General features: G+C 42.9%; 197 protein-coding genes, 8 tRNA genes, 3 rRNA genes and 2 pseudogenes (1 of these 210 running past the window's edge). 134 read left to right on the top strand and 76 right to left on the bottom strand.

Features of this window, described 5'->3' with window-relative positions:
* The first annotated feature begins 132 nt into the window (after window positions 1-132).
* Window positions 133-696, top strand: a complete 564-nt coding sequence (locus U5K35_RS03840; RefSeq protein WP_322570148.1) for an NAD(P)H-dependent oxidoreductase — start codon at window positions 133-135, stop codon at window positions 694-696.
* Here U5K35_RS03840 and U5K35_RS03835 read toward each other — a convergent pair.
* From U5K35_RS03835 to U5K35_RS03815, 5 genes are all read right to left on the bottom strand, one after another.
* Window positions 682-1,386 carry a response regulator transcription factor gene (locus U5K35_RS03835; RefSeq protein WP_322570147.1) on the bottom strand — a complete coding sequence of 235 codons (705 nt, stop codon included), beginning with the start codon at window positions 1,384-1,386 and terminating at the stop codon, window positions 682-684. The genes U5K35_RS03840 and U5K35_RS03835 overlap by 15 nt on opposite strands.
* On the bottom strand, window positions 1,379-3,106 hold the full coding sequence (locus U5K35_RS03830) for a HAMP domain-containing sensor histidine kinase (protein ID WP_322570146.1): 1,728 nt from the start codon (window positions 3,104-3,106) through the stop codon (window positions 1,379-1,381). Before U5K35_RS03830 ends, U5K35_RS03835 begins: the two co-directional genes overlap by 8 nt.
* 154 nt (window positions 3,107-3,260) lie before the next feature.
* Window positions 3,261-5,285, bottom strand: a complete 2,025-nt coding sequence (locus U5K35_RS03825) for a M1 family metallopeptidase (RefSeq protein ID WP_322570145.1) — start codon at window positions 5,283-5,285, stop codon at window positions 3,261-3,263.
* A gap of 50 nt (window positions 5,286-5,335) precedes the next feature.
* Complete coding sequence (locus U5K35_RS03820; protein WP_322570144.1) at window positions 5,336-5,713, bottom strand: response regulator; 378 nt, start codon at window positions 5,711-5,713, stop codon at window positions 5,336-5,338.
* A 116-nt stretch (window positions 5,714-5,829) separates the two neighbouring features.
* Entirely contained in the window at window positions 5,830-7,197 is a 1,368-nt protein-coding gene (locus U5K35_RS03815) for a GWxTD domain-containing protein (protein WP_322570143.1), read from the bottom strand.
* Window positions 7,198-7,399: 202 nt separating this feature from the next.
* Between U5K35_RS03815 and pyk the strand changes: the two genes are divergently transcribed.
* Complete coding sequence (gene pyk / locus U5K35_RS03810; protein ID WP_322570142.1) at window positions 7,400-8,839, top strand: pyruvate kinase; 1,440 nt, start codon at window positions 7,400-7,402, stop codon at window positions 8,837-8,839.
* Window positions 8,840-8,872: 33 nt separating this feature from the next.
* The gene (locus U5K35_RS03805) at window positions 8,873-11,449 is read left to right on the top strand and encodes a tetratricopeptide repeat protein (protein ID WP_322570521.1); all 2,577 of its coding nucleotides are present in this window, start codon (window positions 8,873-8,875) and stop codon (window positions 11,447-11,449) included.
* Here the strand turns inward: U5K35_RS03805 and U5K35_RS03800 are convergent.
* Complete coding sequence (locus U5K35_RS03800; protein ID WP_322570141.1) at window positions 11,446-12,540, bottom strand: quinone-dependent dihydroorotate dehydrogenase; 1,095 nt, start codon at window positions 12,538-12,540, stop codon at window positions 11,446-11,448. The two genes, U5K35_RS03805 and U5K35_RS03800, sit on opposite strands and share 4 nt — an antisense overlap.
* A 97-nt stretch (window positions 12,541-12,637) precedes the next feature.
* Between U5K35_RS03800 and U5K35_RS03795 the strand changes: the two genes are divergently transcribed.
* The 5 genes from U5K35_RS03795 to U5K35_RS03775 all read left to right on the top strand — a co-directional run bounded on the left by U5K35_RS03795 (window position 12,638) and on the right by U5K35_RS03775 (window position 18,484).
* Window positions 12,638-13,909 carry an anthranilate synthase component I family protein gene (locus U5K35_RS03795; RefSeq protein WP_322570140.1) on the top strand — a complete coding sequence of 424 codons (1,272 nt, stop codon included), beginning with the start codon at window positions 12,638-12,640 and terminating at the stop codon, window positions 13,907-13,909.
* Window positions 13,910-14,016: 107 nt separating this feature from the next.
* A complete protein-coding gene (locus U5K35_RS03790; RefSeq protein ID WP_322570139.1) occupies window positions 14,017-15,495 on the top strand; it encodes an AAA family ATPase in 1,479 nt (492 codons plus the stop codon).
* A gap of 206 nt (window positions 15,496-15,701) precedes the next feature.
* Entirely contained in the window at window positions 15,702-16,196 is a 495-nt protein-coding gene (locus U5K35_RS03785; RefSeq protein ID WP_322570138.1) for an Lrp/AsnC family transcriptional regulator, read from the top strand.
* Window positions 16,197-16,200: 4 nt separating this feature from the next.
* Window positions 16,201-17,391 carry a trans-sulfuration enzyme family protein gene (locus tag U5K35_RS03780; protein ID WP_416221587.1) on the top strand — a complete coding sequence of 397 codons (1,191 nt, stop codon included), beginning with the start codon at window positions 16,201-16,203 and terminating at the stop codon, window positions 17,389-17,391.
* Window positions 17,392-17,602: 211 nt separating this feature from the next.
* Window positions 17,603-18,484, top strand: a complete 882-nt coding sequence (locus U5K35_RS03775; protein ID WP_322570136.1) for a hypothetical protein — start codon at window positions 17,603-17,605, stop codon at window positions 18,482-18,484.
* 200 nt (window positions 18,485-18,684) lie between these two features.
* Here the strand turns inward: U5K35_RS03775 and U5K35_RS19520 are convergent, their stop codons facing one another.
* Complete coding sequence (locus U5K35_RS19520; RefSeq protein ID WP_416221578.1) at window positions 18,685-18,792, bottom strand: TPM domain-containing protein; 108 nt, start codon at window positions 18,790-18,792, stop codon at window positions 18,685-18,687.
* A gap of 238 nt (window positions 18,793-19,030) precedes the next feature.
* On the opposite strand from U5K35_RS19520, the gene U5K35_RS03770 reads away from it, so the two are divergent.
* The 3 genes from U5K35_RS03770 to U5K35_RS03760 all read left to right on the top strand — a co-directional run bounded on the left by U5K35_RS03770 (window position 19,031) and on the right by U5K35_RS03760 (window position 22,325).
* Complete coding sequence (locus tag U5K35_RS03770; RefSeq protein WP_322570135.1) at window positions 19,031-20,227, top strand: ATP-binding protein; 1,197 nt, start codon at window positions 19,031-19,033, stop codon at window positions 20,225-20,227.
* Window positions 20,228-20,475: 248 nt separating this feature from the next.
* Entirely contained in the window at window positions 20,476-21,000 is a 525-nt protein-coding gene (locus U5K35_RS03765) for a hypothetical protein (protein ID WP_322570134.1), read from the top strand.
* 194 nt (window positions 21,001-21,194) lie between these two features.
* A complete protein-coding gene (locus U5K35_RS03760) occupies window positions 21,195-22,325 on the top strand; it encodes an ATP-binding protein (RefSeq protein WP_322570133.1) in 1,131 nt (376 codons plus the stop codon).
* Window positions 22,326-22,389: 64 nt separating this feature from the next.
* Here the strand turns inward: U5K35_RS03760 and U5K35_RS03755 are convergent, their stop codons facing one another.
* The 3 genes from U5K35_RS03755 to U5K35_RS03745 are packed head-to-tail and all read right to left on the bottom strand — an operon-like array spanning window position 22,390 to window position 24,240.
* On the bottom strand, window positions 22,390-23,190 hold the full coding sequence (locus U5K35_RS03755) for a TPM domain-containing protein (RefSeq protein ID WP_322570132.1): 801 nt from the start codon (window positions 23,188-23,190) through the stop codon (window positions 22,390-22,392).
* Complete coding sequence (locus tag U5K35_RS03750) at window positions 23,180-23,641, bottom strand: TPM domain-containing protein (protein WP_322570131.1); 462 nt, start codon at window positions 23,639-23,641, stop codon at window positions 23,180-23,182. Before U5K35_RS03750 ends, U5K35_RS03755 begins: the two co-directional genes overlap by 11 nt.
* Before the next feature lie 11 nt (window positions 23,642-23,652).
* Entirely contained in the window at window positions 23,653-24,240 is a 588-nt protein-coding gene (locus tag U5K35_RS03745) for a LemA family protein (protein WP_322570130.1), read from the bottom strand.
* A 160-nt stretch (window positions 24,241-24,400) separates the two neighbouring features.
* Between U5K35_RS03745 and U5K35_RS03740 the strand changes: the two genes are divergently transcribed.
* Window positions 24,401-25,111 (top strand): HAD-IA family hydrolase, encoded by a 711-nt coding sequence (locus U5K35_RS03740; protein ID WP_322570129.1) that lies wholly within the window; start codon window positions 24,401-24,403, stop codon window positions 25,109-25,111.
* 127 nt (window positions 25,112-25,238) lie between these two features.
* Here U5K35_RS03740 and U5K35_RS03735 read toward each other — a convergent pair whose 3' ends face one another.
* The 3 genes from U5K35_RS03735 to U5K35_RS03725 form a co-directional block, all read right to left on the bottom strand.
* Complete coding sequence (locus U5K35_RS03735) at window positions 25,239-25,850, bottom strand: hypothetical protein (RefSeq protein ID WP_322570128.1); 612 nt, start codon at window positions 25,848-25,850, stop codon at window positions 25,239-25,241.
* An 840-nt stretch (window positions 25,851-26,690) separates the two neighbouring features.
* A complete protein-coding gene (locus tag U5K35_RS03730) occupies window positions 26,691-26,987 on the bottom strand; it encodes a TIGR04255 family protein (protein ID WP_322570127.1) in 297 nt (98 codons plus the stop codon).
* Between the two features lie 140 nt (window positions 26,988-27,127).
* The gene (locus U5K35_RS03725; RefSeq protein WP_322570126.1) at window positions 27,128-27,745 is read right to left on the bottom strand and encodes a hypothetical protein; all 618 of its coding nucleotides are present in this window, start codon (window positions 27,743-27,745) and stop codon (window positions 27,128-27,130) included.
* 208 nt (window positions 27,746-27,953) lie between these two features.
* On the opposite strand from U5K35_RS03725, the gene U5K35_RS03720 reads away from it, so the two are divergent.
* Window positions 27,954-29,147 (top strand): phosphoglycerate kinase, encoded by a 1,194-nt coding sequence (locus U5K35_RS03720; protein ID WP_322570125.1) that lies wholly within the window; start codon window positions 27,954-27,956, stop codon window positions 29,145-29,147.
* Window positions 29,148-29,629: 482 nt separating this feature from the next.
* Window positions 29,630-30,808 (top strand): IS256 family transposase, encoded by a 1,179-nt coding sequence (locus U5K35_RS03715; protein WP_322569745.1) that lies wholly within the window; start codon window positions 29,630-29,632, stop codon window positions 30,806-30,808.
* 151 nt (window positions 30,809-30,959) lie between these two features.
* Here U5K35_RS03715 and gltB read toward each other — a convergent pair whose 3' ends face one another.
* The 3 genes from gltB to U5K35_RS03700 all read right to left on the bottom strand — a co-directional run bounded on the left by gltB (window position 30,960) and on the right by U5K35_RS03700 (window position 38,528).
* Window positions 30,960-35,417, bottom strand: a complete 4,458-nt coding sequence (gltB, locus tag U5K35_RS03710) for a glutamate synthase large subunit (RefSeq protein WP_322570124.1) — start codon at window positions 35,415-35,417, stop codon at window positions 30,960-30,962.
* A gap of 245 nt (window positions 35,418-35,662) precedes the next feature.
* Window positions 35,663-37,768: a helix-hairpin-helix domain-containing protein gene (locus U5K35_RS03705; RefSeq protein ID WP_322570123.1), complete on the bottom strand. Its 2,106-nt coding sequence runs from the start codon at window positions 37,766-37,768 to the stop codon at window positions 35,663-35,665.
* 13 nt (window positions 37,769-37,781) lie between these two features.
* Complete coding sequence (locus U5K35_RS03700) at window positions 37,782-38,528, bottom strand: hypothetical protein (RefSeq protein WP_322570122.1); 747 nt, start codon at window positions 38,526-38,528, stop codon at window positions 37,782-37,784.
* Between the two features lie 121 nt (window positions 38,529-38,649).
* Here U5K35_RS03700 and U5K35_RS03695 point away from each other — a divergent pair, with 121 nt between their 5' ends.
* On the top strand, window positions 38,650-39,570 hold the full coding sequence (locus U5K35_RS03695) for a DUF4835 family protein (protein WP_322570121.1): 921 nt from the start codon (window positions 38,650-38,652) through the stop codon (window positions 39,568-39,570).
* Window positions 39,571-39,584: 14 nt separating this feature from the next.
* On the opposite strand, the gene U5K35_RS03690 is transcribed toward U5K35_RS03695, so the two are convergent.
* From U5K35_RS03690 to U5K35_RS03680, 3 genes are all read right to left on the bottom strand, one after another.
* Window positions 39,585-42,254, bottom strand: coding sequence for an invasin domain 3-containing protein (locus tag U5K35_RS03690; protein WP_322570120.1), 2,670 nt, complete (start codon window positions 42,252-42,254; stop codon window positions 39,585-39,587).
* A 104-nt stretch (window positions 42,255-42,358) separates the two neighbouring features.
* Window positions 42,359-42,655 (bottom strand): hypothetical protein, encoded by a 297-nt coding sequence (locus U5K35_RS03685; protein WP_322570119.1) that lies wholly within the window; start codon window positions 42,653-42,655, stop codon window positions 42,359-42,361.
* A gap of 222 nt (window positions 42,656-42,877) precedes the next feature.
* Entirely contained in the window at window positions 42,878-43,201 is a 324-nt protein-coding gene (locus tag U5K35_RS03680) for a hypothetical protein (RefSeq protein ID WP_322570118.1), read from the bottom strand.
* Between the two features lie 160 nt (window positions 43,202-43,361).
* Between U5K35_RS03680 and U5K35_RS03675 the strand changes: the two genes are divergently transcribed.
* The 4 genes from U5K35_RS03675 (at window position 43,362) to rfbB (ending at window position 46,845) form a co-directional block, all read left to right on the top strand.
* Window positions 43,362-44,069, top strand: coding sequence for a sugar phosphate nucleotidyltransferase (locus tag U5K35_RS03675; protein ID WP_322570117.1), 708 nt, complete (start codon window positions 43,362-43,364; stop codon window positions 44,067-44,069).
* 1 nt (window position 44,070) lies between these two features.
* A complete protein-coding gene (gene rfbD, locus U5K35_RS03670) occupies window positions 44,071-44,937 on the top strand; it encodes a dTDP-4-dehydrorhamnose reductase (RefSeq protein WP_322570116.1) in 867 nt (288 codons plus the stop codon).
* The gene (gene rfbC, locus U5K35_RS03665) at window positions 44,934-45,482 is read left to right on the top strand and encodes a dTDP-4-dehydrorhamnose 3,5-epimerase (RefSeq protein ID WP_322570115.1); all 549 of its coding nucleotides are present in this window, start codon (window positions 44,934-44,936) and stop codon (window positions 45,480-45,482) included. Before rfbD ends, rfbC begins: the two co-directional genes overlap by 4 nt.
* A 361-nt stretch (window positions 45,483-45,843) precedes the next feature.
* Window positions 45,844-46,845 (top strand): dTDP-glucose 4,6-dehydratase, encoded by a 1,002-nt coding sequence (rfbB, locus tag U5K35_RS03660; RefSeq protein WP_322570114.1) that lies wholly within the window; start codon window positions 45,844-45,846, stop codon window positions 46,843-46,845.
* Window positions 46,846-46,857: 12 nt separating this feature from the next.
* Here rfbB and U5K35_RS03655 read toward each other — a convergent pair whose 3' ends face one another.
* A complete protein-coding gene (locus tag U5K35_RS03655) occupies window positions 46,858-47,451 on the bottom strand; it encodes a hypothetical protein (protein WP_322570113.1) in 594 nt (197 codons plus the stop codon).
* Window positions 47,452-47,705: 254 nt separating this feature from the next.
* On the opposite strand from U5K35_RS03655, the gene U5K35_RS03650 reads away from it, so the two are divergent.
* Window positions 47,706-48,170 (top strand): EVE domain-containing protein, encoded by a 465-nt coding sequence (locus tag U5K35_RS03650; RefSeq protein WP_322570112.1) that lies wholly within the window; start codon window positions 47,706-47,708, stop codon window positions 48,168-48,170.
* Between the two features lie 320 nt (window positions 48,171-48,490).
* Window positions 48,491-48,904: a VOC family protein gene (locus U5K35_RS03645; protein ID WP_322570111.1), complete on the top strand. Its 414-nt coding sequence runs from the start codon at window positions 48,491-48,493 to the stop codon at window positions 48,902-48,904.
* A gap of 138 nt (window positions 48,905-49,042) precedes the next feature.
* Here U5K35_RS03645 and recG read toward each other — a convergent pair whose 3' ends face one another.
* Window positions 49,043-51,109 (bottom strand): ATP-dependent DNA helicase RecG, encoded by a 2,067-nt coding sequence (gene recG, locus U5K35_RS03640; protein WP_322570110.1) that lies wholly within the window; start codon window positions 51,107-51,109, stop codon window positions 49,043-49,045.
* A gap of 190 nt (window positions 51,110-51,299) precedes the next feature.
* Between recG and rpsL the strand changes: the two genes are divergently transcribed.
* From rpsL to rrf, 38 genes and pseudogenes are all read left to right on the top strand, one after another.
* Window positions 51,300-51,674 carry a 30S ribosomal protein S12 gene (rpsL, locus tag U5K35_RS03635; RefSeq protein ID WP_322570109.1) on the top strand — a complete coding sequence of 125 codons (375 nt, stop codon included), beginning with the start codon at window positions 51,300-51,302 and terminating at the stop codon, window positions 51,672-51,674.
* 24 nt (window positions 51,675-51,698) lie between these two features.
* On the top strand, window positions 51,699-52,169 hold the full coding sequence (rpsG, locus tag U5K35_RS03630) for a 30S ribosomal protein S7 (protein WP_372903039.1): 471 nt from the start codon (window positions 51,699-51,701) through the stop codon (window positions 52,167-52,169).
* A 27-nt stretch (window positions 52,170-52,196) separates the two neighbouring features.
* Window positions 52,197-54,341 (top strand): elongation factor G, encoded by a 2,145-nt coding sequence (gene fusA, locus U5K35_RS03625; protein WP_322570107.1) that lies wholly within the window; start codon window positions 52,197-52,199, stop codon window positions 54,339-54,341.
* Window positions 54,342-54,365: 24 nt separating this feature from the next.
* Window positions 54,366-55,553, top strand: coding sequence for an elongation factor Tu (gene tuf, locus U5K35_RS03620; RefSeq protein ID WP_322569997.1), 1,188 nt, complete (start codon window positions 54,366-54,368; stop codon window positions 55,551-55,553).
* A gap of 12 nt (window positions 55,554-55,565) precedes the next feature.
* Window positions 55,566-55,877 (top strand): 30S ribosomal protein S10, encoded by a 312-nt coding sequence (gene rpsJ / locus U5K35_RS03615; protein ID WP_322570106.1) that lies wholly within the window; start codon window positions 55,566-55,568, stop codon window positions 55,875-55,877.
* A gap of 16 nt (window positions 55,878-55,893) precedes the next feature.
* A pseudogene (gene rplC, locus U5K35_RS03610) lies at window positions 55,894-56,536 on the top strand (50S ribosomal protein L3).
* On the top strand, window positions 56,536-57,186 hold the full coding sequence (rplD, locus tag U5K35_RS03605; protein ID WP_322570105.1) for a 50S ribosomal protein L4: 651 nt from the start codon (window positions 56,536-56,538) through the stop codon (window positions 57,184-57,186). Before rplC ends, rplD begins: the two are co-directional and overlap by 1 nt.
* A complete protein-coding gene (rplW, locus tag U5K35_RS03600; protein ID WP_322570104.1) occupies window positions 57,183-57,473 on the top strand; it encodes a 50S ribosomal protein L23 in 291 nt (96 codons plus the stop codon). Before rplD ends, rplW begins: the two co-directional genes overlap by 4 nt.
* Window positions 57,474-57,486: 13 nt before the next feature.
* A complete protein-coding gene (rplB, locus tag U5K35_RS03595; protein WP_322570103.1) occupies window positions 57,487-58,323 on the top strand; it encodes a 50S ribosomal protein L2 in 837 nt (278 codons plus the stop codon).
* 2 nt (window positions 58,324-58,325) lie between these two features.
* Window positions 58,326-58,595 carry a 30S ribosomal protein S19 gene (rpsS, locus tag U5K35_RS03590; protein WP_101074009.1) on the top strand — a complete coding sequence of 90 codons (270 nt, stop codon included), beginning with the start codon at window positions 58,326-58,328 and terminating at the stop codon, window positions 58,593-58,595.
* Between the two features lie 17 nt (window positions 58,596-58,612).
* Entirely contained in the window at window positions 58,613-58,993 is a 381-nt protein-coding gene (gene rplV / locus U5K35_RS03585; RefSeq protein WP_322570102.1) for a 50S ribosomal protein L22, read from the top strand.
* Between the two features lie 12 nt (window positions 58,994-59,005).
* Complete coding sequence (rpsC, locus tag U5K35_RS03580) at window positions 59,006-59,746, top strand: 30S ribosomal protein S3 (protein WP_322570101.1); 741 nt, start codon at window positions 59,006-59,008, stop codon at window positions 59,744-59,746.
* Window positions 59,747-59,764: 18 nt separating this feature from the next.
* Window positions 59,765-60,187, top strand: coding sequence for a 50S ribosomal protein L16 (gene rplP / locus U5K35_RS03575; protein WP_322570100.1), 423 nt, complete (start codon window positions 59,765-59,767; stop codon window positions 60,185-60,187).
* 17 nt (window positions 60,188-60,204) lie between these two features.
* Window positions 60,205-60,402 (top strand): 50S ribosomal protein L29, encoded by a 198-nt coding sequence (gene rpmC / locus U5K35_RS03570; protein ID WP_101074005.1) that lies wholly within the window; start codon window positions 60,205-60,207, stop codon window positions 60,400-60,402.
* 3 nt (window positions 60,403-60,405) lie between these two features.
* Complete coding sequence (gene rpsQ, locus U5K35_RS03565) at window positions 60,406-60,669, top strand: 30S ribosomal protein S17 (protein WP_322570099.1); 264 nt, start codon at window positions 60,406-60,408, stop codon at window positions 60,667-60,669.
* A 24-nt stretch (window positions 60,670-60,693) separates the two neighbouring features.
* Entirely contained in the window at window positions 60,694-61,062 is a 369-nt protein-coding gene (gene rplN / locus U5K35_RS03560; protein ID WP_322570098.1) for a 50S ribosomal protein L14, read from the top strand.
* 13 nt (window positions 61,063-61,075) lie between these two features.
* Complete coding sequence (gene rplX / locus U5K35_RS03555) at window positions 61,076-61,429, top strand: 50S ribosomal protein L24 (protein ID WP_322570097.1); 354 nt, start codon at window positions 61,076-61,078, stop codon at window positions 61,427-61,429.
* Window positions 61,430-61,437: 8 nt separating this feature from the next.
* On the top strand, window positions 61,438-61,983 hold the full coding sequence (gene rplE / locus U5K35_RS03550; protein ID WP_322570096.1) for a 50S ribosomal protein L5: 546 nt from the start codon (window positions 61,438-61,440) through the stop codon (window positions 61,981-61,983).
* Window positions 61,984-62,008: 25 nt separating this feature from the next.
* Window positions 62,009-62,278, top strand: a complete 270-nt coding sequence (rpsN, locus tag U5K35_RS03545; RefSeq protein WP_322570095.1) for a 30S ribosomal protein S14 — start codon at window positions 62,009-62,011, stop codon at window positions 62,276-62,278.
* A gap of 17 nt (window positions 62,279-62,295) precedes the next feature.
* Entirely contained in the window at window positions 62,296-62,691 is a 396-nt protein-coding gene (rpsH, locus tag U5K35_RS03540) for a 30S ribosomal protein S8 (RefSeq protein ID WP_322570094.1), read from the top strand.
* Window positions 62,692-62,712: 21 nt separating this feature from the next.
* The gene (rplF, locus tag U5K35_RS03535) at window positions 62,713-63,267 is read left to right on the top strand and encodes a 50S ribosomal protein L6 (protein WP_322570093.1); all 555 of its coding nucleotides are present in this window, start codon (window positions 62,713-62,715) and stop codon (window positions 63,265-63,267) included.
* 21 nt (window positions 63,268-63,288) lie between these two features.
* Entirely contained in the window at window positions 63,289-63,657 is a 369-nt protein-coding gene (rplR, locus tag U5K35_RS03530) for a 50S ribosomal protein L18 (RefSeq protein ID WP_322570092.1), read from the top strand.
* A 12-nt stretch (window positions 63,658-63,669) separates the two neighbouring features.
* On the top strand, window positions 63,670-64,194 hold the full coding sequence (gene rpsE, locus U5K35_RS03525) for a 30S ribosomal protein S5 (protein WP_322570091.1): 525 nt from the start codon (window positions 63,670-63,672) through the stop codon (window positions 64,192-64,194).
* A gap of 25 nt (window positions 64,195-64,219) precedes the next feature.
* Window positions 64,220-64,672 (top strand): 50S ribosomal protein L15, encoded by a 453-nt coding sequence (rplO, locus tag U5K35_RS03520; RefSeq protein ID WP_322570090.1) that lies wholly within the window; start codon window positions 64,220-64,222, stop codon window positions 64,670-64,672.
* Window positions 64,673-64,703: 31 nt separating this feature from the next.
* Window positions 64,704-66,011, top strand: coding sequence for a preprotein translocase subunit SecY (gene secY / locus U5K35_RS03515; protein WP_322570089.1), 1,308 nt, complete (start codon window positions 64,704-64,706; stop codon window positions 66,009-66,011).
* Window positions 66,011-66,820, top strand: a complete 810-nt coding sequence (gene map / locus U5K35_RS03510; RefSeq protein WP_322570088.1) for a type I methionyl aminopeptidase — start codon at window positions 66,011-66,013, stop codon at window positions 66,818-66,820. The genes secY and map overlap by 1 nt, the downstream gene beginning before the upstream one ends.
* Window positions 66,813-67,031: a translation initiation factor IF-1 gene (gene infA / locus U5K35_RS03505; RefSeq protein WP_069133459.1), complete on the top strand. Its 219-nt coding sequence runs from the start codon at window positions 66,813-66,815 to the stop codon at window positions 67,029-67,031. The genes map and infA overlap by 8 nt, the downstream gene beginning before the upstream one ends.
* A gap of 14 nt (window positions 67,032-67,045) precedes the next feature.
* Window positions 67,046-67,162 carry a 50S ribosomal protein L36 gene (gene rpmJ, locus U5K35_RS03500; RefSeq protein ID WP_101073991.1) on the top strand — a complete coding sequence of 39 codons (117 nt, stop codon included), beginning with the start codon at window positions 67,046-67,048 and terminating at the stop codon, window positions 67,160-67,162.
* Window positions 67,163-67,181: 19 nt separating this feature from the next.
* Entirely contained in the window at window positions 67,182-67,559 is a 378-nt protein-coding gene (rpsM, locus tag U5K35_RS03495; protein ID WP_322570087.1) for a 30S ribosomal protein S13, read from the top strand.
* Window positions 67,560-67,578: 19 nt separating this feature from the next.
* Complete coding sequence (gene rpsK, locus U5K35_RS03490) at window positions 67,579-67,992, top strand: 30S ribosomal protein S11 (RefSeq protein ID WP_322570086.1); 414 nt, start codon at window positions 67,579-67,581, stop codon at window positions 67,990-67,992.
* A 19-nt stretch (window positions 67,993-68,011) separates the two neighbouring features.
* Window positions 68,012-68,617 carry a 30S ribosomal protein S4 gene (gene rpsD, locus U5K35_RS03485; RefSeq protein WP_322570085.1) on the top strand — a complete coding sequence of 202 codons (606 nt, stop codon included), beginning with the start codon at window positions 68,012-68,014 and terminating at the stop codon, window positions 68,615-68,617.
* Window positions 68,618-68,644: 27 nt separating this feature from the next.
* Entirely contained in the window at window positions 68,645-69,622 is a 978-nt protein-coding gene (locus U5K35_RS03480) for a DNA-directed RNA polymerase subunit alpha (RefSeq protein ID WP_322570084.1), read from the top strand.
* 14 nt (window positions 69,623-69,636) lie between these two features.
* On the top strand, window positions 69,637-70,206 hold the full coding sequence (gene rplQ, locus U5K35_RS19515; RefSeq protein ID WP_416221577.1) for a 50S ribosomal protein L17: 570 nt from the start codon (window positions 69,637-69,639) through the stop codon (window positions 70,204-70,206).
* Between the two features lie 293 nt (window positions 70,207-70,499).
* A 16S ribosomal RNA gene (locus tag U5K35_RS03470) occupies window positions 70,500-72,043 on the top strand.
* Between the two features lie 155 nt (window positions 72,044-72,198).
* Window positions 72,199-72,272: transfer RNA gene (locus U5K35_RS03465), tRNA-Ile, on the top strand.
* An 89-nt stretch (window positions 72,273-72,361) separates the two neighbouring features.
* Window positions 72,362-72,435: transfer RNA gene (locus tag U5K35_RS03460), tRNA-Ala, on the top strand.
* Window positions 72,436-72,860: 425 nt separating this feature from the next.
* Window positions 72,861-75,766: ribosomal RNA gene (locus tag U5K35_RS03455) — 23S ribosomal RNA — on the top strand.
* A 117-nt stretch (window positions 75,767-75,883) separates the two neighbouring features.
* Window positions 75,884-75,992, top strand: a 5S ribosomal RNA gene (gene rrf, locus U5K35_RS03450).
* Together the 16S, 23S and 5S rRNA genes with 2 tRNA genes alongside form the textbook arrangement of a ribosomal RNA operon.
* A 101-nt stretch (window positions 75,993-76,093) precedes the next feature.
* Here the strand turns inward: rrf and tgt are convergent.
* Window positions 76,094-77,221: a tRNA guanosine(34) transglycosylase Tgt gene (tgt, locus tag U5K35_RS03445; protein ID WP_322570083.1), complete on the bottom strand. Its 1,128-nt coding sequence runs from the start codon at window positions 77,219-77,221 to the stop codon at window positions 76,094-76,096.
* 121 nt (window positions 77,222-77,342) lie between these two features.
* Here tgt and U5K35_RS03440 point away from each other — a divergent pair, with 121 nt between their 5' ends.
* Window positions 77,343-78,071, top strand: a complete 729-nt coding sequence (locus tag U5K35_RS03440) for a polyprenol monophosphomannose synthase (protein WP_322570082.1) — start codon at window positions 77,343-77,345, stop codon at window positions 78,069-78,071.
* Window positions 78,072-78,075: 4 nt separating this feature from the next.
* Here the strand turns inward: U5K35_RS03440 and amrB are convergent, their stop codons facing one another.
* Entirely contained in the window at window positions 78,076-79,305 is a 1,230-nt protein-coding gene (amrB, locus tag U5K35_RS03435; RefSeq protein ID WP_322570081.1) for an AmmeMemoRadiSam system protein B, read from the bottom strand.
* Window positions 79,298-80,017, bottom strand: a complete 720-nt coding sequence (gene nth / locus U5K35_RS03430) for an endonuclease III (protein WP_416221576.1) — start codon at window positions 80,015-80,017, stop codon at window positions 79,298-79,300. Before nth ends, amrB begins: the two co-directional genes overlap by 8 nt.
* 140 nt (window positions 80,018-80,157) lie before the next feature.
* Here nth and U5K35_RS03425 point away from each other — a divergent pair, with 140 nt between their 5' ends.
* The 8 genes from U5K35_RS03425 to U5K35_RS03390 all read left to right on the top strand — a co-directional run bounded on the left by U5K35_RS03425 (window position 80,158) and on the right by U5K35_RS03390 (window position 90,708).
* Complete coding sequence (locus tag U5K35_RS03425; RefSeq protein WP_322570079.1) at window positions 80,158-81,399, top strand: MFS transporter; 1,242 nt, start codon at window positions 80,158-80,160, stop codon at window positions 81,397-81,399.
* Window positions 81,400-81,421: 22 nt separating this feature from the next.
* Window positions 81,422-82,558, top strand: a complete 1,137-nt coding sequence (locus U5K35_RS03420) for a DUF368 domain-containing protein (RefSeq protein WP_322570078.1) — start codon at window positions 81,422-81,424, stop codon at window positions 82,556-82,558.
* A 136-nt stretch (window positions 82,559-82,694) separates the two neighbouring features.
* Entirely contained in the window at window positions 82,695-83,702 is a 1,008-nt protein-coding gene (locus U5K35_RS03415; protein ID WP_322570077.1) for a universal stress protein, read from the top strand.
* A gap of 36 nt (window positions 83,703-83,738) precedes the next feature.
* Window positions 83,739-84,503, top strand: coding sequence for an SDR family NAD(P)-dependent oxidoreductase (locus U5K35_RS03410; protein WP_322570076.1), 765 nt, complete (start codon window positions 83,739-83,741; stop codon window positions 84,501-84,503).
* 218 nt (window positions 84,504-84,721) lie between these two features.
* A complete protein-coding gene (locus U5K35_RS03405; RefSeq protein WP_322570075.1) occupies window positions 84,722-86,254 on the top strand; it encodes a pitrilysin family protein in 1,533 nt (510 codons plus the stop codon).
* 11 nt (window positions 86,255-86,265) lie between these two features.
* The gene (locus U5K35_RS03400; protein ID WP_322570074.1) at window positions 86,266-88,338 is read left to right on the top strand and encodes a pitrilysin family protein; all 2,073 of its coding nucleotides are present in this window, start codon (window positions 86,266-86,268) and stop codon (window positions 88,336-88,338) included.
* An 835-nt stretch (window positions 88,339-89,173) separates the two neighbouring features.
* Window positions 89,174-89,935 carry a transposase gene (locus U5K35_RS03395; protein WP_322570073.1) on the top strand — a complete coding sequence of 254 codons (762 nt, stop codon included), beginning with the start codon at window positions 89,174-89,176 and terminating at the stop codon, window positions 89,933-89,935.
* Window positions 89,860-90,708 (top strand): transposase, encoded by an 849-nt coding sequence (locus tag U5K35_RS03390; protein WP_322570072.1) that lies wholly within the window; start codon window positions 89,860-89,862, stop codon window positions 90,706-90,708. Before U5K35_RS03395 ends, U5K35_RS03390 begins: the two co-directional genes overlap by 76 nt.
* A 344-nt stretch (window positions 90,709-91,052) precedes the next feature.
* Here the strand turns inward: U5K35_RS03390 and tnpA (U5K35_RS03385) are convergent, their stop codons facing one another.
* The 4 genes from tnpA (U5K35_RS03385) to U5K35_RS03370 form a co-directional block, all read right to left on the bottom strand.
* Window positions 91,053-91,505: an IS200/IS605 family transposase gene (gene tnpA, locus U5K35_RS03385; RefSeq protein ID WP_322570071.1), complete on the bottom strand. Its 453-nt coding sequence runs from the start codon at window positions 91,503-91,505 to the stop codon at window positions 91,053-91,055.
* A 377-nt stretch (window positions 91,506-91,882) separates the two neighbouring features.
* Window positions 91,883-92,587 carry a glycosyltransferase family protein gene (locus U5K35_RS03380; protein ID WP_322570520.1) on the bottom strand — a complete coding sequence of 235 codons (705 nt, stop codon included), beginning with the start codon at window positions 92,585-92,587 and terminating at the stop codon, window positions 91,883-91,885.
* Between the two features lie 43 nt (window positions 92,588-92,630).
* A complete protein-coding gene (locus tag U5K35_RS03375) occupies window positions 92,631-92,906 on the bottom strand; it encodes a glycosyltransferase family protein (protein ID WP_322570070.1) in 276 nt (91 codons plus the stop codon).
* Window positions 92,903-93,718, bottom strand: coding sequence for a UDP-2,3-diacylglucosamine diphosphatase (locus tag U5K35_RS03370; RefSeq protein WP_322570069.1), 816 nt, complete (start codon window positions 93,716-93,718; stop codon window positions 92,903-92,905). Before U5K35_RS03370 ends, U5K35_RS03375 begins: the two co-directional genes overlap by 4 nt.
* A 387-nt stretch (window positions 93,719-94,105) precedes the next feature.
* Between U5K35_RS03370 and U5K35_RS03365 the strand changes: the two genes are divergently transcribed.
* The 15 genes from U5K35_RS03365 (at window position 94,106) to U5K35_RS03295 (ending at window position 113,644) form a co-directional block, all read left to right on the top strand.
* On the top strand, window positions 94,106-95,512 hold the full coding sequence (locus U5K35_RS03365; RefSeq protein ID WP_322570068.1) for a response regulator: 1,407 nt from the start codon (window positions 94,106-94,108) through the stop codon (window positions 95,510-95,512).
* A gap of 234 nt (window positions 95,513-95,746) precedes the next feature.
* On the top strand, window positions 95,747-97,864 hold the full coding sequence (locus U5K35_RS03360) for a PAS domain S-box protein (protein WP_322570067.1): 2,118 nt from the start codon (window positions 95,747-95,749) through the stop codon (window positions 97,862-97,864).
* The gene (locus U5K35_RS03355; protein ID WP_322570066.1) at window positions 97,842-97,994 is read left to right on the top strand and encodes a hypothetical protein; all 153 of its coding nucleotides are present in this window, start codon (window positions 97,842-97,844) and stop codon (window positions 97,992-97,994) included. Before U5K35_RS03360 ends, U5K35_RS03355 begins: the two co-directional genes overlap by 23 nt.
* 29 nt (window positions 97,995-98,023) lie before the next feature.
* Window positions 98,024-100,429, top strand: coding sequence for a PAS domain S-box protein (locus U5K35_RS03350; RefSeq protein ID WP_322570065.1), 2,406 nt, complete (start codon window positions 98,024-98,026; stop codon window positions 100,427-100,429).
* Window positions 100,430-100,516: 87 nt separating this feature from the next.
* Window positions 100,517-102,214: a ligand-binding sensor domain-containing protein gene (locus U5K35_RS03345; protein WP_322570064.1), complete on the top strand. Its 1,698-nt coding sequence runs from the start codon at window positions 100,517-100,519 to the stop codon at window positions 102,212-102,214.
* A complete protein-coding gene (locus U5K35_RS03340) occupies window positions 102,198-102,551 on the top strand; it encodes a hypothetical protein (RefSeq protein ID WP_322570063.1) in 354 nt (117 codons plus the stop codon). Before U5K35_RS03345 ends, U5K35_RS03340 begins: the two co-directional genes overlap by 17 nt.
* Before the next feature lie 69 nt (window positions 102,552-102,620).
* Entirely contained in the window at window positions 102,621-103,121 is a 501-nt protein-coding gene (locus tag U5K35_RS03335; protein WP_322570062.1) for a hypothetical protein, read from the top strand.
* Between the two features lie 4 nt (window positions 103,122-103,125).
* On the top strand, window positions 103,126-103,536 hold the full coding sequence (locus U5K35_RS03330; protein WP_322570061.1) for a response regulator: 411 nt from the start codon (window positions 103,126-103,128) through the stop codon (window positions 103,534-103,536).
* 9 nt (window positions 103,537-103,545) lie between these two features.
* Window positions 103,546-104,895, top strand: a complete 1,350-nt coding sequence (locus U5K35_RS03325; protein ID WP_322570060.1) for a sensor histidine kinase — start codon at window positions 103,546-103,548, stop codon at window positions 104,893-104,895.
* Between the two features lie 2,248 nt (window positions 104,896-107,143).
* On the top strand, window positions 107,144-107,443 hold the full coding sequence (locus U5K35_RS03320) for an antibiotic biosynthesis monooxygenase (RefSeq protein WP_322570059.1): 300 nt from the start codon (window positions 107,144-107,146) through the stop codon (window positions 107,441-107,443).
* Window positions 107,444-108,505, top strand: a complete 1,062-nt coding sequence (locus U5K35_RS03315) for a B12-binding domain-containing protein (protein ID WP_322570058.1) — start codon at window positions 107,444-107,446, stop codon at window positions 108,503-108,505.
* Between the two features lie 4 nt (window positions 108,506-108,509).
* Window positions 108,510-109,724 (top strand): sensor histidine kinase, encoded by a 1,215-nt coding sequence (locus U5K35_RS03310; protein ID WP_322570057.1) that lies wholly within the window; start codon window positions 108,510-108,512, stop codon window positions 109,722-109,724.
* Window positions 109,725-109,739: 15 nt separating this feature from the next.
* The gene (locus U5K35_RS03305; protein WP_322570056.1) at window positions 109,740-110,180 is read left to right on the top strand and encodes a response regulator; all 441 of its coding nucleotides are present in this window, start codon (window positions 109,740-109,742) and stop codon (window positions 110,178-110,180) included.
* A gap of 1 nt (window position 110,181) precedes the next feature.
* Window positions 110,182-112,383: a PAS domain S-box protein gene (locus U5K35_RS03300; RefSeq protein ID WP_322570055.1), complete on the top strand. Its 2,202-nt coding sequence runs from the start codon at window positions 110,182-110,184 to the stop codon at window positions 112,381-112,383.
* A 382-nt stretch (window positions 112,384-112,765) separates the two neighbouring features.
* Complete coding sequence (locus tag U5K35_RS03295) at window positions 112,766-113,644, top strand: saccharopine dehydrogenase family protein (protein ID WP_322570054.1); 879 nt, start codon at window positions 112,766-112,768, stop codon at window positions 113,642-113,644.
* A 1,126-nt stretch (window positions 113,645-114,770) separates the two neighbouring features.
* On the opposite strand, the gene U5K35_RS03290 is transcribed toward U5K35_RS03295, so the two are convergent.
* From U5K35_RS03290 to xseA, 6 genes are all read right to left on the bottom strand, one after another.
* Window positions 114,771-115,439, bottom strand: coding sequence for a hypothetical protein (locus tag U5K35_RS03290; protein WP_322570053.1), 669 nt, complete (start codon window positions 115,437-115,439; stop codon window positions 114,771-114,773).
* A 13-nt stretch (window positions 115,440-115,452) separates the two neighbouring features.
* Window positions 115,453-116,064: a YceI family protein gene (locus U5K35_RS03285; protein WP_322570052.1), complete on the bottom strand. Its 612-nt coding sequence runs from the start codon at window positions 116,062-116,064 to the stop codon at window positions 115,453-115,455.
* Window positions 116,065-116,079: 15 nt separating this feature from the next.
* Complete coding sequence (locus U5K35_RS03280) at window positions 116,080-116,637, bottom strand: YceI family protein (RefSeq protein ID WP_322570051.1); 558 nt, start codon at window positions 116,635-116,637, stop codon at window positions 116,080-116,082.
* 946 nt (window positions 116,638-117,583) lie between these two features.
* The gene (locus tag U5K35_RS03275) at window positions 117,584-118,240 is read right to left on the bottom strand and encodes a response regulator transcription factor (RefSeq protein ID WP_322570050.1); all 657 of its coding nucleotides are present in this window, start codon (window positions 118,238-118,240) and stop codon (window positions 117,584-117,586) included.
* 2,387 nt (window positions 118,241-120,627) lie between these two features.
* The gene (locus U5K35_RS03270; RefSeq protein WP_322570049.1) at window positions 120,628-122,049 is read right to left on the bottom strand and encodes a PAS domain S-box protein; all 1,422 of its coding nucleotides are present in this window, start codon (window positions 122,047-122,049) and stop codon (window positions 120,628-120,630) included.
* Window positions 122,050-123,022: 973 nt separating this feature from the next.
* Window positions 123,023-124,357, bottom strand: a complete 1,335-nt coding sequence (xseA, locus tag U5K35_RS03265) for an exodeoxyribonuclease VII large subunit (protein WP_322570048.1) — start codon at window positions 124,355-124,357, stop codon at window positions 123,023-123,025.
* 601 nt (window positions 124,358-124,958) lie between these two features.
* Between xseA and U5K35_RS03260 the strand changes: the two genes are divergently transcribed.
* The 9 genes from U5K35_RS03260 to rpoN all read left to right on the top strand — a co-directional run bounded on the left by U5K35_RS03260 (window position 124,959) and on the right by rpoN (window position 134,300).
* Window positions 124,959-125,180, top strand: coding sequence for a hypothetical protein (locus tag U5K35_RS03260; protein WP_322570047.1), 222 nt, complete (start codon window positions 124,959-124,961; stop codon window positions 125,178-125,180).
* Window positions 125,143-126,264, top strand: a complete 1,122-nt coding sequence (locus U5K35_RS03255; RefSeq protein ID WP_322570046.1) for a dihydroorotase — start codon at window positions 125,143-125,145, stop codon at window positions 126,262-126,264. Before U5K35_RS03260 ends, U5K35_RS03255 begins: the two co-directional genes overlap by 38 nt.
* Window positions 126,265-126,293: 29 nt before the next feature.
* Entirely contained in the window at window positions 126,294-128,345 is a 2,052-nt protein-coding gene (locus U5K35_RS03250) for a hypothetical protein (RefSeq protein ID WP_322570045.1), read from the top strand.
* 18 nt (window positions 128,346-128,363) lie between these two features.
* A complete protein-coding gene (tsaB, locus tag U5K35_RS03245; RefSeq protein ID WP_322570044.1) occupies window positions 128,364-129,044 on the top strand; it encodes a tRNA (adenosine(37)-N6)-threonylcarbamoyltransferase complex dimerization subunit type 1 TsaB in 681 nt (226 codons plus the stop codon).
* 61 nt (window positions 129,045-129,105) lie between these two features.
* On the top strand, window positions 129,106-129,948 hold the full coding sequence (accD, locus tag U5K35_RS03240) for an acetyl-CoA carboxylase, carboxyltransferase subunit beta (RefSeq protein WP_322570043.1): 843 nt from the start codon (window positions 129,106-129,108) through the stop codon (window positions 129,946-129,948).
* Between the two features lie 104 nt (window positions 129,949-130,052).
* Entirely contained in the window at window positions 130,053-131,051 is a 999-nt protein-coding gene (gene obgE, locus U5K35_RS03235) for a GTPase ObgE (protein WP_322570042.1), read from the top strand.
* The gene (gene dprA / locus U5K35_RS03230; RefSeq protein WP_322570041.1) at window positions 131,029-132,147 is read left to right on the top strand and encodes a DNA-processing protein DprA; all 1,119 of its coding nucleotides are present in this window, start codon (window positions 131,029-131,031) and stop codon (window positions 132,145-132,147) included. The genes obgE and dprA overlap by 23 nt, the downstream gene beginning before the upstream one ends.
* 41 nt (window positions 132,148-132,188) lie before the next feature.
* Window positions 132,189-132,764: a DUF3109 family protein gene (locus tag U5K35_RS03225; protein ID WP_322570040.1), complete on the top strand. Its 576-nt coding sequence runs from the start codon at window positions 132,189-132,191 to the stop codon at window positions 132,762-132,764.
* Complete coding sequence (gene rpoN / locus U5K35_RS03220; protein ID WP_322570039.1) at window positions 132,765-134,300, top strand: RNA polymerase factor sigma-54; 1,536 nt, start codon at window positions 132,765-132,767, stop codon at window positions 134,298-134,300.
* Between the two features lie 21 nt (window positions 134,301-134,321).
* Here rpoN and U5K35_RS03215 read toward each other — a convergent pair whose 3' ends face one another.
* Both U5K35_RS03215 and U5K35_RS03210 read right to left on the bottom strand, forming a co-directional pair.
* Window positions 134,322-135,818 carry a hypothetical protein gene (locus U5K35_RS03215; protein WP_322570038.1) on the bottom strand — a complete coding sequence of 499 codons (1,497 nt, stop codon included), beginning with the start codon at window positions 135,816-135,818 and terminating at the stop codon, window positions 134,322-134,324.
* Window positions 135,819-135,830: 12 nt separating this feature from the next.
* On the bottom strand, window positions 135,831-136,310 hold the full coding sequence (locus U5K35_RS03210; protein WP_322570037.1) for an Lrp/AsnC family transcriptional regulator: 480 nt from the start codon (window positions 136,308-136,310) through the stop codon (window positions 135,831-135,833).
* A 202-nt stretch (window positions 136,311-136,512) separates the two neighbouring features.
* Here U5K35_RS03210 and serS point away from each other — a divergent pair, with 202 nt between their 5' ends.
* From serS to U5K35_RS03190, 4 genes are all read left to right on the top strand, one after another.
* A complete protein-coding gene (gene serS / locus U5K35_RS03205; protein WP_322570036.1) occupies window positions 136,513-137,781 on the top strand; it encodes a serine--tRNA ligase in 1,269 nt (422 codons plus the stop codon).
* 758 nt (window positions 137,782-138,539) lie between these two features.
* Entirely contained in the window at window positions 138,540-138,977 is a 438-nt protein-coding gene (gene tnpA / locus U5K35_RS03200) for an IS200/IS605 family transposase (RefSeq protein WP_322570035.1), read from the top strand.
* 508 nt (window positions 138,978-139,485) lie between these two features.
* Window positions 139,486-141,507 carry a S9 family peptidase gene (locus U5K35_RS03195; protein WP_322570034.1) on the top strand — a complete coding sequence of 674 codons (2,022 nt, stop codon included), beginning with the start codon at window positions 139,486-139,488 and terminating at the stop codon, window positions 141,505-141,507.
* Window positions 141,508-141,556: 49 nt separating this feature from the next.
* Window positions 141,557-142,018, top strand: a complete 462-nt coding sequence (locus tag U5K35_RS03190; protein WP_322570033.1) for a hypothetical protein — start codon at window positions 141,557-141,559, stop codon at window positions 142,016-142,018.
* Window positions 142,019-142,030: 12 nt separating this feature from the next.
* Here U5K35_RS03190 and dusB read toward each other — a convergent pair whose 3' ends face one another.
* The gene (gene dusB, locus U5K35_RS03185; protein WP_322570032.1) at window positions 142,031-143,020 is read right to left on the bottom strand and encodes a tRNA dihydrouridine synthase DusB; all 990 of its coding nucleotides are present in this window, start codon (window positions 143,018-143,020) and stop codon (window positions 142,031-142,033) included.
* A gap of 193 nt (window positions 143,021-143,213) precedes the next feature.
* Between dusB and U5K35_RS03180 the strand changes: the two genes are divergently transcribed.
* From U5K35_RS03180 to radA, 3 genes are all read left to right on the top strand, one after another.
* Window positions 143,214-144,290 carry a class I fructose-bisphosphate aldolase gene (locus U5K35_RS03180; protein WP_322570031.1) on the top strand — a complete coding sequence of 359 codons (1,077 nt, stop codon included), beginning with the start codon at window positions 143,214-143,216 and terminating at the stop codon, window positions 144,288-144,290.
* 165 nt (window positions 144,291-144,455) lie between these two features.
* Entirely contained in the window at window positions 144,456-145,481 is a 1,026-nt protein-coding gene (locus U5K35_RS03175) for a lysylphosphatidylglycerol synthase transmembrane domain-containing protein (RefSeq protein ID WP_322570030.1), read from the top strand.
* Window positions 145,468-146,811, top strand: coding sequence for a DNA repair protein RadA (gene radA, locus U5K35_RS03170; protein ID WP_322570029.1), 1,344 nt, complete (start codon window positions 145,468-145,470; stop codon window positions 146,809-146,811). The genes U5K35_RS03175 and radA overlap by 14 nt, the downstream gene beginning before the upstream one ends.
* A gap of 18 nt (window positions 146,812-146,829) precedes the next feature.
* On the opposite strand, the gene rpsU is transcribed toward radA, so the two are convergent.
* Window positions 146,830-147,024 (bottom strand): 30S ribosomal protein S21, encoded by a 195-nt coding sequence (gene rpsU / locus U5K35_RS03165; RefSeq protein WP_322570028.1) that lies wholly within the window; start codon window positions 147,022-147,024, stop codon window positions 146,830-146,832.
* Window positions 147,025-147,200: 176 nt separating this feature from the next.
* On the opposite strand from rpsU, the gene U5K35_RS03160 reads away from it, so the two are divergent.
* Window positions 147,201-147,878, top strand: a complete 678-nt coding sequence (locus U5K35_RS03160; protein ID WP_322570027.1) for a hypothetical protein — start codon at window positions 147,201-147,203, stop codon at window positions 147,876-147,878.
* 198 nt (window positions 147,879-148,076) lie between these two features.
* Here the strand turns inward: U5K35_RS03160 and U5K35_RS03155 are convergent, their stop codons facing one another.
* The 10 genes from U5K35_RS03155 to rplM all read right to left on the bottom strand — a co-directional run bounded on the left by U5K35_RS03155 (window position 148,077) and on the right by rplM (window position 158,161).
* The gene (locus tag U5K35_RS03155; protein ID WP_322570026.1) at window positions 148,077-149,264 is read right to left on the bottom strand and encodes a hypothetical protein; all 1,188 of its coding nucleotides are present in this window, start codon (window positions 149,262-149,264) and stop codon (window positions 148,077-148,079) included.
* A 32-nt stretch (window positions 149,265-149,296) separates the two neighbouring features.
* Window positions 149,297-150,073: a tRNA (5-methylaminomethyl-2-thiouridine)(34)-methyltransferase MnmD gene (mnmD, locus tag U5K35_RS03150; protein ID WP_322570025.1), complete on the bottom strand. Its 777-nt coding sequence runs from the start codon at window positions 150,071-150,073 to the stop codon at window positions 149,297-149,299.
* A 3-nt stretch (window positions 150,074-150,076) separates the two neighbouring features.
* Entirely contained in the window at window positions 150,077-153,598 is a 3,522-nt protein-coding gene (gene smc, locus U5K35_RS03145) for a chromosome segregation protein SMC (RefSeq protein ID WP_322570024.1), read from the bottom strand.
* Window positions 153,599-153,715: 117 nt separating this feature from the next.
* Window positions 153,716-154,285, bottom strand: a complete 570-nt coding sequence (frr, locus tag U5K35_RS03140) for a ribosome recycling factor (protein WP_322570023.1) — start codon at window positions 154,283-154,285, stop codon at window positions 153,716-153,718.
* A 97-nt stretch (window positions 154,286-154,382) separates the two neighbouring features.
* Window positions 154,383-155,105 (bottom strand): UMP kinase, encoded by a 723-nt coding sequence (gene pyrH, locus U5K35_RS03135; RefSeq protein ID WP_322570022.1) that lies wholly within the window; start codon window positions 155,103-155,105, stop codon window positions 154,383-154,385.
* A 74-nt stretch (window positions 155,106-155,179) separates the two neighbouring features.
* A complete protein-coding gene (tsf, locus tag U5K35_RS03130) occupies window positions 155,180-155,587 on the bottom strand; it encodes a translation elongation factor Ts (protein ID WP_322570021.1) in 408 nt (135 codons plus the stop codon).
* Window positions 155,568-156,011, bottom strand: a complete 444-nt coding sequence (gene tsf, locus U5K35_RS03125) for a translation elongation factor Ts (RefSeq protein WP_322570020.1) — start codon at window positions 156,009-156,011, stop codon at window positions 155,568-155,570. Before tsf (U5K35_RS03125) ends, tsf (U5K35_RS03130) begins: the two co-directional genes overlap by 20 nt.
* Window positions 156,012-156,038: 27 nt before the next feature.
* Window positions 156,039-157,082, bottom strand: coding sequence for a 30S ribosomal protein S2 (gene rpsB, locus U5K35_RS03120; RefSeq protein WP_322570019.1), 1,044 nt, complete (start codon window positions 157,080-157,082; stop codon window positions 156,039-156,041).
* Between the two features lie 239 nt (window positions 157,083-157,321).
* Window positions 157,322-157,708: a 30S ribosomal protein S9 gene (gene rpsI / locus U5K35_RS03115; protein WP_322570018.1), complete on the bottom strand. Its 387-nt coding sequence runs from the start codon at window positions 157,706-157,708 to the stop codon at window positions 157,322-157,324.
* 9 nt (window positions 157,709-157,717) lie between these two features.
* Complete coding sequence (gene rplM / locus U5K35_RS03110) at window positions 157,718-158,161, bottom strand: 50S ribosomal protein L13 (RefSeq protein WP_322570017.1); 444 nt, start codon at window positions 158,159-158,161, stop codon at window positions 157,718-157,720.
* A 233-nt stretch (window positions 158,162-158,394) separates the two neighbouring features.
* Here rplM and U5K35_RS03105 point away from each other — a divergent pair, with 233 nt between their 5' ends.
* The 3 genes from U5K35_RS03105 (at window position 158,395) to U5K35_RS03095 (ending at window position 162,534) form a co-directional block, all read left to right on the top strand.
* Window positions 158,395-159,240 carry a hypothetical protein gene (locus U5K35_RS03105; RefSeq protein WP_322570016.1) on the top strand — a complete coding sequence of 282 codons (846 nt, stop codon included), beginning with the start codon at window positions 158,395-158,397 and terminating at the stop codon, window positions 159,238-159,240.
* A 40-nt stretch (window positions 159,241-159,280) separates the two neighbouring features.
* Window positions 159,281-160,144 (top strand): hypothetical protein, encoded by an 864-nt coding sequence (locus U5K35_RS03100; protein WP_322570015.1) that lies wholly within the window; start codon window positions 159,281-159,283, stop codon window positions 160,142-160,144.
* Window positions 160,145-160,278: 134 nt separating this feature from the next.
* Window positions 160,279-162,534, top strand: a complete 2,256-nt coding sequence (locus U5K35_RS03095; RefSeq protein ID WP_322570014.1) for a TonB-dependent receptor — start codon at window positions 160,279-160,281, stop codon at window positions 162,532-162,534.
* Between the two features lie 576 nt (window positions 162,535-163,110).
* On the opposite strand, the gene U5K35_RS03090 is transcribed toward U5K35_RS03095, so the two are convergent.
* Window positions 163,111-164,565 (bottom strand): sensor histidine kinase, encoded by a 1,455-nt coding sequence (locus U5K35_RS03090; protein ID WP_322570013.1) that lies wholly within the window; start codon window positions 164,563-164,565, stop codon window positions 163,111-163,113.
* Between the two features lie 239 nt (window positions 164,566-164,804).
* Between U5K35_RS03090 and acnA the strand changes: the two genes are divergently transcribed.
* The 3 genes from acnA to U5K35_RS03075 all read left to right on the top strand — a co-directional run bounded on the left by acnA (window position 164,805) and on the right by U5K35_RS03075 (window position 170,099).
* Window positions 164,805-167,525 carry an aconitate hydratase AcnA gene (gene acnA / locus U5K35_RS03085; RefSeq protein ID WP_322570012.1) on the top strand — a complete coding sequence of 907 codons (2,721 nt, stop codon included), beginning with the start codon at window positions 164,805-164,807 and terminating at the stop codon, window positions 167,523-167,525.
* Between the two features lie 159 nt (window positions 167,526-167,684).
* The gene (locus tag U5K35_RS03080) at window positions 167,685-168,851 is read left to right on the top strand and encodes a GAF domain-containing protein (RefSeq protein ID WP_322570011.1); all 1,167 of its coding nucleotides are present in this window, start codon (window positions 167,685-167,687) and stop codon (window positions 168,849-168,851) included.
* Between the two features lie 87 nt (window positions 168,852-168,938).
* The gene (locus tag U5K35_RS03075) at window positions 168,939-170,099 is read left to right on the top strand and encodes a histidine kinase dimerization/phosphoacceptor domain -containing protein (RefSeq protein ID WP_322570010.1); all 1,161 of its coding nucleotides are present in this window, start codon (window positions 168,939-168,941) and stop codon (window positions 170,097-170,099) included.
* A gap of 4 nt (window positions 170,100-170,103) precedes the next feature.
* Here U5K35_RS03075 and U5K35_RS03070 read toward each other — a convergent pair whose 3' ends face one another.
* Genes U5K35_RS03070 through U5K35_RS03060 form a run of 3 tightly spaced genes read right to left on the bottom strand, consistent with a single transcriptional unit; the run spans window position 170,104 to window position 173,059 of the window.
* On the bottom strand, window positions 170,104-171,321 hold the full coding sequence (locus U5K35_RS03070) for an NAD(P)/FAD-dependent oxidoreductase (RefSeq protein ID WP_322570009.1): 1,218 nt from the start codon (window positions 171,319-171,321) through the stop codon (window positions 170,104-170,106).
* Window positions 171,258-171,962, bottom strand: a complete 705-nt coding sequence (locus U5K35_RS03065; RefSeq protein WP_322570008.1) for a methyltransferase domain-containing protein — start codon at window positions 171,960-171,962, stop codon at window positions 171,258-171,260. Before U5K35_RS03065 ends, U5K35_RS03070 begins: the two co-directional genes overlap by 64 nt.
* Window positions 171,962-173,059, bottom strand: a complete 1,098-nt coding sequence (locus U5K35_RS03060) for a type III polyketide synthase (RefSeq protein WP_322570007.1) — start codon at window positions 173,057-173,059, stop codon at window positions 171,962-171,964. The genes U5K35_RS03065 and U5K35_RS03060 overlap by 1 nt, the downstream gene beginning before the upstream one ends.
* 140 nt (window positions 173,060-173,199) lie before the next feature.
* Between U5K35_RS03060 and U5K35_RS03055 the strand changes: the two genes are divergently transcribed.
* Window positions 173,200-173,862 carry a hypothetical protein gene (locus tag U5K35_RS03055; protein WP_322570006.1) on the top strand — a complete coding sequence of 221 codons (663 nt, stop codon included), beginning with the start codon at window positions 173,200-173,202 and terminating at the stop codon, window positions 173,860-173,862.
* On the opposite strand, the gene U5K35_RS03050 is transcribed toward U5K35_RS03055, so the two are convergent.
* The 5 genes from U5K35_RS03050 to U5K35_RS03030 all read right to left on the bottom strand — a co-directional run bounded on the left by U5K35_RS03050 (window position 173,852) and on the right by U5K35_RS03030 (window position 180,597).
* Window positions 173,852-175,225 (bottom strand): MATE family efflux transporter, encoded by a 1,374-nt coding sequence (locus U5K35_RS03050; RefSeq protein ID WP_322570005.1) that lies wholly within the window; start codon window positions 175,223-175,225, stop codon window positions 173,852-173,854. The genes U5K35_RS03055 and U5K35_RS03050 overlap by 11 nt on opposite strands.
* Window positions 175,226-175,298: 73 nt before the next feature.
* Window positions 175,299-179,159, bottom strand: a complete 3,861-nt coding sequence (locus tag U5K35_RS03045; protein ID WP_322570004.1) for an ATP-binding protein — start codon at window positions 179,157-179,159, stop codon at window positions 175,299-175,301.
* A gap of 62 nt (window positions 179,160-179,221) precedes the next feature.
* Window positions 179,222-179,638: a ribosome silencing factor gene (gene rsfS / locus U5K35_RS03040; RefSeq protein ID WP_322570003.1), complete on the bottom strand. Its 417-nt coding sequence runs from the start codon at window positions 179,636-179,638 to the stop codon at window positions 179,222-179,224.
* A gap of 8 nt (window positions 179,639-179,646) precedes the next feature.
* Window positions 179,647-180,102, bottom strand: coding sequence for a LytR C-terminal domain-containing protein (locus U5K35_RS03035; protein WP_322570002.1), 456 nt, complete (start codon window positions 180,100-180,102; stop codon window positions 179,647-179,649).
* 9 nt (window positions 180,103-180,111) lie between these two features.
* Window positions 180,112-180,597 (bottom strand): hypothetical protein, encoded by a 486-nt coding sequence (locus U5K35_RS03030; RefSeq protein ID WP_322570001.1) that lies wholly within the window; start codon window positions 180,595-180,597, stop codon window positions 180,112-180,114.
* Window positions 180,598-180,839: 242 nt separating this feature from the next.
* Between U5K35_RS03030 and queA the strand changes: the two genes are divergently transcribed.
* The 18 genes from queA (at window position 180,840) to rpoC (ending at window position 196,891) form a co-directional block, all read left to right on the top strand.
* Window positions 180,840-181,886 (top strand): tRNA preQ1(34) S-adenosylmethionine ribosyltransferase-isomerase QueA, encoded by a 1,047-nt coding sequence (queA, locus tag U5K35_RS03025; protein WP_322570000.1) that lies wholly within the window; start codon window positions 180,840-180,842, stop codon window positions 181,884-181,886.
* Between the two features lie 37 nt (window positions 181,887-181,923).
* Window positions 181,924-182,595 carry a 2-C-methyl-D-erythritol 4-phosphate cytidylyltransferase gene (gene ispD / locus U5K35_RS03020; protein ID WP_322570519.1) on the top strand — a complete coding sequence of 224 codons (672 nt, stop codon included), beginning with the start codon at window positions 181,924-181,926 and terminating at the stop codon, window positions 182,593-182,595.
* Window positions 182,596-182,599: 4 nt separating this feature from the next.
* Window positions 182,600-183,082, top strand: a complete 483-nt coding sequence (ispF, locus tag U5K35_RS03015) for a 2-C-methyl-D-erythritol 2,4-cyclodiphosphate synthase (protein ID WP_322569999.1) — start codon at window positions 182,600-182,602, stop codon at window positions 183,080-183,082.
* A gap of 4 nt (window positions 183,083-183,086) precedes the next feature.
* Window positions 183,087-183,737: a DedA family protein gene (locus U5K35_RS03010; protein ID WP_322569998.1), complete on the top strand. Its 651-nt coding sequence runs from the start codon at window positions 183,087-183,089 to the stop codon at window positions 183,735-183,737.
* A 151-nt stretch (window positions 183,738-183,888) separates the two neighbouring features.
* Window positions 183,889-183,960: transfer RNA gene (locus U5K35_RS03005), tRNA-Thr, on the top strand.
* Between the two features lie 31 nt (window positions 183,961-183,991).
* A tRNA-Tyr gene (locus U5K35_RS03000) sits at window positions 183,992-184,074 on the top strand.
* 5 nt (window positions 184,075-184,079) lie between these two features.
* Window positions 184,080-184,152, top strand: a tRNA-Gly gene (locus U5K35_RS02995).
* A gap of 11 nt (window positions 184,153-184,163) precedes the next feature.
* A tRNA-Thr gene (locus U5K35_RS02990) sits at window positions 184,164-184,235 on the top strand.
* A gap of 50 nt (window positions 184,236-184,285) precedes the next feature.
* Complete coding sequence (gene tuf, locus U5K35_RS02985) at window positions 184,286-185,473, top strand: elongation factor Tu (protein ID WP_322569997.1); 1,188 nt, start codon at window positions 184,286-184,288, stop codon at window positions 185,471-185,473.
* Window positions 185,474-185,534: 61 nt separating this feature from the next.
* A tRNA-Trp gene (locus U5K35_RS02980) sits at window positions 185,535-185,609 on the top strand.
* A 26-nt stretch (window positions 185,610-185,635) separates the two neighbouring features.
* Window positions 185,636-185,818, top strand: coding sequence for a preprotein translocase subunit SecE (gene secE, locus U5K35_RS02975; RefSeq protein WP_322569996.1), 183 nt, complete (start codon window positions 185,636-185,638; stop codon window positions 185,816-185,818).
* Window positions 185,815-186,381, top strand: coding sequence for a transcription termination/antitermination protein NusG (gene nusG / locus U5K35_RS02970; RefSeq protein ID WP_322569995.1), 567 nt, complete (start codon window positions 185,815-185,817; stop codon window positions 186,379-186,381). Before secE ends, nusG begins: the two co-directional genes overlap by 4 nt.
* A 59-nt stretch (window positions 186,382-186,440) precedes the next feature.
* Window positions 186,441-186,872: a 50S ribosomal protein L11 gene (rplK, locus tag U5K35_RS02965; protein WP_322569994.1), complete on the top strand. Its 432-nt coding sequence runs from the start codon at window positions 186,441-186,443 to the stop codon at window positions 186,870-186,872.
* A 14-nt stretch (window positions 186,873-186,886) separates the two neighbouring features.
* Window positions 186,887-187,585: a 50S ribosomal protein L1 gene (gene rplA, locus U5K35_RS02960; protein WP_322569993.1), complete on the top strand. Its 699-nt coding sequence runs from the start codon at window positions 186,887-186,889 to the stop codon at window positions 187,583-187,585.
* Window positions 187,586-187,605: 20 nt separating this feature from the next.
* Window positions 187,606-188,127 carry a 50S ribosomal protein L10 gene (gene rplJ / locus U5K35_RS02955; protein WP_322569992.1) on the top strand — a complete coding sequence of 174 codons (522 nt, stop codon included), beginning with the start codon at window positions 187,606-187,608 and terminating at the stop codon, window positions 188,125-188,127.
* A 50-nt stretch (window positions 188,128-188,177) separates the two neighbouring features.
* Window positions 188,178-188,552 carry a 50S ribosomal protein L7/L12 gene (gene rplL, locus U5K35_RS02950; RefSeq protein ID WP_322569991.1) on the top strand — a complete coding sequence of 125 codons (375 nt, stop codon included), beginning with the start codon at window positions 188,178-188,180 and terminating at the stop codon, window positions 188,550-188,552.
* Between the two features lie 181 nt (window positions 188,553-188,733).
* Window positions 188,734-192,549: a DNA-directed RNA polymerase subunit beta gene (gene rpoB, locus U5K35_RS02945; RefSeq protein ID WP_416221586.1), complete on the top strand. Its 3,816-nt coding sequence runs from the start codon at window positions 188,734-188,736 to the stop codon at window positions 192,547-192,549.
* 40 nt (window positions 192,550-192,589) lie between these two features.
* Window positions 192,590-196,891: a DNA-directed RNA polymerase subunit beta' gene (rpoC, locus tag U5K35_RS02940; RefSeq protein ID WP_322569989.1), complete on the top strand. Its 4,302-nt coding sequence runs from the start codon at window positions 192,590-192,592 to the stop codon at window positions 196,889-196,891.
* A 64-nt stretch (window positions 196,892-196,955) separates the two neighbouring features.
* Here rpoC and U5K35_RS02935 read toward each other — a convergent pair whose 3' ends face one another.
* Entirely contained in the window at window positions 196,956-197,255 is a 300-nt protein-coding gene (locus U5K35_RS02935) for a YtxH domain-containing protein (RefSeq protein ID WP_322569988.1), read from the bottom strand.
* Between the two features lie 130 nt (window positions 197,256-197,385).
* Between U5K35_RS02935 and fsa the strand changes: the two genes are divergently transcribed.
* Window positions 197,386-198,042 (top strand): fructose-6-phosphate aldolase, encoded by a 657-nt coding sequence (fsa, locus tag U5K35_RS02930; protein ID WP_322569987.1) that lies wholly within the window; start codon window positions 197,386-197,388, stop codon window positions 198,040-198,042.
* 613 nt (window positions 198,043-198,655) lie between these two features.
* Here the strand turns inward: fsa and U5K35_RS02925 are convergent.
* A complete protein-coding gene (locus U5K35_RS02925) occupies window positions 198,656-200,134 on the bottom strand; it encodes a phytoene desaturase (protein ID WP_322569986.1) in 1,479 nt (492 codons plus the stop codon).
* 302 nt (window positions 200,135-200,436) lie between these two features.
* Window positions 200,437-201,114 (bottom strand): septal ring lytic transglycosylase RlpA family protein, encoded by a 678-nt coding sequence (locus U5K35_RS02920; protein WP_322569985.1) that lies wholly within the window; start codon window positions 201,112-201,114, stop codon window positions 200,437-200,439.
* Window positions 201,115-201,260: 146 nt separating this feature from the next.
* Here U5K35_RS02920 and U5K35_RS02915 point away from each other — a divergent pair, with 146 nt between their 5' ends.
* Window positions 201,261-201,857, top strand: a complete 597-nt coding sequence (locus U5K35_RS02915; RefSeq protein ID WP_322569984.1) for a rhomboid family intramembrane serine protease — start codon at window positions 201,261-201,263, stop codon at window positions 201,855-201,857.
* 59 nt (window positions 201,858-201,916) lie between these two features.
* On the opposite strand, the gene serC is transcribed toward U5K35_RS02915, so the two are convergent.
* Together serC and U5K35_RS02905 are read right to left on the bottom strand one after the other, a co-directional pair.
* Entirely contained in the window at window positions 201,917-202,993 is a 1,077-nt protein-coding gene (serC, locus tag U5K35_RS02910; RefSeq protein WP_322569983.1) for a 3-phosphoserine/phosphohydroxythreonine transaminase, read from the bottom strand.
* A gap of 14 nt (window positions 202,994-203,007) precedes the next feature.
* On the bottom strand, window positions 203,008-204,219 hold the full coding sequence (locus tag U5K35_RS02905; protein WP_322569982.1) for a DUF1015 domain-containing protein: 1,212 nt from the start codon (window positions 204,217-204,219) through the stop codon (window positions 203,008-203,010).
* A 95-nt stretch (window positions 204,220-204,314) separates the two neighbouring features.
* Here U5K35_RS02905 and U5K35_RS02900 point away from each other — a divergent pair, with 95 nt between their 5' ends.
* The gene (locus U5K35_RS02900; protein ID WP_322569981.1) at window positions 204,315-204,644 is read left to right on the top strand and encodes a DUF1844 domain-containing protein; all 330 of its coding nucleotides are present in this window, start codon (window positions 204,315-204,317) and stop codon (window positions 204,642-204,644) included.
* A 4-nt stretch (window positions 204,645-204,648) separates the two neighbouring features.
* Window positions 204,649-205,056: an NUDIX hydrolase gene (locus U5K35_RS02895; RefSeq protein ID WP_322569980.1), complete on the top strand. Its 408-nt coding sequence runs from the start codon at window positions 204,649-204,651 to the stop codon at window positions 205,054-205,056.
* 71 nt (window positions 205,057-205,127) lie between these two features.
* Here U5K35_RS02895 and U5K35_RS02890 read toward each other — a convergent pair whose 3' ends face one another.
* From U5K35_RS02890 to proS, 4 genes are all read right to left on the bottom strand, one after another.
* Window positions 205,128-205,784 (bottom strand): TonB family protein, encoded by a 657-nt coding sequence (locus U5K35_RS02890; RefSeq protein WP_322569979.1) that lies wholly within the window; start codon window positions 205,782-205,784, stop codon window positions 205,128-205,130.
* Window positions 205,785-205,906: 122 nt separating this feature from the next.
* A complete protein-coding gene (locus U5K35_RS02885; RefSeq protein ID WP_322569978.1) occupies window positions 205,907-206,281 on the bottom strand; it encodes a VanZ family protein in 375 nt (124 codons plus the stop codon).
* Window positions 206,282-206,298: 17 nt separating this feature from the next.
* Window positions 206,299-207,807, bottom strand: a complete 1,509-nt coding sequence (locus U5K35_RS02880) for an NAD(P)H-hydrate epimerase (protein ID WP_322569977.1) — start codon at window positions 207,805-207,807, stop codon at window positions 206,299-206,301.
* A 9-nt stretch (window positions 207,808-207,816) separates the two neighbouring features.
* A complete protein-coding gene (proS, locus tag U5K35_RS02875; protein WP_322569976.1) occupies window positions 207,817-209,286 on the bottom strand; it encodes a proline--tRNA ligase in 1,470 nt (489 codons plus the stop codon).
* A gap of 875 nt (window positions 209,287-210,161) precedes the next feature.
* On the opposite strand from proS, the gene U5K35_RS02870 reads away from it, so the two are divergent.
* Window positions 210,162-210,235, top strand: a tRNA-Met gene (locus U5K35_RS02870).
* Between the two features lie 263 nt (window positions 210,236-210,498).
* Here U5K35_RS02870 and U5K35_RS02865 read toward each other — a convergent pair.
* On the bottom strand, window positions 210,499-211,140 hold the full coding sequence (locus tag U5K35_RS02865; RefSeq protein WP_322569975.1) for a response regulator transcription factor: 642 nt from the start codon (window positions 211,138-211,140) through the stop codon (window positions 210,499-210,501).
* 121 nt (window positions 211,141-211,261) lie between these two features.
* Window positions 211,262-211,693 (bottom strand): hypothetical protein, encoded by a 432-nt coding sequence (locus tag U5K35_RS02860; RefSeq protein WP_322569974.1) that lies wholly within the window; start codon window positions 211,691-211,693, stop codon window positions 211,262-211,264.
* Between the two features lie 97 nt (window positions 211,694-211,790).
* Between U5K35_RS02860 and aspS the strand changes: the two are divergent.
* Both aspS and U5K35_RS02845 read left to right on the top strand, forming a co-directional pair.
* Window positions 211,791-213,567 (top strand): annotated as a pseudogene (gene aspS / locus U5K35_RS02850) (aspartate--tRNA ligase).
* A gap of 11 nt (window positions 213,568-213,578) precedes the next feature.
* Window positions 213,579-214,283, top strand: a complete 705-nt coding sequence (locus U5K35_RS02845) for a DUF429 domain-containing protein (RefSeq protein ID WP_322569971.1) — start codon at window positions 213,579-213,581, stop codon at window positions 214,281-214,283.
* Between the two features lie 77 nt (window positions 214,284-214,360).
* On the opposite strand, the gene sthA is transcribed toward U5K35_RS02845, so the two are convergent.
* Window positions 214,361-215,806, bottom strand: a complete 1,446-nt coding sequence (sthA, locus tag U5K35_RS02840; protein WP_322569970.1) for a Si-specific NAD(P)(+) transhydrogenase — start codon at window positions 215,804-215,806, stop codon at window positions 214,361-214,363.
* A gap of 206 nt (window positions 215,807-216,012) precedes the next feature.
* Here sthA and U5K35_RS02835 point away from each other — a divergent pair, with 206 nt between their 5' ends.
* On the top strand, window positions 216,013-216,621 hold the full coding sequence (locus U5K35_RS02835) for a superoxide dismutase (RefSeq protein WP_322569969.1): 609 nt from the start codon (window positions 216,013-216,015) through the stop codon (window positions 216,619-216,621).
* A gap of 79 nt (window positions 216,622-216,700) precedes the next feature.
* Here the strand turns inward: U5K35_RS02835 and U5K35_RS02830 are convergent, their stop codons facing one another.
* Both U5K35_RS02830 and U5K35_RS02825 read right to left on the bottom strand, forming a co-directional pair.
* Complete coding sequence (locus U5K35_RS02830) at window positions 216,701-217,207, bottom strand: hypothetical protein (RefSeq protein ID WP_322569968.1); 507 nt, start codon at window positions 217,205-217,207, stop codon at window positions 216,701-216,703.
* 228 nt (window positions 217,208-217,435) lie between these two features.
* Complete coding sequence (locus U5K35_RS02825; protein ID WP_322569967.1) at window positions 217,436-218,251, bottom strand: hypothetical protein; 816 nt, start codon at window positions 218,249-218,251, stop codon at window positions 217,436-217,438.
* 136 nt (window positions 218,252-218,387) lie between these two features.
* Here U5K35_RS02825 and U5K35_RS02820 point away from each other — a divergent pair, with 136 nt between their 5' ends.
* Window positions 218,388-218,834 (top strand): BrxA/BrxB family bacilliredoxin, encoded by a 447-nt coding sequence (locus U5K35_RS02820; protein WP_322569966.1) that lies wholly within the window; start codon window positions 218,388-218,390, stop codon window positions 218,832-218,834.
* A gap of 82 nt (window positions 218,835-218,916) precedes the next feature.
* Here U5K35_RS02820 and U5K35_RS02815 read toward each other — a convergent pair whose 3' ends face one another.
* The 5 genes in view from U5K35_RS02815 to U5K35_RS02795 are tightly spaced (at most 30 nt apart) and all read right to left on the bottom strand, a layout consistent with a single transcriptional unit that may run on beyond the window.
* Window positions 218,917-222,279 carry a hypothetical protein gene (locus U5K35_RS02815; protein ID WP_322569965.1) on the bottom strand — a complete coding sequence of 1,121 codons (3,363 nt, stop codon included), beginning with the start codon at window positions 222,277-222,279 and terminating at the stop codon, window positions 218,917-218,919.
* 21 nt (window positions 222,280-222,300) lie between these two features.
* Window positions 222,301-224,457, bottom strand: coding sequence for a ribonuclease R (gene rnr / locus U5K35_RS02810; RefSeq protein WP_322569964.1), 2,157 nt, complete (start codon window positions 224,455-224,457; stop codon window positions 222,301-222,303).
* A gap of 16 nt (window positions 224,458-224,473) precedes the next feature.
* A complete protein-coding gene (locus tag U5K35_RS02805; RefSeq protein WP_322569963.1) occupies window positions 224,474-229,195 on the bottom strand; it encodes a hypothetical protein in 4,722 nt (1,573 codons plus the stop codon).
* A gap of 30 nt (window positions 229,196-229,225) precedes the next feature.
* Window positions 229,226-230,317 carry a 3-dehydroquinate synthase gene (gene aroB / locus U5K35_RS02800; RefSeq protein ID WP_322569962.1) on the bottom strand — a complete coding sequence of 364 codons (1,092 nt, stop codon included), beginning with the start codon at window positions 230,315-230,317 and terminating at the stop codon, window positions 229,226-229,228.
* Window positions 230,295-230,686, bottom strand: partial view of a shikimate kinase gene (locus U5K35_RS02795; RefSeq protein WP_322569961.1) — the 3' portion only. The gene runs 160 nt beyond the window's last position; 392 of the gene's 552 nt are visible here — the last part of the coding sequence; its start codon lies off the right edge, out of view; the stop codon is at window positions 230,295-230,297. The genes aroB and U5K35_RS02795 overlap by 23 nt, the downstream gene beginning before the upstream one ends.

Below are 230,686 nucleotides of genomic sequence, written 5' to 3'. Positions count from 1 at the left end.
CTGTAAGGCAGTTTGAATTGAATTCATCAGTGCCGGAATACTAAATTTTGTGCGTCGATTAATAACACGAATCTTTATTCAGATTGAAGTGTTATGTCTGCAATAGCTAAAAAATTAAAGAACAACACAAGTATGAGTCTTATACACATTTTATCATCTACTGACAGACCTAACTCTAATGCGCTTAAAGTATCAAAGTACGTGGAGCAGTATCTGGCGAAAAAGGCGGATACAAAGATTTTCTCACTGATGGATTATCCGTTTGAGGATATAGTGGGAGGTAAATATGGAAATACACCCGATTCCGTGAAAGAATTTAACCGTGAACTTTTAAGTGCAGACGGGTTTCTTTTTGTTATTCCCGAGTATAACGGAGGTTTTCCCGGGGTTTTGAAATTCTTTTACGATTATCTCCCATTCCCTGATGCCCTTGAAATGAAACCTGTCTCGCTAATAGGAGAAGCCGCCGGCGCATTTGGGGCATTGCGACCCGTAGAACAATTTGAACAGCTGCTTAAATATAGAAAGGCATATATCTACCCGGAACGAATGTTTATTCAAAGAGTGAATGACACATTTGATCCGGAATCAGGCTTATCAAATAAAATGCTTCAAAAATTATTGATGAGTCAGCTGGATGGATTCCCTGATTTTGTTGAGCAGGTGAAAAATTTGGATGTTTCAGTTGACGCGTAACATGTAGCCCACTCCGTGTAGCGTCACCAGGAATCTTGGATCATCAGGCTGCATTTCAATTTTTGCTCGTAATTTTGAGATGTGCACATCCACGGTTCTTGTGTTGGTGCTATACTCGTAGCGCCATACATTTTCAAGCAGGTCGTCTCTTGAGATCGGCTTATTTGCCTTGGATACCAGGTACTGGATGAGTTCTACCTCTCGGGTGGAGAGTTCGTGTTCCACTCCGTTGGGCTTGATGACTTTAGACTCTTTAAGGTCAATTTTAACATCGCCAAGTTTTAACATTTCGACAGGACCGGTTTTGGAGTAAGCATTTGCTCTTCGCAGCCTGGCTTTTATGCGTGCAAGAAGTTCTTTAACTCCAAAAGGTTTTGTCATATAGTCGTCAGCACCGATGTTTAATCCGGCAACTTTATCGATTTCCTGATCACGGGCAGTGAGCATGATGATTGGAAAAGTATACTTTAAGTCCCGAACCTCTCTGCAAATGTCGTACCCACTTGTTCCCGGTAACATGATATCGAGAAGCATTAAATCAGGTTCAACATCTTTAACAGCTCCGACGGCTTTATCACCTTCCTGAACTACAGTTACATCGTAACCTTCTGATTCTAAAGTGTCTTGAAGAGTAAAAACAAGACTGGGTTCATCCTCTACGATAACGATCTTCTTTTGTTTATCAGACATATTGCTTGGAGTCTATATTTTTGATTTCACTATCTGTAGATTGAGGTGCGAAACTTGTTGGCTCATACTGATCCTGTCCCTTGATGAGGGCCGGAAAACTAACTGTAAATGTTGAACCTTTCCCTTCTGTACTTTCAACACGTATCGTGCCGCCGTTTAATTCAACCATGTTTTTAACAATGGCTAACCCTAAGCCGTGGCCTTTGGTTTTAGCCGTCAGGCTGTTTTCAACCCGGTAAAATTTTTCGAATATAAGTTTCTGAACTTTCTTTGCCATTCCATCTCCCTTATCAGCTACAGAGATTTCGACATCATCACTATTTTTGGTCAATTGAATGTCGATCTGTTTAGTGTCGGAACTGTATTTTATAGCATTTTCAATCAGGTTGTTGAGAATCGTTTCAAGATGGTCAGGGTCGATCATCACAAGCGGTAGGTCCGAATCGCTATCAAAATTAAGGTCAAAACCTTTAGATTGGATATACTGCTTATTGGATTTCACAAAGTCTGTGACCAGGTCATCCAATTGATGTGGAGCTTGTTCCAATACGGTTTGTCCTGAATCTACCTTGGCAACATCCAAAAGTTTTTCGATCATTTTTCGCAAACGAACGGATTCATTGTAGATATGCTCTCCATAACTTTTTAGCCGTTGCCCGTCTTTTACACGGCCATCCGAAATATTTTCGCCGGCTGCCTGCATGACTGCCAATGGCGTTTTAAGCTCGTGGGTGATATTCGCAAGAAAACCGGCCTGGCGCTGGGCTAACTCTCTTTCGCGCTGAGCATTAATGAACATAAATACCAGAGCTCCAAAAAGGACGATCACTGCAAAACCAAGAACAATTAGGTTTCTCGTCAGAGATGCATTAGTGGCAGCAACCGTTGGCGATTGCAGGAAAGATGCGTGAAGAATCCAGTTTTCAAGCATTTCCGGAAATCGCTGCCTCATATCGATTTCATAGACATCACGATTATAAGTGTACTGTTCGTCACTGCTGGATAGAATATCGTCCTGTATCCAGTCTCTGAGCCAAACTACGATCCCGGTTTTATCTGTGGGGCCAAACTGCTCCTTTAGTTTTTTGTCAATAATTTCGTTAATCAGATAATCTCGGTTTATGGTAAAGTTTAGATGACCGATTACAACTTTATCGTCCAAATTTATTAGAGCAAGGTTCATGCTTCGATGAGCATCGAAGGTAACTTTGTTGTTAAACCGATATTCATCAATGAGTGCTTTAACCCTGGAATTGGAAATGCCAAAGCCATCACAAACAAGATCCGGCACCTCATCAACCATGGTGAACATTTTCAATTCAGGATCGAACTTATAGAGAGGTTGTGTGTCGTCGTAACAAGCGTCTGAGTCGCTTGGATTGTAATAAATATCATCATAGAGAGGGTCTTCTGACGCTTTGCCCAAAACATCAATAAAGTGGGCAGGGAAATTTCCACTTACATTCCAGCTGCTTTCCAGCTTCTCAATATCCAGTTTTCGCAGTTCCCGAAATGGTCCACCAAATTGATGTCTAACCTGGAAAGTGAACTCGTCAAGCTGACTTTTTTTATTGTCTTTGGCAGCCTCTATGGTAGATTCGCGTAAAGCGTAGAGTGAATAGATATTCATCGCTGTAAGAGCCAATACGGCAACTATTCCCAAACTGAGGAATAACCATCTTACAGAGTTAAGCTTACGCATTTTGTTAAAAAACGGCATGAAGTGTAATTGAATTTAAAATCAATTTAAAATAGAAACATCAGTCTGATTCTTCATGGTGTGTAATACATTTTTACAAACCTTATGGCAAAAACGTGATTCAGCAGCTATCCATTATAACTGGATAAACGAAATCAGTCTTTAAATATTGATTTTAATTGCCTCGCTCCCAAATGTTATTTGAGGGATTTACATCCGGGAAGTGATTTTCGGGATCGATTTCAACACGTACAACCTGAGAATTTGAATCGATTGTTAACTTTTTGGTTCGATGCCCCTGCAACCAATGGTCTACATCTATGCGCTGATCGATTTTTTCGCCGTTGGCTAGTGTGATTTCTAAAAGCACCGGCATCGGTACATTTCCAATATCTTCAATAACGATTGTGTAGCTGTTGTTCTCAGACAATACATCCGTCACAGCCTGATCCAGAGTCCAAGTTTCGTAGTACCATGCTCTCCAGAACCAGGACAGATCTTTACCTGCCACATCTTCGAACGTGTTGAAAATATCCCATGGATAGGGATGCTTGTACTGCCATCTTTCGATGAGTTCATGATGGGCTTCCAGGAAGAGTTCATTACCCAATACACCTCGCAGTGCGGCTAAAACAGATGCCGGTTTTGGATAGGAAGCAACGCCGTATGCGGGGCCGGGATAGTGAAAATCGGACCATCTCATCATTTCACCTTCAAGGTCGGTCCCGGCAATTTGCAGATATCCTCCGAAAATGTCGTTGTTATCAAACCGGTCGCCGTAATAATCTTTATTGGCTTCGTTGGTATGGAAACTTGTATAGCCTTCGTCAATCCAGGTGTAACGCCTTTCGTTTGTGCTTAATATCATTGGAAACCACATGTGAGCTAATTCATGAACCGTGACTCCGTAAAGCCGAACAGCCCCGGCATTGTTGTAATCTCCAATTATTGTCATCATTGGAAATTCCATACCGCCACCTATTATACCGGCACCTTCTACAGAAGTCATGTGTGGCCAGGGATAGGGAAAGTTTGTGTAGTCAGATAAAAATGAGATTGAGTGTTGCGCGTATTCAGCCTGTTCGGACCAAAGCGGAGCAAGTTCTCTGAAAAAAGTATTGATTCGTGAGTAGTCAATTTCACCGTCTCCATCCAGATCCCCTACAGGTGTCCGTGTACCGTCCCATCGCGACTCAAGAGTAGCACTGAATGTAATATCTCTCACCTTGGATGAAGAGAACTTCCACGTTAGTGATTCAGAGCCGTTTTGGATGGTGGCATCAGAAAGTTCATCAAAATCTGTTATGGTAATCGTATCGTCACTATTACCGGCTTGATTGTACCGCTCTAAAGTTCTTTGGGAAAGAGTTTCTTCGGGATTAAGAAATTCTCCCGTACCCATTATCAGCCACTCTTTCGGCATGGTAACTGAGAGTTCGTAATCTGCAAACCCGTGATAAAACTCTGCATTACCCAGAAAAGAATCATCCATCCAGCCGTAAACATCGTCGTAAACGGCTATTTTGGGATACCAATAGGCAATAAAATAGAGATTGTCGCGATTACGGCCCATTCTTCCCGAAGCGCCTTGCTGAGGAATTTCAAAAGACCATTCAAATTCAAAATTCATTTTACCGCCTGATGCAAGTTGCTCATCAGGGAAAATATAAAGTCGTGTACCATCAAGAACATATCCGGATGCATTTTGGGTCCAGCGCTGGAACATGCTAATTGACTCCAAATCCTGTCCATTTGCATTTACGCGCTGCAGCTGACTACCCCCGGTAATTTCTGTGGTTTCTTTTTTGGGTGTGCCTTCCTTATGAAGGTTTTGAGCAATTTCAACGACGATGACTTCCAAGTCGTCGGGCGAATTATTGGTATACTCTACAGATGATTCTCCATAAAGTGTGTGAATCTCGGGATCAATCTCAGCTGAAATACTATAAGAGGAGTAATTTTGCCAATACCCTTCGCCCGGTTTCCCATCTGTGCTTCTTGTGCCGTTTTCTACAGCTTGTAAATAGGCATTCGGTACATCAATGGGATAGGGCAACGGCCGTTCAACTTCCGAAACGGGTAGTTCTGATTCGGTGGTTTGGCGTTCTGCCGTCGAGTCCAGCTGTTCTGTGCTTGCACAGGAGAGAGTAAATAGAAACAGTAGAGAAAATATGGATATGGAGAGAGAATTCTTGATCATGTCTGTATTTCTTGAAGTGTTGGTAAGGAGTAAATTATGTAAAGCGTATTCTATTCAGATAACACGCCGGCTTTAATCAAACTGGCCTTAAGTTCGTTAAACTCGATTGGCTTGATTAGATAGTCCTCGTAATTTGTTTGTTTTGCACGTTCCTGGTGAGCTTTATCAGAATTACCGGTAATGTAGATTACAGGCACAGAGGAGAACTTGCGGATTTCGTTCATAGCCTCAATTCCATCCATTTCGCCCTCCAGAGAGATGTCCATTAATATCAGATCCGGCTCAACTTCCTTAGCTACTTCAATCGCCGTTTTACCGTAAACGAGTTCCCCTTCAGTTTCAAATCCCAATTTGTCCATGTAATTCTCGTACAAGAGACTAAGGATTAAATCGTCCTCTACTATCAGAACCTTTTTTTTATCAGACATGCGTAGATGCTTTTATTGTAATTGTTCAAGAGCGTAAGCTAATATAAAATTCTATTATTCTGAAAAAAGGTAAAGAATTAAACGAGAAAAGAAATGTGAACTTTTCTCAGTCAGAATTAGAGTCGATTCGTGAGTATGCTGCCGGTAAGCCATAATTGAATTTGTCGATACTGAATATTGAAGTAGCCTTGATTGCGTTGAAGCAGATAGTTGTCGAATGGGAAAAATTCATTTTTCAGGTTAGGTCTTCTGAAAGTGAAATTGTATTGGGGATCATTCCTGTCATAAGAGTAAGACCAATCCATTGTGTTAAGGTATCGATCTACATACCAAGGTGGGCCAAATAAAATATAAATCATGCCCATATCTGTTTTCCAGCCCTCTTTGAAGGTTGTAAACTGCTTATTGGCCTGTTCCACCCGCTCATAATAAAGATTGATGACGGACCTGGCCTGATTCATATTTTGGACATTGGATAACCAAAAACGATCAACAGCTTCTTTCAAAGAATCAGGTTCCTGAATCTCCATCATTCGCTCGTGATCACGGCGATCCATCAGATAGATAAGTGGCTCAGCAAGTTCACGGGCCGTCATTATTGAAGGATAATTTTCACTTACCACCGAAAAATCCCGCGCCCGGTATAGTGTTTCTCCATCCTGATCTGTGGTTTCAACTTCAAAACGATAGGTACCACGTGCCAGTATTGGGTATTTAAATTCAATGAGCACACTTCCCGGTTGATCAAGTCTTCTAACGTTGGTGTCGATCTCTTTGGCTCGTCTCATATCCACCCCAATATATGGGAGAGAGGACGGACTATAATTATTGAAATTCATTGGCCGGGCATAGGATGTATCTGCCGGATATTGAAGCAGCCGCGCATTGATGGTAAGCGGATCTTCCAGATCGTTATTTGTTACCTGAAAGTCTAATTTGAGGCTATCAATTTTAGACGGTACGGTATATGTAGTAATTGGGATGAACTGATCCTGCGTCAATTCCAGGTTTTTTCCAAGCAGCCGAATCGTGGTAAGGCTGATCTGCGGATCCTCAGGATTGGGAATAGTAGCCTGACTGGTTCTGTTGGTAGCACGGCCTGATGTTTGGTCAAGAACGGTAATGTTTACTTCAAAATTACCTGGTACAACTTCAATTACTTCATTATTTGTGAATACTTCCTGGCTGATAAACGACCCTTCAAATTCAGACTCAATTTCAAAATCTCTGCGTACCGTTTTTGTGAAATCTCCATCATTCTGCAAAATTCGAATTTCCAGGCTGACATTGGCGACTCTTCTTTCGTCTTTTGTACTGTAGATGAGACTTCCAAGAACAATTTCTGTAGTAATATTAATCAGGGGTTGGTCGGTTTCACTCAGTAAACCGATGGAAGAAGTCCGGACTTCCGGGTAGCCTTCTTGAAACTGAAAAAGAGAACCTCTTTCAACGTCCGGATTTGAAGATCGTACACACCCGGACATCAAAAAACCAAGTATTAGAGCTGAAAAGAGAAGGAAATTTTTAAGATGAATAGGCATAGGCTTATTTTTAGAGGAAAACTTGGTGGAGTGAATAATCGTTATGTTCTTTATGTTAACAACATCAAAATGGATGGATAATTGCTTACATTAGACGTTATCTTCATATCTAAACAAAAAATCATTCTTAAACAATCACATATTTATGCTAAGCGGTGCTCGTAGAACAAAGATTGTATGTACTTTAGGTCCCAGCAGTAATACAAAAGAGGATATTGAAAAACTTTATCGTGCGGGGATGAATGTTGTACGAATAAATTTTTCTCATGGAACACACGAAGGACACAAAAAAACAATAGGTTATGTAAGGGATGTTGCGAAAAAAGTTGGATACGCAATTCCGGTTTTAATGGACCTCCAAGGTCCTAAAATCAGAGTTGGGCAAATGAAAGACGATGCCCAGGTAATAAAAACCGGAGATATGGTTAAACTGACTTCTGAGGAAGTTGTAGGTACAGCCGATTTAGTTCCGATCGATTATCCAAACCTGGCAGAGGATTCTCAGGTTGGAAATCAGATTCTAATTGATGACGGACTGCTGGAGCTTAAAATTATTAAAAAGGGTGATGATGGAATTTTAGCCAAAGTAGTTGTTGGTGGTGTTTTAAAATCAAGAAAGGGTGTAAATCTGCCCGATGTAGATATCTCTATGTCATCACTTACCGAGAAGGATAAAGAAGATTTAGAATTTGGCCTGAAAGTAGGGGTGGATTATGTAGCCATGTCATTTGTCAGATCTGCAAGAGATATACAGGATGTGATATCACGAATAAGAGCAGCCGGCAGTAATGCCTCAATTATTGCAAAGATTGAAAAGCCGGAGGCCGTTAATGTGATTGATGAAATTATTGAAGAGACCGATGGTATTATGGTTGCCAGGGGCGACTTAGGGATTGAGATTCCAAGTGAACAAGTACCGCTGGTTCAAAAGAAAATCATTGAAAAATGTAGAATTGCCGGCAAGCCTGTTATCACGGCAACACAAATGCTCGATTCTATGATCAATAATCCTCGAGCTACACGTGCAGAAAGTTCTGATGTAGCGAATGCTGTACTGGACGGAACGGACGCTGTTATGCTTTCAGGTGAGACGGCTGCCGGTAAATACCCGGTTGAAGCTGTTAAAACCATGGATAAGATTATAAAATCTGTAGAGGGTAATGCAGATGGACTTTACTACAGCCTGAAATACAAAAAGCCGGATTGGAAAGAGAAGCAGATTATTGAGTCGCTAGCTTATTCATGTGTTACCATTGCAGACAATATTGAGGCCAAAGCAATCAGTACCATAACACACTCAGGCAGTACAGCCCGGAGAATTGCAAAATTCAGACCTCGCGTGCCAATCGTAGCATTTACGGAAAGTCTGATTGTAAGGCGTCAGTTAAATCTTGTATGGGGTGTACAATCAGTACGTCTTAATGAGATTTTTGACACAGATATTAGTGTAAAACTGATGGAAGATTATCTGCAGAACAATGGCTACGTGAACAGTGGAGACCGGGTTATTATTGCTACAGGTATGCCGGTTGCCAAGCGTGGACGAACCAACATGATTAAGGTGAGCACAATCGATAAAAACTAGATACGCTAAACAGAATGTAAACGTTTGAAAACTGTGTTTAAACATCTATATATCATTCTGTTTGCCATTCTGCTGACGGGTTGCGTGTCCCCGATAAAGCAAGGGTGGCAAAACTTCACCGCTTACTACAATACCTTTTATAACGCCAAACAGGCTTTTGATGAGGGGCTTGAGTTAAATCAACGACAGCAGCTCGATATCAATCCGGATCAACCTATAAGGATACACCCTTCTCCTACAGAAGCCGGACGAGAAGAGTTTGAAAGAGCGATCGAAAAGGGAGCCTCAATTCTTCGGGATCATGCTGAATCGAAATATCTTACCAGGGCTGTTTCATTAATTGGGCAATCCTATTTTTATCGGCAAGAGTATTTCTCGGCTCTTGAAAAGTTTCAGGAACTGCGTTCACTAACAGAAGGAAAAGAGCTGCAGGAAGCTACCATTTGGCAATCCCGTACTTACATGGAATTAGAGCTCTATGAAGAAGGTATCAATTTCACTCAGCAAGAGATCGACTTTATAGATAATTGGGACACCGCACTCTTAGCTGAATTAAATATAGTGTTAGCTCAATTATATTCACAGAGAGGTGATTGGATTGAGGCTTCAAGAGTGCTACAGGATTATACCGGGCTGCTAAAAAGTAATCGTCTCAAAGCAAGAGCATACTTTCTCCACGGACAGGTTCATGAGAGATTAGGTAATAATTTTCAGGCGTTGGCGGCTTATCGATTGTCCTCATCCATTATATCGGAGTACGATATTGAGTTCAATTCAAAGCGGAAGCTCGCCCAGATGTATCGCGATACTGGAGATTACCAATCAGCGCTGCAGTTGTTCAGGAGTTTAGAGAGAGACGACAAGTTTATTAACTACCATGTTGATTTGCGATATGAAATTGCCACAACCTATCAGCAGATGAATGAAGTACAGGAAGCAGTTTCAAGATATAATAGATTGCTGCGCGATCGGTTTGATGCGCCTTCAAGTGTAATCAAGGCAAAATCCTATTTTGGACTTGCCGAGATCCACAGGGATCAGTTTAATGATTTTCAAACGGCTGCCGCCTATTTTGATTCAGCTAACACGCAATCCGTCAACTTATCTGATATTTATAATGACGTAAATGCGGAAGAGATTGTCAGGGCATTTGGAGAGTACGCGTCGTTAAAAAATGAGATTGGAAGAGTTGACAGCCTTCTGCATCTGTCTACATTAAACGAAGCAGAACTGGATTCCGTGATAAGAAGGATTCGGGATCAGCAGATGGATCGTGCGGAAGTTAACCGGCAGCAGAATGTGTTTACTGCGACAAATATTGACGAGAGCCCCGATGACGCCACGGAAGTTTTGGAGTTTGGATTTTTGAACAGTAACGACCCTGTTCGAAAAGCGGAAGCCCAGAGTTATTTTCGGGCCGTTTGGGGAAATAGGCCGTTAGAGGACAATTGGAGACGGCAGAGCGCATTGACAATATCTTCTATTGAGGAAGAGCCCGAAATGGGAAATAATCCCTCTGAAACTACAGTTGCTTCGAACGGTGGAAACGGCTTGATAGAAACGGCCGCCAGTGCAGGTATCGATCTGTCAGAAATTCCATTTTCAGAGGAAGAAAAAAACCGGATGAGAAGATCAAAAGAGCAGTTTAAGTACAGATTGGGAAATCTGTTTTTTCTCTCATTGAATATGCCGGACAGCGCACGATACTATTTTAATGAAGTGATTCACTCATCAGCCAATCAAGAACTCATTCCACGAGCTATCTATTCACTGGCAGAGCTGGAAGTCAGTGAAAATAATAGTGAAGAAATGGTAGAGCAGGCCAATCTTCTTTTTGATCAATATCCGGAAAGTATTTTTGCAGACAGGATAGCGGTCAGGCTGGGAATTGATTATGAATTGGAAGAAACAGGGAGAACTGATCAATTTGAAATAGCGTATGCTTCAATTCAACAAAATATTGCTGATACGTCTTACGCAGAAAAAGCGGACAGTCTCGTTGAATTGGCAGAAAGTATATCTGATGAAAAGAGAAAATCACTGATTTACCTGGAGGCGGCAGAAAATTATCTCAAAGCAGCTCAAGATCTTCCATCTGAAACTTCTGTTGTTTTCTATAACTCAGCTTTGGAGTTGTTGAGCCAAATTATGGAGATGGAACAGACAGATACGCGAGTAAGACGACGATCTTCACTCATGCTGGAATCCGTAGAAGAGTTGTTGGCTGATCTTAAAGAAGAACAAGAAAATGAAGAAGAAGATGAAGTTATGATTGAAAGATTTCCTGAGGATCGTTACCCGACAGATCCCGCCGGAGAACTGCCGCTATGCGAAGATGTTGAAGCTCAGTTAAATTTAGCGGGAGGGACTTCAAGAATAATAGCGGAGATGAACTGGAGTGATGAACAGAAATCGCAACTGCCTGATATAATCTCATACCGTTTTGCAGTGAATCCGGATGGATCGGTAGAGAGTTTTTCAATATTGAGCAGTGACGTACCCGCCGAGTTTGAAAATGCGTTGAATGCCGTGATAGAAGATCTCAGTTTCGATCCGGTCGGTGGAGATCACTCCATCCGTTGTAAACTGAATTTCCCGATTCGGTTTTAATCTGATTGAGAATTGACCTTTTTCCGTATCTGATAAATGTTTTCTAGGTTATTTATTTTCAAATACTCGGCAATCTCTTTATTGATCTGTCTTACAATGGAAGGGCCTTCATAAACCATAGACGTATAAATCTGAATCAGATCTGCGCCCGCTTTGATTTTTTCTATGGCATCCATACCTGAGCTTATACCTCCAACCCCGATGATTGTCTTCTCTCCTTTCGTTTTTTTATAAATTTTTCTGATGATCTCTGTACTTCTCTGCTGAATAGCTTTTCCGCTTAGTCCGCCACGACCAATTGATTCTAATTCATCTGCTGATGTTTTAAGATTTTCGCGCGAGGAGGACGTGTTTGTAGCTACATAGCCGCTTATTGCGTGACTCTCACAGACAGATATCAATTCTGACAGACGGTTTTCATCCAGATCAACTGAAAACTTTACCAGTACCGGAGGCAGGCTTGAGTCTTTATTTAGCTCCAAAGTTTGCAGAAGAGAGTCTAATACATCAGGATCTTCGAATGTTTTGCCCTCCGCGGTGTTTGGACATGATATATTCAGCGTAATATAATCAGCCTCATCTTTTACCAGGTTGAAGCTCGTCCGGTAATCCTCAAGAGCTTTATCTCCGTAAATATCCGGATTGTGAGTTTTTGCGATGTTTACGCCAACTGGGATATTTAAATCCAGTTTTTTTAATCGCCTTGAGATGGTTTGAGCTCCATCGTTGTTTAGTCCCAATCGGTTGATGAGCGATTGATCAACGGGCAGGCGGAAACTCCTTGGTTTAGGATTTCCGGTTGAGGGTAAAGCTGTAATGCTGCCAATTTCAACAAATCCAAAACCCAGTGATTCCATCATAGGGGCCATGGTGCAGTTTTTGTCGAACCCTGCCGCTAAACCGACCGGATTTTTGAAGTTTAGTCCCCAGATATTTTGAGTTAAAGCAGAATTGGAGTACGAATAAATGGTTTCTGCAGCCCGTAAAAACAACTTTCTTTTACTGTAGGTGCTGGCAGCGTTTACCGTGAGTTCGTGTGCATAATCTGCCGATAACCTGAAAAGGAAGGGCCTGATCAATAATTTATACATACTTCAGTTTAATGAAAAGTTGATTGCCTAAGGTAAAGAGAGATTCATTGGATTGAAACAGGTATTAAAATGCCTGAAAAACTTTTATACTTGCGGAATGAAAAAAAGGTCTAAAAATATCATTGATCAGATCACGCAGTATTACGAAGACAGTGAGTACATTCTGCTCGAATCTCAAATGCCTGAGCACCCTTCGTCAGTCACGAGTTATGTAGCCGTTCAGCCAAAGCGAGTTATTTTCGGGAAGGGAAAGCATATCATAAAAATTGAAGATGGCCGGGAAAAAACTTTAGAAGATAATCCATGGTCAGCCATACGGGATTTTGTAGATGAGAGCCGGAGTATGACCTTTGGTTTTTTTGGATATGATTTAAAGAATTATATCGAACCTCTTGGCTCTGAAAATCCGGAGTTGGTAGATGTGCCTGATTTCTATTTCATGGTGCCTGAAATTCTGCTGAAAATAGAAGGTAAAGACATTGAGGTAGTGTCCGGGAATGTCAATCTCGAAGAGATTAAAAATCAAAGAGTAAAAAGCGATGGAAGCAGTGTCAGGAATATCAAGAGGCTCGAAGAGAAGTCATCCTACATTCACAAAATAAAAGAGATACAGAGGTTGATCACGGAGGGCGACTTTTACGAATTGAACTACTCCTATCCGATACGGGCAGAATTATCAGGCAGTCCGCTAGGCATTTATAAGAAAATGAGAGAGATCAATCCGGTGCCGTTTGGTGCGTTTATTAAAACGAAAGACTTTCAGGTTTGCTGTTCATCACCGGAGCGATTCATTAAAAAATCGGGCAGGAAGGTGATCAGCGAACCGATAAAAGGGACATCTCCCCGATCCGATGAGAAATCCGCTGATTTGCAGTATCGGGAAGAGCTCTTGAATGAAAAAAATAAGGCAGAAAATTTGATGATTGTGGACCTGGTTCGCCATGACCTGTCCCTGATAGCAGAAACCGGTTCAGTTCAGGTTTCAAAGCTGTTTGATGTTCAGTCGTTTGGCACGGTTCATCAGTTAATCTCAACGATTGAGGCGACGGTGTTGAAAGGTGTTCATCCCGTTGATGTGATTAAGGCGTGTTTCCCGATGGGCTCAATGACAGGCGCACCCAAGATAGAGGTTATGAAAACGATTGAAGAGCTTGAGACGTATCGAAGGGGAATCTATTCCGGCGCGATCGGATATTTTACACCCGAAGGTGATTTTGATTTTAATGTGGTGATTCGCTCAGCAATAATAAAAGATGGGAATGTAACCTATCCTGTGGGCGGTGCCATTACGGGTGACTCCAATCCTGACGCAGAGTGGGAAGAGACGCATGTAAAAGCACGTGTTTTGACACGGATTGCTGAAAAATAGTTTGACGTTGCTGAAATTCTTTCACGTTTGAATGAGTTATAAATCATTGACACGAAGAGGTGACTCTGTACATCTCCGGATTTAAAATCATCAAACTATTTTTTAGCATGAAAACACTCGGCGAATTAAGAAAAAGCGGCTATCAATCACAATCGGTTAAGGATGAACTGCGGAAAAATATGATCCGCAAAATGAAGAGTGATGAAGAGCTCTTTCCGGGAATTCTTGGTTATGAAAAAACCGTGTTGCCCCAGCTTCAAAATGCAATTTTAGCCCGTCATGATATTATTTTGTTAGGGTTGAGGGGGCAGGCAAAAACCCGGATTCTTCGTTTGTTAGCAGGTTTTCTGGATGAAACGATTCCCATCATCGAGGGCTCCGAAGTGAATGATGATCCCCTCAATCCAATCTCCAAGTATGGCAGAGAGCTGGTGGCAAAGCATGGTGACGATACGCCCATCGCCTGGCTGAATCGCGAGCAGCGCTATGGGGAAAAACTGGCCACTCCTGATACAACGGTAGCTGATCTGATCGGAGATCTGGACCCGATTAAGGCTGCATCTAAAAAACTTACACTGGCCGATGAAGAGGTGATCAATTTTGGTTTGATACCGAGAACCAATCGTGGAATTTTTGTAATTAATGAATTGCCTGATCTGCAGCCGAGAATTCAGGTTGCCTTGCTCAATATCATGCAAGAGAGGGATATTCAGATTCGCGGCTTTAATGTGCGAATCCCTCTGGATGTGTCGCTGGCTTTTTCTGCGAACCCTGAAGATTATACGAATCGTGGAAATATTATCACTCCACTCAAAGACCGGATCGACTCCCAGATTATCACCCATTATCCAAAAGAGCTGAAAATTGCTTCGCAAATTACCAAACAGGAAGCGTGGAGTAAAAGAGATGGAGATACGGAAGTGATCATCCCGGAGCTCTATCGTGATGTTTTGGAATATGTGGCTTTTGAAGCCCGCGACAGTGAGTATATCGACCAGAAAAGTGGTGTATCTACGCGAATGACGATCACAGCCATGGAGCAGGTGATTTCAGCTGCAGAACGCCGAATGATTGCCGGCGGGGAATCGAGCACACAGCTACGTGTGACAGATTTATACTATATGATTCCGGCGCTTACCGGGAAGCTGGAGCTGGTTTATGAGGGTGAGCAGGAGGGTGCTGTTAACGTAGCAAAGCATCTTCTTGGAAAAGCGATCAGAAGAGCTTTTCTGGATCTGTTTGAAGATCCATCCAGTAAAAAGGGAGACGATGAGGGTGCGAGCCCTTACAAGAATATACTGGACTGGTTCGCCCTGGGTAATTCTTTGGAAATTCCGGATTTAATGCCCCAAAATGATTACAAAAAGGAATTGGAAAGAGTGGACGGGCTAAAAAAATTAGTTCAGGAAAATTCATCAATCAGTGAGAAGGATCTGCTGCCGGTTATGGATCTGGTTATTGAAGCACTTCATCAATTCTCCAAGCTTGGAAAGGACGATATTGATGATCATAGATCTTACTCCGACATGCTGGGGAGCATGCTTGGAGGAATGGGAGATTTTGAGGAAGATGACTTTGATCTCTGATTAACCGAATCGTGTAGAGTTTACTTTAAGTCCATTGTTTTTTGCGGCAAACAGAGGTGCTTCTCTATAGGGAATATAAGGGTAGAGATGTCCTAGCTATAAACTGTGGTACAACAGTCCTTCCAAAGATTTAATACCCGTCTATCCTTTTACTGTTAGAATTATATTCTTTAAATTGAAGTATAACAAAGAATATAATTCTATATATGCCCGTAAAACTGGATGATACTGACAAGAAGATTATTGATCTTCTGCAAGAGGATGGCCGGATGCCCAACAACGAATTGGCCAAGCGAGTGGGGCTCACAACAACTCCTACATTGGAGCGTGTAAAACGCCTTGAAAGAGAGGGTGTGATTAAAGGCTACACGGCGTGGATTGATAAAAGCTCCATCGATAGAGGGTTGACTGTTTTTTGCAATATCAAATTGTCGGTTCATCAGCTCGGGAAGATGGAAGAGTTTTCAAAACACATTCACGGAATACCTGAAATACTTGCCTGCTACAATACAACCGGCGAGTATGACTATCTGCTGCATGTGGTAGTAAAAGATACCAATGAGTACGAGCGCTTTCTGCGGACAAAACTGACGCGGATTCCCGGAGTAGAGAGAATCTATACCGGAATTGTGCTTTCGGTGATTAAGGAGCAATCTAAAATAACGGTGATGGAAAATGGAGACACTCACAAAACAGAATAAATCGATGGAAACGATATGTGCACAAGCTGATCATCCGGATAAAGATCCGTACGGTTCGCATGCAATGCCGCTTTATCAGACTTCCACATTTAGGTTTAAAGATGTGGAAGCAGGCAAACGTTTCTTTGCACATGAAGAGGGAGGGGCAACGCACAGCTATTCAAGACTTGGGAATCCGACGGTTGAAAAAGCCGAGAAGATTATTGCTCAACTGGAAGGCATTGACCTGGAAATAGAAACTGAAGGGATGATGTTCGGTTCAGGCATGGCGGCTATCACAACCGGTTTGATGGCGCTAGCAGCCGGAAAACGAATTTTGGCACAAGAAGCGCTATACGGTTGTACCTCTCAGTTTTTGCAGGAAGATGCCGGCCGATACAATATCGAAGTAACCAATATGGATCCGAATAATCTGGATGAAGTGATGGATGCCTTTCGGGAGCATGACGATATTGGACTGGTCTATCTCGAGAGTATCGCAAATCCAACCATGCGGGTCTGTGATCTGGAAGCCATTACTCAGATAGCCCATCAAAATGGTGCCCTGGTGATGGTGGACAACACATTTGCAACACCGTTTCATATACGTCCGCTAAACTGGGGAGTGGACTTGGTCGCTCACTCTACCACCAAGTATCTGAATGGACACGGTACGGTAGTTGGCGGCGCGCTGGTTGCAAAAGAAGGATTCTTTGCGGAAACGGATATGCATATTTACCGCAAGAATTTTGGTGGAATCTCCGGCCCGTTTGATGCCTGGCTGACTTTGATGGGACTTAAAACTTTTCCCTTGCGAATGAAGCAGCATAATAAGAATGGACAAAAAGTGGCTGATTTTCTGAACGGCCATCCGGCTGTCAGTCGTATATGGCACGCAGGACTTGAGAATCATCCGGATGGAGAGATCATCGAGAAGCTGATGATGAATGGACATGGCGGAATGATCGCTTTTGAACTGAAAGATGGCCTGGACGCCGGGGTTGAACTGATGAACAGGGTCAAATTGTGTACACTGGCAGTAAGCCTGGGGACAGTGGATTCACTTATTCAGCATCCCGCTTCTATGACTCACTCCGTTGTGGATCCGAAAATACGTGAAGAGGCAGGAATTACCGATGGGCTTGTGAGACTATCTGTTGGGATTGAATCAGCAGAGGATATCATTGCTGACCTTGAGCAGGCTTTAGAAATCTGACAGGTTTAAAAAAGGTCTGGTTAAATCATCACTGCTCTCACTTCTTGTGTCATGTGTGGTACATCCACCAAAACAAGGATTGAAAAAATTGAATAGTAAAATTAAGTATTTGTTATTAACTTTTCTTTCTTTAAAAAGTTAGATCTTCATTTATTAGTTACTCCTGATGTAATGGATTTAAGAGGAGCAAATATAAAACCACTATTTAAATATGAAGCCTTTGGTTCGTTTTACCACGCTACTCATTCTGATTTCTGTCACTTTATTCACCACTCAACTCTATGCTCAGACTACCTATGCTCCTGATAAAACTTACCTTGTGGTCAAAAATGATGGAGCAAGATATATCGGTAATATAATTTCTGAAAATGCACAGGAGGTTATACTAAAGACTGAAAATCTTGGAGAGATTGCTATTCCAAAGCATGAAATTAAAGAGATCAGGGAACTGAATGAAAATGAAGTGGATCGAAATGGCCAAATTAAAGAAGAAAGTAAATTTGCATCCCGGTATTACCTTTCTTCGAGTGCGTATCCCCTTAGGAAAGGGAATAATTTTATAATATGGAATTTATACGGACCTGACGTTCAGTTTGGTATAAGTGATAATATTAGTATGGGTATTACAACCACATGGGTAGGTGTTCCTATTTTTGGCTCGGCTAAATACAGTTTTCTAGAAGATAAGAATACTAGTTTTTCAATTGGAGCCATGCTTGGAACGGGTTCGTGGGCCGCACCGGAATTCGGGCTTGCAGTTCCATTTGGAACCGTTACATTCGGTCAATACGAAAGAAATCTATCACTATCTGTAGGACATGGATTTTACTATGATGATGAAACTGATTCAGATCAGGCAACATTCTTTTCTGTAGCCGGTACCACTCGCATCAGCAACAGAGTAAGTCTCGTCTTAGATTCTTTCATCTTTGCAGAGTTGGATAATGAAGTTCTTGGAGCTCTAATCATCCCTTCAGTCAGACTTCATTCCGATTCAGGTAAAGCCTTCCAATTTGGTTTTGCGGGCGTTGCTGCTGAAGGTGAATTACTCCCTGTCCCAATACCATTCCTGCAATGGTTTAGAGCTTTTTAAATATGTATAATATATCCTACAATACGTTTTTACAGCTACAATCTTTATTTTAACTCATCCAAACAAGGTTTGAATAACTTTGAGTAACCTTTCTCTAGTATAATTTAGATTACCACTCGCCGCCACCGCCTCCAAATCCACCGCTCCAGACTACAACACCGCCTGAACCGAGAGTGTGACGTTTTCGGCCACGTCCGCTGTTAAAAATCGTTTCTTCGAAGGTTTGGCCTGAGAATCTGCTCTACAATTCTACCGGCATTGAGATCTCTAACAGCTCCTTCGAGGCCGTAACCCACCTCAATCTGCATCTGCGATCGTCTACGGCACGCCGGCCTTGAAAATCATCCGGATGGAGAGATCATCGATAAGCTGATGATGAATGGGCACGGCGGAATGATCGCTTTTGAACTAAAGGATGGCCTGGACGCCGGGGTTGAATTGAAGAACAGGGTCGGTTTGTAAAATCACTGCGGATCATTGTCTTCATAAATGTTTTGGTTGCAAAACATTTAATACTGTTTATTGTTTTGTATTCAAAACAATATTATGGAAGAACTATTTTTATATCAAAACAAAATTCTAAAAACCGTTACAGATCAATGGTATCGATCTGCATTTAACGCGATTGACTGGAATCAACGCCTTTTCGGAATAAAAGGATTAAGGGGAGTTGGAAAAACCACCCTTTTACTTCAGTATATAAAGTTTCACTACCCAGAAAAAGAGAATGCGTTATATGTTTCGGCAGACAATCCGTGGTTTTATGATAACGGACTGTACGAGTTGATTTCCGATTTTGATAAGTTAGGTGGAAAGCTTCTGGTGATCGATGAAATACACAAATATCCCGGGTGGCCATCTGAACTAAAAGCCGGATATGATGCTCATCCTTACATGCAGTTCATCTTCTCTGCTTCATCAGACTTTGATATTTTAAAAGCGGAAGCCGATTTAAGCCGTAGAGCAACCGTAAACCTACTTCCGGGCCTTTCATTTCGGGAATTTTTAGAATTCAGGCACGGAATACAATTCCCATCCCTTATACTGACTGAAATTCTTGAAAACGCTACAGAATTAAGTAAAGATTTTAACGAAAAGGCAAGGCCACTTCCGTTATTTAAGGAGTACATACGCAACGGATACTTTCCGTTTTTAAAGAATGAATCTGCGGTAGCAACGAAACTAAAACTTTCCGCGATCATAAATGCCGTTCTTGAAAATGATATGGCCTATATACAGAACTACAGCCCGTCCAATATTCAAAAGATTAAAAAATTGCTGGGAGATGTGGCAGGTTCAGCCCCTTTTACTCCAAACGTCTCGAAAATTGCAGATAAACTGAATGTGGGCAGAAATAGCATCTACAACTATCTGAAGCATTTAGAGGATGCACATATCCTGAACTTGACTCATAAAACCGGACGGGGGATTTCCGTATTACAAAAACCGGATAAGATATATTTTGAGAACACAAATCTGGCACTTGCCCTGAATGAAAATGCAGATATTGGTGCACTTAGAGAAACTTTTTTCGTGAATCAATTGCGCAACGCCGGCCATCAAATACACCTGGCAAAAAAAGGTGATTTCGTAATTGATGATTCCATCACGGTTCAAACGGGTGGGAAGAATAAATCAGGTAAGCAGATTACTGATTTAGAGCAAGCTTACATTGCAAAAGATGACATAGAATATGCGTTTCAAAATAGAATTCCGATCTGGATATTTGGATTATTGTATTAAGTAAAGAACTATCAGGTTTTTTAAATATCTGATAGGCATGTAGGTAGCTCGATAAATCTTAGTAGGCTTAACACACTCAAATCCCTCCAAAAAACTTTTACCAAGAATCTGCAAAGGTTTCACTTCTCATCCCCGCCGTTGCTTTTACAGCGAAATTTCACTATTTCAGAAAACAGTACTGTAAGGGATAGAGACGTTTTGTGATAAACAATGTTGAATTCTTAAACAAAGAGAAAATCCTTTGAACGATGAGCGAACCAACCATGGATACCTATCTTCTTCAGTTAACCGAACAGATGCGCGATTCTGCTCAAAACCTGCCCGACCCAAATGTGATGTCGGAGTTTGATGAGGAGAATCTACCGGAAGAGCTGAAGCCATTTGCATATGCCGAACGGTATATCCACGGCAAAGCTAAAAAGATTTCAACCATCACAAGCATCCCGTCCGAAAGTTTTCCACCGGCTGAGCAATTGACGGAAACTCAGATCTCCTTTCTTTATGATGAAATGAAACGCCTGCTGAACGCATACTGCTTCTACGCCGAATTTCCGAAAGGTCTTCCGGTTGAGATAAAATACCGGCTTTTGCGCAAAAAATGGAAAGATAAAGCGGTTTATACCGGAGAAGGAATAACCGGTTTCGAGTTTTGCGATTATGAACCCAAGCGGTGCCCGTTCCCGGAGACGTTCTGCAGCTGCAAAGATTTTGATTTTAATGAGGACGATTTGGACATGGGTAACGCAGACGATTCAGACGAAATGCCGTTATAAGTGGTGAAGATTATGCTTTGTGGCCTTTAAGTAGGGGTATAGTCCCTAAAATCAATATCCTTATCGTAAAGAGTGAGTATCAGAACAGAATGAGAAATCATATTTAAAATCCAATAAACATTTTATGTATATTACATAACGTAAAATACGTAACGCAAAATACGTCATGTAAGTAGTATAATTAAAATCTTGGAATGAATATGGGAAAAGAGCCTGAAAATCCATTCGTTTTAAGCGGTTATTACGGAAGAAAGTGGTTTTGCAACCGTGATAAGGAGTTGAATGAGTTAACCCGTCATATAAAAAGTGATAGAAATGTTGTTTTATATGCCTGGAGAAGGTTGGGTAAAACGGCCATCATTAAACAGCTATTTAGTGATTTTGAAGAGTCGGGTGAGTATGAATGTGTGTATGCAGACCTGATGGTAACTCAATCGATGCCTGAGGCGACGGAAGCAATCACCAAGGCGGTATTTAATCGTTTTGGAAAAACTTCATCAGGAATTTCGTCTTCTATCCAGCGTCTTCTTTCAAAAGTGGGGGTTTCTTTACGCTTCAATGAAGCATCGGGTGTACCTGAGATATTTTTTGGTCTGCAAAGGCCTAAATCTGAGAAGCAATCATTTGACGCTTTGGGTGATTTTTTGTCAAACCGAAAAAAGAGAGTGGTTATTGCGCTGGATGAATTTCAACAGGTGACATCATATGAAAACGTCAATGCAGAAGTAGTATTCAGGAACTGGATGCAAGAGTTCCCGGACATCAGGTTTATTTACAGCGGAAGCCACAGGTCACTGATGACATCTATGTTTTCGGATAAAAGCAGGCCGTTCTATAAAAGCTCGCAGCTATTACCGCTCGAGCCCATAACGGAAGAGGATTACAGGGAGTTTATAGTTAACCACTTTTCAGAGAATGAAAAGACAATTGATTCCGCAACGATTACTGAACTTTACGAATGGGCAAGGGGGCAAACTTACACGGTGCAGAGAATCTGCAACTACCTCTTTGACTACTACGAAGAAGCCACTGTAGAGAAACTCCAGGTTGTTTTTGATAAACTTATTGATCAGGATAAGCCCATGTTTGCCAGCTTTCAGAAAATGCTGACGAAAGTTCAGTGGAAAGTATTAAAATCTATCGCAAAAGAAGAGCCTTTAGAAAATCCTTTGGGAAATGAGTTTATCCAAAAATATGCATTGGGTGCGTCAAGCAGCGTTCAGGTCGCTTTAAAATCCCTGCAAAAGAAAGAGATTGTCATTAAAGAGGGAGATAAATTTCTGGTTCATGATGTGATACTGGCCCGTTGGCTTCAAACACTTTAACCTGAACCGTCTTTACAACTCTCTTCCTAAGTTCAATATTAGATTGCTCAATAAATGATATAAATCACCAGCCCCCGCCGGCACCGCCTCCGCCTGAACCGAAACCTCCTCCGCCGCCAAAACCGCCAAAACTTCCGCCGCCTCCGCCAAATCCACCGGATGAACGGCCACCGCCTCCAAATCCACCGCCCCAAACTACAACACCGCCCGAACCGAGAGTATGACGTTTTCGGCCACGTCCGCCTCCGCTGCCGCCGCTCGCTTTAACCAAAATGTAAATCACTGAAAAGAGGATCACCAAAATGACTATAAAGACAATGAATGCGGGCTCATCCTCGCTTTGTTGAGGAACCGCGTCATACTCACCGGCGGCAAGACGCATTATTGTTGTGCTGGCTTCATCAAGTCCGCTGTAAAAATCGCTTCTTCGAAAGTTTGGCCTGAGGATCTGGTCTACGATTCTACCGGCACTGAGATCTGTAACAGCTCCTTCGAGGCCGTAGCCTACCTCAATCTGCATTTGGCGATCGTCTACGGCAACCAAGATTAAAACGCCGTTTTGTCGTTCGCCTTCCCACATTCGCCAGGAGTTGAAAATTGTATTGGCGGCTTCCTCGCGGGTAACTCCCTGCAGGTTATCCAAAATGGCGATGGCAATTACGTTGGATGTACTGTCGCGATAGGCTCGCAATTTTTGTTCGAGCTGCTGCTCCTGACTTGAGTTTAAAACATTGGCATAGTCGTTTACATGCCCGGAAGGTGACTGTGGAAAGTTTTGAGCTGTACCATCAGTCAAACCGATTATGAAAAACAGGCTCAGAAATATAATTGTGATTGTTGCAGTCAGATGTCGGTTAGTCATCATTTTGAATTTCTCTATTATCCTTAAAACTTATTTCATTGCCCAGCTCATCAGGGTCACTTCCATCGCTCGGGAAATTTATTTTTAGCTTTTCCCCGATATCCCCGACAACCTTCTCAATACCTTTTTCGAAATTCCCTTTCTTAAATTCAGAAATCAGGTTGTCAATTTCATTCTGCCAAAAATGATCTTCAACCTTTTTACTGATACCTTCATCACCGAAAATGGCAACTTTCTTATCGTTACTCGCAATATAGAGTATCACACCGTTTCTGGCTTCTGTTTGATCCATTTCCAGTTCGTGGAAAAGTACTTTGGCTCGTTCCAGGGGATCTTTTTTACACTTAAATTCGATGTGGACCCGTATTTCGCCGGTTGTATTTTTTTCGGCACGTTCTATAGCATCGACGATAAGTTTCTCATCGTCTTCGGATAAAAATTCTCTTGCTGGCATAGTAAAATTGATTAATCAAATGAAACTTCAGGAGCCTGTTCAGCACCGGCAACGGCTTCAAAATAGGCTTTCTGTTCATGGCTGAAAATCCCCGCTATCATGTTGGCCGGAAATCGGCGGATCGACGTGTTGTACTCCTGGGCTGCCCTGTTGAAGCGCATACGTTCTGTAGAGATTCGATTCTCAGTTCCTTCGAGCTGTGTTTGAAGATCGCGGAAATTTTGTGTCGCCGTCAATTCGGGATACCGTTCTACCGTAACCAATAGTCTGGACAGCGCACCGCTCAATTGTTGCTGAGCCTGGTCAAATTGCTGCAAAGCCTGTGGATTGTTTAAGTCGCCGGCTTCCAGATTGATGGAGGTTGCCCGGCTTCTGGCTTCAATAACCTGAGTGATGGTTTCCTGCTCAAAATTTGCGGCTCCACGCACGGTGCTTACGAGGTTAGGAATCAGATCAGCCCGTCGCTGATATTGATTTTCAACCTGTGCCCAGGCTTGATTTACTTCCTCTTCTTTTTCGATCAGTGAGTTGTTCAACCCCACTGCATAAATCACGATAAAAGCGATAACCCCAACGCCAATCCAGGTCTTGATATTCATTGATTTCAGATATTTAATTTTAGATTAATTGACTAAAAGCGAATATACGAAACTGATTCGGGTTTGATTCATGTTATTTAAAAGAATGTCTGATTTGTTGATAAAGGCCGTACCTTTGGGTTGGATTTAATCAGGCAATAATTGCTAAAGAAAAGTATACATGAAACCATCTTTCGTTTATTTCGATCTCGATAATACATTACTGGATCATATCTCAGCTGAGGGAAAAGCCCAGCACTCTACCTACAATCAGTATCCGGAACTTCAGCAGGTTCCCATCGATGAATGGCTGGAGCAGTATCAAATGGTAAACCATCTGCTGTGGGAGAGTTATCAGCGAGATGAGATTGATCGCTACGAACTTCAGAGCGCCCGATTTCGAAATACGATGGAAAAGTTTGATCTGGATACCGCAAACAGTGAAGAGATCGGTAAGTATTATATGAACAGCTACAGAGAGTACTGGACGTGGGTTGATGGTGCGCAGTCCGTATTGGAACTTGTGAGTTCTAAGGTTAAATCCGGAATTATCACGAATGGTTTCAAGGAGACCCAGGAATTGAAGTTTGAGAAATTAAACATCAAAAATTACTGCAGTCCGCTGCTGATAACAGAAGAGATCGGAAAGCTGAAGCCGCACCCGATTGTATTTGATGTGGCTACAGAAAAAGCAGGAGTGCCGCGTGAAGAGATTCTCTATGTGGGCGATTCCTTTTCGTCGGATATTGTAGGCGGTAAAAACGCCGGTTGGAAAACAGCCTGGTTTACCGCACTCATCAATAAAGAAGAGAGCCGAAACGGAAATACTGAGGTCACACCTGATTTTGAATTTGATAAATTTGAGGATCTCCTTGAATATATTGAGCTTTAAATCATTCTTGAAACTATCTTCAATATCTAAAAAAATTATTGCAGACTAATTGGTAATTATAAATATAAATTTTGGTCTAGGGTTTACTTGTAAAATATTCATAAAGTTGAAAAATAATTGCAAACTATTAAGTCCTGTCCACATTTTCTTCAATCCTAGTAAAATGAATTGAAAGTTTTATTAAGAATAAATAGAACCCATAATTACCTAATTTTAGGCCTCTATTTTCTAGCATACCTTGTTTTCTTTTTTCGTCTAAATTAAGACTAGTGGCAGAGTCAAATAATACAATTGACTCCTTGTAAACTCCATGCTCAGGTAAATAAAACATTGATGTAACCCTTTGCTTTTTTATTGATTCAATATGACTACTAATTCCCTCGTCTGTGCTAAAATGATTTGATCTTTTTACAATATTTGCATAGGCACTAAGGTCAATAATTGGACAGTATGTAATTCTGTTTGGTATTGGCCTTGGATTATTTAAGTCTACATCACAGGTGTTAGAAATTATAAATACTCTTCTCTCCTTTACATTAATGTCAGGTAGAAATACAATAGGTTGTCTCTTAATTATATCACCTTGATATATTATAGTATCAGATAATTTCTCTTGAGACGAATAAATTCTTTGGTCTATGTTATCTGGAAATGATTTAAGCTCATCGAACAGCTGTTTTTTTGTTTCCGGATTAAGGTAGGTAGGTATGTGTCTCTTTATTTTTTCAAGTAATTCCATTGAATATAAAGAGTTTAATCAACTTATAAGTAAATCATCAATATATTTCATACATATAGCTATTTAGTTCGACTGGCTGTTGTTCAGAGTTTTGTAATATTCCAGATACAAAATTTTCTATGATCTGTAACTCATTAATTTCAGATGTCGATACTATTGAATATATAAGATCTGTATCAGTACCGTTGATTTCACTTAAATACTTTGAGGGATATTCTCCAAGAGATTCATTATAAACACTCTTACTTCCTATCTTAACCCTTGTAATTTTGTATCAGGTGGTGAACTTATTGCAAAATTAGTCAATAAAGGAAGTATTGCTAATAATGAAACACCTGAAGAAGTTGTTGTACTATTGCGATCATCTAATTGGTAATCTGTTATTTGAGTTTGGGTAGACATGGCATATTAGGGATGTAAGTTGTATTCAGGATTTAAAGTATCTATAAACTCATCTTTTAGCATTCCAAAAAAAACTTCTTTTTCAATTAAGTGTGCCTTATCTAAAAAGCGCCTTGGATTATCTAGAAAATCGTTTTTTAACCCATGATTTATAACATCAATATTAACAGAGACCCTTCTTTAGATAAGTTTCTGTTTCTTATATTGGAACTATTACTTAATTGCAAAATAACTGTATGATTGTCTTTAGCAAACTCATTTTTAATATAAGTATTGTTGCTAAACCAATTCTTCTTTGACAAAGTTAACTCTATATCCACATTTTTATAAATATCACTTCAAAGAAATTAATATATCGAATTCCCAATCGTTCTACTTTATCTACTATATCAATTGATTTTAGTTTTGAGAATATTTCAATAGCAAATTGTAGAAATGTCATCCCAACCATTGTAGGGATTCTTCTTTATTACTGTAATGACATTTCGGGCCAAGGTTTACGTCATATTCATCACTTGTAAATTTGAAATGAGGTTTATATTTCAAATTTGGTTCTTGCCTTCTAATTGCTTCGGGTAAATCCAAGATTCCTAATCTTTCATATTTTGGTAGAGTTTCTCTAATCTCCCTTTGGAATAACCCAAATATTGCTTCGCTAATTTCGTTGGAGGAAAACCTTACCTCAATCACGGATTCTAATATTGGACATGGTTCAATCTTGGCAGGTAATTTCATATATATGTAGCTGCAGTCTAGGTTAAAATCAAAGATACTAATTTCAAGTATTCTTTCTTAAAAGATATAAATCATACTTCATAAGCTCATAAAATTATAAAGGCGATTTTAGTTAATTTGGAAAAAATAAACCTCTTTGATCACTGCCACAAGTAGATTCTGATTCCTGCGCCGAAACCGAACCCACTGCCGTAAAATGAGTGATCCGTATCGTATTCGTCAATCGGGTCTGTTCCTGATTCCTCTCGAACATTACTCAGAATAGTCCTGTAAGACAGTTGAAGAAAGAGTGAGAATGGGTCGGATATCTGATACTCCAGATTTGTAAAACCTATGAATGAAGCGTGGACATCATCGCTGCATTGATTTTCTAAATCGAAAATAGAGTCCAGAATGGTGCGCCAGGTGGTTCGGCAATTTCGGTCTGCCATTTTAAACTCCTGAATACCCAGTCCGGGTTTAACGCGAATGTTATCGGTAAGCTGAAAAACAGCGGATGCCGAAAGCCCCGCAACGTAGGATACGGACGAATCAAATCCTCTTGCATAATGGAGGCTATACTCCATGCGTGTGTAGTCTTTATTAAAATAAGATCCCCGAAAGTGTATGGCGCTGCTGTTTACAAAGCTATCGTCATAAAACTGGAGCTCCGGTGAAAAGCTTCCCGATAGATCAAAACTGAAACCCGAATGTGTCTGAGCCTCAACGGAAAGCAAAGGGATGAGCAGTATTGCTGACAAAATGGTATAAAATTTCATCTCAATATGTTTCGATTAGACTACGATTCCCTGTATTTTAAAGAATGAACGCTGATAATTTGAAGAAAAAAAGAAAATGAACTGTTCTCATATGTATTGAGAAATACATTAGCTGATTTGAATCAGTAGTTAAAAGACAAGTAAAGAACATTGAGTCAGCGGTCAATATCAAAAATTTCTATGTACAATCTAAAAACAGATAAAAACAATGGCTAAACTAACATTAAAGGATGTAGAACTGAAGGGCAAAACCGTGTTGATGCGGGTTGATTTCAATGTGCCCATTAAGGGAGGAAAAATTTCGGACGACAATAGAATCGTTCAGGCTTTGGATTCTATCAACTATGTGGTAGAACACGGTGCCAAGTTAATCTTAACAAGTCACCTTGGGCGACCTGCCGGTGAGCCTGATCCGGAATTCAGCTTAAAACCTGTTGCTGATCACCTGAAGGATCTGGTGGATGTACCGGTTCATTTTGCAGAAGATTGCATTGGTGAAAAAGCAGACAGCGTTATTGAATCTGCAGGTGAGGGGGAGATCGTACTTCTCGAAAACGTACGGTTTCATGCTGAAGAGAAGAAGAATGATCCCGAATTTGCGAAGCAACTTGCTAAACACGCCGACCTTTTTGCAAATGACGCGTTTGGAAGCAGTCACCGTGCGCATGCATCTGTAGCCGGAGTAACTGAATTTTTACAACCTTCAGTTTCGGGCTTCCTGCTGGAAAAAGAGATCAAATACCTTGAGGAAAGCGTCAATAATCCTGAACGGCCGTTTGTAGCGATTCTGGGCGGAGCGAAGGTATCTGATAAAATCGGTGTGATTGAAAATCTTCTTACCAAAGTGGATTCCATTATCATCGGCGGGGGTATGACATATACCTTTTTAAAAGCCAAGGGTTGGGAAATAGGTGACTCCCTGGTGGAAGAGGATAAAATTGAATTGGCCGGTGAGCTGATGAAAAAAGCTGAGGAAGCGGGTGTAAACTTTATGCTACCGGTTGACTCAGTAGTTGCCAAAGAGTTCAAAAATGATGCGGAACACAAAGTTGTCGACTCAGACGAAATTGAGAAGGGATGGATGGCACTCGATATTGGTCCGCAGGCGTGTCTTGCATTTGGTAACAAAATCAAGGCGGCTCAAACGGTGGTTTGGAACGGCCCGATGGGAGTTTTTGAAATGGAGAACTTTGCCGAAGGTACTTTCACCGTAGCTCAGGCACTTGCAGAGGCAACAAAATCCGGTGCTACCACCATTATTGGCGGTGGCGATTCAGCTTCTGCAATTAAGAAAGCCGGCCTGATGGATCAGGTCTCCCACGTTTCCACCGGTGGTGGTGCGAGTCTTGAATACCTGGAAGGAAAAGAGCTGCCCGGCGTTGTTTCATTAACGGATAAGTAAATAAGGTGAGTTCGGGATAAAATTTGAAAAAAGTGTCTGAGGTTGTCCAAAAGGTAAATCAACATAGAACCAAGCTTAAATAATTTAGACTTCATATCCCTCTCTATTAGTTAGAGAGGGATATAGGGTGAGTCTGAAGGAGTAAACTAAATTATTTAAGCGCTATTTGAACAAATGTACTTTTTTGGACACCCTCCCAAGGTGTTCTTTCAAAGCTTTGATTAAGTTTTGAATTGCAAAACAACCTCAAAGCTTTTTTCAACCACCCCTAAATCACTTCGTGGGAATCGCTTCGCTCGGAGCCCCTCCTTGGAAAAGGAGGGGACTTCTCATGTTGCCAAATTCAATGAATTTAAGTACTGTCCATATTTGTGTGTCTGAGGGAGTTGTAGCCACCCACCGGTGGGTGGCTGCAAAAAAAGGTCTCCTTGTCCGATCTTTTGGGTTGATCTATAACCTAAAACCTAAACGAAGGAGACCTCATGATCGATCTAAAAGATGATCAACTGCAAGATATTATTCACAGCGTTCTAAATAAAGACGAAGGGTTAAATGAACTCTTAGAACTTATTTTGAACGGACTCATGAAAATCGAACGAACTCACTGGATGGCCAGCACCTCCGGTCCCGGTAACAAGGCCAACGGCTATCGTCCCGGCCAGGCCATCGGCCACGGGCGAAAACTCTCACTGCGCATTCCCCGCGATCGGTTAGGGAAGTTCCAGCCTGTGCTCTGGGCGATGCTGCGCGATCAGCACGAGGAAGTTCGCCGTTTGTGCTTTGAATTGTACGGAAAGGGACTTTCCGCCAGCGAAGTTGGCCAGATTACTGAGAAGATCTATGGGCAAGCCTATAGCTCTTCAGCCATCAGCAACTTTACCCAACAGCTGGGCGAACAGATCCACGAGTGGCGGCAGCGCCCGCTGGCCGGGCGATACCCGGTGATCTTGGTCGATGCCATTCACAAGAAAGTTCGCCGAGGACACGTCAGCAGTGAGGCCTTTTACGTCGTGATGGGCCTTACAGAACAGATGCAGCGAGAGGTTTTGGCCATAACGAACCTTCCCAGCGAATCCCCTTCTGGGTGGAGTGAGCTTCTGGAATCGTTAAAGGACAGAGGACTTGCGCAGACCGATCTGGTCATCGCCGACGGGCTACCAGGGCTTGATCAGGTTATCCATAAAGCTTTCCCTGCGGCCCGTCATCAAAAATGTGTGACGCATTTTAAGCGAAACATTCAAACCAAGGTCAAAGCATCCGATAAGGACGCTGTAGCCGAGGATCTCAGGGAGGTATTTTTGACCGGACAGCGCAACTATACCCGCAGACAGGCTCTCGAGAAGTTTAACGAGTTTGCCAGGCGATGGGGCAAAAAATACGATGCGATCAAGCGTCTGGTTGGCGATGAAGACATGGACTACTATTTTACCTATCTGGATTTTGACCGGCGAATCCAATCCATGATCTATACCACTAACTGGATCGAACGACTGAATAAAAAATTTCGCAGGAGTCTGAAAATTCGCAATGCGCTGCCGTCGGTTGAATCGGCCCTGTTGCTGTTAGGGAAAATGGCTATTGACACCGAAGAAACGACCTACCAATATCCAATTTATAATTTTAAATTTGACCAAACTTTATTCCCAGATGCAATCCAATAGATCCATAAGGAGATCTGAGACCAGACACACTTTTTTGGACAGTGCCTGAACTTTATATCGAACTTACGTTAAATAAATAAAATGCTCACTGTATAACTGAGCTCAGAAAAAAGTATCAGGCCTCTTTAATAAATGTTAAAGAGGCCTTTTTTTATGTCTTTGCTTTTTTCAAAGAAACCTGCTTTTTATCCTCATCCCCATCCTCTTCTTCGGCTTCTGTATTTGCAATTACGCCATTGGGCTTTAGCCTTACAAACTGCTTCTTTTGTTCGAGCCAGTTTTCGAGATACATTTTTGCTGTCTCGCTATTTGTTTTGGCAAAGTAATCAGTGATCAGCTTTTTAAGTTCTTCGGAGGAATGATTATCGAGTTCAAGCGGAGTTACATACTCCTCATTTATCTGGTGAACCTGATCGCGTCTTAAATAAAGCACACCACCGGTCATTCCGGCGCCCACGTTGCTGGAAACGGATCCGAGAATCACCACAGAGCCGTTCGTCATATATTCACAGGGATGCATTCCGGTTCCTTCCACAACAGCCACAGCTCCACTGTTTCGCACGGCAAACCGGTCGCCGGCAATTCCGTGAACGTACATGGTTCCGCCCGTGGCTCCGTACAGAGCACAATTCCCAATAATGGCATTCTCAGACGGATTATACTGTGTCTCTTTGAATGGATTGATCACCATTGTCCCGCCCGACATCGCCTTGCAGACAGAGTCGTTCGCTTCGCCCCAAAGTTTTACATGCAGTCCTTCATTCAGGAATACTCCAAAACCCTGGCCGGCACTTCCGGTAAATTCCAGATCTATTTTGCCGTTAAAGCGATGGTCTGATTCAGCTTCACCTTTTTCTTCAATTTCCGCCATTCTCTTCCGTGAAACTCGTGCCGCCATAGCTCCGGAAAGAGTTGCAAGTGCTGCCCTGTCTGTGGAATGGATGAGCCCGCTATATTCGAACTCTTCTTCGTTCTCAACAACATCTTTACACCTTTCGAAAAAGAGTTCATTAAACTTGCTGATTCCCTCGTTAAACGGGTTGCTTTGATTGTTGTATTGATGGAGATTATCCTCTGCGTCTGAAGAAAAATATCCCAGGTCAATATTTCTGGACTCTACCAATTCCTGATGGTGTTCTTTAACCTTTAGCAGATCAACGCGGCCAATCAGTTGGTCCAGTGAGTCCACACCCATTGATGCCAGATGACGTCTCACATCTTCCGCGAGAAACTCAAGCATTTTTACTACATGTTCCTTCTTGCCCTTATACTTGGCTTTGAATTTTGGGTTGTGCGTGGCGATACCCGTTGGACAGGTATTTTTTTCACAAATTCGAGCCATTACACAGCCTTCTGCAATCAACAGAAGTTTACCGAAGTCAAACCCTTCAGCGCCCAGAATGGCCGCAGAAACAATATCAGCTCCGGATTGGAGTCCTCCATCTGTCCGCAATTCTACAAATTCTCTGAGGCCGTGTTTGCAAAGAGTTTTATGAACTTCAAACAAACCGATTTCCCAGGGAAGTCCGGCGTGTTTCATTGATGTGAGGGTTGCGGCTCCTGTTCCGCCGTCTCCGCCTGAAATGTGAATTACGTCGGCTCCGGCTTTGGCAACACCAACGGCAATCGTCCCAATGTTTTCACCGGAAACCAGCTTTACGTTTACTCTTGCGGATGGCTTGATCTGCTTGAGTTCGTAAATAAGCTGTTTGAGATCTTCAATACTGTATATATCGTGCAGAGGCGGAGGAGAAATAAGATCGAATCCTGGCTCACTGTGACGTGCAAAGGCAATATCTTCATTTACTTTGACTCCCATCAGCTGACCGCCTTCACCCGGCTTGGCACCCTGGGCAATTTTGATCTGAAACTCATTTCCGGCCATCAAATACTCGGCCGTAACTCCAAATCGTCCACTGGCTACCTGTTTTGTAGATGCGGAAATACCGAGAGTGTAGTAATATGGATTTTCGCCCCCTTCACCGCTGTTCGACCGCCCCCCAATTTCTCTCATTGCGAGGAAGATATCGCGCTGCGATTCGGCACTGATGGCGCCAAAACTCATGGCTCCGGACCCAAACCGCTGAAGGATCTTACTCCGATGTTCTACTTGCTCCAATTCAATAGGATCGCCGGCTTCTTTAAAAGTGAAAAGATCTCTGAGATTTACAGGATCGGAATCTTTGCCGGCTTTTAAGTATTCATTGTAGAGTTCGATATCATCCAGAGAGAGATTTTTGTCACGAACCAGTTTGTGAACAATCTTCGACTGGGTGTTCGTCATAGAATGTTTTTCACCTTTCGTACCTCTGTTGTGTTCTTTGAAGAGAAAGGTGTGGATTGGCTTATCATCATCCGCCATCTCTTCAGAAAATTCGGAGGTGGCGTTAATTTGACGCACTACTTCTTCAATTTCAATGCCCATCACCGGAGAGAAAAGCCCGGGAAAAAACAGATCTTTCAACTCTTTGCCAATCCCCAGTGCGGTGAACAGTTTTGAAGTCTGATAGCTGCGAGCTACAGAAATACCTGATTTCGACATAATCTTGAGTAGTCCGGTGTTGAACGCTTTAATTACGTTCTCTTCGCGAATGTCTGAATCAAGATTTTTGAATTTTCTATGGTCTCCGAATCTTGCAAATTCAAGTGCCTTGTACGGACAAACAGCGGTGGCTCCAAAACCTACAAGTGCGGCAAACTGGTGCGTATTTTTTACCTCGGCCGTATCAACCACAATAGATGCGTTAAGCCGCAGGCCCGATTCATTGAGCGCGTTCACCAGAGACCGAAGCATTAAAAGGCTTGGTATAGGCGGTTGTTTGGACGTTGCATTTCGATCTGAAATGATCAGGATTGTGGCACCGTCTTTAACCGCCTTTATCGCTTTGCCGGTTATATTCCTGATGGCCGATCTGAACCCGACTTCACCATGATCTCTGGAAAACGTCATCTCAAATTCAGCCGTTAAAATTCTGGACGGCGATTTGTTAATGCCTCTGAGCGTTTTCATCTGCCCCAAAGAAAGGAGCGGTGATTCGATTTCAAAGCCGGGAAATTGTGGTATCAGCTCTTTGGGTGAGAATATGTTCGGCCGTTTTCCGAGGTACATGCTCAGGTCGGTGACCATCTTCTCGCGAATATAGTCGAGTGGAGGGTTAGTCACCTGGGCAAAGTTTTGATAAAAATAGTCAAAAAAGGAACGGGGCTGATCCGAAAACAGAGCCGGCCTGGCTGTGTCACCCATCGAACCGATCGGTTCTTTACCGTCTGTAATCATGGGCACCAGCAGATTTTCGATATCCTCGCGGGTGTATTTAAACAGGTGCTTATTAACCCGGCTGTTATCTTCTTCGGTAATTATTCCCGGTTTCAGATGTTCGAGTCGGTGCTCAAAATCGGCATCGTAATTTTCACGCGAGTAGCTTGGATCCCGGAAGTGGATTTTGCCGTTTTCGAGCTCCATTTTAATACCGTTACCGGCCTGGAGTGTGCCTTTTCTTTTTACAGCTGCGGGATCAATTTCGAACGATCCGGTTTCTGAACTCAGATAGAGATGCTCGTCAGTCATAATCCAGCGGCAAGGTCGAAACCCGTTTCTGTCGAGACGCCCGCCAATGGATGATCCATCCGAGTATGAAATAAACGCGGGGCCATCCCAGGGTTCCATTGCCCGGCTCCAGAATTTATAAAAACTGTTTCCCTGTTTTGCAGGTGGAATCATAATAGCGAGAATGTCTTCCACAAAAGGAATACTGCTTCGGTAGGTGAGGGCTTCAACCATCTCGTTAAGGCTGCCGGAGTCACTAATCTGTTGCCTTGTAAGAAGCTCATCCTTTGGCACACCAAGATATTTCTCCCTGGATATGGCCCAGGACCGGTTCCCTGTAATGGTGTTTATCTCCCCGTTATGGGCGATAATTCGGAATGGTTGGGTTTTATCCCACGAAGTTTTGGTATTGGTTGAAAAACGGCGATGAAAAAGCGCAAACCGTGTTTTGAAATCGGGATTTTGAAGATCGAGGTAAAAGTCTTTGAGAGAGTTTGCCTTGGTAAGCGCTTTATAAACAATGGTGCGCGCCGACAGAGAGGTGAAAAAGAATTCTCGAACAATCCCCTGATCCTTCTCCTTGGTGCGGGTCATCTGTTTAGCTGTGAAAAGCAGCTTATCGAACGAGCTGTCGGTGCGGCAGTGGGCCGGCCTTTTTATAATAGCGTGTAATATGTAGGGCATCGACTCCTTTGCGATGTCGCCAAGCACAGATACATCTACCGGAACGGTTCTATACTCCAGTACTTCCAGGCCGTAAAACTGAAACGTATCTTCAAAAATTCTAAGAGCTTTTCTTCTCCTTTGGCTGTAGTGTGGAGCAAATATTGTCGCCACAGCCACCTCGCCTTTTTCATATCCGAACAGTCCAAAGGGAATGTCTGTCATAATCCCGGCGCCGTCACTGGAGATAAAATCGGCGTTGCACGCCCCGCGGTGTTCTACACAGCTGAGTGCATGGAGTGCTTTCTGCAGGTTTTTGTGTGAATACTCATTATTTCTGCTGGCAATAAAACCAACGCCACAGGAAGATTTATCTTTAAAATAGTTGAAGTGATCCATAACAGGGAGGGGCTTTTTGAGAACTTCTAAAGTTTTAACACATTATAAATAATGCTATAAATCCTCAGGTTTGCAATAGATTTTATTTTGGAAGCGCTTTTTAGTTAATTAATAAGTCATAAATAATAAAATTGACTAATTAATTAAATATATAATTTGACTTGATCAGCGAAAAAGGAATGGTATATAAACCGGTATTATAGGATTTGACGAATAGATTGGGCGTGCTTAAGCTTGATTTGAATTTAAAATCTAACCCTTGCCTGAATTCCAATGTCGCTTCGGCGGTTTCCGTCAATCTCAAGGTTTCCGCTGCTGATGACATCACGGTTATCGTAAACGGTGGTTGCCGCTTTCAGCCAGAAGTCCAGCCACGAGGCTGCCCGGTAGTTTATGACCATGTACATCCGCTGTCCGCGATCGAACAGCATGGCATTGGAAAGAACGTAAAGCAGATCGTTTTCGAACTGGAACACCCTTGAATCAAAATTATCCGTATCGAACAGGGTTATCCTGGCGTCGATCCTGAAGTTTTGAAACGGGTAGAATCGAATATCCTGAAAAACAAGATAGCCCCAACTGGCGTCTTCCGGAGTGGAGCGGGCTCTGACCATATCAAAGCGGGTGCGCAGTCTAATTGAGGGATTTACCTGGTATTCTGCCTGAAATCTTGCTCCTGTTCTGTGTGTTTCGCCTAAAACCCTGAGCTCTCTTCCCATCTCATCAAAATCGGCATACTCTTCTTCCCGGAGTTTATATCTGAAAAGAGCGTAAAACTGCAAATCCCGGTTTGGGCTGTATTCAATCAAAGAGAGCCAGTCATATCCCGAAGAAGGCTGGCGCTGCTGGAAACGGGCAGCCGGAAATCGAAACTGATCGATGTAGGAACTGATTCGAACCTGTGAGCTCAGATCGTGTCTAAGCCCCAGATAAAAACCCTCTTCATTTCCCGGGTTTCCCGATTGTTCCCCGAATCCTGAACCAAAAATGGACTGAAATGAAGGTTCATAATAGCGATAAACCGCAACGGCATCGGTGCGATCTCCCAGTTTTAATTCAGTACCGCCGAGCACTCCGTAACCTCCGTTATCCGTGTAAGCGGCTTCACCAAACAGAAGCGCAGGCCCGGCAAGCAGCCTGAAGTCTGCAGAGTAACCGCTCAGTGTCTGTCCATAAAAGTTGTTGATCTGCCAGGGGAGTGTTCCTGCCTGAACGGGTCTTTCAAACCGGTTATGAAAACCGGATACACCGAAAAATCCGTACGGAACCTGAAGCCTGACTCTTCCTCCAAAAGTTTCCTGGCCTATATTTAGTCGTCTTTCACGTTCATTCAAGGTTCTGTGGTAGCCACTTTCGGTGGGGAAGCGGATATAGATTTCGTCGATCTCAGAAGCTGTACGCTGCCGGTTTGAATAGAAACCGGTGAGTTGTAATCGGTTGCCGTACGTTGCGGCAATTCCTCTGAACCCGATCATCTCCTGTGCTGATGTAAACGGGCGAACTCCCCGCTCATTTTTATTGGGGGTTCCGATTACTTCACTGCCTTTTCCAAAAGCTCCGCCACTCCAAAGCAGCAGTCCCTGACCAAATGCAACACTGAAGTCACCGATGATTAAATCCCTGAGCCGACCGTTATCCTGAAGTGCAATATGCCAGGAGGCGTAGTCGAAATCTCCGGGATGCTCAAGTGGTTCGCCGGGATCTTTGTCCTGGGTGAGATTCAGTGAGAGATGATTGCTCGTATAGCGAAACCGCTGATAGTACTTCACAGGACTTCCGACAAATCCTCCCAAAGTTTCCGGGCGCTGATATCCACGTTGCTCCTCCAGAACCTGCTGGTAGCGGCTGAATCCTTCAACACGACTGTTCCGCGTCCAATAGCGAGGATTCAGATAGAGATCCTTTCCTCGGTCCAATCCTCTACTCACTGTTACATAGGGGCGGATTTGGTTGAGCGTTGCCTGTCCGATTCCGGACACATTCATGAGATCATCCACCTCTTCAAAAGGAGCCTCTCTGTTTCGATACTCCACAATGTTTTGAGCGAGACGAAAATTTAGTCCCGGTACCTGTAAAAGCTCATCTATACCGGCACGGTTAATGTTCAACGGGCTGTTAGCCAGGTTTTGCAGAAATTCGAGAAGTTCTTCAAGATTCTGGTCGACTTCCTCACCGTCAAACTCCTCAAGTGCACGCTCAATATCCCGTTCAATCCGGGTTTGTGTTGAGTCCTGTTGTTGGGCAGCGGCACTTTCAAAAAACAGAAAAGTGATTAAGAAGCTTAGCACGACAATTTGAATAGCCCTGAAAGTGAATTGGTTTGTATGATGAGATGCAGTGAGTAGTGTCATGATCCGGCCGGTTTTAAATTCGTATGGATAGATCAAGAGCCGGGCTCATCCCAAGTGGATTATGCTGCTGAAGGGCAAAGTTTACAGCCCAACGATCACTGCCGTAACCGAATCCGAAAGAATAGGTGGATGGTTTAGTAGAAATTCCGGCCCGGGTAAAGAATGAAGTGAAAATTTCAAACTCCAGCCCGGTTCTGAAGGAGAGTGGAAATTTAATGTCTTTTACAATTTCGGCGGTAATCTGCGCAGATGAAGCGGGTTTATAGCTGAAACCTGCCGCTAACTCACGTGGAAGATCTTCGTCGGTGTCTCCATAGGCGGGTTGATTTACATTTGTAGCCCGCGCACCCATCCAGAGTGATTCGGTTATTTCTGCGGCTAGGCCTAAATCCAGTCCAAAAGCGCTCGCTGATCCATAATCTTCACCCTGATAAACATGAACGTAGGAGACGGACACTCCGTAGTGAAATCTGTCCTCGCTGTTTTTATAGGCGAGTAAAAATCGGTTCTCATTAAAAAGATTAAAACCATAGCGGTGTACGCCTGCTCCAATCGTGCCAAAATTCGTTTGAACCGTAGCTGCAGCTGCCATGTCTGTAATTTCTGCAATGCCCACATACCGGAAGCCGTAAAATGAAACCGTATTTCTCTCCGTTGAAAGGAGGGCATTGTTGTTAAAAACCGACCATTCCGATTCGGGCAGCGCAACACCTGTTTGCCCCATCGATATCGATTTTGCTCCCATTACAGATTGTGCCATTGTTTCAGAAAATACGCCAAAACAGAAAGCCACTGATAATGTTAAAATAAAAAGGGATATTATTGGAGTCCTCTTTATCATTCTCTATTGATTTCGTTTTAAGAACCTATATTATCTGAATATGAAGGATAAACTTCAAATTTCAATTTTTGTTAACGTTCTGCTTCTTTTGACTTTAACGGTTAATCTGAAAAGTTTAAATGCGCAGGAGCTTAATTGTTCGGTGACGGTTAACGACCGCCAGATAAGCGGAAGTTCAACTGAATACGTTTCTGAACTGGCACCCGCCATCGAGCGATATATGAATGAAAACAGGTGGACAAATGATCGTTATGAGGACTATGAAAGGATTCGGTGCAATATCCAGATCCTGCTGACGGATGTCGATGGTAATTCCAATTTTACGGCAGAAGCAGTCATCTCAGCAAGCCGGCCCATTTACAATACAAATCGGCAAACAACACTGATGGTGATCAACGACAGTGCCTGGCGATTTAACTATTCCAGAAACAAAAGCCTGATTTTTGATGATCTGCAGTTTGATGATTTAACCAGTTTCCTGGATTTTTACGCATACATCATTTTGGGTTATGACTACGACAGTTTCTCAGATTTAGGAGGGTCACCACACTTCAATTCTGCACTGAGTATTTTTGAAATTGCTCAGAATACCGGTGCACAGGGATGGGGCAGATCGATAGGAGCACAACGGAATCGCTTCGGGCTGATTAACGATTTAACCAATTCGTCGTACAGGGATTTTAGAAGTGCTTACTACCGATATCACCGTTTGGGACTGGATCAATTTACGCAACAGGAAGAGCTTGCCAGAAACGAAATTGTTGAGGCGCTGGATCTTATCAGGGAAAATAAACGAGTGACGAGTAACAACTATCTTTATGATCTCTTTTTTGGTGCAAAATATCTGGAGATTGTTGCCGCACTGATAGACGCATCTCCTGCCATTCGCACGGCTGCATATAACATTTTGAGCGACGCAGACCCGGCAAATACATCGGAGTATAGAAAGTTGGTGGAGTAGAAGGTTGTAGAAAACTACTTGATGAGAGTCATTTTATTAGTGAATACACCTTTGGAAGTGATTAATCTGGTGATGTAAACACCGCTGGATAAGTTCGACGCATCCCAAACTCTTTCATAGCTACCTGCAGAAAGGGTTTCGTCGATGATGGTAGCTACTTTACGACCAAGCATATCATAAATTTCAAATCTGACTTCACTCTGTATTGGAAGATTGAACCGAATTCTTGTTGATGGATTAAATGGGTTAGGATAATTTTGTTTCAGTTCAAATGAGTTTGGCAGATCTGCAGCGTCAGAGCCCGGATTGATATTTAACTCGAACTGTATATGGCTATCACTATCTCTGGTTATAACTTCATACCCTGTCTTATGTCGAGTTCCATCTGATTGATCTGCAAGATGGCTCATATCTACCAATACTTTTTTTGAATCTCTGACATTATACGTTTGGCCGGTTTGAAGGTTTACCAACTCAACTTCCCAGGCCTCCGGTATATTTTCAAAGTTTGAGAAATTAAGTTCAATGTCATCAGAAATCGGGAAACCGTCTTTATATGCGTTTATGCTGAATGGAATGGTGATTTTCGAACCAAATCGGCGTGGCAAATGATTTGTTGCAAGCCGATCATTACGATTCGTAAGGGAGTAAACCTCTAAATAATCGCTTACTCCGGGTGGTGGTAAGAGTTTGTAAGCGTCGGAATTATCAAGCCCGTAGCTGGCCGATTCGCTGAAGGAGAAGTGTGCGGTGGATTGATACCTCCTGGAGTATCTGGCATTGATGCTTATGAGAGGAGTATTTTCCTGCTGAGCAGCTTTCCCGGCAAATGAACCGCCAAAAGTTTTCGCGTCTTCACTTACAATAAGCTCCGGATTTTCATTAGCCTTTATCCAAAAACTTTGGAAAGGCGCAAGAATGCCATCATCAATATCCCCAACGCTGCCGTTCCAGGTTAAATACTGATTTGTATTGGGGTCCCACACATAAATTGTGGGATTAATATTTGTTTTGGTCCAGGATGGGTGATCCCAGTCTATTGCCGAACCATATGGATTTCCAACCATATTCCATCCGGTGTCCGCCTCAGCAGTATAAGTTACGTTCAGGTCAATTTGCCCACCTGTACCCTCATTTTCCTGTCCGTTTACCTCCAGGAGGTAGGGTAATGGATCATTATACCGTGAGTCACTATCCACATCACCAAACATGTAGACAAAATACCCTCTCCCGGGCACAATTTGATTGGCAGCATCAGTTGGGGCCCGCCATCGCTGATTATCCGTACCTTCAAAAGACTCCTCATACCAAAGTACATTAGGTTGCAAGTCGCCGGTAAGTGAAGAGCCCGTAAAACCTTGAGTAAGAACTCCGCTCAAAAAATTATCAAAGTCTGCTGCGATAGGTGATGATAACATTCGGTATCCGGGCTGGCCGTATATTTCCAACTGATAGGTCAGTTCGCCGGAAGTGACATTTTTATTATTGGCAATTAAAGATAATCCGTCCCCGATCACGAAAGCACCGTTGAGCAGATTTAGCGTACCATTAACACGGTATGACTGACTAGCCAGTACATTGTTGGCATTATCAATGGTAAGGTTGTTTACATCAATTGGAAGTGCATCTCCGGTAATTTGTTCTGATTGACCGTTATACACATAGTTTGCCTCTACACCGAAATTCCGGGTGCCGGTTTGAATGTTTCCGGTTGAGGCGGTGATTGAAATACCGTCGGCTGATCCAATTTCCAATGTTGCGCTATTTTCGAGGGTAAATTCGCCCGTGCCGGATACCACAAAACTTTCGGTCGATAAAATACCGGCTCCGTCTCCGGTGTCAACCACGTTAAGTTCGCCGGGCTCATTTAATGTGAAGTTGTCAACAAGCGTGATGGTGTGGTCTGTGTTGTTGTTACCGCCAATGAAGATAATGTCACTGGATCCCGGTGCAAATCCGGCAGGATCGCCATCGTGACCGGTAAAAGACCAGACATTCGGATTGTCGAAGTCTCCGCTTTGAATGCTGTAGTAAGTTGAGCCGGAAGCAGGCGTCAACTCGATTTCGGCTGTGTCGGTGATTGTGTCGCCATTAATTGTTCCGGAAATGGTGACAACTCCGGGGTTGGTTGATGACGTAAATGTTGCAGTATAGGTGCCGTCGCCGTTGTCTGTTACCGGACTCAAGGTTCCATCAGTAGCAGAGAGAGTGACTGTTTCTCCACCATCTGTAATGTTATTTCCGTCTTCATCAACGGCTTGAACTGTGATGTCTGAGGTAGAAGTACCATCTGCTACTAAGATATCAGGATCAGCGGCAATAGTGGTTTGAGTTGGGTCGGGTTGTACAGGAAGTTCAAATGTAATGATGATTTGGCCATCGGCTCCGGCACCGCCGATACCTTCAGCACCGCTACCGCCTCCACCACCGCCGGGAATTTCTCCGGGTAATCCGTTTCCTTCACCAGGTCCACCATTTCCACCATTACCGGTTCCGGTACCACCTTCTCCCGGATTGTTACTACCTCCGTCAACTCCATCACCTCCAGAAGCAGTTTCAAACGCGGAGCCACCACCTCCACCGCCGGTACGTCTGTTTGAAGGCCCTCCACCTCTAAGTCCGTCACCTCCATTTCCTCCGGAAAATAATATGTTGCCGGTACTATTTGCTATAGAACCACCCAACCCTCCGTTATCTTCAGTCCCTGTAGAACCACCTGCAGCTAATAACAGAGCTCCGTCTTCAAAAAAAGTGTCGCCACCGTTCTCATTAGCACTTCCTCCATTTCCTATGGTAAAGCTGTAAGTGTTTCCAGGAATAACGCTAATAACGTTACTGGCATAAGCACCTCCGCCTCCGCCGCCTCCGCCATGTGCATTAAATGAAACGCCACCGCCACCGCCACCCCATGCTTCAACGGTAATTTCGAATACTCCTTCGGGAGCCGTCCAAGTGCCGGATGTGGTAAAAGCATTTTCTTCTGTTGGAGCAGGTGGAGTAAAACTGAAATTGTTAACAACAGTTTCGGCTCTTCCAAACTGTTGGTCGGCAGATCGTGCCAGGAAACAGAACTGATCACCGGCATTTATTGTGAAGCTAACGTTTCCGGCTTGAATATCTGCCCCATTATCATCGGTTAATTGTGTAACATTTCCATTTACGATGTAGCCAAATGGGTCATAAAGAGGGCCATCAACATCATTGGATTCATAGTCCCAATCAAACTCTAAAACTCCCTCGTTGCTGCCCGGAATAGTAATACAGTAGGTGGTGTTATTAGCCGCACCTGATTGATTGTCTGAACTTATTAAACTTGAATTGAATTTGGTGCATTGCCGGTATTGACACTTCCGTTACCGCCATCAGCATCAAATGTCCAGTTTGCCGGTGCAAACTCATCTGAAAAGCCGTTTACCGGTGTTGTGAGGGATTGAGTGGAAGGAATCTGCAGGTTCATCTGCTTTGAAGCAGTACTGATTTTCAACTCTGTTGGCATTGGCTGCCAGTTCCTTGAGCTGCTGATCGTATCCTGAACGGCTCTGTCCTGCCCATAGGCTTGATTAAATAGCCCTCCTGTGAGCAGAAGTGAGAATAGGTAGATTAAAATTTTTATCGACAGAGAGTTTCTCATACCTTCAAAAAGAGTGAATACCTTGTGCAATTGGGTATTAAATAAGATACAGAGTATGCCTTGTTGAACAGAATTAGAATGCTATTATGTCTGACTGTAAGATATAATTAATTTTAATGCACTACATTGGTTTAAAGGCACTTCAAATCAACGAAAGAGTATGAAAGGAATTGTATTGGCAGGCGGAACAGGGTCACGGCTCTATCCGCTTACGAAAGTGACAAACAAGCACCTGCTTCCTGTTGGAAACAAGCCGATGATCTATTATCCGATCGAGAAACTGACCGGCGCAGGAGTTGAGGAGATTCTGATTGTTACCGGCACCGAACATATGGGCGATGTGGTAAATCTTCTCGGCTCGGGAAAGGATTTTGGATGCCGGTTTACCTATAAAGTTCAGGATGAGGCAGGAGGTATTGCCCAGGCCCTGGGGTTGGCACGTAACTTTGTCGGTGATGATTCGATGGCGGTTATTCTGGGCGATAATATCTTCGAGTCGGATTTGAGTGACGCCAGAAAAGACTTTGAGGAAAACAGCGCCCAAATCTTGATTAAAGAGGTTGATGATCCGCAGCGGTTTGGTGTGGCGGAGCTGGACGGAGATAAGATTATCGGGATTGAGGAGAAACCTGATGAGCCTAAATCGAACTATGCCGTTACCGGTATCTATTTCTACCCGCCGGATGTTTTTGATGTTATTGAAAACCTGGAGCCGTCTGACCGCGGTGAGCTGGAAATCACCGATGTGAATAATTACTACATTCGAAACGGGCGTATGAAATATTCAATTTTAGAAGGTTGGTGGACGGATGCCGGTACGCCGGACTCCTACAAGAGAGCGAACCAACTCACTACAAAAAACAAATGATATGAAGTTTTTGATTACCGGAGCGAACGGTCAGCTGGGAAGGGAGTGGATTCAGTTCCTGGAATTGAAAGGAAAACCGTTTGATGCCTTTGGTTCAAAGAAAATGGATATCACCGATAGCGAACAGGTTCGAAACAGAATAAAGGAGTGCCGGCCGGATGTTGTGATTAACTGTGCGGCCTATACCAACGTGGATGAAGCTGAGGATAAAGAGGAGTTGGCCCATTCTGTGAATGAAGGTGGAGTTGAGCATCTGGTCAATGCCTGTTTGGATTATAACTGTAAATTGGTTCACTTCAGCACGGATTATGTGTTTCCCGGCAACTTTGAAGATGGGAGTAAGTTTCCCGACGGTTATCCTGAAGATGGAGAAAAGCGGCCCGTCAACGCTTACGGCAGATCTAAACGGGCAGGTGAGATAGTTATCGAAAAGAGCGAATTGGACTGCCTGCTTATTCGGGTTTCGTGGCTTTGCGGTCCTTTCGGTAACAACTTCGTAAAAACCATGCTTCGGCTTGCAGAAACGCGGGATGAACTTTCAGTTGTAGACGACCAAAAAGGAAGCCCGTCCTTTACGTTTGATGTGGTTGAAAAAACGTTTCAGCTGCTAAATGCCGGAAAATCGGGGGTGTATCACATCAGTTCAAAGGAGAGGATTTCCTGGGCGGATTTTGCCGAAGAAATTTTCAAGCAGGCTAATGTTGAGATCACACTGCATCGAATTCCTTCATCCGAATTTCCCACAAAGGCTAAGCGTCCTGCGTTTTCACTTCTGTCCAATCAAAAACTGGAAAAAGAAGGGTTAAAAGTAGTTGCTTGGAAAGAGGGATTGTCGGTTCTTTTAGAAAAACTAAATCGTTCATTATGAAATTTGAAGAGACAAAACTACACCACGTATGGCTGATAAAGCCACGAAGTTTTAAGGATGAAAGAGGAGAGTTCCTGGAAACATTCCGCGTGGAGCTATTTAAAGAACACGGACTCGAGTTTGAGTTTGTTCAGGATAATATCTCGGTATCAAAAAAGGGAACAATCCGAGGGCTGCACTATCAGCTGCCGCCGGCATCGCAGGGAAAATTGGTGATGGTGCCTAATGGAAAAATTCTTGATGTGGCTGTGGATATGAGGCAAAACTCACCAACGTACAAACAACACTTTTCTACAATATTGAGCGGTGAAAATCGGTATATGATGTTCATACCATCAGGCTTTGCACACGGCTTTTCGGTCCTTTCCGATGAGGCGACGGTTTACTATAAATGCAACAATTACTACAACAAAAAATTGGAACGGGGAATAAAATGGGACGATCCCGAACTCAATATCAACTGGAAAGTGGAGAGCCCGATTTTATCAGATAAAGACAAAAATCTGCCTTATTTGAGTGAAATGGATGAGCAGGATCTGTTTTAATCTATTTAGTGTCTCCAAGAAAACGACAATCTCTGCGTTTCGCTTCGCGGGATAAAAGAGGAGCACTTGCTCAAAAAATGCTTATGTACACATAGTACACTCCGCTTTTTTGACCATCGCGCGCCTTGATCTTGACGGTTTCTTAGGACACTATGAGTTTTTTATAAACACTATTTAAGATAAAGATGCCTCAAATGATGCAATACGTCACATTGAGCGCAATTTCGAAGGTGCTTTTTCCTCGAAATGAAGTCGAAATGTGTTTTCGACTCCGATCCGACCAAAAAAGCGGTCGAATCTGCGCTCAAACTGACGATTATCAATAAAATTGTATTGAACTAAAGAAATTAGACCGAAGAACATGAAATTAATTGTAACGGGTGGCGCGGGATTCATAGGTTCAAACCTGATCCTTTTTCTGCATGAAAACTATCCTGATGTTGAGATTTTAAATCTCGATAAACTCACTTACGCATCAGATATTAACTACCTGGCTCCCTTGAAACAGTCGGGCCGTTATCATTTCAAAAAGCTTGATCTGGTAGATCGGGTAGCGGTTCAAAAGACGGTTAAAACCTGGAAACCGGACGGGGTATTTCATCTCGCGGCCGAATCTCATGTAGACAACTCCATTCAGGGACCGGAACCTTTTATTCTATCCAACGTGGTGGGCACGTTTAACATCCTGGAAGAGTGTCGGCAGTTCTGGAACAGTGCTGAATCCGATCCGGATAGCCCAAAACGATTTCTGCACGTCTCAACAGATGAGGTTTACGGCACGCTCGGGGATGAGGGTTCCTTTACGGAGACCACACCCTATGCGCCAAACTCTCCATACTCTGCTTCAAAAGCGGGGAGCGATATGATAGTACGATCATATTTTCACACCTTTGGTTTGAATACGGTGATAACCAACTGCTCTAACAATTACGGTCCGCATCAGCATGATGAAAAACTGATTCCCACCGTAATAAGAAAGGCTTTGAAGAAAGAAGAAATTCCCGTTTATGGGAGTGGTGAGAATGTACGTGACTGGCTTTATGTGAAAGATCACTGCTCGGCACTGATGACGGTTTTTCAAAATGGAAAGGCGGGCGGGCACTACAATATTGGCGGTGAAAATGAGTGGAAAAATATCGATCTGGTTCGTTCTATTTGTGATATCCTGAACCGGGAAGTTGGGGAAGGGCCGGAGGATGATTATCAGAATCTGATCACTTTTGTAAAAGATCGTCCGGGACACGATTTCAGATATTCCGTGGATATACAAAAAATTAAAGACGAACTGGGATGGGCGCCGTCAGAGAATTTCATGGAGAAACTGGCGGAAACCGTACGCTGGTATATCGAGCGGTATTCGTAGAGGTGCCGCCGGTTATAAGAAAATGACTTCGGTATGAAACTCCCCGTGTTCTCCAAATGGATCGATTGAATCCGGAAGAGAATGGATAAATTTTTGATCAAATAGGGTTCCCGGTTTGATGAAGTCCCGAAATTCCCTGCTCACACTTCGGATTCGAATTTCTACGGGTTGTTCATCAAGCATGGAAAGCAGCTCAGCCGGAGATTTTCCCCAAATTGGGAAGTGAGTTTGAAATCCAAGTTTTCCAAATTCCTGTTCTCTCCACTGACGGATATCCTGCAGGTGAAGATCACCAAAAATCAGATCCTTAACCGAAAATGGAGCGGCTGTAAATTCGATCTTCAAAGCTGAAAGGTATGACTGATTATCAACCGGATGCGATAGCGGAATGGTGATAAGCGGGAGTTCCAATTGTAATGCCTGACGCTGAATTCGGCTTACCGGTATTTCCTGATACGGCACTACTCCGGATTCATCATCAAAAGTTGTGACCAAAATGGGGTCTGGTTTAGACTGATTCTGCCACTCTAACAGTGCGAGATAGGAATCCTTGCCGCCGCTCCAGAACAGTACAGGTTTTTCAGGCTTTGGATTTGTTGAATGCATGGCTAATTTCAACGGAATGATCAGGTTATTGCCCCTGTTAAAATCACGAATGTAAGTCAACTTGAGTTCTATATAAGAAAACTTAAACTGATTTAAACAATTCTCCCCTAAAAAGGGGAGATTAAGAGGGGTGTCAAGAGGATATTTTAATATAATTGATGAATATCTCCCTTACCGAACGTTTTCGGGACTCTTTCATTCATAAAATTCACCTTGAATTGAAATTAAAAATCAAACTACAAAAAGATTAATCGATGAGTAAAAAACAGTTTTGGCTGATGAAATCCGAGCCGTACGCCTACAGTATTGACGACTTAAAACGAGACGGCCAGATTAGATGGAGCGGAGTGAGAAACTACGAAGCCCGAAACATCATGAGAGATGAAATGAACATTGGTGATCGTGCGTTTTTCTACCATTCCAATGTAAAACCGCCCGTAATTGCCGGGGAAATGGAAGTTTGCACCGAGCCATACCCTGATCCGCTCCAGTTTGATCCGGACAGTAAATACTTCGATCCCAAAAGCAGTGAGAGTGATCCGCGGTGGCAGCTGATTGATGTGAAATTCATTCAGAAATTTGATAAGCCGGTTACCCGTGATGAGCTGAAGGAACACGAAGATTTATTGGAGATGCAGCTTTTCAAGCGAAACAGACTTTCCATTACCGAGGTGACCGAAGAGCAGTACGAAAAGATTCTAAAGCTGGCTGAGGAGTAGGAGGCTGTCCCAAAAGATACTTTTCATCGAGCACCGCTTAAATAATTTAGGCTTTTCTTTCAGACTCACCCCTGACTGCGCTGAAGCTTCGGAAGGCAGGCTATTTCCCTCTCTAACGAATAGAGAGGGATTTGTTGGCTAAATTATTTAAGCTTGTTTTCATCTTTGTGCACTTTTTGGACAGCCTCACCACTATTAGGCGGGAAGGGTGTCAGTGAATAAAATTGGTTTAATAACGACACACTGTATTTACAGTCGAGCGATATAGATATTTTATCTTCAATCTTTCACAATAACAAATCGCTTAAATTCAAAAAACTATGACAAAAGTAACCGGGATTGGCGGGATTTTCTTTAAGTGTGATGATCCCGAAAAAATGAAAGAGTGGTATAACAAAAATCTGGGGCTTGATACTGATGCATACGGAACAAACTTTGAATGGAGGCAGAGTGCCGATCCGGAAAAGAAAGGATTCACACAGTGGAGTGTAAACAGCAGAAATGCCAAATATGCCGGTTCATCTGATCAGCAGTTTATGATCAACTATCGGGTTGAAAACCTGTTGGAAATGGTCGCAGAGCTTAAAAAGAAGGGAGTTCAGATCATAGATGATATTGAAGAGTTTGACTATGGAAAGTTTGTGCACATAATAGATGCAGAGGGGAACCGGGTGGAGCTTTGGGAGCCAAATGATGAGGAATATGATAAAATTGTTGATGGGAGAACAAAATAGTTTAGCCGTTTGCAATTGCAGGTTTACTGTTACGATGATTAGTCTTTTGTAGAACTGTAGAACTGTAGAACTGTAGAACTGTAGAACTGTAGAACTGTAGAACTGTAGAACTGTAGAACTGTAGAACTGTAGAACTGTCTACCCAATCCCGAAAAATTCAGCTTTCTTCTTAAAGTATGGCTCAAAGACTTTCTTAAGGGATTTGTGTTCAGGTTTTGAAAGTTCATCATCAGTTCGGACAATCTGCCAAGCATCATTTTTTGCCTGTTCCAGTGTGATTCTGTCTTCCACAATATCACCAAACCTGAATTCGGGAAGTCCGCTCTGTTTGGTTCCGAGAAAATCTCCGGGCCCGCGAAGTTTTAAGTCCGCTTCTGCGATTTTAAAGCCGTCTGTGGTGTCGATCATCATCTTCAGGCGATAACGGCCGTCTTTACTGAGTTTCTGTCCGGGCATCAGAATACAATAGCTCTGTTTTCTGCCTCGTCCAATTCTGCCCCGAAGCTGGTGAAGCTGCGAGAGTCCGAATCTCTCGGCATGTTCAATGATCATGATGGATGCATTTGGGACGTCCACTCCCACTTCAATTACCGTAGTGGAAACCAGAATATCTATTTCGCCCTCAGAAAAGCGTTTCATAATTCCATCTTTCTCCTCAGGTTTCAATCGCCCGTGAAGCAGCCCGATCCGGAACTCCGGAAATCGCTGTTTCAACTTCTCAAAACCCATAGTGGCATCTTTTAAGTCCATCGCCTCAGACTCCTCAATCAGCGGATAGACGATATATGCCTGATCTCCTTTTTTGATGCTCTCTTCGAGGAAATTGTAGACACCGGCGCGTTCCTTATCTGTTCGTACGGCTGTTTTGATCGGTTTGCGACCGCCGGGCAGCCCTTCAATAATTGAGATGTCTAGATCGCTGTAGATGGTCATAGCCAGGGATCGCGGTATGGGTGTGGCAGACATCACAAGCAGGTGGGGACTATCACCCTTTAGCAGTAATTCATTTCTCTGCTTAACACCAAAGCGGTGCTGTTCGTCAATCACCGCCAGGCCGAGGCGGTTAAACTCTACCTTATCCTGAAAGATGGCATGGGTTCCCACAGCAATCTGGCACGTTCCACCGGCTATATCACTCAGAATGTCCCGACGCAGAGCTGCAGACTGGCTGCCCGTAATTAACCTGTGATTAAGACCCAGCGGTTCCAGGAAATCTTTAATGGTGTGATAGTGCTGCTCAGCGAGGATTTCGGTAGGTGCCATGAGTGCTGCCTGCATACCGTTATCCACAGCCATCAGCATGGACCCTATAGCAACAACTGTTTTGCCGGCGCCAACATCGCCTTGAATCAGACGGTTCATCTGCTTTCCTGACTGCAGATCTATACGAATATCTTTTAATGAGTTTTTCTGCCCGTCGGTCAGCTCAAATGGAAGCTGCTCGTTAAAGAATCGTTTTGTGAGTTCACCGGGCTCTAAAACTTTTCCTTCAGCCCTTGTTATGCGGATGTTTTTAATTTTGGCCATGCTCAGCTCAAACAGAAAGAACTCCTCATACTTGAAACGCTCCAGCGCTTTATTGGCCTGCTGTTGAGTCTCCGGTTTATGAATAGCCCTGAACGCCGGATCTCTTTTTGGGAATTTGTATCGATCAAGAATATCGTCGGGTAAAAATTCAGGAACAGTGGTTGAATTTAAAATTTGCTGAATCCAGTCTGAAATCAGCTGATTGGTGATGTAAGCCTTAGAAAAATGTTTGTTGCTTGGATAGATGGGAGTCAGGGTTTTAAACTGCTCAACATCGTCAGGTCCTGAAATCTGATCCACTTCCGGATGCGCCATGCTCATGTAGCGGCCATAACGTTTAGCGGTGCCATAAAGCGCTACCCATTCTCCTTTTTTAAACCGGTTAATGAAATACTTCCACCCCTTGAAGTAGGCAACTTTCATAGAGCCGCTATTATCCTGAATAATAACTTCCAGTCTTTTTTTGTTTTTATAGCCGGACACATTCACTGAATGAACTTTACCGGCAACAGATACAGGCTCACCGGATTCTCTGAGTAATCCGATGGGTTTAAAGTTGGACTTGTCCAGATATCTGCGAGGAAAAAACATCAGTAAATCTTCGGGGTGATGTATTCCCGCGGATTGTAAAGCAGAGAGTCTTTTTTGACTTAGATTATGTAGATCAAGAAGCTTCAAATTGATATAGTGTTATATAACAATTGTATGATTTATTTTTACTGAAATAGCCGTTTATGATATGTTTTGAATACTATATAGAATTTTCAGACCAAAAAGGAAAAAAGTTTGATAAATATTTTGCATATACGATGGTTTAATTGCTATCTTTATCAGCTCTTGATTTTACGAAACCAAACCGGTAAAACTCGTGCCTACAATACAACAACTTATTAGAAACGGCAGACGAAGCAAGGTGAAGAAAACAACATCACCTGCGCTGCAGAACTGCCCACAAAGACGTGGTGTTTGTACCCGTGTTTATACAACAACACCAAAGAAGCCTAACTCAGCTCTGCGTAAGGTAGCAAGAGTTCGATTAACGAATGGCTATGAAGTAACAGCTTATATCCCTGGTGAAGGTCATAACTTGCAGGAACACAGTATTGTGTTGATTCGAGGTGGCCGTGTAAAGGATCTCCCCGGTGTGCGGTACCACATTGTTCGTGGTACACTCGATACTGCCGGAGTTGACGATCGTAAGCAGGGAAGAAGCCATTACGGTACTAAGAAACCAAAAGGTTAACACAGGGATTTTTAATCTTTAGAGATTATGCGCAGAAAAACAGCAGAAAAAAGAGAAATACAACCGGATCCGATATTTAATGACAAATTGGTTACCCGGTTTGTGAATAGCTTGATGCGTGACGGCAAAAAAGGCGTTGCAAGAAAGATTTTATATCAAGCTTTTGAAATTATTGAAGAAAAAACCGGTGAAGAGCCAATTGAAGTATTCAGAACGGCTCTGTCTAATGCATCTCCGGTAGTAGAAGTGAAAAGCCGCCGAGTGGGTGGTGCTACTTACCAGGTGCCAATGGAAGTTCGTTCCGAAAGAGGAACAGCACTTGGAATGAGATGGCTAATTCGTGCATCTCGTCAAAGAACCGACAAGTCAATGGCTATTCGTTTGAGTCGTGAATTGATTGACGCCTCAAAAAATGAAGGCGGAGCGGTTCGAAAGAAAGATGAAACACATCGAATGGCTGAAGCGAATAAAGCTTTTGCTCATTTCCGATTCTAAAAATTTTAGTTTTTAAAACACAATTTCATGTCAGAAGCAACGACAAAAAATGATCCGAAAATTATAGACCGAATTCGCAGGACGCGAAACATCGGTATTATGGCTCATATTGATGCCGGTAAAACAACCGTTACGGAACGTGTTCTGTATTACACCGGACGAAGTCACCGAATGGGTGAAGTTCATGATGGTGCAGCCACTATGGACTGGATGGAGCAGGAACAGGAACGTGGTATTACCATTACATCTGCTGCTACACACTGTATCTGGAAGGATCACAGAATTAACATTATCGACACGCCGGGTCACGTTGACTTTACCGTTGAAGTAGAGCGTTCTCTTCGTGTGTTGGATGGTTCAGTTGCAGTGTTTTGCTCTGTAGGTGCTGTTCAGCCACAATCTGAAACTGTTTGGCGTCAGGCTAACAAGTATAAGGTTCCGCGCATGGCGTTTGTAAATAAGATGGACCGTACAGGTGCAGATTTTTACAACGTAATTGATCAAATGCGCGATAAGCTAAGCGCAAACCCAATTCCTATTCAGATTCCAATTGGAGCTGAAGAAAACTTTAAAGGTGTTGTTGACTTGATCAACATGCAGGGAATTGTTTGGGATGATGAGTCTTTAGGTGCGAAGTATGAAATCGTTGATATCCCGGAAGACCTCAAAACAAAAGCTGCCGAATTCAGAAAGCTGATGCTTGAGAACATTGCTGATCATGATGATGAGTTGATGGAAAAGTATCTGATGGAAGAAGAGATTACTGAAGAAGAAATTAATAGCGCCATCAGAAAAGCTACTTTGGCTCGCGATATTACTCCGGTTCTCTGTGGTACAGCCCTCAAGAATAAAGGAGTTCAGGTACTGCTTGATAAAGTAATTGAATATCTGCCGAGTCCGCTCGATGTAGAGCCGGTTGACGGTATTGATCCGAAAGATGAGACCAGGACAATGAAGCGTGCTCCTAGTGTTGATGAGCCTTTTGCTGCTCTCGCATTTAAGATCGCTACTGATCCATATGTTGGTAAGCTCACATTCTTCCGCGTTTATTCCGGCCAGCTGGAAAAAGGTTCATATATATTGAACTCTACAACCGGAGAGCGTGAGCGTGTAGGTCGTATTCTTGAGATGCACGCGAATGACAAGAAGGATATTGATATTGTACGTGCCGGCGATATTGCGGCAGCTGTCGGAGTTAAGAAAGTAAATACCGGTGATACATTTTGTGATGTAGATGATCCGATTATACTTGAGCAAATTACATTCCCGGAGCCTGTTATTAAATTGGCAATTGAGCCTAAGTCTAAAGCAGATGCCGAGAAATTGACTACCGGTCTTGTTAAACTTGCTGAAGAGGATCCGACATTCCAGGTTACAACTGATGAAGAAACAGGTCAGACTACCGTTGCCGGAATGGGTGAACTTCACCTTGAAATTATTGTAGACCGGCTCAGAAGAGAATTTAAAGTTGAGGCGAATGTAGGTCAGCCACAGGTATCTTATCGTGAAACGATATCCAAACCTTTCGAACACCGTGAGATTTATAAGAAACAAACCGGTGGTCGTGGTAAATTTGCTGACATTTCATTTGAAATAGGTCCCCTCGATCATTTTGAGCAGTTTGCAGATGATGATAAAAAAGTATCTGTTGATGAGGATTTCAAATTCATCAATGAGATTGTAGGTGGTAATATTCCACGTGAATTTATTCCTTCTGTTGAAAAAGGATTCCGACAAGCCATGAAAAATGGTATACAGGCAAATTATCCTGCACAAAAAATTGGAGTGCGTCTGTTTGATGGTTCTTACCATGACGTTGACTCCGATCAGGTTAGTTTTGAACTCTGTGCTAAACTGGCATTTAGAAATTCAGCAAAAAAAGCCGGTCCTCAACTACTCGAGCCTGTAATGGCAGTTGAGATTACTACACCTGAAGATTTTATGGGTGATGTAATTGGTGACATTAACGGTCGGCGCGGAATAATCCAGAAGATGGATAACAACGTAGAAGGTTCTGTTGTGAAAGCTAAAGTTCCGCTTTCAGAAATGTTTGGATATTCAACAGATCTTCGATCAATCACACAAGGCCGTGCGGCATATTCAATGGAGTTTTCTGAATATGTACCGGTACCTGATTCAAAAGCTCAGGAAATCATTGAACAACAAGCTTAATAACTACTAAAAAAGAAATTAATCATGGCAAAAGAGAAGTTTGAGCGGAGTAAGCCGCACGTAAACATAGGGACGATTGGTCACGTAGACCACGGTAAGACGACACTAACGGCAGCGATTACCACGGTAATGGCGAAGACCTATGGTGGAGTTGCCAAGCAGTTTGCAGATATTGACAATGCCCCCGAGGAGCGCGAGCGTGGAATTACCATTGCAACGGCTCACGTGGAGTATGAAACCGAAGATCGTCACTACGCACACGTTGACTGCCCGGGTCACGCCGACTATGTGAAGAACATGGTGACCGGAGCAGCTCAGATGGACGGTGCGATTTTGGTGGTTGCCGCCACCGATGGCCCGATGCCACAGACCCGCGAGCACATTCTGCTTGCCCGTCAGGTTGGTGTACCGCAGATTGTGGTATTCATGAACAAGGTGGACCTGGTAGACGATGAAGAACTTCTGGAGCTGGTAGAGCTTGAAGTACGCGAGCTTCTCTCCTCCTATGAATTTGACGGAGACAACATTCCTGTGGTTCAGGGAAGTGCTCTTGGCGCACTGAACGGCGAGGAAGAGCATGAGAAATCCATCGTTGAACTGATGGACGCCGTGGATGACACCATCCCGACTCCTGAGCGAGACGTAGACAAACCATTTTTGATGCCGGTTGAGGATGTATTCTCCATTACCGGTCGTGGAACGGTTGCCACCGGACGTATAGAGCGTGGGGTTGTGGAACTGAACGACGAGATTGAGATTGTCGGGATTGTAGAACAGCCGATGAAGAGTGTGGTTACCGGAATTGAGATGTTCCGCCGCCTGCTTGACCGAGGAGAGGCCGGAGACAACGCCGGTATTCTGCTTCGCGGGATTAACAAAGAGCAGCTCGAGCGCGGGATGGTTCTTTGCAAGCCGGGCTCGATCACCCCGCATAAGCAGTTTGAGTGTGAGGTATACGTGCTGAGTAAAGATGAAGGTGGACGTCACACGCCATTCTTTAAGGGATACCGCCCGCAGTTTTACTTCCGTACGACGGATGTAACCGGAGCGTGTGAGCTTCCTGATGGTGTTGAGATGGTCATGCCGGGCGACAATGTGAAGTTGTCGGTAACGCTGATCCAGCCGGTAGCGATGGAAGAAGGTCTTCGATTTGCGATCCGAGAGGGTGGGCGAACCGTAGGCGCCGGAGTAGTAACGAAAATACTTGACTAAAGGATTTTAAAAGTGGCAACACAACAGAAAATAAGAATCAAGCTAAAATCATACGATCACAACCTGATTGATAAATCAGCTGAAAAAATTGTTCAGACTGTAAAATCAACAGGCGCAGTGGTGTCCGGTCCGATTCCATTACCGACCAAGAAAAACATCATCACTGTTAACCGATCTGTTTTTGTGGATAAGAAATCACGAGAGCAGTTTGAGTATCGATCACATAAACGGTTGATAGATATACTGTCAACCGGTTCACAAACCGTTGATGCCCTGATGAAGCTAGAGCTTCCTTCCGGCGTGGATGTAGAAATTAAAGTGTAAAAATTCCAAAAGTACCATGAGTGGTTTAATCGGAAAAAAAGTGGGAATGACAAGCATCTTTGACGAGATTGGTCGCAGTATTGCGGTTACAGTCATCGAAGTACCGGCTTGTACAATTACCCAAATAAAAACAGAAGAAAGTGACGGATACAAAGCCGTTCAGCTAGCAGCTTTTGATAAGAAAAGAAAAAATATTTCAAAAGCACTGAATGGACATTTTGAAAAAGCCGGATCTGAGCCAAAGAGAATTGTAACTGAATTCAGAAATTATATTCCTGAAGGATTTGAAATTGGCGATGAACTGAACATCGAAGACGTATTCTCTGTAGGAGATCATGTTGATGTGGCCGGAATTTCAAAAGGAACCGGATTCACTGGTGTGATTAAGCGTCATAATTTCCACGGTGTTGGAGGCCAGACACACGGTCAGCATAACCGGGAAAGAGCGCCAGGATCCATTGGTCAGGCATCTGATCCATTCACGAGTATTTAAGGGAATGAAAATGCCCGGACGCTCCGGAAATAAAAGAACTAAAATTAAAAATCTTTCTGTAGCTAAGATTCTACCAGAATCGAATCTGCTAATGATTACCGGATCAATCCCGGGTTCTAAAGGCGGCTACGTAGAGATTTATAATCAATCACAGGAATTAGCCTGATGGAATTATCGATCTATAAAACTGACGGAACAAGCAGTAAGAAAAAGGCTCAGTTGAGTGATTCTATCTTTGCAATTGAGCCCAACGAAACTGTTTTATACGAAGATGTACGTCGTATACAAGCAAATAATCGTCAAGGTACAGCAAAGACAAAGGAAAGATCAGAAGTTAGAGGCGGTGGAAGAAAAGCCTACAAGCAGAAAGGAACAGGTATGGCGAGAAGAGGTACTATACGCTCTCCGCTATTGAAAGGCGGTGGTACTGTTTTTGGACCTAAGCCAAGAACTTACACGGTTAACCTTTCAAAAAAAGCTAAAAGGCTTGCACGTAAATCAGCTCTTTCACTAAAAGTGAATGAGGAATCATTGATGATTGTGGAAGACTTTAGTTACGAGGCACCAAAAACTAAACAGATTATTGAGCTTTTAACCGCACTCAAACTTGATGGGAAAAAAGTTCTACTGTTAACGCCCGAGAATGACAAAAACATCTTTATTTCTGCAAGGAATATCCCAGGTGTTAATGTACTGGAGGCGAGTAAGCCATCTACTTATGAAATTATGAAAGCTGATGTTGTTGTATTTCAAGAAAGCGCGATTACAGTTCTTGAAAACAGCATCGAACCAAAAGTTGATGAGGAAGCAGCATGAGTGTTTTAGTACAACCATTAATTACAGAAAAACTTACGCGGCTTCAGGACGAGCATCAGCAATATGCATTTGAGGTAAGCAGAAATGCTACTAAACCTGAAATCAGAAAAGCTGTTGAAGAGAAATATCCTGAAGTTAAAGTTGCCAAAGTGAACACAATTATTGTTCCTTCTAAGCCGAAAGGCCGATTCACGAAAAGTGGATTTGTCAGTGGTAGAAGTAAAGTGTGGAAAAAGGCGATTATTACGCTTAAGGAAGGAGAAATAGACTTTTTCAGCGAAATTTAAAGAATTTTAAACAATGGCTACTAAGCAATTAAAACCAACAACTCCCGGACAGCGCCATCGTGTTGCACCAGTATTTGATGATGTAACAACGAACAGGCCGCAAAAATCCCTTACAAAAGGAGCGGGTAAATCGGGCGGTAGAAATAACCGTGGCCGCATGACGTCCAGACGCAGAGGCGGTGGTCATAAGCGTAAGTATCGGGTAATTGATTTTTACAGAAATAAATTCGACATCCCTGCTAAGGTTCAGACTATAGAGTATGATCCTAACAGAACAGCACGGATTGCTCTTTTGGCTTATGCAGACGGAGAGAAGCGTTATATTCTTGCGCCAAGTAAATTAAGTGTTGGCGATACGGTTATCAGCAGTAAAACTGCAGCTCCGGAGAATGGAAATGCAATGCCTCTGAAGAACATGCCTCTTGGTACTATTATTCACAATATTGAAATGGTGCCCGGTAAAGGCGGACAGCTTTGCAGAAGTGCAGGTACAAATGCACAGTTGGTTGCAAAAACTGATAAGTATGCAACTGTTAAACTGCCATCCGGTGAAGTGAGAATGGTTCTATCCAATTGTTTTGCTACAGTTGGTACAACCAGCAACACAGATCACTTTAATACATCAAAAGGAAAAGCCGGTCGTAACAGATGGCTTGGACGCAGACCTAAAGTTCGCGGTGTAGCCATGAACCCGGTTGATCACCCAATGGGTGGTGGTGAAGGTAAGGCTTCCGGTGGACACCCAAGATCACCGTGGGGTCAATCTGCAAAAGGTAAGAAGACAAGAAAACCGAAAAAGTTATCGTCTAAGTTTATTGTAAGACGTAGAAAAATTAAAAAAGCTAAATAAGTATGCCACGTTCGCTAAAAAAAGGGCCTTTTGTTCATTATAAGCTTCAGCGTAAAATCGATGCAGTGAATGAAAGCGGCAAAAAGAAAGTAATCAAAACCTGGTCTAGAGGTTCGATGGTAACACCGGATTTCGTTGGCTTAACGATAGCTGTACACAACGGTAAGCAGTTTATACCTGTGTACATCACTGAAAATATGGTTGGACATAAGCTCGGTGAATTTGCACCGACCAGAACGTTTCGTGGCCATCCACTTAAAAAAGCTAAATAATTAAAAGAGACTGATTGATGGAAACGCCAGTATTTGAAGCAAAAGCAGTACAAAAACATCTCAGAAAGTCTCCTCGTAAAGTGAGACTGGTTGCAAATTTTGTCAGAGGTGAACGAGTAGATAAGGCACTTGCAAAGCTAGAATTTGAATCAAAATCTGCTTCAACTGATGTGGCAAAGGTGATTAAGTCGGCTGCTGCAAATGTAAGAGATAAATTTCAGGAAGAGCGTCTCGACAACGACCTCTTATTTATTAAAGAAATTTATGTAGATGAGGGTGTAACGTTGAAAAGAATTCAGCCGGCTCCGATGGGACGTGCCCATAGAATAAATAAAAGAAGCTGCCACATATCAGTGGTTGTAGCTAAGCTTCAGGAAGAAACTGTAACAGAAGAATAAACGAGTAGAACATTGGGACAAAAAACCAATCCAACCGGACTAAGACTTGGAATCATTCAAGGATGGGAATCCAACTGGTATTCTGAAGAGAATGAACCGGCAATGCTGCTGGAAGATCATAAGCTTCGAGAGTACTTGGCAACCCGTTTAAGAAATGGCGGATTATCAAATGTGGTAATCGAACGAACACCCAAGAGAATATTGCTGACTTTGAATACCTCAAGACCCGGTGTTATTATCGGTAAAGGCGGTGAGCAAATTGAGCTTCTTCGTGAGGAGCTGAAGAAAATCACAAGTAAGGAAGTTCAGATTAATGTTAGTGAAATAAAGCGGCCTGAGCTGGATGCCAGCCTGGTAGCTCAAAACATTGCTCAGCAGCTTCAAGCTCGTGTATCATTCAGAAGAGCGATGAAAACAGCTCTATCTTCTGCGATGAGAATGGGTGCCAAGGGTATAAAAATCAAATGTGCCGGTCGACTTGGTGGTGCTGAAATGGCACGAACCGAGCAGTATAAGGAAGGACGTGTTCCATTGCATACATTGAGAGCAAACATTGATTACTCCAACACAACCTCAAACACCATTTATGGTTCAATCGGGGTGTCAGTTTGGATATTCAAAGGTGAAATTATCGGCGATGTTGATTTATCACCCGGCTCTCAGGCACAACAAGAAGATGAGCCACAACGCAAACGTTCCGGTAAATCTGGTGACAGAAGATCCAGAAGATCGAAAAGACGCAGTAGAAATTAACCGTTTTAGTATAGAACAATGTTAGAACCAAAAAGAGTAAATAGAAGAAGAGTTCATCGTGATAAGCTAAAAGGGAACGCTCAAAGAGGTCACACTCTTGCTTTTGGAAGTTTTGGACTAAAAGCGATGGAGCCCAAATTTATCACATCCAGACAGATTGAAGCGTGTAGGGTAACAATTGCACGTACTCTGCAGAGAGATGGTAAAACGTTTATCAGAATTTTTCCTGATCGTCCGATTACACGGAAACCTGCTGAAACACGTATGGGTAAAGGTAAAGGTACATTGGATCACTTTATTGCAGTTGTTAAACCGGGCAGAATTCTGTTTGAAATTGCCGGTGTAAGTGAAGAGCAAGCGAAAGAGGCTCTCAGACGTGCATCTAATAAACTGCCAATTAAAACGAAATTTATTAAGCGTCGCGATTACGACGGTGTATAATTGACAGAGGATCAAAGATGAAAGCACACGAATTACGAGACTTGACAATGACGGAATTGGAGGCCAGGCTTAAAGATGAAATCGAAGCTCTGGAAAACTTTCGATTCAACAAAGCTATTGCCGGCCAAATTGAAAATCCGGCCAAAATTAAAAATACTAAACGGGAAATTGCCCGCTTAAATACGATTATTAATGAAAAATTAGGTGCTGAATAAATTATGGCTGAAGCACAAAGATCACAAAGAAGAACCAGAACCGGTCGGGTTGTAAGTGACCGAATGGAAAAGAGTATTACAGTTGCCGTAGACAGACAGATCAAACACTCTATTTATGGCAAGTTTATCACCAAAACAACGAAGTATATGGCACATGACGAAAATAATGATGCCAAAATTGGTGATACTGTACTAATAATGTCAACTCGACCTCTATCCAAACGCAAGACATGGCGCTTGGTAGATATCGTAGAAAGAGCTAAATAACGTTCAATCTTGTAGGTAGATCTCATGATTCAAACGCAAAGTGTATTATCAGTCGCTGACAACAGCGGCGCAAAAAAAGTGATGTGTATTAAGGTTCTTGGAGATTCAAGAAGACGTTATGCACGTATTGGAGATTTGATCTCATGCTCTGTTAGAACAGCAATTCCCGGAGGAAATGTTAAAAAGGGAGAAGTTGTACAAGCTGTAGTTGTGAGAACTAAAAAGGAAATTCGTCGCCGTGATGGTAGTTATATTAGATTTGATGAAAACGCGGCTGTAATTATTAACAAAGAAAAGGAACCGGTTGGAACTCGGATTTTCGGACCTGTAGCCAGAGAGCTTCGGGAAAGAAATTTCATGAGAATTGTTTCACTGGCTCCGGAAGTACTTTAAAATCATATTTGTTATGCCACGTAAGTATAACACCCAGAAGAAATTACATGTTAAAAAAGGCGATAACGTTTTAGTTATTGCCGGAAATGACAAAGGAAAACGAGGACGTGTTCTCTTTGTATATCCTAAAACCGATCGAGTATTGGTTGAAGGGATCAACATGAGAACCCACCACGAAAAACCTTCACAGGATAATCCACAGGGCGGTCGTCTGAAAAGAGAAGCGTCTGTACATTTATCTAATGTGATGGTTATTGATCCAACAACTGATGAGCCGACACGAATCGGACGTAAAAGAATTGAAGAAGAAGGTGGAGGCCGTTGGGTTCGATATGCAAAAACCAGTGGCGAAATCATTGATAAATAATTAGTAGAATGGCTGAAGCAAGACTTTATACAAAATACAAAGAAGATATTATACAGAAGCTCAGAGATGAGTTTAAGTATGAGAACATCATGGGTGTACCCAAATTGCAAAAAATTGTGATTAACGTGGGAGCCGGTGATGCCATGAATGATGCCAAGATACTCGACGTCATTACCGATAATATCGCAACAATTACAGGTCAAAAGCCTGTAAAAACTAAGGCAAAGAAATCGATTGCGAACTTCAAATTAAGAGAAGGTATGCCTATCGGTTGTAAAGTAACGCTGAGAGGAAAAATAATGTATGAATTTCTCGACAGGCTCATTAACTTGGCGCTGCCCAGAACCAGAGACTTTCAAGGTGTTCCGAACAAAAGTTTTGATGGCAGAGGGAATTATACAATGGGTATAAAAGAGCATACCATATTTCCTGAAATTGATGTTGATAAAGCAAAATTGGTTCATGGTATGGACGTCACCTTTGTAACTTCAGCAGAAAGTGATGAAGAAGCCTTTACGCTTCTGCAACACTTTGGAATGCCATTCAAAAAATAATTTAACACTAAGAAAAAGTTCGACAATGGCTAAGAAATCCTGGATAGCGAGAAACGAAAAACGAAAACGAACAGTAGAAAAATACGCTGAAAAAAGACGCGAGCTTAAAGAAGCCGGCGACTATGAAGCGTTGCAAAAACTACCTCGTGATGCAAGTCCTACTAGAGTAAGAAATCGTTGCTCAATTACCGGACGATCAAGAGGATATGTGGGCAAATATGGAGTATCAAGAATTAAATTCCGTGAACTTGCTCTAAACGGTAAAATTCCCGGCGTTCGAAAAGCAAGTTGGTAAACTGGAGATTTTAAATTATGCATAGCGACACAATATCAGATTTTTTAACACGCATTAGAAATGCACAGCGTGCCGGTCACAGACGCGTTGATATCCCTGCTTCAAAGATTAAGCGGGCGATGACAAAAATACTCGTGGATAAAGGTTACGTAAATAAGTTCATCGATATCGAAGATGAAAAACAGGGTATTATCAGAATTTTTCTGAAATACGATGCTTACGGTAAGCCTGTAATTCGCGAAATGAAACGTGTATCCAAACCGGGATTGAGAAAGTACAGTTCATCTGAAAAAATACCACGATCCTTTAATGGTCTTGGAGTTGTGATTGTATCGACTTCAAGAGGTGTAATGACAGATAAAGAAGCTCGTAAACTTAATGTAGGCGGAGAAATTCTCTGCACTGTTTACTAATAAAAGAATTAGAGAAAAGTTATGTCCAGAATAGGTAAGCAGCCCGTTCCATTACTGAAAAATGTAGAATTTTCTATTGATGCCGATAACATAGCTACGGTTAAAGGCGATCAAGGAACCGGTACACTGCGTATACATCCGGAAATAAAAGTAGAAGTTAATGAAAGTGAGATTATTGTATCTCGCAGCAGCGATTCTAAAGAACATAAATCGCTACATGGTCTCTACCGATCTTTGATCGACAATATGGTTAAAGGTGTTTCTGAGGGCTATAAAAAGAAACTTGAGATTATCGGTGTCGGTTACCGTGCTGCCTTTGCAGGCGGTGTTCTTGAGCTGAACCTCGGTTATTCGCATCCAATACATTTTGTTCCACCTCCAGGAATTGATATTGAAGTGGATACAAAAACCAAAAAGAATCCAATTCTTGTCATCAGTGGAGTAAATAAAGAGTTGGTTGGTCAGGTAGCGGCTAAAATCAGATCATTACGAAAGCCTGAACCTTACAAAGGGAAAGGAATTCGCTACGTGGATGAATATGTACGTAGAAAAGCCGGTAAATCTGCAGCTAAATAATTTTAGAGATCTTTTAGAACCATGAAAAAGAATAAGAAAAAGACAGAACGTAGAAATAAGATCCGCAGACGAATTCGTTCTACGATCCGCGGCACTGCTGAAAGACCACGTTTAAGTGTTTTCAAAAGTAATAAGCACGTTTATTTACAGCTTATTAACGACAGAGAAAATGCAACTCTGGTTGCGATGTCAACTCAGTCTGACGAATTAGAGAAAGAATTGAAAGATAAACCGGGAGTTGAAGCTGCCCACCTGGTAGGTAAAGCTCTTGCAGAGGCAGCTAAAGACCAGGGAGTTACCAAAGTGGTTTTTGACAGAAGTGGATATAAGTACCACGGTGTTATTAAAGCTGCTGCCGATGGTGCCCGTGAAGGAGGATTAGACCTATAAATAATTTTAATTATGCCTAAAGTAAGAAGAAAACATAATATTCCGGCTGCCAACCTTAACCTTGAAGAGAAGCTTGTTCATATAAACAGGGTTTCTAAGGTTGTTAAAGGTGGTCGTCGATTCAGTTTCAACGCAATTGTAGTAGTTGGTAACGGTGAAGGTGTTGTTGGTCATGGATTGGGTAAAGCAAATGAAGTTGCTGATGCCATCCAGAAAGGATTTGACAATGCCAAGAAAAACCTTATCAAAGTGCCTATCACAAAAGCAGGTAGTATTCATCATCCTGTAGTTGGTAAAAAAGGTGCGGGTAAAGTTTTATTACGACCAGCAGCTGAAGGTACAGGTGTAATTGCCGGCGGACCTGTGAAATCTATTCTTGAGGTTGCCGGATTCCACAATATTCTTTCAAAATCCCTTGGGTCTTCAAACCCTCATAATATGGTGAAAGCTGCTTATGAGGCGCTCAGAGAACTAACCGATCCGGTTGAAGTTGCTCAGCGAAGAGGAATAAGCGTTAGTAAAGTTTTTGAAGGATAATCAATCGTTTTAAAAGAGTTTTATCATGAAATTACACAATTTAAAAGCTCCGGAAACCAACAAAAAAACTCGTAAGAGAGTTGGACGTGGACAAGGCTCCGGAATCGGTGAACAATCCGGACGTGGCCATAATGGGCAGAAGTCCAGAAGTGGTAGCAAAGTGAAGGCTTGGTTCGAAGGTGGACAAATGCCGCTTCAGAGACGGGTTCCAAAGTTTGGTTTTAAAAATCCGTTTAGAGTAGAGTACAAAGCTTTAAATGTTCAAAAATTAGCTGACTTTATTGAAGCAGGCCGATTATCAGAAAACATTACTATTGCAGATTTAGTAGGTGCAGGTCTTGTTGATGATAAGGAAAGGGTGAAGCTATTAGGCACAGGCGAATTGAGCCAGAAAGTGTCTATCGAAGTTCATGCTTGCAGCAATTCAGCAAAAGAAAAAGTTGAATCCGCAGGCGGAGAAGTAACCATCATCTCGTAATAGCCACAATCACATCAGTTGAAGATATCTAATGAGTTTAATAGAGAACTTTAGAAACATATTTAAAATCGAAGACCTTAGAGATAGAATTCTCTATGTGGTTGGAGTTTTAATGGTTTATCGTATCGGGAGTTATGTTACGATGCCGGGAGTAGATGCAAGTTTATTAACTTCTCAACAAGGTGACGCATCAAGTCTTTTAGGACTTTTTGACCTTTTTGTAGGAGGGGCATTTTCCAGAGCCGGTGTATTTGCGCTCGGAATTATGCCATATATTACTGCAGCTATTATCATTCAGCTGATGGGTGCTGCAGTACCTTACTTTCAAAAGCTTCAGCGAGAAGGTGAGGAAGGAAGAAGAAAAATCAACCGTTTAACACGATATGGAACGGTAGGTATTACAGCAGTTCAGGCAATCGGATTTGCGATCAACTTAATAGCAACTTCGCCTGATGCTATTGTAGTTACCAATGCCACCTTTATTTTTACTTCTATTGTAGTTTTAACAGCCGGTACCACATTTGTAATGTGGCTGGGTGAACGTATTACTGACAGGGGAATTGGTAATGGTATTTCATTGCTGATTATGATTGGTATTATTGCAGTGTTGCCTACAAATCTGATGAACGAAATTCAGACTACCAACAATGCGATTATCGTCATTATTGAGTTGGCAGGTTTGGCACTTGTTATTGCTTCTTGTGTGCTCTTGACTCAAGGGACAAGAAAAATTCCGGTGCAGTACGCAAAACGTGTCGTTGGCCGAAAAGTATATGGCGGAACAACACAGTATCTGCCGATCAGGGTAAACGCTGCAGGTGTAATGCCGATTATTTTCGCACAGTCCATTATGTTTATCCCAAGTACTGTGGGTACATTTTTCCCTGAAAATCAAACAGTGCAGTGGTTAACAGCTTGGTCTTCTGATTTTACGGGAATTACATATTCGATAATATTCTTCATTATCTGTGTGTTCTTTACATTTTTCTACACGGCCATTGCGGTTAACCCGAAAGAGATGGCTGATACAATGAAACGTCAGGGTGGATTTATACCGGGCGTACGACCAGGTAAACAAACTGTAGAGTTTATCGACAATATTTTGACAAAGATTACATTGCCCGGATCGCTGTTCTTGTCATTCGTTGCCATTATGCCGGCGATTGTTGCAAGAATGGGAGTAACACCGGGATTCGCCCTCTTTTACGGGGGAACAAGTTTGCTGATTATTGTTGGTGTAGCATTGGATACACTCCAGCAAATTGAAAGTCATCTGATGATGAGACATTACGATGGATTCATGAAATCAGGCAAGATAAAAGGTAGAAGAAGAGCCTGATGATCTATCTTAAAAGTGAATCAGAAATTGAAAAACTACGGGAAGCTGCGCAGCTGGTGTCCAGAACACTGGCAGAAGTGGCAAAGAAAATAAACCCGGGAGTTCAAACTGGTACACTGGATAGAATTGCAGAAGACTTTATCAAAAAAAATAATTCGCGACCGGCTTTTAAGGGTTATGGTTCCAAACAGAACCCGTTTCCGGCCAGCTTGTGTATTTCAATTAATGAAGAAGTTGTTCACGGTATTCCCGGGAAACGTGAGCTTAAAGAAGGGGATATTGTATCTGTAGACTGTGGTGTAGAAAAAGACGGATATTTTGGTGATCATGCCTACACTTTTGTAGTTGGAGAGTGTGATGATAAAACCAAAAAGCTGTTAAAGTCGACGCTGGAATCTCTTTATAAAGGGATTGACAAAGCAGTACATGGAAATAAGATCGGAGATATAGGCTCTGCGATTCAAAAACACAATGAAGCCGAAGGGTTTGGTGTTGTAAGAGACCTTGTTGGTCATGGGATTGGAAAGAATATGCATGAAGATCCTTCAGTACCTAACTTCGGGAAGCCGGGTAAAGGTGAAAGGTTGCGATCCGGAATGACTTTGGCTATCGAACCAATGATCACGGAAGGAACCTGGAAAGTTAAAACATTGTCTGACGGTTGGACAATTGTAACAGCTGACGGTTCAAGGGCAGCACACTTTGAACATGACGTTGTAGTTAGAGAAGGAAAATCTGAAATTCTCAGTACTTTTGATTATATTGCTGAGATCACAAAAAATGAAATTCTAGAAACGCATTATGGCTAAACAAGAGCCGATAAAGCAAGACGGAAAAATATTAGAAGCATTACCTAATGCTCAATTTAAAGTTGAGTTGGATAATGGCCATGAAATACTGGCTCATGTATCGGGTAAAATGAGAATGTACTACATAAAAATCTTACCGGGTGACAGAGTACAAGTGGAAATGTCTCCGTATGATTTGACGAAAGGAAGAATAACATATCGTTATAAGTAAAAAATAGGATTACTATGAAGACTAAATCCTCAGTTAAGAAAAGAAGTTCAGACGACAAGATAGTTCGGCGTAAAGGTCGTGTCTATGTAATTAATAAAAGGAATCCGCGTCATAAGCAGCGGCAAGGTTAAAAATTATTGGATTTGATTTATGGCAAGAATCGCAGGTGTTGATTTACCGAAGCAAAAGCGAGGCGTAATAGCGCTGACCTACATTTTTGGAATCGGCAAAACCACAGCAAAAGAAATTTTGGACGAAACCGGTATCGATCACGATACCAAGGTAGTTGACTGGAATGAAGACCAGGTAGCTGCGCTGCGTTCAATTATTGATAACGATCTGAAAGTTGAAGGTGCTTTGCGTACTGAGATTAACGGAAATATCCGTCGACTTATCGAAACAGGTAGTTATCGAGGTGTTAGACACAGAAAAGGTTTACCGGTTCGTGGACAGCGTACTCAAACTAACGCGCGCACACGAAAGGGTAAGAGAAGAACTGTAGCCGGTAAGAAGAAAGTTACTAAATAACGAATAATATTTTAATCTAATGGCTAAACGACAAAGAAAAGCTGCAGGTGATAAAGTAGCAAGAAAGAAGAAGAAAAAGCAGATTGCGAACCCAAATGGGATGGCATTCGTGAAGGCAACATTTAATAATGTTCTGGTTAGCGTAACTGATGCTAACGGCAATGTGTTGTCATGGTCATCATCTGGTAAAGAAGGGTTTAAAGGGTCTAGAAAAAATACTCCCTACGCAGCTCAGCTGAGTGCTGAAACTGCAGCAAAGGCAGCATATGATATGGGACTTCGTAAAGTTGAAGTTTTTGTAAAAGGTCCCGGATCAGGTAGAGAATCAGCCGTTAGAGCACTGGCAACAAGTGGATTAGAGGTAGTTTCTATCAAAGACCGGACTCCAATACCACACAATGGATGCCGCCCTCCCAAAAGAAGAAGAGTTTAAAATTAATACATTTAATTAGATGGCACGATACAGAGGTCCAAAGCAAAAAGTAGCGCGTAGATTCAGAGAACCAATTTTTGGTCCCAGCAGCGCTTTAGAAAGAAAACCATACGGTCCTGGTCAACACGGTAGAAGCCGTTACAGCAGGAAATCTGAGTATGCTGTTCAGCTTGATGAAAAGCAGAAGGCAAAATACACATATGGTCTGCTCGAGAAACAGTTCCGTAACTTATACGAAAAGGCCAACCGTCAGGAAGGCGTAACGGGCGAAGTTCTTTTACAGCTGTTAGAATCCAGATTGGATAATGTTGTATTCAGAATGGGATTTGCGAGAACAAGGCGACAAGCCAGACAGTTGGTTTCTCACAAGCATATTGTAGTAAATGGACAGGTGGTAAATATACCATCTTATCAGATCAAGTCGGGAGACGTAGTCACAATTCGTCCTAAATCACGCGATTTGGATTTAATTACCGAAACCTTGCAAAGTTATTCAACAAGCAAGTATAAGTGGCTTGAAACGGACAAGAAAACGAAAACAGGTAAGTTTTTGAATGTCCCTGTGATGGAAGAAATACCTGAGAATATCAACGTACAGTTGATTATTGAGCTTTATTCTAAATAATATAAACAGTTTTTTAAAGATCCAGCTATGAACAGCTATAGTTTACAGATGCCTGATATACTTGAGGTAGAAAAAGAAACAGAGAACTTTGGTACATTTATTCTTCAGCCGTTAGAGAGAGGATTTGGTGTTACCATCGGTAATTCTTTTCGCAGAGTTCTTTTGTCCTCACTGCCGGGTTTAGCAATTACTGCTGTAAAAATAAACGGAGTTGATCATGAGTATTCAAGTATAGACGGAGTTAAAGAAGATGTCTATGAAATTATCTTGAATCTCAAGCAAATTCGTTTCAAGCAGGTTGAACAAAGTGGTGGTGTAGTAACAATGACTCTGAAAGGCCCCGGTAACTTTACCGGTAAAGACATTGATGACGCAACAGCAGATTTTGATGTTTTGAACCCTGAAATGGTTATTGCAACACTATCAGAAGATGTTGAATTAAATATTGAATTACGTGTTGGCCGCGGACGAGGATATGTTCCCGCAGAAGAGATGGCATCTGACTTTGAAGATGATGTTAGCTTGATGCCGATTGACGCAATATTTACACCGATCAAGTCTGTACAGTTTGATGTGGATAATGTTCGTGTTGGGCAAAGAACTGACTATGAGAAATTAGTATTGAATGTAACTACTGATGGATCATTAAATGCTAAAGAAGCTCTCACAATATCCGGTAAGATTCTCAAGGAACACATTGAGAAATTTATTACTGAGAAAATTGAAGAGCCATTTACACAAGAGGAAGAAGAAGTAGATGCTGAAAAGCAACGTGTAGCAAGCTTGCTTAAAACAAGTATTGAAGATCTGAACCTGAGTGTAAGAGCATATAACTGTTTGAAATCGGCCAATATCAATTCTATTGCTGAGTTGGTTTCTAGAGAAGAACAGGATTTATTAAAGTTCAGAAACTTTGGTAAAAAATCTCTTTCTGAGCTTGTCGAAGTAATCGAAGAAAAGAATTTGGAATTTGGAATGGATGTTTCCAAATATCTTGACAAATAAGAGGATAACGAATCATGCGTCACCAAGTTAAAGGAAGAAAATTAGGAAGGTCTACACCACACAGAAAAGCTACATTACAAGCTTTAGCTGTAGCCTTAATCAAGGAACAGCGTATCCAAACTACTTTGCCAAAAGCGAAAGAGTTGAGGACATACGTTGAGCCCATTATTACCAGGGCAAAAGAAGATACCACACATAACAGACGTCAGGTATTCTCAAAATTGAGAGATAAATATGCCGTGACTGAACTGTTCGATAATATCATCCCTGAAGTGGGTGATCGGCCGGGCGGATATACCAGAGTAGTAAAACTTGGTAGAAGACTGGGAGACTCTGCTCAGCTTGCTGTAATTGAACTGGTTGATTTTAACGATGTGAAACCTGAATCGGCTGAGAAAAAGCAAAAACGTACTCGCCGAGCCGGTAAGTCTAATAAGCCAACAGGTGCTGCTGAGGAGACTCAGAAGGAGAAGAAAACTGAAAAGAAGAAAGAAACTCCTAAAGCAGAAAAAGAAGAGAAAGTAGAAGAAGTTAAAGCATCAGAGAAATCTGATGAAGCTGATAACACATCTGAAGAAAAGTAAAATACTTTCAAAGTAACCTTGACTTAGGTTAAGGTTACTCCTTATATTGAAAGTCTTCCGCAGATTTTAAGGTTGTTTGATAACATTGATCTGCGAGAAAATATCCAAACTTTTTTATTTTAATTTTGGGTTTTGTTTGAGAAACTCGTAAGTTTGGAATCTGTCGCAAAAGCGAAATGCCTGGTAGGGTTTGCGGATGTGGCGGTGAAACATTGTTCTTTGAAGGTAGTGAAGTATAGACAGATTATTGAGTGAGCCTTGGAGCAGAACTTGAAGAATGTAGTTTAATTATTACAATGGAGAGTTTGATCCTGGCTCAGGACGAACGCTGGCGGCGGGCCTAACACATGCAAGTCGAAGGAGAAGGGAGGTGCTTGCACTTCCTGGAGACTGGCGCACGGGTGAGTAACGCGTAGACAACCTGCCTATAACAGGGGGATAACCACTCGAAAGGGTGGCTAAGACCGCATAATGCAGCGGGGCCGCATGGCCACAGTTGTTAAATCCCGACTTTGTCGGGAGGTTATAGATGGGTCTGCGTGCCATTAGCTAGTTGGTAGGGTAAAAGCCTACCAAGGCGATGATGGCTAGGGGGTCTGAGAGGATGATCCCCCACACTGGAACTGAGACACGGTCCAGACTCCTACGGGAGGCAGCAGTGAGGAATCTTGCGCAATGGGGGAAACCCTGACGCAGCCACGCCGCGTGCCGGAAGACGGCCCTATGGGTTGTAAACGGCTTTTGTTTGGGAAGAAAGTACAGGTTTCGACCAGTATTGACGGTACCAATTGAATCAGCACCGGCTAACTCCGTGCCAGCAGCCGCGGTAATACGGAGGGTGCAAGCGTTGTCCGGAATCATTGGGTGTAAAGGGTGCGTAGGCTGGCGCCTAAGTCTGAGGTGAAATCTTGCCGCTTAACGGTAAAATGGCCTTGGATACTGGGTGTCTTGAATCTGACAGAGGTCGGTGGAATTCGTAGTGTAGCGGTGAAATGCATAGATATTACGAAGAACACCAGTGGCGAAGGCGGCCGGCTGGGTCAGTATTGACGCTGAGGCACGAGAGCGTGGGGAGCGAACAGGATTAGATACCCTGGTAGTCCACGCTGTAAACGATGTATGCTAGTTGTTGGGCCGTTAGGTTCAGTGACGCAGTTAACGCAGTAAGCATACCACCTGGGGAGTACGTTCGCAAGAATGAAACTCAAAGGAATTGACGGGGGCCCGCACAAGCGGTGGAGCATGTGGCTTAATTCGATGCAACGCGAAGAACCTTACCCGGGCTAAATCCACGATGACCGGTCCCGAAACGGACCTTCCCTTCGGGGCATCATGGAAGGTGCTGCATGGCTGTCGTCAGCTCGTGCCGTGAGGTGTTGCCTTAAGTGGCGCAACGAGCGCAACCCCTGTGGTTAGTTACCAGCACGTCAAGGTGGGGACTCTAGCCAGACTGCCTACGCAAGTAGTGAGGAAGGTGGGGACGACGTCAAGTCATCATGGCCCTTATGTCCGGGGCTGCACACGTGCTACAATGGATGGTACAGAGGGAAGCTACCCAGCGATGGGCTGCAGATCTCAAAAGCCATTCCCAGTTCGGATTGGAGTCTGCAACTCGACTCCATGAAGGTGGAATCGCTAGTAATCGCGTATCAGCAATGACGCGGTGAATACGTTCCCGGGCCTTGTACACACCGCCCGTCAAGCGATGGAAGTCAGGAGTACCTGATGTCGGCGTGCTAACTCTTCGGAGGGGCAGCTGCCTAGGGTAAGCCTGGTAACTGGCGCTAAGTCGTAACAAGGTAGCCGTACCGGAAGGTGCGGCTGGATCACCTCCTAGGAATAAGTTCTCCCGGGGCTTACCAATAATCTGTCTATACTTTGATGCCTTCCGGGGCAGAAGGGCAGGCGGCGCCGCTCTGCCGAGGGTCCCGAAAGCGTTCGGGATCAGGTGGTTGGCGCGAGCTGGCCACAGGAGTCAGGTCCCTGAAACATGGGCTTGTAGCTCAGGTGGTTAGAGCGCACGCCTGATAAGCGTGAGGTCGCAGGTTCAACTCCTGCCAAGCCCACCGTCGCTAAAGCTTTGGTGGGCAGGCCCACTGAGGATTTAGCCAGGCCGGTGATGTTGGGCGGTGCCCGACGAAGCCTTGGCATAGTCGGGGCTATAGCTCAGCTGGCTAGAGCACCTGCTTTGCAAGCAGGGGGTCCGGGGTTCGAATCCCCGTAGCTCCACGGACAGTTTGTTGAGATATTGAATGGTTGAATGGGTCTTTTGCCGGAATGGCGAAGGCCAGAGCATCCCGATGCAGTACAATCGGGAGGGTCCGGGGTTCCCCCGAGGAGTCGGGGCCGTAGCTCCACGGATGGTTTTTTTTATTGTGGTAATGAACACTAAGATGTACGGTGTCCCGAAGTTATTCGGGATGGACCGGATATGGGGATCGACGCCCCGGCAGTCTTCTTGCTTTCTTCCGGCAACTGGCGGGAGGGAGAGTTCTTTGACGTATTGAGGTAAGATGAAAATACTGGCTGTTCTCGCAGGGATGCGGGGGGAGCCGGTGAGTAAAGATTCTTTAAGATTTAAAGTATCAAACGAGGTAACATAATCGAGCTCATGTTTTGTGTGGATTGTGCAGATATTGTGCAAGCCATGCAAGGAAAAAGTAGAAAAGAGCGTACGGTGGATGCCTAGGCATACAGAGGCGATGAAGGACGTGCCAAGCTGCGAAAAGCTGCGGGGAGCTGCAAAGAAGCGTTGATCCGCGGATGTCCGAATGGGGCAACCCACTCCGGTTTACCGGAGTATCCCGACCTAGTCGGGAGGCATACGAGGGGAACTGAAACATCTAAGTACCCTTAGGAAGAGAAAACAATAGTGATTTCCCAAGTAGTGGCGAGCGAACGGGAGTGAGCCCAAACCAGGGGATGCTTGCATCCTTTGGGGTTGTAGGACTTACCATAAGACCAAGGAAGGTGAATCGAGGCTGTCTGGAAAGCAGCGCCACAGAAGGTGAAAGCCCTGTAGGTGAAGCCCGAATTGGTTGGTGAGTATCCTGAGTAGTGCGGGACCGGAGAAATCCTGCATGAATCTGGCGGCACCATCCGCCAAGGCTAAATACGTCTGTATGACCGATAGTGGACTAGTACCGTGAGGGAAAGGTGAAAAGAACGCCGAGAAGGCGAGTGAAATAGTACCTGAAACCGTGCGCTTACAAGCGGTCGGAGTCTTGGATTTATCCGGGATGACGGCGTGCCTTTTGTATAATGAGCCTACGAGTTGCGCCTGTCGTGCGAGGTTAATCCGCTCAGCGGAGAAGCCGAAGCGAAAGCGAGTCTGATAAGGGCGAGCAGTACGGCGGGGCAGACGCGAAACCGAGTGATCTATCCATGGTCAGGGTGAAGCTGGGGTAACACCTGGTGGAGGCCCGAACCGCCTGGCGTTGAAAAGCCATCGGATGAATTGTGGATAGGGGTGAAAGGCCAATCAAACTCGGAAATAGCTCGTACTCCCCGAAATATATTTAGGTATAGCGTCTGCCGTGTAGCTACATGGAGGTAGAGCACTGATTAGGCTAGGGCCCTTCACCGGGTACCAAACCTAGACAAACTCCGAATGCCGTGTAGTGTTGGCAGGCAGTCAGTGGCAGGGTGATAACGTCCTGTCGCGAGAGGGAAACAACCCAGACCATCCGTTAAGGTCCCAAAATACCAGCTAAGTTGAATAAAGAAAGTTGGATTGCCCAGACAACCAGGAGGTTGGCTTAGAAGCAGCCATTCCTTAAAAGAGTGCGTAATAGCTCACTGGTCGAGCGATCCGGCGTCGATAATTTGCGGGCATAAGCTGGTTACCGAAACGATGGATTCTATCACTTGTGATAGAGTGGTAGGGGAGCATTCCAGCGGCGTCGAAGTCGCACCGTGAGGTGTGGTGGAGCCTCTGGAAGAGAAACTGTAGGCATGAGTAACGATAAGAGGGGTGAGAAACCCCTCCACCGAAAACCCAAGGGTTCCTGATCAACGCTAATCGGATCAGGGTTAGTCGAGACCTAAGGTGTAGCCGAAAGGCGAAGCCGATGGAAAACCGGTTCAATATTCCGGTACCGACATCAATGTAAAGGCAAAGGCGTGACGCAGAAGTGACACTTCCGCCCCGTGACGAACGTCGGGGTTGAAGGGAGTAGGCCGGGGTGCAGGCAAATCCGCACCCCATCAGGCTGAACCCCAACAGTACCGGGAGGCTTCGGCCAAACGGATAGTGAAGGTAATCTGGCTGCCAAGAAAAGCGTCGTTGTTTGTTGATGTTGCTCGTACCTTAAACCGACACAGGTGGGTGAGGAGAGAATCCTCAGGTGCTCGAGAGAATCGTGGCTAAGGAACTAGGCAAATTCGATCCGTAACTTCGGGAGAAGGATCCCCCCTTGCGGGAGCAAGGGGGCGCAGTGAAAAGGTTCAAGCGACTGTTTACCAAAAACACATGTCTCTGCTAAGCCGCAAGGCGACGTATAGGGACTGACACCTGCCCGGTGCTGGAAGGTTAAAGAAGGGAGTTAGCTTCGGCGAAGCTCTTGACTGAAGCCCCAGTAAACGGCGGCCGTAACTATAACGGTCCTAAGGTAGCGAAATTCCTTGTCGGGTAAGTTCCGACCTGCACGAATGGTGTAACGACTTGAACACTGTCTCGGCCACGAGCTCGGTGAAATTGTGGTATCGGTGATGACGCCGATTACCCGCAGCGGGACGGAAAGACCCCGTGAACCTTTACTACAACTTTACATTGGCTTCGGCAACTGCATGTGCAGGATAGGCGGGAGACGGTGAAGCGGGCGCGCCAGCGTCTGTGGAGTCGCCCTTGAAATACCGCCCTTGAAGTTGCTGGATTCTAATCCGCCTAAGGCGGAGACATTGTATGGTGGGTAGTTTGACTGGGGCGGTCGCCTCCTAAACAGTAACGGAGGCTCCCAAAGGTACCCTCAGCATGGTTGGCAATCATGCGCAGAGTGTAAAAGCATAAGGGTGCTTGACTGTAAGGCATACAGGCCGAGCAGGAACGAAAGTTGGGTTTAGTGATCCGGTGGCACCGCATGGAAGGGCCATCGCTCAAAGGATAAAAGGTACTCCGGGGATAACAGGCTTATCTCCCCCAAGAGTTCATATCGACGGGGAGGTTTGGCACCTCGATGTCGGCTCATCGCATCCTGGGGCTGGAGAAGGTCCCAAGGGTTTGGCTGTTCGCCAATTAAAGCGGTACGCGAGCTGGGTTCAGAACGTCGTGAGACAGTTCGGTCCCTATCTGCTGTGGGCGTAGGAATATTGAGGAGAGCTGCTCCTAGTACGAGAGGACCGGAGTGGACGCACCGCTAGTGTACCTGTTGTGACGTCAGTTGCATCGCAGGGTAGCTATGTGCGCATGTGATAAGCCGCTGAATGCATCTAAGCGCGAAGCACACTCCAAGATAAGTATTCCCCAAAGAGTCCTGGAAGACGACCAGGTTGATAGGCGGCAGGTGTACGCACAGTAATGTGTTTAGCCGAGCCGTACTAAGTACTCTTCAGTCTTTGCCTTGCATGGTTTGCACAAGATTTGCACCCCATCAGGCATGAGTCAGCAAAAACGATTGGGTTACCCCAAACTCTTCATCTTACCCCAACAACGTCAACAGACATTTACAAACAGTTTTGATGTGGTGATTATAGCGCGGAGGTTCCACCCGTTCCCATTCCGAACACGGAAGTTAAGCTCCGCAGCGCCGATGGTACTCCTTATGGGGTAGAGTAGGTCGTCGCCTCATCTCTTCTTACAAGCCCTGAACGCTCCGCGTTCCGGGCTTTTTTTATTCCCCCAACTCCTCTCCCCACATCCCCCAACCACCACGAATGGTTTTTGTTTGGGTTAGATTTTTCTGTCTACCGTCTTCATCATCTCCTGATACCAACTGCCAAATGTGCCATCATTGATCCTATCCTTTACTTCCTGCATCAACCAAAGGTAGAAAGTGAGGTTATGTTTGGATGTCAGTTCAAGTCCAAGTATCTCATTCGATTTTATAAGATGATGGATATAGCTCATATTATAGCGTTGACAAAGATCTGAAGGGAAATCAGTGTCGAACGGTTTGTGATGATGCTTCCATTTCGCATTTCTTACATTCACTTTACCGTGACGGGTAAAGATCATGCCGTTTCTGGCGTTACGTGTCGGCATCACACAATCAAACATGTCAACTCCGTAGGCTATATTTTGCAGTAGATTGGCGGGCGTACCGACCCCCATTAAATACCTTGGTTTATCTTTGGGTAAATAATCCGTATTGAAATCTGTAATTTCATACATCAACTCTGTAGGCTCACCAACACTTAACCCGCCTATAGCCAAACCTTCAAAATCCAATGATGCCATATATTCAGATGATTCTTTACGAAGGTCTTTGTGTACGCCACCCTGAACAATACCAAACTGAAGCTGATTGTGACCGTAAAGAGGTTTAGTTTTTAAGAAATGCTCGCGGCCTCGTTTAGCCCATCGATGTGTAAGCTTCATAGAGTTTTCTACATAATCACGCTCAGCCGGATAAGGTGGACATTCATCCAATATCATCATGATATCTGAACCAAGAATTCGCTGAGTTTCCACTACATTTTCCGGCGTAAAGAGATGTTTAGAACCATCCAGGTGACTCTTGAAAGTTGCTCCTTTCTCTTTTAGATCACGTATCTCTGAAAGAGAAAAGATCTGGTATCCACCGGAATCAGTCAGAATAGGCTTGTCCCATCCCATAAATTTATGGAGGCCACCTGCGGCCTGCATAATCTCATTTCCGGGCCTCAGGTAGAGATGATAGGTATTCCCCAGAATAATCTGAGCTTTCACCTTATTTAAAAGATCATCCTGATCTACAGCCTTAACAGTACCCAATGTGCCAACAGGCATAAAAATTGGAGTCTGTATTTCTCCGTGATCAGTCTTTAAAGTTCCTGTTCTGGCTTTTGTCTGTGATGATTGTTGATGTAGTGTAAACAAAGAAATTTTTATTATTTGTAATTAGAACACGCTATTTTCAGCATTCTCGGGAAATGAAAATAAGCATCGCAGGTAAGTATTAACAGTTAAGAATACTGTTTCGAATAAATCATACAAGAAAATGAAATCCAATACGATCGTCATTATTCCGACGTATAACGAATCCCACAACGTTTCAAGACTGATTGAGGTTGTGATGAAGTTAGAGCCGGAAATAGATATTCTATTCGTAGACGATGGCTCGCCTGACGGAACTGCTGACTTGATTAAAGGTAAAATCAAACAATATCCCGAACGAATTAAGATAATAGAGAGAGAGGGTAAACAAGGTCTGGGAACAGCATATGTGAGAGGATTTGAATACGCTATGGAACATGGATATGATTATGTATGCGAAATGGATGCTGATTTCTCTCACGACCCGAATGATTTACCGCGACTGGTAGAGGTGGTCAAAAGTGGTAAAGCTGATCTGGCCATAGGTTCCAGGTATAGCAACGGCATTAGTATTGTAAATTGGCCACTGAGACGCCTGATTCTATCCTATTGTGCCAATTTATATGCCAGGATTATAACAGGTATTCCGGTAAAGGATACAACGGCAGGTTTTAAATGCATTCACCACAAAGTTCTGGAAACAATTGATCTGAAGAAAATCCGATCAAACGGATATGCATTTCAGATAGAAATTCATTTCAGGGCATGGAAGGCCGGGTTTAAATTGAGTGAAGTATCCATCATTTTTAAGGAGAGAGAAGAGGGGGTTTCAAAAATGTCCAAGTCTATTGTGAGAGAGGCAATTTGGAGAGTCTGGAGCCTGAAGCTGAGAAGTATTTTAGGGAAACTCTGATTGCTCAGCGGTAAATTATGGATCCGAAAGAGACGGCGCTTTCGGTTGAGGTATCATCCCACCAGTGATAGTTAATTTGTTCACCGTTCAGATTTCCGAAAGCATTTATAAAAGTATATAGCGGAGGAAAACCACAGATTCTGCTTGAATCGTAATGTGAGGCAATGTTTTTAAGCAGTTGATCAGATTTCATATTTACTGAAGCGTCCAGGAAATTTGTATCGATAGACTGAACTTTATCTCTCATTAAATCCGCGTTGGTCCGATCACCAAACTTTTTTCCAACGTGTGATAAATCACCGCTGATTAAGTAGAATGTACCTTCATCGTCCAACGTCTTAAGCTGATCTGTGAATCGATCTATTTTACCTGCCAAATCACCTGAATTGTGATAGAGTATCTCATCAAATGAACCGATTAGAATTGGGACGATCTGAAAATCATGTTTCCAAAAATGAGAGGCAAACAGGAGATGAGTTTCTATGCTATGCTCAATTCTGTGAGCCCTGTCTGTCAAGGTGATTCCAATGTCTGAATCACTGTTACTTAGTCGATTTATATAATCCCGATCCGTTTCAATTAAACGATGGGGCAGTTTGAAATCTTTATTGGTTGCTATAAAAGGTTTTCCATCGTAAATATCCGGAAAGTATCCAGCATAATGGCTTGTGGCTAAAATCACTACCCGTTTTGGCTTTAGACTGCCTAAGTGGGAAAATGCTTCTGCATATTGATGTTGCCCTACACTTAGCTCAATATGAGGTGCGTACAACGCTTTGGCGTCATGCAACAATGAAGGTTTTGTGTTCTCAAAAAGGGTTGTCATATACTCATCCAACTGATCGGAATTTTCCGGATAACTTCGCCCGGCCAAAACCGGATTTCGGACAGAACCCTTCTCAAACTGCTTTTCAATTTTGTTTGAAAAAAGTTTGAAATGCTTGGTAAATAATATCCGGTTTTGATCAAGCAGCTGGATGAATTCAAGAAGTTCATCTGTTGAAATATTTCCATTGGAAAGCTTACAGATTTCCTTTACTGATGTTCTATTATTGATTAAAGAGAGTACAGTTTCAACCTGACTGTCGAGTGCGAAATTAGGTGAAGCGTAGCCCATCACGTCATGGAAGTAAAGCAGATCTCTCCCATCATCTTTAATAGGTATAATATTTAAATCCGGCCGAATACCCGGAATGGGAGATGTCAATGAATCAAAAAGAAGAGTGTCATTCATTTTTGTTCTGGCCTCTCATTTTCCAGCATTCACATTTTTTACCGTACTTAATACAGATAGGATGATCCGGCGGTTCCGAAATACGGGCTTTACAGGCATTCCTTCCATGATGAATCATCAGGTGTGATAGGTTTGTCCAATGCTCCTGAGGGAAAAGCGCCATCAGGTCTTTCTCGATCTTATTGGTATTCTTTTTCTCCTTTGTAAGCCCAAACCGGTTGGAAAGCCTCTTCACATGTGTGTCTACAACTACTCCAACATTTTTGTTGAAGGCGTTTCCAAGAACTACATTCGCTGTTTTACGAGCGGCTCCTCTTAGTTTTAGTAAATCTTTCATGGTGTCAGGTACTTCGCCATCAAACTCCTCCACAATAGTTTGGGAAGACTCCTTTAAAGATTTAGCCTTATTACGATAAAAGCCTGTTGTACGAACCAGTTCTTCCAATTCTTCGAGCGGGGCTTCGGCCATGGCTTCCGGAGTAGGATAAGCTTCGAAAAGTGCCGGTGTAACTTTATTTACACGAACATCCGTGCACTGCGCACTGAGTATTGTTGCAATTAACAACTCAAAAGGGTTTCTGTGGTTTAATTCACATACCGGATTTGGATAGTATTCATAAAGTTCTTCCAAAATATTTTCCGCGAGCTCTTTCTGTTTTTTTGTCTTCTTTGGAAGTTTTGCCACTTTAAATCGTTTGTTTGAAATTGACATTAATTGCACTCAACATATGAATGTAGCTATTTAAATAAAATTTTTATCAACATCGTTTACTAGATTAACTATTGGCGAATACTTCATATTCGGGAATCGAATTCGTAAACTTGCCCATCAATAATAATCGAACCCCTGAAATGAAGAAGTACGCAGCTTACGGTACAGTACTCTTATTTACTCTTATCTACATTTTAAGCTTTGTGGATCGCCAGATTGTTGCTGTTTTGGGTACCCAAATACGGGACTCTCTGGAATTAAGCAATTTCCAGATAGGCTTGCTTTACGGACCGGCGTTTTCGTTTGTCTATGCCCTGGCCGGAATTCCAATGGGGCGCATTGCCGATAAAACATCCAGAAAATTGATGATATGTACCGGGCTGTTTATCTGGAGTTTAATGACGGTATTGAGTGGTTTCGCGGCTTCTTTTGCTTTTTTGGTTACAGCACGGATATTTGTTGGATTGAGTCAGGCGATGCTAAGCCCGGCAGTATACTCTTACCTGGCGGATGCCTTTTCTCCCAAACATAGAGCTACGGTTTTTTCTATTTATGCGAGCGGGATTTTTATAGGAGTCGGTTTGTCATTTTTGGTTGGCGGTACAGTCTCTTTGCAGTACGATTGGAAAGTGGCAATGATCGTAGTTGGAGTGCCCGGTCTGATACTGGCACCACTAACCTGGTTTTTAGTCCGGGAACCGGATAAAACAAAAAAAGCTGATAGTGGCGAAGTAAATATTGTTACTGATTTGAGGACGCTTCTATCAAAAAAATCAGTTGTTTTTCATCTGCTGGGGTTCTCTTTTTTGGCTTGTATGGGATATACCATTCTTGCGTTTATTGGAAATGTTTTTAATGATATTCACCAAAGGCCGGACCTGATTCCACTTTACGGTTGGTTTATGTTTGGTGTTGGAGTTATGGTTATCCTATCGGGAAAAATTGCAGATAAATTGGCTCAGATTAAACCGGAAAGGCGCTATTATATGGGTGTATTTGCGGCTTTGGGAGGTGTCCCATTTTATGCCTTAGGGCTCTATGCAGACACTCCCGAAATGGCGTTTCTATTTATGGGAATTGGTGTGTTGTTTGCCTCATCATATAATGGGGTTGCCGCAGCAATTATTCAATATTTTGTTCCATCCCGAAAGCGTGCACTTGCAGGGGGGTTGTATCTCTTTGTAATAAGCGTTGCCGGTTTTGGAGTCGGACCGCCCTTAACGGGTTGGTTGATAGATTTTGTATTTTCTGGGCCGCTGGCAGTTTCACACTCCATGATGACGGTTATTGCGGTTTCATCTTTAGGGGCATCACTCTTTTTAATTAAAGCGATGAAATACTACAATGATGATTCAGTAAGTGAATATGCTGTAATAGACTAAAAAACAATTAAAGGTTAGATAGTTGAGTAAAACAAAAAGTGAAAATCGTGATAAGACAGATTGGAAAGAATCGCCTTATCTGATTATTAAGGGGTTTTTAATGGGCTCGGCTGATATTGTGCCCGGCGTTAGCGGCGGTACTTTAGCTTTAATTACAGGAATTTACCACCGGTTGATTTTTGCGATCAAAAGTGTTGACAGCAAGGTTGCAAAACATCTTTTGAAGTTAAGATTCAATAAGGTATTTGAGCATTTTCACTGGAAGTTTCTGCTTCTGCTCTTTACCGGAATTATCCTGGCGATCATCTTTTTTACGCGAGTTGTACCACTGCAGGTTTACATGTTTACGCATCCTGAACTTGTTTACGGCCTATTTTTTGGATTGATTTTGGGGTCTGTGTTTCTTTTGATTGCAGAACTGGACAAAGAACATCGAAATATAAAAGCGCTGTTACCCCTGTTGATTGGATCTGCAATTGGGTTTTGGGTGGTTACACTGGTGCCGACCGAAACTCCTGAGACTTTCTGGTATGTATTTATAAGTGGTGCGGTTGCGATTTGCGCAATGATTTTACCCGGTATATCAGGCTCCTACATATTATTGATTTTCAGAAAATATGATTACATACTAAGTCAGCTGGGGGCTATTGGCTCGGCCGAAACAGGTCAGGCGCTGATAAACATATTACCGTTTGTGATTGGAGCCGCTACTGGACTGATACTTTTTTCCAGAGTGCTGTCCTGGTTGTTAAACCGCTACTACTCAATAACTCTTCTTATTCTGATTGGCTTTCTAATCGGTTCGCTTTATGTGATATGGCCCTATCAAGATCGTGAATATGAGGAGACTGTGAGAAGTACTGAAATGTTACCGCCTGACCACCGGCTGGTTACTGATTTGAAGGAACGAGATGAAACTCCAAATAAGCCGGAGTATCAACGGCTTGGGGAAGAGGTAGAGGCGGACAGTGGCGAGCGAATGGTTGAAGTGGAATCCGTTTCCAGGAAATTAATTTCAAGTAAACCCTACTTTCCCACCAAAGAAAATTATGAGACAGAACGCGAGGTAAACCTGGCACAGGGGTTGACCGGCATGGGCCTTGGATTCTTATTGATAATAGGAATCGCCTTCCTGCGAAAAAGGTCTCCAAATAGTTGAAATATTTTCAGATAAGCTAAATATTTCTTGCTTAATAGACGAGAATCTTCAAAATTAAAGTAGAGGCTATCGACTACGTTTTAAGGTGTCAGAAGGTTTTCACCGATTTGAAAAAGTATATGAATTCTAATATCAAATGAAAGCTAAAATCATGATTACATTCAATAAAATTCTGGTACCAACAGACTTCTCAAAAGGAGCAGAGGGAGCGTATGCTGTTGCGCAAAAAATTGCCAAGAAATTTGGAGGCAAGATCGATTTTATTCACGTCGTGCCAACACTTAAGTACTTAAATGAAAGTATAAAACGACTGGGTGTTCCTCTCGATATGAATAAGGATATATATCCCCGGGTTATTGAAGAGGCGGAGAAGAAAATTGAGAAGGCGATGTCATCGTATATAGCTGAGGAGAATCGTGGTGAGAACATCGTGAAGATTGATCGCCGGCCTTCTGAGGCGATTGTAGATTATGCTAAAAAGAACGGGCACGATTTGATATTGATCGGTGCCAAAGGTGCGCATGAAACAAAAATGCTTCGCGGAAGCGTGACGGAACGAGTGATCCGGCGGTCTAAAATTCCGGTATTCTCAGTTGGTGACCGATTCAATATAGATAAAGTTAAGAATATTGCGGTAACCACAGATACATCCGAGCTTTCACTAGCGTCGTTTCCGATGGCTGCAGCTCTTGCCGACTCCTTTGGGGCGAGCATAACACTATTTCATGTCATAGAACTCTACGGAAGTATTTCTGAGGAAATCCCGAGATCACCGGAAAAAGGAGAGTCGATCTCAATTTATGAGGCGATTATCGAGCGATTAAATAATTACCTCACGAAAAGAAAAATTGATAATGTTCACGTACAAAGAACCGGTGTAACGTTCGAAGACGAAGTCGTAATAACGGATGGCGATCAGAGCCGTACCATTCCTCTGTTTACGAAAATTGAGAAGGGAGTTTCTGCTCATTACGAGATTGAAAACTACGCTTCTGAGAATGCTGATCTCGTTATGATGGCAACTCATGGCCGGAGTGGATTTGCTCATCTGATTCTTGGTTCAACAGCTGAGAAAGTTGCTCAATATGTGTCGAAACCGGTTATCACGGTTCGTCCGGATGAGAAGGATTTCGAAGAAGCTTAACAGTAATAATAAAGAGATTTATCCGGGGAGGGAAACATGAGACTAAAAAACAAGAGCGTTGTAATTACCGGCGGAGCCGGGGGTATTGGTTTGGCAACTGCCAAAAAGATGCTCGAAGAAGGAGCAGCCGGAATTTTATTGGTTGACCTGAGTGAGGACGCTTTAAAAGAAGCTACCGCAGAAATTGACAGTGATAAAGTTCACTATATATCTGCGGACGTTACAAAAAACGATGACGTGAAAAAGTACACGGATAAAGCAATTGAGCTTTTTAAAAAGATTGATGTGCTATTTCTGAATGCGGGGATTGAAGGGGTTGTAAAACCAATCGAGGAATACCCTGAAGAAATCTTTGATAAGGTAATGAATGTGAATGTTAAAGGGGTATGGCTTGGCATGAAACATGCGTTTCCTCACATGAAGAAAAACGGAGGTGGCAGCATTATGATTACTTCATCCGTTGCCGGCTTGCAGGGCACCCCTAACGTAAGTGCTTACGTTACCAGTAAACACGCTACAATAGGCGCTATGAAGGTGGGAGCGTTGGAAGGTGCGGCCGACAAGGTTAGGGTCAATACGATTCACCCAAGCCCTGTAGACAATAGAATGATGCGCTCTTTGGAAGAGGGGTTTGCGCCCGGTGGCGGTGAAGAGGCAAAAAAAGGTTTTGAGCAGATGATACCTTTGGGGCGTTACGCCAATAACGAGGAAATCGCAGATCTCGCTCTTTTTTTGGCATCTGACGACAGCAAGTTCATCACAGGTGCTCAGTATGTAATAGACGGAGGTTTAACAACCTAACGGAGACCTGATAAAATATAAGCTTATGCAGGCCAATCGCTTTAAAACGGTTGGCCTTTTTTATTGAGTAAATTTTTAAATAATTTAGCAATAAGTCTTGATTTTGTCTGCAAATAGCCACATTCTTTTTTAGTAAAAATGATGGGAGATATTGAAACTTTATAAAAAGTTTTTCGTAGGAGCACCCGTTCATTAACCATAAACTATTCATAATCGTTATGACCAAAAAAAATAGACTACTAACAGGAATCTTATTTGTCCTGGCCATGCCGGCGATTTTATTCGCTCAGGGGCTGGAGACATTTGAAGAAAAAGTAACAGAATTTACATTGGACAATGGTTTACACTTCATCGTAATTGAACGTCCGGTGGCACCGGTTGCTTCATTCGTGACGTTTGTAAACGTTGGAAGTGTGAACGAACCGGTTGGTAACACCGGGGTTGCTCATATTTTTGAGCACATGGCTTTCAAGGGTACAAAAGAGATTGGCACAACTAACTGGGAAAAAGAGAGTACTGCTATTACAAGAGCAGATTTTCTATATCGGCAGTGGGTTCGTGAGCGAAGTAAGCCAAACCCCGATCAGGAGAGAGTGGAACGGCTAAAGAAACGCTTTGATGAAGCGGTTGAAGAAGCTGATCAATATGTAGTAAGTAATGAATTTACTCAGATTATTGAACAGAATGGTGGTACCGGTTTAAATGCTTTTACGAGCGCGGATGCTACCGGTTATTTCTACAGTCTGCCGGAAAACAGAGCTGAGCTATGGTTTTCGTTAGAGTCTGATCGATTTTTGAACCCCGTATTTCGGGAGTTCTTTGCTGAAAAAGACGTTGTAATGGAAGAGCGCCGTATGCGTACAGACTCCAATCCCGTTGGACGTCTTATTGAAGAGTTTTTGAGTGTTGCCTACTCTGCACATCCTTATAAAAATCCCGTTATAGGTTGGTCCTCTGATATTCAGGGTACATCTATAGAGGATGCTAAAAATTTTTATAATCAGTATTACACTCCAAGTAACATAACCATAGCTATTGCAGGTGATGTTGACCCTACGAACATCAAAGATCTTGCGGAAACCTATTTTGGCCGAATGGAATCAGGCCAACCGGCACCTGAAGTGATCACAAAGGAGCCTGATCAGCGTGGTGAACGTCGATTTGTTATGGTAGAGGAGTCTCAGCCATTTTTCCTTTCCGGCTATCACACGGTTTCTCAAACGCACCCCGACTTTGCAGCACTCCAATTGGTTGGGGCAATAACATCGCAGGGCAGAACGTCCAGACTTTACAAACGTCTTGTTGAAGATGAGCAGATGGCTTTAGCCGTTCAGGCTTTCAATGGATTTCCGGGCACAAAATACCCCGGTCTGTTCATGACACTTGCCGTTCCAAATCAGGGTGTTTCTCTGGAAGAGGTAGAAGCTGTGATTGAGGAAGAATTTCAAAAAGTAAAAGATGGAGACATTACTCAGGAGGAACTGGACAGGGCCATTACAAACGCACGGGCAAGTCAGGTTCGGAGTCTGAACAGCAACATGGGGTTGGCGCTCGGATTTGCGGAAAGCCACGCTCAGCGAGGTAGCTGGAAGGAATCTTTCAACGCTTTGGAAGCACTTGAAGCAGTGACTTTGGATGATCTACAGCGTGTTGCGCAAACCTATTTTGTGAAAGAAAATCGCACTGTCGGTATGATTAAAAATGAATCTGCTGAAGAAGAAGAAGTAGCAATCAATACTGAAGAAAACTAAAGGGCAAAACCATGAAAAAAATTATTCTAACAACGATTGTTTTTCTTTTAGCAGGCTTACAGGCAATGAATGCCCAAAGCCGTTGGGATGAAATTGAGTTTCCCGAAATCAACAATTTTGAAATGCCGGATATTGAGATCTTTGAGCTCGATAACGGTATTCGATTTTATTTGGTTGAAGACCGCGAGCTTCCCTTAATTAATCTGAATGTAAGAGTTCGAACCGGCTCATTTCTTGATCCGGCTGATAAGATAGGGCGAGCTTCCCTAACGGGTACCGTTATGAGATCTGCCGGGTCGGAAATGTATCCCGATGATGAACTGAACGAATTGCTTGAAAACAGAGCTGCTCGTATGGAAACCGGCATTGGCCTCACTTCCGGCTCCGCTTCCATGAACGTACTGGAAGAGGACTTTGAAGAACTTCTGCCTGTCTTTATCGATCTGATTAGAAACCCGCTTTTTTCTGAGGATAAGATCGAGTTGGCAAAAACCCAGTTTAAGTCAGCCATCTCTCGCCGAAACGATGATCAGGGAAGTATTGCCAACCGCGAATTCCAGAAACTCATTTACGGTGATGATTCAGTTATTGCACGCCATACTGAATACGAAACGATTGATAACATTACCCGTGAAGATATGGTGAATCTTCATCAACGATCCTTTGTAGGAAATAACATGATGATCGGCGTTCTGGGCGATTTTGATACGGAAGAAATGAAATCAAAGCTGGAGGCTGCATTTTCTGATATACCTGCCGGTGAAGAGATTACGCTCGATATTCCTGAAGTAAACTATGATTTCGAGAGTACTGTTAATTTCATCGATAAACAGGATGTTAATCAAAGCTACGTGCTTTTGGGCCATATTGGAGGGATGCGAGACAATCCCGATTACGCCAAACTGCAGGTGATGAATCAGGTGCTTAGCGGAGGTTTTTCAAGCCGACTGTTTCAGGTTGTAAGATCTGATATGGGACTCGCTTACTCTGTATTTGGTTCATACGGCAGCGGAACATTTTATCCCGGTACATTTACCGCGGGTGTAATGACCGCCAGTGAAACTACGGCTGAAGCGATTGATGCCATCATAGGAGAAATCGAGCGGCTGCAAAATGAACCGGTTACGGAAGAAGAGCTGCAGCAGACCAAAGATCAGTTTTTGAATTCACTGGTTTTCAGATACGATAGCCGCGCAAGTATACTCAATGAAAGATTGGGCTATGACTATGCGGGCCTACCAGAAGATACTTTTGATCGACTGGTTGAGCAGATTCGAGAGGTTCAAACTGAGGATATTATGGAAGTTGCGCAAGAGTATCTGCGGCCGGAAGACGTCCAGATCCTGGTTGTGGGTAATTCTAATGGAATTGGTGATCAGCTTACGAAGTATGGAAATGTTAACGAAATTGACATAACCATTCCTGAACCGGCAGATGACAGAGAAGTTGTAGCCGGCGATGCAGAAATGGGTAAACAGTGGCTCGATAAAATGGCCACCGCCCTATTGCCTAACGGACCCTTTGAATCTGATTTGTCTTTTGAGGCAGATAACATTGTACAAAGTCCTGCCGGGGAAATGACGATTAAAGTTTCTCAGACGATCAATTTCGATGAGGAGCGTATTACATCGGTCATTAATGCTCCGATGGGTGAGGTAACGGTTGAGGTTGCTGACGGGCAAGGCGTAATGCGAATGGGCGGTAATGAGATGAGAATGCAGCCCCAGCAACTCGCCGAAGCAAAGTCAGAGCTTTACAGAAACTACCTTTACCTTGCATTAAACAGAGATGAGTTGGATGCAGAGTTTCTTGGAATGAAAGAGCTGGATGGCAGTGAGTATGCTCACATTCGTATTAATGATGAGATGCCTTTCGAGCTCTATATAGATCCTGAAACATCACTGCCAGCCCAGGCAGAGTATCGGCAGATGGATCCGCAGCAGGGAAAGCGGGTAACCGTAACCATGGAATATGGAGACTGGAAAGAGGAGAGCGGTGTTCTGATGGCCTACGAGACTGTTGGCTATTCCGATGGCAATCAAATTTCCAGAACGGTAGTAACTTCACACACCCTCGCTGACTAAATAACAGTCAACATATTGTTTATGAGAAAAAGGCCGGTTTATCCGGCCTTTTTTAATTTGAGGAGGTTTCGCCAATGTAGATGGTTAAAACCTAAGTTTGATTATTAAATTAATGTCAGTACGAGAGAGACACGGCTCATCTTTTGACGCGAAGCGAAACACGGAAGGCACTGAATGAGAGAATACACCTATTCCAAGAAGGTGGCTCCGACTTCAGTCCCGATCAACTGCACCGGGACTTCGTTGTCGACATGACTGTGTAAACCTCTCACCGGTAGCGAGCACAGCAGCGGGTCTAAAGATCCATTAAGTCTCAAAAATATTAATCGTTTTCGTTACTTTTATCCATTGATCTGAATGTAAAGAACAAAATCGATGAATGACCGCCTCTATCCAGTAATGTGCTTCAAACCAATCTCTCTGTTCGGCGGGTGATAGGTGTTGCCTTATATACCCCAGGTTTCGCTTCGCTGCATTCGGGGCTACCAATATTCTGCCCCTACAGGGCAAGCTTCTTGCTTAGATTTACAAAAAGCGGCATAGCACTAAATTATCAATAAGCACAAATTCTGATACGCCGCTACACAACGCCTTTCGCTGTCATCTCGAGCAACTAATTCTGCCCAAAAGCCTGCTCTTCGAAGCTTTAGCGGATTTGGCAGCGAAGGGAGAAAGGGGAATAGCCCCGACAGCTGAGTCTGTTGCACAACTTAAACCGGTAGAAAGGACGATTTGTTCTCGTAATACAGCATAAAAAGTTTCTTTATGCGGATAGTAAGACAAATAATATCAGCTATATAGTAGTTTTATATGAAGCCAATTTGTATCTTTATTCATGCAAGGAAAAAAACAGCGTACTCCCAAACTTTTCTATCAATTTGCCCTAAGCGACCTGGTTCCTGCCGACCATCCCTACCGGCGAATTGAACAACATCTCGATCTGCGCTTTCTATACAAAAAAACCCGTCATATGTACGGAACCGAAGGTCAGCAAAGTATCGATCCGGTTGTCTTTATGAAGATGTGCCTTCTTGGATACTTCAACAATATCACCTCTGATCGTGGGGTGTGTCGCTTCTGCACCGACTCCATCTCCGCGCGTTGGTTTTTAGGCTACGATATTGATGAGCCTCTGCCCGTACACAGCACCCTCTCTCGCACCCGGAACCTTTTTGGCGAGGAGCTCTTTGAAGAGGTCTTTTGCCTGGTTTTAGGGCTTTGCGTTGACGCCGGACTTGTTGAGGGCAAACGTCAGGCGTTCGACAGCGGACTGGTTAAAGCCAATGCCAGTATCGATTCCATGCAGCGAATTGTAATTATGGACGACGCCAGCGAGTACTGCCGGCAGGTAGAACAAGAGAACGCCGAACCTGCCTCCCTGCCTGTCCGCAGCAATGATGAGGACTCCGGGCCTGATTCGGCAGACAGTCTACGCTCGGTGGATTGTAAGACCGAAGAAGTCCATCCAAGCGAAAGCGCTCCAATAAAACACACGCCTCAGCCAGTGACCCGGACGCGCGTATGGCCCGCAAGCCGGGCAAGCCCACCGACATGTACTACCACGGGCAAATCAGCGTCGACAGCCAGCACGGGGTGATTGTTGGGGCCATGGCTGACTACGCCGACCTGGAGGATCACAAGAGTCTTCCCGGACTACTTGAGCGTGTTCAAAACAATCTTACTGATCACGGATTAGTCATTGAGGAGATCCTGGCAGATTCCAAATACAATACGATCACCACTATTGAGGCCTGCCAGCAGCAAGGAATTACCGCGTTTATGCAAAACCCGTCGGGATACAAACGAGAGCGCGAAGGATTCACCTTCGATGAGGCAGCCAATGCTTACCAGTGCTCGCAAGGTGCGACCCTTGCCTATAAAGGCAAACAGGCAAACCGTGACTATTTTAAATATATGTATCGTAGCAGCGCCGCAGATTGTGCCAACTGTCCGATTCGATCGCAATGCATAACGGGGAAATCGAAGGTTAAAAAGATCACCCATAGCAGTGGCAAAGCGCTCTACGATCTGATGGATGATCGGCTGCAAACCAACTACGGGCGGCGTATGCTTGCCAAGCGCAAGGGTATTGTGGAGCCGGTGATTGGAAACCTGATGCATCACAACGGGATGAAGAAGGTTTACGGGCGCGGGCTTGCTGCCGCCGATAAGCATGTTCTGCTGGCCAGTGCAAGCTTTAATCTGAAGAAATGGCTTCGTTATGGGGCTACAAAACCACTTCGCAAGGCCGCAAGTGCGGGAATTGAGCGAACAGCTAGTGTCGTTAATTGTTTGAGGGGAGCAATTTTAGATATGAGACATTACTACGCGTTAATTTTCCTCCGAAGGCTTACATGGTTACAACTTTAGTCAATTTTGCCTGAAAATCTGCTAAGGCAAAACATTTTGATCTTGAGTTGTACAACAGACTCAGCTGTCGGAGGGACACTCTCCAAAAAAATCTCAACCGGTAAACGCGTTATACAAGTTATTAAGTACAAGATAGCCACGGCTCATCTTTTGACGCGAAGCGAAACACGGAAGGCACTGAATAATCTTTGTTTTTTCGTGTTTCAGCAAGATTTAGCTCTGAAGGAGCGACGGTCAGTAACATCGTGCAGCGCGCGATGATAGCTAATCAATCATTCCATCAGGCAAGCCCCAACGCGGGCGCCGGTCCTGCTACATCTACTTCACAGTGTCTGTTTGTCAGATTAATCCCACACATACCGTTCATCAAAGTCCACTCCGTAATTTTTTAAAAACTTTCTGTACTCATCTTTAAAGCTCATATTTTGATGATGTTCATGCTGATTTATGATGTATTCAATAACTGAGTTTACTCCTTTCGGGGAGACTGAGAAGATTCCGTATCCATCCTGCCAGTAAAAATTGGCATAACGATCATCCATCGTTTTAATCCATTTGGAAGAGCCTTGTTTCATTTCCTGAAGCAGTTTCATTTGAGTTATTTTTCTTGACAGAAGGCATAAAATATGAACATGGTTTTTATGACCGCCAACTTGTACAGGATTACATTCCAGGTCTTTACATATCCCACCGATATAATTGTAAAGATCGGTTTCAATCGTATCATCGATCAGGTTTTTTCTGTGTTTTGTGCTGAATATGATATGCGTGTACACTTTGGAAAGAGACTGTGGCATAGAAATGTTTTGTTTGGATTACGCCCTTTCAGGGCTTTTATACTTAACAGTAGCATCTAACATAGCGCGCTGCACTATGTTATTGACTTTGCCCCTTTGGGGCAAATATGTTCGTTGATGTGAAAATCAAATACATTTCTAATATGATGAACAGTTTATACAGATCAACTTAGGTTTGAGAATATGTTTTTATTTTAATTATCCACATGAATCAACATGGAGCCTTATCAAATAATATTTTTACGAGTCCAAATAAAATAATGAGACAATTGTCAGAATTGGCTATATCAATTTTATACCTTTCTTCCCGAACGCTTTTGGGAACCCTTATTAGGGGAGTCTTATTCATACACTTTTTTGATATCGCGAATTCAGGTTTAAAGCACAGACGCCTTATCACGGCTAGCCTGTCGGATAGATGTAAACCGAAAGAGAAGTTCTGCAAGCTCATCAATCTCAGCAGCTTCTTCCAGTTGGACAATGGGTGCGTCATCAATCCAGTTTTGAACGGTATTGGTGAATGAAGGCCCAATCTGATTTACGGTAATGACTCCCATTTCTGATAAAGCTGCGGCATTACAGTACTGTTCGTACTGATTCTTGATCGGAACCGCCAGGAGTTTTTTGCCCAGATACATCGCTTCAGCACAGGTTTCGAATCCGGCTCCTGCCAATACTCCTTTGGACGACTCGATACTTTCCAGAAAGGGTTTATTTCCCACCGGCCGTACCCAAACGTTTTCTTTTTGATACTCTTCATCACATAGAGGCGAGAACAGATGCCACTCCGTATTTTTACACTGCAAAAAGATTGAGGCAAGGGTTTCATGATCAAATGAGGGAAGATAAACCGTAATGTGGTTTTTCTGAGTTGGACTCAGGTCTCGAATTTCCCGGCGAATGACCGGTGGAAGAATAAACGAATCATACCGTTTGAAGTGAAAACCGATAGCCCGATTTACGGGAGCAAAGTATTTTAATATAGACTCTGAAAAAAGGGATTTCGTTTTCGGACGCGGACATTTTTCCGATAAAAAAGATGCCTGATGACTCAACCCCACTGAGGGAGTTTTGGAGTTTATGGACGCCCAGGCCGTAACCGGCTCATAATCAGAGATAACCAGGTCATACTTGTTCGGGGTTTACAGAGTTAATATCCCGAAGGAAAGTAACGGGCTTAATATTCAGAGCTGTCTTTAAATAAGAGACGCTGCCGCCATCATCATAGGTGAGACTGATTCCGCGCTTATGGGTAACTTTGGTGTTATCCAGGCTCATTTTACAATTATAGCCGCTTATTAAAACATCCACAGAGGCGTGCTTTGATAGATAGGGAATAATTTCCCGTGCCCGGCTGATGTGCCCGTGTCCGGTTCCCTGTATGCCGTAGAGTATTTTCATCCGATTAGCTCTTCCTCGTCTATTTTTCGCTTTTTGATCTTCTTTTCTATTCTGTGAATAGCCTCAAATTCTTCTTCAGAATAGCGATACATGCTCCACTCCTCGCCGTCATATTCAAGAGCTGTAAGATTTTCAATCCAGTCTCCGCTGTTCATGTAGATCACAGAGCCTTTCTCATTTTCATACCCTCTAATTTTGGGTTGATGGATGTGTCCGCAAATCACATAGTCGTAGCCCTCCTCAATGGCCAGGTCCATGGCCGTTGTCTCAAAGTCGTCAATAAACCGGACCGCTTTTTTTACGCTGTCTTTGATCTTTTTACTGAGCGAAAACTTTCCTTTTCCAAGCTTTTCGGAGATATAATTGACGAGTCGGTTTAGAAGAATCAACAGCTCATAGCCGTGACTGCCTGCTTTGGCAATCCACTTGCTGTGCTTCATGGTGATATCAAAAATATCACCGTGGAAAATCCAGACACGCTCACCGTTAAGGTTCAGTACCAGCTTATCCCTGATAAAAAGTGGACCCAGCTGTAAACTCGAAACTTTCCGGAGTACTTCATCATGATTCCCGGTCAGATAGTAGATATCCGTTCCATTGGCCATGCTGGTGAGAAGGGTGCGAAGCACCATCATATGGGACTCAGGCCAGTAATATTTTTTAAAATTCCATACGTCAATAAAATCACCATTCAGAATGATGACTTTTGGATTGATGGAGTTTAAGTACTGAAGCAGCTCCAATGCATGGCAGCCTACCGTTCCGAGGTGGATGTCGGAAAGGACAAGAATTTCAACAGGACGTTTTTTCATATGTAGATGATTTTATTTATTAATAAAAACATCCATTATTATGATATGATAACTGCTGTGTTAGATTGTTGTGATGGGAGTGTTAAGGAATTGTATGTTTCACTTCTTTTCAAAAGATGTTTTCTCGACGGAAAATTAATAGAGGATTATGCATACCTGATCAAAACGATTAACGATAGTGAAAGAAGTTTACAATCCGGAGTGACATCTATCCTCTTTCTCATCCCGATTCTCGGAACTGAGTTAAGCGCAGATTTATACAGAAATTCTGCGAGAAAATAGAAGAGGTTTGTTTTTTGATATACGATAAAAATTATCCAATATGAACAGAAACGAAGTTTTTTAGTTCTATATCATCTGAAATATCAATTTAGTTAGTGAATTTATATGTCGACTTCTGATCGATCTCCAAAGTACTCCATTCTTGTAATTGAGGATAACACCGGTGATTTTTTTCTGATCCATGACTATTTAATGGAGCAGGGGATCAATATAAAAGTATCACGAGCCAAGAGATTTTCTGAGGCTGAACAGGAACTAACCCAGGACAATCATTCTTATGATGTGATTTTGCTCGATTTAACCCTTCCGGATTTGAGTGGTGAAAAGCTTATCTCGCACGTGACTGAATTGGCAGGTGATGCCGTGATAATTGTTCTTACCGGTTATGCTAACATGGAATTCAGTATCAGATCTTTGAATCTGGGAGTGTCTGATTACTTGCTTAAAGACGAATTAACCCCGGAAAGTTTGTGGAAAAGTATCAGGTACAGTATTGAGAGAAAAACGGCTTCACAAAATTTAATGGAGTCGGAAGAGAGGTATCGTATTCTATTTCAAAATAATCCCTCCCCAATGTTGGTTTGGGATACTGAATCCGGAGTAATTTCAGATGTGAACTATGAAGCTGAAGCAAAGTATGGCTATAGTAAAGAGGAGTTTCTTGATCTTCATATTGATCAGATTCAATTTGATAATTTCGAGTACGACAGTGAGGAGAGAAATAATGGAAAGAAAAACTACCGGCAGGTATGGAGGCATAAAAAGAAGAACGATGAAATATTTTTTGCTGAACTGAGTGCACAAAAACAGATTGAGTATAAAGGAAAGCGTTCTACCCTGGTGATTGTGAACGATATAACTGAAAAGATTGAACATCAGGAACGAATGATAGAGGGAGCAATCAGGGCTGAAGAAGAGGAACGAAACAGGATATCAAAAGAACTTCACGATAGTATTGTGCAGCAACTCGTAGCATGTGGAATGTTTGCTCAGAATCTTCAGGATAAAGTGGGTAAACCGGAGGAGATGCGTAAGGAGATCGACCGACTCTATCAACTATTAAAGGAGATCACACATGAGACGAGGGATATTTCCCACAATCTGAAACCCGCTGAATTCGAAATATCAAAATTGGAAGACCTTGTGAAACAACTTGTTCGTCAGCTGACAAGAGAATCAGACATTTCATTCAAGGTGAATATTCATCTGGAAAATAAATCTACGTTTGATTTAAATCTTAAAACGCAACTCTATCGCACCTTGCAGGAACTTTTGGCCAATATAATTAAACATTCAAACGCTTCAGAGGCTATAATTAATCTTGAGCAAGTTGGCCGGGTTCTCTATTTGACAATACAAGATAATGGCAGCGGCTTTGATGTAAATGATTCAGATAATGATGGTATAGGTTTGCGAAATGTGAGAAGCCGCGTATATCGGCTTGGAGGGGATGTCGAGTTTGTGAATATGAAAGAAAAGGGTCTTAAAATTAATATTGAAATTCCAATATAGAAATATGTGAAAATCTTAGTTAAGTATAGGCCTTTATACGTAGATAACTAACGGTATATCATAGTAAGAATCGGTGTGGTACTATGTACTAGACAGAAATATTGATTAAGTAGTGAATTAGTTGCAAACTGCCATAAGCTGGAAATAATTAAGTCTAAAATATATCTGATTTTTAAATCTACAGTAAAGCTTTAGCTTTTTAAGCAATAAGATTAATCGGACAATAAACAGCTAATGAAAAAAAAATACCTGCCACTATTTGAAAATTCCATCACGGCGATGTTTATCACCCGGCTTGATGGAACCATTCTGGAGACAAACAGGTCTGCGTGCCATATTTTTGGCTATTCCGAAGAGGAGTTCAGAAAGTTGGGCAGGGAGGAGATTATCGATCCGAAATCACCTGGATTCACGGAAAAACTGAAAGAGAGAGAAGAGACGGGCAGTACGTCCGGCGAGGTGATCGGGGTTCGGAAAAACGGGAAAAGATTTTGGTGTGAGTTTTCATCATCGGTATTTGAAGATTCGGATGGCAATAAGCTTGCCAGCCTGGAGCTGATCGATATATTCGATACCAAAGACAGGCAAGAGAGCCTGAAAGGTGTGATGAACAATGTTCCGGGCGTAATCTATCGATACTCAACAAAATCCGATGGATTTGATAAGACACACTTTGTAAGGGGTGAGGTGAAGCAGGTATTGGGCTTCAATCCGGAGGATGTTTTTGAAGACAGAAGCCTTGGATGGAAGAATATTCACAAGGATGACGTAGAGCGCGTGATTCAGTCCATGAATGAATCTGTAGAAAAGAACACAAAGTGGGTTTGCGAATACCGCTATCACCATCCGGATGGGACTATGCGCTGGCTGCGGGGAATGGGCAACCCGGTTAGCAACAGAGACGGCCGCATTGTCTGGGATTCCATTGTGATTGATATCACGCAAGAGAAAAAATCGGATGTGAATTTTAAGCTGATGAAGTCGGTAGCTACCGAGGCCAATGATGCCGTTATGATTACAAGTGCAGAAAACCTTGAGGCGCCTGAAGGGCCCGAGATTATCTATGTAAACCGCGGTTTTGAAAAAATGTCGGGTTACAAAGCCGAAGAGGTGATCGGAAAAACACCCCGTATAGTGCAGGGGCCAAGTTCTGAATCCGATCAGCTTCAGAAACTGCGTAAGGCAATACAAAATCGCGAAAGCGTGGAGGTGGAGCTGCTGAATTACAATAAAAATGGAGAAGAGTACTGGGTGAATATTTCGCTCAGCCCTATTTTTGAAGGCGACAAGTGCACACATTTTATCTCCATACAAAAGGATGTAACCGATCGTAAACTTCGGGAGCTACAAAAATCTATATCATCTGAGATTAGCCTGATATTCAACAGGGAAGAGAGCGTAAATAAAGCCCTCCAATCCTCACTGAAAGTTATATCAAATCTGCAGCATTTTGATACGATTGAATTCTGGCTTGTGGACAGAGACCGAACGTTGATGAATCTGGCAGCTCATACGGTTGACAATCCGGAAATGGCAGGCTTTTATTCAGGAGCGGGAAAAATTAAAATATTCAAAAAAGGAGAGGGCCTGCCCGGTAAAACATGGGAAAAGAAGGAGAACCTGTTCTGGAGAAACCTTGACAGACGGAAGACGTTTATACGGCGTGAGGAAGCTGCGGAAACCGGCCTTAAAACCGCGTTCAGCTTTCCCGTTTTAGATGAAGACGATGTGCTTGGTGTGCTTGTTTTGTTACTATCGGAAGACCTGAAACGAGAACGTTACTATGTGGATCTGTTTAGGGAGTTAGCAGATCAATTAGCGTCCGAAATTAAGCGGAAGCAGCTTGAGGAAGAACTCTCCAGGATCTTTAATTCTTCGCCCGACGTGATCTGTGTTGCAGGATTGGACGGCTACTACAAAAAAGTGAACCCTGCGATGAGCGAGCTGCTGGGATATTCAGAAGAAGAGTTATTGAATAAACCCATAATTGAGTTTGTGCATCCGGCTGATAAACAGAAAACCAGGGAGGAGTTTGAGGCATTAAACAAGGGAGAAGGAAATCACTATTTCGAGAACCGCCATATCACCAAATCGGGGAAAGTAATCTGGCTGTCGTGGACCACGAAACCCTTTTATGATGAAAAGATTACATACAGTGTAGCCAAAGAAGTAACGGAAGAAAAAGAGCTTCGGGAACTGCTTGACCAGGCGAACCGGCTTGCCAAAATCGGAAGCTGGGAGCTGGATGTAATCAATGATGAAGTTTACTGGTCTGACATCACCCGGGAGATTCATGAAGACCGAATCCGGACTTTGACACCTGACCTGGATGAAGGGATTAGCTTATTATAAGGAAGGAGAACGCAGAGGAGCGTATATCAGCAGGCAGTTGAAGAGAGCGATGGAACATGGAACTCCGTGGGATCTTGAACTGCCCGATCATTACAGGCCAAAGGAAATGAGAAGTGGATCCGAACCATAGGAGAAGCGGAGCTTGTAGACGGGAAGTGTGTGCGGGTTTACGGGAGTTTCCAGGATATTGATGAACGCAAGAGTGCTGAGGTCAGGCTTAAAAATATATCCAATAACATACCGGGGGTGCTGTTTCAGTACCAAATAGATACCGCTGGAAATGACAAACTATTTTATGTGAGTGATGGATCTGAAGATCTGTGGGGAATTTCTCCCGAAGAAGCGATGAGTAACAACGACTTGATCTGGAGACGGTTTCACAGTGAAGATTTTGATGTAGTAAAAGAAGACATTGGAAGGTCGGCTGAAATGCTTTCTAAATGGCACAGTCAGTGGCGCTATTACCATCCGGACGGCTCTGTAAGGTGGCACGAAGGGTTTGGTACACCCCAACGATATGCGGACGGCAGCATCTTTTGGGATTCCATTATCATGGACATCACTGAGCAGAAAAAGTTGGAGGAGCTGGTCGATCAAACCACCCGATTGTCGAAAGTGGGAAGCTGGGAGCTGGATTTAATTAATAATGAGGTCTATTGGTCGGATATTACCCGGGAGATTCATGAAGAGGAACCGGACTTTGAGCCTGACCTTGATGCGGGTTTAAATTATTATAAGGAGGGAGAACCCAGGGAGCGTATACAGCAGGCTGTTGAAGAGACGATGAAACATGGAACTCCGTGGGATCTTGAACTGCCCATCATCACGGCCAAAGGAAATGAGAAGTGGATCAGGACAATCGGAGAGGTTGAGTTTGTAGATGGAAAACCGGTGCGGATTTATGGTAGCTTTCAGGATATACACGATCGAAAGGTTGCAGAAGTAGAGCTGCAGGAAAAAACCTGGCAGCTTGACGCCATAGCACGTTTTAATAGTCTGTTGCTTAAAGAAGAGGATTGGCTGCAAGCCCTGAATAAAAGCCTTGAGCTGTTCGGTGAAGTTGCCGTGGCCGACAGGGTCTACTTTTTTGAGCACTCCATTCTGGATGAAACCGGCCAGGATGCTATATCCATGAAGGCGGAATGGGTTTCTGAAGGAACGACCCGAGAAATTGATAACCCCAAGAACCAGAATCATCCGTTTGAAGATATCCGGAGTTTTATGGATCAAGTGATCCATAAAGGTGGGTTTAATAAAGTGGTATCGGAGATTGAGGACAAGGGGGTAGCAGAATTTGTTTCAGGTCAGCAGATTAAATCGATTCTTGCCCTGCCGGTATTTACCGATAAGCAATTCAGGGGCTTCATCGGGTTTGATGACTGCACGAATGAAAGGGTCTGGACAAAAGATGAGATTACATTTTTGAAAACGATTGCGATCAACCTTGGATCGGCAATAGAAAATGAAGACGCTGAAGAAGCGCTCCAACAGTCATTTGAGGAAAAAAACACCATTCTTGAAAGTATCGGGGATGCGTTTTTTGCAGTTGATCATGAGTGGACGGTAACCTACTGGAATCATAAGGCTGAAGAAGTATTACTTATGCCAAGAGAAAAAATTGTGGGTGAGAATTTGTGGGAGTTGTATGAGGATGCTACCTCATTGGAATTCTACACGCAGTATCATAAGGCTGTGAGTGAAAAAGTTGATGTTCATTTTGAGGAGTATTACCCCACGCTTGAAAAGTGGTTTGAGGTGAGTGCTTATCCTTCAAGATTGGGGCTTTCCGTTTTCTTCAAAGACGTCACCGAGCGAAAATTAGCCAGCGAACGTATGAAAGAGCTGAACCGCGCCCTGGAGCATCAAACCCAAGAGCTGGCCGCTTCCAACGCCGAACTGGAGCAGTTTGCGTTTGTGGCTTCGCATGATCTACAGGAGCCGCTCCGTATGATTACAAGTTTCCTGGCTCAGTTAGAACGGAAGTATGGGGATGAGCTGGACGACAAAGCACAAAAATATATCCACTTTGCTACCGACGGCGCCAAGCGCATGCGGCAGATCATCCTGGATTTATTGGATTATTCAAGAGTGGGCCGGATTGACACAGAAAAAACGGTTGTAAACATAGATGAAGTTTTAAATGATGTTTTAATTTTAAACCGTAAGTTAATTGAAGAAAAAGAGGCATCGGTTACCTGGGATGAAATGCCGGAAATCTATGCTGCAAGAGCACCCATCCAGCAACTCTTTCAAAACCTGGTAAATAACTCGTTGAACTATCAGAAACCGGGTAATAAGCCTGTGGTGAAAATAAGTGCAGAAGATGAAGGTTCTTATTGGAAATTCTCAGTTCAGGATAATGGGATTGGTATTAACCCCGAATACACTGATAAAATCTTCAACATATTTCAAAGATTGCATGGAAAAGAGGAGTATAGCGGTACGGGAGTAGGCCTGGCCATTTGTAAAAAAATTGTGGGAGATCATGGCGGTAAGATAGGAGTAGATTCAGATGAGGGAGAGGGTTCAGTACTTTTATTTTACAATTCCAAAAAAACAAGGTGAGGTTGAGAAAGATGAATAAATTATGGCTTCGAATTGTTACTTCCGGTTTCATTTCACTCCTCTATTTGATGAGTACAGTAGAGATATTTGAACGCTCAAACTGAAAATGTAAGGATTTCGGATAAGCAATATGTATCCAGAAAATGGGATAATACCCGTGGGTTACCTGTAAATACCGTATTTAAAGTGATTAAAGATGAGACAGGCTATCTTTGGGCAGCAACTGAAGAGGGCCTGGTTCGGTTCGACGGGGTAAACTTCAGAATTTATAATCAGGACAATGTGCCCGATTTGGTTTCTACCATGTTTTATGATTTGGAAACATCCTCTGATGGAGGGATATGGGCTGCAAATGCAAATTCAATTGTTCACGCTAAAAACAATCAAATTCAGGTTTATAATGCGCGAGCCCTCGTTGAAGGAACCTGGATTACCTCAGTCTCAGAAATAGACAATGGAGATGTATGGGCCGGTACAAATGATGGAGAGATGCTGGTTCTTAAAGAGGGTACCATTCAAATATTGCCTGAATGGGACGAGTACAAGAATGGTGCAATTATGGTCATAGAAGCGGTGTCAGGCGGCGTTTTAATCGGTACTCAGAACGGCCTTTACAAGTACAACCGGCAAAGCGAAAGTATTGAAGAGATTCCGGGTTATGAAGGGCTTGAAGTTCGTGCTTTGGCAGAATCAGCCGGAGGAAACCTTTGGGTGGGTACCCGAACCCGGGGCATTTTCCATCAAATGCCGGAAGCGGTCATTGAAATTAACGAAACCAATGGGTTAGCAAATAACCGGGTAAATGCTATCCAATTAACCGATGACGGACACTTGTGGGTGGGTTTAGGCCATGGTGGCGTTCAGATGATTACAAAAGATGACATCATCTCACTAAGGGAGATTGAGTTTGGTTTAAACGAAGTGAACGATGTATATGTCACGGAAGATGAAAATGTATGGCTCTCCGTTACCGGACACGGAATATTGCAGATGATTCCGGCTGATATTAGAATGCTTCGGGAGACAGATGGCCTTTCAAATGATATCACTCTCGCTATTTATCAGGATGCAAACGGGGTGATATGGACGGGAACCGCAGGCGCGGGAATGAACAGGATTGAGAATGGTGAAATCACGCAGATAACACCCGATTACGGATTGGAAAGTGGAGTGGTTCTGGGGATATATGGAGTAGATGATTTCATATATCTGGGTACGGGTTCCGGACTCTACCGATACAATCCGCAAACTGATGAAATAGATCGCTTTTTTACAACGGATGACGGATTAGCGAGTAATATTGTTCAAGCGATTTACAAAGATTCCCGAGGGCGGGTATGGGTAACGAGCCGGTCAGGCGGTATTCACAAGCTCCATGATCATCAGGAAATTGAAAGGGTGGATGTTCCGGATGCATTTCAAAGCGCAGAGTTCATCACCATTTTTGAAGAGAGTAACGGGAATATGTGGTTCAGCACAACATCAACCGGTATTCTGAAATTAGAAGAGGATGATAATCTGACCGGTTATTCCATTCACCACGGCCCCTCATCCGAAATGGTGTTGAGTATGTATGAAGATCCGGAGGGGTCGATCTGGGCAGGAACCAACGAAGGATTGCTGGTATTAAAAGACGGTAAGTTTAAACTGTTTAACAGGAGTAATGGGCTTCAGTTTAACGGAATCTTCAGGATGATTGAAGATGACTTCGGTTATCTGTGGGCAAGCGGTAATTTTGGAATTCAAAGAATGAGAGTAAGCGACCTTCTTGAATCTGAAACATGATGAAACCGGCAGTATAAGAATACCTTCACGCCTGTTTGATGTATCAGATGGAATGGCCAATCATGAAGCAAATGGTGGCGTATTTCCGGCAGGCTGGAAAATGGAAAATGGGGAGATCTGGTTTCCCACCATGCAGGGTATAGCTATCATTAACCCCGAAGCTCTCATAGAATCGGAAAGAGATGTCGAAGTTCATGTAGAGTCTCTCAATTACGGTGGCAATGAATTTACTGTAACGGATGATATCGTGATACCGCCGGGATTTATAATATTGAGATCAATTATGGCAGCTTTGATTTTAAAAAACCTCATACCATTAACTACTCTTACAGGATAAGTGCTCTGAGTGATGAATGGCAGTCAACAGGAAACAGAACCACCGCCTATCTCACTGCTTTAAATCCCGGTGACTTATACCTTTGAAGTAAAATCAGAGCAATTTGGAATAGAGTCGGACATTGCATCCATTTCATTTTCAGTTGAGCCATTTTCTATGAAACAGCACTTGTTTAGGTTGTTAACTCTATTCGGACTGTTTCTGGCCGGATATTTTGTACATGTCTTTTATTCGAAATTGAAACTTGGAGAGAGTTTAAAAAAACAGGTTGATGAACAAACCAAAGAGCTGCAAGAAAGAAATCAAACCCTTGAAAGAGTATTGAAGGATATTGAGGAGCAAAACAGCATACTGAGAGAAGTTGCGTGGGTGCAGTCGCACGAACTTCGTGGCCCGCTTTCCCGGATGCTTGGCCTGATTGATGTAATGAAAAATTATGATCAGTTTAAATCTATTAAAAAAGAGAAGAGTGAACTGTTAAATGAGATTAGTATTGCAGCAAATGAATTGGATGAGATGATTCGTAAACTAAACACAGAAATAGAAGAAGTTGAAAAATCAGACAGTTAAAATTATGAATCCTCAGGTTATGTTGGTTGATGACGATGCAGGGGTATTGTTTTTGCATGAGCTAATGGTTCTGGAGAGCGGATTTTCTGATCAAATCACAAGTTTTTATAAAGCTGAGACTGCGCTGAATGACCTGGCGGATCAAAAGAATCAAGATTCAGAAATTGTAATATTCCTGGATATCAATATGCCGGGGATGAGCGGATGGGATTTTTTAAAAAAGCTGGAAAGCTCTGATTTTGACAAAGGTGTCTATATAGTAATGGTCACCTCTTCAGTACACAGCTCAGATCGTATAACTGCGAATAATTTTAAGCATGTCATTGACTTCATTGAAAAACCACTAAATCTGGAGATCTGTGAAAAACTTAAAGGGCATGAAAGTTTAAAGCATCTGTTTACTGATGATAGATAAAAAAGAAATTTGATTAAAAACCTTTGGCATACATATCGTGAAACAGTCATTCGGCATTGTACCGTACCGGAGGCAGAATCTACAGCACTGGAATATTGGAGAAATGATCTTTTTGCGGCATCTGTACTCTATCTGATCCCGTTAGGTTTAATCCCACTCTTTTTAGGGATCTATGTAGCCTATTCAACAGAGCTATACCTGCTTATGGCGGTTGACCTGATTGCGGTTATGTGCTTATTTAGCATAGCGTTTAGTCGGGGAATTTCAATTTTCTACAGAAAGCTGATTTTCTGCTCAGCACTTTACATGGTATCGTTGGCGCTGCTTTATTCACTTGGTTCTTATGGCCCCGGTCTATTATACCTGTTGGGTGTTACGTTATTTGCGGTACTGATTTTTGATGAAGTAATGGCTCTTATGAGTGTTTACATAAACATCATTGTGTGTGTGCTGATTGGCATAATGATTTACTATGAACTCGGAGGTGGGGTGATTACGCAGGAGTATGATTTAGCAAGCTGGTTCGCTGTCTCTTCGAATTTAGTTTTACTGTGTGCGGTAGCCGTACTTCTGATACCAAGGCTTTTTAAAGGTTTGGAATCGGCTTTTGAAAAAAGAAGCAAACTCGAAGCCGAATTATTAAGGAACCAGAAAAGCCTTGAGGAGTCGTTAGTTCAACTTGAAGAGAAAAATAAGGAGCTGGAAGAATTTGCCTATATCGCTTCTCACGATCTTAAAGAACCGTTACGAATGATTCAGGGATTTATGAACCTGCTTAAAAGTAAGTATGAAGCAGATCTCGACAGCCGTGCCCAAAAATATATTTATTTTGCAGTGGACGGTGCCGAAAGAATGAGCAAACTGATTGACGATTTGCTGGAGTATTCGCGAATAGGGCGAGTGCACACTAAACTGGAAGTTATTGATCTGAATGAGATCTTGAACAAACTGGTGGAAAATGAAATTCATCGGGCTAAAGATTCTGAAATAAATATTCAGTTCGAAAAATTACCTCAAATTGAAGCAGTCCCGATAGCTATTGAGATGTTGTTTAAGAATTTGATTTCAAATGCACTCAAATATCAGGATGGAGATCATAAACCGGTTATTAAAATTGCAGCAGAGGAAGAGGAGAGCTACTGGAGATTTTCTATTAGCGACAATGGAATTGGAATTGAAAAAGAGTACTTTGATAGCATTTTTATGCTATTCAAACGATTGCACGCGAATAATGAATATCAAGGGACAGGTATGGGGCTTGCGATTTGTAAAAAAATTGTTGAAAAGCATGGCGGTGAAATTTGGGTAGAATCCGAGCCGGGAGTAGGCAGTACATTTTATTTTACAATAAAAAAATAGCAGGATGGCGAGCTGAGAAGGTTTGGATTTACCAAATTTCACGACATTGTGGTTTTTGCTTGAATTAAAACCAGCCCCGCATCGGGGCGGCATCGTTCGATTTTGAATTTCATCTCACACGTAAAATTGAACCAGATATACCGCACCTACGGTGCTACCATGATTGGGTTCATTCATTATCCCATGGCCACCGCTTTGCACTGACCATGGGCTACGGACATGGCGCACCTCTGGTGCTCTTTGGCACTTCGGTTTTTGCTTATTCATAGATGAATTTAGCATATAGCTTCTATAATGACCACCGATGCTTTTACCGATCTTTATTTTTAATGATTCAAATTGTTAAATGATAATGAAATGGCACTTGATTTATTGCATAGCTTAAAACCAGCCCCGCTACGGGGCGGAATATCCGTAGCCCCAAGGGAATGCATAGCATTTCCTTGGGGTCTAAGAATGCGCGAATCAAAAGAAGCGCCGTAGGCGTGGCATGTTTTGGATTCCGAATTCAATCTCAATCATAAAATTGACCCATATATTCCGCACCTACGGTGCTACCATGATTGGGTTCGCTCATTATCCCATGGCCACCGCTTTGCGCTGACCATGGGCTACGGACATGGCGCACCTCCGGTGCTTGGTTTCTTTCGCATATAGTTGCAAATTTATTCAAAACAGAGATAATGACATTTCGCATCATGCAGGTGCTCGCTTGATATTCGATGATCATAGATGAATTTACAATGGTTTTTAGGCTACCAATTTCGCCATTTATCTTTAATGTTCAGATTGTTAAATGAAATAAACGGCATTGGTTTACGCATAGCTTAAACCCAGCCCCGCTACGGGGCGGAATATCCGTAGCCCCAAGGGAATGCATAGCATTTTCTGTGGGGTCTAAGAATGCGCGAATCAAGAAAGCGCCGTAGGTGTGGCATGTTTTGGATTTTGAATTCAATCTCAATCGTAAAATTGACCCATATATTCCGCACCTCTGGTGCTACCATGATTGGGTTCATTCATTATCCCATGGCCACCGCTTTGCGCTGACCATGGGCTACGGACATGGCGCACCTCCGGTGCTTGGTTTTTGTCGCGTATAGTTAACAAATTCTATTCAAGAACCAGGGATAATGACATTTCGCATCTGCGGTGCTCGCTTGATATTTGTGTTCATAGATGAATTTACATTGGCTTTTTAAGCCACCGATTTCACCGATTTATTTTTAATGTTCAGATTGTTAAATGAAATGAATGGCCTTGATTTTTGCATAGCTTAAACCCAGCCCCGCTACGGGGCGGAATATCCGTAGCCCCATGGGAATGCATAGCATTTCCTTGGGGTCTAAGAATGCGCGAATCAAGAAAGCGCCGTAGGCGTGGCATGTTTCGAATTCCGAATTCAATCTCAATCATAAAATTGACCCATATATTCCGCACCTCTGGTGCTACCATGGTTGGGTTCATTCATTATCCCATGGCCACCGCTTTGCACTGACCATGGGCTACGGACATAGCGCACCTCCGGTGCTTAGTTATCTTTCCAGTTATACTATAACAAATTCGTATTAAGAACCATGCATAATGATGACTTCTGTATTTAGCTTAGGTTTTCGCTTGTATATTTGTATGACAGATGACTATTTACATCATGGCTTTTTAAGTCACCGATCATTCAGCGCCATTATTATTTAATGTTCAGATTGAATTAGATAAAATAGACGGCTTTGAATTTTGCATAGCTTAAAACCAGCCCCGCATACGGGGCGGCATATCCGTAGCCCCATGGGAATGCATAGCATTTCCTTGGGGTCTAAGAATGTGCGAATTGAGAGAGCGCCGTAGGCGTGGCATGTTTCGAATTCCGAATTCAATATCAATCATAAAATTGACCCATATATTCCGCACCGCTGGTGCTTCTATGATCGGGTTCATTCATTATCCCATGGCCACCGCGTTGCGCCGGCCATGGGCTACGGACATAGCGCACCTCCGGTGCTTGGTTCTTGCAGAGCTTAGAACCAGCCCCACATCGGGGCGGAATATCCGTAACCCCACAGGTTCACAAGGTGAATCTGTGGGGTGGGGAGGATGCATAAAATATGTTAACGCTGTAGGCGTGGCATCATTAGAATATTGAATTCAATCTCACTGACTGACATAGAATAGATTGGGGAAATTTGTAAGTGACTACCATGCAACTTACTTTGTAAATTAAGACTAAATTAATCAGGAGAAGTGATGTATTATGGCTTTTACAGCAATCAGTAAATTTGAAGTTCGCAATAATATGGAAGAGGACGTTAAAGAAGCGTTTAAAAATCGCCCCAAACTGGTTGACAGCGCCGAAGGATTTATCGGATTGAATGTTCTCAGGCCAAAAGAGAATCCGGCTGAATTTTGGCTGATTACCCACTGGGAAACGGAAGATCATTTTCACGATTGGCATAAAAATCATAAAAGCGCATCTCATCAGGGCATTCCCAAAGGTTTGAAGCTGGTAAAACGCAGTTTTAAGCTTCGGTATTTCGAAAATGTAACCTCGTGAATGATGAACAACCCAAAAGAACTATTCATCCGGAAATTACAGTCAAAGAAAGATGAGCTGGCTGTAAAAATTACAGAGCTTCATTTTAAGCACCATCCGGAGCTGGATAAAAAATATGGAGAACAGGGAAGGGAAAAGTGCCGCGAAGATGCTGTATATCATCTCAACTATCTGATTGAAGCCCTGCAGATCGATAGCCCTGAACTGTTTCATCACTATCTGGAATGGGCTTATAATATGCTGGAAGCCCGGAATATTCCGATCGATGACCTGGTGGAAAATATCCGTTATATCAGGGACGTAATTTCAGGAGAATTTTCGGCAGATGAGGCTAAGATGGCAATCTCCTTCCTGGAAAGCGGGGCGGAACATCTGGAAAAACTTGAACCGGAAAAAGAATCATTCCTGCTTCCCGATCAACCGCTTAGTAACGAAGCATTACAGTATTTAAACTTTTTGCTTAGTGGTAACAGAGACCAGGCTGCTCAAATAATTGACCAACTTGTAGAGAAGGGAACACCGGTTGTGGATATTTATGAGCATATCTTCCAGGCTACCCAGTATGAAGTGGGGGCACTGTGGCAAAGAAATGAGATAACCGTGGCGCACGAGCACTACTGTACTGCGGCTACACAGTTGATTATGTCGCGGTTATATCCTCAAATATTTTCAGGTGAAAAAAACGGCCTGAAATTAATTGCCTGTTCTGTAGCCAGCGAACTGCATGAAATCGGAATCCGAATGGTTTCCGATTTTTTTGAAATGGACGGATGGGATACCTATTACATGGGCAGTAATATGCCTGAAGCACACCTGTTAGAGTCACTGCGGGAGCATGATGCGAACCTGCTGGCTATTTCCGTAACACTGCCCATTCACATCAGCAGAGTGGAATCAATCATTAGAAATGTGAGGGATCTGCCCGAATTCAAGGATCTGAAAATTATGGCCGGGGGCTATCCTTTTGGAATTGTGCCAAACCTTACGGAAAAAGTGGGCGCTGATGCCACAGCAATCAATGCCCGCCAGGCCATTTCGAAAGCAAACGCAATGGTGAGCTGACGCTATGAAAACCAATACGGAAATAAAGAACGGCCTGTATCTGGTTTGTAACCGGGATGGGCAAATAAATGATGTACTGTTTGATGATTTGGGCTTGATCAAAAAAAACAGACTTCCGGTTATGTTTGCCGATATCATTGATAAAGAGAGCATTAAAAAAGCAACAGACTTCTGGAAAGAAATTATAGAGAATGAGTTCGCCTTTGATGTTGAAATGTATGTGAAGAGAGAAGAAAAAGAGTCAGTACCCCTGAAATTCACTGCCGGTAGCTTTAATGAACAGGTTTGGGTTATTGCGGCATCACGCAGCAAAGTACTGGAAAAGATGCTGAATGAGATGATGCTCATTAACAATGAACAGCAAAACCTGATCCGAAGTGCGGAAAAAAAGCTGAGTAAATTCGATGACAGCAGTAAGAACCCACCTTTGGATATGTATGATGAGCTTTCACAAATGAATAATGATTTGATGAACGCTCAGCGTAAATTGGCTAAACAGAATCAGGAAATACTGAGGCTGAATAAACAATTACGGGATAGCAACAAAGAGTTCGAACATTTTGCCTATTCAGTCTCACACGATTTGAAAGAACCTCTGCGAATGGTAAAATCTTTTATGAATCGATTAGATCAGAAATATGGAGATTCGCTGGATGATAAGGCCAAAAAGTATATTTACTATGCCGTTGACGGTGCGGAACGAATGGATCAGTTGATCAATGACCTGCTGGAATATTCCCGAATTGGCAAAAAAAACAACGAGTTTGAACTGACTGATCTGAATGAGCTCCTTGATAAAGTTGAAAAGTTATATCGTTCACAACTCGAAGAAATTGGAGGCAGCATAAGCCGGCCGGAAACGGAAATGCCTCAAATTTTTTGCCAGAAAACACCTCTGCAGCAGCTTTTTAATAATTTAATTTCAAACAGTATAAAGTATAGAAAAGAGGAGGAATCACTCGATATTCGCATATCATATGAAGAGAAACCAAATGAGTGGCTCTTTTCAGTAGCTGATAATGGAAAAGGAATTGATCCTGAATATCACTCAGTTATTTTCAATTTGTTTAGAAAAGTAGATGATGATTCTACATCCGGTACGGGTATGGGATTGGCAATCTGTAAAAAGATTGTGGAGCAGCATGGCGGAAAAATTTGGGTGGTATCAGAAAAGGGAAAAGGAAGTTCATTCAAGTTTACAATTAAGAAACGATTATAGAATAATAGAATAGTTATGAAATCAATACACATTTTACTGGTTGAGGACAATGAAGGGGATGTTGTCCTCATCAAGGAGGCGCTTGAAGAAGGCAGAATAGCCAATGACATCAGCGTTTGCCGGGATGGGGAAAAAGCGATTCACTATCTAACAAAAGAAAAGGAATATAAGGATGCCTTAAAACCCGATCTGATACTATTGGATATTAATCTGCCCCGCAAAAACGGGCATGAGGTCTTACAATTCGTCAAACAAACGGATGGCCTGAAACATATTCCTGTAATCATGCTCACCACCTCTTCATCTGAAATAGATATTACAAAATCATACAAAGAGCACGCCAATTGTTACATTACCAAACCGATGGAAGTGAACGCTTTTTTAAACGCGATGATGCAAATTGAACAGTTCTGGTTTAATCTGGTAAAATTGCCAACTGAAAAAGAAAATAGATAGCATGGTTAAGGCAACAAAGCCACTTAACATACTTGTGGTAGAAGACAATGAGGGGGACTTTGTCCTTGTTGAGGAGTTTTTATTGGATGAGTTTGAGCAGCTGGAAGTTGTACATGCTTCTCGTTTCTCTGAAGCTGAAAAAGTACTGAAGAGCTCACCGAATACATTTGATGCAGTACTGCTCGATTTGACCTTGCCCGATAAAAGCGGAGAATCGCTGGTAGAAGAAATGCTGAAGATTGCGGCAGATACTCCTGTAATTATATTAACCGGCTATACGGATCTTGAATTCAGCGTGCTTTCACTATCGAAAGGTATTTCTGATTACTTGTTGAAGGATGATCTTTCGCCCACGCTATTGAAGAAGAGTATTTTATACGGAATAGAGAGAAATGCATTTTCTTCAAAAATCAGGCAGTCGGAAAAGAACTATCGTGACCTTTTTGAGTTAAGCCCGGAGCCGATGATGCTGTTTGAATTGGATACATACAAGTTTGTGGATGTAAATATGGTGGCGGTGTCTCAATATGGCTATTCGAAGGAAGAGTTTCTGTCGATGACATTGATGGACATTAAACCGCCTGAGGAAATAGAGGAGTCAAAAAAGGTGATTCAGGAGACAAGGGATTTAACCCATGTGAAGTACGATAAAGATTACCGGCATATTACCAAATCCGGAGAAGAGCTATTGGTTGAAATTCACGCTAGTACAATAGATTATAATGGTAAAAATGTAAGAATGGCGCTTGTTCATGATGTAACTGAAAAGCGAAAAGAAGAGGAGAGGTTAAAACTGCTCGAGTCGGTTATTACAAATACAAATGAATCTGTTGTTATAACTGAAACAAAAAAATCTACCAATCCGATAAGGCGAATTGTTTATGTGAATGAAGCATTTACGGAAATGACGGGATACAGCAAGGAGGAGATGATTGGTGAGTCTATTTCTATTTTAAATGGAGAAGAGACGGATTCAAATGAAATTGCTCGCCTTTACAGGGCAATGGATAACTGGGAGAGTTTTAGTGTAGAGCTTATTAACTATAAAAAAAATGGCACCCCATTTTGGATATACATTTCTATGGTTCCGGTTTCTAACGAGAAAGAAAACTACACGCATTGGGTTGCCATTGGCAGAGATATCACAAGTGAGAAAAAATCGAAATCCCAGCTTCAAAAAAGTGAATCACGGCTCCAGGGTATTATCGATTCACAGACGAATTATATTATCCGAACAGATCTGGAAGGATACTATACATACTATAATCCCAAATTTAAGGAGGAGTATGGATGGGTTCATGACAAGGATAAGCTTGAAGGAGCCCACTGTATGATTTCAATTAAGGAGTATCACCATGACCGTGTGAGACAGGTTGTGGAGCAGTGTATGAAAAACCCCAATGAAGTATACCAGGTTGAGATCGATAAACCGGGTAAAAGTGGAAAGATAAAAACCACTCTGTGGGATTTTGTATGCCTGACAGATAACGCCGGGAAGCCCACCGAAATACAGTGCGTTGGAATTGATATTACTGAAAAGAAAGTGAGTGAAACACAGCTTAAAGAATCCCTGAAGGAGAAGGATATACTACTTGCTGAAATCCATCACAGGGTGAAAAATAATCTTGCTGTGGTTTCAGGCATGCTTCAGCTTCAGGCGTTTGAAGAGAAGAATAAGGATGTACAGTATAAACTGAATGACAGTATTTTAAGGATTCAAGCCATTGCTACCATTCATGAAATACTGTATCGATCGGGCAGCTTTTCAAACCTTCAATTTTCCGATGTTGCAGAACAGCTGGTACATAAAATTGATTCAGTTGCCGGCGAAAATAGAAATATCGAGATTAATATTAAGAAAACTCCCATTCAGCTAAACATTAATCAGGCAATTCCTTCAGCATTGATACTGAATGAGATCCTCACCAATATTTTTAAACATGCATATATTGGCCGGGATAAAGGAAAAATTGATATTGATATCAGTCTAAACAAAGAAGAAGTAACGATTAAAGTGAAGGATGACGGGGTTGGTATTGAATCAAGTGGGAAAGGGGGAGGAAGCCTTGGTTTAAATATTGTTAAGATTTTAACGGAACAGTTAGAGGGCGAGCACAGGCTTTATGATACGGGTAACGGCACCGTATTTGAACTTGTATTTAATAAGAAAGAAGTAAAAGGCACCGGCAGTGCTTTTGTATGATGAAGACTTAGTATGTCTCTTATTTCAAGAAGTGCCATACAGTTATGATAACATTACGTGAGTTCGATATAAAGTCGTTGAATTTGGCTAGATGAGAAGTGAAGCTGTAAAAAAGGTACGTTAGTTCAAATAGCGCTTAAATAATTTAGTTTTCTCCTTCAGACTCACCCTATGTCCCTCTCTAACTAATAGAGAGGGATATAAAGTCTAAATTATTTAAGCTTGGTTCTGTGTTGATTCACATTTTGGACAGCCTCAGACACTTTTCCTGAATTCTTATCTAGAGCTTACGTTAATATATTGGTACCATTAGCTTTTTGGTAAAACAATTATTGCGGAGTAATTACCGGATTTTAGATTATAAAACAGGATGGGAAGAGTTATGAAAAAATGGGTTGTTTACGGCAGTTACGGATACACGGGAAATTTAATAGCAGAGCTTGCTGCATCGTCAGGTGAACATCAGGTGATTCTGAGCGGGAGAAACGAAAAAAAACTGCGTGAACAATCTGATAGGCTCGATCTGGAAAGCAAATCGGCAGATCTGGATAAACCTGAAGAATTGGATGAGCTGCTGCAGGATGCAGATGTTGTACTGCACTGTGCGGGTCCATTTGTTCACACCTGGAAGCCGATGGCAGATGCTTGTCTCCGTAATGGTTGTCACTATCTGGATATAACCGGTGAAATAGAGGTTTTTGAATCTCTGAAGAAATTGGGGAAACAGTTCGAAAAGAACGGCTTGATGGCGATGTCGGGAGTGGGATTTGATGTTGTGCCGTCTGATTGCCTCGCCGCACTGCTGCACCGGAAAATGCCCGATGCCACGCATCTGGAACTGGCTATATCAGGGCTCGGAGGCGGACTCTCGAGAGGGACGGCAAAAACGATGATTGAAAATCTGGGAAGCGGCGGAGCTGTGCGAAGTGGCGGTGAAATTGAGAAGGTACCCGCTGCCTACTTAACCAGAAAAGTTCGTTTTGGAGATAAATGGAGAGACGTGGTTTCCATTCCCTGGGGAGATATTTCCACAGCTTACACATCAACAGGAATTGGAAATATTGTTGTCTATGCGGCAGTACCTCCTAAAAATATTAAGAAGATGAAGTGGCTGAACCGGCTGGGACCTCTTGTAAAAAACAAAAGGGTAAAATCTTATTTGAAATCTAAAGTCGATGAAAAAAAGCCGGGTCCAACCGAGAAGGAGAGGGCAGAAGGTGAATCTTTGCTTGTGGGGACAAGTATCGAATTCAAAAGCTGAGTCTGTCACCGCTCTGCTCAAAACAAAAGAGGGCTATCAGCTTACGTCGGAAACAGCTTTCGAAATTGTGAAGAAATGCCTGTCTGGGAATTTTAAGCCCGGATATCAAACGCCATCAGCCGTATACGGTGCTGACTTCATATTACAATTTGAGAAGACAGAAATCTCTTACATGTAATAGTTAACGTGAGTTCGAGAGAACATTTTATTAAAGAGTGTCCCCCTTTGAAAGGGGGCAATGGGGGATGAAAAGTAGTGCATCTTTTCCTGATTTAGGTTGACACAATTTAAGGAGTCAACCTATTTCAGTATAAGCCGTAGATTCAAAGTGTTCTAAACACAATCTCAGGAAGTAAACCTCTTTTCCCAAATGCGTTAGAATTATGCCACTGAAACACGGAAATGCACGGAATTTCCGTGTTTCAGTGGCATATATGAAATATGGATTGTTCTATGGAGTTGTTGAAAGTCATTTGGAAGAGAAATCTTCCCTGCCAGTGTTTTTCTGGCCCCGAGTGCATTTCTCGGGGAGGGGAGTACTCTCTGAAGCTTTAGCGAAGGAGAGGGAGGGGTGTTTGATGCGCAATTAGAAGCTTTTCCTAATCTTTCACTGATAGCGAGCACAGCAGCGAGTCTAAAGATCCATTAAGCGTCAAAAATATTAATCGTTTTCGTTAGCTAGATCCGTTGGTCTGAATGTAAAGAACAAAATCGATGAATGACCGCCTCTATCCAGTAATGTGCTTCAAACCAATCTCTCTGTTCGGCGGGTGATAGGTGTTGCCTCATATACCCCAGGTTTCGCTTCGCTGCACCTGAGGCTAATCACATTCTGCCCTTACAGGGCAAGTTTCCTGCTTGGATTTACAAAAGTGGGGCAACACTATTTAAAAGGTGACAGGATAGAACTCCCCTCCCCGAAAAATCGGGACCAGGTGTGGCTCGAGAGGGGAAAAGGATGTAAAAACGGTGGAACACTGATTTTTACACCGAGGGGTGTGTTTTGGAACTTTGATCATAATCCACAGCCGTTTCAAGTCCTTGACTCCCACGAACATACCCTCCTATTGATTGGACGTATCGCATTATTTGAGGCATCTTTATCCCGACCCAGAATTCACGTTAACTAACCAGCAGTGACTTCTTTGGGAATACCGAGTAAGAGTTGAACAAATCTGTTGCTTACCGAACTACATAAAATAAGCCGGTTACTGCAAATGGTTGTATCTGTCACAACCAAGAGTCCGGTTTGTAAGCGGGTCTCAAGGCAACTCATATACTCTTGCCAATATCCTACCCTAAGCCATATAAATGGGTTGTTGTTATTTGCGCAAAGTGCGAACCAGTTAAGATTGCTGTCGGGCGCGGGAATGACCACATCACTTAAATCCGAGGATTTAATTTCGTGTAATGTTAGCTGATTTGCCCGTGCAAAGCTTTCCAGGCTTACTTGGAGTAATTTTTCATCTTGAATTGTAATGTCGGAATCGGGTCCGGTGATACTGTTATTATCCGGTGACTTCGACAAAATTCGGACGGCAGCGATTAGAGCAGAATTGTCCAGATTTGGAAATGTTTGAATGTGATACTGGTGGCCTTTATCGGTTAGCTTATGACGAAGTGCCTGTAGTACTTTCCCGATACTGATCACAGCTTTTCGGTACTCATGTTCGTGTTCCAGATACTCTTTTTGAACATACAGCTCCAATATGTTACCGGATACATTGTACTTCCAGTAATCCACGCCGTAGTGATCCGGCTTGTTCTTGATTTGTTCGATCCAAATTTTCAGCATTATTACGTTATGCTCAAATACGTTTTGCGATTAGATCGAAGTGAACTGTAAGTTCATCATCTGCTTTTATTAGGCCGAAAAGCCCAGTCGGTGGCTCAATACCGTAGTCGGTCATGAATATCTTTATATTGCCACGCACTCTCATTTCCCCGTTTTCTGAAACGTCTTTTTTTGCAATGAAACTGATTTCTCTAGTTACTCCTGCTAGTGTAAGATCGCCGTGTATGATGAAGTTGTTATCGGGTAGATTCGGATCTAATTCGGCTTTCTTATAAACGAAACGGATGTTTGGATATTGATCTGCCTTCAGGGCATCTTTCATATCATTGTTTATTTTCCTCTTCCCGCAATCAAAGCTTTCAACATCAAACACAACTTCAACCGAAACTTCTTGGTCTTGCTCCTGCACGGGGCTGTTGTAATTTGTTGAATCCTTTACCGTTGCTTCCTCGTCATACTTATGGGCAATGCAGTCAAAAGTATTTACATTCGAACTTCCCTTAATCCAAAGCCGGCTCACCTCTTCGTCAGGGGTGAACCGGTTTTGAGCGTAAATACCTCCTTCAGATACTGCTAAAGCAGCAATCCACAAAGTAAATAGTATGGATACCTGAAGAAGGTTCATGTTATGGATTTAAACTTAGTTAAAATTCACATTGTAACTGATGATCATTTCATCTCTTGCGCGAACAGTACCGAATATGGCTGTTGGCGGGTCGATCTCAAAGCTGGTCATCAATAACTCTTGTTCACCCCGAAAATTAATTGAGCCATCGGCATTCAGTGAAGCAGTTACCTGTATGGTAACATCACTGTCAACGCCATTGGCATTAATAATACCGGATGCTGTAATAATAGCTGATTCACCTTCTACGCTTATACCATTTACCTCATTCAGCGTAAACGTAATATTTGGATGATCATCAGCGTGCAAATATTTATGAATGTTTTTCGTCAATCCGCCTGAACGGGCCTGTATACTCTTTACCGGAATAGTCAGGGTCATCTCTTTAAAGAGGTCTGCTGATAAATTTTCGAGCGTCATCTCTTCAACTTCGGCCATAACAAGTGTTCCTTCAACTTGTTCAACGGCAGCGTCCCAGTTTCGGACGTTGGCTTCACCGTCTATGTGCATTTGTGGTTGCCCCTGAATATTCAGGGTAACGTCCTGTGCAAGCAGTGAGCCTGCGAAGAACATCAATAAAAAAATAGTTGAGATAAGTTTTTTAAAGTACATGTGTAATCTCCTGGGAATTAGATAATACGCAGTGCTGAATGACCTGCAGATTAAAAGTTTATTCAGAAGCTAACTATTGCTTCAAACATGACTCTGTCAAATCCGGCATATGATTGAGTTATGTATTCTAACTTAGCAAGTGCGTTTTTAACCATGTGCCAACCGCCACTGATTTTCAATCTTGTGATATCAATATCTTCTTATGTAATGTTGTCACCTCAAAAAACGTTGTAAGAACCGCAAAGGTATAAATTTTCATTTTTACCGGCGCCAGATCTATAGATCAGTTTATCACCTTATTGTGCAACAGATCTTGTGCTACATCACTGGTTTTTTTAGTTGATTTTCTTTCAATCAACATAATATTATTAATATCGGCAGGAGTTCGCTGTTTTAAAAGAGGTTGAGATCTGATTGTAGGTTGGGGATTTCCCCTATGCCTATAGGAAATTCCCCTAATGCATTTCAATTGCCTGAAATATAGGATACTGTTTTTTAATGTCTTATGCATGTATTAAACGTTTAAATACTATCGGATGAAAGGAATAAACGGTATTAAGATACTTTGGGCTTTTTTCTTTGTTCTATTGGGTAGGCTTTAATGTACATGTATAATTTTGACGTGATTTCGGGATAAAAAGTCCCCTTTGAAGGGGGGAAGCGAAACCGATCCCGAAAGCTTTCGGGAGGAGAGCTGGGGGATGACTATCTGAGTTTTGAATTGACTTTGCTTTGATTTTGAAGCTTTACACCCCTCCCCGAGAAATGCATTCAGGGCCAGAAAAACACTGGCAGGGGAGATTGATCATCTCTAAATGCCCTCCAAAAAGCTTATACTTTTAAAAAAGTATGGGTTTTAAGCTGATATCTCGCGGGCTTTGCCGGTTTAATTGTAAGTAGAATGGTTTTATCCGGAGGCTCCCTCAACCCAGCGTACCGCGTGGCGCATCAGCTCGTTGGCCGTATCTATGCGCAATTTGTCTTTTATGTTTGCACGATGGCTCTCTACTGTTTTGACCGATATATGAAGCTTTTCACCAATCTCCTTTGTTGAGTGTCCTTTGCCGGTCAGTTCAAAAACTTCCAGTTCACGGTCGCTTAGCTGATCCAGCGGATTATCACTCTTCACATTATTTCCTGTCGCCAGCTTCATCAGCAGTTTATTCCCAATCTTATTGCTCAGGTAGATACCACCGTTCAATATTTGCTGAAGTGCCTGAACCAGAACATCCACGGCTTCAAGTTTCATCAGGTAGCCCTTTGCCCCGGCTCGCAGTGCGCGCTCTGCATAGAGCTCCTCATCGTGTCTGCTTACAATTAGTATCCTGAGTTCCGGCATTTGATGGAGCAGATTTTTTACCAGTTCAATACCATTCATTCCCGGCAGTGAAATGTCAACAATGGCTGCATCCGGTTTTAGATCCAGAATTTCATTCAGGGCTTCTTCAGCCGATTCGGCTTGACCAATCAACTCAAAGCCAACTTCTTTCTCAAGCGTCATGGCTAAACCTTTTCGCATGAGTGGATGGTCGTCGACGATATAAATTCTTTTGCTGGCTCCCATAATTGTTTAGAAATGTCGGGCAATAGGTTTTTCTGTTTTGCTATGACAGAGTTTAAGAAAAAAGGATGTGATTCGCATTTTTATCATCTAATGCAGAATAAGTTGATTGGATAGATAACTGACCAAAACAGATTATAGTTCTTTAGTAGAGAGATTTCGATGTAAATCGAAGCCCGGTCCTTTATTTTTTTCACAGAGTTGGGTAGATAGAACAATCCATTATTCAGAACATATCATACGAAGTCATTAAATTGTATCAGACAATACATCTATTCCAAGAAGGTGTCTCCACTTCGGTCGATACTGTCGATGCAGTGTATCCCGACAATATTTTGTCGGAGAAGGGTGTTTGATGTGCAATTAGAAGCTTTTCCTAATCTGTCACTGGTAGCAACTAATTTTGTCCAAAAGCCTGCTCTTCGAAGTTTTCTTGATCTTCGATGCTTTAGCGCAGTAAATAACATAGTAGAAGCAGTGCAACACTATTTCAGAGGTGACAGAACTCACTTTCACAAAGAGGGACTTTTTTGAGTATGATTTAGAAACTGTGCAAAAAGTCACCCCTTCCCCCGAATAGTCGGGATTAGAAAAACACCAACTTGTGCCGTGCGTTTGCGGCATAGGGAAGGGGACGGGGGATGGGTTCGAACCAATCTGTCACCGGTAGCGAGCACAACACAGCAGCGAGTCTAAAAATCCATTAAGTAACAAAAATATTAATCGTTTTCGTTAGCTTGATCCGTTGGTCTGAATGTAAAGAACAAAATCGATGAATGACCGCCTCTATCCAGTAATGTGCTTCAAACCAATCTCTCTGTTCGGCGGGTGATAGGTGTTGCCTTATATACCCCAGGTTTCGCTTCGCTGCACCTGAGGCTAATCACATTCTGCCCTTACAGGGCAAGTTTCCTGCTTAGATTTACAAAAGTGGGGCAACACTATTTAAAAGAGGATACGGGGTAGAACTCCCCTCCCCGAAAAATCGGGACCAAGTGTGGCTTGAGAGGGGAAAAGCGTAAACGAAACGGCGAAGCCGGGTGAGTTTAGCGAGGGGTGTGTTGCTTGCGTTGATCTGGAGAAGAACAGGTTTTCCGTTTCACGGCTTTACTCGAACACACCCTCCGATGGGTCGGAGGGCCTCAAAAGCCGTCGCCTGTGTGCATCCCTAAAACCAACGCTTCGCGTTGTTTTGTGATTCTATCCCCCTCTCGAGAGGGGATTTCGAAGCTTTAAAATGTTTTTGCTTGCAATCTGTCACTGGTACTAAGAGAGCCGCCCATCGACGGAGAACGCATCGAGAGATCTCTCCTGAGCGATCCGGCACCCATCACATTTAGATCCGCAATGTCACCTACGCTTTGATGCAAACCATGCTATTTCGCTGGCGCGTACAAAAGATGAATGGCGTTCACCTTTTAAGGGATGAAACCAGCCCCATTTCGGGGCGGCATATCCGTAGCCCCACAGGTTCACAAGGTGAATCTGTGGGGTAGAGAAAGAGGCCGATATTCACAGGAGCACCGTAGGTGCGGCATATTTCGAATTCTGAATTCAATCTCAATTGTAAAATCGACCCATATATTCCGCACCTACGGTGCTTCCATGTTCGGGTTCGCCTTTTGCCCCATGGCCAACGCTTTGCGCTGACCATGGGCTACGGACATGACGCACCTCTGGTGCTTTTTTGCGCTGGATTATTTTTTCGTGATCACAGCTTTGCGCTGATCCAGGGAGAGTTTGTAACAGCTACGATGCTTCCTGTATTATTACAATCTGATGACAGATTCTATATTAAATAATTATAGATATCAATCTTTCGACAAGATGTTTACTTCGGATTGTGAGATAAAACGGACGAATCAGATTTCAGCAAAGCTTGAAACCAGCCCCGTTTCGGGGCGGCATATCCGTAGCCCCACAGGTTCACGAGGTGAATCTGTGGGGTAGAGAAAGAGGCCGATATTCACAGGAGCACCGTAGGTGCGGCATAGTTCGAATTCTGAATTCAATCTCAATTGTAAAATCGACCCATATATTCCGCACCTACGGTGCTTCCATGTTCGGGTTCGCCCTTTGCCCCATGGCCAACGCTTTGCGCTGACCATGGGCTACGGACATGACGCACCTCTGGTGCTTGGTTTTTGTCAGGTGAATATCTCAACTCCTGATGGTATGCTCGACTTGCAAGGGTACGGATATACCGCACCTGCGGCGCTCCCATTGTTCATGCTCGCTTAACCCAAGGCCACCGCTGCGCAGTGACCTTGGGCTACGGATATGGCGTCCCGTAACGGGACTTTCATTGCCTAAATTGATGCATTATTAATCGAACTCAGGCTACTGAGATTCTTTTTTTAATCTCCATACTTATGAACAGTTGCTCACAACTATTTGATGGAATAGCTAGCCCCAATGGGATACATCGTTATAATAATAGCGGCTCCACCCAGTTTTTCGCTGTTTTCAATTTCCAGATTGGCACCGATAAGTCGCGATCTGAACTGCATGATTCGTACGCCAAGTCCCCGGTCTTTTTCCCAGTCATCAGCAAAACCGGTTCCGTTATCTTCTATTTTTATCACCAGCCGCTCATCGTAATTTTTTATGGAGATATCCACTTCCGAGGCATTGCCGTGTTTTACGGCGTTGCTGGTTGCTTCCTGAACAATTCGGTAGAGGTGCGTGAGGTTGGTGGAATCTTCAAAGTATATATTATCAGGCGCATCGAATTTGCAGGTGATGTTAAAAAGCTTTTCGGCATTTTTCATCATGCGTTCCAGGGCGGCTTTCAGTCCCTGTCCTTCAAATTCGACGGGTATCAATCCCCTGGAGAGGCTGCGCGCATACTCATCGGCCTCTTTTACTAACGTTGTGATCTCGGCCACTTCGTTAGCCAGCTCGTGATTCTCATCTTTAAGTGAACCGGCGATATTTCGATTAATCAGGCTGATTCCTGTTAGCATCTGTCCCAGTCCGTCGTGCAGATCTTGTCCGATTCTGTGACGTTCGTGTTCACTGATTCGCAGAACCTCCTGTTCCAGTCTGCGCTGCTCCGTAATATCGCGAACAATGCCGGTGTAAAGCCGCTGCCCGTTCACGTTTACTTCACTCACTGCCAGATACATTGGGAATGTGGTTCCATCTTTTCTCAATCCGGTAACTTCCCTCCCGATGCCGATTATCTTTTTATGCCCCGTGTTATGGTAGTTTTTTATATAATCGTCGTGCTCTCTGCGATAGGGCTGAGGCATGAGTATGTTGACATTTTTGCCAATCACTTCAGAAGCTTTAAACAGAAATAGATCCTCAGCGGCCTTATTAAACGTTCTTATTTGAGCGTGTCTGTCTATTGTAATGATTGCATCAACCGTGGTTCGAAGAATGCTGCGCGCCCTGGCTTCACTTTCGCGCAGCTTCTGCTCAATCAGAAACTGTTCTTCTTTGTTCCGGGCCATCTTTTCGGCAAAGGCGAGGCGCACATCCAGCCGCTGTTCATCAAAAAGGGATTCGGTTATATATTGATCTACTTCTGCATCCAGCAGCCTGGGTAGATGTTCCATCTGCTCCTTGCTTATTACGGCAATTATAGTTCGGTGCCTGCCGCGTTCACTGGCTCGGGCAAGACGACAAAGCCGAAGGCCTTTCTCAGAAAAATCACTCATGAGAATCAGGGAGATATTTTCATCCTCAATGGTATTGAGCAGCTTTTCGTCGGGTTCACCTACAATCACATGGTGGTTTCTCCTCTCCAGAGCATTTTTCAGGATGTGTATTGTTTCTTCATTATATCCGGTTATAAGTGTTTTCATGAATTGGGTATGCTCTTGTTTTATTCAGGCAATTTGTTCAATGGTAGACGCCTTAACTGTCGAGATCTTTTGAATAAAATAGTAAATGGTCTGAATTAGTCTAATTTTGGTTCTATTTTAATTGATATGAATTATCAGCATCGTTTTGTTTTTACTTTAAAATAGCCTTTTGCTCCAGAGTTTAATCTGCCATCAAAGACATAGAATAATCATAATTGTTCTGAGTTACAGTATGATTCAGCTCCAAGGGAGCGCCGGTCAGTAACATCGTGCAGCGCGCGATGATAGCATACCAAATCATCTGTAAGCCCCAAAGAGGGCGCAGGCCTGTCAGATTAATATCACACACATCGCTCATCAAAATCGATTACGTAGTTTTCTAAAAACTTCCTGCACTCATCTTAAAGACTCATTTTTTTGATGGTGTTTGTGTTGAACATGATCTGTGTGTATGCATTGAAGTGTAATTGTGGCATGTTCAAAATTTTGTCAGGTTAACGCCCTTACAGGGCTTTTTTTATTGTGGACGATGCATTAGGCATAGCGCGTTGCACTATGTTATTGACTTTACCCCGTTGGGGTAAGCAAGTTCGTTGGTGTAAATATTAAACTATTTGTTTTGTCATGTATTACGTATTAGAACGAACCGGGACCGTCAATTTAGGCATAATGAACATTAGCTGAAGTAATCAGCATAGAGCTCTAATTTTAAATACATTCGATTCCTGTATGAAAGTTTTTAACTTCTAACTCCACTCTAAGAGTTGTGACCACCCCCCGCGAGGCTGTCTAAAAAGTAAAAGTAATCGAGCTTAAATCATTTAGACGACAAATCCCTCTCTATTAGTTAGAGAGGGAAATAGGGTGAGTCTGAAACATAGGGCTAAATGATTTAAGCGGTTATCGAAGTACCCTACCTTTTTGGACAGCCTCAGACAATTTATCTAAATTCTTATATCGAACTCACTTTAATTCAAGGCGTAAGTTTTGCGGTTCCGTCAGCCCACTCAATATCGGTATCCACAGACTTGTCAAATTCTTTGGATGACCGGACCCATTTCCCATCCTGAAGGATCCGGGTGAATCCTCTTTCCAACGGCGCTTTTGGATTTACTTCTGCTAAACCGGAGATGAGTTTGTTGAGTTTTGTTTTTTTATCGGCAAGCTGCCGGTTATAACGGTTGTCCAGTCTTTCTGATAGAACAGTAACCGATTCCGTCCACTTTTGAAGTACCACTCTCGGATTTGCCGATTCAACGGTTGAGCTGAGCTGCTGTAAGCGAGATCTTCTTTCGGAAATTACGCGATCTATCCGGCTGTCCATCTGATCTAACAGGGAATCCACTCTATTTTTCTGAAATTTCAGCTTTTCCTGCACAACCAGCAGGGCATGGGAATTTGCGAGTCTGTATACATACTCGCGATAGGTTTGAATCTTTTGCTGAAGAACGGTTTCCATATCTCCGGCGTAGTCATCAACCAGGTAGCGCAGTTCATTAATATCCGGCGCTGCAATAACCACAGCCTGAGTTGGTGTAGCGGCGCGGGCATCAGCAACAAAATCGGTAATGCTGAAGTCCACTTCGTGGCCAACGGCGCTTATGGTGGGTATCGGGCAGTTGAAAATGGCTCTTGCAACCGGCTCTTCATTAAATGGCCAGAGATCTTCCAGGGATCCGCCACCCCGACCGATAATAAGCACATCTACAGGTTCCTGTTGATTGCCGAACCACTCAATGGCTTTTACCAGTTCGGGTGCCGCATTTAAACCCTGAACGCTTGCGTGATGCAGATAGAGAGTGGCAACCGGCCAGCGCTGCTCAAAAGTGGATTTAATATCGTGAAACGCGGCGCCCGTGGAAGATGTGATAACGCCGACTTTTATTGGAAAGGGCGGTATCGGTTTTTTGTGGGCATCGCTGAACAGGCCTTCACGTTCAAGCTTTTTCTTAAGCTCTTCAAATTTCTGCTGAAGCTTACCGATTCCGGCCTGCTGCACCAGGGAAACGATCATTTGATAGCGGCCGTGCGGAGCATAAACCTGCAGATCTCCGCCCAGAACAACTTGCTGTCCGTCACGGATGTCCACATCCATACGTTGTGCAGTACTTCTCCAGATAACACAAGGAAGCTGAGCGCTATCATCCTTTACCGTAAAATAGTAGTGTCCGTTCCGGCTTTGATTTACATTGCTGATCTCTCCTTCAACTAAGATATCCCTGAAATTTTGCTCCAGCAGGCCTTTAATCTTTTCGGTGATCTCTGTAACTGTGGGTACATCGAAGGAGAATGGAATCTGGTTTTTCATAGGATACTGATCAAATAACGTATGGTCGATTGCAGTGCCGGGCCGGTTAATCTAACGGTCTGCATAATACCAAAATTTCATGGCGGAATAGAAATAGAATTGATCCGGGTTGAGGTGTTATGTAAAGATTCTATGTCTATAAATTTTCGGTTTCCTGGTTGATGAGGCTGTCCAAAAAGGTGTATTTGAAATATGGATGCTTTAATTATTTACGTTTACTTCGTGAACCTTTGTGACTTTGAGACTTCGTGGTAATAAATCGCGGTTTTTGCCACGAAGACGCGAGGACACGAAGCAGCACGAAGGGCATGTTTCATAAAAATTTAAAAATAAATTAAATAATTTAAGTCGAGCTTCGATCATAAATACTTTTTGGACAGCCTCTTGATGCCAACCAGCATGCATATAAATGAGACTGCTTCTGATATCTATAACTGTTCCAAATCGATTCCGAAAGGGGACTGTTTTTTTGATATCAAATTTTTGAATTCAATTTGAATCATTGGGGTTGTCAGACTGCATAAAAAGTTTGTTTCGATATCAGATCGTAATTATGCAGAAATCGGGCTATATTTGCACAAAAAATTAAACCCTTTTTGTTATGGAAGCCACACCGAATTTGCTAATTAAAAACTCTGTTCCCGCCGGAGAAAGTTTTGATGGAAAATCGAAGAGAGACATTCGTATTAAAGATGGAGAGATTGCAGAAATAGCAGAAGAAATTTCGGCTGCAGACGGTGAAGAGGTTTTTGATGCGAAATGGGGCATTTATCAGCGGCGGATGGATGGATATGCATGTTCATTTCAGGGAGCCCGGCTTTGAACACAAAGAGAATGTAGAAACAGGATGCCGATCTGCCGCATTTGGTGGCTTTACGGAAGTGGCCTGTATGCCCAACACAAAACCGGCCACGCATACCCGCGATGTGGTCGAGTTTATCAAGAAAAAGGCAGAGGGCGAGGCGGTGGACGTGCATCCGATCGGCTGTGTTACCAAAGAGCGCGCAGGAAAATCGATAGCTGAAATGTCGGATATGAAAGGCGGCGGGGCAGTGGCATTCAGTGATGACGGTGATCCCGTCTATAATTCTCAGGTGATGCGCGTGGCTCTGGAATACTCTTCCATGCTGGGTGTACCGATTATCAATCACGAAGAGGATCTTGAACTTTCCCGCCCGGGTCATATGAATGAAGGAGTGGTTTCTACCAAACTCGGCCTGGAGGGAACACCCGGAATTGCCGAAGAGACAATGATTGCGCGGGATATTTTGATCGCAGGATTTACCGGCGGACACATTCACGTTGCGCATATCAGTACACGCAAGGCGGTAGATCTTGTAAGAAAGGCCAAGGCTGAGGGCGTTAACGTAACTACAGAAGTGTGTGCTCACCATTTTGATCTGACCGACGAAGAGATTGACAAACGCCATTTCGATACCAATGTGAAAATGCATCCGCCGCTGCGAACTCAGGACGATGTGGACGCCATGATCGAGGGTCTCGCGGACGGCACAATTGATGTGATCTGTACCGATCACGCCCCTCACGCTATCGAAGAGAAAGAGGTGGAGTTTATTTATGCCCCGAATGGAATTACCGGATTGGATACAGCCTGGAGCATCACCAATATGCGTCTGCTCAAACCCGGAAAACTCACAATGGAGCAGGTTTTGGAAAAACTCGTTGTAAATCCGAGAAAAATTTTAAACCTGAAAGTTCCGGCTATCAAGGTGGGTGAAAAAGCAAATCTGACGATTTTCAATACAGATGAAGAGTGGACATACAGTGACAAGGAAGTTCGGTCTAAATCTAAAAACTCTCCATATCTGGGTGATACCTTAACCGGCCGGGCAACGGCAATTTACAATCGGGGACGATTTGTTGAGAACAAACTCAGGGCGCAGTAAATAAAATTCTGAATCTGCCGGAACGTGAAGTGGCGGATTGGTATTTCACGGATGTCTACATCATCTATTATGTAAGAATGCTCAATCGAATCGCATATAGGCTACTCTTAACTGTTTTTCTGTTCATTCCGGTTGCAGGGATTGCTCAGTATCAAGAGGATACCATTCTGCAGGAGAGAAATATTTTTGAAAAATTCGGATCAATGCCGTCTGAGTTGAATGAACCCGCACCGGACCACAACGCCCCATACGAGTACTTATCCAGGGAAGCATCCATAGAGTTTGATGAGACAGATCGGGGAATAGTGGCATACATTCACTATTTGAACCGAATTAAGGTCTATTCTGATGATCCAATCGATCAGGCCGAGGCCGCATTGGTCGGGATTCCATACTACGCTTCAGAGAACATCGAAAGAGTTACAAACCTGGAGGGAATTACCTGGAATGAAAATGGTCAATTTTACCGGCTGAATACCGAAAATACCCGCAACGCAGAGCTCAACAGCCGGTATCGACTGATTGAGTTCGAGATGCCTGAGGTGGATGCAGGAGCTGTTTTGGAGTACAAATACACTTTGGAAAGACGATATATCGAGGAGCTGCCTGATTTCTATATGTCGGATCGCGTACCGGTTCGGGAAGCCACTCTGTTTATGAAAAATCCCGACTTTTTGCGGTATGACGTAGTAGAACAGAATGTAGATTTTGAGCTGAGTTATCAGGAGTTTGAAGTGGATACAAGCAGTATTCCATTTGTTTTTACATACGAACGGCCTGATCCGGTGAACGTAGAAGTTTGGAGTGCAGAGGATATTCCCGCAATTGATGCAACCAGCTTTATCTCTTCAATTGATGATGTTCGGGCAAAACTGAAATTTCAGATCAGTGAATTTGGATTGCCGCGTCAGCCGCTCGATAATAGCTGGGAGTTAATCGCCGCGCAATTACGAAGAAATTCAAACCCATACGATACTGTCGAGGAGAATAGCACGCTCATTGTCAATATTTTGGAGCGCTTTGAAGATGTTCAAAACCAGACTGAAATGCAGGACTCTATTTTTCAATACGTCAATTCAAGCATGCAGTTTAACGGAGTCAATAGAGTTTATGCAGAAGGGGAGCTGGATCATGTGACGGAGGGAGCACCTGCCAATCAGGCCGAAATCAACACGCTGCTATTGGGATTGCTTAGAGAAGCGGGAATCGATGCGTATCCGTTATACATCTCAGGTCGGGAATTGGGACGTATTAACCGCTCATTCCCCTCACTTTTCCAGTTTAATCAAATGCTGATCTATTCAGAAATTGATGATGTGAATTATGTGATGGATGCCTCTTATGCGCATAGTCTGCCAAATTTAATCCCGGTAAACTCATTTAACAATCAGGGGTTTTTACTTCGGGAAGACGATTTTGAGTGGATAGAGATCGATCCGCGTAAAAGCGTGTTTAACCTGAGGGTTGGAATTGAGGGTGATTTAAATCTGAATGGAACGTTGTCCGGAACGATACGGGCGGAAACGAAAGGATATCCTTCAAGAGAAATCAGAAGAAGTTTGGCAGGAGCTGAGTCTGAAGGCGATATCATCAAAAAGATTTTTTTAGATATCTATCCGGAAGCAGAGTTGAGCAACGCTGAAATTACGGTTGATGAAGTGAACCCGGACAACATCTCCATTCAGGCCGGCTTTGAGATTCCGGAGTATGCTGTTTCTTTTACCGAAGGCCTGGAATACAAGCCGGTGATTGTTGGCTATCTCTATCAAAATCCTTTTGAGGCGACCAACCGGCGCGTACCTATTACGCTGGATGCACCCGAGCAGCTTTTTGTGAACTATAGTATAAATTTACCCGATGGGTCCGAGACAGAAGCTTTGCAGGGCAGACAGATTACCGAGCTTCCCGGAGCTGCATTAAGGGAAGAGTATAATATCAGTGACGGACGCCTTACGTATTCGTTTGGGGTGAACATTGAACGTAAACAGTTTTCATCGGACGATTACTCTCAATTGCGCAGAATTTATGAACGATGGGTGGAATTGAGTGACGAAGTGTGGTTTATAGAAACTGACAGATAACCGTTATCTTTAGCGCAGATGGAAAAATTATTAGCTATAGAATCTTCAACAGCAGTTTGCTCGGTTGCCCTGCAAACCGGAGACGGCCGGGTGAAGGAGAAACGAATTGAAGGCCGGGGTGTTCATTCAGAATATACCGTGCTATTTATAGATGAGCTTCTGGACCGGGCAAAACTACAGGTAGACGACCTTGATGCGGTGCTTTTCAGTAACGGACCGGGTTCTTATACCGGGTTGCGAATTGGGGCTTCGGTTATAAAAGGCCTTCTTTTTGGGAAAAATGTCCCTCTATTTACCTATCCGACATTGATCTCATTTGCGGGCACACAGCTTCAGCTAAACTCGCACTGCACCGTGCACTCTGTTATTGATGCCCGCAGAAATCATCTTTATTATCAGCAAGTGGAGAAATCAGGGGAGTACCTGGATATTTCTGATCCGGCCGTTATTGAGCTTGAAGAAATTGCTCCCAAAATCTCAAAAGGTGATATTGTGATTGGAACCGGATGGAATCGGCTGGAATTTTCTGAAAGAGAATCGGTTCGCTGGATTGGTCTTGAGGGTATATCTGCGGTAAATTTGGTACACTCATGGAATTATGAGGCATTAAAAGCCTATTATAAAGAGGAAGAGGTTGAACACTTTGAACCTGAATATCTGTCAATGTCGCAGATAAATAATTCACCGACGAAAGGATAAAGATTTTTGCTTCGGTGCGAATTCATTATTTTTGGAAGTTACTTAAAACAAATTTTGTGCTATGTCTTGGTTTAAAAGAAAAGATACAAACATACAGACCGACAAAAAGAAGGATATGCCGGAAGGCGTATGGATTAAAGTTCCTGAAACTGGAGATACGATTCATCGCCGGGAGCTCGAGGAGAATCTCTGGGTAGATCCGATTAGCGGTTACCATTTTAGAATTGGCAGCAAGGAGTATTTCTCCATTCTTTTTGACGATGGAGAGTTCGAAGAGATTGCCGATGAAATCATGCCTACGGATCCGCTCAAGTTTGAGGATCGAAAAAAGTATTCTGATCGAATCAAGCAGACTCAAAAGAAGACCGGTTTGTCTGATGCCTGCAGGGTTGGTGTCGGTAAACTGAAAAAACAGGATATCGTGATTGCCTGTATGGATTTTTCCTTTATTGGAGGGAGCATGGGATCTGTGGTTGGCGAAAGGCTCTGTCGCGCGATTGATCATGCCCGGGAGAAAAAATTCCCGCTACTGATTATTTCGCAATCCGGCGGAGCCCGTATGATGGAGAGTGTGTTGAGCCTGATGCAGCTGCCCAAGACCTCCGCTAAGCTTGCGCTGCTCGATAAGGAGGGCGTTCCGTACATCTCCTTGATGACCAACCCGACTACGGGTGGAGTTACGGCAAGTTATGCCATGCTGGGAGATTTCAACATTGCCGAGCCGGGAGCGCTGATCGGTTTTGCGGGCCCGCGTGTAATTCGTCAAACTATTGGGCGTGACCTGCCCGAGGGTTTTCAAACATCAGAATATCTGGTGGAACACGGCTTTCTCGATTTCATTGTGCCGCGTACCAAATTGAAGTCAAAACTTTCAAGGCTTTTGAAAATCCTGAATAATAAGTAATACCTGTTGTACAAATACAGACGAGAGAAACAGAAAATTAAATGAATACTGAAACTCTGCTCTTAACCATTGCAGAGTTTTTAGTTTGAAGAAGAGATTAGATTATGAGATTTGCAGATTATGCAAAAATATATGTAACAGCAGGTAACGGCGGAGAGGGGATGTCTCACTTCCGGCGCGAAAAATATGTTCCAAAGGGCGGTCCTGACGGCGGTGACGGTGGAAGCGGCGGTGATGTAGTTCTGAAAGGAAACAGTCAATTGAATACGCTACTCGATCTTCGTTACAGAAAGTATGTAAAGGCCGATCACGGAGAGCGCGGACATACATCACGAAAAACCGGCAAGGACGGGGAAGATGAAATTCTTGAAGTTCCGCTGGGCACTGTTGTTTACGATGCCGATTCTCGCGAACGTCTCGGCGAAATAACCGAGCACGATGAAAAAATTGTGATAGCGAAAGGCGGGAAAGGTGGATTGGGCAACTGGCATTTTAAAAGCGCAACGAATCAGACACCGCAGCACGCGCAAGTGGGAGAGACCGGCGAAGAGCGAGCCGTAGAGCTGGAGTTGAAGCTAATTGCGGACGTAGGGTTGGTTGGATTCCCGAACGCCGGGAAAAGCACGCTGCTTTCGGCACTGTCTGAAGCAAAGCCAAAAATAGGTGCTTATCCATTTACTACACTTGAGCCAAACCTGGGAGTGGTAACATTTTCCGACTACAGAAGCTTTGTGATGGCGGATATACCCGGGATTATTGAAGACGCTCACGAAGGTAAAGGACTTGGGCTACAGTTTCTGCGCCATATCGAGCGAAATAATGTCCTGCTGTTTATGGTGGGTTGTGATACCGATATCAAGCAGGAGTACAATGCGCTTCTTCACGAACTGGAAGAGTACCGGCCTGATTTGCTGGACAAACCCAGAATCCTGGCAATCACCAAAATGGATTTAGTTGAAGGTTTTGAACTGGAAGAGCCTGTTGAACTGGAGGATGATGCGGAGATCATCGAAATCTCTGCTGCAACCGGCCACAATATTGATGAACTGAAAGAGCTGATCTGGAAAAAGCTGAAAGAAATTGAACCGGAAGAAACATCATAGAGCATTAATCGCATTGGGCATGGTTCCTGAAATGGGGCCGGGACGAGCAAGAAGACTGCTTCAGCTGTCGAATGTTGAGAGTGCAGATCAGCTTTTTGATCTGAATATCCGTGACTATTTGAAAGCGGATGGGATCGGGAAACAGATTTCGAAAAACCTTTCCAATTTTGAGGACTGGAAGTCAGTAGACAAAATTTTAGACCGTACAGAAAGTATCGGTGCTAAACTTCTGGCCTACGACGATGAGCACTTTCCTGAGCTGCTGAAACACATTTACGATCCTCCTTTGATTCTGTGGTATAAAGGCGATTTGAAAGCATTGGATAAACCCGGTGTTGCGGTGGTCGGAACCCGGAATCCGGGCAGCTACGGTCTTTCTCAGGCAGAAGAGTGGTCGAAGAAACTGGTACAAAAAGGAATCTGTGTGAACAGCGGTCTGGCTTACGGTATAGACGCTAAAGCTCATCAAACGGCCGTAGAAAACGGTGGGAAAACGGTTGCCGTACTGGGATCGGGAATCGATGTGATTTATCCGGCGAGAAATAAGCCTCTGGCAAAAAAAATTATAGAATCGGGCGGTTTGATTATGACGGAGTTTCCTCCCGGAACCCAGCCTGACGCAGGAAATTTTCCCGAGCGCAACCGGATTGTGAGCGGAATGAGCCACGGAGTGCTGGTAGTGGAAAGTGGCGTGAAAGGCGGGAGCATGATCACAGCACGGTTCGCATTGGACCAGAACCGGGAAGTTTTTGTTGTACCTCATCAGCTGGGTTACATGAAAGGTGAGGGCTGTAACTATCTGATCCAGAACGGACAGGGAAAGCTGGTCAGGTCTATCGATGATATTCTGGAAGAAATTTCAGTTGAAGCGAATTCAGAAAACGTTTCCGAAAAACCGCCTTCAACCTGGAAATCCCTTGAACTTACTGATGAAGAAAACCAACTCTGTGAACTCCTCGATAACAGATCTCTGCACATCGATCAGATAAGTGAAAAGTTGGATCAGCCAACCTTTAAGCTTCTTCCCAAAATGCTTACCCTTGAATTGAAGGGGGCTATTGTGCAGAAAGCCGGAAAGTATTTTGAGGCTCGTTAACAATTCAGAAATAATCTGTTCTCAATAACTAAGGTTTTTTTATGATTCGCGTACAGGACGTCATATTAAGTGAAGATATCGCCACGGCGCAGTTTGCGTGCGACATCAGCAAGTGCAAAGGGGCGTGCTGTGTAGTTGGAGATGCGGGAGCACCGGTTAGCAGGGATGAAATTCCGGTGCTTAGAAAAGCGTTTAAAGAACTGCGGGACAAACTGGATCCGGAAGCAGTGCAAAAAGCCGATCGTGAAGGTGTTGTGCTTGGGGACGCCAAAGATGGGTTTGAGATAAACTGCATAGATTCAGGTGAATGCATATTTGTAGAGAAAACAGATAATGGTGTTGCGACTTGCGCCATTCAAAACGCGTACTACAAGGGTGGGTTTAACTGGGAAAAGCCGATCAGCTGTCATCTCTATCCGGTTCGCTTAAAGCATATTGCGGGTATGGATTACGCCAACTATGAATATATTCCGGATTTGTGCTCGGCCGGTTGCAGAAATGGCGAAGAAAGAGGAATTTACCTTTCAGACTTTTTAAAGACAGCTTTGATTCGCAGATACGGAGAAAAGTGGTACTCAGAATTTATTGATGCTTGTAATGAAGTAAGGAGCAAATAAGTGCTAAAAACAGGTCAAAACATATCGCAGAAACAGAGTCAGCAGCAAAAACTGTCTCCTCAGCAGATTCAGTTTGTGAAACTGCTGCAGCTGCCCACAATTGGCCTGGAACAGCGTATCAAGGAAGAGATTGAGATGAATCCGGTTCTGGAGGAAGCGGATCCCGTTTTGGAAGAATCCATGCAAGAGGGCGAGCAAGACTGGGACAAGCAAAAAGAGGCGGAGGCTGAAAAGGAAACCGAAGAGAGTTCAGAAATCGACCCGGTTGATCAGAACGATGAGATTGACTGGGATTCGTTTATGCACAATACGGAATATGATGGAACCGGCTACTCCGGAATTTCACAATCATCGGGTGATGAAGACTGGCGCGACCTGCCAAATCCGTATCATCAAACTCTTTTGGAAGAGCTTGAACATCAGGTGTCGCTTCTTGATCTGGATGATGAAGAGATGTTGATTGCGGATCAAATTTTAGGCTCTCTCGACAAGGACGGATATTTCCGGCGCGATACGGAAGCCGTAATTGATAATATTGCGTTTAATAAAGGAACACTGGTAAGTGGAGCTCAGGTTGAGAAAGTGCGCAAAATGATACAAAGACTTGATCCTGTGGGGATTGCCTCAAAAGATTTAAGGGATTGCCTGCTGGTTCAGCTTAAAACATCAGATTCTGAAGGTGAGATTAAATCGCTGGCTGTTGATATGCTGGAAAATTACTGGGAGAGTTTTGAGAAAAAGCACTTCAGTAAACTAAAATCCCGCTTGGATATAGACGATGAACAGCTTCGTGAGATTTTTGAGCTGATTAAAGGCCTCAATCCGAAACCCGGCGGAGTTGCGAATCCGGATGAAGATAACCGTCAGTATGTTGATCCCGATTTTGAAGTCTATTATGAGCCTTCGGACAGTGAAGATGAAGAGGATGGAGAATTTGTTATCAAACTGAGCCAGCGCAACACTCCCCCTTTGAGGATTTCTCCCGAGTATAAGATGATGTGGGACAATTTTAAAAAGGACGAAAAGAAAGGAAAGAAGGAGAAGCAGGCGCGAAATTTTATCAAGGATAAAATAGAATCCGCTCAATGGTTTATCGATTCCATTTTGCAGCGGCAGAATACCTTGATGAAAACAATGCGAACCATAGTTTCGCTGCAGGAGGAGTTTTTTAAACACGGCGAAGGTCTGAGGCCGATGATTTTGAAAGATGTTGCGGAGAGAATTAATATGGATATATCCACCGTTTCACGCGTTGTCAACGGCAAATATGTTCAGACAAATTTTGGGGTTTATGAGCTCAAATACTTTTTCAGCGAAGGCCTGGAGACAGAGAGCGGAGAGGATGTATCGAGCCGTGAAGTGAAGAATGTACTTCAGAATATTATAGACAATGAGGATAAGCAGAAGCCTTATAGTGATCAGGCGTTAACCAACATGCTGAAAGAGAAAGGATATAAGGTAGCCCGCCGTACCGTGAGCAAATACAGGGAGCAGCTTCAGCTTCCCGTGGCAAGGCTGCGAAAGCAAATCATTTAGTTTAATCTATCCCTTAGCTTCTTATGATGAGAAGGTGAGAGCCATTTGTATGGGCTCACTGATGTATGGAGAATTAATTGCGAACCATATCAGAAAAACAAAGAGAAGCGTATGCAAGCCGATCGTAAACAGGATGTATGGCAGACTGTATTTTTCTAAAAATTTTGCAGCATCATAAGCGGCAACGTTGAAGCTCATAAACCAGACAATCAGGTAAGAGGCTAAAAGGAAGTAGATGAGGGTTTGACCGGGAGACTGGTTGTGAAATACAATCAATATGGTTGCAACCAAAAAATTGATATGCAGAGGCCATACGTAGAGATTGAGTGTCTGACTAAAAAAATGAAGACTTTTATTGGGTAAATGCAGCCACAATACCGAAATGATTTGCATGACCAGGGAGATAATAAAACCGGTCAGAAAAAGAGAAACAAAGGGGTTGGATGTCCAGAAAACAGCGGGGAAATGGTGAGCCAGTGCGCTCAGGCTTCTCTCGTTAAAAAGGCTGTTCGCTGTCAAATACAAAATGATACCCGTTACTACAGAGTGCTGAAGCAGAATTAAAACTCCGGGAAATATATTTCGAATTCTGTGTTCAATTACATCAACTAAAAAGAAGGAGTGGTTGAAAAAGTAGCGGGGCAGAGCCTGAATGTATACGGGCTGGAATCTCATGTGCAAGAGAATTGATCCCAGAATGAGGAAGAGAAAAACTACGTTCCAATGGATAGCGGGTGGGGCCTCGGGAGTTTGAGGAATTGGAAAGGGCAACAGATTGCCTTTCAGGTATTCAGAAAAAATTATTTTGTAGTCTTCATTCCCGGCAACATAATTCTGAAACCAGTCAGCCGGAATAATCAATAAACTTTCTTCAAGATCCAGAGTGTGACTGAATAGATTTTCGAGCGTTTTTTTTGATTCCTGTACATTTTTGCCCGGATCAAAAAACAGAGCACTTGCCGTCGGTATTTGATCTCCGGGGATAACGGTATGAACCGTAAAGTCAAAGCTTTCAGCATGAAGGGAATCACCCGATAGTGCCGATTGATAAAAGACCGGTAAGCCTGAAAACTCGCGAATGTTATCTGCGATTTGTGCAGCATAAGCTGAAAACCGAGGATGTTTTTCATTGGGAAAGCGGAAAAGACCTGCCGAAATAATTTTATCCGGATACTGATCCATCAACGCTTGCAGAGAATTGCGAATATCTGCTGCAATTTCTCCTGATCGATTTCGCAAGCTATTTACGGTCGTATAGTTATCAGGGAACTGATAGATCAGAAAAAAATCATCCACGTTCGTGCCTGTAAGCTGATCAGGCCGGGTGAAGTGAATAATGTCTATACCAATCTCAGAGGCTTCAGCCAGTATCTGCCGCTTATCTTCCTCATTTGTAACCGAATCAAAAGAGATCGCAATTCTACTGCCAAAACTGCTTCCGGAGGTACTTTGTCCGTCCACACTTTGCGGTGAAAGTGGCAGCCAGGATAGAAATAGGGCGATTATCAGTGGCAGCAAGGTGGCCTGTGACTATTTTTTAATTTCGACGGTTCGCTCAATCGGAAGTTGCCGGGTCTCTTTAAAACTGGATAGTACAATATTTGAACGGGTTCTGGTGACTCCGTCCCATGACTGAACAAGTGAGAGAAACTTCTCAAAAGATTCGGTGTTTTTTGTGCGAACTTTCAGGATGTGGGAACCGTCTCCGGTTATAGAATGGCACTCCAATACTTCGGGGTGCTCTGTAACGTGTTCCACAAAACTGGGATAGCGCTCCGATCCGTCAACTTCAACAAAGATGAATGCAGTGATATCGAAGTTGAATTTTTTAGAGTCGAGAATAGCGTTGTAGCTATCAATCAATCCTTTCTCTTCGAGCTTGCGCATGCGTTCTGAAACAGAAGGAACGGAGAGATGAACGATTTTAGCTATGGTGTTGCGTTGAGCGCGTCCGTGCTCTTGCAGGTGGTTTAAAATCTTAATGTCGGTTTCATCCAATTGATGGCTCATAACGGTAGTTTTAACCTAAAATTTCTAATCAGAGTTGAAAATATCCTTAATTAGTTAGGAATTCAATGGTGTAATTACATTAATTCGTAAAAAGTTTTTCACACATAAAAATTAAAGCTGTAGAAAAATTTCAATGCCTGTTCAACGACTCGTATCTTTACGTTTTAAACGGAAATAGTGAACACCTTTTAAATATTTTTCGATGCTCGATATTACATTTATAAGAGAAAATCCGGAGCTGGTTAAAACGGGAATGATCAACAAAGGAGAAAAGGATTCCTCAGCTGTTGACAAAGTGATTCAGAAAGATGAGGAGTGGCGTGCCCTGGTTACGGAAATTGATCAACTCCGGGCAGAGAACAACAAATTGTCCAAAAAGATCGGCGCGCTGATGGGGCAGGGCAAGAAAGAGGAAGCTCAGGAGATTATTCAGGCGACTGCCAAAGGAAAAGAGCTGCTCAAAGAACTGGAAGAGAAATTGGCTGTGGTTGCAAAAGAGCGCGATGATCTGCTCTACAGCATCCCGAACGTACCGGATGAAACTGTACCGGTTGGACACAGTGAAGAGGACAATGAAGTTTTTAAAACCTGGGGAGACCGAGCAGAAGATGAGTGGATGTTGCCGCACTGGGAAATTGCAGAGGAAAAAAAATGGATTGATTTCGATCGGGGCTCGAAAGTAACCGGAGCGGGCTTTCCATTTTATGTAGGGAAAATGGCCAGACTGCAGCGAGCACTCATTAACTTTTTTCTGAACGAAGCTGTTGATCAGGGATTTACGGAATTACAGGCGCCATACTTTGTAAATGAAGATTCTGCAAGAGGTACGGGACAGATTCCGGATAAAGAGGATATGATGTATACCATTCCGCGCGATGGATTTTTTGCTATTCCCACAGCCGAAGTGCCTGTGACGAACTTTCATCGGGATGAGATTTTATCAAAAGATGAGCTTCCTGTTCGATATGCAGCTTACACGCCTTGCTGGAGACGTGAGGCCGGAAGCTACGGAAAAGATGTTCGCGGTTTGAACCGACTTCATCAGTTCGACAAAGTGGAATTGGTAAAGATTGTTCATCCTGAAACCTCTGATGATGAGCTGGAATCTCTTAGGGAGTACGCAGAATCCCTTCTTCAGAAACTTAAAATACCTTACCGCACGCTTCTGATGTGTACCGGAGATATGGGCTTTACTCAGACCAAGAAGTACGATCTGGAAGTGTGGAGTCCGGGTCAGCAGCGCTGGCTGGAAGTGAGCTCCTGCTCCAATTTCGGTTCATTCCAGGCGAGACGCATGCAGCTTCGGTTCAAAAACGAGAAGGGCAAAACGGAAATGCTTCATACGCTGAACGGATCAGGTCTGGCACTGCCACGGGTTGTTGCGGCTATTATAGAGACGTACCAGACCGAGTCGGGTGACGTGCGGGTTCCGGAGGTTCTTCAGCCGTTTATGGGTACGGAAGTAATCTAAAGAGTACGAGTTTTTTCTCGCTGATTTGCGCAGAGTGTTTTGAGTTTAGACCTTAAGAAAAACTGAAATAGAACTCAGTGAAGGGCTAAAGCCCTGCGTGTTGTGGGGGAAGCTATTGCCGTTCCGTTGACTGAAGTCAACGGTAATAGAAAGGAGGGATAAAATATTTGCCAACAGTTTGAATTCGCTGATGTAAAGTGAAATAAAGTTGCAAAGGAGTAGTGTCTTGCTTCCAGTCCGAGTCAGGTAAAACGAAACCCGGGGCAATTGATACTATTTCGGTCAGCAAATATTTGTAGTAAAGTTTTTTACCGTCAGCTTCAGCTGACTTAACAGAGGGAGAATTGCAATTTACTTTGGCTTTAGCCTAATTATACAAGTATGTCTATAGGCTATTGGTTTTGAAGATAGTTCAATAGAAATATTGAAAGAGTGAGCTTTACCAGAGTGGAAAGGTATAATCCCAATAGGGCTAAAGCCCTGGAGTTTTGGGTCGTGTTTTTTACCGTTGACTGAAGTCAACGGTAATAGAGGGAAAGCAAATAAAGTTAGTTTGTCTGAAATCAGTTTGAATTTAAAGCATGGATGCATACTGTAAGTTTTTTGTGAGTGCAGAAAAGTTTTTTACCGTCTGCTTCAGCTGACGGAACAAAGGAGGATAACTATACACCAGGGCTTTAGCCCAGTAATAGTTGCAGTGTCGCAGCATCACAGTATTAGCAATATCAAATCAAGTAAAATAAAACAGGGAGAAAAATATGAGCTGGGTTCAGGTTTGGGTGCATATCGTCTTTACTACCAAAAACAGAAAGCCTTATCTGCAAACTCCGTATATCAGGCGGCAGGTTTTTAATCATATAAAAACGAATGCCAAAGAGAAGGAAATTTGGCTTGATTGCGTCAACGGGTACAAAGAGCATATTCATTGTTTAATCTCTCTTGGAAAGGATCAAACTCTGAGTAAGATTACACAACTGATAAAAGGGGAGTCTTCTTACTGGATTAACAGCCGGGAATTGACAGATCAAAAATTCAGGTGGCAGGATGACTATTGGGCTGTAAGTGTGAGTAAAAGTCATATTGAATCTCTTCGGAAATATATTTTTAATCAGGAGCGTCATCACAAGAAAAATTCTTTCAGGGAGGAAATTGATGAGTTTATGAAAAAACAGGGTTGGAGATATTTGGAGGGCTAAAGCCCTTTGTGTGTTGTGGGGGAGGCTATTACTGTTCCGTTGACTGAAGTCAACGGTAATAGAAAAAGAGGGATAAAAAAACAAAAAAGCTGCAAAGAAGGAGTTTCTTGCTTCCAGTCGGGTTGGGTGAAACGAAACTCGGGCAATTGATACTTTTCGAACAGCAAATATTTGTATTAAAGTTTTTGCCGTCTGCTTCAGCTGACGGAAGAAAGGGGGATAACAATATACTTGGGCTTTAGCCCAGTAATAGTTGCAGTGTTGCATAATTAGCAATATCAAATCAAGTAAAGTAAAACAGGGAGAAAAATATGAGCTGGGTTCAGGTTTGAGTGCACATCGTCTTTACTACAAAAAACAGCGGTACAATCCACGAAAACCTGTGAGAGAACTTTAAAACGTTAAGAGTAATCTTACCTCTAATTAACCAATTTTTTCAAACCTGCTGTTTCATTTCCTGAGGCATACCTTATATTGTGAGTCAATACTCTAATCTAATTGGCTCAATATGAAAAGAATTGTACTCTTTCTCTTTTTTACATTTTTAGTTTCGTCTGCTTTTGCTCAAAAGCGGGCAATGACAACCGATGATATCCTTAACATGGACCGCCTGAGTTCGTCGATGATTTCACCGGACGGAAATTCCGTCATTTACGGTAAATCAACCCTGAATTGGGATGACAACAAGCGGGATACCAAATACTACTACATTCCGGCCGACAGCGGTGCCGTTTACCAATATATCGGGGAAGACGGTGGAAGTGATCTGAAATACTCACCGGATGGAAAATATATCTCTCTGAAGCGCGCTGTAGACGAAAAACAGCAGCTGTTTTTGCTTCCAACAACCGGTGGCGAAGCGGTTCAGCTTACGGAGCACAAGAACAGCGTTAAATCCTACGAGTGGAGTTCAGACAGCAAAGCGATCTATTTTGTATCGGACGTGCCCCGGTCCAAGGAAGAAGAAAAAGAATACAAGGCCGGTTACGACCAGCTGTTTGTGGATGAGCCTCCTCACGGTCAAACCGAGGGAAGCTGGAGTAACATCTGGAAGTTTAATGTGGAGGATAAAGAAGAATCAAAGCTCACCTCGGGTGAATTAATTGTTGGGAGTTTTTCTGTCTCGCCAAATCAGGAGCGGATAGTCTATACCGCACGATTTGAGAATCGCAGAAATCAGCAGTATATGTCAGAGATTTTTCTGCTGGAAGTGGGCGACTCCACGGCCGTTCAGCTTACCGATAACGAAGTTCCGGAAGGTGGCCTAAACTGGCTTCCTGACAATCAGCACATTCTCTATTCTGCTGCGCATGATGAGGAGTGGGAGCTTCGACAAAGCAAACTCTGGAGAATGGATGTAGATTCGAAAGAGTATGAGATGATTTCCGGTAATTTTAATGGAGATATGAGATCCTACTACATCTCACCGGATGGCAGTCAGGTCTATTTTTCGGGAACAGTGAAAACAGATACCAATATCTTCTCACTCAATTTGGAGAATGGATCCGTTCGCCGGTTGACGAATCGTGAGGGTACGGTGAACATTGTTGATATGAACAAGAGCAGAGACAGAGTTCTTCTTTCTTTTGAGGATGTACAAACACCGGAGGATCTTTACACGGCATCAATGAGAAATCTTTCGGATCAAACACGATTAACGGATTTGAATCCATTCGTTCGCGACAGTCTGATACTTGCCGATTACGATGTGGTGCAGTGGGAGAGCTACGACGGCCTGGAAATTGAAGGGATGAAGTATATGCCTCAGGAGCTCAGTCAAAATAGCTCGGCTCCGTTTCTGCTTCATATTCACGGTGGTCCGGCGGGAGTTTTCCGGAATTCATTCAGCCCTCAATATCACGTTTGGGCAGGTTTGGGATATGTTCAATTAGCTCCGAATGTTCGCGGCAGTACCGCTTATGGCGATGAGTTCCTAAGGGGAAATATGAATGATATCGGAGGCGGCGACTATGAAGATCTGATGAGTGGAGTGGATATGCTGATCGACCAGAACTGGATTGATGATGAGCATATGGCCGTGCGCGGCTGGAGCTACGGTGGAATTCTTGGCGGAACCACCATCACCAAAACGGATCGATTCAAAGCAGCCTCGCTCGGAGCAGGTGTATTTGATTGGACCTCTGAGTACGCAATGGGTTTCAATCACGACGTAAGACTGTGGTACATTGGCGGTGAGCCATGGACAAATGCTGAGGAGTATCGGGATCGTTCTGCAGCCATGCATGCCGATGACGTTACGACACCGACCCTGTTTTTACATGGAAGCCGCGATCGGGTGGATACACCGCAGCAAAGTCTGATCTTTTTTACCTATCTGAAAGATATCGGTAATGTGGATACTCGCTATATTGAGTTTCAAAGAGAAGGGCACGGTATTCGCGAACCGAGAAATCAGCGGGTTCGGGATGTTGAGGAGATCCGATGGATACAGAAATATGCACGCGGTATTGAATGGGAGCCGTGGGAGCGTAAAAAGAAGGAAGATGAAAACTCTGACGAAGAGGAGTAAAATTGTGAACTAAATCCGGCGTTTGCTATCGCCGGATATTATCAATCAAATGATTAAAAAGTTCTGGACATACCGAAGGAATATTCTGATATCATTTGTCCTGATTGGAATTATTGTTCTACCTGAAGCAAAATATTTTCATGAATGGGCTCTTGCAGGAATTGTAGGAGCCCTTCTTGTTTCTACAGTCGGAGCCGTTAAAGCTGAGAGTACAATTGAAAAGAAAACCACCCTTTTTGACGGATTATTGATCTTTTTGACATCTCTGATTTGTACTGCTGTTTTTTGGTACCGGGCGTGGAATAATCTCCCGTCAGATTTCTTGATTGAACCGATCTTCGATTTGATAACCGGTTTTGGCTTCTGGTGGCCGGGAATATTTTACGCTTCTCTTTACAGGCACCCTGATGAAACCTGGCCGCCGTCAAGTCGTGCAAGGTATCTGCAAAATCTGGGAATTGGTGTCGGGGGTAGTCTTACAGGAATAGTTTTGGTTTACGCACTGCTATAACTGATGAAGTTATTAAGCAACGGCATAAAGTTTTTCTTCCTTAAAATTGAGTAACAGTTCAAGTACAGGCTGCATCTCTTTCTCATTCATGATTTCACCCCGCAGCTTTTTCCCGTTGCGAATTCCTTTCAGATATTGTCCGTAGTGCTTTTTCATGATGATCACTCCATAACGCTCGCCGTGATGATCCACGGAAAGTCGTAACTGCTCAGCGCAAAGTTCGAGTCTTTCCTGAATAGTTGGATCAGGCAAAAGCTCACCTGTTTCGAGGTAGTGACGGGTTTGTTCGAATATCCAGGGATTGCCGATGGCTCCGCGGCCAATCATTACTCCGTCGACACCGGTTTCGTCAAACATCTTTTTGGCCGACTCAGGTGAATTTACATCCCCGTTACCAATTACCGGGATTTCAAGTCCGGGGGTATCGGCAAGCTTTTTCAGGTATTCCCATCGCGCATCCCCTTTGTACTTCTGGCTGCGTGTTCGGGCGTGAACGGTGATAGCTTTAACGCCAACACTCTGAAGCATCAAGGCTACCTCCTGAATACGGATGGATTGATCATCCCACCCGAGACGGGTTTTAACGGTTACAGGAAAATCTCCGGCAGCGTCCACCACGGTTCCGGCCATACGCTCCATCATGTCCAAATCCTTCAGGCAGCCTGCACCGGCGCCTTTTTTTACAATCTTATAAACCGGGCAGCCAAAGTTAATGTCAACAACATCGGGATTGTTGGCAATGGCCACTTTGGTAGCACCTTCCATAGCTTCTTCACGGCCTCCGAATATCTGAATGCCAAAAGGACGTTCCATCTCGGCAAAATCCATTTTGTGCTGGGCAATGTCCGAATCACGTATAATTGCCTCGGAGCTGATAAATTCTGTGTACACGATATCTGCACCTTTTTTTCGGCATATCTGTCGAAAAGGCGAATCGGTCACATCCTCCATCGGAGCTAAAAACAGGGGTCGGTTACCTAAATCAATTTGATCAATCTTCATAGCGGGGTTTTTATAAATGAGATTCCTAAAATACAGGTTTTTTAAATGCTTCTCACACTGTGCCGCAAATTTATGAAAAACAAAGCGCTTTCATGCTTGTGTTTCCACTCAGATCAATAGCCATTTGGTAAATGAACATGTATATTGATGACTGTACAAAAATAATTTCAACTAATAAACGGGAGTAATATCAATGGCACTTTCAATTTCAGGAATTGAAGAGCTGTTAGGCGATGACGCCGAAAAGCTGCTCAATCACACATGCACAACCATTCCAAAAGAAAACCTACACCTGCCATCAGGATCATACGTTGATGACGTATGGTATCACTCAGATCGAAATAACAGAGTTTTAGGAAACTTAGAATGGATACTAAGTAACGGCCGTTTAGGCGGAACAGGGTATCTGTCCATCCTTCCTGTAGATCAGGGAGTGGAGCATAGCGGCGGTGCATCTTTTGCAAAGAATCCGGCCTATTTTGATCCGGAAAATATTGTCAAACTTGCCATCGAAGGAGGCTGTAATGCAGTTGCCTCAACATTTGGCGTATTGGCATCTGTATCCAGAAAGTATGCACACAAGATTCCTTTTCTGGTAAAAATTAACCACAATGAACTGTTAACCTATCCGAATACTTACGACCAGATTATGTTTGGTTCGGTTCAGAAAGCTCACGATATGGGTGCTGCGGCTGTTGGCGCAACCATCTATTTTGGTTCTGAGGAGTCGTCACGCCAAATTATCGAAGTGGCTGAAGCATTTGAATATGCCCATGAGTTGGGAATGGCTACCGTTCTTTGGTGCTATACAAGAAACTCGGCATTTAAAGTAGACGGTAAAGATTATCACTCATCTGCTGATTTAACCGGTCAGGCAAACCACCTTGGCGTGACACTTGGCGCGGACATTGTGAAGCAAAAATTGCCAACCAACAACGGCGGTTACAAAGCACTGAACGCAGGTGACTCTACATATGGCAAGCTGGATGAAAGAATTTACACCGAGCTGGCTACCGATCACCCAATTGATTTAACCCGATACCAGGTGGCTAACGGCTATATGGGACGCGCAGGTTTGATCAACTCCGGTGGCGCATCAGGCAGTGATGATTTTGCCGATGCTGTAAAAACGGCTGTAATCAACAAGCGCGCCGGCGGTATGGGGCTTATCAGTGGTCGTAAATCATTTCAGCGCCCAATGGATGAGGGAATTAAACTGCTTAACTTCATCCAGGATGTTTATCTCAACGAAGAGATAAGTGTCGCATAATTTCCTATTTTCATAAAAAGCCATACAGATCACTCTGTATGGCTTTTCTATTTATGAGAGGTAGTTGTTACAAGGTTTTGATTAGCCTTATTAAGAAACACATCTATATTGTCCGATTCTGAGGTACATACTGAAAAAAATGGTTCGTTAATATCCTTCAGATACATGGCTCTTTCTATTGCATTGAGCCTTATCAGTATGGGAATCGTGATCTACATTACATACACACCGGGTATTTTGGAGCATCTGGCCCCAAAAAGGCTTCCGGGTATTTTTATCGCCATTGGTGTAATGTTTTTAAAAATCTATTTTTTTGCAGCTAAAATCAGATACTTAGCTGATAAAACCATCAACTGGATGGCATCTATCCGAATTGCCCTGACGTGGGATTTTGCTTCGGCTGTTACCCCATCAACGATTGGCGGTGCACCTGTGGCAACTTATGCGATGACGAGAGAGGGAATCAAACTCGGCAAATCATCTGCTATAGTTCTATACGGTGTTCTTTTGGATCAGTTCTGGTATGCAATGGCGGTTCCGATTTTGTTGGTTGCCAGCATCTACTTCAATGTAATTCCTGATGAAACCGGGATGGTTGGAAACGTCACGATGTTTGTGATCTATGCCGGACTGTTGATTTACGGAGGACTTCTTGCATACGGATTGCTGGTAAATCCTAAAGCGTTGAAGCGAATTATCGAATTGGTTTTCAGGCTTCCGCTGCTTAGAAAATTTGCTGATAAAGTAAACGCAGAAGCAGACAATCTGGTCGACTATTCGAGAGAACTCAGACAAAAACCGATGAGCTTTGTTGTAAAAGCGTTTTTGCTTTCCACAATGAGCTGGCTATGCCGGGTTGCGCTTCCCGTAATCGTGGTTTTGAGTCTGCTCCCGGCAAACGAATTTCTGCTCATTTTAAGAAGCCTGGCAATGAACCTGGCCTTCTTGATTGTCCCGACACCGGGCGGATCAGGCGGGGTTGAGGGACTCTTTGCTGTGTTTTTGGGTCCGCTGATTGAAAGATCAGGATTTATTGGATTGGCTGTATTTGTATGGAGAATTATTACATACTATATCAGCATCGGTATCGGTATTTTTGCAATGTTTTGGTATGTAAATAGGTCGGTATCGTCTAAACTCAGTGAGATAAACAAAGATTCAGAAAGTAGGGTTGATCATGGCCAAGACTAAAATTCAGTACGAATGTTCAGCTTGTGGGCATCTTTCACCAAAATGGCTGGGATTGTGTCCCGCCTGTGGGGAGTGGCATACATTTGAAGAGAAAGTAACTGAAAAAAAGAAAAGCTCTAAAAAGCATAAGGTAGACATTTCAGATAACGGAGAGACTGAAGCTGTAGCTTTGAAGGATGTTCAACACTCGAAAGATGAGAGGCTGAGTACAAACCTTTCGGAATTTGATCGAGTGCTGGGAGGCGGCATTGTTGACGGTTCATTTCTTCTGTTGGGCGGAGATCCCGGAATTGGTAAAAGTACGCTGATGCTGCAAGTGGCTCAAAAGTGTCCGAATATGAAAATTCTCTATGTGGCAGGCGAGGAGTCGGCATCGCAGATCAAGCAGAGAGCTGATAGAATTGGCATGAGCGGAGATAATCTGCTAATCTACAATAACACGGATATTCGAAATGTGATATCTCAGGCTCGTAAAATAAAACCTGATCTGCTGATTGTTGATTCTATACAAACGGTCTTCAGTTCAGAGTTGAACAGCCTTCCGGGGAGCGTACAGCAGATCAGAGAGTGTTCGGCTATGTTTCAGCAGATTGCGAAGAAAGAGGGAATTACCACATTGATGATCGGGCACGTGACCAAAGAGGGAGATATTGCAGGTCCCAAAATATTAGAGCATATGGTTGATACGGTTCTGCATTTTGAGGGAGATCAGAGCCAACTGCACCGATTATTGCGTGGCGTGAAAAATCGATTTGGCCCGGCGAATGAAGTGGGAGTTTTTGAAATGCGGGATACCGGCCTTCACGAGGTTAATAATCCCTCAGATCTCTTCTTAGCCGAAATGAACAGTTCAGTGAGCGGTAACTGTGTGACGTGTGTGATGGAGGGTTCTCGTCCGATTTTGATCGAAATTCAGGCTTTGGTAACACCAAGCAACTACAGTACGCCTCAACGAACGGCAAGCGGATTCGATCAGCGGAGATTGTCTTTGTTGATCGCTGTTCTTGAAAAAAGAGCAGCCATGAGCTTTGCAGGTCAGGACGTTTACCTGAATATCGCAGGCGGGTTAAAAATCAATGATACCGCTGCAGATCTGGCGGTTGTGGCCGCATTGGCGTCGAGCCTCAAGGATAAACCAATCCCCGAAAAATCACTTTATGTTGGTGAAGTAGGCCTTGGCGGAGAAGTGAGAAGAGTACCGTTCCTGAATCAAAGGCTGAACGAGGGGGAGAAGATGGGATTTAAACATGCTGTTCTCCCGGTCAGCAAAACCGCGGGTACATCAAAAATGAATTTAAAACCCGCGGATCAAATAATGAAGGCTCTATAAAAAGCAGCCGAACTACAATTAGTAGTTATCTCTCTGGCGTCTTCTCTCTTCGCGAACACTCTTTTTAAGAGCTTCTCTTCGCTCTTCAGAAGGCTTGGTGTACTGCTGACGCTCTTTGTATTCGTTTAATACTCTTGAGCGGGTCACCATTTTCTTAAAGCGATTAATTGCGCGGTCAATGCTTTCGTTATCTTTAACTTTTACTCCGATCATATATGCAAATAGTATTTATTGGATTTTTTACAGACTCTAAATATAAAAAGCTTTTTGTTAAAAAACAGTTCCATCGATAAAAAAGATTCACCTCAAACATCTTATATTAGAACACGCATCTTCAGCCCCTATGATTGAAGTGAGCATGATTGAAAAAGGTTAAGTGAGTTAGCGCAATGTTCAGCAAATTTGTATCAACATTCAAAGAGGTTTACAATCACCCCAGAAATGTAATTGATCAGTTTCTTGAGAGTGATGACAGAGATTTTTTTCATCCCTTTCTGTTTCTGATTATCGGGGCATTAGTCGTAACTGCAGTGAACACTGTGTTAGTAGATTTTTCATTCGACCCCGTACTTGGCGAATTTGATCCAGAGAATGAACAGATGCGTGAGATTGCGGAGTGGATTCAGGCGAGTACAGTTCGTTCAACCACTCAATTTTTGCCGATCTCATCTGCGTTACTTCTTGTTCCCATGCTGTCCGTTGGCGGAATCTTTTTTTTCAGGGACTATATTTCCGGATTTTTCAGTCTTCTGGTAATGAACAGTTATGCTGTGGGAGCAACCATGCTGTTTCAGCTTTTTCTCATCCCGTTTTGGATGTTCTCCGGCGTAAGCATGCTCGATCCTATTGCCAATGCAACTCTTCCCGCTGTTGCCATTGCAATTCCTACTCTATGGATCTACAATTCCTACATTATGAGCTCCGATTTCATGGCCTGGGTAAGAATCATCTCAACGTTCATCGTTGGATATGTACTCTACGCTGTAATAACAGGCTTTGCAGCCTCAATTATCGGCTATATGATTTTTGCCATTCAGAGAATCAGTGAGATGTCGGGTCAGCTTTAATTCACGTGTGTTCGTTTGAATATTAGAAAGATCTTTGAATGTTTCAGGAACCTTAATAATAGTCTCCCTACCTTTCTCAACAAGGAGGGGATTTAGGGGAGTTGTTTAAGAACTTTCATTAAAATCCACCAAATACCGCTTTTAATAAGGATACTTGTAAAGACTCTTCTACAAATTCTTATCTCAAATCCACGTCAATTAAAATTCACGAACAACTTCACCGAGCTTTTGTATCGCTTGTCGGCACTGTTCGGCAGTTGTGTAGGGTGCAGGGCCAAACCGGATGATATCTCCTCTCGCATCAGTAAAAACTCCCTGGCTGAGCAGTTGAGCTCTTATCTCTCTGGCGTGAGGAGATTTCAGCGCCAAAAATCCACCGGTTTCCTCAATCGGGCGAGAGTTAGCGTGTTGAATAAGATCCTTAGAAAATGACTGCTCATCGAAAAGATCGCGTAAATAGGAAACCTGATCCGAATATTGCCGGCGCAATGTTTCCGGTGATAATCCCATCTTTTGAAAGAAATTCGCAACCGCTGCCGCCCGGAATTGTGAAATAGGGTCGTATGTACCGGACGCGAATTTCTGATCTCCGTCATCAAACGATACCGGCTTGTCATCTCTCGGTTCATCCAGTGTGTCGAAGGAGGCAAACCAACCGGTAACTGCCGGACGAAGCTCGCAATCTGAAGGATATCGTAAGAAACAGTTTGCCTCGCCCCACTGAAGATACTTATAGCCTCCAATAAGGACGTAGCAGTGCTCTAAGCCTTCGTCGGTAATGGAGAGGGGTACTACGTTGGTTCCATGGTAGTCGTCGATTAGAAGCGGAATTCCTGCCTTTTTGGTTGCGGCGGCTATTTCAGAAATCCTTGTGTTGATTTCAGAAGTCTCAAAATAGATTCTCGATAACATCACAGCTGCTGTTCGGTCGTCCATTTCCTCTTTAATTGCGCTGAGCAGCTGATCGTCATCTTCATGTGGCAGGAAAACGATGTCGTATCCCTCTTCCCGGTATCGGCGCAACTGACGATACATCGAGTGAAACTCTCCGGTGGTAGTAATGATTTTCGGTTTTTCCTTCAAATTGAGTGAAGAGAGCCAGGAGATCATCAACACGTGTGTATTCTGTTCACGGCAATATTTCCCGGTCGGATCGTCGTAATAATTTCGGAGATAGGAGCGCAGGACTTCAGTTTTTTCAAAAGCGGCCGACCACTTTGTGTCTACCTGATCAGCGGCAAGCTGCATATATTGTCTCACTCCGTCGAATGCAACATCGGGCCATGCCTGATGGGAGTGACCTGTAAAAAGCAGTCTTGCACTGACGTTAAAATGGGAGTAGTGTGGCTGAAGAGATTGTGCCAGTTTATCAAATTCTTGCATCATCAAATATTGAAGGATTTATAAAAATATGAAGCTTAATCGAAGTCGCCTTGGTGATAGCGATCGGCAAGCCTTTGTTCATTAACTCTTTTGAAACCGTCAAGGTTCTTTTCATCAAGGGATGCCAATGTCATCTCCCGCTTACCGAGTGCACCGGGCGCACGGGCGATTTTCCATCCTGCCACAGCCATCGCCGCCCTGGCAGATGAAGCTGCACAATAGGTAGAAAGGATCGCTGATTTTTCAGCATACGATTTCAACCTCTGAAAAACTTCCGGTGTCCAGAGTTCTGCGTTTACATCGGGGGAAAAAGGATCGTGGAAAAAGTAGTCGATGGGTTGATCGGGCTTTGGAGAGTCATCAAACGGACCGATGAACAGATTCAGCGTCAGGTATTCCGAAATTTGAAAACTGTTGGTTCCGGGATCGGCTTCCGAAAAAATCGATTGCAGAAGTTTTCCCGGATTTTGTTGCTTCAGCTCATCTCCAAAATCAAACTTGGCCGCTGTCTCCGGATCAACCGGAAAAGCTTCAACAGTATAGAAATCGACATCCGGTGGATTTTCCAGCTGCTCAAGATAGTTCTTAAGCAGGATGAGGTTCAGGCCGGTACCGAAGCCCATTTCAAAAATAGCGATGTGGTCTCGTTCCTGAAGCGCTTCAACAAGTCCCGGTGTTTCAAAAAAGACAATTTTACTTTCAGCTACAGCACCGTTCGGATTGTGGTAGTGCTGATCAAAAACAGGTGAGTAGAGCGTTGTTGAGCCATCTTTGGTTTCCGAAATTCTCGGTTTTTGATCTTCGGCGCTCATCAGTTAAGCCGTTGCCACTTCGTCCAGCTTAACTCCCACAAGGCGACTCACACCGGTTTCCGGCATGGTTACTCCATACATCATCTCCGCTTTCGACATGGTCTTCTTGTTGTGCGTGATGATGATAAACTGAGTGTCCTGGCTGAACTTTTTAATCATGGCAGAAAATCGCTCGATATTCGCATCGTCCAGTGGAGCGTCAACCTCATCAAGCACACAGAAAGGTGAGGGCTTTACGAGGTAGATTGCAAATAGCAGGGCAATGGCCGTTAGGGTTTTCTCGCCACCGGAAAGCTGATTAATACTCGATGGACGTTTTCCCTTGGGATTTGCTTTGATATCGATCTTGGCTTCCAGCGGATCTTCGGCATCTTCCTCAATCAGGAGATCACAGTAGTCATCTTCGTGGAAGAGCGTGTTAAACACATTTTTGAAGTTGGCGCGAATTCTTTCAAACGTCTCGTCAAATCGCTGAGTAGCCGTTTGGTTGATCTCATCGATGGTTTCACGCATCTCAACTTCAGCTTTCTGAAGATCCTCGATCTGTTCTTCGTAGAAATCGAGCCGCTCTTTCTCCTCTTTGAACTCCTCAATGGCCAGCGGGTTTACATCCCCGATTTGGTTCAGCTTCTGCTTCAGCCAGGCAATTCGTTCTTTGGCATCTTCGGGCGACATATCTTCGGGCAGAGATTCCTCCACCTGATCCATCAATATTCCATACGTCTCCCAAATGTGATCAGACAGTGCCTGAGACTTCATCTCAAGTTTTTCGTGCGCCATGGAGAGATGGTGAACAAGTTCGAGGTTCACCTCTTTGCGTCGGCGCAGTTCTTTTAACTCTTTCTCTATTTCGTTGATGATTCCGCGCTGCCGGCTGCTCGCCTCTTCTGCCGCAGAAAGCTTTTCATCGGCCTCCTGTTTATTCTCTTTTTTGATGGAGAGCTGTTTTTCAGTCTGCTCTATGGCGTACTTATATTTCTCAATTTTCTCTTTGCTTTCAGCCATCAGCTCCTTTCGCGAACTCAGCCGTGTTCTGATATTTTCAATACCGGTTTCGGCTCGATCGATATCCCGTTCCAGGTTTTGAGCTTTGTTTTTTACATCCTGATGCTTGAGCTGTGCATCGTTGTAGCGATTCTGTGCGATGGCCCGCTCATCCTCCAGTTTCTGAAGAACGTCTTTCTTTTGATTCTGCTGCTTACTCAGTTCAGTAATCTTTTGCTGAAGTTCTTTCTGCTTAGGGTGCAGCTCGTCGAGCTCTTCCTGCGCACTGTCCAGATTGGACTGAAGGTTCGACTTCCGGATCTTTAGATCGTTGATATTCTTTTCATACAGCTGAACATTAGACTGCCATCGACTTGACTGCTGCTCATACTGACGAATTGATTTCTGAATTTCTTTGATCTGCTGACGAATTGAATCTGTATTAAGCTCTTCCAGTTCGCCATTCAGTTGATCCAGCTCTTTCTGTTTTTCTTCAAGAGAGTGATCCGCATTTTGAACCTTACTCTTCAGTTTTTCGAGCTTATCTTTCAAGCCCAGCCGAACTCCGGCTTGTTTGTTTTTACTTCCGCTCTTCAGAAAATGATTGGCGGTGATCAGATCACCCTCAACCGTAACCGCAGCTGAAGCGCCATTTTTCAAAGCTTTTGAACCCGCTTCTATGGAATCAGCCAGAATCGTTGAGCCAAGCAGAAGCTGTGCTACAACGTCAAACTTACTTTCGGGATGAACTTCCCGGTAGATTGATCCGTCAACAACTTGATAATTTTCTTTAAGCTCTTTCAAGGGAATGAACGTTGCCCGTCCTTTTCCTTTCTCTTTCAATATTTTGGAGGCCCGGACGGCATCATCCATCGAGTCAACAATCAGATAGTTGATCATTTCACCCAGCGCCATTTCAAGAGCAGGGGCGAGCTCTTCTGATGTGTGAAGCACTTCTCCAACGGGTGAGAGTGTTGAAAACTCAGAGGCATGATTCTCAGTCAGATAAGAGATCGAGGAGGGGAGCGCTTCATTCGATTCGGCAAGGCTCTCCATCAGTGAGATCTCTGACTGCACGGCATCTTTTTTACTTTTCAGCGATCGCAGGGTTTCCCTGAGTTCTTCCCGTGTTTCTTCAAGATTTTGGCGCTTTTCAACAGCGCTTTCCAGACGCTCTTCCTGCTGTTCGAGTTTTTGATTGGCCTCTTTCAGCTTCTCTTTAACCAGGTTTAACTCTCCCTTCGCGTTGGTAATCTCATCTTCCAGATCTTCAATATCCCGATCAATTCGCAGCCGGTCATCCTCGCTGTTTTCAAGCTTTGACTCGAGTTTGATGCGATTCGACTGCAGAGCCGAGAGCTTTTTATTTACATCGCTGATTTCAATTTCGAGCTCATACAGTTCATGACGCACCTTGGTGAATTTCTGCTGTACTTCATTAAATCGCTCTTTGGAGTTTTTCAGAGTTTCTTCTGATTTCTCTTTTTCATCAGCAAAGTTCTCCAGCTTTTCGATACTGTCTTTCTTGAGCTGCTCAAGTTCCGTCAGATCTTTCGAAGCCTGCTCAATATCATTTTGGTGCTGCTTGATCACACCCTCCTCATTCACAATCTTCTCTTTTGTGATACGGAGGTTGGTTTCCATTTCACGAATGGAGGAGTGCAATTGACTTACCCGCCGTTGAGCTTCGGCCTGATTTCGCTCTTTTTCCAGCAGATGATTTCGGGCTTTCTCCTCATTTCCCTCCAGTTCTTCAACTTTTTGAGCAATCTCTTTCTTCTCTTTATCTGCATTGTCTATTCGTTCCTGCAGCGGTTCCAGCTCATGTTTAACGGCATTGTATTGCTGCAGTGTGTAACCCTGATCCAGCGATTTTAACTCTTTTTGATACGCTTTGGCTTTGCCCGCTTTATCCGCCTGAATTTCAAGTGAACGCGTTTTTTTCCGAACTTCTACCAGAATATCTTCAAGTCGCTGGAGATCTTTCAGAGTTTCATCCAGTTTTCTGAACGTCTTTTTCCGCTGATCTTTATAGCGGGTAACTCCGGCAGCCTCTTCAAACAGTCTTCGGCGGTCATTATTTCTGTCATTCAGAATCTCCTCCACCATTTTAAGCTCGATCACGGAGTAGGCGTCCGAACTCATTCCGGTATCCATGAAGAGCTCCATAATATCCTTCAGCCGGCAGTGCGTGTTGTTGATCAGGTACTCACTTTCACCGGATCGGTAGAGCCTTCTTGTAATCGTCAGCTCACTATACTCTACGGGTAAGATTCCCTTATTATTCACAAAAGTGAGGGATACATCCGCCATGCTCAGAGCTTTTTTTTTGGCGGTACCGTTAAAAATCACGTTGCTCATGGCGCTTGAGCGAAGAAGGGTAGGTCGCTGCTCTCCTAAAACCCAACGGAGAGCATCAACAATGTTGGATTTTCCACAGCCGTTCGGTCCCACAATAGCCGTGATACCGCTATCGAACTTTACGTGCGTTTTGTGCGCAAAGCTTTTAAATCCGTGAAGTTCTAAATCAGAAATGTACATGCTTCAAAATGTATAAAAAGAGGATGGCAATAAATAAAAAAACATGGTATTTACACCATCTCTAATCCTGTAAAGGAGAAAAGATGAAATACCATGTTTCAGGAAAATCATGAAATACTACACGGTCATAATCTCTTTTTCCTTGGTTTCAAGCATCTCGTCGACCAGCGCGATATACTTGTCGGTCAGTTTCTGAATTTCATCCTCAGCTTCAAACCGGCTGTCTTCGGGCAGGGACTCTTCCTGCACGGTTTTTTTGATTTCGTCGTTGGCGTCCCGTCGAGTATTTCGAATACTGATTCGGGCTTTTTCACCCACTTCTTTAGAGTGTTTTACAAGCTCTTTTCTGCGCTCCTCGGATAGCATGGGAAGTGGAATACGGATAATGTTACCGTCATTGTTCGGATTCAAACCCATTCCGGAAGACATAATTGCTTTCTCGATTTCCTCCATTGCTGATTTGTCGAATGGCTGTACAACCAACAGACGAGCTTCCGGGGCTGCCACGGATGCAAGCTGATTGAGCGGAGTTTGTGATCCGTAGTAATTGACCTTTATTCCATCAAGCAGGGAAGTGGTAGCTTTACCGGCTCGGATATGCGATAGCTCTTTTTTACAAAAAGCCGCAGCCTCTTTCATTTTATCCTTGGCGTCGTCGATAATTAACTGAATTTCTTCTGGTATCATGGCAGTCTGTACGAGTTAATTGAATAGATTTTCTGAAATAGCATATCTGAATCAACTTCAGCAGCTTTGTAAGCAAAGATTGAATTTAATAAAATGGTTAATCATCCCAAACAACCGTTGTGCCAACAGTTTCTTCAGAGCAGACAACTTTTTTGAGATTCCCTCTTTCATTCATATTGAAAACGATAATAGGTGTCTCATTGTCGCGACAGAGGGTGAATGCTGTGAGATCCATTACATCGAGTCTTCTGCGCAGAATCTCATCTCCGGTAATAGTATCGAACTTCACGGCTTCACTGTTCTTTTCCGGATCGGAGTCGTAAATACCATCAACCCTAGTTCCCTTTAAAATCACATCCGCTTCAATTTCGATGGCGCGAAGTGAGGCTGCTGTGTCTGTTGTGAAGTATGGATTTCCTGTACCGGCGCCGAATAGAACCACTCGGCCTTTTTCGAGGTGACGAATAGCTCGCCGTCGAATGTAAGGTTCTGCAATCTCTTCCATGCGAATGGCACTCATCAGTCGGGTGTGAACACCTTTACGTTCAAGTGCATCCTGAAAGGCCATACTGTTGATCATGGTTGCGAGCATTCCCATGTAATCGCCCTGCACGCGATCCATTCCCTCCGTTGCACCTTTTACACCGCGAAAAATATTTCCACCGCCTATCACTACAGAAACTTCAACTCCCTCAGCCTGAACTGCTAATACTTCATCTGCATACTGAGTAAGGATATCGGCATCAATTCCGTGTCCCTGTTCTCCTAAAAGTGCTTCACCGCTTAATTTGAGAAGTATTCTCTTATATTGATTTGCCACTGGTCGTTAGTTTAGAAGTTCATTGATATAAAAAAGGCCACCCTTTGAAGGTAGCCTTTTTTGAAGATAAATAATTAAGCTTCGCCAAGCTGCATTCGATAGAATGACTTGACGAGTGGAGCATCGTTTTGCTCCAGATACTCTTTAACGGTTATGCCGTTATCTTTAACGAATTTCTGCTCGTGCAGAACACGCTCTTCGTAGAATCTTCGAAGTTTTCCTTTGGAAGCTTTTTCAGCAATCTCTTCAGGTTTCCCTTCATTGATAAGTTGCTCTTTGGCAATTTCCAGCTCCTTCTCTACTACAGAAGCATCTACTCCATCACGGGTAGCAGCCAGGGGATTCATCGCGGCAATCTGCATGGCAACATCTTTACCAACGTTGTCGTCAGAAAGTTTGCCGTCAAATTCTACGAGTACACCAAGCTGGTTGCCCGGGTGAATATAATCAACGAGTGTTCCGTCAGTTTCTAAATAGAACAACGCGGGCGATTTCGATTTTCTCACCAATCTTACCGACCATCTCTTCAAGATGTTTTTCGGCAGTGAGTCCGTCAATTTCAACGCTCATCAGATCTTCTGAGCTGGTAATATTATTTTCGTAAGCAGCTTCGAGAAACTTATTCGCCTGATTCTGGAAATCTTCGTTTCGCGCTACAAAATCAGTTTCGCAATTGATTTCGATAGCTGTAGCTTTTTTATGATCATCACTGATTTTAGTCAGGATCAATCCTTCATTAGCTTCTCTTTCAGATCGTTTTTCAGAAACTTGCTGTCCTTTTTTACGGAGAATTTCGATGGCTTTTTCCATATCGCCATCAGCTTCGCCCAGGGCTTTTTTACAGTCCATCATACCCGCGCCTGTAGCGTCGCGAAGTTTTTTTACATCTTTTGCACTAATGCTCATGAGTTTTGAAAAATTTTCAGTTCAGGTTTACTCTTTGTCAGAATCAGATTTTTTCTCTTCTTCTTTCTTATCATCATTTTTAGCTTTTGCGCTATCATCATCTTTTTTAGTGCTCTCATCTGCTTCACTTTTGGCACTTTTTTCTGATTGATCTTTAGCGCTCTTATCTTTTTGATCTTCAGCACTTGTTTCTGCTTTATCTTCAGAACTTTCTTCTGATTGATCCTTGCTGTCAGAGTCTGAAGCTTTTCGCCGTCTTTTTCTACGCTTCGTTGATTTTCCGGCTTTTACTTCTTTCTTCTCTTCCTGTTCTGAATCTGAGCCGGTGTCCTTCTTAGCTTCAGCTGCGGCTTCTTCCATTAGCTCTTCTTCCTTGATCGCTTCTCTTTCAGCATTTCCTTCAATAATGGCATCAGCGATTTGAGCCGTTACCAGCTGAATGGTTCGTGCAGAATCGTCATTTGAAGGAATGATGTGATCGGGAATGTCAGGATCACTGTTAGTATCAACCATAGAAATAATCGGGATATTCAGCTTTACGGCTTCATTAATCGCGATATGCTCTTTAATGGTGTCCACAACAAATATGGCGCCGGGTATACGTGTCATATTCGCAATACCGCCAAGTGTGAGCTCAAGTTTTTCTTGCTCTCTGTCGAGCATCAAACCCTCTTTTTTGGTGAGCTCATCAACCGTACCGTCAGTCTTCATTTTTTCGATCTCTTCCATTCGTGAAATACTTTTGCGAACGGTACTGAAGTTTGTAAGCATTCCGCCAAGCCATCTGTGTGTTACAAAAGGCATTCCGCAACGGATCGCTTCTGTTTTTACAATCTCCTGAGCCTGCTTCTTGGTACCAACAAAGAGAATCGTCTTACCGGCACGAGCAAGTTTAGTTACCTCATCAAGTGCTTCCTGGAGATATTTTTGAGATTTCTTAAGATCGATGATGTGAATGCCGTTTCTCTGCATAAAGATGAATTCTTTCATCTTTGGATTCCAACGGCGGGTCAGGTGACCAAAATGCGCACCTGATTTTAATAGTTCTTCTACGTTTGCTGCTTTAGGCATGTTTGTATCGTCTTTTTTTGAGTTATTCCTCTACGCAGGTCATTCTCAATGCGCTAATTCCATCCCGATCGATCGGGGCAGAACACTCGGCGAAGAGTCACTGCGTATGTGTATTTCAGGCTGGAGGCACTTTGCCTTAGCCTGAGTGAGAGTTTAAAAGTTTTTTTGGTAAGAGGGTTAGCGCAGGTGAAAGTGGCTTAAGAATAAACCTGAATCTTGTAACCTGAAGCCTGTAACTCTTATCGTTTGGAGAACTGGAATTTCTTACGAGCTTTTGGCTGACCGTATTTCTTACGCTCTACCATTCTGTCGTCTCGAGTAAGAAGTCCGTGCTCTTTCAATACGTCGTGAAGACCTTCGTTCAGGTCGTCGATTGCACGAGCCAGTGCGAGGGAAATTGCACCTGCCTGGCCTGTAACTCCGCCGCCACTAACTGTTACTTTGATGTCATACTTGCCATCAAGTTCAGTAACATCCATTGGAAGACGGGCAATATTTACCCGGGCCTGAGTATTCAGGTGTTCCGTGAGAGGTTTTCCGTTAACGATGAATTCACCGCTACCATCTTTAATGTATAAACGAGCTGTGGACGTTTTACGACGTCCGATGTAATTTTCTTGTGCCATTATGAGAATTTAGATCTCTAAAATTTCCGGTTGTTGTGCAGTATGTGGATGAACTGATCCTGCATATACCTTCAGATTTTTTAAGATCTGACGGCTAAGCTTGTTCTTAGGCAACATTCCTTTCACCGCAATGGTGACCAAGGATGTCGGATCTTTTTTCTGCATATCAAGAGCAGAAGTATATGTTTCAGAGCCGATATAGCCTGTATGCCTGAAATATTTTTTATTAGTCAGTTTCTTGCCGGTCAGTTTAACCTTCTCTGCATTAATGACGATCACATTGTCGCCGGTGTCTGCATGAGGTGTGAATTCCGGTTTGTTTTTTCCACGAAGGATAGATGCAACCTTAGACGATAATCGTCCCAGAGGTTGATCTTCTGCATCAATGATTACCCACTTCTTATCTACAGTGGCTGAGTTTGCGTTGTATGTTTTATTACTGATCGTATTCACGATATTCTCTTTGTTTTTCTTGCAAAATTGGAAAGTTGAAAAAGATAAAGGGATTTATTGTGTATTGCAATAGTAAATCCACTCAAAAAAACTGTTTGAAGATGATTATTCCTGTCTGAACCCATTAAATTCAAATAGTAGCATTATTGAGTTGTATCGATTATCCTCATTATGTTATATCGGTATAAATATTTTTGCAATAAGTGTTAGATCAAACATTTAAACACCGCAAAATGGATACAAGGTTTGGCTCTCTGTTTGTGTTATGCATATCACTTCTGTTGTTGGCAAATGGCTGCGAACAAACTTTTGAACCTCTGCAGAAAAACGACGAGTTGACATTTTCCATGTATGGTGTTGTTGATGTGCATGGGGAATTTAGTGTTGTACGCGTGATGCCCATCGGAGAGAGATTGATCAACACCGATCCTGAATCCAATAACTCAGAGGTATTTCTGGTTCACAATTCTACCGGAGATCGAATTGCATATCAGGATTCACTATACAAATTTGGCGGCGATACATATGTGTGGAATTATTTTTCGAGTGAGAATCTCATCGCAAATGATAGTTATCGCTTTGTGGCCGAAGATACGGAGGGCAGGTCCAGTTACGCTCTAATAAATTTACCATCAGAGTTGCCATTTCCAACAGTCGAAGAGTACAGTACCGGTTTTGAGTCCGGTATTATCAAAGGGGAAAGTGAAGATCCGATTGTATCAATCAAGACACGATATTATGTACAGCCAATTAATGAAATTGGATGCGATCCGGAGATGGAGGTTGTCATTTCTCACTTAGATCAATTGATAACCAGAGCTGACGGAAGCTACCAAGTGGAGGTCAATAACCGATCGGAAATATCAAGGGCTTTAGGTCCGTCAGTTCAGAGTTTCAGAATAAACAGAAGAGAGTTACTGGTCGTGTCGTCCGGTGAAGACTGGCCGGAATTATCAGAACTGATTGATCTTGAAATCACTTTGCCTGATGTAATCAATAACGTAGAAGGAGGAGTGGGATATGTTGCGGGAGTAGCAGGCCGGATCATTCAAATTACACCACCACAAGAGCCATGTTAGCAATTCGTAGAAGAGACTATATAATATCAAAGAATTGAATATGCCAAAGTTAACTTGTTTCATTTTTGTGATATGCACACTGACATTTATTGGCTGTGAGAATTCTTTTGAACCGCTGCAAGTAAATGAAGAGCTGACTTTTTCAATAAACGGAGTTCTGGACGTGCATGCAGATACCCAGTGGGTTAGGGTTATGCCGATAGGTCGGTCATTGATTCCTGCCGATCCAAACGAAAATGGCACGGCAGTAGATCTTACGAGACAATCTACCGGAGAAGTTATTGCACTCGAAGACTCTCTCTTTATGTTCGGTGGCGATACCTATGTATGGAATTATTGGCTGACAGAGGATATGAATGGTGACGAATCATATGAAATTGTTGCTGAATCTCCTGATGGGGATCAAAGCCGTGTGGTGGTAAATACCCCTTCACCGCTTCCTGTTCCGAATGTAATCTATTCAGAAGATTTTGAAAGCATTTCAGTGTCAGGTATCGCGTTGGATACAATTGTGGTGGCTGAAACAAGATATCTTGCTCAAGCCTTGACAGAAGCCGGTTGTGCTCCTGAAAGAGAGATAATTTTCTCTCATCTGGATGAAATGAATTTAACATCGGGTAATGAGTATGCCATCAATTCAAACAATAGAGAAGATATTGCGAGTGAATTAGGCGTGTTTGCAGATCAAATTAGAATTAATCGTCGGGAATTTGTTGTCGTAACGGCCGGCCCCGACTGGCCGGAGGATGTAGGCCTGAGTGATCTTGAGAAGAATCTACCGGAAGTAATTTCAAATGTAGAAGGAGGAACCGGATTGGTGGCGGGTATAGCCAGGCGAAAAATTGAAATTCTGACGCCGCTGGAGAATGAAAAGTTCAGTGACGGATTTGACCAATCTCCCTAATAGGAGTGAGGGGTGTCCAAAGGAATCTCATTATTTTTTGATGAGCATCCCTCAATCCCCTGGAATTTTCAATGATTTATCTAAATTCAGAAGCTTATTCATGATCTGATGAATTGCCTAAAAAATCTGAATGTATGACTCTAAAATATCAAATAGCATTTATACTGATTTTATTATTCACGTCAACAAACGTTGTCTTTTCACAGAACAGCGTCATAAGAGGTGTTGTTACGGATAGGCAGTCCGGGCAAACTCTCGACAGGGCAACGATTTCTGTTCAGCCTCTGCCTGATGGTGAGCTCAAAGGTACAACAACCGATCAAAACGGGTTTTATCAAATAGGGAATCTGGATGCCGGTGAATATTTATTTCAGGTCAGGTATGTAGGATTTGAAACCTATAGCGACACAATCTCTGTATCCCGTGGGTCAAATGTTATTTCCAGAAATGTTTCTCTAACTCTGGAAAGTGAGGAATTGGAAGAGCTGACGGTTTCTGACAGGAGTTTCCAGGGTGGTTCAGGACAGGTTAATGTTCGTCCTGAATTTTTCGACAGGGCACCGTCACCGGGTGGAAATGCCGATCTTGTAAGTTATATACAGACACAGCCGGGTGTTTTGGTTACCGGAGACCGGGGAGGGCAACTTTTTGTTCGGGGCGGCTTGCCTTCTGAAAACTTAATTCTGATGGATGGTACGATGATCTATCAGCCGTTTCATATTGTCGGATTCTTCTCTGTATTTCCGGAGAATGTGGTGTCATCCGCAGATTTCTATGCCGGAGGTTTTGGACCTCGATACTCCGGGCGTGTCTCATCTGTGATGGACGTAAGGTTGAGAAACGGTGATCTCTACGAAAGGGGATGGTCGGCGTCCGTGAGTCCATTTATTTCAGATTTTTACTTCGAAACGCCTGTAAAAGAAGGAAAAAGTTCGCTGATGGTTTCAGTTCGGGGTTCATTGATTGAGGAGAGCAGTAAGTGGTACCTGCAGGAGCAGCAGCCGTTAAAATTTAACAGTCAGCTGGCGAAGTTCAATAGCGTGAGTAACACAGGTGTAAGTTGTTCTTTTTTGATGATGAGAACCTACGATCGCGGTAGCCTTGATTTTGATTCCGACCAATATTTTAAATGGAATAATTTTGTAACCGGAGGAAGATGTGCAGGTGCCTCGGAGAGTACGTCGTTGTCATTTATGGAGTTGAATTTTGGTTTGTCATACTTTTCCAACGAAACTGACGGCGGCGGGAGTGGAAACCGGTTTTCGAATATTTTCAGATCTAACCTGGATATGAGTTTTACCCACTACTGGTCAGATACGAGAATCGACTATGGTTTTTTCACAAATTACAGGACAGTAAAGTACGATCTCGTTAACAGATTCAGTTCCCTGGATGCCAATGAAGCCTCATTTTTAAGTACCGGAGGGTTTTTAAATGTGAATATTCCATTATGGCAGTACTTGAATGTTGAGCCGGGTTTTTCTTTTACATCCTATATGAATCGGGTTCCAACAAGTTTTGAGCCCAGATTGCGGTTTTCTCTTGATGTACCCGGCAGATATGATTTTAAACTACACGGTGCCGCCGGTATTTATCGCCAGCCATTAATAGGCCTGTCAGATTTCAGGGATGCAGGAACAGCTTTTACCGCATGGATAATAGAACCGGACTCCGACAGATCACTTCAAACCACTCATTTTTTGTTGGGGTTTGATTTTGCAATGAGCCGATTTTTGAAATTATCAGTTGAGGGGTATCACAAAATCATTCAGGACACACCGGTTTCTGTCTGGAGTTCTGTGGCAGAATTTACAACAGATATTGCATATGCCAATGGCAATGTGAATGGATTTGATTTGAGGCTGGACTATGACAGAAGAAATTTTTTCGCGGGGCTGGGATACGGTTATGCCATCACAGAGTACGAAACAGCACAAGACCATTTCACCCTCTGGTTTGGCGAAGAGGTGCAAACGTACAATCCATCGCACGACAGGCGCCATCAACTCAATGCGCAAGTAGGTTTAGAATTTGGAAATTTCTCAACCAATTTGAACTGGAGTTATGGTTCTGGAATGCCGTTTACCCGGCCGATTGGTTTCGACAGTTTTTTCTCATTTGAAGAGGGTCCCCCTGAAGTTACCGAGGGTTATGGAACCCCCAGGATATTACTCGACAAACCTTTTCAGGGAAGGATGCCGGAGTATCACAGGCTGGATGTGTCGCTGGAACACTATTTTGATTTAGACAGTGCTGACTTGAATGTCCAACTCGGAGCCATAAATTTATACGATCAGTCCAATCTGTTCTATTACGATGTTTTCTTTCAGAGAGGAATTAATCAACTGCCCTTTGTTCCATATCTGTCTCTGAAGCTGAGTTCTAAATAAAGTGAGGTCTTCATAATAGTTTAGGAAAACAGTTTGAGACTGTCCCAAAAGATGTATTTGAAATATGGGTGCTTTAATTATTTAACTTTTCTTCGTGAACCTTTGTGCCTTTGAGACTTCGTGGTAATAAATCGCGGTTTTTACCACGAAGACGCGAGGACACGAAGCATCACAAAGGGCATTTTTTATAAAAATTAAAAATGAACTAAATAATTTAGGTCAAGCTTAGATCATATATACTTTTTGGACAGCCTCCAGGGGTGGTTGGGCCAGTATTTTTTCCTTAAAAACAGGAAAAGAGAGCACTTCCAGATAGTTAAACTCAAAGATTTTTTATTAATCTCATTTTAAATTGGAGTACTTCACTCCTCCCAAACCGTCCATGTACGGACTATCATGAGATTGAATTTGGGCCTGGGTTGAAAATGGAATAAGAAATGTGAAAAGGAGAAGAGTTACAGTAAACAGTCGGGTCATCTATTCGGATAAATTGATTAAGGATTAACCGAATATATCCGAGAGGGTTGTAAAATCCTTAAAAGAAATTTTACCGGCCTTATTTGCCAAAAATAGATCTTATGATTTATGTGGAAAAGTGAAGGTAAAAGAAGCTCCGCCACGGTTGGGCTCCGATACAGTCATCTCTGCTTCCAGATTTGCTGCGAATGTGTTAATCAGCATAGAGCCTAAGCCGTCCTGATTTTTGGGATTAAACGTATCCGGCAGGCCCGGTCCGTTGTCCGTTACCGTAAGTATAATATTATTTCCGTCTTTCTTTAGTTTAACCGTCAGTTCTCCATCAGCTCTGTTTTTAAAGGCATGTTTAAAAGAGTTGACAACGAGCTCATTGACCAGCAAACCGCAATAAATCACGCTCTTTGAATCTATTTCGACGGAATCCATTTCAAACTGAAGCGAAACGCGATTGTTCAGTTCTGTAAACGTGTTGTGCAAAGATTCAACAAGATCTTTCAGGTAAACATCCAGTTTGATGTCAGACAGTGAGTCGGATTTATAAAGTTTATCATGAATAAGGGCGATGGACTGAATACGGGTTTGGCTGGTCTGCAAAATTCTGTTAGCCTCCTCATTTTCAGTACTTAACGACTGCATCTCTATCAAACCTGAAACAATAGAAAGAGAATTTTTGACCCTGTGATGAACCTCCTTCAGTAGCATCTCTTTTTGATCTAAGGAGAGCTGAATATCCTTTGTTTTGGTCTCGACGCGGTATCGCATAAAGAGATAAATTCCAAACAGTATAGCTGCCAGTGCCAATACGCTCCAAATGATCAGACTCACATAATAGGAGGGAAGACCGATATAGTTCAGGTCGTCAGGTGTTCGTAAAAAGAGCTTGTAATTTTTTTGGCCCGGAAACTCAGGATTGTACTCGGTGATAACCCCCTCTGCGGCAATTTTATCTCCAACACTTAATACATCAAAGTTGAACTCGGAGAACCGGACGTGAAAGTTTGAAACATAAACCATGATGCTGTCAGGGCTGGTTTCAGGTGAAATAATAACGTATTTGCCATTATACGTACTTCCCTTGTCGGTGATCACTCCATCCCCTTTGGCAAGTACACCAAGGTAATCTGCCGGATTGGCTATTATATCCGTTAAATGTAACGGCCTTAGAGTAGATCGATTCTGATAAACGCGGTAGGAATCCGCCTGTACTTCAATCAGTCCGTTGTAAGAATCGACGGCTCCCCATACCATCAGGCTGTCGCCGGGCACTATAGGATCATCGATGTTGTAAGAGAAAATGGAAATTCCCGAAGAATCATCCTGGATGAATAATTGCAGGTACTGTTCATGAAATAATCCACTGGGAGAATTGGCAATTCCGGTGGTGATAACCTTTTCTCCAAGTAAATCTGGCTGCCCATCTCCGTTACCGTCTGCTCTTATCTGATCGTAAGTACTGATGGAATCAGATACCGATTGAGCAAAGAGCGTAGAACTGAGCAGAAAAAGGAGCAGTAACGTTGTAAGAGGGAATAATTTTTCAGCCTTGAAATTCAAAAAAAGCATTAAGTGTCTATATAATGTACTGGCTATGGATATTCAGTAATAAGTACTGTTATTGTCCATTTGATGGCCAAGTTTAATCATAAAGGTTCAGTGTTACAATAATTCAACAGCTTATTGAACATTTACTGCGATCTGCCATCCGGATTGGCAAAGATATTATCGCAAAAATCCCTTATTTTAGATTGATAGAAAAAGTAAGACTTCTAACATCTTGAAAGCACAGAGGATTTATGACAACAGACAACCCACTCCAACATACCAAGACTCCGTTTAAAACGGGTTCGGGGGAGGCGCATCTTTATAGCCTTAAAAAACTCGAAAAACTTGGTTATGGTAATATTGGCAAGCTTCCGTTTACCATAAAGATATTACTTGAAGCTGTATTGAGAGAGTATGATGGCTTTGCAATCACTGAAGACGACGTTAAACTTTTGACCGACTACAACGCCAAAAATCCACAGGGTGAAATTCCTTTTAAACCATCTCGTGTAGTACTACAGGACTTTACCGGTGTTCCGGCTGTTGTGGATCTTGCTGCACTCCGCTCAGCAATGGATAGAATGGGTGGAAATCCTACTTCCATCAATCCGCAGGTTCCTGTCGACTTGGTGATTGATCACTCCGTACAGGTGGATATGTTTGGTAGTGATGCCGCGCTGATGTTCAATGTTGAGAAGGAGATGGAGCGTAACAATGAACGCTACGAATTTCTGAAATGGGGGAAAGAGGCATTCGATAATTTCCGTGTGGTTCCTCCGGGACGTGGAATTGTTCACCAGGTGAACCTTGAATACCTTGCAAAAGGAGTATTTACAAGAAAAGAGGATGACGGTTCAACCGTAGCCTACCCCGATACACTGGTGGGAACAGATTCGCACACAACCATGATTAACGGTCTCGGTATTCTCGGCTGGGGTGTTGGCGGTATTGAGGCGGAAGCAGCTATGCTTGGTCAGCCAATCTCTATGCTTGTGCCGGAAGTTGTAGGTATGAAAATAACCGGTAAACTCCGTGAAGGAATTACCGCAACAGACTTAACACTGACTGTAACTCAAATGCTCCGAGAGCACGGGGTGGTTGGTAAGTTTGTAGAATTTTACGGTGACGGAATCAGCAATATGAGCCTTCCCGATCGTGCGACCATTGCAAATATGTCTCCGGAATATGGAGCAACAATGGGTTTCTTCCCGATTGATGAGGAGTCACTCCGTTACATGAGCCGAACCGGCCGTTCAAAAGAGCTTGTAGATTTAGTAGAAGCTTATACGAAGGAACAGGGACTTTTCAGAACTGATGATACTCCTGATCCGGAATTTACATCCACGCTTGAACTGGATCTGAGCACAGTTGAAACCTCACTTGCAGGCCCGAAGCTGCCACACGACCGTATCAAGCTGGGCAACATGAAGAAAGCGTTTGAGATGTCGCTGACAAGTGATAATCCAACGATGGGCTTTAACCTGACTCAGGAGAAACTGGCCAATAAGGGAATCTTTAAGAATGGCCAGGAAATTGAGATGAAGCATGGCGATGTAGTCATTGCAGCAATTACTTCATGCACAAATACCTCGAACCCAAGTGTGATGCTGGGTGCCGGTATTGTCGCGAAAAAAGCCGTCGAAAAAGGACTTAAAGTACCTGCGTATGTGAAGACATCTCTCGCACCGGGTTCACGGGTTGTAACTGAATACCTGAAAGAAGCAGGATTGACCCAATACATGGACACACTCGGATTCAACCTGGTAGGTTATGGATGCACAACTTGTATCGGTAACTCAGGCCCGCTTCCCGAAGCTGTTGAAACAGCCATTAAAGAGGGCGACCTGATTGCTGCCGGCGTACTTTCAGGAAACAGAAACTTTGAAGGACGTATCCATCCGTGGGTGAAAGCGAACTATCTGGCTTCACCGCCGCTGGTTGTTGCGTATGCGCTTGCCGGTACCGTCGATATCGATCTGGAAAACGAACCTATCGGAAAAGACAAAGACGGAAATGATGTGTATCTGAAAGATATCTGGCCAACTACTGCTGAGATCGCTGAGCATCTCGACGCAGCAATTCGTCCAGAGCTATTTGAGAAAATGTACGGCGACATCTTTGAATCTGAAACATGGGATGATATTCCGGTATCCGGCGGAGATCTCTTTAACTGGAGTGAAGAATCGACGTATATCCAGGAGCCGCCATTCTTTGTAGGAATGAAAGAAACTCCCGATCCCATCAAGCCAATTAAAGGTGCCCGGGTTCTTGTGAAAGTGGGTGATTCCATTACTACGGACCATATTTCTCCCGCAGGAAACATCAAAAAAGAGAGTCCCGCAGGGCAATATTTGATTGAAAACGGGGTGGAAGAGAAAGATTTCAACTCTTACGGTTCTCGCCGGGGTAATGACCGTGTGATGACACGCGGAACCTTTGCCAACGTGCGGTTCAAGAATCAGCTTGCACCCGGAAAAGAGGGTGGCTTTACCAAGTACTTCCCGGATGATGAGATCACTACGATTTATGAAGCATCTCTGAAGTACAGGGAGAACGACACTCCTCTGGTAGCATTAGCCGGCACTCAGTACGGAACGGGTTCATCCCGCGACTGGGCTGCGAAAGGAACCAATCTGTTGGGTGTTAAGTCGGTAATCGCTGTTTCTTACGAGCGTATTCACCGATCAAACCTGATTCAGATGGGCGTTCTGCCTCTGCAGTTTAAGGAAGGAGACAGTGCAGACTCACTTGGACTGGACGGAACCGAAACCTTTGACATCCACGTGGATGATAATGTGAAAGCCCGCGATGAGATCAAAGTGACGGCAACCAAACAAGACGGTGAAGTGATTGAGTTTATGACCGATTGCCGAATCGATACACCGGTTGAGGTAGATTACTACCGAAATGGCGGTATCCTCCACAAAGTTCTTTTAGACTATGTGAAAGAGGATAAGAAGAAAAAATCCTGATTTATCGGTTCTTACTGATATCAAAAACCCCCGTGGTGAAAACTTCGGGGGTTTTTTGTTTCTCAAAGGGCCGGAAAAAAATTATGCGTATAAAAAGTCCTTAATTATTCGTTAATTGTGCAAAAACAAAGTTAACATACAAATGCTCGATTTAAAGTTATGACAGAGGGTAAATCAAAAAGTGAAAATCTTCACAAAAAACTACAGAAAGAAAACCTTTCGCTCATTCTTGAAACTCTTGAGGGTATCAATAATACCAATGAGTTTAAGACGGTTTTGCATGAAAGTATGGAGGCAACCCGGCAGGTTATGGACTCCGAGGCGAGTTCACTTTTCCTGATTGACGATGAAAAAGGTGAACTATTTATCAGCGTGCCTACAGGGCCGGCAGAAAAGGAGGTTGCCGGTAAAAGTATTCCCAAGGATAAAGGTATTGCCGGTTGGGTATTGAGCAATCAGAAGCCTTATTTGACTAACGATGTTACAAAATCCGAACATTTTTATGGCGACCTGGTTGAGAGTTTTACAACAAAAAACCTGATGTGTGTTCCACTCATAAATCGGCATGGAGATGTGATTGGGATTATTCAGGCGATGAATAAACGTGACGGAAAGGATTACCTGGATAGTGAAATTCCGGTGTTCGAGTCATTGGCTACCCATATTACCATTGCTATTGAACGCACGAAAAAAATTGATTCAATGAGAGATACCATTCAGCAAAAAGATGTGATGATTGCTGAAATCCATCACCGGGTAAAAAATAATTTACAGGCTCTTTCAGAACAGATACAAAAAGACGCCAATGAGATAGAGGATGAGAAAGCCAACGAGCTCCTTAGAAAAATTGAGATGAGAATGAAGTCGATGGCTAAATTGCACGATCTGTTGGTTGAGAAAAAGGTAAACGAAAAGGTTGATCTGTATACCTATACAAAAAATCTGGCTAAAAAAATTGAAGATTCAATGAGCTTCAACATGCTGGATATCCAAATTGGTGTATCAGGAAAAGAAATTACTGTCTCACAAAATAAAGCTCTTTTATGCGGGCTGATTCTAAACGAACTCCTTATCAACGTTTATAAGCACGCCCAATTAGAAGGGACAAAAAATGTTAATGAAATCGAAGTCAGTGTTTCAAATGATGAAGGTCTTGTCATATTAAGCGTTGCAGATAATGGCATTGGTGTTCCGGATGATTTTTCTATTCAATCCAAAAGATCTGTAGGGATGTGGATAGTACACGAACTGCTTCAGAAACTGGATGCAGATATGACGGTACTAAACGACCCCGGCGCCCGATTTACAATTACATTTCCGGAGTAATCCAATCAATTTGTTTTCCGGTTAGCCTTTATCCCAAAAATTATTTATACATAAGGTGTAAATATTTAACGGGGTATCATGGAACCAATGGAAAAAAACATCGAAGAAGAGAGCTTTGAAGCTCTGCCGGACAACAATCTCCGCCTGCTGCTCGATACAATAGAGGGAATCAATCAAACCAAAGAGTTCAAGTCTGTTTTGGTTGAGAGTATGGAGGCAATTCGGCTGATCATGAATTCTGAGGCTAGCTCGTTGATGCTTATCGACAAGGATACGGGAGAGCTTTATGTCAGTATGCCAACCGGGCCTGTTAAAACCGACATTGCAGGTAAACGCATTCCAAAAGACAAGGGAATTTCCGGATGGGTAGTATCTCAAAAAAGACCCTATCTGACGAACAATCCTGCTGAATCAGAGCATTTCTATGGAGATCTGGTTGAGGGTTTTAAAACGCGCAATATTATTTGTGTACCGCTTATTAACAGAGAAAATGAAGTTATTGGCGTAATGCAGGCGCTTAACAGGCGGGACGGTAATGAATTTACGACAAGGGATGTACCCGTGATGCAGGCTTTGGCAAGTCATATTACAAGTGCTATTGAACGAACTCGTATGATTGACCGGCTCCATGACCGTCTGAAAGAGAAGGATACGATCATTGCGGAAATTCATCATCGAATAAAAAATAACCTTCAGGTAATTCTATCTATTGTGGAAATCGAAGCGATGGATATGGAAGCCGGAAATCCAAAAGACGTGCTGAGCGAGGTGGCGCACAGAATCAAGTCGATGGCCAAGCTCCATGAGATGCTGAGTGAAAAAAATCTGGAAAATCTTGTGGAGCTGGGGGGCTATTTGAAACAGCTATCCGAGACCATTCAAGAAACCATGCACTCCATTCTCTACAATGTGAAACTGGAGCTGCAAAGTGATAAAGTTGAAGTAAGGCAGGAGCAGGCACTTCTTTGCGGATTGATAATAAATGAGCTCTTGATCAATATTTATAAGCATGCTTTTCTTAAAGATGAACAGGATGGCAAAATTAAAATTAACCTTACCCGCGAAGATGATCAGGTGAAATTGGAGGTATCGGATAACGGTGTAGGTCTTCCCGAAGATTTCAAGTTTGAAAAAGGAGAGTCAATCGGGATGTGGATTGTGGAAGAACTGCTGAAAAAGCTGAATGCTCAAATTTCGGTTGAAGGTGTTGGCGGCGCAAGGTTCATGATTACCTTTTCATCTGAATAAACGCTTAGATTGGCCAGCGGCCAAGACCTCTCATCGTAAAAATTCGTGCTAAAAGATGTTTTAAAGGTGATTTTAAAACTATTTTCAATCCGGATCTCATCCAGAAATTCGCTGATTCCTTACGCCCCAGTCTCATATTCATTTCAGCTCTCTTTGCAACTTGCCCGGCTACCTTTCTCTGATTGGTTGTATAGTTTTTCAGGTATAACTCCTTGTTTGCCGGATTCTGCCGGATTCTTATCATGGTATTTAAACACTCCTCCGCGTCGATCCATCCTAGATTCATTCCCTGTCCGCCAATTGGGCTGACAACGTGAGCCGCATCACCTGCCAGTACAACCCTGTTTTTATGAAATGTTTCAGCCAGAAGATGCTGAACGCCAAAACTGCTTAACATGTAGTTTTCACACTCTCCAAGATGATGATGAGTTCGCCTGAAAATCTGTTCGGTAAGCAGCGACTCTCCCGGCTCTTTAATAAAGTTATCCGTTTTTACCACCCATCTGCGCTGACCGTTTGGCAGCGGGAAAGATTCAACGAGTCCGTCTTTATGAAGGAATACGGCTGCATCTTTTCCAAACGCAGTGTTATCATCAAAATCTCCCATGATGTAGGTGTCCGGGTAGGAGCTTCCTTTAAATGAAATATTGCAGGAATTTCGTACAAAGCTGCTTTTACCGTCACACCCTACCACGAAATCTGATGAGACTTGATGGTTACCTTCTTTGGTAGAATAGGTAACTGACGTTTGGTGTTCTGAATTCTCAAGTTTTTCAACATGAGCACCTCGTGTGAGGGCTTCAGAATCGAGTGCCTTGACCCAGTCTTCAAGAAGTTCTTCGGTTTTCCATTGAGGAATGGCCAGGATGTAGGAGTGTGGAGGCGGACAGGATTGAAAGCTAACTTCACCGACAGGCTCTTCATCGATGAAAGCGAGGCCACACTCAATTTTTAGGCCGTTATCCAGAAATGGCTGAGTTATACCGGCGCGATCAAAAAGATCTAGCGAGACCGGGTGAATACCCAACGATTTGGAGTGGATGTCGATGTTTTCTCTTTGTTCGAACACTTTGCAGGAGAATCCGTTTTGCAACAATCTGCCGGCAAGGTAAAGTCCAACCGGTCCGCCGCCAACAATGATGATATCCACCTTATCCATCATCCAGTCCGTTTTTGATGCATAGCCAAAAGCCTGAACGGAAACTTTCGTTTTACGTCCCACCCGTCAGGAAGAAGATCTTGAAGCTCATCTTTTCTGAAGCTGCGCCTGATGGAAATTTTTCCGTCAACTGAGATAAAACTATTTCGAAAGATTATCGGGGTTGTTACTGCAAACAGGCCGTAGCCGATGTCACTTCGCTCAATGTCGTTAAACAGTACGAGTTGTTTAGCGAGTTTTTCTGAATCTCTACACAGAGAGTTGACCTCAATATTCGTCAAATGATGGAGCAGGTGATTGGAAATGACAATATCGAAACGGGCGCCTTCTTCTACCAATTGGCTTGAGGTTTTCTGTCTAAAACGAATCTCCCTGTTATTGAGATTCATTTCGAAAAATTCTTTAGCTCTCGGGTCGGGATCTGCTCCGGTGAGTTGAACATTATATCCTGCCTTTTGGCATAATTTATCCAAATGATTTAAGATGTCGCCGCCGCCACAGCCAATATCCAATATGGTTGCACTGCCGCCGTTGGCTTCGATGATCGGCTTCAGGTAGAGATCAAATAATCGGCTCCATCCGGAAAGTAATTTATTTATTGTATAGAACTGCCTGTAGGTATTGAAAAGCTTTTCCTGATCACAATCCCGGCGATCCATCCACTCAATCAGGTCGGATTCTCTTTCTTTAAAAATAAGAGGCATTAGGAACCGGTTGTTTTGGTAAGCAGAGCTGATTCAAGTGTCAGTCCCGGTCCGAAGGCCATTGCCAAAGTTCGTTTGTTTTCAGAATCTGAGCTATCCTCAAGGAGTTCTTTCAAGACAAAGAGTACGGTGGCACTGCTCATATTCCCATAATTTGACAGAACATTTCTGGACGCGGAAAGTGCGCTATCCGGCAGTGAAAATGTCTTTTCAACTTTGTCCAGAATGGCTCGTCCACCCGGGTGAACTCCCCACAAATCGATATCTTCTAGGGTTAATTGATATTGCTCTAAAACGGGATCCAAAAACGGATGCAGTCCCTCTTCCAGCAGATCCGGAATATAGTTTGAAAGCACCATGTTAAATCCGGTATCACCGATTGACCACGCCATGTCATCTTTGCCTTTTTCGGTAATGGCAGAGGCGAACCCGTCAATCTGATATGAGGGTTGATTGGATTTTCGGCTGCTGACAATCGCTCCGGAGCCGCCATCTGCAAATACAGAGGCCGAGAGCAGATTATCCATTTTGGGATTGGCCTGAAAGTGTAGCGTGCAGAGTTCTACAGAAACGACCATCACATTCGCGTTGGGATTCGCCCGGCAGATCTGGTCAGCCATTTTCAGAGCCGGAATGACGGCATAACATCCCATAAATCCGAGGTGATAGCGCTCTGTTTTAGGAGAAAGTCCCAGTGCTTTGATAATATCGTAATCGGGACCCGGGGCGTAAAATCCAGTACAGGAAACGGTAATCAGGTGTGTGATCTCATCAGCCTGAAACTCAGAATGCTCCATTAATTTCTCTGCTACATCTACAAACAGTTTTCGCCCTTCCCGGATATAGGTGTCATTTCTGCTGGCGGTTCCCGGAGATGCACCCTGTCCGTTGAAAAAAAGTTGATGTGAACCGGTTTTTCGGAAGTCATCAACCACGGAATATCGGGTTTCGATTCCGGACCGGCTGTAGATGTGATGTATGATCCGTTCATCCCGTTCGCTTCCCGGTACAATCTCCTTCATCCTGTCACGGAGTTCATTTTGGTGATAGGAGTACTGAGGAACGGCCGTTTGAATGGAATGAATATAGGTGGACATGACAGGATATTTAATGAATCTGTTTGTATTAAACAACCTGATAGGGGTTGTAATTCGTTCACTAACATGAAGATGTGATATTTAAATTGCATCTTATTTTTATATTAATGGAGGGTATAGAAAATAAAACGGGAGATATTATGCATATCCAAAAATTGATGAATTTAGTTCTGTTCTCTCTGATGATCAGTTGTATAACTCCGGCGTATCTATCGGCACAGTCAGAGAAGGAGAAGAATGAGGAGGAAGACCCGATCATTTTGAGTCCGGCTGTAGACAGGCAGGTCTATCAGTCAACGAGTAGTAGAGATTTTTCATCGTTGAACGGCCTGATTGTTGGAAATAGGGTTTTTGGAGTGGAGACGATATTCAGACAGCCCGGTGCAAGAGCCGATCTCGGGTTTTCCTTTACTGCATTTTATGACGCTGATGATTCTGCAACACGGGATGGAAATTTTCTGATAGGGGCTCTTTCAGTTGGCCGAACTATTCCAATTTCTGAATACACAAATTCTGCGGGGCAAAAAAAGATTGAGCTCTATTTCAGAGTTGCACCGGGTTTTGGTTTTGCCGCAATGGGAATCTTTGAAAATGAGAGCTCGCAATTTTTTCCCGGTGTAACTGCAACTACGGAATTTGGCGCGATCTATCACTTTACGGACAAGTTCTCGTTTTTTACAAACGCAGGTGGCAGATACTATTGGTTTCCCGGACTGGATGAAATGGGCTTGCTGGGTCGCCCTGCTGTAATGCTCGGATTACAGTTTAATATATCCGGTGGGTTGAGGATGATTAACTTTTAAATGAATCATTTTGCATCGCCTTTGTCTTTCTGAAGAACCGAATATTGTGCAGAATTCCCGCCACGGTCAGCCCCGCGATTAATCCTCCCCAAAGACCCTGCGGACCATATTCTGCAATAAATCCGAGATAATATGCCAGCGGGATTCCAATTACCCAGTAGGCTACAAGGTTTACATACATCGGAACTTTGGTGTCTTTTAGTCCGCGCAGCGCTCCAAAACCGCTCACCTGCAGTCCATCAGATATCTGAAAAATAGCTGCCATGAAAAGTAATTGAACGGCCATATTAGTTACATCCTGATCATCGGTGTAGATGGCCGAAATATACTCCGGAAAGAGAAACATGATCGTTGCGGTGAATGTCATGATAAAACTGGCTGTAGCCACTCCCACAAATCCCCTGAAACGGGCTTCATCAGGGCGTTTTCGGCCGACAGATTGCCCCACTCTTGCCGATATGGCAACGGAAAGTCCAAACGGAATCATAAATGTTAACGAGGCAAAGTTAATTGCCACCTGGTGCCCGGCAACAGCTACCGTGCTGATAGTCCCAACCAGTAGACTCACCACGGCAAACATTGTTACCTCCATCGTTGAGCTGATTCCAATGGGAACTCCGATGCTGAGAAGTTCTTTTAAATATTTCTTTTCAGGCCAGCGGAATTTACCGAAAATGTCAAATCGCTTGTAGGCTTCAAATCCAACCGTAAACCAGAGCATGGCGATGAACATCACCGTAAATACGATAGCTGAAGCATAGCCTGTGCCAACAGCTCCAAGCTGAGGGAAACCCAGTTTGCCGAACATCAGCACATAGTTAGCCGGAATATTTACCAGAAGTCCGATCACGGCAATGAACATGGCCGGACGTGTGACGCTCAAGCCTTCATTGAAGTACCTCAGCGCGCCGAATGCAAAAGCTGGAAAAATTCCCCAGGCAATCGCTTTCAGGTAGCCGGATGCGATCGGAATGATTTCGTCCGTGATTCCAATTAAGACAAGAATAAAATCCAGATTTCTAAGCAGGAAAAAGCTGGGGATGGCCAGTATCAGACTTAACCAAAGAACCTGCCGGGCATTTTTTCCGATCAGTTCGAAATTGCGTGCTCCAACATTTTGAGCAACGATGGGAGTAACCGCCATCATACATCCAAGGCAGAGAACGACAAACGGCATCAGTGTGCTGGAACCTACGGCAACGGCTGCCAGGTCTTCGGGCGATAGCCGTCCAGCCATCACGGTATCTACAAAACTCATGCTCATTTGCAGAAGCTGTGTAATAATTACAGGCACACCAATTCGCAGCAATGACGAAAGTTCCTGCCGGATGTCAGATTGATATGTGGGTTGATTCGTATCCATCGGTTTGAGAAGGCAAATGGTACGAAGAAATAGAGAGACTTGTTACCTCTCAAAATGAAGATTTGGGGTGATTTTAAAGGGCAGGAAATGTAAGGGTAAACGTGGTTCCGGCGCCTGACTCAGATTCAAAAGTTATTTCTCCTTTATGAGCCTCTACAATTTTTTTCGTGATGGCGAGACCAAGGCCTGTACCACTCGATTTAGTGGAGAAATTAGGTACAAAAATTCGATCCCGGTCTTCCTGTGCAATCCCCTCACCTTTATCTGAAATTTGAACCTTGATGGATTTTTGAACCTTCTCACCGGTGATATGAATTTTAGCTTTTCCGTCTTCTTGCGCCTCAATTCCATTCTTGACCAAATTGATAAAAACTCTGCGGAGTTCATCTTCAACGCCGCTTATTTTTAGCTCATAATCCGCGAGATTGCTGTTTACAGATACATTACTGTCATTGTTGTAGAGTTCGCAGATGGAGGTCAGTAGCTTTTTCAAATCAACGGGCTCAAACGGATCTTGTATCGGTTTCGCAAATTTTGAGAAGTCAGAAGCGATTTTATTAAGCGACTCAATCTGTTCGATGATATTTTCTGCAGTTTTCTCGATGAGAGGTTTCAACTCCATCACTTTATCAGGGTTGGCTTCAAGTCGCTGCTGCAAATGTTGCAAGTTCAATTTCATAGGAGTAAGCGGATTCTTGATTTCATGAGCAACCTGCTGAGCCATCTCTTTCCATGCTGCCTCACGTTCGGCCTCTACTAGTTCTTTTCGTGCCTTTTCAAGTTTCTTAACCATTTCGTTGTATGCTTTGGCAAGCGTGCCAATTTCATCTTTACCGGTTACTGCAACCCGAATATTCATTTCACCCCGGGAAATTTTATTCAGCCCGGTTTGAATCATTTGTAGCGGTTTAGTCAAACGGTTCGATAGGATTACAGTACCGATAATAAAGATGGCAAAAATGGTCAGATAGATTACAAAGAGTGAGCTTGTTGCTTCCAATAGCTGTTCACGATAAACAGGAGATTCAACAAACGTTGGAATAGCCACAACACGAGCAGGCTGATTGTTTTGATCAAGCAGTGCCCGATAGCCGATAAGCATTTTTTCATTTGCAATTTCAGTGGTGGTTGTAAAATGTCGCCGTTCTCTATTGTAGAGAAAGTTATACACATCATAGGGCATGGTGCGCGGCATTACATATTGCTGAAAGATTTGAGGGGTTGTGGAGTCCAGTACATTTGCACCGCTAAAGAGTATGGCATCAACATTGAGTGAGGAAGCATATTCAGCAAGTCTTGTTGTACGTCTTCCGGATTGTTCCACTTGTGCTTCACCTCGCAGAGACTCGCTCAGACTATTCAGTTTTGTGATGAGCTCCCGTTGTACATTATTCTCATTTTGTTGGGTAACTGCAATCTGTGTTGAAATGATTAAAACTGTCAGGAAGATTATGGTGGCCAGCGTTAATCCGTCCAAAAGTCTATGCTTGAATTTTTTACTCTGTCCGAACAGCCTGAAAGCACGAAAGCCGGCGGTTGAAAATATGGCAAATAAAAACAGGCCGAAAAAAATCAGAACAATTTGATATCTGAAAAATGAGAAGAGAAGCAGATTAAAACCGGGCATCGGAGTGCTTGCTTTTATAACGGTATCAGAATTTTTTCGGACCAGAATCTCTCTGAAATTTCCTTGAGATGTGACATTGGTTATATAGGCAACACTGTCTCTTTGCGATATTTCCACCTCACGGGCAGGCAGTCTGTTATACTGCGGCTGATTGCCATAAATCCCCTCCATCGATGTGCGGTTAACATTGCCGTCGACGAATTCGGCCATGTAGAAGCTTCCATCCATATCTTGTACAGAACTGGCGGAAAGAACAGCCCGCATTGGTCTGTTAAAATTGGGCCTTTCCAGATAAGCAGCGGCGAAAATCCATGCTATTTTTTCGTCAAAGTCGGTTTCGTCGTAAATGGGTATCCAGCCCCGGTAAAATGATATAAACTCTTCTCCAAGTTCTGCAGGTCTGGTGTCCCAAATAATGGGCCTGTTGGTTAAACGGCGCAGCTGTTCACCTTCATATGATACTCTCATCGTGGTCATATCCACAAGAGAGCGCCATCCGGGGGAATCCAGATTTGTTGAGTAATCGCTGATCAACCTGCCATCAGGTGAGAGAAGCTGTATTTCAAAAGAGTGTTCCCTCCACTCAGGACGTATACTGTTTTGGATTGCTCTCTGAAATTGTCCCTGAATAGTTGCGGTTCGTTGCTGTATATCTTCTTCCGTCAAAAAAATCAAAGAGCTCTCTAGATCTGCCAGTAATGCTCGCAGTATTTTTTGGGTGTTCAGAACCTCTTCATTTGCAAATTCAGTCACTTTTTCATTTAACTCTCTGTCGAGCCGATTGCTTGAAGAAGTCCAGACGATGAAATAAATCGAAGATGTAATCAAAAGAACGGAAAGAAGTACTTTTCTGAAACCGGACATGTCTGAAAAAATCTCACTTTTTTCATGAATGGTCTGGATAAGAATCAGAAGTATCAGAAAAGTGAAGAGGCCGGCAAAAAAGACAGGAGACAGAAATGTTTGAAGCGTAAACAGTATATCAATTAAAAAGTAGGCTAACAGAAAAGCAAAGAGTGCAACAGCGCCAATAACTACCGACTTATCAATCTCAAACCGGTAAAGGTAGAGTCCGGCGCAGATAATAATACCCGAAACTGAAGTAAAAAAAATGGCGGAGCTTATGTAGAATATGAATACAGGATAATCCGGGGCTAATTCAAGGTCGAGCAGTGTGAGCGGAGAACCTATCAAAACCTGTTGAGTTTGATAGAAAAGGAAAATGATTAAAACGGAAGAACCGGCGCCAAAAGCAGATGCAAGTAGCAAAGTTTTTAAAAGAGACTCTTTCGAAGTTTTTTTATTGGTAAGAAGAACAATTCGAATGAGAGGTATCAGTAACAGTGAAAGGAAAAAAGCATGAACCATGTATGTAGCAAGCTCATAGTATGGTTCCGTGTTCCGGTCAGGCGGAATTAGCTCTGCAAATATCCAATCGGAGAGTAGATTGAAATGGAAAAATAGCCCCCACACCAGTAACGGTATAAGAATTAGAAAACGAAATAAGATCAGTTTTTCGGTGTAGGAACTAAATGCTGTGAAAAGCATAACCAGTGTGAGAATCAAGCCTGCGTATATAAGTGATCTCCAGGTGGCAATACTTTGAGAAACATTGCGGATAAATATTTCAGTGTCTGCGGGGTTTGCATGAACAGTGCCAATCGAATCAGATGTTTCGGTAGATAGAGTACGATAAGGCAAACCTTCAGGCGGACTGGCGAAGAAATTGAATGTGACAGGGAAGTTGTTATTTAATTCCGGTGAATCGGAGAGGTGAAAAGATACCCTGTCGGCAAACGGGAGATTTGTAGTCTGTTCTACTTTTTCGGCTGTAAGTAGAAGATATTGATCATCACCGGACCTGAATGATCTTTGCCCTAACAGAAATACAACGTTACTTTCTTTCCGGATACTAACTTTCAGGGAGTCAGATGAATCCAATGTAAGTGTGGAAGGTGGGGGTAGGTTAAAACCTTCCCATATCCATCGATCTTCTTCTTGATACATAGAACTGCCCCAAAAAGAAAAGTTGCGAAAACGACTGTGAATTGCAGGTTTATTCTGTTCTGTGAGGGGCAGCTGTGAAATTTCACGGTAGAGATCATCAGATCGATCTTTAAAATCAAAATATACTTGATCAAAGTGATCCTGAGCATCAGAAAGGCTAAGCCTTATTTCTTCGCTAACCTCTTCATCTGACAGTGATTCGCCGGGATTATAATTTGTTTCAAAGAGAATCAGCAGTGCCAAAAGAGCCAAAAACCCAATAGAGCTGAAAATAAGGAAATATGATTTTTGGCTGCTCAAAAAATGGATGATTTTATCAGTTCTTTTGTAACTGATATCAAAAAATGTTTGCTGTCAGTTACTTAAGTAGTTTCATCTTCGATATGGGTGATTTTTGCATCATTCCACATTCTTTCAATACCGTAGTAATTTCGTTTCTCTTCAGTAAAAATGTGGACAACTACATTTACGTAGTCCAATATAACCCAACGGCGGGAATCCTTTCCTTCCTGCTGCCAAACATTTTCTCCCAATTCATCTTTGACCTGCTTTTCCACACTGTTGGCCAGCGCTCGAATTTGTGTGTCTGATGTACCGTGGCAGACAATAAAATAATCAGCTAAAGTAGTAAGCTCTCTTACATCAAGAAGAACGATGTCTTTTGCTTTTTTCTCAAGTAATCCCTCAGTGATGGCATCAATTAGAGTTGATGTATCCACACTTTTTTGGGAAGAGGGTTTTGTGAATTGTGATTTGGCAGTTTTGGTAGTGTTTGTCATAGGCGTCCTTACAAATTTAAATTTTCGAAATCATTACCGATAACTAAAGTTACATCAAGATAAAATTCGGGCGATTCTTCTCGCAAAATAAATTCCTCATCTATTCCAATGGCATGAGCAACCCGTCTGGCGTTTTCAACTTGTCCGTTTCTTGAGATAACCAATGTATTGGGTACATCAAAGTGGTCAAAATTTCCGGTTTCTACCACATCAAATCCAAACTGTCGAAGTGTGCCAGTAAATTCATTGGCCAATCCTGAAATTCCAACTCCATTCAAGACCTCCATTTGTATAACGTTGCTTATCAAAGCCGGGTCTTCTACGACACGTTCGTTTACAATACGGGGATAAAGCAACCGGGTTCCAAGAGCGAAAAGCAATAGAAGTAGCAGAACGCTGAGAAAACCGATTACGGAATTAAGGATTAAATTGTTGGTTTGATCTTTTCGGGATTCCTGAGTCATATATCGTGATTAATAACCGATATATCTTCTGCCGAATGGAGAGTGATAGCTTCCGAAAGAGTTACGATAGGGATTCTGAGAAAACTCAATTGAAATGCGGGTATTCTCAGAAAATTTATAATCAATCCGTGCGCTGTCAATAATAATTTGAGTTCCCAGACTATTGTTATTCATGAAACTGTTGCCGAATGGAGAGTGAAGTAGCGACACGTTTAATTGAGCGTCCAATTTGTCACTTACATCAAAAAACATGGAGTTGGTGTAGGCGTTCAGATTTTGTGTTTGTCCCCCGAAATTAGCAAACGACATACTATAAGAATGGCTCATCGTCATATTGAGCATGTTCATCCAGCTACCGGTTGAAGCATTGCCATGGGTGTGCGTAATAGACCCTGTATACTCTTCAGGTTGATATTGAAGGTCTTCACGCAATTGAGCTTCAGCAACTAACGCTGTGAATGTAAAAATAAGAATCAGTGTAGTAAAAAATTTCATAGCTGGCATTGACTGGTAAATAACTTGCAGTTAGGTAATGCTAAATAACGAACAATCGTTTAATTAATTATACAGAAACAGACGCAGTTAGTAAATACGCCAAAAAAATTAAAATTGTACAAAAACTAATTATCGATAGAGTTTACTGCTCGTTGCTATTTGTTAAAGGGCATAAAAGAGCCTATATTTGAAAGCTTCCGAAAAGATGAATTTACTAACAAAAAATCCCTACCGTTTTGAAAATGAAACTTACGGATTTCAAATTTGAAATCGAAGATTTTAATGTACCTGAAGAGCCGGCTGATCCAAGAGATTCCTCAAAGCTGATGGTGCTGAACAGAGAAGATAAATCAATCAAGCATGAGAAGTTTTCTGATATCCACAAATATTTGAATAAAGGTGATGTTGTAGTTTACAACAATACCAAGGTTTTTCCTGCCAAACTAAAAGGAAAAAAAGAGAAGACCGACGCAGATATTGAAGTTTTCTTACTCCGAGAGCTGATGCCTGAAAATATGCTTTGGGATGTATTGGTAGAGCCTGCAAGAAAAATCAGAATTGGCAATAAGCTCTATTTTGGCGAAGATTTAATCGCAGAAGTTGTGGATAACACAACATCCCGCGGAAGAACAATTCGTTTTCTTTACGATGGTCCCAATCAGGATCTCTATGATCGTTTGGATGAGATTGGCGATATGCCGCTTCCCCCATATATTGAAAGAGAGCCCAAAGAGAGCGATAAGGAAAAGTATCAGACCATTTTTGCCAAGGAGAGAGGCGCTGTAGCGGCTCCAACCGCAGGAATGCACTTTACTCCCGAGCTGGTTGAAAAGCTGGAAAAGAAAGGGGTCGACTTTGTACCCGTTACGCTCCACATAGGTTGGGGTACGTTCAGAAATGTTGAGGTTGAAGATTTAACCAAGCATAGAATGGATTCTGAGAACTATTTTATTTCTCAGGATACTTCAGATCGTATCAACGAGGCGTTGAAGAGTAAAAAGAATAAAGTAGTTGGATGTGGTAATTCTGCAGTCCGGGTTATTGAAACCAGTGTAATGGCCAGCGGAATGTCGAAGCCCGGTACAGGCTGGACAGATAAGTTTATCTATCCTGACTACGAATTTAAAATTACGGAAGGAGTTATCACCAATTTCCATAGACCTGAATCGACATTGTTGATGCTTGCCTCTGCATTTGGCGGTTTTGAATATGTAAAGGAAGCGTACAAAGAAGCAGTAGCCAATGATTACAGATTTTTTGCGTTTGGCGATGCAATGCTAATACTGTAAAGTTTTGAGTTCCGGTTCAAAACATGTAGCTCTTATAGTGCCGGCAGCGGGGTCGGGGACAAGAATGGGTAAGGAAATTCCCAAGCCTTACCTCACTATTGCCGGCAAAACAATTTTGGAGCATACGCTTTTACAATTCAGACATGTGAAAGAAATTCATGAGTTGATTATTTCCACGTCTGAGTTGTTCAAAGAACAAACCCGGGAAATTGCTTCTGCTGTATTTTGTGATATCGAACTAACGGTGATTGAGGGAGGGGCCGAGAGGCAGGAATCTGTATTCAAAGCCCTTCAATATGTTACTGATTCTGCAGAGTTAATTGCAATTCATGATGCTGTGAGACCTTTTGTTTCGGAAGAGCTAATTCTTGATTGTATCAAAACAGCTTCCGGTTCGGATGTTGACGGGGCAATTTTAGCAACTCCGGCAAAGGATACCATCAAGGAAGTTGTAGATAATAATCTAGTGGTAGCAACTCCGGAAAGAGATAGAATGTGGCAGGCGCAGACCCCTCAAATATTTAAGAGAGAAATTCTGCTTCGAGCATATAATGAAGCGGCGAGTCGTAAATATATAGGGACGGATGACTCTTCTCTGGTAGAAATGATTGGAGGCAAAGTTTCTGTCATCAAAAGTACAGCTGATAATTTTAAAATAACCTATCCGTTGGATTTTCAACTAGCAAAGTTAATGCTGTCGGGTAAATAAGTATATGGACGTTCGAATCGGATACGGATATGATGTGCACGCATTTCAACCGGGTACTGAATTAGTACTGGGCGGAATTAAGATTCCATTTTCAAAAGCACTCAAGGGCCACTCAGATGCAGATGTCCTGCTCCATGCTATAACCGATGCACTATTGGGTTCATTAGCTTTGGGTGATATTGGGACGCACTTTCCCGACACTGATCCCGATTATGAAAATGCAGACAGTTTGATTCTTTTAAAGGATGCCTATCAGTTAATTCTGAATAGAGGTTATGCATTGTCGAACCTGGACGCTACCGTGGTTGCAGAAGCTCCAAAGTTAAATCCTGTTATTTCTGAAATGATGGAGAAAATAGCCAAGGCTTTAGATTGTGACAAGGATCGAATCTCTATTAAGGCTACCACAAGTGAAAAAATGGGATTTGTTGGTCGTGGTGAGGGAATTGCTGCGCAGGCAGTTGTGCTGGTAAAAAAGGTTGAATGAAATTATGGGATTTGAGCTGTACATAAATCAAATAGTGGACTGGGTATTTACCTTGTCTCCGTTTAAAATCTATTTGATATTTACAGTAGTTGCTTACATCGAAAATATCATCCCGCCTATTCCGGGAGACGTTTTAGTAGCATTTGGCGGATACCTTGCTGCAGAACAGGTAGTCGGTTTTGTTCCACTCTTGACGATAACAACGGTCGCTTCGGTCTTTGGCTTTATGAGTATGTATTGGATAGGAGCGCAATTTGGTTACAGAATAGAAGTTCAAAGAAGTAAGTTTTGGTTAATGCGTGTTGTCGATATCAAGTATTTCGATAAAGTAAAAAGGTGGATGCAGCGGTGGGGTCAGGGAGTTATTATCGCTAATCGGTTTTTAGCTGGGACCCGTTCTGTTATTTCTTTGGTGTCTGGTATTACAAGAACCAGGGTATCCACAACTATTTTGAGTTCTACTCTTAGCTCTGTTGCCTGGAATTTTATTTTGTTGGGCTTTGGGTGGATCGTTAATGAAAACTGGCAGGTTATCGGGCATTACTTAAATATATACGGACGGATTGTTTTAGGCTTAATTGTCGCGGTTATCGTTGTCAGATTTACATTTAAGAAGCTGAAAGAGCGTCGTAGAAACAAGGCTAAAAAAAAATAACAAAAGGGTTGATTAATACCGGATATGTTTTTAGCTTTTAAGTCTTTCGCAAACGGGAGGTATATTCCGTTCAGGAAAGATAAGATGAAGCTTGAAGGTTTAGTTAAATAAGCCGTCAACTCTCATCATGGAAGTGTTGAAATTTTGATCAGCCAGTGTAGCTCAGGGGTAGAGCAGCTGTTTTGTAAACAGCCGGTCATCGGTTCAAATCCGGTCACTGGCTCTTTGGATAGCGTTATTATCCAAAAAGCACTGGGGGGATACCAAAGCGGCCAACTGGGGCAGACTGTAAATCTGTTGTCGTAAGACTTCGCAGGTTCGAATCCTGCTCCCCCCACATACGCGGGCGTAGCTCAATTGGTAGAGCATCACCCTTCCAAGGTGAATGTTGCCGGTTCGACTCCGGTCGCCCGCTCTCTGAAAAAAGCCGATATAGCTCAGGGGTAGAGCACTTCCATGGTAAGGAAGGGGTCGTCGGTTCAATTCCGACTATCGGCTCTTCAGGTTGAATATTCAAGAAAAATAAATCATAAATAATCTTTTTTACCATGGCAAAAGAGAAGTTTGAGCGGAGTAAGCCGCACGTAAACATAGGGACGATTGGTCACGTAGACCACGGTAAGACGACACTAACGGCAGCGATTACCACGGTAATGGCGAAGACCTATGGTGGAGTTGCCAAGCAGTTTGCAGATATTGACAATGCCCCCGAGGAGCGCGAGCGTGGAATTACCATTGCAACGGCTCACGTGGAGTATGAAACCGAAGATCGTCACTACGCACACGTTGACTGCCCGGGTCACGCCGACTATGTGAAGAACATGGTGACCGGAGCAGCTCAGATGGACGGTGCGATTTTGGTGGTTGCCGCCACCGATGGCCCGATGCCACAGACCCGCGAGCACATTCTGCTTGCCCGTCAGGTTGGTGTACCGCAGATTGTGGTATTCATGAACAAGGTGGACCTGGTAGACGATGAAGAACTTCTGGAGCTGGTAGAGCTTGAAGTACGCGAGCTTCTCTCCTCCTATGAATTTGACGGAGACAACATTCCTGTGGTTCAGGGAAGTGCTCTTGGCGCACTGAACGGCGAGGAAGAGCATGAGAAATCCATCGTTGAACTGATGGACGCCGTGGATGACACCATCCCGACTCCTGAGCGAGACGTAGACAAACCATTTTTGATGCCGGTTGAGGATGTATTCTCCATTACCGGTCGTGGAACGGTTGCCACCGGACGTATAGAGCGTGGGGTTGTGGAACTGAACGACGAGATTGAGATTGTCGGGATTGTAGAACAGCCGATGAAGAGTGTGGTTACCGGAATTGAGATGTTCCGCCGCCTGCTTGACCGAGGAGAGGCCGGAGACAACGCCGGGATTCTGCTTCGCGGGATTAACAAAGAGCAGCTCGAGCGCGGGATGGTTCTTTGCAAGCCGGGCTCGATCACCCCGCATAAGCAGTTTGAGTGTGAGGTATACGTGCTGAGTAAAGATGAAGGTGGACGTCACACGCCATTCTTTAAGGGATACCGCCCGCAGTTTTACTTCCGTACGACGGATGTAACCGGAGCGTGTGAGCTTCCTGATGGTGTTGAGATGGTCATGCCGGGCGACAATGTGAAATTGTCGGTAACGCTGATCCAGCCGGTAGCGATGGAAGAAGGTCTTCGATTTGCGATCCGAGAGGGTGGGCGAACCGTAGGCGCCGGAGTAGTAACGAAAATACTTGACTAAAGTATTAAACTTTATTGGCACTAAGGTGAAGCTAAAATCAGCTTTGCCTTTTGTGCTATCTACGGGCGTAGCTCAGCTTGGTCAGAGCACTGGTCTCCAAAACCAGGTGTCGGGAGTTCGAATCTCTCCGCCCGTGCAAAAAGTTAAAGCCTGAAATACACTATGGAAAAAATTAAAGATTTTGTTGAAGGTGTGCGGAAAGAGATGGCGAAAGTCGCTTGGCCCACACAACAGGAATTAATCGACAACACAATTATTGTGGTCGTTTTCACCATTGTTATATCGTTATTTATATTTGGTGTAGATCAGGTTTACAGTACAATATTGGAGGCAATCTACAGATGAGTTCTGAAGATAGTTTTGATTGGTATGTGGTTCGCTGCTTTACCGGTCATGAGAAAAAAGTTAAAGAATTTCTCATGCGGGAAATTGAAGAGCAGGAAATGGATCATAAAATCAATGAGATTTTAATTCCAACAGAAACTGTAATTGAAATACGCTCTGGAAAAAAGAAAACAAAAGAGAAGAATTTTTTTCCCGGATATATTTTAGTTAAAACCAGATACGACGAAGAAGTAAATAACTTAATACAAAGTGCACCATCCTGTCTTGGTTTTTTAAAAGTAGGAAAAAGTCAGGTTGTACCCGAGCCGCTTAAGAAACATGAAGTAGAGCGTATTATTGGCCGGGTAATGGACAATCAGGAAGCCGTTGAAAAAGGTGGCATTGTGGATATCCCTTATAAAGAAGGAGATATCGTAAAAGTTGTTGACGGTCCCTTTAAAGAATTTGATGGTACCGTACAGGAAGTACTTGCAGAAAAACTCAAACTGAGAGTTATGGTAAGTATTTTTGGACGGAAAACCCCGGTTGAGGTTGACCTGGATCAGGTCGAATCAGCTACATAAGAACATTAACGTGAGCTATTACGCAGCAAACAGAAGCACGAATCGCTAATTGATTCAATATGGCAAAAAAAGTAGATAAAGTGCTAAAACTTCAAATTGTTGGTGGACAGGCAAACCCTGCTCCTCCGGTAGGTCCAGCTTTAGGCCAGGCCGGAATCAACATTATGGAGTTTTGCAAGGCATTTAATGCAAAAACCCAAGACAAAGCGGGTACTATTGTACCGGTTGAGATAACAGTCTATGCGGATAAGTCTTTTGCTTTCAAAACAAAGACTCCACCCGCTGCTGTTCTTCTTAAAAAAGCGGCAAAGATTAAATCCGGATCCGGAGAACCAAACCGAGCGAAAGTTGGTAAGGTGACCTGGTCTCAATGCAAGGACATTGCGGAAGAGAAAATGGAAGATCTAAACGCTTTTGATGTAGAAAGAGCGGCTGAAATGATTGCCGGTACTGCACGCAGCATGGGTTTGCGAGTAATCCGAGATAAATAACGAGGATGTAAGAAATGGCAAAAAGAGGTAAGAAATATCGAAAGGTCTCCGAACTGATTGACCCTGATATGGAATACACTATCGAAGAAGCTTGTGATCTGATTAAACAGACTAAAATTGCAAAATTCGATGAATCCGTAGATTTAGATCTTCGGTTAGGTGTAGATCCACGTCATGCAGATCAGATGGTTCGTGGCACTGTTTCGCTCCCTCACGGTACCGGTAAATCCGTTCGTGTGCTTGCGTTGGTTAACGAAGCAAAACAGGAAGAAGCGAAAGAGGCTGGAGCCGATTTTGTTGGCCTTGAAGAATACATTGAAAAAATTGAAGAAGGTTGGGCTGATATCGACGTGATTATCGCTACCCCGGATGTTATGGGTAAGATCGGTAAGCTGGGTCGACATCTTGGACCGAGAGGTTTGATGCCTAATCCGAAAAGTGGAACTGTAACAATGGATGTTGCAGACGCTGTTAAAGAGTTCAAGCAAGGAAAAATTGATTTCCGGGTTGACAAGCAGGGAATTTTGCACACCTCTATTGGTAAGGCAAGTTTTGATGCTAGTGAAATTCGAGATAATCTGATCTCTTTCCTTCAGACAATATTGAGACTCAGACCGGCATCTGCAAAAGGGGCTTATATCAAAACTGCTAATATTAGCACAACGATGGGTCCCAGCGTGTCGATCAGTCCATCATCTATTACTTCAATTTAGAAATTTAACAGGTTAGAACAATGCCGACATTAGCAGAAAAAAAGGCAGTTGTAGAAGAAATTACCGAGCAACTTGAAAGCTCTAACGCCGTCTATATTACTAAGTATACAGGGATGTCAGTCTCTGATATGGGCGAGTTAAGAGGCAAGTTTCGCGAAGGTAGTGTACGATTCAAAGTGTATAAAAATACACTTATGAAGCGTGCAATGGATACAATTGGCGGATATGAAGAGCTCTACAATCATTTGGAAGATCAAAATGGTTTTGCATTTGTGGATGAAGAGCTTGCAGCACCTGCTAAAGTCTTGCAAGATTACATTAAAGAGCACAATAAGCCCGAATTTAAAGCGGCTTTAATTGATGGCGATTTTTACAGCAAAGACCAACTCGATACACTGGCTGCAATGAAGTCCAGAACAGAAGTGATCGGAGATATTGTAGGTCTGCTGATGGCGCCAATCTCGAATGTAATAAGCGGACTTGAAGCACAAGGAAACAACATTGCAGGTGCAATTCAAACTATCGCCGAAAAAGGCGAATAACCAAATCAATAAACTTTTTTAATTAAAACCGACGAACGGAGAATTAAACAATGGCTGACGTTAAAGAAATCGCAGAACAACTCGTTAACTTAACGATTAAAGAAGCTAATGAATTAGCTAAAGTTCTTGAAGAAGAATACGACATCAAACCAGCTGCTGCTGCAGTTGCAGTTGCCGGCGGACCTGCCGGTGGCGGAGAAGCTGCTGAAGAGCAAACAGAATTCGATGTAATTCTGAAATCTGCTGGCGCTAAGAAAATTGCTGTTATTAAAGAAGTGAGAGGAATCACTGGTCTTGGGCTGAAAGAAGCTAAAGAACTTGTTGATGGCGCTCCTAATGCAATTAAAGAAGCAGTAAGCAAAGATGAAGCTGAAGAAGTTAAAACTAAGCTTGAAGAAGCTGGTGCTGAAGTAGAGCTTAAGTAATTACGGCTTCTGCTTTAAAAATAACTTTTAGCCTTAGCCAACGCCGATTTTCGGTGTTGGCTTTTGGCGTCTAAATTGCGAAAGCAATTATTATAGAGGTAATAACTTTTTACCTCATACCTTTCAGAGAAACTTCATTCTTATTTTTAACCTAAAGGAGAACATCCTTTTGAGTACTACTATGGAGAAAATCCCATTTACCGACCGCCTTTCATTCGGCAGAATTAAAAATGTAATAGACTATCCTGATTTTTTGGATATTCAGCTCAAGTCATTCAATGAATTTGCACAGCTTGATGTAGCGCCTAATCAAAGAGAAGATAAAGGCCTGCAAAGAATATTCAACGAGAATTTTCCTATTCAGGATACAAGAGAAACACATATACTTGAGTTCCTCTATTACTCTGTCGATACACCTAAATATAATATTAAAGAGTGCCAAGAGCGTGGATTGACGTATGCAATTCCGCTTAAAGCCAGAATGCGTCTTTCTTCTGTTGACGAAACAGATGAAGCATCTGAGACGATTGAGCAGGAAGTATTTCTTGGTGATCTCCCATGGATGACAAACAGAGGGACATTCGTGATTAATGGAGCTGAGCGAGTTATCGTAAGTCAGCTGCATAGATCTCCGGGTGTATTCTTTGGGCAAAATGTGCATCCAAACGGTACTCAACTTTACTCTGCAAGGGTTATACCTTTCAAAGGGTCCTGGATTGAATTTACGAATGATATCCGCGACGTACTTTGGGCATATATCGACAGGAAGAAAAAGATTCCTGCAACTACACTCCTGAGAGCGTTAGGATTTTCAACAGACTTAGAGCTGTTAAGTCTGTTTGAGCTTTCTGAAGAGATCGATTTCGGATCCAAGAAAGCTTATAACGAGAAATTGGTTGGTAAGCGACTCGCAACCGACATCACAACTGAAGTAACAGAAGAGGTTGTTGATGATGAAACCGGTGAGGTAACTGAAGCAACGAATCGTAAGGTTCTGCTTGAGAGAGATCATGAGCTTACCGAAGACGACTACGGCCAGTTTAAAGAAGCCGGCGTCAAGAAGGTTTTAGTTCAAAAAATTAATGCTGAAGAGTCTGAGCGATCTGTAATCATGAATACGCTCAGAAAAGATCCATCACACGATGATGTATCTGCTCTTGGAGAAGTTTATCAGCAAATCAGAACAGGTGAAATGCCTGATCCCGAAACTGCACGACAGGTTCTGGAACGATTATTCTTTAGTGACAAGAAATATGACCTGGGCGAAGTTGGTCGATATAGACTAAATAAACGTCTTAAAGTAGATGTTGACCAGGATATCCACTACCTCACAAAAGAGGATATCGTAGCCATAGTAAAAGAGGTGATTCGCCTTAAAGAGATGAAATCTCAGGTTGATGACATTGACCACCTGAGTAACCGGCGTGTAAGAACTGTTGGTGAGCAACTTGGACAACAATTTGCGATTGGTTTGGCTCGTATGTCTCGCACAATTCGTGAGAGAATGAGCTCCAGAGATGCAGAGCAGCTAACACCGCAGGATCTTGTAAATGCAAGAACTATTTCTAGTGTCATAAACAGTTTCTTTGGTACAAATCAGCTCTCTCAGTTTATGGATCAAACGAATCCGGCGGCTGAGTTGACTCACAAACGACGTATGTCTGCTTTGGGTCCCGGCGGTTTGACGCGAGAAAGAGCCGGTTTTGAGGTTCGTGATGTTCACTATACGCACTACGGCCGACTTTGCCCGATTGAAACACCTGAGGGTCCAAACATTGGTTTGATTACCTCTCTCTGTATTCATGCCAAGGTAAACGACTTTGGGTTTATTGAGACACCTTATCGAAAAGTGAAAGAGGGTGTAGTTTCAAACGAAATTGACTATCTGGCTGCCGAGCAGGAAGACGAAACAGTTATTGCTCAGGCTAACGCTCCTATAGATGATAAAGGGAACTTCGAAAATGAAGCGATATTTTCTCGATTTAGAGATAGTAATGTAGGTTTGGCAAAACCTGAACAGATTGAATACATGGACGTATCTGCAAATCAGATTACATCATTGGCAGCTGCGCTTATTCCATTTATTGAGCATGATGATGCCAACCGTGCATTGATGGGTTCAAACATGCAGCGTCAGGCAGTGCCACTGCTCCGGCCGGAATCTCCTGTTGTTGGAACCGGTCTTGAAAGACGAGCCGCACAGGATTCCCGTGCTATTATCGTTGCAGAAGGAGACGGTGAAGTTGTTTATGTAAGTGGTAAAGAGATTCGAGTTAAGTACAATCGAACAGAATTGGAGGAGAACTGCTTCTTCGATGAAGGAATTAAGTCTTACCACCTGCAGAAATTTGAAAGAAGTAACCAGGATACCACAGTCAATCAAAGACCGGTTGTAAGTGTAGGTGATAAGGTTACGGAAAATCAGGTATTGGCTGATGGCTGTTCAACCGAAAACGGTGAACTCGCGCTTGGCCGAAACATGCTGGTTGCCTTCATGCCTTGGAGAGGTTACAACTTTGAGGATGCGATTGTAATCAGTGAGCGTGTTGTTCAGGAAGATGTGTATACATCCATTCATATTACTGAATTTGAACAGCAAGTTCGTGATACCAAACGTGGTGAAGAAGAGCTGACTCGTGAGATTCCAAACGTCAGTGAAGACGCCACTCGTAATCTTGATGAACAAGGTATCATTCGTATTGGAGCAAAAGTAAATCCAAGCGATATACTCGTGGGTAAGATCACTCCAAAAGGTGAAACAGACCCAACTCCTGAAGAGAAACTTCTTCGGGCCATTTTCGGTGATAAAGCCGGTGATGTGAAAGATGCATCGCTGAAAACACCTCCGGGTGTATCAGGTACTGTAATAGATACGAAGCTATTCAGCCGTAAGCGAGATGAGCAAATTTCCCGTAAAGAAGAGAAGAAACTTGTTGAACAGGAAAATGAGCGACATTCTAAAAAAGTGGCTGAACTGAACGCTAAGTGGGCAGATAAGATGTATAGCCTGCTGCGCGACAAAACTTCTCCGGGCGTTTACAACTACAGCAATGTAGAGCTGATTCCGAAAGGCGAGAAGTATAAAAAATCAGTTTTTGAAGAGTTGGATCCTGTTACAATCAATGAAGATATTGATTGGGCGACCGATGAAAATTTGGTTAAGCATGTGAAGCTTCTGTTCAAAAATTACAGAGATCTTCGAAGAGATATTGAAACCGATGCGAAACGCCGAAAGTATCAAATTCAGGTGGGAGATGAATTGCCACCGGGAATTATTCAAAAGGCTAAAATCTATGTCGCCAAGAAGCGAAAAATTCAGGTCGGTGATAAGATGGCCGGTCGTCACGGTAACAAAGGTGTTATCGCGAAGGTTGTTCCGGTTGAAGATATGCCGTTTATGGAAGATGGAACTCCGGTTGATGTGGTACTGAACCCGTTAGGTGTACCGTCTCGTATGAACCTCGGCCAGATCTACGAAACGATTCTTGGCTGGGCCGGAATGAAGCTTGGAGTGAAATACGCATCCCCAATCTTTGATGGTGCTTCTTATGATCAGGTACAGGCAGAGCTTAATAAAGCGGGACTTCCTGAAGATGGCCGGCTCTACCTATATGATGGTAGAAGCGGTGAACGACTTGATCAGCAGACAACTGTAGGATACATGTACATGCTTAAACTTAATCACTTGATTGAAGATAAGATGCATGCCCGTTCTATTGGACCATACTCATTGATTACTCAGCAGCCACTCGGTGGTAAAGCACAGTTTGGTGGACAGCGACTGGGTGAAATGGAGGTATGGGCACTTTACGCATACGGTGCTTCCAGTATTCTGAAAGAAATGCTCACTGTTAAGAGTGATGATGTGAAAGGACGATCCAAGGTGTACGAAGCTATTGTGAAGGGCGAAAACCTCCCTGAAGGCGATATACCTGAATCGTTCAAAGTATTACTGCGTGAATTGATGGGTCTTGGACTCGAAATTCACATAGACTAACGATTGTTCTGTTTAATAAATCAAATTGGGAGGATTACCCTTGCCGTCGACAAAAACATTAACTGTTACTAAAGACTTCTCTAATATCGGAATTTCTCTGGCTTCTGCCGAGACGATTTTATCCCGATCACACGGAGAAGTTCTGACACCGGAAACGATAAATTACAGAACATTCAAACCGGAAATGGACGGTCTTTTCTGCGAAAAGATCTTCGGACCGGTTAAAGATTATGAATGCCACTGTGGAAAATATAAGCGCATCCGTTACAAAGGAATCATTTGTGACCGTTGCGGTGTGGAAGTGACCCGAAAAGCCGTTCGTAGAGAACGTATGGGACATATTACACTTACAGTGCCTGTGGTACATATTTGGTACTTTAAATCTCTGCCAAGCAAGATTGCATATCTGCTTGGATACTCTTCCAAAAACCTTGAAAGAATTGTTTACTACGAAACATTTGTAGTGATCAATCCCGGGCTTGCCCGTGATCTTGGATATAAACGAGGAGACCTGATCTCAGAAGAGGAGAAGTATGATATTCTGGATCAGCTTCCTGAAGATCACAACGAGCTTGACGATGAGGATGAAGATAAGTTCATCGTTAACGATGGTGCAGAAGCTGTTCAGGCACTTCTTACGGATATGGATCTGGACGGATTGGCGTATCAGCTCCGCTACGAAGTGAAGAATGAAACTTCACAGATGCGTAAAAAGAAGAAACTGAAGAGACTGCAGGTTATTGAGTCTTTCAGAGCTGCAAATCAACACACGCAGAACAATCCTGAGTGGATGGTTCAAAGCGTAATTCCTGTGATTCCACCTGAATTGCGTCCGTTGGTACCACTTGAAGGTGGACGATTTGCGACATCTGATTTGAATGACTTGTACAGACGTGTGATTATTCGAAATAATCGTCTGAAGCGTCTTATTGATATTAAAGCTCCTGACGTAATTCTCAGAAATGAGAAGCGAATGTTGCAGGAAGCTGTTGATTCTCTTTATGATAACTCAAGAAAATCAAACGCTGTAAGAAATAACAATCGTCCGCTGAAATCGCTCAGCGACATGCTGAAAGGTAAGAGCGGCCGATTCCGTCAGAACCTTCTCGGAAAGCGTGTTGACTACTCCGGACGTTCCGTTATTGTAGTAGGCGCCGACCTGAAGATGCACGAGTGTGGTCTTCCAAAAGAGATGGCCGTTGAGTTGTATAAACCATTTGTTATTCGCCGCCTTATTGAACGAGGTTATGTGAAGACAGTGAAAAGTGCGAAAAAAGTAGTTGATCGACGCGATCAGGTAGTTTGGGAAGTACTTGAAAATGTAATTGACGGACACCCTGTAATGCTGAACCGTGCACCAACACTGCACAGGTTGGGTATCCAGGCATATCAGCCGGTTCTGATTGAAGACAAAGCTATTCGACTCCATCCGCTTTCATGTACGGCGTTCAACGCTGACTTTGACGGTGACCAGATGGCGGTTCACCTTCCTTTGAGTCACGATGCAGTTCTTGAGGCTTCTATCTTGATGCTTGGTTCTCATAATATTTTGAGTCCGGCAAATGGTGGCCCGATTGCAGTACCGTCACAGGATATGATTTTGGGTATTTATTATACCACCAAGATGGGCAGCGGTAAAAAAGGTGAAGGAAAAACATTTGCCAGCACTGACGAAGTGGTTATTGCTTACGATCAGGGTAAGATTGAAACCCATGCCAAGATCAACGTTCGAATTCCTAAAGTGAATGAGAATGGTGAAGTTGAGCATGAGATCATCAAAACTACTACCGGTCGGGTTCTTTTCAACAAGATTGTACCCGAAGAGGTTGAATTCATCAACAAAACACTTGGTAAGAAAGAACTTCGTGTACTGATTGGTGAAATCCACAGTGAAGTTGGTACGGTTAAAACTGCTGAGTTTCTCGATAAGATGAAACAGATGGGTTTTGAGCGCGCTACTACCGGTGGTCTGTCTTTCAGTCTTGAGGATATTATTATCCCTGATGAGAAATTCAAATTGATCCAAAAAGCTCAGGACGAAGTTTCTGAAATTCAGGATCGTTATGAAATGGGTTTCATTACTGATAATGAGCGTTACAACCAAGTAATTGACAAGTGGACAGGAACCACAAACCGTGTTTCTGAAACTCTGTTCAAGAGTTTAGCTGAAGATAAAGATGGTTTCAACTCTATCTTTATGATGGCTGATTCAGGTGCTCGTGGTTCGAAAGAGCAGATACGACAGCTGGGTGGTATGCGTGGATTGATGGCTAAGCCTCAGAAAAGCTCCATGCAGCAGGGTAATGAGGTTATTGAAAATCCAATTCTGTCCTCGTTCCGTGAAGGTCTTACCGTACTTGAGTACTTTATATCTACTCACGGTGCTCGTAAAGGTCTTGCCGATACAGCTCTGAAAACTGCTGATGCGGGTTACCTTACAAGAAGACTTGTTGATGTGTCTCAGGACATTATTATCAACGAGCAGGATTGTGGTACTCTGCGAGGTATTAAAATGCAGGCGCTCAAGGATAACGAAGATGTTATTGAAAGCCTTGAGGATCGTATTATTGGACGTGTTTCTATGCACGAACTCAGAGATCCGATTTCAGATGAAGTTCTCTGCGAATCAAACCAATTGATTACGGAAAAAATAGCGAAGAAAATCGCTGAAACTTCTATTGAAGAGGTTGAAATCCGATCCGTACTGACGTGCGAAACCGAAAGAGGTGTTTGTGCGAAATGTTATGGACGTGACATGGCACGAAACAGCATCGTCCAGGTTGGTGAAGCTGTAGGTGTAATTGCTGCTCAATCCATTGGAGAACCGGGTACACAGCTTACGCTTCGTACATTCCACGTGGGTGGTACGGCTTCTCGTATGGAGGCAGACTCACAGCACAAAGCGAAGTTTGACGGTAAGATTGAATTTGAAAATGTACGAGTCGTTGAATACGACGACGGTGAAGAGATTCACAACGTTGTATTGAGTCGTGCAGGTGAGATGAAAATTGTAGGTGAAGATGGAAAAATCCTGAATACCTATAATGTTCCTTACGGTTCTGAAATGATGGTTGAAGAAGGTGAAAAAGTGTTGAAAGGAATGCCACTTTGTAAGTGGGACCCTTACAATGCCTTGATCTTCAGTGAACTCGACGGTAAAGTTGAGTATAAAGACATCATTGAAGAGATCACCTATACAGCGGATACTGATGCTCAAACCGGTCACCGTGAGAAGGTAATTATCGATTCTAAAGACAGATCCTTGATTCCAACTCTGGTAATTAAAGGTAAGGATGATAGAATCCGGGAAAACACACTTCCTGTCGAAACCCATATTGTAGTAGACGACGGTGAGAAAGTTCAGGCCGGTCAGATTTTAGCGAAAATTCCAAGATCTGCATCTAAGTCGAAAGATATTACAGCGGGTCTTCCACGTATTACCGAACTCTTCGAAGCCAGATCACCAAGTGATCCTGCAGCCGTTACTGAAATTGACGGTATTGTGAGAATGGGCGGACGTAAGAGAGGCTCTCAGGAAGTAATTGTTGAGAGTAAAGACGGAACGGACGAGAAGAAATATCTTATCTCGCTATCTAAGCACATTCTTGTTCAGGAAAATGATTTTGTAAAAGCCGGTCAGGCTCTGTCTGACGGTACAATTCCTGCACAGGAGATCTTAAATATCTTAGGTCCATTCGCGGTACAGTCTTACCTGGTGAATGAGATTCAGGAAGTTTATCGTCTGCAAGGTGTGAAGATTAATGACAAGCACGTTGAAGTGATTGTTCGCACCATGATGCAGAAGGTTGAAGTTCTCGACCCCGGTGATACAATGTACCTGGAAGGTGACAAAGTTGACCGATTTGAGCTCAACAATCGAAATGATGAGCTGATCGGTAAATATGTTGTAACCGATCCGGGTGGAAGTGAACTGAAGAAAGGAGCAATTCTTGACCGACGTCAGGTTCGTGAAGCAAACAACGAACTGATTAAAGACGGTAAGGATGAACTCCAGACCAGAGAAGCAGAGCCGGCAATTTCCAAGCCAATACTGTTAGGAATTACGCGAGCTTCACTTTCGACCGAAAGCTGGTTGTCAGCCGCTTCATTCCAGGAAACAACAAAAGTTCTTACACAGGCTTCCATCGAAGCGAAAAAAGATATGCTTCGCGGCCTGAAAGAGAATGTAATTGTTGGTCACAAAGTACCTGCGGGTACCGGACTCCTCAAATACGACGAACTCATTGTTGGTTCCAAAGCCGACTATGATGAAGGCGATGAGGAGGTGCAAAAAGTGTTTGAAACACTGGGCGCCGACAATCCTGAAGAGGAAGAAGACTAAAAGAAATAAAAAAGCCCTGATGAAAATCAGGGCTTTTTTTGTTTAAAGAAGTATGTAAAGTCGCTTATTTCTTTTCGATATTATCGAGAAGACTTTCAGCTTCTTTGATTAAATCATCTGCTCGTTTTTTAGCGTCAGAAACAACATCATCTCCTTTTTGCTTTGCATCGGAGGCGATTTTTTCCCGTTCACTTTTAAGCTCGCTGATTAATTTATTTAGTTCATCAGCATAGTTGCTGACCTGATACGATAATTTTCCTCGGGTGTTTGAACCGGAATCGGGAGCATATAACAATGCTACTGCAGATCCAACCAATGCACCGGTTAATAAACCAAGGGTAAAACCTTTTCCTGAATTACTCATAACTTTTCAATTTCTATTAGAATTTCTATTAAAATAGCAAAATGTTGATGTTCTATAAACTGTTTTGCTGTACGATTTTATAACATTCTTTATATTAATTAAAACAATTATCCTTTAACAAAATTCCCCTATGAAATTTTTTATAGACACAGCCGACCTCGATGAAATAATGGAAGCCAATGATTTAGGTGTTCTTGACGGTGTAACGACTAACCCGAGCCTATGTGCAAAAATAGGCGTTAGCGATTTTGAAGGTCATATTGCCAAAATCTGCGGCATTGTTGAGGGTGATGTGTCAGCTGAGGTTATTTCTACTGAATATGATGAGATTATAGAAGAGGGCCGGAATATTGCTTCTATTGCAGATAATGTTGTAGTGAAGGTACCACTGATAAAAGACGGAATTAAAGCAATTAAAACATTCAGTGAGGAAGGTATCAAGACTAATTGCACACTCTGTTTTTCTGCCTCTCAGGCCCTCATCGCGGCTAAGGCAGGGGCTACGTACATTTCGCCATTTATAGGCCGTCTGGATGATATCTCGAGCGAAGGAATGGATCTGATTGCAGACATTCGCCTGGTATACGATAACTATGGATTTGATACAGAAATTCTAGCGGCAAGCATTCGTCATCCGATGCATCTGCTTGAAAGTGCTCGACTGGGAGCTGATGTTGCGACAATGCCACTGAAGGTGATCGATCAACTCTTGAAACATCCACTTACAGATATCGGACTTGAGAAGTTTTTAGCCGATTGGGATGAACTACAGAAATCACTTAAGTGATAGATTTTTTAAAAATATTGATCTTTAAAGTTCAGTTAGATCAAAAATCTTTTTAACTATCCTAAAAAGTCTCCCCTAAAAAGAGGAGACTTTGAGGGGTGTTAAGTTGTTTTTCTATGTTTGAGTAAATCAAATCTTCAATATCTGAATGAAGTATTACAGCGATTATAGCCTTTATCAGTGAGATCCCTCCATGCGTTCGCTTCGCTTGCCTTTGCTAAAGCTTCGGCAGTCAAGCTCTCTTAGTCGGGACGACAAGACCATTTTGGATAAGGCAGCAGCGGGCATAACTGGCTGTGTTTGGGAAAAGGTTGGAAGCTGCCCGCTGCCAATTCCCATGTAGAGCCTGTCATTCCGACCGCAAACCCCGACTGCTTTTTTTGTCGGGGTTGCAGTGGAGGAATCTCCGGAAAATTATTTAAGATTTACTTAGCTAATAATCTTTAAACAAATTTGTTTACATACGGTAGCCTAATAAGGGGCTCCGAGCGTTCTTCTTTTATCCCACGAAGCTATAGCGAGTGATAGCGACACGTGAAATGAAATTTAGAGGGGTGTCAAATTGATTCTCTATTTTTGAATAAATCAACTCTTCATTATTCCTTTCTCAGTCTTAACCCTCTTCAATTAAATCTTCGGCAATCTTTGCGGACGAGAGTACGCCCGGCAGTCCAGCTCCGGGATGGGTACCGGCTCCAACAAAATAGAGATCATCTACGTCTTCACTTCTGTTGTGTGGCCTGAACCATGCAGATTGCGTTAGAATCGGTTCTACGGAAAATGCGGAACCCTTAAAGCTATTCAGATCATTTTGGAAGTGAAGTGGATCAATGTAGTGCTCGGCTACAATGTTTTCCTGTAGATCCGGCAGATAGTTATCCTCCAAAAACTGCATGATTGCATCACGATACTTTGGAGCCATCTCATTCCAGTCAACATCCCCATCTAAATGGGGAACAGGTGAAAGCACATAAAATGCTTCATGACCTTCCGGAGCCATGGATGGATCTGTTTTAGTAGGCATGTGCAGATACAAAGAGAAATCATCAGAGAGTTTTTTCTTGCGGAAGATGTCTTCCAGTAAGCCCTTGTACCGCTCGCTTAAAATGATATTGTGGTGCTCGAGGTTGGTGTCGTTGTAGCGTTTTTTCGTGCCAAAATAGATCACAAAAAGTGACATACTGTACTTCGTGCGCTCAATTTTTCGATCGGTGTATTTTTTGCGATGTTTTTTGTCGATCAGGTTTTTATACGTGAAAGCAACATCTGCATTGCTTACCACGATATCGGCGTTATGGACGGTGCCATCTTTTAACCGGATTCCTTTTGCCTCTCCATTTTCCACCAATATTTCATCAATTTCGGAGTTGAGATGGATTTCTCCTCCCTGCTCTTCGATCAATTTTACCAGACCGTTTACGATGGATCCTGTTCCGCCCATTGCGTAATGAACTCCCCACTCGCGCTCCAGGTAGTGGATCATCGAGTAAATGGAAGTAGTGTCAAAAGGGTTTCCACCAACCAGAAGCGGGTGAAAAGAAAATGCGCGTCTCAGAAAATCATCTTCGATAAATTGTGAGACATATTTGTAAACTGATTTATGTGACTGCAGCTTGATGAGATCGGGAGCCACTTTCAGCATGTCGGTAAATTTCAGGAAAGGCTTATCTGCCAGCTCAACAAATCCCTTTTCAAAAATAGGCTTTGTTGTTTTGATAAACTCTCCGTAGCCCTTTTTGTCAGATGGATTTCTCTTATCGATTTCTGACAAAATAAATTCGTGATCATTATTATAGTCGAACGGTTCTCCGTGATGGTCAAAAATTCTGTAGAATGGATCACAAGGAACGAGTTCAAAATAATCTTCACGCTTTTTGCCGGCGGCTTCATAGATGTCATCAAACATAAACGGAGCGGTAATAACGGTAGGTCCTCCATCAAATTTGAAGCCATTTATTTCGTATACATATGCCCGCCCACCGGGTTTATCTCTTTTTTCAAATACTTTAACGTTGTGTCCCTTTGATAATAGCCTGGAAGCTGTGGCAAGCCCGCCAAATCCACTCCCAATAACGATGATATCTTTTTTCATATAAATTGATTTTGAGTTATGGCATGTTAACCCTATTGATGGAAAAATCAATCCATAAAATGGGTACAAATTTAACCCGGATTATTCACCAAGAAATTTAAGTGTGAACAAGGCGAAGTGGGAATGGTGACGGAAGGGTACTGAGGTACCCTGAGTAAACTATTTTCAATTCAACGCCGTACACAGTAAAATTTTGCTGAAACAATTTAAGCCCAAATTTGGGAAACGTGATAAAACATATAAATATCATTAATATCAACAGTATAACACTTTTTAATATGCTCTATCGTGAATTATTCGGGTTAATTCTGTGTCTGTTTCACAAAACCATCAAAACCTTGCCTTTTCAACCGTTGCATGGTGGTACGCGCTTCTTCCGGTTTATCGTAAGTACCGTAGTAAATTCTGTATACAGTGTTACCTGCTACAGGAACAGTCTCTATTCTTGCACCGGATATCTGTTTTAGAAAATTTTCAGCTTCGCTACGGGTTTGGAAAGATGCCAGCTGAACTGTAAAAGTTTCTATACTTCCCATGTTTTGATCGGATAGGGGACGGTCTCCTTCCTCCACCAGAAAGATCTCTACGTTTGCGGTTCCCGCATCAATCATGTCAATTTCCCGGGCTGCTTTACGGGACAGATCGATAATTCTGTTGTGAGCGTATGGTCCCCTGTCGTTAATTCTGACAATTACAGTTTTGCCATTGACTTTATTTTCAACCTGAACGACCGTGTTAAACGGAAGACTGCGATGAGCAGCTGTTAAACCATCCATGTTGTAGGTTTCTCCGTTCGCTGTAAGCTTTCCGTGGAAGTTTGGACCATACCAGCTGGCTACACCGGATTCAATTACAGCACCGGGAGAAAAATCAGAGTAATCGGCCCGATCGGGCGCAGAGCTCTTTCGGGTAATTCCACAAGAAGAAATAAATAATACCGCAAAAGAGAGTAGCAGTAGCTGTTTAAAAACCCGGTACATGCTTTGGTTGATTAATTAATATGGATTTCGAGATGGAAGAAATTAGCAATTTAAACGCTTAAGAAAAATCCGGTAAAAGAAAGTTCATGCTCTAAAGAATTACCGTTTTATTATATTCATGGTTTCTTTCAAAACTGAGATTATTTATGACGGTTACTCTAACACTTATTGCAGTCACAGGTTTCATATCAATTATCGCTTTATATATAAACCCAAAAGTAATGGATTTGGGAATGCTCAGGCCTTACAGAACCGTAAGGGACGGAACTTGGTATGAAGTGATCACATCAGGTTTTTTACATGCCGGAATAGGGCATCTGTTGGTAAATATGTTTGTACTCTTCTTTTTTGGTGTTGTGATAGAGCAGACAATTGGCACATATCACTATCTCGCTCTCTATTTTTCCGGTTTGGTATTTTCTGCAATTCCCTCATTGGTGCGCCATCGGGAAAATCCAAACTACGCTACACTTGGAGCTTCCGGTGCCGTTGAAAGTGTTCTGTTCGGTTTTATATTTCTCTATCCGACAGAAAAAATTGTCATTATTCTATTGCCCATTCCAATACCCGCCTGGATTTTTGGGATTCTATTTTTGCTCTACAGCGTGTTTGAAAGTAAACGGGAGGGAGGAAATGTGAATCATGAAGCCCATATAGCCGGTGCAATCTGGGGAATTCTTTATATGATATTTTTTATACCCAACAGTGTAGATCACATTCTTACACTTTTCGGGCTGATATAGAATCAATAAATATTACATCGGATGACGCCACATGTCATCCGATGAATATTTAAATCAGGTTATCCATTCTTTGTTTTAAAGTCGCTCATGAAATCAACGAGGGCTTTAACACTCTCCATTTCACATGCGTTGTAGATACTGGCTCTTACACCGCCTACACTTCTGTGCCCTTTCAGATTCATGAGATTTTGAGAAGCTGCTTCAGTGATAAATTTCTTCTCGAGTTCTTCTGAGGGTAATCTAAAGGTAACATTCATTTTGGAACGGGCATCCTTCTCCACAGTTCCTCTGTAAAATTCATCCTGATCAATTTCCGAATAGATCAGATCAGATTTTTGATTGCTAAATTTTTCAAAGTAAGATAGACCGCCCTTTTCCTGAATCCACTCCAGAACATAGTTGACCATGTAAACCGCAAAAACGGGTGGAGTATTGAAAAGTTTTTCCACGTGGGTTTTATAGTTCAGGATGGTTGGGATAGCTTCGGGTCGCTGTTTTTCCAAAAATGATTTTCGGATCATCACAACTGTAACACCTGCCGGCCCTACATTTTTTTGTGCTCCCGCATAGATCAGGCCATATTTTTCCAGGTCGAGGGGGCGGGATAAAAAGTCGGATGAAGCATCACACACCAGCGGAGCATTACTTTTCGGCTCTGAAGGAAACTGTGTTCCTGCCACAGTGTTGTTACTTGTAAAGTGAGTGTAGATTGCACCATCTGCAAAACTAAGCTCATCGTTCGTTGGAATATGGCTGTATGCGCCTTCTTTTCCTGAGAATGATGTGTGTACTTTACCATAAAGTTTAGCCTCTTTAATCGCCTTTGCAGACCATGTTCCGGTATCGATATAATTTGCGATACGTTCTGTATTCAGGAAATTGTGGGGCGCCATCATAAATTGGCTGCTTGCACCTCCCTGCAGAAATAAAATTTCCCAGTCATCATCGGCACCGGTAATTTCTTTTAGTCTTTCAACCGCCTGACGGTTAACCTCGGTATATTCAGGGCTTCGATGACTCATTTCTATGATAGAGGCACCTTTTCCTTTATAATCGATCAGTTCATTTTGCACCTTTTCTAAAACTGATAAAGGAAGTGTTGCCGGACCAGCGCTAAAATTGTGTACTCTTTTCATAATGGTATTATTTTTTAAAATGTGTGTACGATTAAACCGGATTTAATTTTTGGCTCAAACCAGGTAGATTTTGGTGGCATAAGTTCACCGGCATCAGAAACATCCAAAAGCTCCTGAATATCTGTTGGATACATGCTGATTGCCAAATCGTATTTGCCCGCATCAACAAGTTTTTCGAGCTCTTTTGTGCCCCTGATTCCGCCGACAAAACTGATGTTTTTATCAGTTCTGGGATTTTCGATACCAAATTCAGGGTTTAAAAACCCATCCTGCAGGCGAGCTACATCGAGCGATGATGAGATACTCTCTGATGATGCATCAGGCAGATTCATGCTCCACCACTTACCGGAGTAGTAGATAGAGATTGTGCCTTTCTCGGCGGGTGACTTTTGGTCGGTTTGAGTCAGATTAAACTTCTTTTCAATTTCGTTAAACTTCTTTTCAGAAACAGATTTGATTACCCTGTTGTAGGGCAGGATTTTCATTTGAGACATTGGGAAAAGAACAACCGGAAAGTATTCAAATTCTGCTTCTCCCGGGAATACATTCCTCTCATTCCGAAGCTGTTCCGCAACTCTGGACGCACTCTTACATCGATGGTGACCATCTGCAATATATAAGTGCTCAATTTCAGAAAAACCTTTTACGAAATCAGCGGTGGTATAGGTCTTCCATATCCTGTGAACAACGCCTCCTTCACCTTTATGTTCGATATAGGGTGGATTTGTGAGCGTTATTTTTTCGATTTGGAATGAGACATCTTCAGAATCACGATAGGTAAGCATAACCGGTTCAGCATGAGCCTCCTGCGTGAGAATGTGTTTGGTTCTGTCGTCCTCTTTATCAGGACGGGTCAACTCATGTTTTAAAATAGTATCGTCATCATAGTCTTGAACAGAGGCGCAGGTAAATACACCGGTTTGAGTATGATTTTCAGTCTCCATCTGATAAATATAAACCGCAGGCTTTTCATCTTGTTCAAAAAGCTTAGACTTTAAAAGCGATTTTAAATTCTCAGCTCCTTTTTTATATACGCGATCATCGTTAAAAGGTGTATCCTCAGGGAGATCTATTTCGGGCCGTATAACGTGTAAATAGCTGTTAGGTTTTCCTTTGGCAAGCTCTATAGCTTCTTCAGTGTTTATGACATCATATGGGACACATGCAATTTCATCAGCATGCTCCGGCTTGGGAAGCCATCCCTTGAAGGGTTGAATAGTAGCCATTTAGTCTTTTGTTTTTGTATTTTCAGGTTCATATAAGTATACAAACTCTTTACGTTTTCATCGCATTGAATTTAAATAAGAACGAACCAATAATTATGAGTAAAGAAAATGAAAAAACACCGGAAAATCTAAGTCCGGAACAGCAGCAACAACTACTTTTTGTAATGCTTATTCAGCAGCATCAGCAAATTGCTATGATGGGTATGGGTAAGATTCAGAATCCGCAGACCGAAAAAATTGAAAGGGATTTGAGCTCTGCAAAATTCGCGATTGACACTTTAAACATGCTGCAACAGTTTACGAAAGGAAATCTGCCTAAAGAGGTGAGTGAATACCTGGAGCAAACCCTCACTAATCTTCGATTGAATTACGCAGACGAGAAGAAGAAAGGTGACGGAGAAGAGGACAAGAAATCTAAGAATTAATATTTTGAAGATTATTAAGGCTGGCGGGGGTGTGCTTTACAATAAAGAAAATTCACCCCCAACTATTTTATTGATAAAAAGAAACGGTGTCTGGGATCTTCCCAAAGGAAAACTGGAAGATGGAGAGTCTATTGAGGAGTGTTCGGCAAGAGAAGTGGCAGAAGAAGTAGGTGTTCCTTTACCAGCTATTCATGAGTTTCTTTGTGAGACATATCACGAGTATGAAATGAATGGAGAGAAAATTGGCAAGAAAACCTACTGGTTTTCAATGGAAGCAACTCAGATAAAAGATTTAACACCACAAAAAGAAGAGGGGATTACAGACCTGGAGTGGGTTGAACCATTCGAAGCTTTAAATAGGGTGGGTTATCAGAATTTAGTGGATGTGATAAAAACCTTTGTAGAAAAATAGTCTGCAGAAAATAAAAAAAGCGTTTCAGAAGTTAATCCAAAACGCTTTTAAAATGTTGTTAGTAAAGAGTATTAGTTTTGTAGCCTGAAGAAAATCGGCAAACTATACTGTACTCTAACCGGACGTCCGCGCTGCATGCCCGGCTTGAATTCTGCCTGACTTACAACTCTTAAAGCTTCCTCGTCAGCACCACCGCCAATTCCACGAATGACACGTGGGTTTTCAACCTGACCCTGTTCGTTTACAATAAACTGAATGTAAACACGTCCTTCAATACCTGCACGTCTTGCCATTTCAGGATAATTTATTTTCCTCTGAAGTTCACCAAGGCCACCAATCAATTCCGGCATTTCCTCTACAACAACGAAGAAATCTTCTTCCTCTTCTTCTTCAGCCGGTGGAGGTGGTGGTGGAGCACTCAAAGCTCCGCCTAAATCAAGATCAGCAGAGATGTTTATTTCAACGTCTTCAATGATCTCATCGTTAGGAACTTCAACAGGTACCGGAGGTCTTGGTGGTGGAGGAGGTGTTTCAATTTGACGTGTTTGAATAATTTCTTCCATCTCCACAACTTCCTGTTCGTCCATTGTGTACTCTTCTGGATTTTCACTGGTTAAATCAATTCGTACAGCGATAATAAAAATTACCAGTGCAGCCAACAGACCTAACTCCCAAAATACTGTATAGTAATTTCGTAAGTCAGCATCCGGTTTTTTTCGTTCAATCATTGTTTAAGGGGTTTTTAAAAGGATTAAATACGCTTAGGTCAAGTATAAACGATTTGAAGGTAATTATCCAACGTTTAGTTGGAGTTTGATATTATAATTCAGTTCCAAGAAACTTACAAACCCTATTCCGGTGGATAGGGAGGTTTAGTTAAAAAAAGTAGAAAAGTTGCGGTTATGGTACCAAATATGTCAGCGATTGCATCATATAGATCAATGGAACGGCCAAATGACATTAAGCCCTGAAGGATTTCTATGCCAATACCGAATAACGCTCCTGCAAAGAAGATAAAGACCAAATTGCTTTCTTCTCGTTTGCGGGAGATGTGCAATAGGCCGAATAAAAAAGTCCAGGAAAAAAACATCATAAAATGCCCCAGTTTATCGTATTGAAAAAGCCTGTTGCTTCCCAATCTGTTTGCGGGTAGAAGTGTAAGGGCAAAAATTGCAACAGTAATCAGTATGAATAGAGTGTAAATGACCTTTTTATTTTTGGTCAAAAAGCTAAAAAATTTATTCAACATAGGAGATGCTCAGGGCCAAATGGAGATGAGTTTGATTTTTTATAGGTGCTGTATCCGCTAAGCAGAGCCAAGATTGGAGCCCACCGGATACTCTCGGTTATTCCCCATTTGGTTGCTATTGTTCCTGCAAGCACGTCTCCAAAACCGGCACGAGAAAAAGGGGTTGTGTTGTAGCCCGATATAAAAGAGTGTTTGCCCGAGTGAAAATAGACAGGATTTCCCTTCATCAACAAGGATAGCTGATGTTTTTTTGAAAACTCTCTCGTATCTATAAAACGCTCATAGTCGTCACTAAAAATTAACTTCAAATAGTTGCGAGCTTCTCCCGGATGAGGAGTTAGCAACCAGTTCTTTTTTTGATCAATTGGAAATTCTTTTAGCTGATCCCAAACTGATAGTGCGTCTGCATCAATAACTGCAGGCCCTTGGTAAACTTTCAGGAGGTTGAGTGCGAGTATCTGCGCATCAGTTGTTAAACCAATGCCGGGCCCAATCAACAGAACACCGGGTTTCTCAGAAATTTTATTCAGGATAATCTCTGTATGATCAGGATTATATGAATCTGAATCGGGCAGCACCACTTTAATAATATTGGGCAAACTCGATTCGTATATCGGAAGGAGTTTTTCAGGTGCATACAACATCACAGATCCAGCACCCTGTTTCCATGCACTTTTAGCTGCCATAATTGCCGCACCGGTTAATCCCTTTGAGCCGGCTACAAGATGAACAACTCCGGATTCATATTTGTGCCTTGCTGTTCGGGTAACTTCAGGAAGCTCAGATTGAAGCTCATCATCAAATCTGATCACAAAATCTTTTCTCAGATAGGAGGGGAATGGCAAATCAACAAATGAGATTTCGCCCGATATTTCCGGACCATCGTTTAGAAAGAGACCGATCTTCTGAGTTCCAAAAGTGCAGGTGTGATCAGCAGAAACGGCTATACCCTGAATCATACCGGTGTCGGAGTTAAGCCCGGAAGGGACATCCATGGAGATGACTTTTTTCCCTGCCCCGTTTATTTTCTGAATAACCTCGTCGATGGGGGATCGGACATCACTGTTTAGTCCTGTTCCAAATATTCCATCGGTAATATAGTCACATGTATTGATGTCGCTTTCAGTGAGATCATCAATAAACGTGATGGGAAGACCTTGTTGATCTAATTTTTGAAGCAGCTCCAGATTTTTTTGGGTATCCGGGCTGAGATCGTCTGAGCCAAATACAAAATAAATGGTAGCTGCATGATCGGAATTGTCAACCAAATAACGGGCAGCGGCAAGCGCATCGCCGGCGTTGTTTCCCTTACCGCAAATAAAAAGGCCGTGCCTGTTCAGCCCTGTAACTTTTTGAATAGTATTGGCAGCGCCTTTAGCCGCAATTTCCATCAGAGTAAACCCGTCTATACCAAACTCCTCAATCGTCTTTTGATCAATATTGCGAGATTGATCAGCCGTATAAAGTTGGTGCGATTTTGGTATGTCGGGGTTTATAACCATATATGAATATCAGTAAGATCTGGCAAACAGTACACGCTGTTTTGAGGGGGTGCCGGTAACCATGCACTCTCCTGGAATCGGATCATCTTCATCGATTGGAATAAGTCGGATAGTAGCTTTCGTCTCTTCCTTAATTTTCTCTTCTGTTTCCGCTGTTCCATCCCAGTGAGCCCAGATAAATCCGCCGTTTTCAATCTCCTCCTTGAACTCCTCGTAACTGTCAACCTTACGGGTTGCGTCATCCATTCTCTTCTTGGCTGAATTGAAGAGGTCGTCCTGTATAGTCTCCAGAAGTTCTTCGATATGATCCGCAATTCCGGCAAGTGGAACAATGCTCTTCTCTAAAGTATCGCGACGAGCAAGTTCCAGATTTTTATTTTCAACATCACGCGGACCTACAGCTATTCTTAGCGGCACACCTTCAGCTTCGTGCTGGGCAAACTTCCATCCCGGCTTGAAATTGTCGCGGTTATCCAGTTTTACGGAAATTCCTTTTTCACGGAGATCATCAATAATTGGCTGAGCATAATTTAAAACGGTTTCTCGCTGCTCATCACCTCTGTAGATTGGAACAACCACAACCTGGTTCGGTGCAAGTTTTGGTGGCAGAACAAGCCCATTATCATCAGAATGAGTCATGATTAAACCACCGATCAGGCGTGTTGAAACACCCCAGCTGGTAGCCCAGACATATTTGTGTTCTCCATCATCGTCCTGAAATTTCACATCAAATGCTTTGGCAAAATTTTGTCCCAGAAAATGAGAGGTTCCCGCTTGAAGGGCTTTCCCGTCCTGCATCAGTGCTTCGATACAGTAAGTATCAACCGCGCCTGCAAATCGCTCCGACTCGGTTTTGACTCCGGTGATAACCGGCATGGCCATAAACTCTTCAGCAAATGTTTTATAGACATTCAGCATTCTACGGGTCTCTTCTACTGCTTCAGTCTCTGTAGCATGAGCTGTGTGCCCTTCCTGCCATAGAAATTCCATTGTTCGGAGAAACAGGCGGGTTCTCATCTCCCATCGAACCACATTGGCCCACTGATTTATGAGTATAGGAAGATCACGGTAAGACTGAATCCATTTGCCATAAGCATCCCAGATAATCGTTTCTGAGGTTGGGCGAACAATCAGCTCTTCTTCGAGTTTTGATTCGGGATCCACTTCTACTCCGCCATCCACGCTTTTTAATCGGCTGTGAGTTACAACTGCACATTCTTTTGCAAAACCTTCTACATGCTGGGCTTCTTTAGATAGAAACGATTTTGGTATAAAAAGCGGGAAGTAGGCATTTTCGTGTCCTGTATCTTTAAACATCTGATCCAGCGCCTGTTTCATGTTTTCCCATAGTGCAAATCCGTTAGGGCGGATTATCATGGATCCGCGAACCGGCGAGTGGTCGGCCAGTTTAGCCTCTTTTACCACATCCAGGTACCATTGAGAGTAGTCGTCGTTTCTGTCGGTTATTTTTTTAGCCATCAGTAAAGAGTGGTTTCCAGATTTTTTAAGTCCCGCCCATTTAGTTATCAAATAGCAGGTCAGTGCATATTTTTATGACGTATCAAAATACCTTGATATGCGCTTAAGGTAAAGTAACTTTTTCTCACCTTTCGTTTGGAGGTTAGGAGCAAAAAATAGGAGACTTCTCGACTTCGTTTACTTTCGCTTTCTTACTTAAAGAAGGAGATATCTCGACTCCGGTCGTCTCTTTGTTCCTCCCGTTGAACGATATGACAAGGGAGTGGGGTTCAGGACGCGGCGTATGACGTTTGGAAGCTGAAATTGACTTTGATTTACGCCGCATAAGAGAATTATAGGAGTCAATAGTGTTAACTGCGGCGGTTTGATGAATGAGTACTTAATTGAAAACCGGATCCGCCGCAATGATAACAGCGGCACGCTGTCATGTCGATCGAAGTCCCGTTTTTTGGGACGAAGTAGAGACATCTTCATGCTACAACTGCTATTTATGCAAACCATAACGGATGGGTGCCTTTTTTTTGAGAAATTTGGGAAAAGTGCTGTTTTGAGTTTCAACTTTGTATAAAAAAAGTGATATATTTGATGCTCTCTTGAAAACGATAAGAGAGTTGATTTACTGATAAATGATCTGACAAGTTACTTCTGAAGTGTCGGCAGGATAAGAGCATCGGGTTCGTATCCCGAAAGCGTTCGGGACGTCGGTTCAAGCCTTGCAACGCGATGATTTTTTGTAATTTGAAATGTATTGATTTATATGTCGTGGTAGCTCAGCTGGTTAGAGCGTCGGATTCATATCCCGAAAGCGTTCGGGACGTCGGTTCAAGCCTTGCAACGCGATGATTTTTTGTAATTTGAAATGTATTGATTTATATGTCGTGGTAGCTCAGCTGGTTAGAGCGTCGGATTCATAACCCGGAGGTCGGCGGTTCAAGTCCGCCCCACGATACACATAGCCTGATCCAATGTACTTTGGGTTGGGCTTTTTTATTGAAAGAGAAAGGCAGTTGATGTGTTTCGATATGAAGAGTGAGATTCGGTGAATACCATCCCCAAAAAAAATTAGCAGCCCTCCGATCAAAGAAGGCTGCTAAATATCATCTACAGACGGCTATTACCCCATTTGCATAAGTAACTTACTTTTATCAAGCCGATCGCGCAATAAGTAGAAGAGGGTAATTTTATCTACGTACTTTTACGTACACACTGTAATCAGCCAATTTCAGTTTTTTCAAGAGCATACCGAACAAGTGCTGCGGTATTTTTTATTTTCAGCTTATTCATCAAGTTTGACCGGTGGGTCTCAACGGTTCTAGGGCTGATGAAAAGCATTTTTGCAATCTCCGGGCTTGTGTGCCCTTCAACGATCAGTTTTAAAACTTCGGTTTCCCGGTTTGTTAATTTATTTCCGCTAGAAGGTTTTTTAGCCTCATCAGCATATCTGTCTGCCATGATTTGGGAGATAGACTTACTGAATGACTTTTCTCCTTTGGCTACTTCACTAACTGCGACCAGCAGCTCTTTAGCTGAACAGTTTTTCATCAAATAGCCTTTTACTCCCGCCTTTAAAGACTGATTCAAATGATTTACATCAGTTGAATATGTGAGAATGACTACCTTTGGATTAGGTGTACTTTGTTCTAGCCGTTGCATCAAATCGTGAATATTGGAGCCTTCCAGGTTTGATGAAATAATACAAACCGCATCGGGGTGATCTTTGTAATCTCTGACTAGCTCCTTTGCAGACTTTACCTCTATCACATCAGAAATTGATGCTGAGTCAGACAGTATACTACTCAAACCATGTCTGTAGATGTCAAAATTTTCTGCAATCAAAACCTTGATTTTATTCATGGTCCAAAGCCAACTTGCGTTGAAAAGGACTTTGAATATACTTTTTTATTTGAAAAAGTAAAGAATGTTAGATGAAATATTATTCGTTTCTAACTAATTACAGCTAAAAAAGTATCATTACTTATAAAATTAAATACTGCTTAAGCAGCCAAATTCCGATGATTGATTTTGTCGACCAAAGAAGGGTCCGAATCCAATTAGACCTAACCAGTTTGTTAATTACGTGGTGGTCATAACTTTGTGATAGTTTACCGTGAAGTGGAACCTGAGTGGTAAATGTAACTACCCAAATAAGCAGCACAACTATAAAACCGGTTATGTGATAATTTGTGTATGTGCTTGAGAAGAATGAAAGCCAGAAAGAACTCAGTAATTCTGCGAACATGACCGGAATAACAATCAGTGAGATTCTCTTTCTGTGAAAACCCATAGCTTTTTCAAACTTCTCTTTAGAAGCGTAAATAAAGAATGGATAGTGAACGAGTTGAACGATCCAGATGAGCCCGCAGAGAAAAAACGAAGTAAAAAGATTTATTAGGAGGATATTTTCCATGAAAAACTTCTAAATGGGTATAAGCGAATGGTTACAATATTGTTTATTTTAGCAAACTTAAATAGAAAATGACTTTAAATATACTAAACAGAATTTTATGAGTTGGTTACGCACCCATACCTGCGGTGAACTTACAATCGATGATAAGAAAAAAGAAGTGGTTTTAAACGGATGGGTATCCAAACGCCGTGATTTGGGCGGAGTGATTTTTATCGACTTGAGAGACCGTTACGGAATTACACAGATCGTTTTTGATGAGGAGAACAGTGAGCTTCACTCTATGGCGGAGGATCTACGGTCGGAGTATGTAATTGGCGTGAAGGGAGTTGTGCTGAATAGAAGCGAAGAGACCATCAATCCTGAAATGGAAACCGGAGAGATTGAGGTTGAAGTGAATGAACTGAAGGTTTATTCAAAAGCGGAAACTCCTCCATTTGAAATCAAGGATGACTTGAAAACAAATGAAGAGACCCGGCTGAAGCATCGCTACCTTGATCTTAGAAGAGCAGAGCTGCAGAAGAATTTAATTCTAACGATCAAAAGTATACCACACGATTCGGAATTTTTATCATGAACGTGATTTTTCCGAGGTGGAGACTCCGGTACTTATGAAATCCACACCGGAAGGCGCCCGCGATTATCTGGTGCCAAGCCGTGTAAATCCGGGTAAGTTTTTTGCACTGCCTCAGAGCCCGCAAACATATAAGCAGCTGCTGATGGTATCGGGATTTGATCGCTATTTCCAAATTGTGAAGTGTTTTCGTGATGAAGATCTGCGAGCCGATCGCCAGCCTGAATTTACGCAGGTGGATGTGGAGATGTCTTTTGTAGATGAAGAAGTAATCTATCAAGAGCATGAAAAACTGATGGCAGAAATCTGGAAGGAGCATCTGGATGTGGGTTTACAAACTCCGTTCCCCCGAATGTCGTATGAGGAAGCGATGACTACATACGGATCTGACAAGCCCGATCTGCGTTTTGATGTAAAAATTCATGACATCTCGGATGATGTTGCAGAGTCCGGGTTTAAAATTTTTAAATCAACCGTTGATAAAGGCGGACGTGTGCTCTCGATTACCGTTCCGGGTGAAGGAACCATGGGGCGCGGAGCCTTGGACAGATTGACTGATAAAGTGACATCAGAAACGGGAGCTGCCGGTATGATTTTCATGAAACTTAACGAAGGGGAAATTACCTGTAGCGTTGGGAAATTCCTGGACGATGAGACCATGCAAAACATAGCCAATACCTCCAAAGCAGAAGATGGGGACCTGGTTCTGATTCTGGCCGGGCCGGCGCCGGATGTGTACAAGCAGATGGGTGGTTTACGATTAATCATAGGAAATCAGTTTGATTTGATTGATAAAGATCAGACCCGGTTTTTATGGGTTACCGATTTTCCATTGGTTGAGTGGTCGAAGGAGGATTTGCGATACCACGCTCTACATCATCCATTTACCTCTCCAAAAGAGGAAGATGTTGACAAGCTCGAGTCTGATCCGAAATCAGTTAAAGCGAGAGCTTACGACTTGGTGCTGAACGGTAATGAAATCGGTGGCGGATCTATTCGTATTCATACATCGGAACTTCAGCAGCGCATGTTTGCGTTACTCGGTATCGATGAACAAGAAGCTGAAGAGAAATTCGGGTTCCTGCTGGACGCTTTTAAATATGGAGCACCACCTCACGGAGGAATTGCATTGGGGCTCGATCGAATTATAATGTTAATGTCCGGAGCAAAAAGCCTGCGGGACGTTATCGCGTTTCCTAAAAATCAGCGAGCCCAAAGCCCGATGGATAACAGCCCGAGTGAAGTAGATGAAGAGCAATTAAAAGAGCTTCACATATCATTACGAAAAACAGCTAATAACTAACTTAGAAAGATTTGAAAACTGCAGGAATTGACGGGTGTAAGGCAGGGTGGATGCTAACAACTTTCGACGAAAATCCCGAGTACCGTGTAATTGAGAGTAACGAGGATTTTATAAAAGCTCTTCAGGAGTTTGACCGTGTATTTATTGATATGCCGATCGGATTGGAAGATGAAGAGTATACTCGCGAGTGCGATAGAGAGCTTAGAAAAGTTCTTGGAGCAGAGTACGCGCCAAGTGTATTCAGCCCGCCGATTCGACCCGCACTGCATGCTCCCTCATACGTTGAGGCCAATATGCAGAGTTATGAGTACACCGAAAAAAAGCTGACAGTTCAGGCCTGGAATATTACTCCTAAAATTAGATTGCTGGATCAGGTTCTATCTGAACATCAGGAATTAAGAGAATCTGTGCTGGAAAGTCACCCCGAACTGATTTTTATGAATCTGAATGGCGGGATGATCTATCAGAAAAAAAACACCAAAAAAGGTCTTAGACATCGTCTTGGATTAATTGTTGATCGTGAACAGATAGCCGATGATTTCTTTCGGGATATCAAAGAGGAGTTTCGCAGAAATCAGGTTGATGAAGATGATATTGTTGATTCGATGGCGCTGGCCCTTGCTGCAAAGCGATCTGTTGAAAAGGGAATCAAAACAATTCCACAGAATCCACCCGTTGATTCAGAAGGGCTGAAGATGGCCATTCATTACGTATAGATAGTAGATAGAGACATTAAAAAAACCGCTGCGAAAGTTAATCACAGCGGTTTTTTATTTATGAAGTATGTAAGTTTTTATTTTTCTAAAATATTTTTGTACTTCACACCCGCCTTGTAAACCCTGTTCACGCCGTTAAACGCGGCTATTCTGTAGGCTTCTGAATAGGTAGGATAGTTCAGTACATGTTCTATGAAGTACTTGATGGTTCCATCCTGAGCCATAATACTCTGCCCGAGATGAATCAGATCTGTTGCCTGGTCACCAAAAATATGAACTCCCAGCAATTTTAGGTTGTCTGTTCGGAATACCAGTTTCAGCAAACCGTCTGTTCTATGTCTGATGTCTGCATAGGTGAGGTTTTTGTAATAGGCTCTTCCAACGGTTACTTCAATGCCAAGTTCCTCAGCTTGCTGTTCGGTCAAGCCAATACCTGAAATTTCAGGTATTGAGTAGATGCCGTAGGGAATATCTCCTGATGGTGATTCTGAAGGAATATCAAACATACTGCAAGCTGCAAGCCTTCCCTGAACAAATGATGTGGATGCTGATGTTGGATTTCCGGTAACATCACCGGCTGCAAAGATATTTTTCACACCCGTACGATAATTGTCATCTGTGTGTATGTAACCTTCATTATCCAGTTTGATATTGAGTTTCTCATCAAAAAGATTCTCAGTATTAGGCGACTTACCGCCAACGTATAACACCTGATCTGTTTCCAGAACCTGCAAACGGTCTTCCTTATGAGTTTTAAACAGAACCTCAGTACAGGTTCTGAGTGGATTTCGTTTTACTTTCTTGATGCTTGCTATAGAATGGATCAAAATACCTTTCTTCTTTAATACTTTTGAAACATCCTCTTTGATTTCATGATCCAGAAATGGCAGAAACTCATCTGAATCGCTTAAAATAGTAATAGTGGTACCGAGTGAAGAGAAAATGGTGGCATATTCGAAACTGATTACGCCGGACCCGACAATCACCAATCTTCTGGGAATGTGAGTAATATTTAAAATGGAGTTGTAGTCCAGAACGTTTTTATGATCAATATCGAAATTTTTTGGCGGTTCGGGACTGCTTCCAGTGGCAATTAAAATATTTTCTGTGGAGTAGGTAACAGATTGGTTCAGGCTTGTTTTAACTTTGACTGTGTGTTCATCTACTATTTCACCCCAGCCTCTTGCTGTTTCCACCTCATTTTTTATCAGATCGGTTTTCACCTTTTTGTTTTTACTTTCCAGGGCTACTTTTTTGTAGCTAAGCAAATCATCCATTTTAAATCGTTCGTAGGGTTTTCTGCCTTTTTCGTCACCAAACTGAGAATGGAAATCCTGAATCAGATCAGCGGCCTCTCTTAGCGCTTTACTGGGAACCGTTCCTTTATTAAGCCAGGAACCTCCAAGGTGATTATCGTCTGCTTCAACAATTAAAACTTTCTTGTCAAATTTGGTGCTTTGCATGGCACAGGAGAATCCGGCCGGGCCACTGCCGATAATAATTACGTCGTAGTCAAAACTCATAATAAGTGCTGGATTATTTAAAAACTGCAATAAGACTGAAGTTAGCTATCAAAAGCAGCCAACATCAAACAAAATACCAAATAAGATTTAAATTTTGTTGGAACGTTTTCTGTCTGTAATTTTTTGTCTGAATAGAATAGGGTTTAACGCCATGCTATTAAGTGCGTTAACAAAACATAAACTTAAATTTAAAAAGAGAAAAATTTATGTCATTCGAACTACCGGATTTACCTTACGATTACGATGCGCTTGAGCCGCATATTGATGAGAAGACCATGAAAATTCACCATGGAAAACATCACCAGGGATATACAAACAAATTGAACGCAGCTCTTGAAGGCCATAAGTTTGCAGATCTTGATATTGAAGAAGTGCTGAAGCGAATTGATGAAGTTCCTGCCGATAAAAAACAGGCAGTGATCAATAGTGGAGGAGGATTTGCAAATCACAACCTTTTCTGGAAAGTGATGTCGCCTAAAGGTGGCGGAAATCCTTCAGGAGATCTGGCCAAAGCCATCAAAGACAAATTTGGCAGTGTTGATAAGTTTAAAGAGAAATTTTCTTCAACTGCAGCATCTCAGTTTGGATCAGGCTGGGGATGGCTATGTGTGAATGACTCAGGTGAGTTGGTAGTTGCTTCTACTGCAAATCAAGACAGCCCATATATGAATGGACTTACTCCAATTCTAGGAGTGGATGTTTGGGAGCACGCATACTATTTAAACTATCAGAATAGAAGACCTGATTACCTTGATGCATTTTGGAATGTAGTGAACTGGGACCAGGTTGAGAAAAACTACCAGGATGCTAAGTAAGTTTTCCTGAAATAGTTAATGAATTAAAAAGGCGTCTGATTTCAGACGCCTTTTTTTATGAAAAAAATTATGACTTGAACTAGTACATTACCGGTTCACTAATATAATTTCCTCCAAGTACCACGTATAGAGAATCAGCTTCAGTTTCTTGATTGCTGAGCGCCATGGAATTTAATTCGAAGCTTTCATAAAATTGGCATCCAAAACATTCATTGAGTGGATTGTAGTCAGCGGAACCTATTTGAAAATTCACACTCCACTGCCAGTCTTCTCTCAGTTCCAGTTCAAATTCTCCGTCAGACAGTTCGCTGCTTTCATTTAAAAACGAAAACGAAACGGTCATCATCCCGTCATTATCAGTGCTGAAACTTTTGGTTGATCCCGGAAAGTGGTCATCATCGATACCTGTGAAATCACTTTTGGAAATGTTCAAGCCGGAATTTGTACCCGCTGTTGTAATTGATAATTCATCAGCAGAAAAGTTTTGAACAGTGAACATGATCTCAGCCGGTTCTTCGTCGCTGCCAAATAGTGAGCATCCTGAAATAATCAGTGAAAATAGTAGAATTGTGAAGATAGATCTCATATCAACTCGATTTAATTGAAAAGATCAGTCGAATTAAGTTTTAAAATGACGTAAGGTTAAAACAAAGATGACTCAAATAATGTAAAAATTCACATTGAATACATTTTCAAAGATGCTTTTTCCTCGGAATGTGTTTTCGACTCCGTTCCGACCAAAAAACGGTCGAAACTGCGCTCAAACTGACGAATATCGGTAAAATTATCTCGAACTCACGTTAAACTAATAAACTCAGTCTTCAAATTGAATGATATGCCATCGCTCCATTTGTCCCAGATTTCGGGATATATCGGCGCTTGATGTACGTCGCGGACGCTGACGGTTGCCATATTGGTCTCTGCGTCCGGATGTAGTTGCTGAGTATTCCGAACTTCCCTGAATGCGAAATTCGGGCGGTTCAATTGCAAAACCGAGCCAGACATTATCACCGCTAAATCCGTAAATAGATGTGCCATCTCTTGGTATTTTCATTTCAAGCCCGATGGTACGACTTTCTGAATTAATCGCAATTTTCATTCCATCCACTTCCAGTTGCGAAGAGTCGATAAAACCGTATGAAGCATCACCATCGCTATTGGCACGCTGTATAATCATTACCCGGTCGAAAAGCTCTTCATTCAAATTCTCCATCAACTCCTGGTTTTCAGGTTTACTCATCCAATCGCTTTCTCGTGTAAATGAACTGAAAGCGCCCGGAAATTCCCGAAGCAGATTAAAGGTTCCCGGTGGAAAGCTTACTCCAACACTTTTTCGTGTTTCTTCATCATCACTGATGTAAACCGTAAAGCCGGATCTTCTGACCGACATATCTTTCATTGCACCGCGAATATCGATAAACAGATAGAGAAAGTCTTCATCGTATGCTGAGTAGTAGTTTGCCTGGTCGCGATCGTCGAACAAGGTTTGGGTGGTATTCCAATCAGACAAGTTACCATCAACAGTGATGGACGAGTTTAATGGGGCGGGATTAAATTGATTGGTACTCCCACACGAAACCACGAAAAGCAGAATGGGTATAACTAAAAGGTTATGAAAACGGAAAATCATAATTATTGGTTGGATGAATTAAGTTAACAATTTGAGCTCTATCGCAATAGATAATCGCTTCTGCAGTTTAAAATATTGTAGTGAAATATCGTTATATTCAGACAAACAAAATTTAGCATTTAAAAATCAGACAGATATGCAATTTGGATTTGGAGTAGGTCCCGATACTTCGTGGATGCGCGAAGAACTTACGGATTTAGGCGTAGAAGAACTAAAAACACCTGAAGATGTTGACCGCATTATGAAGGAGTATAATCAAGGAACCATGCTGATGGTAATTAACTCAGTATGTGGCTGTGCAGCAGGTAATGCAAGACCTGCTGTAAGTCTTTCGTTGGAAAAAGCTGATCATAAACCTGATCATTTGGTAACCGTATTTGCAGGGCAGGATAAAGAAGCTACCGCGCGAGCCAGAGAATACTTCAGTGAGTATCCTCCTTCTTCTCCGGCATTTGCATTTTTTGTAGATGGAGAGATCAAAGCAATGATTCCCCGTCACAGAATTGAAGGACGAACAAAAGAAGAAGTAGCCGAAGATTTGTTGATGGTTTACAACGCCTTTTCCGGCGAGGAAAACGAATAGTTTAATTCTTTTCTAAAACGAAAAAACCTCATCCGATTTTTATCAGATGAGGTTTTTTTATGTCCCTATTTGGAGATATTGATTAAAAATCGATACCGATAGAGAAGTAGTGAATCGGGCTGCTCCCAAATCCGGATCTCTCGTATGGCCAACCGACATCGTATCTAAAGGGAAGGCCTAACAGGATTGTTCGCAGTCCAAAACCGGCACCGATCAAAATGTCACCATCTACAAAGCTTGCCGGGATATCACCCTGCTGTGGGTCACCTTCTCTCAACTGACCCGTTTGTGGGTTAATAAACTCATCTCTTTTTGTGCCAACTTCCCAGTCTAAACCGGACGGATTTTCGAAGTAAACAATCGGTTCCCCGTTTTGATCGACAAAACGCGAGTAGGGTACTTCAAATCCCCAGGCTGCACCTGCATCCACAAATGCGACGGCTGTAATATTCCAAAGCGGAAGAATTGGAATTGGGCCGGGAAGCACGGCTGCAAAGAGTGGGAATCGAAATTCTGCATTGATCAGACTGAATTTATCACCATAAATTGTATTGAATTCGTGACCCCGAAGTGGAGTTGCCGGCAGCGTGAAAAAGGTATCTGCAAGGCGTTCGAATGGAATTTCCGCATCCGACCATCTCTGATTAATCCAGCCCAACATACCTCCCATAAAGAAGGTTTGAGAATCACGTCCGTAAGAAACGGCTCCGGCACCCCTAAGCGCAATAGAATATCTTGAGCCCAAATCGAAGTATTTTCTGTAATCACCTAAAAGTGTTGCAAACTGAGGTGTTGACGATGTAAGTGGAGGGCTGGCTGAGAATCTTACAGAGTAGCGACTTCCGGCCCGTGGAGTAATAAATCCGGGAATGGTATAGTCGCCCGTAAAAGTAACCTGTGGATAGAGGAAGTAAGTTCTTTCGTTGCTCAGGTTGCTTGCTCCTACACCTGTAACGGAACTGAAGTCTCTTGCCAATCCAATACCGGATACCCCGTAATCAACTCTTTGAAATCGGTTTAGCGGGTATTGGAAATCCGCTGAAGCTCCGAACGTTCTAAAGCGAAGCAGCTCTCCGCTGAATGTTTGAAAGTTTCTGGACTGATGAAAAAAGGATGTGAAGAAATTCGTGCGATTTTTTTTATATCCATACTGGAAAGTGTAATCACTGTTTCTGAGATCGAACTGAAGGTTTGACCCAAATGAAATTTCATGATCCCCAAATAGATCCGACAACGTAACAAATGCAAAGGCCGATGTTCCGTAATAAGTGCTGATTTGTCCGGCAGCATAGCTGAAATTCGGAGTAAAGCTGAGTCGGTACTCCTTAGGTTGAAAGAGTCCATCCTCCGTTGTATTTGCAGTAGGTTCGAACTTGCTTGGATCGTCGCGAAGTTCAATGGTCGTATCTTGTACTACTGCTTCACCAAACTGATAATTTCTAAAATCGATTCGATCCGTTTGTGTAGTAGTGTCTTGATCACTTGTATCACGCCGCGACTCAATCATTCTTTCATGTCCGGTAACGGGTGCATCCTGTAACATCCTGGTTGAAACAACATTGCCTTGCGTTCTGCTTTGAATCATTTCCTGTGCATAACTGATAGCAGGTACGCGCTCGCCGGGAGTGGTTGCCGCTCTTTCCTGGGCCCATGTATTGGGTGTCAGCTGCCGATTCATCCGTCTGTCGAAAGGTGATCGAAGCATAAAAATATCGGGATATCCTTCATTAAGTGAGTTGAAAGCAACTCTTGTACCATCATTGGAAACAGAAATTTGCATGATACCGGATTGCAAATCAGTAATCGGGTAAACTGTTCTGCTATTTAAATCGTACTCATAAATATTCGGAATACCGTTTTGATCGGAAACAAAAAGCATACGTTCATCTCCGGTAAGGGTGGGTTGTCTTTCTGACCAATTAGATGTGCTTGTAAGTCTCTCAATGCGGTTATTTCCCAAACGAATTCTGTACAGGTCAGTCTCGTAAAATGAGTAATCCTGCATGATTGAGTATCCGGCCTTGGCTGCATTGGGTTCTAATACCCCACCTCTGTTGGATACAAAGTAAATGGTTTCGGAGTCGGGACCCCATGCCGGTTCAACATCTGTAAAAACATCATTCGTAACGGTTTGGAAATCACCGGTTTGTAAATTGTACACAAAAATATCCTGATAGGGCCCTCTATTGCCGTCAAAAGCAATTTTATTGCCATCGGGAGACCATGCTACAGAATTAATACCGTCCAAACTTGGAAACCGGATGGTCTCACTGTTGAGAGTTTCATAATCGACAATAGCTAAATTGTAAGAGCCATCTGATTTACTTGAGAGTGTAATTTTACTGCCGTCAGGTGACCAGCTCAGATTTGGGTTGAGAATATTTAGCTCCTCAAACATTGGGTTATCTGCGCCACTCACTATTGTTTTGATGCGTTCACCGCTGGTACCATCTACTACAACCACATCGAACACACCGCGACGGTTGGTGATCATGGCAATACGATCGCCGCGCGGCGAGATAGCAGGACTCGTGTTATAAGAACCTGATCGAGATCGGGTAGTAATTTGAGTGGCAACGCTGTTTAAAGATTGTCTTTCGGCAACCTCGGGGAAGTATCTCTGTCTCCAGTATTCTTGCCACCTTTCCGAAAGTTCTTCAATTTCGAGACCGAGTGACTGTACCAGGGAGAGCCTGATATTTCGGGTTGATTTAATGCGCTGTAATATTTCAGTAATTTTTGGCCGTCCATACTGATCTTCAATAAAGTACCAAAATGCCTGACCACCGCGATAAGCGAAGAAACCACCAAGCTGCTGAATGGGAGGGAGGTAATCATTTAAGATTGCGTCCCGAATGTACATGTCGGTTTGGGTGTCCCACTTAAGAGACATGTATTCGGCCAAACCTTCCTCGAACCAAAGCGGAAATTGGAGCTGAATATTGTTACTAACGATGGATTGTACACTACCACCATAATAAACATCGTTGATGTAAGCATGCAGAAGCTCATGCTGTAAAGTACGCCTAAAATCGGCATAATCACCCATGAAAGGTTGCGTCATTCTGTTTTTGAACTTATCGGTTACACCACCGATTCCCTGAGCGTCTACGGGTAGACGCACTACATTTGTTTGTGAGAAATCACTGTGCGAATCGTAAATAATAACGGGAATACGATCTGTAAGCTGATCATCGAAGACCTGATTATACTGTTTCAGTGAAGACTCCACAGTTTCTGCAGTAAATTGAGCCAAATGGTAGTTTCTGGAATCGTAGTAGTAGATATCGAAATGATCGGTTTCAATGAATCGCCAATCAAACGTATCGTACTGAACCCGGTTTTTTCCAAAAAAGAAATATTGGGCAAAAAGCTGTTCTGTTACTGCCGTACCAAGAAATAGAGTGAGCAGAAAAATCAGGAAAAATTTGTATCGAGTCTGCATATTTGCACAGTTTATTAAAAATTAGTTACCGCTTAGGGTAAGGTCGATCTGTCTTTTTTCCAGATCTGTTTTGACAACTTTTACGTTAATCGTATCACCGAGACGATATTTTTTGCCTTTTGATCTACCGACCAAACAGTGCAATTTTGGGTGAAATACATAAAAGTCATCCTTTAGATCGCTAACGCGTACCATGCCTTCGCAGTATATATCATTGAGTTGAATGTAAAGACCATTTTCAGTTACACCGCTGATGGTACCTTTAAAGTTTTCACCAAGTCTTTCAGACAGAAATTCAACTTGTTTTAGTTTGACGGAATCACGCTCGGCTTCTACTGCATAACGCTCTTTCTCGCTGCAATGTTCACCGAGTTCAACCAGCTGATCGTAAGTGTATTCACTGGATCCGGCATTATAGCGTTTCAACAGGCGATGAACAATTACATCAGGATAACGGCGTATTGGACTGGTAAAGTGTGCATAGTGTTTAAAACCAAGCCCAAAATGGCCGATATTTTTTGGTGAATACTCGGCTTTGGCCATTGAACGCAACATCAGTCCGTTAATGATATTTTCCAATGAGGTATCCTCAACCTGCTTGAGCAGATCGTTAATTTTCTTTGAAGAAATACCACCTTTCAGATCAAAGTGAATTCCAAGGGGTTTTGCTGTTTCCTTGATGTTGTTCAGTTTTTCTAAGTCCGGCTCACCGTGAACGCGGTATAGAAACGGGTGATCACTTTTGGCCGTTTTTTCACCGCGTACTTTCTTTCGTAAAGAGTCTGTATGAAGTGCAACTGTTTTATTGGCCATAAGCATGCACTCTTCAATCAAGCGATGAGCGAAAATACGTTCTTTCACTATAACGTCAACCGGCTTGCCGTCATCATCCAGAACAAACTTAGGTTCGGGTGTTTCAAAGTTGATGGATCCCTGATTGAATCGTTTATCCAATAAGATATTAGCTAATTTCTCAAGTGTTTTGAGCTCTGTTTTGAAAGGGTGATCTGCGTTTCCATCCAGAATTTCCTGTACTTCATCGTAAACAAAACGTTGTTTGGAATGAATGACAGTCTCTTCTATGGAGTAGTCAATTAACTTGCCGTTTGGAGCTATTTCCATGAAGCAGCTGTATGCCAGTTTATCTTCATGTGGCCGCAAACTGCAAACGCCGTTACTCAGGTATTCAGGAAGCATAGGTATCACCCGGTCCACCAGGTAGACGCTGGTTGCTCTGTCGATGGCTTCATCATCCAATACGGTGCTTCTCGGCATATAGTGCGTAACATCCGCAATATGTACCCCAAGATAGTAGTTCCCGTTATCGAGTATTTCAATACTCAAGCCGTCGTCAAAATCTTTCGCATCGGCGGGGTCTATTGTCAGAACCACTTCCTCGCGCATATCCTTGCGCCGCTTAATTTCGTCTTCCGGAATTTTTTCCGGTATCTCTTCGGCAAACTTCTCAACTTCGGGCGGGAAAGAAGATTCGAACTGCTTTTCGGCTAAAATTGAGAGCACATTCGCTTCGTTGCTTCCGGCAGGCCCAAATGTTTTTTGGATTTTTGCCTGAGGATATCCTCTCACATCTTCCCACTGAATCAACCTGAACGTAACTTTATCACCGGGTTTGGCATCATTCATATCTTTAGGGTCCACGAAAAAATCGACCCGCGAGGATTGATGATCTGTTTCTATCAAATAGGTGTTTTTGGCAACTTCTTTGAGGGTACCCACAAGAAGAGAATCAGCCCTTTCTTCAACTTCCTCAATTTTGCCCATGGGTTTATTGCTCTTCTTGTGATAGCCGGTAAGTTTTACTTTAACGGTATCACCGTTCAGGGCAGTGCCCATGAAGCGCTGAGAGATTTTAATATCCTGATCTCTGCCTTCAACAATTACATAACCGTCTCCGTGACTGGTTACGTCCAGGGTTCCGGTGTAAACATTATCATCATCCTCTGTAGCCTCATTAAGGCGTACTAAATTTCCTTTGGTTACAAATACGTGACCAAGCTGCTTGAGCCGGTTTACGGCTTTCTTTATTTTTTTCTCTCCCTTTTTCGGTAAAGATAAGGCATCCATCAGTAATGGAATTGGTATGGATGCGTCCGGATAGGATTTTAAAATTTCTATGATTCTTTTTTCTAAAGAGCTTAATCTGTCTTTTTTACTCATTCTGTATTTTTGTTAACTAATTATTTTCTGTAATTGAATCGCCTGTATTATTTTCTGAACTTTCCGATTCGTCATCCCTTTTGTTTAAACCGAATAAACCTCTGAAAGCGTTCGATATACGCTTTTTGAACTGTTGCCAGGTATTAAACTGTACCTGGGCTTCGAGACCGACGCCGTTCATTTCCTGCGTCTGCCGGCTTTCTACACTGCTTGTGTAGCTTAAAGTAGGATCCTGCCTGTGAAAAGCCGTAAGGGAGAAGGTACGATTTATTCTGTACGTAGCACCTAAATCTCCAATATCACTCTGTTCACCGGTTATTTGTCCTTCGCGCCGTAAAATCACACGATCATCGAACAAACGCAAAGCTACTCCTAAATCCACTTCATTGAAAGCGGTGAGGTTTAAATCTATATCGAAGGTAATATCACTTCTGAGAAGGGAATTTATCTGATTTGACAGAAGCGGATTAATAACCTGACTCGAGAGCAGTGGGTTTACAACGGCCGCTGTTCCCGAAAACCCTTCTCCCAGACTTAAGCCCTGTGCCTGGCTCGACGGAATAAAGTTACCGCTTAAAAGAATACTGGTTGCTTGTATTAATTTTTCCTGTTCATTCTGGTTCAGATTATTGATCTGGGTTGCCAGCGTAGGATCAATAGTACCATCTATACCTGAAGGGGCTCTGAAGAAAAATTCGTTTTGAACCTGGGTAATGGTTCCGCCAATTTGCAGAACCAATTCAATAGGTATTCGTTGTCCGCTTTCCGGAGTGGCTGAAGCCGCGTTGGATGAGAGGAGAGTAGAGATAACTGGCCGCGCACGGTAAATTGCGGTTACGTCCAGGCCGGCGTCTATTAAGTCTCCCTGCCAGCTAATCGAACCGCCTTCTTCCAGCGTAAATCTGCGAGTAAATATATCTCCACTAACAAATTGATAATCACCGCCCTGAATATTGAACCGGCCAAACATGCTCACGTCTTGATCTTCGAGGAGAATGCGAACCTGTCCGGTACCGTTTGCATTTAGAATTTCGTTAGTAACGGGGTCGAAAATCATCTGAACGTTGATTGGATTGTCAGCGGTAAACTGCATATCCATGGTGAAAAGCTCTATAAACGTCAGCTCTTCGGGAGTGGAGCCGTTTTCTCCATCTTCTTCTGCCTGCTGCCGTAACCTTTCCTCAAGTATGGATAGGTCAAATGTGTCAACAAACCGGATAAATCGTCGGTCCTGTTCAAATTCGGTCTCTTCCTGAAGTGGAACGGATATTCTGGAGTCGGGTGAGATTGAAACCGCGCCGTTAGTTCTAAGAAACGGACTGGTATTTGATCCGGTGATTTGAGCCTGGCCTGTGCCATACATACTTCCATAAAAAGGCACATCGGGGTCGTAAGAGTTATTCATGAACTGTAGATTGTTCAGATCAATCGTTAAGTCCATGGTTGTGCCCGGTTGAAAATTATTAAGGTCAACTACACCGGTTAATCTTCCCGTACCGCCACGGTGATCAGTTAATCGGACATCAGTAAATGTAAGCCCATCACTCTTGTTGAAGTTTATTTCTCCCCCAAGCTTGTAATCAACATTGGTAAAGAATGGTGTGCCTTCCGCTTCCTCCACAGAAAAATCTGAATTAAAGTCGAAATCCGTTCTGTTACCCGAAATAAATCCTGTTCCCACGCCTCGTCCCTGCATAGACGCAACAATATTGGGTACAATGAATTCCACAATCCAAAGGTCAATTTCACGTAAATCGGCATCAAAGTAGAAGAGTTCAGCATCAGGATCGGTTTGTTCATCCGGAATTTTTATATAACCGTTAAGCCTGAGATCCTGGCCAATACCATCATTTGATTCAATATAGTCGGAGTATTTTTCCGGATCGGTAAATACGCGAACGTTTGTATCGAATCTGTTTTCATCGGAATTAAAATCGCTGTTTAAATCTACATCTCCGATCAGCCGTCCATTAACTCTTGCTTCTTCAATATTGACGTTACCCTGAATGCTTGGTATTTGTGTTAACGAGCGTGTGATAAACTCACCGTTCAGGATACCTGAAAAGGAGATTCGTCCGCCTATCAGATCAGATATTCTGGACAGGTCGAAATTATCAATCCTGATGTCAACGGAATCTTCGAAGGCATCGCTTAATGTACCGTCTATCTCAAACAGACCCTGGTCACTTGTGAGACGCACATCGTTTAATGTGAGTTTATTGTTATCTGTATAGATAAATTGAGAGGTACCATCAGAACGCCAGTTGTATTGAGGTGTTCCAATAAGAAGATCATTTATGGTTACTTCAAATTGTCCCGGGCTCAGTGCCCCGTTCAGGGTTGACTGGATTTCGATATTGTCATCTCGTACAAATTGTTGCTGCAACTGGAGTGAATCATTTCTCATCGAAAAATTAAGATAACTATCTAAAAAAGTCATCTCGTTTACGGTAATCTCACCGCTGTTAACCTGGAGATCCAGATTTCCGAAATCGCGAATCGATTCTCCGTAATTGAACTCAGCTGAAAGGGACGTATTTAAATTTCTAGCGCTTACGTTACCGGACTGAAAGTTTTCTTCAAAGAGTGTTCCCGACATGAGTAGTGAACTATCGGAGGCATTGAGTGATGCGGTAAGCCTTGCATTGCTTTCCAGTTCCGGAAGATCAGGCAGATAGTGTCTCAAAAGGTTAAGATCTTTTACGGATAGCTGAAGAGAAAGATCAAGTTCCGGATATTCAAAGGATTCTTCATTAAACTCTATGTCAGCCAATACAAAATCCCGGTCGAAGAGTACTTCTCTGCGGATTCTCTCCTGAAGATAGCTGTTCCAGTACGCTGCAAATCCTTGAATAGTAGTTGGCGCTATGGTTCCCTCAATTACTCCATCAAAGAAAGAGCTGGTAAATCGTAACACTCGTGGCTGCTGGTTAGGCGGACTGAGATCGGCATATAACTGGTGTGAACGAAGTGTATCGGTGCCTGAGATAAAACGGTCCACTTCTACGCTGATTCGTCCGTGTGCCGTGTCTATGTTATCTCCCCTAATTAGACCGGAAAATGTTGCGTTAAAGTCTGTTTCATCCGTTTCGAAGTAGTTTGTGTATGTAGCAAAATTAAAATTCTGGATGGAACCTTCTACACTAAACTCCGGATAATCTGCATTCTCAAGGTACCGGCCTTCTGCCTGAAGCGATCCAAACTCATCCCCGAGTTGAACTGAGTAGTTGAGTTGCTCATTTGAGTAATCCGCTTCACCGACAATTTGCTGAAAATCAAGATCACGGATTGTGCTTCCGGAAAAATCAACTGAGGCATTGAGAGCAGCATTTTTATCGAAACCTGATCCGGCCAGGGCAATTCGTCCGTTCAGCCGAGTGGTTAAAAGAGTGTCTTTCAGGATTGGCGATATATTTAATGAATCAAGTTCAGCAAGCAGTTCATAACCAGAATCTTCTCTGTGATTCATAAAAAGATTGAGCATCAGCGATCCGGCTTCTGTTTCTACACTTAAATCGCCACCGGTTTCTTGTAAATTGCCGAAAAGGTCGCCGCGAATGATTGCATTCTGATAGAGTTCAGTGTCAAACCGGTTTAAATAGTTGTCAGAAATCCACTGGAACTGATCGGGCTGTAGGACGATATTTTCCACCTGTGCCTCGTAGTTGATTTCGTCCGTAAACATGTTTTTAACCGTGGCTGTGGCGATTACTGCAGACTCACCCAAAAGAGCCTGAAAGCGGTCGATGAAAAAGTTTTCAGCCGTTCCTTCCGCCTGTGCTTCAAAACTTAAATCCTCGTCAAGATTCGGGAATTGAGGTACAAAGAGCCGCACAAAAGTATTGGAGAAATTCGCAGTGTTAATGGTAGTGCGATATTCAGCATCTAAAAACTGTTCTCTTAAGGATCGATTTTGCCTGAACAGAGAAACGGGTTGTGCTTCAAAACTCAAATCGAGCTCACTTTCTGCAGTGCTGATATTCAGTCCATTCACTTCGAAAAAGCGATCATCATTGTAAAACTGTCCTTCGATTCTTACAAATTGATAGGGAGTATCGGGTAGTGTGGCACTAAAATTTGAGATATCCGCGAAAAGCTGAGAATCTGTAATCTCAAGAAAAAGATCTGCATTCAAGTTCGATATGTTCAGTGAATTTGGTAAATGGAGATTCTCGGGCAGTGTAATACCGGAAGCTGTAAGTATGGACCCATTTACAATAGACAATCGGGGGGCGTAAAGATTGATTTCATCAAAAATTCTGATATCATCAACCGAATCAAAATCTTCGCTTGTTTCAGGAGAAGTTTCTTCTGTAGTTCGTTGAACGAATATTTGGGCGATATTCAAGCCCTCTTCATTGCGCGAAATATGTATTGCCGGTTCCTGAAGCTCAAAGGAATCAACCGTCAGGTTTTTCTGAAGCAGATCCCACCAGTTAATATCCACCCTGGCATTTTCGAAAGAAATTGCCGGGTGCGAAAGGTCGCCGCCGGCATAAAATTGTCCGCCGGTAAAGTTGATTTGAAACGGCAAAAATCCCTCCACCGAGTTGATGGAAAGCGATCCCTCAAACTGCTCCTTGAAAGTACTCTCAATTTGAGTTTTTAAATAATCTTTAGACTGTGGCAGCTGTGCTACGCCTATTATAATTATCAGTAAAGAGAGAGCAACTCCCACTGTTATGGAAACAGAGATTAAAAGAAATCTCCAGATGTTATATATCCACCGGTAAATCAAAGATGTAATGAGGGTTTAAAAAGTAAAAGTTCAGATTTCTTGTAGAGCTGTTTGCCAGGCTTGATGAATAAGCTTTTCTGACGCCACTTCTTTAAGAATGGGAGACTGCCACTCTTTGAGCAGAACGAACCGAATGTGCTGATTGGTACGTTTTTTATCGAATTTCATGTGATTCATCAAATCATCTAAAGATAACTGATCTTTTGATACTCTGTAACGGTATAATGATCTGTACTTTAGAAGTTTATCAGGTTTCAAATTAGCGCCAACGCGGTTGGAAAGATCGATAGCGGCCAACATACCCAGATAAACGGCTTCACCATGACTGATGGACTGATAACCGCAAGCTTTTTCGAGAGCATGAGCAAACGTATGTCCAAAGTTTAAATAGGCTCGAATGTTCCCTTCAAACTCATCTTTTTCTACAATATCCGCCTTAATTTGAATACAGTCTGCAATAAGATTTATAAGTTGATCATGAGAAATATTTGAAATGTCATCTTCCAGGAAAAATGTGGCTCTATCAAAAATATCAGCTCTTTCAATTGCACCGTATTTTAAAATTTCACTGAGCCCGTTAGTCCATTCATTTCGCGGCAGTGAATCCAGAAACGCAATGTCGGCAACTACTTTTTTGGGTTGATAAAAAGCTCCGATCAAATTCTTCCCGGTTGAATGATTGACTCCGGTTTTTCCTCCGATTGAACTGTCTACCATCGCCAAAACAGTGGTTGGGATATGAATGAGCGGAACTCCGCGAAGGGCCGATGCAGCAGCAAAACCGCCAACGTCTCCCGTTACGCCGCCACCCATTACAAAAACGGGAGTATTGCGGCGCACACCGTTTTCCAGCAGGAATTCTACACAGGTTTTCCAGAAAGAGATCGATTTACTTTTTTCTCCCTCGGGGACAGACATCAGGAAGAACTTTTTTTCTGTAGCTTCAAAAGCACGATCAATTATATCTGAGTGATGTTTTTCAACATTCTCATCAACCAGTAAAAAATTAATATCCCCTTGAAAAGAGTCAGAAATTTCTTTGATCTGCTCCTCAAAAATTTCTTCTCCCACAATAGCCCGGTACGACTGTTGAGAAGTTTTAACCTCTATATTTTTGTTCATAAAATTTTAGTTTTTGAATCAGTTCTTCCAAAATAGTGTCAACATCTTTGTCTCTGCACTCAACGCTGAAGTGAGCCTGCTCATAAAACTTCATGCGATCATCAAGTAAAGTGGTGATTTTTAATTTTAATTCTTCTTCACTCAAGCTTGATATCATAGGCCGATCGGAACTGTCTTTCAACCGATTGTAAAGAGTATCGGGTTTACAATCCAGAAATACGAGCCAGCCGTTCAGCTTTACATGGTCTGTAATCTGTTGATTTTGAAGAGTTCCTCCACCGAGAGCGATAATTCCATCTGCAGTTTGAGAAAACTGAATGATCAGATCTTTTTCAATTTGTCTGAAGCTTTCTTCGCCCTCACGTTCAA

Origin of the sequence: Rhodohalobacter sp. (assembly GCF_034521535.1) — a bacterium.
GTDB lineage: Bacteria > Bacteroidota > Rhodothermia > Balneolales > Balneolaceae > Rhodohalobacter.
The sequence above is the reverse complement of the archived record's forward strand: the minus strand, read 5'-3'. Positions and strand labels throughout refer to the sequence as shown.

Coding starts and splice junctions, on each gene's coding strand:
- U5K35_RS03840 (WP_322570148.1), top strand. CDS start 133: ATGAGTCTTATACACATTTTATCATCTACTGACAGACCTAACTCTAAT.
- U5K35_RS03835 (WP_322570147.1), bottom strand. CDS start 1,386: ATGTCTGATAAACAAAAGAAGATCGTTATCGTAGAGGATGAACCCAGT.
- U5K35_RS03830 (WP_322570146.1), bottom strand. CDS start 3,106: ATGCCGTTTTTTAACAAAATGCGTAAGCTTAACTCTGTAAGATGGTTA.
- U5K35_RS03825 (WP_322570145.1), bottom strand. CDS start 5,285: ATGATCAAGAATTCTCTCTCCATATCCATATTTTCTCTACTGTTTCTA.
- U5K35_RS03820 (WP_322570144.1), bottom strand. CDS start 5,713: ATGTCTGATAAAAAAAAGGTTCTGATAGTAGAGGACGATTTAATCCTT.
- U5K35_RS03815 (WP_322570143.1), bottom strand. CDS start 7,197: ATGTCCGGGTGTGTACGATCTTCAAATCCGGACGTTGAAAGAGGTTCT.
- pyk (WP_322570142.1), top strand. CDS start 7,400: ATGCTAAGCGGTGCTCGTAGAACAAAGATTGTATGTACTTTAGGTCCC.
- U5K35_RS03800 (WP_322570141.1), bottom strand. CDS start 12,540: ATGTATAAATTATTGATCAGGCCCTTCCTTTTCAGGTTATCGGCAGAT.
- U5K35_RS03795 (WP_322570140.1), top strand. CDS start 12,638: ATGAAAAAAAGGTCTAAAAATATCATTGATCAGATCACGCAGTATTAC.
- U5K35_RS03790 (WP_322570139.1), top strand. CDS start 14,017: ATGAAAACACTCGGCGAATTAAGAAAAAGCGGCTATCAATCACAATCG.
- U5K35_RS03785 (WP_322570138.1), top strand. CDS start 15,702: ATGCCCGTAAAACTGGATGATACTGACAAGAAGATTATTGATCTTCTG.
- U5K35_RS03780 (WP_416221587.1), top strand. CDS start 16,201: ATGGAAACGATATGTGCACAAGCTGATCATCCGGATAAAGATCCGTAC.
- U5K35_RS03775 (WP_322570136.1), top strand. CDS start 17,603: ATGAAGCCTTTGGTTCGTTTTACCACGCTACTCATTCTGATTTCTGTC.
- U5K35_RS19520 (WP_416221578.1), bottom strand. CDS start 18,792: ATGCAGATTGAGGTGGGTTACGGCCTCGAAGGAGCTGTTAGAGATCTC.
- U5K35_RS03770 (WP_322570135.1), top strand. CDS start 19,031: ATGGAAGAACTATTTTTATATCAAAACAAAATTCTAAAAACCGTTACA.
- U5K35_RS03765 (WP_322570134.1), top strand. CDS start 20,476: ATGAGCGAACCAACCATGGATACCTATCTTCTTCAGTTAACCGAACAG.
- U5K35_RS03760 (WP_322570133.1), top strand. CDS start 21,195: ATGAATATGGGAAAAGAGCCTGAAAATCCATTCGTTTTAAGCGGTTAT.
- U5K35_RS03755 (WP_322570132.1), bottom strand. CDS start 23,190: ATGATGACTAACCGACATCTGACTGCAACAATCACAATTATATTTCTG.
- U5K35_RS03750 (WP_322570131.1), bottom strand. CDS start 23,641: ATGCCAGCAAGAGAATTTTTATCCGAAGACGATGAGAAACTTATCGTC.
- U5K35_RS03745 (WP_322570130.1), bottom strand. CDS start 24,240: ATGAATATCAAGACCTGGATTGGCGTTGGGGTTATCGCTTTTATCGTG.
- U5K35_RS03740 (WP_322570129.1), top strand. CDS start 24,401: ATGAAACCATCTTTCGTTTATTTCGATCTCGATAATACATTACTGGAT.
- U5K35_RS03735 (WP_322570128.1), bottom strand. CDS start 25,850: ATGGAATTACTTGAAAAAATAAAGAGACACATACCTACCTACCTTAAT.
- U5K35_RS03730 (WP_322570127.1), bottom strand. CDS start 26,987: ATGAAATTACCTGCCAAGATTGAACCATGTCCAATATTAGAATCCGTG.
- U5K35_RS03725 (WP_322570126.1), bottom strand. CDS start 27,745: ATGAAATTTTATACCATTTTGTCAGCAATACTGCTCATCCCTTTGCTT.
- U5K35_RS03720 (WP_322570125.1), top strand. CDS start 27,954: ATGGCTAAACTAACATTAAAGGATGTAGAACTGAAGGGCAAAACCGTG.
- U5K35_RS03715 (WP_322569745.1), top strand. CDS start 29,630: ATGATCGATCTAAAAGATGATCAACTGCAAGATATTATTCACAGCGTT.
- gltB (WP_322570124.1), bottom strand. CDS start 35,417: ATGGATCACTTCAACTATTTTAAAGATAAATCTTCCTGTGGCGTTGGT.
- U5K35_RS03705 (WP_322570123.1), bottom strand. CDS start 37,768: ATGACACTACTCACTGCATCTCATCATACAAACCAATTCACTTTCAGG.
- U5K35_RS03700 (WP_322570122.1), bottom strand. CDS start 38,528: ATGGCACAATCTGTAATGGGAGCAAAATCGATATCGATGGGGCAAACA.
- U5K35_RS03695 (WP_322570121.1), top strand. CDS start 38,650: ATGAAGGATAAACTTCAAATTTCAATTTTTGTTAACGTTCTGCTTCTT.
- U5K35_RS03685 (WP_322570119.1), bottom strand. CDS start 42,655: ATGCCGGTGATCAGTTCTGTTTCCTGGCACGATCTGCCGACCAACAGT.
- U5K35_RS03680 (WP_322570118.1), bottom strand. CDS start 43,201: ATGAGAAACTCTCTGTCGATAAAAATTTTAATCTACCTATTCTCACTT.
- U5K35_RS03675 (WP_322570117.1), top strand. CDS start 43,362: ATGAAAGGAATTGTATTGGCAGGCGGAACAGGGTCACGGCTCTATCCG.
- rfbD (WP_322570116.1), top strand. CDS start 44,071: ATGAAGTTTTTGATTACCGGAGCGAACGGTCAGCTGGGAAGGGAGTGG.
- rfbC (WP_322570115.1), top strand. CDS start 44,934: ATGAAATTTGAAGAGACAAAACTACACCACGTATGGCTGATAAAGCCA.
- rfbB (WP_322570114.1), top strand. CDS start 45,844: ATGAAATTAATTGTAACGGGTGGCGCGGGATTCATAGGTTCAAACCTG.
- U5K35_RS03655 (WP_322570113.1), bottom strand. CDS start 47,451: ATGCATTCAACAAATCCAAAGCCTGAAAAACCTGTACTGTTCTGGAGC.
- U5K35_RS03650 (WP_322570112.1), top strand. CDS start 47,706: ATGAGTAAAAAACAGTTTTGGCTGATGAAATCCGAGCCGTACGCCTAC.
- U5K35_RS03645 (WP_322570111.1), top strand. CDS start 48,491: ATGACAAAAGTAACCGGGATTGGCGGGATTTTCTTTAAGTGTGATGAT.
- fusA (WP_322570107.1), top strand. CDS start 52,197: ATGTCAGAAGCAACGACAAAAAATGATCCGAAAATTATAGACCGAATT.
- tuf (WP_322569997.1), top strand. CDS start 54,366: ATGGCAAAAGAGAAGTTTGAGCGGAGTAAGCCGCACGTAAACATAGGG.
- rplD (WP_322570105.1), top strand. CDS start 56,536: ATGGAATTATCGATCTATAAAACTGACGGAACAAGCAGTAAGAAAAAG.
- rplW (WP_322570104.1), top strand. CDS start 57,183: ATGAGTGTTTTAGTACAACCATTAATTACAGAAAAACTTACGCGGCTT.
- rplB (WP_322570103.1), top strand. CDS start 57,487: ATGGCTACTAAGCAATTAAAACCAACAACTCCCGGACAGCGCCATCGT.
- rpsS (WP_101074009.1), top strand. CDS start 58,326: ATGCCACGTTCGCTAAAAAAAGGGCCTTTTGTTCATTATAAGCTTCAG.
- rplV (WP_322570102.1), top strand. CDS start 58,613: ATGGAAACGCCAGTATTTGAAGCAAAAGCAGTACAAAAACATCTCAGA.
- rplP (WP_322570100.1), top strand. CDS start 59,765: ATGTTAGAACCAAAAAGAGTAAATAGAAGAAGAGTTCATCGTGATAAG.
- rpmC (WP_101074005.1), top strand. CDS start 60,205: ATGAAAGCACACGAATTACGAGACTTGACAATGACGGAATTGGAGGCC.
- rpsQ (WP_322570099.1), top strand. CDS start 60,406: ATGGCTGAAGCACAAAGATCACAAAGAAGAACCAGAACCGGTCGGGTT.
- rplN (WP_322570098.1), top strand. CDS start 60,694: ATGATTCAAACGCAAAGTGTATTATCAGTCGCTGACAACAGCGGCGCA.
- rplX (WP_322570097.1), top strand. CDS start 61,076: ATGCCACGTAAGTATAACACCCAGAAGAAATTACATGTTAAAAAAGGC.
- rplE (WP_322570096.1), top strand. CDS start 61,438: ATGGCTGAAGCAAGACTTTATACAAAATACAAAGAAGATATTATACAG.
- rpsN (WP_322570095.1), top strand. CDS start 62,009: ATGGCTAAGAAATCCTGGATAGCGAGAAACGAAAAACGAAAACGAACA.
- rpsH (WP_322570094.1), top strand. CDS start 62,296: ATGCATAGCGACACAATATCAGATTTTTTAACACGCATTAGAAATGCA.
- rplF (WP_322570093.1), top strand. CDS start 62,713: ATGTCCAGAATAGGTAAGCAGCCCGTTCCATTACTGAAAAATGTAGAA.
- rplR (WP_322570092.1), top strand. CDS start 63,289: ATGAAAAAGAATAAGAAAAAGACAGAACGTAGAAATAAGATCCGCAGA.
- rpsE (WP_322570091.1), top strand. CDS start 63,670: ATGCCTAAAGTAAGAAGAAAACATAATATTCCGGCTGCCAACCTTAAC.
- rplO (WP_322570090.1), top strand. CDS start 64,220: ATGAAATTACACAATTTAAAAGCTCCGGAAACCAACAAAAAAACTCGT.
- secY (WP_322570089.1), top strand. CDS start 64,704: ATGAGTTTAATAGAGAACTTTAGAAACATATTTAAAATCGAAGACCTT.
- map (WP_322570088.1), top strand. CDS start 66,011: ATGATCTATCTTAAAAGTGAATCAGAAATTGAAAAACTACGGGAAGCT.
- infA (WP_069133459.1), top strand. CDS start 66,813: ATGGCTAAACAAGAGCCGATAAAGCAAGACGGAAAAATATTAGAAGCA.
- rpmJ (WP_101073991.1), top strand. CDS start 67,046: ATGAAGACTAAATCCTCAGTTAAGAAAAGAAGTTCAGACGACAAGATA.
- rpsM (WP_322570087.1), top strand. CDS start 67,182: ATGGCAAGAATCGCAGGTGTTGATTTACCGAAGCAAAAGCGAGGCGTA.
- rpsK (WP_322570086.1), top strand. CDS start 67,579: ATGGCTAAACGACAAAGAAAAGCTGCAGGTGATAAAGTAGCAAGAAAG.
- rpsD (WP_322570085.1), top strand. CDS start 68,012: ATGGCACGATACAGAGGTCCAAAGCAAAAAGTAGCGCGTAGATTCAGA.
- U5K35_RS03480 (WP_322570084.1), top strand. CDS start 68,645: ATGAACAGCTATAGTTTACAGATGCCTGATATACTTGAGGTAGAAAAA.
- rplQ (WP_416221577.1), top strand. CDS start 69,637: ATGCGTCACCAAGTTAAAGGAAGAAAATTAGGAAGGTCTACACCACAC.
- U5K35_RS03440 (WP_322570082.1), top strand. CDS start 77,343: ATGAAATCCAATACGATCGTCATTATTCCGACGTATAACGAATCCCAC.
- amrB (WP_322570081.1), bottom strand. CDS start 79,305: ATGAATGACACTCTTCTTTTTGATTCATTGACATCTCCCATTCCGGGT.
- nth (WP_416221576.1), bottom strand. CDS start 80,017: ATGTCAATTTCAAACAAACGATTTAAAGTGGCAAAACTTCCAAAGAAG.
- U5K35_RS03425 (WP_322570079.1), top strand. CDS start 80,158: ATGAAGAAGTACGCAGCTTACGGTACAGTACTCTTATTTACTCTTATC.
- U5K35_RS03415 (WP_322570077.1), top strand. CDS start 82,695: ATGAAAGCTAAAATCATGATTACATTCAATAAAATTCTGGTACCAACA.
- U5K35_RS03410 (WP_322570076.1), top strand. CDS start 83,739: ATGAGACTAAAAAACAAGAGCGTTGTAATTACCGGCGGAGCCGGGGGT.
- U5K35_RS03405 (WP_322570075.1), top strand. CDS start 84,722: ATGACCAAAAAAAATAGACTACTAACAGGAATCTTATTTGTCCTGGCC.
- U5K35_RS03400 (WP_322570074.1), top strand. CDS start 86,266: ATGAAAAAAATTATTCTAACAACGATTGTTTTTCTTTTAGCAGGCTTA.
- U5K35_RS03395 (WP_322570073.1), top strand. CDS start 89,174: ATGCAAGGAAAAAAACAGCGTACTCCCAAACTTTTCTATCAATTTGCC.
- U5K35_RS03390 (WP_322570072.1), top strand. CDS start 89,860: ATGGCCCGCAAGCCGGGCAAGCCCACCGACATGTACTACCACGGGCAA.
- tnpA (WP_322570071.1), bottom strand. CDS start 91,505: ATGCCACAGTCTCTTTCCAAAGTGTACACGCATATCATATTCAGCACA.
- U5K35_RS03375 (WP_322570070.1), bottom strand. CDS start 92,906: ATGAAAATACTCTACGGCATACAGGGAACCGGACACGGGCACATCAGC.
- U5K35_RS03370 (WP_322570069.1), bottom strand. CDS start 93,718: ATGAAAAAACGTCCTGTTGAAATTCTTGTCCTTTCCGACATCCACCTC.
- U5K35_RS03365 (WP_322570068.1), top strand. CDS start 94,106: ATGTCGACTTCTGATCGATCTCCAAAGTACTCCATTCTTGTAATTGAG.
- U5K35_RS03360 (WP_322570067.1), top strand. CDS start 95,747: ATGAAAAAAAAATACCTGCCACTATTTGAAAATTCCATCACGGCGATG.
- U5K35_RS03355 (WP_322570066.1), top strand. CDS start 97,842: ATGAAGGGATTAGCTTATTATAAGGAAGGAGAACGCAGAGGAGCGTAT.
- U5K35_RS03330 (WP_322570061.1), top strand. CDS start 103,126: ATGAATCCTCAGGTTATGTTGGTTGATGACGATGCAGGGGTATTGTTT.
- U5K35_RS03320 (WP_322570059.1), top strand. CDS start 107,144: ATGGCTTTTACAGCAATCAGTAAATTTGAAGTTCGCAATAATATGGAA.
- U5K35_RS03315 (WP_322570058.1), top strand. CDS start 107,444: ATGATGAACAACCCAAAAGAACTATTCATCCGGAAATTACAGTCAAAG.
- U5K35_RS03310 (WP_322570057.1), top strand. CDS start 108,510: ATGAAAACCAATACGGAAATAAAGAACGGCCTGTATCTGGTTTGTAAC.
- U5K35_RS03305 (WP_322570056.1), top strand. CDS start 109,740: ATGAAATCAATACACATTTTACTGGTTGAGGACAATGAAGGGGATGTT.
- U5K35_RS03300 (WP_322570055.1), top strand. CDS start 110,182: ATGGTTAAGGCAACAAAGCCACTTAACATACTTGTGGTAGAAGACAAT.
- U5K35_RS03295 (WP_322570054.1), top strand. CDS start 112,766: ATGAAAAAATGGGTTGTTTACGGCAGTTACGGATACACGGGAAATTTA.
- U5K35_RS03290 (WP_322570053.1), bottom strand. CDS start 115,439: ATGCTGAAAATTTGGATCGAACAAATCAAGAACAAGCCGGATCACTAC.
- U5K35_RS03285 (WP_322570052.1), bottom strand. CDS start 116,064: ATGAACCTTCTTCAGGTATCCATACTATTTACTTTGTGGATTGCTGCT.
- U5K35_RS03280 (WP_322570051.1), bottom strand. CDS start 116,637: ATGTTCTTCGCAGGCTCACTGCTTGCACAGGACGTTACCCTGAATATT.
- U5K35_RS03275 (WP_322570050.1), bottom strand. CDS start 118,240: ATGGGAGCCAGCAAAAGAATTTATATCGTCGACGACCATCCACTCATG.
- U5K35_RS03270 (WP_322570049.1), bottom strand. CDS start 122,049: ATGAAAACACTTATAACCGGATATAATGAAGAAACAATACACATCCTG.
- xseA (WP_322570048.1), bottom strand. CDS start 124,357: ATGAAAAACCAGATTCCATTCTCCTTCGATGTACCCACAGTTACAGAG.
- U5K35_RS03260 (WP_322570047.1), top strand. CDS start 124,959: ATGGAAGCCACACCGAATTTGCTAATTAAAAACTCTGTTCCCGCCGGA.
- U5K35_RS03255 (WP_322570046.1), top strand. CDS start 125,143: ATGGATATGCATGTTCATTTCAGGGAGCCCGGCTTTGAACACAAAGAG.
- tsaB (WP_322570044.1), top strand. CDS start 128,364: ATGGAAAAATTATTAGCTATAGAATCTTCAACAGCAGTTTGCTCGGTT.
- accD (WP_322570043.1), top strand. CDS start 129,106: ATGTCTTGGTTTAAAAGAAAAGATACAAACATACAGACCGACAAAAAG.
- obgE (WP_322570042.1), top strand. CDS start 130,053: ATGAGATTTGCAGATTATGCAAAAATATATGTAACAGCAGGTAACGGC.
- U5K35_RS03225 (WP_322570040.1), top strand. CDS start 132,189: ATGATTCGCGTACAGGACGTCATATTAAGTGAAGATATCGCCACGGCG.
- U5K35_RS03210 (WP_322570037.1), bottom strand. CDS start 136,310: ATGAGCCATCAATTGGATGAAACCGACATTAAGATTTTAAACCACCTG.
- serS (WP_322570036.1), top strand. CDS start 136,513: ATGCTCGATATTACATTTATAAGAGAAAATCCGGAGCTGGTTAAAACG.
- tnpA (WP_322570035.1), top strand. CDS start 138,540: ATGAGCTGGGTTCAGGTTTGGGTGCATATCGTCTTTACTACCAAAAAC.
- U5K35_RS03195 (WP_322570034.1), top strand. CDS start 139,486: ATGAAAAGAATTGTACTCTTTCTCTTTTTTACATTTTTAGTTTCGTCT.
- U5K35_RS03190 (WP_322570033.1), top strand. CDS start 141,557: ATGATTAAAAAGTTCTGGACATACCGAAGGAATATTCTGATATCATTT.
- dusB (WP_322570032.1), bottom strand. CDS start 143,020: ATGAAGATTGATCAAATTGATTTAGGTAACCGACCCCTGTTTTTAGCT.
- U5K35_RS03180 (WP_322570031.1), top strand. CDS start 143,214: ATGGCACTTTCAATTTCAGGAATTGAAGAGCTGTTAGGCGATGACGCC.
- U5K35_RS03175 (WP_322570030.1), top strand. CDS start 144,456: ATGGCTCTTTCTATTGCATTGAGCCTTATCAGTATGGGAATCGTGATC.
- radA (WP_322570029.1), top strand. CDS start 145,468: ATGGCCAAGACTAAAATTCAGTACGAATGTTCAGCTTGTGGGCATCTT.
- rpsU (WP_322570028.1), bottom strand. CDS start 147,024: ATGATCGGAGTAAAAGTTAAAGATAACGAAAGCATTGACCGCGCAATT.
- U5K35_RS03160 (WP_322570027.1), top strand. CDS start 147,201: ATGTTCAGCAAATTTGTATCAACATTCAAAGAGGTTTACAATCACCCC.
- U5K35_RS03155 (WP_322570026.1), bottom strand. CDS start 149,264: ATGATGCAAGAATTTGATAAACTGGCACAATCTCTTCAGCCACACTAC.
- mnmD (WP_322570025.1), bottom strand. CDS start 150,073: ATGAGCGCCGAAGATCAAAAACCGAGAATTTCGGAAACCAAAGATGGC.
- smc (WP_322570024.1), bottom strand. CDS start 153,598: ATGTACATTTCTGATTTAGAACTTCACGGATTTAAAAGCTTTGCGCAC.
- frr (WP_322570023.1), bottom strand. CDS start 154,285: ATGATACCAGAAGAAATTCAGTTAATTATCGACGACGCCAAGGATAAA.
- tsf (WP_322570020.1), bottom strand. CDS start 156,011: ATGAGCATTAGTGCAAAAGATGTAAAAAAACTTCGCGACGCTACAGGC.
- rpsB (WP_322570019.1), bottom strand. CDS start 157,082: ATGCCTAAAGCAGCAAACGTAGAAGAACTATTAAAATCAGGTGCGCAT.
- rpsI (WP_322570018.1), bottom strand. CDS start 157,708: ATGGCACAAGAAAATTACATCGGACGTCGTAAAACGTCCACAGCTCGT.
- U5K35_RS03105 (WP_322570016.1), top strand. CDS start 158,395: ATGGATACAAGGTTTGGCTCTCTGTTTGTGTTATGCATATCACTTCTG.
- U5K35_RS03100 (WP_322570015.1), top strand. CDS start 159,281: ATGCCAAAGTTAACTTGTTTCATTTTTGTGATATGCACACTGACATTT.
- U5K35_RS03095 (WP_322570014.1), top strand. CDS start 160,279: ATGACTCTAAAATATCAAATAGCATTTATACTGATTTTATTATTCACG.
- acnA (WP_322570012.1), top strand. CDS start 164,805: ATGACAACAGACAACCCACTCCAACATACCAAGACTCCGTTTAAAACG.
- U5K35_RS03080 (WP_322570011.1), top strand. CDS start 167,685: ATGACAGAGGGTAAATCAAAAAGTGAAAATCTTCACAAAAAACTACAG.
- U5K35_RS03075 (WP_322570010.1), top strand. CDS start 168,939: ATGGAAAAAAACATCGAAGAAGAGAGCTTTGAAGCTCTGCCGGACAAC.
- U5K35_RS03065 (WP_322570008.1), bottom strand. CDS start 171,962: ATGCCTCTTATTTTTAAAGAAAGAGAATCCGACCTGATTGAGTGGATG.
- U5K35_RS03060 (WP_322570007.1), bottom strand. CDS start 173,059: ATGTCCACCTATATTCATTCCATTCAAACGGCCGTTCCTCAGTACTCC.
- U5K35_RS03055 (WP_322570006.1), top strand. CDS start 173,200: ATGCATATCCAAAAATTGATGAATTTAGTTCTGTTCTCTCTGATGATC.
- U5K35_RS03050 (WP_322570005.1), bottom strand. CDS start 175,225: ATGGATACGAATCAACCCACATATCAATCTGACATCCGGCAGGAACTT.
- rsfS (WP_322570003.1), bottom strand. CDS start 179,638: ATGACAAACACTACCAAAACTGCCAAATCACAATTCACAAAACCCTCT.
- U5K35_RS03035 (WP_322570002.1), bottom strand. CDS start 180,102: ATGACTCAGGAATCCCGAAAAGATCAAACCAACAATTTAATCCTTAAT.
- U5K35_RS03030 (WP_322570001.1), bottom strand. CDS start 180,597: ATGAAATTTTTTACTACACTGATTCTTATTTTTACATTCACAGCGTTA.
- queA (WP_322570000.1), top strand. CDS start 180,840: ATGAAACTTACGGATTTCAAATTTGAAATCGAAGATTTTAATGTACCT.
- ispF (WP_322569999.1), top strand. CDS start 182,600: ATGGACGTTCGAATCGGATACGGATATGATGTGCACGCATTTCAACCG.
- U5K35_RS03010 (WP_322569998.1), top strand. CDS start 183,087: ATGGGATTTGAGCTGTACATAAATCAAATAGTGGACTGGGTATTTACC.
- tuf (WP_322569997.1), top strand. CDS start 184,286: ATGGCAAAAGAGAAGTTTGAGCGGAGTAAGCCGCACGTAAACATAGGG.
- secE (WP_322569996.1), top strand. CDS start 185,636: ATGGAAAAAATTAAAGATTTTGTTGAAGGTGTGCGGAAAGAGATGGCG.
- nusG (WP_322569995.1), top strand. CDS start 185,815: ATGAGTTCTGAAGATAGTTTTGATTGGTATGTGGTTCGCTGCTTTACC.
- rplK (WP_322569994.1), top strand. CDS start 186,441: ATGGCAAAAAAAGTAGATAAAGTGCTAAAACTTCAAATTGTTGGTGGA.
- rplA (WP_322569993.1), top strand. CDS start 186,887: ATGGCAAAAAGAGGTAAGAAATATCGAAAGGTCTCCGAACTGATTGAC.
- rplJ (WP_322569992.1), top strand. CDS start 187,606: ATGCCGACATTAGCAGAAAAAAAGGCAGTTGTAGAAGAAATTACCGAG.
- rplL (WP_322569991.1), top strand. CDS start 188,178: ATGGCTGACGTTAAAGAAATCGCAGAACAACTCGTTAACTTAACGATT.
- rpoB (WP_416221586.1), top strand. CDS start 188,734: ATGGAGAAAATCCCATTTACCGACCGCCTTTCATTCGGCAGAATTAAA.
- U5K35_RS02935 (WP_322569988.1), bottom strand. CDS start 197,255: ATGAGTAATTCAGGAAAAGGTTTTACCCTTGGTTTATTAACCGGTGCA.
- fsa (WP_322569987.1), top strand. CDS start 197,386: ATGAAATTTTTTATAGACACAGCCGACCTCGATGAAATAATGGAAGCC.
- U5K35_RS02925 (WP_322569986.1), bottom strand. CDS start 200,134: ATGAAAAAAGATATCATCGTTATTGGGAGTGGATTTGGCGGGCTTGCC.
- U5K35_RS02920 (WP_322569985.1), bottom strand. CDS start 201,114: ATGTACCGGGTTTTTAAACAGCTACTGCTACTCTCTTTTGCGGTATTA.
- U5K35_RS02915 (WP_322569984.1), top strand. CDS start 201,261: ATGACGGTTACTCTAACACTTATTGCAGTCACAGGTTTCATATCAATT.
- serC (WP_322569983.1), bottom strand. CDS start 202,993: ATGAAAAGAGTACACAATTTTAGCGCTGGTCCGGCAACACTTCCTTTA.
- U5K35_RS02905 (WP_322569982.1), bottom strand. CDS start 204,219: ATGGCTACTATTCAACCCTTCAAGGGATGGCTTCCCAAGCCGGAGCAT.
- U5K35_RS02900 (WP_322569981.1), top strand. CDS start 204,315: ATGAGTAAAGAAAATGAAAAAACACCGGAAAATCTAAGTCCGGAACAG.
- U5K35_RS02890 (WP_322569979.1), bottom strand. CDS start 205,784: ATGATTGAACGAAAAAAACCGGATGCTGACTTACGAAATTACTATACA.
- U5K35_RS02880 (WP_322569977.1), bottom strand. CDS start 207,807: ATGGTTATAAACCCCGACATACCAAAATCGCACCAACTTTATACGGCT.
- proS (WP_322569976.1), bottom strand. CDS start 209,286: ATGGCTAAAAAAATAACCGACAGAAACGACGACTACTCTCAATGGTAC.
- U5K35_RS02865 (WP_322569975.1), bottom strand. CDS start 211,140: ATGAATAAAATCAAGGTTTTGATTGCAGAAAATTTTGACATCTACAGA.
- U5K35_RS02860 (WP_322569974.1), bottom strand. CDS start 211,693: ATGGAAAATATCCTCCTAATAAATCTTTTTACTTCGTTTTTTCTCTGC.
- sthA (WP_322569970.1), bottom strand. CDS start 215,806: ATGAGTTTTGACTACGACGTAATTATTATCGGCAGTGGCCCGGCCGGA.
- U5K35_RS02835 (WP_322569969.1), top strand. CDS start 216,013: ATGTCATTCGAACTACCGGATTTACCTTACGATTACGATGCGCTTGAG.
- U5K35_RS02830 (WP_322569968.1), bottom strand. CDS start 217,207: ATGAGATCTATCTTCACAATTCTACTATTTTCACTGATTATTTCAGGA.
- U5K35_RS02825 (WP_322569967.1), bottom strand. CDS start 218,251: ATGATTTTCCGTTTTCATAACCTTTTAGTTATACCCATTCTGCTTTTC.
- U5K35_RS02820 (WP_322569966.1), top strand. CDS start 218,388: ATGCAATTTGGATTTGGAGTAGGTCCCGATACTTCGTGGATGCGCGAA.
- U5K35_RS02815 (WP_322569965.1), bottom strand. CDS start 222,279: ATGCAGACTCGATACAAATTTTTCCTGATTTTTCTGCTCACTCTATTT.
- rnr (WP_322569964.1), bottom strand. CDS start 224,457: ATGAGTAAAAAAGACAGATTAAGCTCTTTAGAAAAAAGAATCATAGAA.
- aroB (WP_322569962.1), bottom strand. CDS start 230,317: ATGAACAAAAATATAGAGGTTAAAACTTCTCAACAGTCGTACCGGGCT.